Source organism: Catellatospora chokoriensis (assembly GCF_011297315.1).
Classification (GTDB): Bacteria; Actinomycetota; Actinomycetes; order Mycobacteriales; family Micromonosporaceae; genus Catellatospora; species Catellatospora citrea.
On record NZ_JAAOTI010000006.1, the window covers coordinates 1 to 229158 of the forward strand.

209 protein-coding genes, 1 tRNA gene and 1 rRNA gene (1 of these 211 only partly in view) are annotated in these 229158 nt (G+C 72.1%); 98 read left to right on the forward strand and 113 right to left on the reverse strand.

From position 1 onward, the window contains the following. Both HAV39_RS10775 and HAV39_RS10780 read right to left on the reverse strand, forming a co-directional pair. A 16S ribosomal RNA gene (locus tag HAV39_RS10775) occupies window positions 1–78 on the reverse strand; the annotation flags it as partial. A gap of 680 nt (window positions 79–758) precedes the next feature. Further along, window positions 759–842, reverse strand: a tRNA-Leu gene (locus tag HAV39_RS10780). A 138-nt stretch (window positions 843–980) separates the two neighbouring features. Here HAV39_RS10780 and HAV39_RS10785 point away from each other — a divergent pair. Next, window positions 981–1541, forward strand: coding sequence for a P-loop nucleotide/nucleoside kinase family protein (locus HAV39_RS10785; RefSeq protein WP_191839048.1), 561 nt, complete (start codon window positions 981–983; stop codon window positions 1539–1541). A gap of 92 nt (window positions 1542–1633) precedes the next feature. On the opposite strand, the gene HAV39_RS10790 is transcribed toward HAV39_RS10785, so the two are convergent. After that, complete coding sequence (locus tag HAV39_RS10790) at window positions 1634–4636, reverse strand: glycoside hydrolase family 2 TIM barrel-domain containing protein (protein ID WP_239121033.1); 3003 nt, start codon at window positions 4634–4636, stop codon at window positions 1634–1636. A gap of 152 nt (window positions 4637–4788) precedes the next feature. Between HAV39_RS10790 and HAV39_RS10795 the strand changes: the two genes are divergently transcribed. The 3 genes from HAV39_RS10795 to HAV39_RS10805 all read left to right on the forward strand — a co-directional run bounded on the left by HAV39_RS10795 (window position 4789) and on the right by HAV39_RS10805 (window position 7463). Next, entirely contained in the window at window positions 4789–5313 is a 525-nt protein-coding gene (locus tag HAV39_RS10795) for a SigE family RNA polymerase sigma factor (protein ID WP_191839050.1), read from the forward strand. After that, on the forward strand, window positions 5310–6578 hold the full coding sequence (locus tag HAV39_RS10800; protein ID WP_191839051.1) for an outer membrane protein assembly factor BamB family protein: 1269 nt from the start codon (window positions 5310–5312) through the stop codon (window positions 6576–6578). The genes HAV39_RS10795 and HAV39_RS10800 overlap by 4 nt, the downstream gene beginning before the upstream one ends. A 192-nt stretch (window positions 6579–6770) precedes the next feature. Continuing rightward, window positions 6771–7463 (forward strand): DUF4386 domain-containing protein, encoded by a 693-nt coding sequence (locus HAV39_RS10805; RefSeq protein WP_191839052.1) that lies wholly within the window; start codon window positions 6771–6773, stop codon window positions 7461–7463. Window positions 7464–7526: 63 nt separating this feature from the next. Here HAV39_RS10805 and HAV39_RS10810 read toward each other — a convergent pair whose 3' ends face one another. Next, window positions 7527–8564 carry a hypothetical protein gene (locus HAV39_RS10810; RefSeq protein WP_191839053.1) on the reverse strand — a complete coding sequence of 346 codons (1038 nt, stop codon included), beginning with the start codon at window positions 8562–8564 and terminating at the stop codon, window positions 7527–7529. Window positions 8565–8695: 131 nt separating this feature from the next. Here HAV39_RS10810 and HAV39_RS10815 point away from each other — a divergent pair, with 131 nt between their 5' ends. Next, complete coding sequence (locus tag HAV39_RS10815) at window positions 8696–9181, forward strand: VOC family protein (protein WP_191839054.1); 486 nt, start codon at window positions 8696–8698, stop codon at window positions 9179–9181. 62 nt (window positions 9182–9243) lie between these two features. Here the strand turns inward: HAV39_RS10815 and HAV39_RS10820 are convergent, their stop codons facing one another. Beyond that, a complete protein-coding gene (locus tag HAV39_RS10820) occupies window positions 9244–9837 on the reverse strand; it encodes a hypothetical protein (RefSeq protein ID WP_191839055.1) in 594 nt (197 codons plus the stop codon). Between the two features lie 212 nt (window positions 9838–10049). Here HAV39_RS10820 and HAV39_RS10825 point away from each other — a divergent pair, with 212 nt between their 5' ends. Further along, entirely contained in the window at window positions 10050–10799 is a 750-nt protein-coding gene (locus HAV39_RS10825; protein ID WP_191839056.1) for a DUF11 domain-containing protein, read from the forward strand. A 13-nt stretch (window positions 10800–10812) separates the two neighbouring features. Here the strand turns inward: HAV39_RS10825 and HAV39_RS10830 are convergent, their stop codons facing one another. From HAV39_RS10830 to otsB, 4 genes are all read right to left on the reverse strand, one after another. After that, entirely contained in the window at window positions 10813–11790 is a 978-nt protein-coding gene (locus HAV39_RS10830) for a hypothetical protein (RefSeq protein WP_191839057.1), read from the reverse strand. A 199-nt stretch (window positions 11791–11989) separates the two neighbouring features. Further along, the gene (locus tag HAV39_RS10835; protein WP_191839058.1) at window positions 11990–12610 is read right to left on the reverse strand and encodes a hypothetical protein; all 621 of its coding nucleotides are present in this window, start codon (window positions 12608–12610) and stop codon (window positions 11990–11992) included. 23 nt (window positions 12611–12633) lie between these two features. Further along, window positions 12634–12810, reverse strand: a complete 177-nt coding sequence (locus HAV39_RS10840) for a hypothetical protein (RefSeq protein ID WP_203736728.1) — start codon at window positions 12808–12810, stop codon at window positions 12634–12636. A gap of 132 nt (window positions 12811–12942) precedes the next feature. Further along, complete coding sequence (otsB, locus tag HAV39_RS10845; RefSeq protein ID WP_191839059.1) at window positions 12943–13710, reverse strand: trehalose-phosphatase; 768 nt, start codon at window positions 13708–13710, stop codon at window positions 12943–12945. Between the two features lie 144 nt (window positions 13711–13854). On the opposite strand from otsB, the gene HAV39_RS10850 reads away from it, so the two are divergent. Continuing rightward, the gene (locus tag HAV39_RS10850) at window positions 13855–16137 is read left to right on the forward strand and encodes a tetratricopeptide repeat protein (RefSeq protein WP_191839060.1); all 2283 of its coding nucleotides are present in this window, start codon (window positions 13855–13857) and stop codon (window positions 16135–16137) included. Continuing rightward, a complete protein-coding gene (locus tag HAV39_RS10855; protein ID WP_191839061.1) occupies window positions 16134–16619 on the forward strand; it encodes a hypothetical protein in 486 nt (161 codons plus the stop codon). The genes HAV39_RS10850 and HAV39_RS10855 overlap by 4 nt, the downstream gene beginning before the upstream one ends. A gap of 64 nt (window positions 16620–16683) precedes the next feature. On the opposite strand, the gene HAV39_RS10860 is transcribed toward HAV39_RS10855, so the two are convergent. From HAV39_RS10860 to HAV39_RS10875, 4 genes are all read right to left on the reverse strand, one after another. Then, on the reverse strand, window positions 16684–17817 hold the full coding sequence (locus HAV39_RS10860; protein ID WP_191839062.1) for an aromatic ring-hydroxylating oxygenase subunit alpha: 1134 nt from the start codon (window positions 17815–17817) through the stop codon (window positions 16684–16686). Further along, entirely contained in the window at window positions 17814–19409 is a 1596-nt protein-coding gene (locus HAV39_RS10865) for a phytoene desaturase family protein (protein WP_191839063.1), read from the reverse strand. Before HAV39_RS10865 ends, HAV39_RS10860 begins: the two co-directional genes overlap by 4 nt. An 85-nt stretch (window positions 19410–19494) precedes the next feature. Further along, complete coding sequence (locus HAV39_RS10870) at window positions 19495–19992, reverse strand: hypothetical protein (protein ID WP_191839064.1); 498 nt, start codon at window positions 19990–19992, stop codon at window positions 19495–19497. Further along, window positions 19993–23433: a CHAT domain-containing protein gene (locus tag HAV39_RS10875; RefSeq protein ID WP_191839065.1), complete on the reverse strand. Its 3441-nt coding sequence runs from the start codon at window positions 23431–23433 to the stop codon at window positions 19993–19995. It lies immediately after the preceding gene. A gap of 386 nt (window positions 23434–23819) precedes the next feature. Between HAV39_RS10875 and HAV39_RS10880 the strand changes: the two genes are divergently transcribed. Together HAV39_RS10880 and HAV39_RS10885 are read left to right on the forward strand one after the other, a co-directional pair. Then, window positions 23820–24215, forward strand: a complete 396-nt coding sequence (locus HAV39_RS10880) for a hypothetical protein (protein WP_191839066.1) — start codon at window positions 23820–23822, stop codon at window positions 24213–24215. A gap of 159 nt (window positions 24216–24374) precedes the next feature. After that, window positions 24375–25697: an outer membrane protein assembly factor BamB family protein gene (locus HAV39_RS10885; RefSeq protein ID WP_191839067.1), complete on the forward strand. Its 1323-nt coding sequence runs from the start codon at window positions 24375–24377 to the stop codon at window positions 25695–25697. 75 nt (window positions 25698–25772) lie between these two features. Here the strand turns inward: HAV39_RS10885 and HAV39_RS10890 are convergent, their stop codons facing one another. Continuing rightward, window positions 25773–27206, reverse strand: coding sequence for an RICIN domain-containing protein (locus HAV39_RS10890; protein ID WP_223124410.1), 1434 nt, complete (start codon window positions 27204–27206; stop codon window positions 25773–25775). An 18-nt stretch (window positions 27207–27224) separates the two neighbouring features. Then, a complete protein-coding gene (locus tag HAV39_RS10895; RefSeq protein WP_244958777.1) occupies window positions 27225–28643 on the reverse strand; it encodes a pectinesterase family protein in 1419 nt (472 codons plus the stop codon). Window positions 28644–28931: 288 nt separating this feature from the next. Here HAV39_RS10895 and HAV39_RS10900 point away from each other — a divergent pair, with 288 nt between their 5' ends. Both HAV39_RS10900 and HAV39_RS10905 read left to right on the forward strand, forming a co-directional pair. Further along, on the forward strand, window positions 28932–29888 hold the full coding sequence (locus HAV39_RS10900) for an inositol-3-phosphate synthase (RefSeq protein WP_191839068.1): 957 nt from the start codon (window positions 28932–28934) through the stop codon (window positions 29886–29888). Between the two features lie 185 nt (window positions 29889–30073). Then, window positions 30074–30709, forward strand: coding sequence for a GNAT family N-acetyltransferase (locus HAV39_RS10905; RefSeq protein WP_239120724.1), 636 nt, complete (start codon window positions 30074–30076; stop codon window positions 30707–30709). Window positions 30710–30759: 50 nt separating this feature from the next. Here HAV39_RS10905 and HAV39_RS10910 read toward each other — a convergent pair whose 3' ends face one another. Next, entirely contained in the window at window positions 30760–32979 is a 2220-nt protein-coding gene (locus HAV39_RS10910; protein WP_239120723.1) for a sigma-70 family RNA polymerase sigma factor, read from the reverse strand. A 226-nt stretch (window positions 32980–33205) separates the two neighbouring features. Between HAV39_RS10910 and HAV39_RS10915 the strand changes: the two genes are divergently transcribed. After that, window positions 33206–33841 carry a GNAT family N-acetyltransferase gene (locus HAV39_RS10915; RefSeq protein WP_191839070.1) on the forward strand — a complete coding sequence of 212 codons (636 nt, stop codon included), beginning with the start codon at window positions 33206–33208 and terminating at the stop codon, window positions 33839–33841. Between the two features lie 33 nt (window positions 33842–33874). Beyond that, window positions 33875–35083: a cation:proton antiporter gene (locus HAV39_RS10920; RefSeq protein WP_191839071.1), complete on the forward strand. Its 1209-nt coding sequence runs from the start codon at window positions 33875–33877 to the stop codon at window positions 35081–35083. A gap of 36 nt (window positions 35084–35119) precedes the next feature. Here HAV39_RS10920 and HAV39_RS10925 read toward each other — a convergent pair whose 3' ends face one another. The 6 genes from HAV39_RS10925 to HAV39_RS10950 all read right to left on the reverse strand — a co-directional run bounded on the left by HAV39_RS10925 (window position 35120) and on the right by HAV39_RS10950 (window position 39614). Then, window positions 35120–35521, reverse strand: a complete 402-nt coding sequence (locus tag HAV39_RS10925) for a Nif3-like dinuclear metal center hexameric protein (RefSeq protein WP_191839072.1) — start codon at window positions 35519–35521, stop codon at window positions 35120–35122. A 119-nt stretch (window positions 35522–35640) separates the two neighbouring features. Further along, complete coding sequence (bluB, locus tag HAV39_RS10930; protein ID WP_239120722.1) at window positions 35641–36339, reverse strand: 5,6-dimethylbenzimidazole synthase; 699 nt, start codon at window positions 36337–36339, stop codon at window positions 35641–35643. 156 nt (window positions 36340–36495) lie between these two features. Further along, window positions 36496–36666, reverse strand: coding sequence for a hypothetical protein (locus HAV39_RS10935; RefSeq protein WP_191839073.1), 171 nt, complete (start codon window positions 36664–36666; stop codon window positions 36496–36498). 52 nt (window positions 36667–36718) lie between these two features. Next, window positions 36719–37759: an enoyl-CoA hydratase/isomerase family protein gene (locus HAV39_RS10940; RefSeq protein ID WP_191839074.1), complete on the reverse strand. Its 1041-nt coding sequence runs from the start codon at window positions 37757–37759 to the stop codon at window positions 36719–36721. 306 nt (window positions 37760–38065) lie between these two features. Next, window positions 38066–38587: a hypothetical protein gene (locus tag HAV39_RS10945; protein WP_191839075.1), complete on the reverse strand. Its 522-nt coding sequence runs from the start codon at window positions 38585–38587 to the stop codon at window positions 38066–38068. Between the two features lie 355 nt (window positions 38588–38942). Then, the gene (locus tag HAV39_RS10950) at window positions 38943–39614 is read right to left on the reverse strand and encodes a GOLPH3/VPS74 family protein (protein WP_191839076.1); all 672 of its coding nucleotides are present in this window, start codon (window positions 39612–39614) and stop codon (window positions 38943–38945) included. Window positions 39615–39842: 228 nt separating this feature from the next. Here HAV39_RS10950 and HAV39_RS10955 point away from each other — a divergent pair, with 228 nt between their 5' ends. Then, window positions 39843–41348 (forward strand): APC family permease, encoded by a 1506-nt coding sequence (locus HAV39_RS10955; RefSeq protein ID WP_239120721.1) that lies wholly within the window; start codon window positions 39843–39845, stop codon window positions 41346–41348. 75 nt (window positions 41349–41423) lie between these two features. On the opposite strand, the gene HAV39_RS10960 is transcribed toward HAV39_RS10955, so the two are convergent. From HAV39_RS10960 to HAV39_RS10995, 8 genes are all read right to left on the reverse strand, one after another. Continuing rightward, a complete protein-coding gene (locus HAV39_RS10960; protein WP_191839077.1) occupies window positions 41424–43397 on the reverse strand; it encodes a primary-amine oxidase in 1974 nt (657 codons plus the stop codon). A 117-nt stretch (window positions 43398–43514) separates the two neighbouring features. Beyond that, a complete protein-coding gene (locus HAV39_RS10965) occupies window positions 43515–43979 on the reverse strand; it encodes a hypothetical protein (protein WP_191839078.1) in 465 nt (154 codons plus the stop codon). Between the two features lie 103 nt (window positions 43980–44082). Next, window positions 44083–44973: an aminoglycoside phosphotransferase family protein gene (locus HAV39_RS10970; protein ID WP_191839314.1), complete on the reverse strand. Its 891-nt coding sequence runs from the start codon at window positions 44971–44973 to the stop codon at window positions 44083–44085. 114 nt (window positions 44974–45087) lie between these two features. Next, window positions 45088–46410 (reverse strand): hypothetical protein, encoded by a 1323-nt coding sequence (locus HAV39_RS10975; protein WP_191839079.1) that lies wholly within the window; start codon window positions 46408–46410, stop codon window positions 45088–45090. A 139-nt stretch (window positions 46411–46549) separates the two neighbouring features. After that, entirely contained in the window at window positions 46550–47188 is a 639-nt protein-coding gene (locus HAV39_RS10980) for a GOLPH3/VPS74 family protein (protein WP_191839080.1), read from the reverse strand. A gap of 79 nt (window positions 47189–47267) precedes the next feature. After that, window positions 47268–48272: an acetamidase/formamidase family protein gene (locus HAV39_RS10985; protein WP_120319493.1), complete on the reverse strand. Its 1005-nt coding sequence runs from the start codon at window positions 48270–48272 to the stop codon at window positions 47268–47270. Then, window positions 48269–49732, reverse strand: coding sequence for an APC family permease (locus tag HAV39_RS10990; RefSeq protein WP_373311809.1), 1464 nt, complete (start codon window positions 49730–49732; stop codon window positions 48269–48271). The genes HAV39_RS10985 and HAV39_RS10990 overlap by 4 nt, the downstream gene beginning before the upstream one ends. A 132-nt stretch (window positions 49733–49864) precedes the next feature. Beyond that, window positions 49865–50281, reverse strand: a complete 417-nt coding sequence (locus tag HAV39_RS10995; protein ID WP_170213269.1) for a helix-turn-helix domain-containing protein — start codon at window positions 50279–50281, stop codon at window positions 49865–49867. Between the two features lie 181 nt (window positions 50282–50462). Here HAV39_RS10995 and HAV39_RS11000 point away from each other — a divergent pair, with 181 nt between their 5' ends. Next, on the forward strand, window positions 50463–51182 hold the full coding sequence (locus HAV39_RS11000; RefSeq protein WP_191839082.1) for a FadR/GntR family transcriptional regulator: 720 nt from the start codon (window positions 50463–50465) through the stop codon (window positions 51180–51182). Beyond that, a complete protein-coding gene (locus tag HAV39_RS11005) occupies window positions 51179–51901 on the forward strand; it encodes a sterol desaturase family protein (protein ID WP_191839083.1) in 723 nt (240 codons plus the stop codon). Before HAV39_RS11000 ends, HAV39_RS11005 begins: the two co-directional genes overlap by 4 nt. A gap of 63 nt (window positions 51902–51964) precedes the next feature. Here HAV39_RS11005 and HAV39_RS11010 read toward each other — a convergent pair whose 3' ends face one another. The 4 genes from HAV39_RS11010 to HAV39_RS11025 form a co-directional block, all read right to left on the reverse strand. Further along, window positions 51965–52561, reverse strand: coding sequence for a GNAT family N-acetyltransferase (locus HAV39_RS11010; protein ID WP_191839084.1), 597 nt, complete (start codon window positions 52559–52561; stop codon window positions 51965–51967). Next, window positions 52558–54057 carry an APC family permease gene (locus HAV39_RS11015; RefSeq protein WP_191839085.1) on the reverse strand — a complete coding sequence of 500 codons (1500 nt, stop codon included), beginning with the start codon at window positions 54055–54057 and terminating at the stop codon, window positions 52558–52560. Before HAV39_RS11015 ends, HAV39_RS11010 begins: the two co-directional genes overlap by 4 nt. A 50-nt stretch (window positions 54058–54107) precedes the next feature. Then, a complete protein-coding gene (locus HAV39_RS11020; RefSeq protein ID WP_275413942.1) occupies window positions 54108–54725 on the reverse strand; it encodes a GOLPH3/VPS74 family protein in 618 nt (205 codons plus the stop codon). 253 nt (window positions 54726–54978) lie between these two features. Beyond that, entirely contained in the window at window positions 54979–56823 is a 1845-nt protein-coding gene (locus HAV39_RS11025) for a M14 family metallopeptidase (protein ID WP_191839087.1), read from the reverse strand. A gap of 164 nt (window positions 56824–56987) precedes the next feature. On the opposite strand from HAV39_RS11025, the gene HAV39_RS11030 reads away from it, so the two are divergent. The 6 genes from HAV39_RS11030 (at window position 56988) to HAV39_RS11055 (ending at window position 66442) form a co-directional block, all read left to right on the forward strand. Continuing rightward, window positions 56988–57260, forward strand: coding sequence for a Smr/MutS family protein (locus HAV39_RS11030; protein WP_191839088.1), 273 nt, complete (start codon window positions 56988–56990; stop codon window positions 57258–57260). 131 nt (window positions 57261–57391) lie between these two features. Continuing rightward, window positions 57392–59221: a fibronectin type III domain-containing protein gene (locus HAV39_RS11035; RefSeq protein ID WP_191839089.1), complete on the forward strand. Its 1830-nt coding sequence runs from the start codon at window positions 57392–57394 to the stop codon at window positions 59219–59221. Between the two features lie 122 nt (window positions 59222–59343). Beyond that, entirely contained in the window at window positions 59344–61944 is a 2601-nt protein-coding gene (locus tag HAV39_RS11040) for a fibronectin type III domain-containing protein (RefSeq protein WP_239120720.1), read from the forward strand. A 93-nt stretch (window positions 61945–62037) separates the two neighbouring features. Continuing rightward, the gene (locus HAV39_RS11045; RefSeq protein ID WP_120319482.1) at window positions 62038–63060 is read left to right on the forward strand and encodes an AAA family ATPase; all 1023 of its coding nucleotides are present in this window, start codon (window positions 62038–62040) and stop codon (window positions 63058–63060) included. After that, on the forward strand, window positions 63057–64235 hold the full coding sequence (locus HAV39_RS11050; RefSeq protein ID WP_191839090.1) for a DUF58 domain-containing protein: 1179 nt from the start codon (window positions 63057–63059) through the stop codon (window positions 64233–64235). Before HAV39_RS11045 ends, HAV39_RS11050 begins: the two co-directional genes overlap by 4 nt. Further along, on the forward strand, window positions 64229–66442 hold the full coding sequence (locus tag HAV39_RS11055) for a transglutaminase TgpA family protein (protein WP_239120719.1): 2214 nt from the start codon (window positions 64229–64231) through the stop codon (window positions 66440–66442). The genes HAV39_RS11050 and HAV39_RS11055 overlap by 7 nt, the downstream gene beginning before the upstream one ends. 65 nt (window positions 66443–66507) lie before the next feature. On the opposite strand, the gene HAV39_RS11060 is transcribed toward HAV39_RS11055, so the two are convergent. Continuing rightward, on the reverse strand, window positions 66508–66786 hold the full coding sequence (locus HAV39_RS11060) for a hypothetical protein (RefSeq protein ID WP_191839092.1): 279 nt from the start codon (window positions 66784–66786) through the stop codon (window positions 66508–66510). 193 nt (window positions 66787–66979) lie between these two features. Between HAV39_RS11060 and HAV39_RS11065 the strand changes: the two genes are divergently transcribed. Beyond that, window positions 66980–67678: an ATP-dependent Clp protease ATP-binding subunit gene (locus tag HAV39_RS11065; RefSeq protein ID WP_191839093.1), complete on the forward strand. Its 699-nt coding sequence runs from the start codon at window positions 66980–66982 to the stop codon at window positions 67676–67678. Between the two features lie 111 nt (window positions 67679–67789). On the opposite strand, the gene HAV39_RS11070 is transcribed toward HAV39_RS11065, so the two are convergent. From HAV39_RS11070 to HAV39_RS11085, 4 genes are all read right to left on the reverse strand, one after another. Continuing rightward, complete coding sequence (locus tag HAV39_RS11070; RefSeq protein WP_425321544.1) at window positions 67790–71035, reverse strand: lamin tail domain-containing protein; 3246 nt, start codon at window positions 71033–71035, stop codon at window positions 67790–67792. A gap of 117 nt (window positions 71036–71152) precedes the next feature. Next, the gene (locus tag HAV39_RS11075; RefSeq protein ID WP_191839095.1) at window positions 71153–71812 is read right to left on the reverse strand and encodes a hypothetical protein; all 660 of its coding nucleotides are present in this window, start codon (window positions 71810–71812) and stop codon (window positions 71153–71155) included. A 52-nt stretch (window positions 71813–71864) separates the two neighbouring features. Beyond that, on the reverse strand, window positions 71865–72293 hold the full coding sequence (locus HAV39_RS11080; protein WP_191839096.1) for a hypothetical protein: 429 nt from the start codon (window positions 72291–72293) through the stop codon (window positions 71865–71867). Between the two features lie 68 nt (window positions 72294–72361). After that, window positions 72362–73858, reverse strand: a complete 1497-nt coding sequence (locus HAV39_RS11085; RefSeq protein WP_191839097.1) for a peptidase M16 family protein — start codon at window positions 73856–73858, stop codon at window positions 72362–72364. Window positions 73859–74035: 177 nt separating this feature from the next. On the opposite strand from HAV39_RS11085, the gene HAV39_RS11090 reads away from it, so the two are divergent. Both HAV39_RS11090 and HAV39_RS11095 read left to right on the forward strand, forming a co-directional pair. Next, window positions 74036–75043: an LPXTG cell wall anchor domain-containing protein gene (locus HAV39_RS11090; protein ID WP_191839098.1), complete on the forward strand. Its 1008-nt coding sequence runs from the start codon at window positions 74036–74038 to the stop codon at window positions 75041–75043. Window positions 75044–75172: 129 nt separating this feature from the next. Further along, window positions 75173–75763, forward strand: coding sequence for a hypothetical protein (locus HAV39_RS11095; protein ID WP_191839099.1), 591 nt, complete (start codon window positions 75173–75175; stop codon window positions 75761–75763). A gap of 12 nt (window positions 75764–75775) precedes the next feature. Here the strand turns inward: HAV39_RS11095 and HAV39_RS11100 are convergent, their stop codons facing one another. Continuing rightward, window positions 75776–76618 carry an alpha/beta fold hydrolase gene (locus tag HAV39_RS11100; RefSeq protein WP_239120718.1) on the reverse strand — a complete coding sequence of 281 codons (843 nt, stop codon included), beginning with the start codon at window positions 76616–76618 and terminating at the stop codon, window positions 75776–75778. Between the two features lie 61 nt (window positions 76619–76679). Here HAV39_RS11100 and HAV39_RS11105 point away from each other — a divergent pair, with 61 nt between their 5' ends. Beyond that, window positions 76680–77480: a TetR/AcrR family transcriptional regulator gene (locus HAV39_RS11105; protein WP_191839100.1), complete on the forward strand. Its 801-nt coding sequence runs from the start codon at window positions 76680–76682 to the stop codon at window positions 77478–77480. 60 nt (window positions 77481–77540) lie between these two features. Here HAV39_RS11105 and HAV39_RS11110 read toward each other — a convergent pair whose 3' ends face one another. Next, the gene (locus HAV39_RS11110; RefSeq protein ID WP_191839101.1) at window positions 77541–78149 is read right to left on the reverse strand and encodes a TetR/AcrR family transcriptional regulator; all 609 of its coding nucleotides are present in this window, start codon (window positions 78147–78149) and stop codon (window positions 77541–77543) included. 70 nt (window positions 78150–78219) lie between these two features. Between HAV39_RS11110 and HAV39_RS11115 the strand changes: the two genes are divergently transcribed. The 8 genes from HAV39_RS11115 to HAV39_RS11145 all read left to right on the forward strand — a co-directional run bounded on the left by HAV39_RS11115 (window position 78220) and on the right by HAV39_RS11145 (window position 84563). Beyond that, the gene (locus tag HAV39_RS11115) at window positions 78220–78816 is read left to right on the forward strand and encodes a peroxiredoxin-like family protein (RefSeq protein ID WP_191839102.1); all 597 of its coding nucleotides are present in this window, start codon (window positions 78220–78222) and stop codon (window positions 78814–78816) included. A 92-nt stretch (window positions 78817–78908) separates the two neighbouring features. After that, a complete protein-coding gene (locus tag HAV39_RS11120) occupies window positions 78909–79367 on the forward strand; it encodes a hypothetical protein (RefSeq protein ID WP_191839103.1) in 459 nt (152 codons plus the stop codon). 86 nt (window positions 79368–79453) lie between these two features. After that, on the forward strand, window positions 79454–79531 hold the full coding sequence (locus HAV39_RS43605; RefSeq protein ID WP_360656391.1) for a putative leader peptide: 78 nt from the start codon (window positions 79454–79456) through the stop codon (window positions 79529–79531). A 160-nt stretch (window positions 79532–79691) separates the two neighbouring features. Further along, complete coding sequence (locus HAV39_RS11125; RefSeq protein WP_191839104.1) at window positions 79692–81107, forward strand: sulfatase family protein; 1416 nt, start codon at window positions 79692–79694, stop codon at window positions 81105–81107. A 60-nt stretch (window positions 81108–81167) separates the two neighbouring features. Continuing rightward, complete coding sequence (locus HAV39_RS11130; protein WP_191839105.1) at window positions 81168–82136, forward strand: formylglycine-generating enzyme family protein; 969 nt, start codon at window positions 81168–81170, stop codon at window positions 82134–82136. Window positions 82137–82188: 52 nt separating this feature from the next. Further along, window positions 82189–82692, forward strand: coding sequence for a potassium channel family protein (locus HAV39_RS11135; protein WP_191839106.1), 504 nt, complete (start codon window positions 82189–82191; stop codon window positions 82690–82692). Window positions 82693–82857: 165 nt separating this feature from the next. Then, on the forward strand, window positions 82858–83379 hold the full coding sequence (locus HAV39_RS11140) for a SigE family RNA polymerase sigma factor (RefSeq protein WP_191839107.1): 522 nt from the start codon (window positions 82858–82860) through the stop codon (window positions 83377–83379). After that, window positions 83376–84563, forward strand: a complete 1188-nt coding sequence (locus HAV39_RS11145) for a hypothetical protein (protein WP_191839108.1) — start codon at window positions 83376–83378, stop codon at window positions 84561–84563. The genes HAV39_RS11140 and HAV39_RS11145 overlap by 4 nt, the downstream gene beginning before the upstream one ends. Window positions 84564–84606: 43 nt before the next feature. Here the strand turns inward: HAV39_RS11145 and HAV39_RS11150 are convergent, their stop codons facing one another. Continuing rightward, on the reverse strand, window positions 84607–85497 hold the full coding sequence (locus tag HAV39_RS11150; protein ID WP_191839109.1) for a winged helix-turn-helix transcriptional regulator: 891 nt from the start codon (window positions 85495–85497) through the stop codon (window positions 84607–84609). Window positions 85498–85586: 89 nt separating this feature from the next. Here HAV39_RS11150 and HAV39_RS11155 point away from each other — a divergent pair, with 89 nt between their 5' ends. The 7 genes from HAV39_RS11155 to HAV39_RS11185 all read left to right on the forward strand — a co-directional run bounded on the left by HAV39_RS11155 (window position 85587) and on the right by HAV39_RS11185 (window position 90819). After that, entirely contained in the window at window positions 85587–85796 is a 210-nt protein-coding gene (locus HAV39_RS11155) for a hypothetical protein (protein WP_191839110.1), read from the forward strand. A 276-nt stretch (window positions 85797–86072) separates the two neighbouring features. Next, window positions 86073–86636, forward strand: a complete 564-nt coding sequence (locus HAV39_RS11160; protein ID WP_239120717.1) for a septal ring lytic transglycosylase RlpA family protein — start codon at window positions 86073–86075, stop codon at window positions 86634–86636. A gap of 26 nt (window positions 86637–86662) precedes the next feature. Beyond that, window positions 86663–87304: a hypothetical protein gene (locus HAV39_RS11165; protein WP_191839112.1), complete on the forward strand. Its 642-nt coding sequence runs from the start codon at window positions 86663–86665 to the stop codon at window positions 87302–87304. Window positions 87305–87399: 95 nt separating this feature from the next. Continuing rightward, entirely contained in the window at window positions 87400–89100 is a 1701-nt protein-coding gene (locus HAV39_RS11170) for a proline--tRNA ligase (RefSeq protein ID WP_191839113.1), read from the forward strand. Between the two features lie 83 nt (window positions 89101–89183). Continuing rightward, the gene (locus HAV39_RS11175) at window positions 89184–90176 is read left to right on the forward strand and encodes a GNAT family N-acetyltransferase (RefSeq protein ID WP_191839114.1); all 993 of its coding nucleotides are present in this window, start codon (window positions 89184–89186) and stop codon (window positions 90174–90176) included. Between the two features lie 4 nt (window positions 90177–90180). Further along, window positions 90181–90435, forward strand: a complete 255-nt coding sequence (locus HAV39_RS11180) for a hypothetical protein (protein WP_191839115.1) — start codon at window positions 90181–90183, stop codon at window positions 90433–90435. 81 nt (window positions 90436–90516) lie between these two features. Then, window positions 90517–90819 carry a hypothetical protein gene (locus HAV39_RS11185; RefSeq protein WP_191839116.1) on the forward strand — a complete coding sequence of 101 codons (303 nt, stop codon included), beginning with the start codon at window positions 90517–90519 and terminating at the stop codon, window positions 90817–90819. A gap of 15 nt (window positions 90820–90834) precedes the next feature. Here the strand turns inward: HAV39_RS11185 and HAV39_RS11190 are convergent, their stop codons facing one another. After that, window positions 90835–92019, reverse strand: coding sequence for an LCP family protein (locus HAV39_RS11190; RefSeq protein ID WP_191839117.1), 1185 nt, complete (start codon window positions 92017–92019; stop codon window positions 90835–90837). Window positions 92020–92185: 166 nt separating this feature from the next. Here HAV39_RS11190 and HAV39_RS11195 point away from each other — a divergent pair, with 166 nt between their 5' ends. Beyond that, window positions 92186–93154 carry a GNAT family N-acetyltransferase gene (locus HAV39_RS11195; RefSeq protein WP_191839118.1) on the forward strand — a complete coding sequence of 323 codons (969 nt, stop codon included), beginning with the start codon at window positions 92186–92188 and terminating at the stop codon, window positions 93152–93154. A gap of 7 nt (window positions 93155–93161) precedes the next feature. On the opposite strand, the gene HAV39_RS11200 is transcribed toward HAV39_RS11195, so the two are convergent. Further along, a complete protein-coding gene (locus HAV39_RS11200) occupies window positions 93162–93659 on the reverse strand; it encodes a GNAT family N-acetyltransferase (protein WP_191839120.1) in 498 nt (165 codons plus the stop codon). 43 nt (window positions 93660–93702) lie between these two features. After that, window positions 93703–94251, reverse strand: coding sequence for a TetR/AcrR family transcriptional regulator (locus HAV39_RS11205; RefSeq protein ID WP_191839121.1), 549 nt, complete (start codon window positions 94249–94251; stop codon window positions 93703–93705). Window positions 94252–94352: 101 nt separating this feature from the next. Between HAV39_RS11205 and HAV39_RS11210 the strand changes: the two genes are divergently transcribed. Continuing rightward, the gene (locus HAV39_RS11210) at window positions 94353–95501 is read left to right on the forward strand and encodes an FAD-dependent oxidoreductase (RefSeq protein ID WP_191839122.1); all 1149 of its coding nucleotides are present in this window, start codon (window positions 94353–94355) and stop codon (window positions 95499–95501) included. Between the two features lie 19 nt (window positions 95502–95520). On the opposite strand, the gene HAV39_RS11215 is transcribed toward HAV39_RS11210, so the two are convergent. Continuing rightward, window positions 95521–96222, reverse strand: coding sequence for an MBL fold metallo-hydrolase (locus tag HAV39_RS11215; protein WP_203736370.1), 702 nt, complete (start codon window positions 96220–96222; stop codon window positions 95521–95523). 132 nt (window positions 96223–96354) lie between these two features. Here HAV39_RS11215 and HAV39_RS11220 point away from each other — a divergent pair, with 132 nt between their 5' ends. Further along, window positions 96355–96669: a hypothetical protein gene (locus HAV39_RS11220; protein WP_191839123.1), complete on the forward strand. Its 315-nt coding sequence runs from the start codon at window positions 96355–96357 to the stop codon at window positions 96667–96669. Between the two features lie 9 nt (window positions 96670–96678). Here HAV39_RS11220 and HAV39_RS11225 read toward each other — a convergent pair whose 3' ends face one another. Together HAV39_RS11225 and HAV39_RS11230 are read right to left on the reverse strand one after the other, a co-directional pair. Continuing rightward, window positions 96679–97317 (reverse strand): DUF47 domain-containing protein, encoded by a 639-nt coding sequence (locus tag HAV39_RS11225; protein WP_203736369.1) that lies wholly within the window; start codon window positions 97315–97317, stop codon window positions 96679–96681. A 34-nt stretch (window positions 97318–97351) separates the two neighbouring features. Then, window positions 97352–98320: an inorganic phosphate transporter gene (locus tag HAV39_RS11230; protein ID WP_203736368.1), complete on the reverse strand. Its 969-nt coding sequence runs from the start codon at window positions 98318–98320 to the stop codon at window positions 97352–97354. 124 nt (window positions 98321–98444) lie between these two features. Here HAV39_RS11230 and HAV39_RS11235 point away from each other — a divergent pair, with 124 nt between their 5' ends. Further along, entirely contained in the window at window positions 98445–99176 is a 732-nt protein-coding gene (locus HAV39_RS11235; protein WP_120319448.1) for a DUF7873 family protein, read from the forward strand. Window positions 99177–99555: 379 nt separating this feature from the next. On the opposite strand, the gene HAV39_RS11240 is transcribed toward HAV39_RS11235, so the two are convergent. The 3 genes from HAV39_RS11240 to HAV39_RS11250 are packed head-to-tail and all read right to left on the reverse strand — an operon-like array spanning window position 99556 to window position 104023. Beyond that, window positions 99556–100758, reverse strand: a complete 1203-nt coding sequence (locus HAV39_RS11240; RefSeq protein ID WP_239120716.1) for a right-handed parallel beta-helix repeat-containing protein — start codon at window positions 100756–100758, stop codon at window positions 99556–99558. Beyond that, window positions 100755–102722 carry a right-handed parallel beta-helix repeat-containing protein gene (locus HAV39_RS11245; RefSeq protein ID WP_191839321.1) on the reverse strand — a complete coding sequence of 656 codons (1968 nt, stop codon included), beginning with the start codon at window positions 102720–102722 and terminating at the stop codon, window positions 100755–100757. Before HAV39_RS11245 ends, HAV39_RS11240 begins: the two co-directional genes overlap by 4 nt. Then, entirely contained in the window at window positions 102722–104023 is a 1302-nt protein-coding gene (locus HAV39_RS11250; RefSeq protein WP_191839124.1) for a glycosyltransferase, read from the reverse strand. The genes HAV39_RS11245 and HAV39_RS11250 overlap by 1 nt, the downstream gene beginning before the upstream one ends. Before the next feature lie 198 nt (window positions 104024–104221). Between HAV39_RS11250 and HAV39_RS11255 the strand changes: the two genes are divergently transcribed. Together HAV39_RS11255 and HAV39_RS11260 are read left to right on the forward strand one after the other, a co-directional pair. Further along, window positions 104222–104953, forward strand: coding sequence for a hypothetical protein (locus HAV39_RS11255; protein ID WP_147433000.1), 732 nt, complete (start codon window positions 104222–104224; stop codon window positions 104951–104953). A 32-nt stretch (window positions 104954–104985) separates the two neighbouring features. Then, window positions 104986–105396, forward strand: coding sequence for an RDD family protein (locus HAV39_RS11260; protein ID WP_191839126.1), 411 nt, complete (start codon window positions 104986–104988; stop codon window positions 105394–105396). Window positions 105397–105503: 107 nt separating this feature from the next. Here the strand turns inward: HAV39_RS11260 and HAV39_RS11265 are convergent, their stop codons facing one another. Beyond that, on the reverse strand, window positions 105504–106544 hold the full coding sequence (locus HAV39_RS11265; protein WP_191839127.1) for a hypothetical protein: 1041 nt from the start codon (window positions 106542–106544) through the stop codon (window positions 105504–105506). 215 nt (window positions 106545–106759) lie between these two features. Here HAV39_RS11265 and HAV39_RS11270 point away from each other — a divergent pair, with 215 nt between their 5' ends. Then, window positions 106760–107452, forward strand: coding sequence for a M23 family metallopeptidase (locus tag HAV39_RS11270; RefSeq protein ID WP_191839128.1), 693 nt, complete (start codon window positions 106760–106762; stop codon window positions 107450–107452). 103 nt (window positions 107453–107555) lie between these two features. Here the strand turns inward: HAV39_RS11270 and HAV39_RS11275 are convergent, their stop codons facing one another. Further along, window positions 107556–109067, reverse strand: a complete 1512-nt coding sequence (locus HAV39_RS11275) for an MFS transporter (RefSeq protein WP_191839129.1) — start codon at window positions 109065–109067, stop codon at window positions 107556–107558. Window positions 109068–109092: 25 nt separating this feature from the next. Beyond that, window positions 109093–109653, reverse strand: coding sequence for a TetR/AcrR family transcriptional regulator (locus HAV39_RS11280; RefSeq protein ID WP_191839130.1), 561 nt, complete (start codon window positions 109651–109653; stop codon window positions 109093–109095). Between the two features lie 281 nt (window positions 109654–109934). Here HAV39_RS11280 and sigK point away from each other — a divergent pair, with 281 nt between their 5' ends. From sigK to HAV39_RS11325, 9 genes are all read left to right on the forward strand, one after another. Beyond that, window positions 109935–110552, forward strand: a complete 618-nt coding sequence (gene sigK, locus HAV39_RS11285) for an ECF RNA polymerase sigma factor SigK (protein WP_373311808.1) — start codon at window positions 109935–109937, stop codon at window positions 110550–110552. Window positions 110553–110610: 58 nt separating this feature from the next. Then, window positions 110611–111348: an anti-sigma factor gene (locus HAV39_RS11290; RefSeq protein ID WP_191839131.1), complete on the forward strand. Its 738-nt coding sequence runs from the start codon at window positions 110611–110613 to the stop codon at window positions 111346–111348. A gap of 99 nt (window positions 111349–111447) precedes the next feature. Then, window positions 111448–112092, forward strand: coding sequence for a fasciclin domain-containing protein (locus tag HAV39_RS11295; RefSeq protein WP_191839132.1), 645 nt, complete (start codon window positions 111448–111450; stop codon window positions 112090–112092). Window positions 112093–112184: 92 nt separating this feature from the next. After that, window positions 112185–113834, forward strand: a complete 1650-nt coding sequence (locus tag HAV39_RS11300; protein WP_191839133.1) for a molybdopterin-dependent oxidoreductase — start codon at window positions 112185–112187, stop codon at window positions 113832–113834. A 31-nt stretch (window positions 113835–113865) separates the two neighbouring features. Next, window positions 113866–114276: an ACT domain-containing protein gene (locus HAV39_RS11305; protein WP_120319436.1), complete on the forward strand. Its 411-nt coding sequence runs from the start codon at window positions 113866–113868 to the stop codon at window positions 114274–114276. Between the two features lie 154 nt (window positions 114277–114430). Then, window positions 114431–115555, forward strand: coding sequence for a sensor histidine kinase (locus HAV39_RS11310; protein ID WP_191839134.1), 1125 nt, complete (start codon window positions 114431–114433; stop codon window positions 115553–115555). After that, window positions 115552–116235: a response regulator gene (locus HAV39_RS11315; RefSeq protein ID WP_191839135.1), complete on the forward strand. Its 684-nt coding sequence runs from the start codon at window positions 115552–115554 to the stop codon at window positions 116233–116235. The genes HAV39_RS11310 and HAV39_RS11315 overlap by 4 nt, the downstream gene beginning before the upstream one ends. After that, window positions 116232–116765: a DUF2269 family protein gene (locus HAV39_RS11320; RefSeq protein WP_191839136.1), complete on the forward strand. Its 534-nt coding sequence runs from the start codon at window positions 116232–116234 to the stop codon at window positions 116763–116765. The genes HAV39_RS11315 and HAV39_RS11320 overlap by 4 nt, the downstream gene beginning before the upstream one ends. A gap of 70 nt (window positions 116766–116835) precedes the next feature. Then, window positions 116836–117093, forward strand: a complete 258-nt coding sequence (locus HAV39_RS11325) for a hypothetical protein (protein ID WP_191839137.1) — start codon at window positions 116836–116838, stop codon at window positions 117091–117093. Window positions 117094–117106: 13 nt separating this feature from the next. Here HAV39_RS11325 and HAV39_RS11330 read toward each other — a convergent pair whose 3' ends face one another. Further along, window positions 117107–117946 (reverse strand): hypothetical protein, encoded by an 840-nt coding sequence (locus HAV39_RS11330; RefSeq protein WP_191839138.1) that lies wholly within the window; start codon window positions 117944–117946, stop codon window positions 117107–117109. A gap of 222 nt (window positions 117947–118168) precedes the next feature. Between HAV39_RS11330 and HAV39_RS11335 the strand changes: the two genes are divergently transcribed. Further along, window positions 118169–120217, forward strand: coding sequence for an Hsp70 family protein (locus HAV39_RS11335; RefSeq protein WP_191839139.1), 2049 nt, complete (start codon window positions 118169–118171; stop codon window positions 120215–120217). Between the two features lie 103 nt (window positions 120218–120320). Here the strand turns inward: HAV39_RS11335 and HAV39_RS11340 are convergent, their stop codons facing one another. Continuing rightward, window positions 120321–120875 carry a hypothetical protein gene (locus tag HAV39_RS11340; RefSeq protein WP_191839140.1) on the reverse strand — a complete coding sequence of 185 codons (555 nt, stop codon included), beginning with the start codon at window positions 120873–120875 and terminating at the stop codon, window positions 120321–120323. Window positions 120876–120941: 66 nt separating this feature from the next. Beyond that, a complete protein-coding gene (locus HAV39_RS11345; RefSeq protein WP_191839141.1) occupies window positions 120942–122063 on the reverse strand; it encodes an AI-2E family transporter in 1122 nt (373 codons plus the stop codon). A gap of 92 nt (window positions 122064–122155) precedes the next feature. Here HAV39_RS11345 and HAV39_RS11350 point away from each other — a divergent pair, with 92 nt between their 5' ends. The 5 genes from HAV39_RS11350 to HAV39_RS11370 all read left to right on the forward strand — a co-directional run bounded on the left by HAV39_RS11350 (window position 122156) and on the right by HAV39_RS11370 (window position 131328). Further along, on the forward strand, window positions 122156–123493 hold the full coding sequence (locus tag HAV39_RS11350) for an efflux RND transporter periplasmic adaptor subunit (RefSeq protein WP_239120715.1): 1338 nt from the start codon (window positions 122156–122158) through the stop codon (window positions 123491–123493). Then, window positions 123490–124206, forward strand: a complete 717-nt coding sequence (locus tag HAV39_RS11355) for an ABC transporter ATP-binding protein (protein WP_191839143.1) — start codon at window positions 123490–123492, stop codon at window positions 124204–124206. The genes HAV39_RS11350 and HAV39_RS11355 overlap by 4 nt, the downstream gene beginning before the upstream one ends. Beyond that, entirely contained in the window at window positions 124203–125387 is a 1185-nt protein-coding gene (locus HAV39_RS11360; protein WP_191839144.1) for an ABC transporter permease, read from the forward strand. Before HAV39_RS11355 ends, HAV39_RS11360 begins: the two co-directional genes overlap by 4 nt. 77 nt (window positions 125388–125464) lie before the next feature. Then, complete coding sequence (locus HAV39_RS11365) at window positions 125465–128356, forward strand: AfsR/SARP family transcriptional regulator (protein WP_191839145.1); 2892 nt, start codon at window positions 125465–125467, stop codon at window positions 128354–128356. 101 nt (window positions 128357–128457) lie between these two features. Continuing rightward, entirely contained in the window at window positions 128458–131328 is a 2871-nt protein-coding gene (locus tag HAV39_RS11370; protein WP_191839146.1) for an AfsR/SARP family transcriptional regulator, read from the forward strand. 157 nt (window positions 131329–131485) lie between these two features. Here HAV39_RS11370 and HAV39_RS11375 read toward each other — a convergent pair whose 3' ends face one another. After that, entirely contained in the window at window positions 131486–131971 is a 486-nt protein-coding gene (locus tag HAV39_RS11375; protein ID WP_191839147.1) for an NUDIX hydrolase, read from the reverse strand. Between the two features lie 139 nt (window positions 131972–132110). On the opposite strand from HAV39_RS11375, the gene HAV39_RS11380 reads away from it, so the two are divergent. Next, window positions 132111–132524: a heavy metal-binding domain-containing protein gene (locus HAV39_RS11380; protein WP_191839148.1), complete on the forward strand. Its 414-nt coding sequence runs from the start codon at window positions 132111–132113 to the stop codon at window positions 132522–132524. Between the two features lie 76 nt (window positions 132525–132600). Beyond that, on the forward strand, window positions 132601–133440 hold the full coding sequence (locus HAV39_RS11385) for a SigB/SigF/SigG family RNA polymerase sigma factor (RefSeq protein ID WP_191839149.1): 840 nt from the start codon (window positions 132601–132603) through the stop codon (window positions 133438–133440). A gap of 16 nt (window positions 133441–133456) precedes the next feature. Here HAV39_RS11385 and HAV39_RS11390 read toward each other — a convergent pair whose 3' ends face one another. The 3 genes from HAV39_RS11390 to HAV39_RS11400 form a co-directional block, all read right to left on the reverse strand. Then, window positions 133457–135568: an amylo-alpha-1,6-glucosidase gene (locus HAV39_RS11390; protein WP_239120714.1), complete on the reverse strand. Its 2112-nt coding sequence runs from the start codon at window positions 135566–135568 to the stop codon at window positions 133457–133459. Then, window positions 135565–136770, reverse strand: coding sequence for a glycosyltransferase family 4 protein (locus HAV39_RS11395; RefSeq protein WP_244958780.1), 1206 nt, complete (start codon window positions 136768–136770; stop codon window positions 135565–135567). Before HAV39_RS11395 ends, HAV39_RS11390 begins: the two co-directional genes overlap by 4 nt. Before the next feature lie 83 nt (window positions 136771–136853). Further along, a complete protein-coding gene (locus HAV39_RS11400) occupies window positions 136854–138125 on the reverse strand; it encodes an MFS transporter (protein ID WP_239121014.1) in 1272 nt (423 codons plus the stop codon). A 93-nt stretch (window positions 138126–138218) separates the two neighbouring features. On the opposite strand from HAV39_RS11400, the gene HAV39_RS11405 reads away from it, so the two are divergent. Next, the gene (locus HAV39_RS11405) at window positions 138219–139184 is read left to right on the forward strand and encodes a GlxA family transcriptional regulator (protein ID WP_191839151.1); all 966 of its coding nucleotides are present in this window, start codon (window positions 138219–138221) and stop codon (window positions 139182–139184) included. Window positions 139185–139392: 208 nt separating this feature from the next. Here the strand turns inward: HAV39_RS11405 and HAV39_RS11410 are convergent, their stop codons facing one another. Next, window positions 139393–140298 (reverse strand): hypothetical protein, encoded by a 906-nt coding sequence (locus HAV39_RS11410; protein WP_239121013.1) that lies wholly within the window; start codon window positions 140296–140298, stop codon window positions 139393–139395. A 34-nt stretch (window positions 140299–140332) separates the two neighbouring features. Here HAV39_RS11410 and HAV39_RS11415 point away from each other — a divergent pair, with 34 nt between their 5' ends. The 5 genes from HAV39_RS11415 to HAV39_RS11435 all read left to right on the forward strand — a co-directional run bounded on the left by HAV39_RS11415 (window position 140333) and on the right by HAV39_RS11435 (window position 145764). Continuing rightward, window positions 140333–140539 carry a DUF2277 family protein gene (locus HAV39_RS11415; protein ID WP_191839152.1) on the forward strand — a complete coding sequence of 69 codons (207 nt, stop codon included), beginning with the start codon at window positions 140333–140335 and terminating at the stop codon, window positions 140537–140539. A 108-nt stretch (window positions 140540–140647) separates the two neighbouring features. After that, on the forward strand, window positions 140648–141286 hold the full coding sequence (locus HAV39_RS11420) for a flavin reductase family protein (protein WP_191839153.1): 639 nt from the start codon (window positions 140648–140650) through the stop codon (window positions 141284–141286). 104 nt (window positions 141287–141390) lie between these two features. Continuing rightward, window positions 141391–142533 (forward strand): sporulation protein, encoded by a 1143-nt coding sequence (locus HAV39_RS11425; RefSeq protein WP_191839154.1) that lies wholly within the window; start codon window positions 141391–141393, stop codon window positions 142531–142533. Window positions 142534–142600: 67 nt separating this feature from the next. Beyond that, the gene (locus tag HAV39_RS11430; protein WP_239121012.1) at window positions 142601–142990 is read left to right on the forward strand and encodes a VOC family protein; all 390 of its coding nucleotides are present in this window, start codon (window positions 142601–142603) and stop codon (window positions 142988–142990) included. A 383-nt stretch (window positions 142991–143373) separates the two neighbouring features. Beyond that, on the forward strand, window positions 143374–145764 hold the full coding sequence (locus HAV39_RS11435) for an ATP-binding cassette domain-containing protein (RefSeq protein ID WP_191839155.1): 2391 nt from the start codon (window positions 143374–143376) through the stop codon (window positions 145762–145764). Window positions 145765–145875: 111 nt separating this feature from the next. On the opposite strand, the gene HAV39_RS11440 is transcribed toward HAV39_RS11435, so the two are convergent. From HAV39_RS11440 to HAV39_RS11465, 6 genes are all read right to left on the reverse strand, one after another. Next, on the reverse strand, window positions 145876–147426 hold the full coding sequence (locus HAV39_RS11440) for an MFS transporter (RefSeq protein ID WP_373311910.1): 1551 nt from the start codon (window positions 147424–147426) through the stop codon (window positions 145876–145878). Window positions 147427–147591: 165 nt separating this feature from the next. Beyond that, on the reverse strand, window positions 147592–147933 hold the full coding sequence (gene cutA, locus HAV39_RS11445) for a divalent-cation tolerance protein CutA (protein WP_239121011.1): 342 nt from the start codon (window positions 147931–147933) through the stop codon (window positions 147592–147594). 113 nt (window positions 147934–148046) lie between these two features. After that, a complete protein-coding gene (locus HAV39_RS11450; protein ID WP_191839156.1) occupies window positions 148047–149396 on the reverse strand; it encodes an extracellular catalytic domain type 1 short-chain-length polyhydroxyalkanoate depolymerase in 1350 nt (449 codons plus the stop codon). 207 nt (window positions 149397–149603) lie between these two features. Then, on the reverse strand, window positions 149604–150731 hold the full coding sequence (locus HAV39_RS11455; RefSeq protein ID WP_239121010.1) for a LacI family DNA-binding transcriptional regulator: 1128 nt from the start codon (window positions 150729–150731) through the stop codon (window positions 149604–149606). Next, complete coding sequence (locus HAV39_RS11460; protein ID WP_191839157.1) at window positions 150728–151468, reverse strand: EcsC family protein; 741 nt, start codon at window positions 151466–151468, stop codon at window positions 150728–150730. Before HAV39_RS11460 ends, HAV39_RS11455 begins: the two co-directional genes overlap by 4 nt. Then, window positions 151465–152628 (reverse strand): amidase family protein, encoded by a 1164-nt coding sequence (locus HAV39_RS11465; protein ID WP_191839158.1) that lies wholly within the window; start codon window positions 152626–152628, stop codon window positions 151465–151467. Before HAV39_RS11465 ends, HAV39_RS11460 begins: the two co-directional genes overlap by 4 nt. Window positions 152629–152690: 62 nt before the next feature. On the opposite strand from HAV39_RS11465, the gene HAV39_RS11470 reads away from it, so the two are divergent. Continuing rightward, on the forward strand, window positions 152691–153782 hold the full coding sequence (locus HAV39_RS11470; protein ID WP_191839159.1) for a winged helix DNA-binding domain-containing protein: 1092 nt from the start codon (window positions 152691–152693) through the stop codon (window positions 153780–153782). A gap of 71 nt (window positions 153783–153853) precedes the next feature. On the opposite strand, the gene HAV39_RS11475 is transcribed toward HAV39_RS11470, so the two are convergent. Next, the gene (locus tag HAV39_RS11475; RefSeq protein ID WP_239121009.1) at window positions 153854–155371 is read right to left on the reverse strand and encodes a multicopper oxidase family protein; all 1518 of its coding nucleotides are present in this window, start codon (window positions 155369–155371) and stop codon (window positions 153854–153856) included. 179 nt (window positions 155372–155550) lie between these two features. Here HAV39_RS11475 and HAV39_RS11480 point away from each other — a divergent pair, with 179 nt between their 5' ends. The 3 genes from HAV39_RS11480 (at window position 155551) to HAV39_RS11490 (ending at window position 160216) form a co-directional block, all read left to right on the forward strand. After that, the gene (locus HAV39_RS11480; RefSeq protein WP_191839160.1) at window positions 155551–156765 is read left to right on the forward strand and encodes an MFS transporter; all 1215 of its coding nucleotides are present in this window, start codon (window positions 155551–155553) and stop codon (window positions 156763–156765) included. A gap of 143 nt (window positions 156766–156908) precedes the next feature. Next, window positions 156909–157745, forward strand: a complete 837-nt coding sequence (locus HAV39_RS11485) for an alpha/beta fold hydrolase (RefSeq protein WP_191839161.1) — start codon at window positions 156909–156911, stop codon at window positions 157743–157745. A 71-nt stretch (window positions 157746–157816) separates the two neighbouring features. Further along, window positions 157817–160216, forward strand: a complete 2400-nt coding sequence (locus HAV39_RS11490; RefSeq protein WP_191839162.1) for a Tex family protein — start codon at window positions 157817–157819, stop codon at window positions 160214–160216. Between the two features lie 201 nt (window positions 160217–160417). On the opposite strand, the gene HAV39_RS11495 is transcribed toward HAV39_RS11490, so the two are convergent. The 3 genes from HAV39_RS11495 to HAV39_RS11505 form a co-directional block, all read right to left on the reverse strand. Next, window positions 160418–162841 carry an ATP-binding protein gene (locus HAV39_RS11495; protein WP_191839163.1) on the reverse strand — a complete coding sequence of 808 codons (2424 nt, stop codon included), beginning with the start codon at window positions 162839–162841 and terminating at the stop codon, window positions 160418–160420. 100 nt (window positions 162842–162941) lie between these two features. Further along, the gene (locus HAV39_RS43250) at window positions 162942–166028 is read right to left on the reverse strand and encodes a S8 family serine peptidase (RefSeq protein ID WP_191839164.1); all 3087 of its coding nucleotides are present in this window, start codon (window positions 166026–166028) and stop codon (window positions 162942–162944) included. 213 nt (window positions 166029–166241) lie between these two features. Further along, the gene (locus HAV39_RS11505; RefSeq protein WP_191839165.1) at window positions 166242–166532 is read right to left on the reverse strand and encodes a hypothetical protein; all 291 of its coding nucleotides are present in this window, start codon (window positions 166530–166532) and stop codon (window positions 166242–166244) included. Window positions 166533–166754: 222 nt separating this feature from the next. Here HAV39_RS11505 and HAV39_RS11510 point away from each other — a divergent pair, with 222 nt between their 5' ends. Next, entirely contained in the window at window positions 166755–169076 is a 2322-nt protein-coding gene (locus tag HAV39_RS11510) for an Ig-like domain-containing protein (protein WP_191839166.1), read from the forward strand. A 58-nt stretch (window positions 169077–169134) separates the two neighbouring features. Here the strand turns inward: HAV39_RS11510 and HAV39_RS11515 are convergent, their stop codons facing one another. Then, a complete protein-coding gene (locus HAV39_RS11515) occupies window positions 169135–169581 on the reverse strand; it encodes an Rv0361 family membrane protein (RefSeq protein WP_191839167.1) in 447 nt (148 codons plus the stop codon). Between the two features lie 68 nt (window positions 169582–169649). On the opposite strand from HAV39_RS11515, the gene HAV39_RS11520 reads away from it, so the two are divergent. Genes HAV39_RS11520 through HAV39_RS11530 form a run of 3 tightly spaced genes read left to right on the forward strand, consistent with a single transcriptional unit; the run spans window position 169650 to window position 171805 of the window. Then, on the forward strand, window positions 169650–170573 hold the full coding sequence (locus HAV39_RS11520) for an LLM class F420-dependent oxidoreductase (protein ID WP_191839168.1): 924 nt from the start codon (window positions 169650–169652) through the stop codon (window positions 170571–170573). A 33-nt stretch (window positions 170574–170606) separates the two neighbouring features. Further along, window positions 170607–171425: an AraC family transcriptional regulator gene (locus HAV39_RS11525; RefSeq protein ID WP_191839169.1), complete on the forward strand. Its 819-nt coding sequence runs from the start codon at window positions 170607–170609 to the stop codon at window positions 171423–171425. Next, window positions 171422–171805 carry a VOC family protein gene (locus HAV39_RS11530; RefSeq protein ID WP_191839170.1) on the forward strand — a complete coding sequence of 128 codons (384 nt, stop codon included), beginning with the start codon at window positions 171422–171424 and terminating at the stop codon, window positions 171803–171805. Before HAV39_RS11525 ends, HAV39_RS11530 begins: the two co-directional genes overlap by 4 nt. Window positions 171806–171934: 129 nt before the next feature. Here HAV39_RS11530 and HAV39_RS11535 read toward each other — a convergent pair whose 3' ends face one another. The 12 genes from HAV39_RS11535 to HAV39_RS11590 form a co-directional block, all read right to left on the reverse strand. After that, window positions 171935–173218, reverse strand: coding sequence for an MFS transporter (locus HAV39_RS11535; RefSeq protein WP_191839171.1), 1284 nt, complete (start codon window positions 173216–173218; stop codon window positions 171935–171937). After that, the gene (locus tag HAV39_RS11540; protein ID WP_191839172.1) at window positions 173215–173811 is read right to left on the reverse strand and encodes a helix-turn-helix domain-containing protein; all 597 of its coding nucleotides are present in this window, start codon (window positions 173809–173811) and stop codon (window positions 173215–173217) included. Before HAV39_RS11540 ends, HAV39_RS11535 begins: the two co-directional genes overlap by 4 nt. 55 nt (window positions 173812–173866) lie before the next feature. Further along, the gene (locus HAV39_RS11545; RefSeq protein WP_191839173.1) at window positions 173867–174784 is read right to left on the reverse strand and encodes an N-acetylglucosamine kinase; all 918 of its coding nucleotides are present in this window, start codon (window positions 174782–174784) and stop codon (window positions 173867–173869) included. 45 nt (window positions 174785–174829) lie between these two features. Continuing rightward, window positions 174830–176041 (reverse strand): family 16 glycosylhydrolase, encoded by a 1212-nt coding sequence (locus tag HAV39_RS11550; RefSeq protein WP_191839174.1) that lies wholly within the window; start codon window positions 176039–176041, stop codon window positions 174830–174832. A gap of 191 nt (window positions 176042–176232) precedes the next feature. After that, window positions 176233–177042: a carbohydrate ABC transporter permease gene (locus tag HAV39_RS11555; RefSeq protein WP_120319391.1), complete on the reverse strand. Its 810-nt coding sequence runs from the start codon at window positions 177040–177042 to the stop codon at window positions 176233–176235. Further along, window positions 177039–177914, reverse strand: coding sequence for a carbohydrate ABC transporter permease (locus HAV39_RS11560; protein WP_120319390.1), 876 nt, complete (start codon window positions 177912–177914; stop codon window positions 177039–177041). Before HAV39_RS11560 ends, HAV39_RS11555 begins: the two co-directional genes overlap by 4 nt. A 6-nt stretch (window positions 177915–177920) precedes the next feature. Continuing rightward, the gene (gene ngcE, locus HAV39_RS11565; RefSeq protein ID WP_244958783.1) at window positions 177921–179327 is read right to left on the reverse strand and encodes an N-acetylglucosamine/diacetylchitobiose ABC transporter substrate-binding protein; all 1407 of its coding nucleotides are present in this window, start codon (window positions 179325–179327) and stop codon (window positions 177921–177923) included. A gap of 23 nt (window positions 179328–179350) precedes the next feature. Continuing rightward, window positions 179351–180085: a sugar isomerase domain-containing protein gene (locus HAV39_RS11570; protein ID WP_191839175.1), complete on the reverse strand. Its 735-nt coding sequence runs from the start codon at window positions 180083–180085 to the stop codon at window positions 179351–179353. Window positions 180086–180269: 184 nt separating this feature from the next. Then, on the reverse strand, window positions 180270–181232 hold the full coding sequence (locus HAV39_RS11575) for a MurR/RpiR family transcriptional regulator (RefSeq protein ID WP_239120539.1): 963 nt from the start codon (window positions 181230–181232) through the stop codon (window positions 180270–180272). A gap of 210 nt (window positions 181233–181442) precedes the next feature. Further along, complete coding sequence (locus HAV39_RS11580) at window positions 181443–182843, reverse strand: hypothetical protein (RefSeq protein WP_191839176.1); 1401 nt, start codon at window positions 182841–182843, stop codon at window positions 181443–181445. 109 nt (window positions 182844–182952) lie between these two features. Beyond that, the gene (locus HAV39_RS11585; RefSeq protein WP_191839177.1) at window positions 182953–183171 is read right to left on the reverse strand and encodes a hypothetical protein; all 219 of its coding nucleotides are present in this window, start codon (window positions 183169–183171) and stop codon (window positions 182953–182955) included. Further along, window positions 183168–183371, reverse strand: a complete 204-nt coding sequence (locus tag HAV39_RS11590) for a hypothetical protein (protein ID WP_191839178.1) — start codon at window positions 183369–183371, stop codon at window positions 183168–183170. Before HAV39_RS11590 ends, HAV39_RS11585 begins: the two co-directional genes overlap by 4 nt. 401 nt (window positions 183372–183772) lie before the next feature. On the opposite strand from HAV39_RS11590, the gene HAV39_RS11595 reads away from it, so the two are divergent. The 3 genes from HAV39_RS11595 (at window position 183773) to HAV39_RS11605 (ending at window position 188908) form a co-directional block, all read left to right on the forward strand. Further along, the gene (locus tag HAV39_RS11595) at window positions 183773–184555 is read left to right on the forward strand and encodes an AlkZ-related protein (RefSeq protein ID WP_191839179.1); all 783 of its coding nucleotides are present in this window, start codon (window positions 183773–183775) and stop codon (window positions 184553–184555) included. Further along, window positions 184542–185276, forward strand: a complete 735-nt coding sequence (locus HAV39_RS11600) for a dienelactone hydrolase family protein (RefSeq protein WP_191839180.1) — start codon at window positions 184542–184544, stop codon at window positions 185274–185276. Before HAV39_RS11595 ends, HAV39_RS11600 begins: the two co-directional genes overlap by 14 nt. A 248-nt stretch (window positions 185277–185524) precedes the next feature. Next, window positions 185525–188908 carry a glycosyl hydrolase gene (locus HAV39_RS11605; protein ID WP_191839181.1) on the forward strand — a complete coding sequence of 1128 codons (3384 nt, stop codon included), beginning with the start codon at window positions 185525–185527 and terminating at the stop codon, window positions 188906–188908. An 81-nt stretch (window positions 188909–188989) separates the two neighbouring features. Here HAV39_RS11605 and HAV39_RS11610 read toward each other — a convergent pair whose 3' ends face one another. Then, window positions 188990–189358, reverse strand: a complete 369-nt coding sequence (locus tag HAV39_RS11610; RefSeq protein ID WP_191839182.1) for a nitroreductase/quinone reductase family protein — start codon at window positions 189356–189358, stop codon at window positions 188990–188992. A gap of 34 nt (window positions 189359–189392) precedes the next feature. Next, entirely contained in the window at window positions 189393–190712 is a 1320-nt protein-coding gene (locus HAV39_RS11615) for a glycosyltransferase family 2 protein (RefSeq protein WP_191839183.1), read from the reverse strand. A gap of 302 nt (window positions 190713–191014) precedes the next feature. On the opposite strand from HAV39_RS11615, the gene HAV39_RS11620 reads away from it, so the two are divergent. The 3 genes from HAV39_RS11620 to HAV39_RS11630 all read left to right on the forward strand — a co-directional run bounded on the left by HAV39_RS11620 (window position 191015) and on the right by HAV39_RS11630 (window position 194557). Continuing rightward, the gene (locus tag HAV39_RS11620; protein WP_191839184.1) at window positions 191015–192526 is read left to right on the forward strand and encodes a methionine--tRNA ligase; all 1512 of its coding nucleotides are present in this window, start codon (window positions 191015–191017) and stop codon (window positions 192524–192526) included. Window positions 192527–192776: 250 nt separating this feature from the next. Further along, window positions 192777–193649, forward strand: coding sequence for a DUF72 domain-containing protein (locus HAV39_RS11625; RefSeq protein ID WP_191839185.1), 873 nt, complete (start codon window positions 192777–192779; stop codon window positions 193647–193649). A 92-nt stretch (window positions 193650–193741) separates the two neighbouring features. Then, on the forward strand, window positions 193742–194557 hold the full coding sequence (locus tag HAV39_RS11630; protein WP_191839186.1) for a glycosyltransferase family 8 protein: 816 nt from the start codon (window positions 193742–193744) through the stop codon (window positions 194555–194557). 14 nt (window positions 194558–194571) lie between these two features. Here the strand turns inward: HAV39_RS11630 and HAV39_RS11635 are convergent, their stop codons facing one another. The 12 genes from HAV39_RS11635 to HAV39_RS11690 are packed head-to-tail and all read right to left on the reverse strand — an operon-like array spanning window position 194572 to window position 205929. Then, the gene (locus tag HAV39_RS11635; RefSeq protein ID WP_191839187.1) at window positions 194572–195246 is read right to left on the reverse strand and encodes a GAP family protein; all 675 of its coding nucleotides are present in this window, start codon (window positions 195244–195246) and stop codon (window positions 194572–194574) included. A gap of 60 nt (window positions 195247–195306) precedes the next feature. After that, window positions 195307–195864: a hypothetical protein gene (locus HAV39_RS11640; protein ID WP_191839188.1), complete on the reverse strand. Its 558-nt coding sequence runs from the start codon at window positions 195862–195864 to the stop codon at window positions 195307–195309. Between the two features lie 10 nt (window positions 195865–195874). Continuing rightward, window positions 195875–196357 carry a hypothetical protein gene (locus tag HAV39_RS11645; RefSeq protein WP_191839189.1) on the reverse strand — a complete coding sequence of 161 codons (483 nt, stop codon included), beginning with the start codon at window positions 196355–196357 and terminating at the stop codon, window positions 195875–195877. A 22-nt stretch (window positions 196358–196379) separates the two neighbouring features. Then, window positions 196380–197675, reverse strand: a complete 1296-nt coding sequence (locus HAV39_RS11650; RefSeq protein ID WP_203736225.1) for an MCE family protein — start codon at window positions 197673–197675, stop codon at window positions 196380–196382. Further along, window positions 197672–198913 (reverse strand): MCE family protein, encoded by a 1242-nt coding sequence (locus HAV39_RS11655; RefSeq protein WP_191839190.1) that lies wholly within the window; start codon window positions 198911–198913, stop codon window positions 197672–197674. The genes HAV39_RS11650 and HAV39_RS11655 overlap by 4 nt, the downstream gene beginning before the upstream one ends. Beyond that, a complete protein-coding gene (locus HAV39_RS11660) occupies window positions 198910–200019 on the reverse strand; it encodes an MCE family protein (protein WP_191839191.1) in 1110 nt (369 codons plus the stop codon). Before HAV39_RS11660 ends, HAV39_RS11655 begins: the two co-directional genes overlap by 4 nt. Next, window positions 200019–201086 carry an MCE family protein gene (locus HAV39_RS11665; RefSeq protein ID WP_239120538.1) on the reverse strand — a complete coding sequence of 356 codons (1068 nt, stop codon included), beginning with the start codon at window positions 201084–201086 and terminating at the stop codon, window positions 200019–200021. The genes HAV39_RS11660 and HAV39_RS11665 overlap by 1 nt, the downstream gene beginning before the upstream one ends. Then, window positions 201083–202111 (reverse strand): MCE family protein, encoded by a 1029-nt coding sequence (locus tag HAV39_RS11670; protein ID WP_191839192.1) that lies wholly within the window; start codon window positions 202109–202111, stop codon window positions 201083–201085. The genes HAV39_RS11665 and HAV39_RS11670 overlap by 4 nt, the downstream gene beginning before the upstream one ends. Continuing rightward, entirely contained in the window at window positions 202108–203361 is a 1254-nt protein-coding gene (locus HAV39_RS11675; protein ID WP_191839193.1) for an MCE family protein, read from the reverse strand. The genes HAV39_RS11670 and HAV39_RS11675 overlap by 4 nt, the downstream gene beginning before the upstream one ends. A gap of 4 nt (window positions 203362–203365) precedes the next feature. Further along, on the reverse strand, window positions 203366–204163 hold the full coding sequence (locus tag HAV39_RS11680) for an MlaE family ABC transporter permease (protein WP_120319370.1): 798 nt from the start codon (window positions 204161–204163) through the stop codon (window positions 203366–203368). Between the two features lies 1 nt (window position 204164). Next, window positions 204165–204923, reverse strand: a complete 759-nt coding sequence (locus HAV39_RS11685; protein WP_191839194.1) for an MlaE family ABC transporter permease — start codon at window positions 204921–204923, stop codon at window positions 204165–204167. 49 nt (window positions 204924–204972) lie between these two features. Beyond that, on the reverse strand, window positions 204973–205929 hold the full coding sequence (locus HAV39_RS11690; protein ID WP_191839195.1) for an ABC transporter ATP-binding protein: 957 nt from the start codon (window positions 205927–205929) through the stop codon (window positions 204973–204975). Between the two features lie 174 nt (window positions 205930–206103). Between HAV39_RS11690 and shbA the strand changes: the two genes are divergently transcribed. Beyond that, on the forward strand, window positions 206104–206718 hold the full coding sequence (gene shbA / locus HAV39_RS11695) for an RNA polymerase sigma factor ShbA (RefSeq protein ID WP_191839196.1): 615 nt from the start codon (window positions 206104–206106) through the stop codon (window positions 206716–206718). 64 nt (window positions 206719–206782) lie between these two features. Continuing rightward, window positions 206783–207691, forward strand: coding sequence for a hypothetical protein (locus tag HAV39_RS11700; protein WP_191839197.1), 909 nt, complete (start codon window positions 206783–206785; stop codon window positions 207689–207691). Window positions 207692–207716: 25 nt separating this feature from the next. Here HAV39_RS11700 and HAV39_RS11705 read toward each other — a convergent pair whose 3' ends face one another. The 5 genes from HAV39_RS11705 to HAV39_RS11725 form a co-directional block, all read right to left on the reverse strand. Next, window positions 207717–209450: a lamin tail domain-containing protein gene (locus tag HAV39_RS11705; protein ID WP_191839198.1), complete on the reverse strand. Its 1734-nt coding sequence runs from the start codon at window positions 209448–209450 to the stop codon at window positions 207717–207719. A 91-nt stretch (window positions 209451–209541) separates the two neighbouring features. Next, the gene (locus tag HAV39_RS11710; RefSeq protein WP_203736224.1) at window positions 209542–210093 is read right to left on the reverse strand and encodes a DUF6939 family protein; all 552 of its coding nucleotides are present in this window, start codon (window positions 210091–210093) and stop codon (window positions 209542–209544) included. A gap of 71 nt (window positions 210094–210164) precedes the next feature. Further along, window positions 210165–210968, reverse strand: coding sequence for a carotenoid biosynthesis protein (locus HAV39_RS11715; RefSeq protein WP_239120541.1), 804 nt, complete (start codon window positions 210966–210968; stop codon window positions 210165–210167). Between the two features lie 277 nt (window positions 210969–211245). After that, on the reverse strand, window positions 211246–211965 hold the full coding sequence (locus HAV39_RS11720; protein WP_191839200.1) for a GNAT family N-acetyltransferase: 720 nt from the start codon (window positions 211963–211965) through the stop codon (window positions 211246–211248). 44 nt (window positions 211966–212009) lie between these two features. Further along, window positions 212010–213890 carry a serine/threonine-protein kinase gene (locus HAV39_RS11725; protein ID WP_191839201.1) on the reverse strand — a complete coding sequence of 627 codons (1881 nt, stop codon included), beginning with the start codon at window positions 213888–213890 and terminating at the stop codon, window positions 212010–212012. Between the two features lie 219 nt (window positions 213891–214109). Here HAV39_RS11725 and HAV39_RS11730 point away from each other — a divergent pair, with 219 nt between their 5' ends. Further along, window positions 214110–214376: a DUF3311 domain-containing protein gene (locus HAV39_RS11730; protein WP_191839202.1), complete on the forward strand. Its 267-nt coding sequence runs from the start codon at window positions 214110–214112 to the stop codon at window positions 214374–214376. Between the two features lie 2 nt (window positions 214377–214378). Further along, on the forward strand, window positions 214379–216022 hold the full coding sequence (gene mctP / locus HAV39_RS11735; RefSeq protein WP_191839203.1) for a monocarboxylate uptake permease MctP: 1644 nt from the start codon (window positions 214379–214381) through the stop codon (window positions 216020–216022). Between the two features lie 92 nt (window positions 216023–216114). Here the strand turns inward: mctP and HAV39_RS11740 are convergent, their stop codons facing one another. From HAV39_RS11740 to HAV39_RS11750, 3 genes are all read right to left on the reverse strand, one after another. Next, window positions 216115–216360 (reverse strand): DUF2630 family protein, encoded by a 246-nt coding sequence (locus HAV39_RS11740; RefSeq protein ID WP_191839204.1) that lies wholly within the window; start codon window positions 216358–216360, stop codon window positions 216115–216117. Window positions 216361–216566: 206 nt separating this feature from the next. Next, window positions 216567–216986 carry a PPOX class F420-dependent oxidoreductase gene (locus HAV39_RS11745; protein ID WP_191839205.1) on the reverse strand — a complete coding sequence of 140 codons (420 nt, stop codon included), beginning with the start codon at window positions 216984–216986 and terminating at the stop codon, window positions 216567–216569. Between the two features lie 66 nt (window positions 216987–217052). Further along, window positions 217053–217622, reverse strand: coding sequence for an NADPH-dependent FMN reductase (locus HAV39_RS11750; RefSeq protein ID WP_191839206.1), 570 nt, complete (start codon window positions 217620–217622; stop codon window positions 217053–217055). A gap of 86 nt (window positions 217623–217708) precedes the next feature. On the opposite strand from HAV39_RS11750, the gene HAV39_RS11755 reads away from it, so the two are divergent. Both HAV39_RS11755 and HAV39_RS11760 read left to right on the forward strand, forming a co-directional pair. Next, window positions 217709–218170 (forward strand): MarR family winged helix-turn-helix transcriptional regulator, encoded by a 462-nt coding sequence (locus HAV39_RS11755; RefSeq protein ID WP_191839207.1) that lies wholly within the window; start codon window positions 217709–217711, stop codon window positions 218168–218170. A gap of 80 nt (window positions 218171–218250) precedes the next feature. After that, window positions 218251–218934, forward strand: coding sequence for an SDR family NAD(P)-dependent oxidoreductase (locus HAV39_RS11760; RefSeq protein WP_191839208.1), 684 nt, complete (start codon window positions 218251–218253; stop codon window positions 218932–218934). 30 nt (window positions 218935–218964) lie between these two features. Here HAV39_RS11760 and HAV39_RS11765 read toward each other — a convergent pair whose 3' ends face one another. The 3 genes from HAV39_RS11765 to HAV39_RS11775 form a co-directional block, all read right to left on the reverse strand. Further along, window positions 218965–219879 carry a GNAT family N-acetyltransferase gene (locus HAV39_RS11765; protein WP_191839209.1) on the reverse strand — a complete coding sequence of 305 codons (915 nt, stop codon included), beginning with the start codon at window positions 219877–219879 and terminating at the stop codon, window positions 218965–218967. Window positions 219880–219988: 109 nt separating this feature from the next. After that, window positions 219989–221191 carry a CU044_5270 family protein gene (locus HAV39_RS11770; RefSeq protein ID WP_191839210.1) on the reverse strand — a complete coding sequence of 401 codons (1203 nt, stop codon included), beginning with the start codon at window positions 221189–221191 and terminating at the stop codon, window positions 219989–219991. Between the two features lie 9 nt (window positions 221192–221200). Beyond that, window positions 221201–221746, reverse strand: a complete 546-nt coding sequence (locus HAV39_RS11775) for an RNA polymerase sigma factor (RefSeq protein WP_191839211.1) — start codon at window positions 221744–221746, stop codon at window positions 221201–221203. A gap of 126 nt (window positions 221747–221872) precedes the next feature. Between HAV39_RS11775 and HAV39_RS11780 the strand changes: the two genes are divergently transcribed. From HAV39_RS11780 to HAV39_RS11790, 3 genes are read left to right on the forward strand one after another with little or no spacing between them, the layout of a single operon-like run. Further along, entirely contained in the window at window positions 221873–222409 is a 537-nt protein-coding gene (locus HAV39_RS11780) for a PadR family transcriptional regulator (protein ID WP_191839212.1), read from the forward strand. Then, window positions 222406–223101: an ABC transporter ATP-binding protein gene (locus HAV39_RS11785; RefSeq protein ID WP_191839213.1), complete on the forward strand. Its 696-nt coding sequence runs from the start codon at window positions 222406–222408 to the stop codon at window positions 223099–223101. Before HAV39_RS11780 ends, HAV39_RS11785 begins: the two co-directional genes overlap by 4 nt. Then, complete coding sequence (locus HAV39_RS11790; RefSeq protein ID WP_191839214.1) at window positions 223098–224558, forward strand: FtsX-like permease family protein; 1461 nt, start codon at window positions 223098–223100, stop codon at window positions 224556–224558. Before HAV39_RS11785 ends, HAV39_RS11790 begins: the two co-directional genes overlap by 4 nt. A gap of 12 nt (window positions 224559–224570) precedes the next feature. Here the strand turns inward: HAV39_RS11790 and HAV39_RS11795 are convergent, their stop codons facing one another. Both HAV39_RS11795 and HAV39_RS11800 read right to left on the reverse strand, forming a co-directional pair. Then, window positions 224571–225134 (reverse strand): TetR/AcrR family transcriptional regulator, encoded by a 564-nt coding sequence (locus tag HAV39_RS11795; RefSeq protein ID WP_191839333.1) that lies wholly within the window; start codon window positions 225132–225134, stop codon window positions 224571–224573. A 32-nt stretch (window positions 225135–225166) separates the two neighbouring features. Further along, window positions 225167–225964 (reverse strand): alpha/beta hydrolase, encoded by a 798-nt coding sequence (locus tag HAV39_RS11800; RefSeq protein ID WP_191839215.1) that lies wholly within the window; start codon window positions 225962–225964, stop codon window positions 225167–225169. 143 nt (window positions 225965–226107) lie between these two features. Between HAV39_RS11800 and HAV39_RS11805 the strand changes: the two genes are divergently transcribed. Beyond that, window positions 226108–226578: an aminoacyl-tRNA deacylase gene (locus tag HAV39_RS11805; protein ID WP_191839216.1), complete on the forward strand. Its 471-nt coding sequence runs from the start codon at window positions 226108–226110 to the stop codon at window positions 226576–226578. Between the two features lie 110 nt (window positions 226579–226688). Here HAV39_RS11805 and HAV39_RS11810 read toward each other — a convergent pair whose 3' ends face one another. Beyond that, a complete protein-coding gene (locus tag HAV39_RS11810; protein WP_191839217.1) occupies window positions 226689–228107 on the reverse strand; it encodes an aminotransferase-like domain-containing protein in 1419 nt (472 codons plus the stop codon). On the opposite strand from HAV39_RS11810, the gene HAV39_RS11815 reads away from it, so the two are divergent. Together HAV39_RS11815 and HAV39_RS11820 are read left to right on the forward strand one after the other, a co-directional pair. Beyond that, entirely contained in the window at window positions 228106–229044 is a 939-nt protein-coding gene (locus tag HAV39_RS11815; RefSeq protein ID WP_191839218.1) for a DMT family transporter, read from the forward strand. The genes HAV39_RS11810 and HAV39_RS11815 overlap by 2 nt on opposite strands. Window positions 229045–229046: 2 nt before the next feature. Further along, on the forward strand, window positions 229047–229158 hold the 5' portion of the coding sequence (locus HAV39_RS11820) for an FMN-binding negative transcriptional regulator (protein WP_191839219.1). 506 nt of this gene lie beyond the right edge of the window; only the first 112 of its 618 coding nucleotides appear in the window; the start codon lies at window positions 229047–229049; its stop codon lies beyond the right edge, outside the window.

The following is a 229158-nucleotide window of genomic DNA, read 5'->3' on the forward strand; positions in this document are numbered from 1 at the left end:
AAGGCCTTTCCGCTCGACTTGCATGTGTTAAGCACGCCGCCAGCGTTCGTCCTGAGCCAGGATCAAACTCTCCAAAAAGAATTCAAAAACCCGGCAAAAGATCAAACCCCGACATAATAAAATGTCCAGATCTGTCCATCACCAAAGGAATCATCCAGAGGATGATCAATAATTGGCACTTGGCTTAAATAGCACCCTGTTGAGTTCTCAAAGAACAAGCACACACCGAACACCACCCGAAACTCGGGAAGCACTACGGGGCTGTGTCGTTCACAGTACCGGACCGGTTCCGCGGCCCCCTAACCGGGGTCCGCACCACTCCGAGCGGCCAAACGATCCGGCCACCACCCGAGCTCTTCAGCCCCGGTGTTTTTGTCCGTTCCTCGCTGGCAGAGAGAACATTACGCGGACCCCCGACCAGGATGCAAATCGGGGTCGGTTGTCCCCGGTCACACCATCACCGCCCGCCTATTAGCAACCCGATGGCGTCTACATCAATGCCGCGCGCTAGTGCATTAGATCGACGAGCCACTGTCCACCTGCGACGTTGAGCTGTGATGATATTAGGCCGGAAGGTGAAGGTAATATCCTTCACCTTCGCTTCCTGCAATCAGTCACCTTGATTAGCGTCGATGCCGCGGATGTAGGGAGGCTCATTCTTCGCTACGTCTTACCCTGAAAATTGACGAGCTGCCCAGAGAACAAAAATACCCGGCCGCTCGCACCATGGCGAGCAGTCGGGTATCGTCGTAAATTTGTGTCCGAGGGGGGACTTGAACCCCCACGCCCTATACGGGCACTAGCACCTCAAGCTAGCGCGTCTGCCATTCCGCCACCCGGACCGGTGGTGTCCGACCTTCCCTGGCCACCTTCGGAGGCATACCCCCTCTGGTGTCCGGCGTCAGCCGCACGAGCCACAACGATACACGCTCCCGGTTGATCACGCACATCGGGTTACCGGTGTCGGTAGTCTCCCGAGCGTGAACGCTGCGGTATGGGTCGTAGCCGGCCCCCCAGGGGCCGGCAAAAGCACCGTCTCCCGACTGCTCCTGGCCGCGCTGAACCCGGTTCCGGCCCTGCTCGACAAGGACGTCCTCTACGGCGGTTTCGTCGCCGCCACCCTGCTGGCCGCGGGCCGCCCGCACGGCGAGCGCGAGGGCCCCTGGTACGACGAGCACATAAAGATCCACGAGTACGGCGGTATGACGGCCGCAGCGCGCCTGATCCGCTCCCACGGCTGCCCGGTCCTCCTCGACGCCCCGTTCACCGGCCAGATCCATGATCCAGACCGGTGGGCGACATGGGTGACGGAGCTCGGCGGCGACCCGGTGCACCTGGTCTGGATCCGCACCGACGCCGTCACCCTGCACGCCCGCCTGACCGCCCGCGCACTGGCCCGCGACGGCCAGAAACTCGCCGCCTTCGACACCTACCTGACGGCCATCCGCGCCGGCGTCGAACCACCTGTCCCCCACCTGGCCGTCGACAACCGCCTGGGCGCCCCTGACCTGCGCGACCAGCTCGAAGTCCTCCTACCCTGAAGCCGCGCCGGCGCAGGGCAGGTAGGCACGCCGTCGAGCATGAACGTCCCGGCGAATGCCCCGGGACGCTTGGCAGCGTCCCGGGCGTTCGTTCAGCAGGGCCGTAGCAGCAGCGTCATAGTCGCCGGGCGGGCGGTCAGGGCGTGCCTGGCGAGTACGCCGGGGCCGCAGGAATTGCTGCCGATGCCGTGCTGGGCCAGGTCGACGTTCACCCACACGTGGTCGCCGGGGACCAGGTCGGTCTGGTGCCGGGCGGCGTCGAGCTGCTCGGACGTCCACCGGCGTGCGGTGAGCTGGAACAGCGGGTCGGCTTCGATCCGCAGCCCGGCGCCTGCGGTGTCGCTGATCGTCGCCCACCGCACGTCGATGCGGGCGCCGTTCTCCTGCGGGAACACGTACGGGGTCTGCATGGTGTCGACAGTGGCGGCGAACCGGCCGACCCTGGCGGCAAGGCGGGTGTCGGCGTACGCCTCGCCGGGCCCGCGCCCGAACCAGGTGATCTGGTCGTAGGTGGCGGGCAGGCCGAGGCGCAGCCCGAGCCGGGGCAGCGGCACAGTCCACACCCCGTCGGGGGTGATGTCGAGCTGCAGCCGCAGGGCGTCCCCGGCCTCGCTCCACCGGTAGGTGACCAGCAGCCCGGCGTCGACGGCCGCCGCGGCGACGCGGGTGCGCACGGTGAGGGCGTCGGTGTCGGCGGTGACGTCGACGGTCCGTTCGTGTACGCGGTGCAGGCCCGCCCAGCGCCACTGCGCGGCCAGGGTGTGCGCGTCGTTGTCGGTCGGCGCCCGCCACAGGTCCATCCGTGGCGCGACCAGTGCGATCCCGGCGAACTCGACGAGCCGCCCGCGCTCATCGAAGCGCGCGGAGCGCGGCGCGGCGAAGCCTGCCGACGAGCCCGACAACCCGGTGGCCGCGGTCTGGACCGGTGCGAGGCTGTCCAGGGCAAGACCCGTCGCACCGACTCCGTTGATCGCCACGGAGGTCACCGCACTGTCCGCGGCTACCGCCGCGTGCGGGGCCACGACCGCCGGTTCCGGGGCCGTAGTCACCGCGTGCGGGAACGTCGCTGCCGGGTTCGCGGCAGGCCACTGACCCCAGGCGATCTCGTGTCCGGCACGGGCCCAGGCGGTGTCTTCGGCGAGCAACGCGCTCACCGTCCACCAGGCCTCGCCAGACTGGTCGGCGAGGTCGAGTGCGGGCAGCGCGACGGCCTCGGACGAGCCTGCCGCGAGCTTCGGGCAGGCCAGCTCCCCACTCCCCTGCTCGACTCCGTCGATCTCATACACCCAGCGCAGGGTCAGGCCGGACAGGTCGGTGAAGTCGTGGCGGTTCTCGATCGTGAACGTGCCGGTCCCGGCGTCGGTTATGCGGATCGGTTCGATGACCTTCTTGTATTCGAGCAGCCCCGGCGACGGCGTCCGGTCGGGGAACACGAGTCCGTCGCAGATGAAGTTGCCGTCGTGCAGCTCTTCGCCGAAGTCGCCGCCGTAGGCGTGGAACTCACGTCCGTCGGGGGTGTGGCTGCGGATGCCGTGGTCGATCCATTCCCAGATGAAACCGCCGTGCAGCCGGTCGTACTTTTCGAACAGCTGCTGGTATTCGTGCAGGCCGCCGGGGCCGTTGCCCATGGCGTGGCCGTACTCGCATTGGATGAACGGCATGGTGCGACGACGCCCATCAAGCAATGGGTCGTCCAGCGGGGGTTCTTCGAGGCGGCCGATGAGTTCGACTTCGGCGTGGTCGGCGTACATGCGGCTGTACACGTCGACATACATGCAGCTGTGGTCGCCTTCGTAGTGCAGAGGGCGGGTATCGTCCAGCGCCCGGATCGCGGCGGCCATGTGGCCGAGGTTGTCGCCGACACCGGCTTCGTTGCCCAGCGACCACATGATGATCGACGGGTGGTTGCGGTCGCGGGCGACCATGCGCTGGGCCCGGTCGACGAGGGCGTCGCGCCAGGCCGGGTCGGCGGTGGGGTTGGCCCGCCAGTCGTTCTCGCCGAAGCCGTGGGTCTCCAGGTCGCATTCGTCGATGACCCACATGCCGAGTTCGTCGCACAGGTCGAGGAACCTGGGGTGTGGCGGGTAGTGGCTGGTGCGTACCGCGTTGACGTTGTGCTGCTTCATGAGCAGCAGGTCGGTGCGCATCAGGTCCTCGGTGACGACGCGGCCGTGGTCGGGGTCGAATTCGTGCCGGTTGACGCCCCGGAACAGGATCGGGCGGCCGTTGACGGTGAACCGGCCGTCCTCGATCGCGACGGTGCGGAACCCGACGGCGAGCACGGCCCGTTCGGTGGCGGTGGCGACTTCGACGCGGTACAGGTGCGGTGTCTCGGCGGTCCACGGCGTCACCGGCATTTCGATCGCGAAGCCCGTGGGTGCCGCGGTCAGGCCGAGTTCGGGGCAGGTCAGGGTCGCGCCGTCGGTGGTGTCGACACGCAGAGTGCCGAGGCCGGTGCGGTGGTCGTAGCCGGCGTGCACGCGTAGGTCGGTCAGGCCGCCGTCGGGCCGGGTGAGCAGGGTGACGTCGCGGAAGATGCCGGGCAGCCACCACATGTCCTGGTCTTCGACGTAGGTGCCGGCCGACCACTGGTGTACGCGTACGGCCAGGGTGTTGCCGGTGGGGCGCAGCAGGTGTCCGACCGCGTATTCGGTGGGCAGGCGGCTGCCGAAGGTGACGCCGAGTTCGGTGCCGTTCAGCCAGATCCGCCCGCAGGAGTCGATGCCGTCGAAGCGGAGCACGGCGTCGCCGCCGGGCCAGCCGTCGGGCAGGTCGAAGGCGAGCCGGTGGTCGCCGGTGGGGTTGTCGGTGGGCACGTGCGGCGGGTCGACGGGGATGGGGTAGCGCACGTTGGTGTAGATGGGGTTGCCCCAGCTTCCGTCGCGGCGCTGCAGCGGCCAGTGCGACGGTACGGCGATCTCGTCCCAGCCGCTGTCGGAGTAGGCCGGGTCGGCGAAGTCGGCGGGGGTGTCGGCGGTGGGCGTCAGCCGGAAGCGCCAGGTGCCATTGAGGCTCAGGCGGGCGGCGTCGGTGGCCGGGTAGGCGCGGGGCGGCAGCGCCCCGTACCCCGTCGAGATCGTCTCCAGGTATCGCACGCCGACAGGTTCCAACAGGACCCACCAGATGTCAACACACATCGCGGTCGCCACCTGCGGCTACCGGAAGGCATTCCTGCGACCGCCACCCGCGATAGGTTTCCTCCCTCCACGCCCACCGCGGCAGGCGTCTGAGTAAGCAGGGGGTGTTGATGGACACGCAGCAGGCACAGGCTTCCTTCGAGGAGTTCGTAGCGGGGCGCTCAGCCGCACTGGCCAAGATCGCATATCTGCTCACCGGACACCGTGAGGACGCCGAGGACCTGCTGCAGGCGGCACTCTGTCGCGCCGCCATGCGCTGGGCGACGATCGACGACCCCGAGGCGTACGTGCGCCGCATCCTGTTCACCCAGTCGGTGTCCTGGTGGCGCACCCTCAAACGACGCCCACCCGAAACCCTCACCGACGAACCGCCCACCCTGCCCGCCGCGCCCGCCGACCAGGACCTGCGCCTGGTCCTCGACGACGCGCTACGCCGGCTCACCCCCAAACAGCGCGCGGTCTTGGTCCTGCGCTTCTACGAGGACCTCAGCGAGTCACAAACCGCAGAGCAGCTCGCCTGCGCCGTCGGCACGGTCAAGAGCCAGACCCGCCACGCCCTGGCGCGGCTGCGAGAACTCAATCCGCACCTGGCCACCCTGGTCGGGGACCAGCCCAGATCGGTGGTGACCCGGTGACGACCGAACTGGGCCGGATCATGCACGACGTCGCCGACAACGCCGGGATGCGAGTCCCGTCCGGGCTGTACGCCCGGGCGCGCCGCGCACGGCGACGACGGCTGACCGCACTCGCCGCCGTGACGACCCTGCTGATCGCCGGTGCCATCGCCCTTCCCGGGTGGCGGCCGAGCCCACCGGCGCCGGCCGAGCCCGGCATCGACCAGCTGCCCACCGTCCTCGTTTCGCCACCGGCGGGCACGGCCGCACTCAGCGACGCCCCACTGCCCCGCGCACTGGCCCTGTATGTCACCGCCGACCAGTTCCTGCCCGACGAGAACTCCCCCCTGACCGTCGTCGGCAGCGACGACCGCTACCGCGAATACGACCGGCCCGAATGGACCTTCGCCTCGGGCTGGACGAACACGATCTTGCTCTCCCCCGACGGCCGGTACGTGCTCATGGCCCGGTGGGATTCCGGGGACGGCACCCGCAGCCGCCTGCTGGACATCACCACCGGCGACGTGCGCACCCTCGACGCCGGGGCGCCCCTCACCTGGTCACCGGACGGCGCCCTGGCCGCACTCGTCCACTACGACGGCGACGGCACCAGCGACGACCCCGTCGGCGGCCAGGTCACCGTCGTGTCCATGCCCACCGGGCGAAAACTGTGGCAGGTCCCGCTCACCCCGCTGCCGGGGGTGTTCCGCGAACTGCGCGCGGCGCTGTCACCCGACGGGTCGATGCTCGCCCTCCAGCAGCGCGACGAGGTCACCGCGTACCACGGCGACGGGACCGTCGCCTGGCGCGCTCGGGTCGCCGGGCAGCTCGCGGGCCGGGCCGCGTGGGCCCCGGACGGGCGGCGGCTGCTGCTGTCCGACGCGCAGGGCGGGCTGCTGCCCCTGGACGCGGCCTCGGGCGCGACCATGCCCGCGATGCGAGGCGTCGAAGGGGTCCAGCGGGTGGGCCGCGAGATGACGCCACTGGTCGAGGTGGTCGGCTGGCGTGGCGACACGGCCCTGGCCATCGTCGGCAACCAGCGGCTGTACGAGCTCAGCGATCCGCCCCGCGTGCTGCTGACCGCCCCCGACACCGTCTACGAGCTCGACGTCGCCACGGCGCGCGTCGGCGCGGACCCGCGTGTGCCCGGGGTGGCCGATCCCGGCCCGCCGCCGCCTTTCCGGCTCCCCGGGTGGGCGGTGGCGCTGGCCGCGGTGGTGGTGATCGCCTTGCTGTCGCGGCGCAGGCCCCGGCACCTCGTGCGTGACTGGCTGCGCGGGGTGTGACCGGCCGGCGTGACCCGGCGGCGCCGGACCGGGGCGGCGTTGCCGCGGCGTGAGACCCGCGGTGTAAAGAATGTTTGACGCGGCACATCGTCAGGACGTACCGTCGAACATGTAAAACATTTTTGACAAGCGGGCCGGTGGTCCGCCGAACAAGCGTGCCCTGCACCACCCCACCCACCCTGGAGCAGTGCCATGACCAACACGAAACGCACCGCCCGCATCACCGGCCTGGCCTACCTCGGCCTCGCCGTCACCGGGTTCCTCGGCTTCCTGTTCATCCGCGAGCAGCTCTACGTACCCGACGACGCCGCCCGCACCGCCGCGAACCTGATCACTCACGAATCCCTGGCCCGCCTCGGCGTCCTCGCCGACCTCGGCATGGTCCTCACCCAGGCCGTCACCGCCGTCTGGTTCTGGAAGCTGTTCCGACCCGTCGACCCCGTCGCCGCAGGATCGCTGGCAGTGTTCGGCCTGGTCAACTCGGTGACGATCCTCGGCGGCACCATGTTCTCGACCACCGCCCTCGACGTGGCCCTGCGCGCCGACACCGCCTCGGCCACCCAGGCGCTGCTGCTCTACGAGCTCAACGGCGCGGCGTTCACCCTCGGCGCGCTGTTCTTCGGGCTGTGGCTGATGCCGATGGGCTGGCTGGCCGTCCGATCCGGATTCATGCCGCGCCCGCTCGGCTGGATCCTGCAGGCCGGAGGCGTCGGATACGTGCTCAGCCTCATCGTGGCGGTGACCCTGCCCGACGCCACCGGCGCCGTCTCCGCACTGGTCGTGCCCGCCACCATCGGCGAGTTCTGGATGGTCGGGTACCTGCTGGTCAAGGGCGTGTCGGACCGGGCCGGCCAGGCGATGTCCGCACAGGTCGCGACGGCCTGACCCGCGCCGGACACGATGCGCAGCGGCGCCGCCCGGGGCGCGGCGCCGCTGCTGGAGCAATGCTCAGAGCCGCAGCCGGTCCGCCATCAGCTGCCGGACCGCCTCGGCGTCGCCGTCACCGGCGTGGAACCGCATCGGCGACGTGTCCGCGTAGACCTCGCTCGTCTCGTACGCCCGGTCCTCCAGCTGCACCGCCTCCCAGTCCGCGGCGAGCCGCTCGGCGATGGTCAGGCCGCGTCTGCCGGACAGGAACAGCGTCTCGCCGTCGGAGTTCGCCTGAGCCGCCGCGATCAGCCCGATGCCGGGTGCGTAGGCGCGGCGGACCGGCGGGGCGAGCAGCGGGCTGAACTCCTCGACGATCAGGACGTCGTCGTAGCAGATGGTGGGCGCGCAGACCTCGTCGGCGGCGGTGTCGACGACGTACCCGCAGCGCAGCAGCCCGATGCCGGGCGCTTCGGCGCGCAGGTACGGCGGTTCGTCGCGGTCGGGGTCACCGGGCACGACGACTCCCGCCCGGGCGCCGGCGACGCCGGCGATCCACGCGCCGGGTGCGCCCGCGGGCAGCTCGTTCTCGACGAGTTCCGGGTACTCCCCCAGCTGCCAGACGTTGCCCCGCTTGTCCTGGGCCTGGAGGATCAGCGCTGATTCGACGGCGGTGCCGTCGCGCCAGTCCTGCTGCCACAGCACGCGGGTCCATACGCCGTCGATCTGCTTGACCAGGTCGGTGGCGGTGATGACGACGACGTGCGGGAGCAGCGCGCCGCCGTCGTTGGCGACGGCCTGCAGGGTGATCTCGGTGCCGGGGCGCAGTGGCTGGTGGACGTTGTCGAGGTCGGCGGAGTCGCCGAAGTCGCGCTGCCGGAGCCTGTGCAGCGGCGGGCAGGGGCTGGGTTCGGCTGTCGCTGCCGGGGGCAGCACCGTGGCGGCAGGTCCGGGATCGGCGGCGTGCGGTGAGGCCTGCGCGGCCGCGGGGGTCAGGGTGATCGTGATGGCGAGTGCGGCGGCTGCGAGCGCGCGGCGTGGCGTCCGTTGTGGACGAGTGTGGTGGGTGTGCATGGTCCCGTCCTCCTCGGCCGTGAACCGATGGGTGCTTATGCCCATGTTCGGAGATTAGGGGCATAAGCGTCTTTTCTCCTACCGGGGTCACTCGTCCGCGAACCGGTTTGACCCTGACGTGGCGGGAGGCGGCACCGTCGGGGCCGACCAGTTCTTCCACCTGCCTGAGGAGTGCCGTGAACACCGAACCCACTGCCCGGACCGCGCCGGGCATCGACCGCGACATCTACCCGATGCCCGCGTTCGTGAAATTCGAGGCGACCGACCTGGCGGCCACCGCAAGGTGGTACGAGGCCGCCGGGTTCGTCGTCCTCGCCGCCATGCCCGGCCCGGACGGGAGAACGATGCTGGTTCACCTCCGACGGCAGCGATACCAGGACATCCTGCTCGTGCCCGCCGGCGGCGCCCCGACCGGCGGCGGGCGGATCACCATGGCCGCCGGCGGCGACGACCTCGCTCGACGTGCCCGGGAAGTGGCCACGGCCGGCGGCGGCAGCGCGCAGGGCCCCGCGCCGACCCCCTGGTACAGCGACGACCTGGTGCTCACCGATCCTGACGGCAACGTCGTGGTGCTCACCGAGCCCCGCAGGCGCGACATCGACGCGGACGCCGAGTGGTCGGCCATGGTCCGCACCAGCGTGGGCCGCGCCGTGGCCCCCTGAGACGTCAGCCCGCAGACGGCTCAGGGCCGCCCGGAAAGGCGGCCCTGAGCTGCACTTGCCTACTAGCCGACGCACCGCTGCTGCGACAGCGCGCTGATCTGGTCGCGCCCGACGTACGTCTCACCGAACGCCGAACCCGTCGCCGGCGCCTGGTTGGCACGGCTGACGCAGAGCGCGCCGGTCTCATCGCGGTACGTCGACGTGGTCGGCCGCTCGGTCGCCGTCCACGTGACGGACAGGTCCGTCGACGCCGTTCCGGCGTCGACGAGATCCGTGCACGTCTCCTGCTCCCCGTCGAACGAGCACGTGTAGCGGCTCTCGCGGTACGTGACCGCGGCGACGACCGTCGTCGACCTCAGCGAGAAGTCGAAGACCGCCGGCGTCACGCCGAACGCACGCCGCCAGACGTAGTCACAGCTCCAGGTGTCGCCGGCGTCCTGGCACGTCTGGCTGTACCACTCGACGTCCAGCGTGGCCACGCCGTCTTGGCGCGACACGTCCACCATCAGGTCACCAGGATGCGTGTCGTCCGCGAAGAACTGCACGTGCCCGGACTGCAGCACCCTGGTGGCCGACGAGGCCTGCGCCGGTGAGGCAACCGCGAACGCCGCCAGGCCGGCTGCGGCAACGGCCAGCGATCGAACAACCCGAGACATGAATCTCCTCCCCATTGGACGAAAGGACTTGGGGAGGTTATCGGAACAAAGCAAGATCCGCTGCCCGGACGATCGGCACTGACGAAGGCGGCCGGTCGGACGTCACCGACCCGCGCGAGAGCCCTGAGGGCGTCCGGCACCGGGTCGGCGGCGTCCTGTCTCCTGGCGGCCACTACGCTCTCGCAGTCGATGAACGCGGAGGGGCTGGTGTCATGAGGGTTCGGATGGTGGGCGCGCTGCTGTGCGGGCTGGTCGCCGCCGGGTGGGGTGCGGTTCCGGCGTACGCCGCGGAGTCGGCCGACATCCGGGTCTCCGATACCCGAGCGGTCGGCTCGGTCGGCCAGACCGTCAAGGTCACCATCACGGTGAGCAACCGCGGTCCGGACCCGTCGTACCGCCCCACGGTGTTCGTCCACAGCGCTCCTGGCCTGGCCTTCGTCGGCTTCGCGTCGTGCCCGGGCGAGCTGGACGACGGTGGCTGCATGCTGCCCACGCTGCAGGCGGGCGCAGCGCAGTCGGCCGTCGCCAACATCAAGATCACGGGCAAGGACCCGAGCGGCTCGTACGGGGTGCGCACCTCGACGCCCGACCCGAACACCTCCAACGCCGACATCCTGCACATCTGCGTCATCGGCGGCTGGTGCACCAACGGCAAGCGCTACGACCCGCAGCCCACCCAGGTCACGAGCCCGCGCCCCAAGCCCAAGCCGAGCCGCACCGCCGCCTCCCCCGCCCCGAAGCCGTCCCCGACGGCCGTGCCGTCACCGAGCGCCGTGCCGTCGCCGAGCGCCGGCGCGAGCAGCGCGGTCCCGTCTCCGGATCGGCCGGAGCCGGTCGACGTCGTGCCGGTCAGCGCCGAGCCGGTGAACGAGCCCTCGAACACGCCCGCGGTCGCGGCGTTCGCTCTGGTGCTGGCTCTGATCGTGGGCGCTTCAGCGGCCCTGTGGCGAAGGTCCCGGTAGGACACGGTCGCCGCTATCTGCGGACGAGCTCGGCCTTGATCGCCTGCCGCACCTTGGCCGTGTCCGGGTCGCCGGGCCACAGCAGCATCGGCGAGGTGGTGCGGTAGACCTTGCTGTTCGCGTACGCGCGGCGTTCGAGTCGAAGCGCGGCGAGGTCGGCCCGGATCCGCTCTTTGAGGGTCAGCTTCGATCTGCCGGTCAGGTCGAGGAACTCGCCTTCCGGGTCACCCTCGGCCGTGATCTTGATGTTGCCGACGCCGGGCGCGTAGAACTTCAGCTGGCTGCCGCCGTCGGGATCGAGCGGGCTGAACTCACGGATCTGCGTCACCTTGTCGTAGCAGACACCACCCGCGCAGACGTCGTCCTGGCTGGTCTTGACGACCTGCCCGCAGTCCAGGAAGTCGATGGCGGGCGCGAAGCCCTGCAGGAACGGTCCGCCCTTGCGGGGCCTGCCGGGCACGAGCACCCCACCCTTGGCACCGGCGACACCGGAGATCCACGTGTTGGGGGCGCCGGTGAACACTCCGCCTTCGAATTCCTCGGGGTACTCGCCCAGTACCCAGACGTTGTCGGCCTTGTCCTGGGCGTGGAAGGCCAGTTCCGATTCCACGAGGGCGAGCGGGTCGCCCTGGAGGTCCTGGTCCCACAGCACGCGCGTCCACACGCCGTCGATGCGTTTGACCAGGTCGGTGACGATGAGCACGACCCGGTGGGGGCCTTCGGCGGTCTGTCCGTCGAGGACGAACCGGGTCCCGGGCGGCAGCGGGTCGCGTTTGTTGTCGATCCGGGCGGAATCGGCGAAGTTGGAGCGCTTGAACTTCGTCAGTGCTTTGCACGGATTGCCGACCTGCGCGACGGTTGCGAACCGGGTGGCCCCGGTGTCGGGGCCGGCGGTGGCCGGGCCGGTCAGCGCGGCCGTCGCCAGCAGCGTGGCTGCGGCTGCGGTGAGCAGCATTGAGCGTTTCGGCCGCGGTTGAGCGTCGTCTGCCATGTCCGGCCCCCTTGCTTGTGCGCTGGACGGGCATGTTGATGCCCGTCCAGCGCAACGTACAAGGAGATTCAGGCCCTATCGTACGAAAACCGCTGTGTGTCACCTATATAGGCCTGTTTGCCCGGAACCTGCTGCACGAGCGCAGAACGTGCGGGTCAGCAGGATGACCCGAGCCGGCGGTGCAATGCCCGCCGCGCGGTCAGCTCGTACCGGCGATGTACGCCAGCGCCAGCAGCAGGAACGGCAATGCGCCCAGGGCCCAGCAGATGCCCGCCGTCACCAGCACCACCTGGTAGAACTTGGCCGGACGACGCGCAGGCGCGCCACCTTCGCCGGTTCGTGCCTCCGCCGGATCCGGCTCGGCCGACGCGAGGCGCACCCGCGGGAAGAGACCGCCGACGACCCCCACGACGGCGAGCGAGGGCACCACGGCGATCAGCCACGCCACGTACGCGCCCTTGGCGCCGCCGCCGCGACCGCTGCCGAAGTCCGCCGGGATCTCAGCACCGATGTACCAGGCCAGCAGCCCGATCACGGCGGCGTACCCGAGCACCAGGGCGGCGTTGCACCAGCCCAGCCGGACCGACCGTCCCGCGCGGCGCGCCGAGGCCGAGTGCAGCAGAGCTCCGGCGAGCGTCGCCACGATGAGCGCGGTCAGCAGCACGAATCCGATCCCGTGCCAGCGCCCGTACGCTTCGCGCAGCAGCGGGACCTCGTCGGACAGATTGCCCAGCCAGATCGTCGCGCCGACGGTGACGATGACGGCCACGAGACTCAGCACAGCGCGCTGGTCACGGCCCCGAGGAGGATCTTGGATCACGGCGGGCATCGTACACAGCCCGGTCACGGGCCTTCTTCGACGACGTCGTCGCCCGACACCGCGTCGACGAGGTAGACCTGCTCCCCGGCACGCGGATCGCGGGCCTGCAGCAGGTGGAACAGCGGGGAGGCCGGGCCGCCGAGGTCTACCACCGCCAGTCGGGCACGCCGACCCTGAGCACCCGCAGGAGCATCGTGCAACGATGTTCTCCGCACACGGGACAGCACTCAGCCGGCCGCCCCCGGCCCGGTGAATGACAGCCGGGCCCGCGCAGGCCGCCGCTTCGGCCGCCGAAGTGGCGACCACCGGCGACAGATCAGCCCGGAAACGGCTCAAGGCCGGTCGAGCTGCTCCGCCAGCGCGCCCAGCCACACCTGGAAACCTTCCACGCCGGGGAAGACCTCGCTGGCCAGCTCGCGCAGGCCGCTCGGGGTCTCCGCCCCGTGGTCGACCAGCAGCGCGTGCCCGCCGGCCACGACCGCCTGCCGCATGGCGGGGGCGTCGCCCTCGTCGTCGCCGACGTAGACCACCGCCTGTAGCCCGTGCCCGGCGACCAGCCTCGCCAGCGTCGTGCCCTTGTCCACCGCCAGCGGCGGCCGCAGCTCCAGCACCAGCTTTCCGGGCACGACCCACAGGCCGGTTTCCGCCGCGAGTCGTTCGACCGCGGCCTGCGCCCGCGCCTGCGCGTGCGCCCGGTCGGCGGCCGTACGCCAGTGCGCGGCCACCGTCACCGCCTTACGCTCGACCCACACACCCTCGCCACCTGCGAAGATCCGTTCCAGCTCGGTGGTCGCCCACCGGACCATCGGCAGCCAGCTCTCCGTCTCCGGATCGTCCTCGAGCCCATACGAGCCCACGACGTGCACGCCCGGCACCGGCACCCGGTCGCGCAGGAACTCGGTCGGCCGGCCGGACACCACGGCGAGCGCGCGCAGCCGGACGCGCAGCCGTGCCAGCAGTTCGGCGTTGCCCGCCATGAGCCGGCTCTCCGCGGGCTCGTCCACCATGGGTGACAGCACGCCGTCGAAGTCGAGCACCAGCCCTGCCGCCGCGGCGTTGTCCCGCACGTATGCCAGCGCTCTCGAAGGGTGCTCTGTCATGGGTTCTCCCGGGGTGACCGATCGGAGCGCAGGTGAACCCAGCCTAGAGCCAACGCGAACCGGTCGGCTGAACAAAGGTGCCGGATGTGTGCGACACCATCTAGTCTGCGAACCATATAGCCTGCCACCGATAGGAGACGCCGGGTGGGGATCGACAGTATTGACGGGGCCAGCCTCAACCGGCAGAACCGGATCAACCAGCTACCACGCGACGTGCGGCTCATCGGCCGAGACCAAGAGCTCGCCGAGCTGCGACGGTCGCTCAGACCGGTGGACTATCTGCAGTCGGCCACGATCTCCCCCATCTCCGGCTTGCCGGGCGTCGGCAAGTCGGCCCTGGCGATCCACTTCGCACACACGCTGGAGAAGGAGTACCCGTTCGGGGCGTTCTACGCCGACTTCCTCCAGCAGGCCGAGGGGCTGGAACCGCTGAGCGCCTCCCAGGTGCTGCGCCGGTTCATGGCCGAGTTCATGGCGCCGGCGGACATCCCCGAGGGGCTGGACGAGATGTCCGGGCGATGGCAGACCGCCATCCAGGGGCACCGGGCCATCATCCTGCTCGACAACGTCAACAGCTACGAACAGATCCGGCCGATCATCCCGCACTCGCGCAGCTGCCACGTGATCGTGACGTCCCATGTGCGGCTCGGTGATCTGCAGGTCGGCACGCTGCCGCTGCGCCCGCTCGGCATGGAGCACGCCGTCGAACTGTACGACCTGATCGCCGAGCACACCACGGCCCGGGTCGGCAAGGACGACGAGCTGCGCAAGGTGCTGGAAAGCTGCGGCGGCCTGCCGTTGCCGATCCGGGTCCTCGCCGCCCGCATGTCGGCCAGCCCGAATCTGTCGCTGGCGTCGGTGCAGGACGCACTACGCGACAACGCCGGGCTCAGCCGCGCTCTCGGCCCGGGTCAGGATTCGGTCGCCGCCAGCTTCCGGGTCGCCTACGACGCGCTCGGGCTCCGGGCCAAGCGGCTGTTCCGCCGCCTGGGCGCGGTGCCCGGCGAGTCGTTCCAGCCGCAACTGGCCGCCCATCTCGGCGAGACCAGTCTGAACGAGGCGGTCGACCTGCTCGAAAGCCTCGAACAGCGGCAGTTCGTGCTGCGCAGTCGCGACGAGCAGTACTTCTACCTGCACAGCATCGTCCGGCGGTTCGCCATCGAGCAGCTGGAGAAGGACGAGGGCGACGAGAACAACTCCGCCCAGTTGAGCACCCTCGGCCGCATCCTGGACCACTACCAGGAGAAGGTGTCGCAGCTGCAGCAGTCGGCCGACGCCAGCGTGCTGCGCCTGGGCGCCCCCACCCGCCAATCGGCCGCCAGGAAGACCCAGGACCCGGGGCTGAGCTGGGTCGGCAAGGAGCGGTTCAACCTCGTGGCCGCCGTGCAGCAAGCCTGCGACAGCCGCTACGTCGACAAGGCGTGGCGGCTGGCGGTGGCGCTCGGCGACTACTTCGAGATCCGCTCGGACTGGGAGAACTGGAAGGCGACCCACGAGGCGGCGCTGGGCGCTCTCCAGTACGCCGTTGACGCGTTCGGGCGGGCGAAGGTCCAGCAGGGGCTGGGGCGGATGCACCGGGGGCTGGGCAACACCGACGAGGCGGTGCGGTGCTACCGCCAGGCGCTGGCCGTGTTCCGGCTGCACGGGCCCGAGCTCGAGATCGCGCTCACCCTGCTGGCGCTGGGCGACGTGTACCGCTACGCCCGGGCCTGGGACCCGGCCCGCAACTGCCTGGAGCAGAGCCATCGCATCCTGGAGGATCTGCACCAGCGGCGGGCGCTGGCGATCGTGAAGCGGTCGCTCGGCGCGCTCGATCGACTCAAAGGCGACTGGCAGGCAGCCGAGAGGTACTACCTCGACGCGACCGCGATGCTGGAAGAGCTGGGTGACAAGCGCTGGGTGGCGGCCACCCGGCTCAGCCTCGCCGACGTCTACCTCGATCGTGGGAATTCGAGCAAGGCCGCGGCACTGCTCGAGGAGTGCCTGACGGAGTTCGAGCGGATCGGTGACACGCACTGGCAGGCGCTGACGCTGCGCAGCCTCGGCGAGGCCCTGCGGATGCAGCAGCGTTTCGCCGAGGCCCGCGAGCGGCTGGAGCGAAGCCGTGAGCTGCTGGAGGCGACCGGGGAGATCCTGTGGCAGGCGCAGGTCGTGCACAGCCTCGGTCTGGTCTACCTGAACGAGCGGCGCGGCGGTGAGGCGCTCAGCGAGTTCGACACCTGCTTGAAAATCTTCGAGGACAAGGACGACAGCCTGTGGGAGGCGCGGACCTACGTCTCGATCGGCGCGGCGAAGGCGCTGATCCACCAGGAGGACGGCACCGCCGAGGTACGCGAGTGGCTGGCCCGTGCCTGGCCGATCTTCGTGGAGCAGGGCGCGGAGGAGGACCTGAAGAACCTCAATGAGCGCCTGGACCTGCTGTCATGACGCCCGGCTGGGTGGTCTCACTGGTGCCGGCGCTGGCCACCCTGTGTGCGGCGGTGATCACCGGCATCGCCGCGGCGAGCCTCAAGCACCGTTGGGACGTCGCCGCCGACGTGCGGCGCAAGCAGTGGGAGGAGGCCGACGCCCGGCGGCGGGAGCGGGTGGACGCGCTGACCGCCTACCTGCTGGCCCGACCGGCGCTGGCCGGGTTGCTCCAGCAGCGCAGGCAGTCGCGGCCGGGCACCGTCATCGACCTCGACAGCACGCTCAACACGTTCCGGGCCGCATACGCACGCGTCCTGATCGTGCTGCCCGACGAAGCCGACCGGCAGGTCGTCGACGCCGACTACGCCGCGGTGAAAGCCTGGCTGAGCGCCGTGGCCGACGAGATCAGCGACGGGACGCCGGCGTCGGAGGCGCCCATGTCCGACGCCGTGATCGCCCTGGCCCGCGACGTGCACGCCAGGTCCGCAGTGGGGACCTGACCGGCGTGATGATCGCCCGGGCGCCGCTGCGGCACGGCGCCGCCCGGGCGTGCCGGCACCGCCCCTACCGTGCCGCCCGGCCCAGTACGGCAGCCGGGTCGCGGTACGCCCGTGCCAGCAGCGTCACCCAGTCGTAGATCGCGGTCTCGTTCGGCGCGAGCGGCCCGGGCGTGCAGTGCGGCGAGGACAGGCCGCGCTGCACCGATTCGCACGCCGCCCAGTCCTGCCGGTTCGTGACGTCCCAGAACTCCACCGCGTACGACGGGTCGGCGACCGCGTCGTCGAACAGCCACAGGCACTCCACCAGCGTCCGGTCCGGGGCGAGCGGCGTCATCCGGTGCGCCATCACGTAGTCCGGGTGCAGCGACAGCAGCACGTTCGGGAACAGCCCCAGGTAGCGCACGGTGCGCCGGTCGACGCCGTCGAGCATCACCCCGCGCGAGCGCCCGTCCAGGGACATCGTCTCGGCGTGTTCGCGCAGTTCCATCGACCCGCCGAGCCAGTGGCCGGGTTCGTGCCAGTTGTCGCCGGAGTTGGGCGGGGTGACCGCGCACAGCTCCGGGTGGATCAGCGGGCAGTGGTAGCACTCGTGGTAGTTCTCGGCGATGACCTTCCAGTTGGCGGCGACCTCGTAGCGGTGCACGGCCTTGACCGTCAGCTTCTCCGGCGCATAAGGCGCCACCAGGCGGTCCAGGGTGCCCAGGTGCTCGTCGAACGGCATCGCGGTGCCGGTCGCGTTGACGAACACCCACCCGTGCCAGTCCACCGCCGGCAGCTCCACCAGGCCGAACTGCTTGGCCGGGAAGTCGTCGGGCATCCGCGGCGCGGTCTTGAGCGCACCGTCGAGGTCGTAGGACCAGCCGTGGTAGGGGCACACGATCGCCCGCCGCTCACACGTGCCGCCCTCAGGCAGCAGCTCGTGCCCGCGGTGGCGGCACACGTTCGCGAACGCGCGCACCCCCGCGTCGGAGACGGTCAGCACGACCGCGACGTCGCCGACGGTCAGCGCGTGCTGGTTGCCGACGTCAGCCAGCTGCGATCGCCGGCCCAGGCAGGTCCACGAACCGGCGAACAGGTGCCGCCGTTCCCAGGCCAGGACCGCCAGGTCGGTGTAGGCCCGCACGGGCAGCATCCGCGAGGTCCCGAACGGCCGCAGCGCGGCGTCGAGACCGTCGGCGGGCAGCGGCGCGGCAGTCATCGCCGGCCCCGGCGGCCGGTGTCGTGCAGCACCTGCCGGACCACGTTGCGGCCCGGGATACCGGTGACCCCGCCACCGCCGTGCGTGGCGGACCCGGCCTGGTAAAGGCCCTTGATCGGGGTACGCAGATCCGCGTAACCGGCCGCGGGACGGCAGTGGAACATCTGGCCCGGTGTCAGCTCGCCGTGGAAGATGTTGCCGCCGACCAGGCCGTACTCGTGCTCCATCTCGTGCGGGCCGATGATCTGACGCCCGAGGACCGAGTCGGTGAACCCGGGTGCGACCGCCTCCATCCGCGCGACCAGGCGGTCGGCGTAGGCGTCGAGTTCGGCGGTGTGCGGCTGGGCGGCCCAGGTGTGCGGCACCCACTGGGTGAACATGCTGATGACGTGCTTGCCCTCGGGCGCCAGGGTCGGGTCGAACACCGACGGGATGCACACGTCGGCGAACGGCAGCGTCGCCGCCTTGCCCGCTGCGGCCTCCTGGAACGCGGTCTCCACATCGTCGAGGGACTCCGACAGCACGATCGTGCCGCCGTACACCGCGGGGTCGAACTCCGGGTGGCTGGCGAACGTCGGCAGCCGGTCCACCGCGAAGTTGACCTTCACGGTGCCCGAGCGGGTCTGCCACGAGTCGATGTCGGCGACGAAGTCGCCCGGCAGGTCCTCGCGGTCCATCATCCGCAGGAACGAGATCTTCGGATGCGCCGTGGTGATCACCGTCGGCGCGGTGAGCTGCTCGCCCGACTCCAGGGTGACGCCGGTGACCCGGCCGCCCTCGGTGTCGATGCGGGCCACGGCCGCCTCGGTGCGGATCTGGGCGCCGAACGAGCGCGCGGAGGCGGCCATCGCCGCGGTGACCCCGCCCATGCCGCCGCGCGGGAAGCCCCACGCCGCGGACTGCCCGCCGGTCTGGTCCAGGTGGTGGTGCAGGGTGACGAACGCGGTGCCGGCGCTGCGCGGGCCGCCCCAGGTCCCGATGACGCCCGACACCGACAGCAGGCCCCGCATCGCGTCGGACTCGAACCGGTCCTCGACCAGGTCCGCGACGCTGGCGGTGAACAGCCGGGTCAGGTCGAACGCCGCCCGCACGTCGACCTTGCGCAGCGTCTTGAGCAGCGCCGCCTGGCCCAGCAGGTCGCCGGGGCGCTTGGAGCCGAGCTTCGGCGGGATCGCGTCCAGCAGCGGGCCGACCTTCGCGCCGAGCCCGCCCAGCCACGCCTCCCAGCGCTCGTAGGCGTCGGCGTCGGCCTTGGAGAACTTGCCGATCTCCTCGTGGCGGCGTTGCGGGTCGCTCGCCAGGTGCAGGTGGCGGCCGTCGCGGCGGGGCGCGAAGTAGGGGCCCTGCTCGTACACGTGGTAGCCGTGCTCGGCCAGGCGCAAGTCGGCGACCATGTCCGGCGGGAGCAGGCTCACCACGTACGACAGGGAGGTCACCAGGAAGTCGGGGCCGAACGGGCGCTCGGAGACGGCGGCGCCGCCGACGGTGTGGCGGCGCTCCAGCACCACCACCCGCCGGCCGGCACGGGCGAGGTACGCCGCGGCGACCAGGCCGTTGTGCCCGCCACCGATGATGATCACGTCATGCGTCACGCCACGAGTTTGACTGACTGACCACTCAGTTGGGAAGACCCAATTTCACCACTCGGTATTCACCGACGTAGGTTTTCACTACGGCTCACATGGGCGGCAGGCTGCGCGTGATGGTCTTGGCAAGGACCGAGGCGGGTCCGTGCGGATCGGTGTACTCCACGGTGAGCGTCTCCTCGAACGAACCATCCGGACGCCGGATCGTCGTCCGCTCGGTCCGCTTCACCCCTCCGGTTCGGAGCAGGTACAGCCCGTACATCACCCCGAGCACGATCATGCCGACCTCGATGACGGGGAGCTTGGCCTTGGCATCCTCCACGATCTCGACGATGCGGTCCTGCTCACCAGGCTCATCCCACGCGCTGGCCAGGAAGAACAGGGCACTGTTCTCCAGCAGCGTGGGATCCGACGCCAGGCGACGCAGGTCGTCGTCCAGTTCGGCACCCCACGCCTGCTCCAGCGTCCGCCGCATGTCCTCCGCACTGAGGTCGTCGAGCCGCTCGCCCAGGTAATAGAGCACGCTCTGATGCACGGTGTCCGGATCAACCGCACGTTCCGTGAGCATCGAGGTGAGAGACCCGTTCATCTACCAGTCGCCTTCCAAGGTGAGGGACCACGCGAGCCACACGGGCAGACCTGCCTGTTCGGCCTCAAGGCTTGCCAAGCGTAACGCCGCGGCCGGGCTGGTACCAGAAAGGACAAGCTCGCGGCACCGATCGAGGATCGGCAGCACGGGCGCGGCCAGGACGTTCCAGCGCGGCGCGACAAGCGTGCGCAAGCCTCGATGCCGCAGCGCACTGTAGAGGCCGCACTGCTGCCCACCCCGCAGATGATGCACGCCGCTGGAACAGGCAGCCGACAGGATCATCCGGGGCGCCTTCTCGACCTTCGTGGCAGCCCTCCAGTCATAGAGGTGGGCGCGGCCCGCCGGGCTCGCCGCTGCCACGGAGTCACCGGTGGGCGCGCTGCCATTCGCCGCCAGCAGCAACGTGACCGAACTGCGGCCCTGCTCCACGAGGCCATGGCACATCACCGAGCAGATGTCCGCCTCCTGCAGCACGCGGCCGACTCCCGCGGCGTCAGCGCCTTCGAACACCGCAGAAGTGAACGCCATGCCCGCCCGACGCGCATCGTCCTCGCACCTGCCCAGGGACTCCGTCAACGCGGTCCGGACCAGAGCCGACTCGCCATAGGTGGGCACGCAGACCGCACCCATGGTCGCGAACGCGGCCGGCTCCTCCGGGCGGGCGAGCAGCGATCCCCAGCTCGCGCAGTAGGAGAAGGTCCAGTGCGGGGCGATCGCCTGATGCCACGGCAGCCGGTACCGCGCGGGTTCGATCATCACGACGTGATCGGTGTCCGTCAGGCGGCCGTGAAGGCGTTGCCTGAGTCGTTCCGCGACATCTCGCCAACGCGGCTCGTCCAGAGGGTCGCCCGGGCGGCGCGGTAGCCAGCGCTCGAGGCGCGTGTTGAGTCGGGTGGCCAGCGGACGCAAGCCTTCGAAAGTCAGCAGCACCTCCGTCCGCGGTGTTCTTCCCGCCTCGAGCACGGTCACGAGGACGACGTTCTCGTCCTCGCCCGTGCTGACGCATTCGACGACCGCGGTACGGCCGAGACGATGACGTTCAGAGAACCGCCTAAGGGTCTCGTCATCGGCCAGCGGGCTCGGTCCGAGCATGCGCCGTACCGGATCCCGCCAGAGTTCGTGCAGGACACGCAGCAGCGGGAGGGGCGCTCCGATCGTGAACAGCCGCCTGCTGACGAGCGCGACGTCGTCGCGTCTCACCAGCTCGACACCTGCGGCCTGCTCGAAGTCCTCGAGTTTCGCGACAGCCCGTCCGATGATGTCATCGGCGTGGCGGATCAGCGCGTAAGCCTGCGGCAGGTCGCCCAGCTGCACAGCCTGCACGACGGGAAAGACCAGGCTCTCCAGCGGCGGGTCCACCTGGTAGACGGTCGACGCCTTCGCCCTGATGTCGCGCCAGGCCGACCAGGTGTCCGCTCCGTCGAGTTCCAGCTGCATCGCCCGTGCCCGTTCGGCCTGTAGGTCCACGTGGCAATCGCCTCGCGCACCGGCTGCCGCGCTGAGCTCGGGCAGGCCGCCCAGCCAATCCGCGTGATCCGGCGCAACGCCCGGTTGCCGGCGCAGCTGTTCCAGTTGCGCCATCGCCAGGTACACGCCCGCGAGCGGGCTCATCGCCGCGGGCCGCACGGAGGATTCGGGCGGCCGTCCATCGGTGATCGCCTCCACGAGCGCGTCCGGGTCGATGACTCCCATCGCCACGTCCCAGAGGTCCTCCCGGGCGTCCCGGCCGTCGCGCAGCCGCCCGTACTGAAGCTGCGCTCTCAGGATCGGCGTGACGCCCGCCGAGAAAGCGACCGTGTGAGCGAGGCCCTGCTGAAGCAGCTGAACCGCATCCCCGAACCGGCCGACCGCGAAGTACGCCGGCGCCAGCATGACGGCCACATGAGGAAGCAGGCTGGGCCTGAGCCCGGCCCACAGCTCTTCCATCAGCGGGATGGCCTGGTCCACATGTCCCGCCTCGAACAGCGCGCTCGCGGCGACCATCTTGTGCTTGTGGCCGAGCGGATGGAACTCCAGGTCGTGAATCCAGACTTCGAGGCCGTCGACGCCTGCCAGATGTTCGGCACGCAGGTCCGACATCCACTGGTCATGTCTGCGGACCTCTGCCAGAGCCCGATCTGCGTGCCCGCCCAGGCACCATCCCTGAACTTTCAGATCCGAGAGTTCGGTCCGGTGGAAGACACCCAGGTCACCAGACACCGGAACCCCATCGACCAGCTCCAGCAGGACCGTGGGATGGCGCCCCTGCAGCAGCGCCAGCGCCATCGTCATGATCGTGTTGTAGCCGCCGATCCTCGCCGTCAACAGCGCGGCGAGTTCCGCGAAGTCGGCGGGATCGCCCTCGTACCCGAGGCGAGCCCACAGTTCCTGGTGCTTGCCGATCGACGTCAGCTGCTCGGGCGGCGATGTCTCGATCAGCGCTATCAGCATATCCGCGGGTCCGTTGTCGGGGCTCGACGCGGTGAGGGTGAAATTCGCGAAGATCCGGTCGGCAAGGTTGGTGTGACCGGCATGTCGGCAGGACCTTTCGATCCGGGAGGTGAAGTTCGCCCAGCGCCGGTCTGATATCCGCGAGCCCGACGGCGGGCCGGTGAACACCACGATCGCCAGTTCGATACACGGCCCCAGGTCCGCGGCGTCGACGGTGGCACGTGCCCGCTGTTCGCCGATCCGTGTGCGTGCCGCGAGCGAGCCACGGCGCCGGGTGTCGTCAGTCCGCAGCTCGAACCAGAGATAGCTCCTGGCCCACTCGCGCCCGGACGGATTCCGCAGACCCGCGTGGTGATACAGCGACGCTTCCACTGCTCGGGCACGGTATGACCAGAGGAGGTTGTCCGTCTGCGCCTCCTCCGCCAGCATGTCCAACTCTTCGGTGAACATGGCCAGCGCCCCACCGATCGGGACCGTGCCGTCGATGAAGGTGTCGAGGTCCTCCTCGAACGAACCGTGCAGCGGACGGCGGCTCCATTCTCGGCAGAGGCGCAGCCAGACAGTCACCTGGACGATGGCAAGCCCCTCCGCCGCGTCGTCGGCGAATACGACCGACGGCAGGGCGCCGGTAAGGGCGATCGCGAGGGCGGTGAACACCCCGCCCGTCAACGCACGCCAGTCGTCGCCCTCGTCGGCCTCCGGCACGGTCAGCAGAGCAAGGACAGGCCGGATCCGCTCCCGCAGCATCGCGGCGACCAGGAACTTGAACCGCTCGACCGAATCGGCGTCGCGCCCGACGCCGTTCCACCCGAAGCGTTCCACCAGACCTTCGGCGATGCCGGGCCAGTCCGGAAGGTCGCAGAGTGTATCGGTCAGAACTCCCATGCGCTCGGCGGAGGCCCAGAAGAACAGCCTCGACGGCAGCGTCGTCGGATGCCGGGCCGGGCATCGGATCACGTCCAAACCACCGCGCAGCAGTTGCGCCACAAGCTCGACATCGGTGTCGACCACCAGGACCCACTGACCCTCGTCGACCAGAGCGCCGCATCTCGAGCACCTCATCGACACATGGTATCGACGAACATGCGCAGTGTGCTGCCCGGAAATCGACGGATCCGCAGGCGAGCAACCGCGTCCCCCGACGTCGGCGACGGGCCGGCCGAACACAGCAGGGCCGCACCCCGGCGGAGCGGCAGGAGAGCCGGGTCCGTCCTCTGCAGACGCGGAGTATCCGAAGCGGCAGGATCGTAGCCACCGGACCCGACGATCGCCGACCCGACTTATGTCAAAGACCGTGCGTGCGCCCACGCGGCCCGTCCGCCTGGAGCCGCCAACCCGGAGCGGTCCGGGTCCCTTGAGGGACAGCGCCACCGGCAACCGTGTCCCCATAATGGAGCGTGCTCACGCGCAGGTGCTGCCGCATCGCGGCCGTCGTGTTCTTCCTGTTCACCGCCTACCCGCTGGTCGTCAAGCTGGCCGAACACCGGCTCGCACACGACTGGGCGCACGTGGTCCTGCACCTGCTGTCCATGCTGGTCGCCGTATACGCCGGCTGGCTCGCCGCGACGGAACTGCCGGCCCGGCTGTTCACCTGGGCGGTCGGCGTCGGGTACACGCTGCTCGGCACCGTCGGCTGGTTCATCGACGGCCTGCTCCTGACAACGCCGGTGGCAATCCCGCTCGCGCCCGTCGACAACGTCTTCCACCTGGCCCTCGGACTCGCCGCCCTGGCCGTACTGGCCCGCGACCGCCACATCCGCACCACCGCCGCGACGAGCGGCCGGACCGGCTGACAGCAACGGCCGTGTCGCCCTGGTGCATGCCCCTGCCCCCAGACCCGGGCAGTGACAACCGCTGGTACCTCCCACGGCGTTCCACCACGCGACGGCAGGCCGCCTCACGGCACCGGCACATCACGCAGGCACGATCCGGCAGGCAAGGGAGCGACGACGGTGAACGGGGAACCGACCTCCGGCACGACCGCGGTCATCGACCTCGGCGCGGGCTGGCAGGACCACCAGACCGGACCCGCCCGGCCCGGCCTGCGCGCCGCCGTGCTGCGCCCGCTGGCAGCCGTCGCCGCCGTGATCCTGATGCTGGCACTGGGCGGTGGGGCACCGGCACGCCGCCTGGACGAACTCGCCGCCATCAGCCTGTCCCCGCAAGGCGACTTCCAGATCATCGGCGACATGCTGCTGGTACGCGACGTGGACCGGCTCGCCGGCTACAGCCTCGACGACGGCACGCAGCGCTGGAAGATCACGCTGCCGGGCACGGCGGGCAGCGGCCTGATGCCTGCCGGAAGCGCACCCGGCGTCATGGTGACCGAGATGCAGGAAGCGGCCACGAACCGCCGGACCACCTACGCCGTCGACGTCGGGACCGGCGCGATCCTGTGGCAGGACGGCCTGCCCATGACGACGCTCGCCGACGTGGCGGTAGCGATCTGGTCGGCCGACGCGGACAAGACATCGATGCAGATCACCGTCCGGGACGTGCGCACCGGCCGGCAGCGCTGGAGCGTGCAGAACGTCCTGCCCGCGATCGACTACGCGGCCCTCATCCGCAGCGAGGCCGAGCTGCCGGTCTGGACGCTGCAGAGCACCGGGGAGCTGACCGCGCGTGACCTGCGGGACGGGCGGGTGCTGCGCCGTCACCGGATAGACCTGGGCAGGTCCGTGCCGGCCGACCTGAGCGTCAGCGGCGACGAGCTGACCATCGAGACCGCACTGGACGGTGTGAACACGACGGCGCGCTACTCCACCGCCGACCTGGCACCCATCCCGCTCACAGCGCCGTACGTGGGCCGCACCGACTGCGGCGCGTACTGGTGCACGCAGTCGCAGTCGGTGGAGCAGACCAATCCGAGCCCGGTCGACATCGTGGACAAGGCAACCGGCGTCGCGCACCGGCGCTTCGTCGGGGGCAGCTTCGTCGTGCCGACACCGCTCGGGCTGCTGGTCGCCGGCCCAGAGCTGGACGGGAGCGGGCCGCCTGCCGTCGCACTGCTCGACGCGGCCACCGCACGCCCGCTGCTCGACGTCACGGGATGGCGTGTGCACCTGACCTTCGCCGCGCCGGGGGCGGTGCTGGTCCGCGGCACCGGCCGGGGGCCGGGACAGGTCGCCTGGCTGACCCCCGGCGGCCTCGACCTGGCACAGCTGCCCGTGCCGGTGGAGCGATGCGTCTTCGCAGCGCGGGCGGTCGCACGCCCGCGCCCCACCGGCACGCTGACGGTCTGGCGCCTCGCCCGGGGACACGGCGACGCGGCATGACCGAGACGGTATGACCGAGGCGGTGGACCGGTCAGCGCTGCCCGGAACTGCGCTGACCGGTCCGCGACCGTCGGGTCAGCCGATGTCGGCCTGCGGCCCGGCGTACGTGCGGAGCAGGTTCGGCACGTCGGCCGCCGCGTCGAGGGTGTAGGCGTAGAAGCTGCTCGGCGTGAACGCCGACCCCAGCGTCTGCTGCTTGCCGGTGCAGTTGACGAGGATGCTGCCGCTCTGGCGCAGCTGCGCCGTCGAGTCGGGGTAGAACGGGTCCTTCACGTTCTCGAAGTAGCTGTTCTCCAGCACCATCTTCGTCGCGCCTCGGGCGTAGTTGCCGTACGAGGCGACGTCTTGCAGGTAGTTGTTGTACAGGTGGGCGTAGGCCACGTTGTCGGTGCTGGGGTTGCGCTGGTTGGTGTCCTTGATCCAGTTGTGGTGGATCGTCATGCGGGCGGTGACGTTGTCGGTCCAGCCGATGCCGAACGCCTTGTTGTTGCTCGACAGCACGTTCCAGGAGATCGTCAGGTAGCTGGTGTCCTTGCGGCTGTCGATCAGGCCGTCGTTCATCCGCGTGATCGTGTTGTGGTCGATCCACACGTGGTCGGCGGTGTCCATCTGGATCCCGTCGTAGTCGTACACCTTGTCGTCGGGGTCGTCGTCGGCCATCTGCGTGTCGCGGATGGTCAGGTTGCGGATGATGACGTTGCGCACGCCGGTGCCGAGGAAGAACCCGCCGCCGACGATGTGGCCGCTGGTCCCGACCCCGACGATGGTCTTGTTCGAGGCGACCCGCAGCTCGGTGCCCTTGGGCGTGACGGTGATCGCGCCGCTGACCCGGATGACGTAGGGCTCGGCCGCGGTGACATAGCGCTGCAGGTCGGCGAGGGTGCTGACGGTGACGGTCGCACCGGCCGCGCCGCCGGTGGTGCCGCCGCCGGTCGAGGCGAACCCGTCGGGACTGTTGGACCACGTGCGCCCGGCGACGCCGGTGAACGCCCACTGCTTGTTGGTGTTGGCGGTGCACGTCTCCTGGATGATCGCCGCGCCGTTGGCCGTCGAGGCGTCCTTGAGGCTGACGCACAGCCCCGAGTGCACGCTGATGATCTGGTACGTGTTCGTTCCGCTCGCCACCAGGCGCCACTGCTGGTTGGCCTGACTGGACACGCACCCGTACTGCTGCAACTGCACGCCCGACGCCGTCGACCAATCCGGGATGTCGACGCACTTGCCGCTGCTGACGTTGACCAGCTGGTAGTTCGAGCCGACCGCAGTCAGGCGGAACTGCTGCCACGGCGAGTTCGCCGTGCAGCCCCACTGCTGCAACAACGCGCCGTTGGCCGACGACGCCCCTGGCACGTCGACGCACTTGCCGCTCTTGGTCACCACCAGCTGGTACGCCACACCGGTGGCGGGTGCTGCCTGGGCGGGTGAGGACGGCAGGGCGACGAGGGCGGCGAGCATGGTCGCGGCGAGCGTCGTGAGGGCGTACCGCCGCCTGGTTCTGATCTTGTTCATTGCTCTTCTCCTAGGGGGTCAGCCGACCGGGTTCCAGCCGTCGGTGCCGGCGAGGTACTTCTGCGGGGTGTGGTTCGGGGCGGCGGCGTCCGACAGCTGCGGCCGGTTGCCGTTGGTGCCCGCGCCGGAGCCGGTGTTGCGGTATTCGAGGAACCGCGCGTTCTGCCACGTGTTGCCGGACATGTCGGTCCACGGCTGGGCGGTGCGGATGGTCGCGGACAGGTTCGATTCGCGGAACAGCACCTGCGCGGCGGGCCCCCAGGGGCGGCCGAGCTGGGTGACGCCGTTGGCCGCGCCGGTGATCGTGCAGCGGTAGACGAGGATGCCGTAGGCGTTGGCCGGGTCGGTGCGGGCCGCGGTGATCGGGCCGCCGCTGGTGCGCTTCTCGTGGAGGGTGCTGGCGTTGAACACCGCTGTGCCGCTGCCGAAGATGAAGTCGACGGTCCCTTCGACGTACGAGTCGACGATGTAGGCGCGGTAGTTGTTGAGCAGCAGCGTGTCCTGGTTGCCGAGGAACCGGACGTTGTCGAACACGGCCCGGTCGCCGTTGAGGTTCGCGGCGACGGCCTGGCTGCCTTCGCCGTAGTCGTTGGCGATGGTCAGGTTCACGGCGCGGAAGTCGCGGCCGTTGACGAACACGGTCGCGCTGCCGGAGGTGCCCCAGCCCCCGGCGGAGCTGTGGTTGTTGACGATGACGGTGTTGCCCGCCGACCCGCCCAGGCCTTGCAGGGTGAGGTTGGGTTTGTTGGCCGGGATGGTGACGATCTCCCGGTAGGTGCCGGCCTTGATGGTGATGACCTGGCGGGTGGTGCTGTTGGCGGGTGCGGCGTCGACGGCGGCCTGCACGGTGGTGTACCGGCCGGTGCCGTCGGCGGCGACGGTCGCGCCGGTGCCGCTGCCGACGCCGGTGAACGCCCACTGCTTGTTGGTGTTGGCGGTGCACGTCTCCTGGATGATCGCCGCGCCGTTGGCCGTCGAGGCGTCCTTGAGGCTGACGCACAGCCCCGAGTGCACGCTGATGATCTGGTACGTGTTCGTTCCGCTCGCCACGAGCCGCCACTGCTGGTTGGCCTGACTGGACACGCACCCGTACTGCTGCAACTGCACGCCCGACGCCGTCGACCAATCCGGGATGTCGACGCACTTGCTACTGCTGACGTTGACCAGCTGGTAGTTCGACCCGACCGCGGTCAGGCGGAACTGCTGCCACGGCGAGTTCGCCGTACAACCCCACTGCTGCAACAACGCGCCGTTGGCCGACGACGCCCCTGGCACGTCGACGCACTTGCCGCTCTTGGTCACCACCAGCTGGTACGCGATGCCGGTGGCGGGTGCCGCCTGGGCGGGCGACGGTGTCATCGCCGACGCTGCGCCCTGCGCGGCGATCGCGAGCACAACGGCCAGCCACAGCCTCGCTCTTGTCGGTTTCCCTGGCACTGCTGTTCCTCCTTCTCGAACGGTCGGGCCCCGGTGTCGCGTCGCGTGGCGCACCCGCGGCGGTGCCGGATCGGCCCCTGTTTCGATATGAAGACGGCACGACGTCGGGCGCGATAACAGGAACGGACGCGAATTTTCTCGCCTGTCCCGACAAAGTCCGCGCACCTCGGACGCTCACGCCGCGCGCTGCCGGAACACCGACCGTCCGCGTGCGACGGTGCGTGCCCCTCCACCACGGGCACGTGGCCAGGCCAGGCGGACCAGCGGTCGGCGCGGTAACCTCATCCCATGATCGAAAGAGCCAGGGTCGCCGTCGTCGGGGTGGGCAACAACGTTTCGGCCCTCGTCCAGGGGGTCGCGTTCCACCGCGCCACCGGCAGCCTGGTCGGCGTCTGCCGTCCCGAGGTCGACGGGCTCGGTGTCGGCGACATCGACTTCGTGGCCGCGTTCGCCGTCTCCGACGCCAAGGTGGGCGCAGACCTCTGCGACGCGGTCTTCATGGCGCCCAACAACTTTCCGCGTATCACCATCGAGCTGCCGCCCTCCGGCGTCCGGGTGCAGCGGGGCCTGACCGACGCGAGCGAGGTCGACCGCGTCGCCAATGCGCTCACCGGAGCGGAGGTCGTGCTGTACTCCGCGCCGTCGGGGCGGCCCGAGGTCGCCCGCGCGTACGCCGAGGCCGCCCTGCGCGCCGGGGCGGCGTTCGTCAACACGACCTCCGACGTCGTCGCCCGCGACCCGCAGTGGATCGAACGGTTCGAAGCCGCGGGCCTGCCACTGCTCGGCGATGACCTGACCAGCCAGTTCGGCACCTCGATCGTGCACAAGACGCTGCTGCGCCTGCTGGAGGAGCGAGGGCTCACGCTGACGAGCTCCTACCAGGTCAACCTGGGCGGCACCGAGGACATCCGCAACCTGGCGAGCAACGGCGGCAGCAAGAAGCAGTCCAAGCTCAACGCCCTGGGCTCGGACCAGTCCACCGCAGGCAGGATCGAGATGGCTCCGATCGGGCACATCGCGAACCTGCGCTCGGAGAAGGTCGCCTACCTCAACATCGAGGCGCAGGGCTGGGGCGAGACGTCGGTCAGCCTCGACATCAAGCTCAAGGTCGACGACCCGAGCGGTGCCGCGGGCGTCACCGTCGACCTGGTCCGCATGGCGGCCGGCGCGCTGCGGGCCGGGCGCGGCGGCCACGTCCCCGCCGCCGCGGCGATGCTCAAGTCCCCACCCGGCACAACAGCCTGACCGGCGCGGACATCCCAGGCGATCTGCCGCCGGGCCGCGGGGCGGAATTCCGTCGGCACTCGTCGACGGGTTCCTCGCCGCCACCGGCCCGTCACCCCGTAACCCGTCCCGGCGACACCAGCCCGGACCCTTGTCCGTGAAAATCGGTAGTGGCGGCCCTCTGGCCTACGAGTAGTCTCCTGCGGATGATCTCGCATGAAGTAACAGAAGTGCTCCGCGGCTGGGCGAAGGGTTTGGCCGCGGTCAGACGCAATTCCGTGCCCGTCGAGACCGCGTGGGGCCTGCGGATCGACGAGGTCCGGCCGAAGACCCGCGCCCGCTGCCTGGTGTTTCGCGACGACCTTGACGCGGTGCGCAGCGCGGCGGATGACGCGCCCGCCCCGCACGGGGTGGTCATCGTTGTCGCCGCCGAAGATGCGGCAGCGGCCCTGCTCGGGCCGGCCTGGCAGAGCACGCCGCCGGAGCCGATCATGACGACCGCGCTGCGGCAGATGCCGTCGAGCGTCCCCGCCGGGTATGACCTCAGCACCACGTTGGACGCGGGCGTCGTCAACGTGCGCGTACATTCCGAGGGCGAGGTCGTTGCGGCAGGGTTTACCGCAGTTGTGGACGGTATCGCCGTCGTGGACCGTGTCGGCACCGATCCCGCGCATCAGCGCCGTGGTCTGGGCACAGCGGTGATGAACGCATTGACCGTCGCGGCCATGGACCAGGGGGCTGTGAGCGCCGTACTTCATGGGACAGAGGAAGGACGGGCGCTCTACGAGGGCCTCGGCTGGCAACTGCACTCAAAGATCACGAGCTTCACCCACGCCGCATAGCCCCGTACGGCGGAACGCGCGCGGAAAGTGGTACCGCACCTGACGATCGGTCACGACGCCGCGCGGCCGGTGCCGGCCAACGCTGCGCCCGCGGTCATCGACGCGCCCATCGTCTTGTCCTTGCGGTTGAGCAGGAACGTCGTCGGCGGCAGCCCGCCGGAGGGGGCGCGTTCGCCGCGGGCGGTGGCCGGGTCGCCGCTGCGCAGCACCGTGGTCGCCCAGCCGTCCTGGCCCCACGAGTTGTCCGCGTCGTCGACACCGCCGCCGACCTGGACGTCGCGGCCGTTGGCCAGGGCCAGGTTGTTGCGCAGCCGCGCCGAGGAGTACAGGAACGCGAACCCGGTGCCGCCGTTGCGGTAGGCGGTGTTGTTGGTGACGGTCAGCCGCCCCGGGTTGCTCGCCTCGGTGAAGCCGTACCCGGCGTTGTCCCAGGACGCGTTGTCGACCACGACGTGCGCCACCGCTGGGGCGGGCGCGCCGCCGCCGAGTTTCAGGCCGTTGCCGGGGCCGTTGAACGCGGCGATGTCCCACCTGTTGTGGCCGTTGCCGTAGGCCCAGTTGCCGACGACCGTCACCGGGTCGGTGAAGTTGCTCAGGTCCAGGCCGTCGCCGGAGTTCTCGGCGAACCGGCACCCGCGCACGACGTTGCCCGCCCCGGCGCCGTTCTTGATCGCCAGGCCGTCGGCGCTGCCCCCGCGGTCGACGGTGTCGTGGTTGCGGGCGAAGTCGCTGTCGAGGACCTGGTTGCCCTGCGTGCCCGCATCGCGCAGGGTCAGCGCGGTGTCGCCGTTGTCGTGCAGCCACAACCTGCGGAACACGCTGTCGCGGCAGGCCCGGCACACGTAGGCGTGGCTGGGCGCGTTGCGCATCTCCAGGCCCTGCACGGTCCAGTACCCGCCGGTCTGGGTGATCAGCCACTGGCCGCCGGGCAGCGCGGAGCCGTCGATCACGGGCCGCTCGCCGACCAGGTTGCTGAGCGTGATGCGGCGGCTCGCGGTGCCGCTGGTGGTGATCGCGACGGTCGCGGTCGGCCGGTGCGTGCCCGCGCGCAGTGCGACGACCTGCCCCGGCTGCACCACCTGCACGGCTCGGGCCAGGGTGGCGTAGGGCCGCTCGGCGGTGCCCGGCCCGGTGTCGTCGCCGTCGGCGGCGACGTAGATGTCCGCGCTGGTGACACCCTCGGCCGTCACCACGTGCCGGGCCGCCGCGGACGGCGCCGACGGCGACGGCGATGCCGTGGCCGGTGAAGCAGGTGCGGCGCTGGTCGCGGGCGCGGCCTGCGGAGGCGGGCCGGGTGCCGGTGGCCGGCCCGCCGGTGGCGTGGTGCCGGAGACGGCCAGCACCGCGGCGGTGGCCGCGGCGACCCCGACGCCCGCGGTGCCGATGACCTTCAGGTTGAGGTATCCGACCACGCGGCGCGCCGCGTCCACGGCGACGGCCACCGTGCCGAGGCCGCCGCCCGACGTCGACGCGACGATCTCCGGGAGCCGCCCGGCCAGCAACGCGGGCACCGGCAGCAGCCACGGCAGGGCCAGGACCCGCACCGCCGGGACGCCACGGCGACCCGCGAGCAGGCACGCCTGGCAGGCGGCCACGTGCCGGCCGAGCCGTTTGAGCCAGCGCGGCTCGGCGGTGCGGTCCCACGCCGCGGCCGCCTCACCCAGGCCGGGGCAGTGCGGCGTCGCGCGCAGCGCCCGCAGCACGGTCAGCGCGAGGTCGAGCCGGGCCCGCATGCGCTGCACCCGGACGGCGGTGTGCGCCGGGCTCAGCGACAGCGCCGCCGCGACCTCGGCGCGGGTCATCGCCCCGGCGACCTCCTGCGACCACAGCGCCAGGACCTGCCGCTCGGCCGGGTTCAGGAACCCGGTGGCCTGCGCGATCAGGCGCAGCTCGCGGTCCAGGTCGACGCGGTCCTCGGCGAGGGCGGCGACGTCGGCGGCGGGGTCGGAGGGCTCGTCGACACCGGGGTCGATCGGCTGGGCGGCGCGGGTGCGCTGGCGGGCCAGGCGGCGCGCGCGTTCTTGGATCTGGCTGACCGCGATCGACACCAGCCACGCCTTGAACCCGTCGGCGTCGCGCAGCCCGCGCAGGTGCCGCACCGCGCGCAGCATGGTCTCCTGCACCACGTCGTCGACGTCGGGGTCGGCGCCCAGGGCGCGGCGGACGACCGCGTACACCAGTGGCAGGTGATCGCCGAGCAGGGACTCCAGGGCATGCCGGTCGCCGGCGCGGGCGGCGGCCACGCGCGCGGCATCCGCCGTCGGGGACAAGGCGCGTTCAACTCCTCGGTACGCGTGTCGCGACCGGGACCGGGCCGCTCGGCAGGTGCCCGACATGGTGACATCCGTGAATGTTCGCTGTAAAGCCGAACTAACAGGCTCGGACCGTCAGTGGCTGCCGGCGATGGCAGCGCCGGCCGGCTGGGGTGCGGCCAGGACGTGCCGTCCGCACGATCGAACCTTGGCCAGGCTGCGCGCGTACTGGACAATCCCGCACATGCTCAATGATCTTCGCGGTGCCGCCGCGGTCCGCCTCGACTGGCCCACGCGGGCCGACGAGCAACTGCGCGGCGAATGCCATCGGGTGATCGCGGCCGTCGTCGAGCTGGGCGGGGCGATCGGCTGGCTGCAGATGCCCTCGCGCGAGAAGACCGACGCATGGCTCGACGCGATCCTGCAGACCGCGGGCACGGGGCGTGGCGGCCTCGCCGTGGCGCGGGTCGACTCGCGCGTCGAAGCACTCGGGGCCTGGCTGGCCGGACCGCCCGGACCCGTTGGCCACGTCGCGGAACTGACCAAGGTGATGGCCCATCCGGACGCCCGGGGCCTCGGACTGGGCAAACGCCTGGTCCGCGCCCTGGCCGACGCCTGCGCGGACGCCGGGATGGAGGTGATCACCCTGGGCGTACGCGGCAACAACCACGGCGCGATCGCACTGTACGAAGCCTGCGGATTCCGCACGTGGGGCGTCCTGCCCAACGCCGTCGCGGTGGACGCACTGCGCTTCGACGACGTCCGCATGTTCCTGCCGCTGCCGCTGCCCGCGGGAGTCCGCATCCAGGGCTCGGCGGCGGGCGGCCCCGGAGGTTCCGGGCGCGGGTCCTCACCGACTTCCCACCAGAAAAGGGACTAAGTCCCTCAGAATGGGCAGGGTGAGGAGTCGCCCGTGCTCGCCGTACTGATGCTCGGCCTGGTCCTGGTCATCTGGGCCATACTCGCCCGACCGGCCCAGCGCTACAGCGTCACCGTGCCCATCGCCATGGCCGCCTCCGGCCTCATCCTCACCAACGGCACCAACCCCCTGGTCAACGTCGAGGTCACCGGCCCCGTCGTACGCCACCTCATCGAGATCACCCTCGCCCTCGTCCTGTTCACCGACGCCACCGACATCAGCATGCGATGGCTGCGCGAAACCGGCCGCGTACCCATGCGCATGCTCTTCATCGCCTTCCCGCTCACCGTGCTGCTCGGCTTCGCCGCGGGCGTCCCCCTGCTGCCCGGCGCCGGCTGGTGGGTCTGCGCCATCTGCGCCGCCGTACTCGCCGCCACCGACTCCACCCCGATCCTGCCGCTGCTGCACGACCGGCGCCTGCCCGCCGGCATGCGCCACACCATCACCGTCGTCAGCGGCCTCGACGACGGCATCGCCGCACCTCTCGTCCTGCTGCTGCTCGCCGGCGCGATCGGCACCGACGACCTGGAGAGCGTGCTGCTCGAACTGCTCATCGCGCTCGTCGCCGGACTGGTCACCGGATACGGCGGGGCCAGACTGCTCACCATCGCCCGCCAGCGCGGCTGGAGCACCGAGGAAGCCGAACGAGTAGGACTGCTCGCAGTGGCGATCACCGCGTTCGCGATGGGCGAGGTCCTGCACGGCAACGGCTTCGTCGCCGCGTTCGTGGCCGGGCTCGCCGCCCGCGCCACCGCACCGCATATGCCACGTGCCACGCTGCAGACCGTGTCGGACGCCGCGCTGGTCCTGTCGGCGGCCGTGTGGTTCGTGTTCGGATCGCTGATCGTGCCCGCGTTCATGGACGGCCTGGAGTGGCGGGTCTTCGTGTACGCGTTCCTGTCGCTGACGCTGATCAGGATGCTGCCGGTCGCGCTGTCGCTGCTCGGCAGCCACGTGCCCTGGCGCGAACGCTGGGCACTGGGCTTCTGGGGTCCGCGCGGGCTGGACAGCATGGTGCTGGGCATCATCGCCCTGGAGCAGCTGTCAGGCCTGGACGCGGACTGGGTCGCCGACGTCGTCGTGGTCGTGATCAGCCTGAGCATCCTCATCCACGGGCTCAGCGCCCGCTACTTCGCCCGCTGGTGGGACCGGGACCGGCGCACCCGCACGCCGGCGGACACGACCCCGGCCGAGCCCGCCTGACACGACGGACGCGCGCTCAGGCCCGGCGGGTCGCGTTCACCGCCACCAGTGCGGTTCGCGCAGCGGCTGGACGGTGACGTCGAAGTTCTCGGCGAACCAGCGGGCCAGCTGCGTCTCGATGACCAGGTGCTCACTGGCCGCGTGCGACACACCGAGCAAGGTCATACCGGTGGTGGCGGCGAAGTGGCGAACGGCGGCGAGCTTGCTGCGCCCGTACTCGCCCTCGATGCGCACATGCAGCTCGCCGGTCAGGTACGCCTGAGCACCCATACCCTCGGCCAGGGCCATCTGCTCGACGTGATCGCCGACCCCGCCGACCACCGCGACACGCGTCACCGCGTCACGGGTCGCACCCTCGACCTCGACGACGTCCACGCCGAAGATCTCCCTGGCGCGCCGCACCAGGGCGGCGCTGCTGACCGGGGCGATGTCGGCCACCAGCCCGGCGTGCCCGTCCCCGTAGGGCCAGAACCGGCCGACGACGGTGCCGCATCCAGATCAAGTGGCATCCCGGCACCCTGTACGTCGGTGACGCGCGGGCGATCGCGCTTTCCCCGCTACCGGTGGACCACCTGCCGACAAGCGCTGCTGCGCGCCTGCCAGCCGACTCGTTCCAGCTCGGGAACCGCGGACTCGCCCAAGGGCCGACCGAGGCAGAGATACGCCACGAGCTTCCAATGCCGCGGTACGTCGAGATCGTCGGCCATCCGGTCCGGATCGATGATCGACACCCAGCCGACACCGATGTCATGCGCCCGCGCCGCCAGCCACAACGTGTGCACGGCAAGAGCCGTCGAGTACCGGAGCATCTCCGGCATCGTCCTGCTGCCCAAGCCGTGCCCCTGGCTCGTGTCCTCGTCACAGAAGACCGCGAACTGCCGTGGGGCCTCACGCAATCCCGCGAGCTTCAGGTTCGCATAAAGTTCGGCCCGCTCGCCTTCGTAGCCCAGCAAGGCACGGGCGTTGGCAGCCGAGAAGTTCGCGACGACCGCACCGCGGTATCGAGCCTCATCGACAGAAACGAACCGCCAAGGCTGCGAGTTGCCGACGGACGGAGCCAGGCACGCCAGATCGAGAAGGTGCTCGACCAGCTCGTCACTGATGGGCTCGCGCGCGAAATGGCGAACGTCGCGCCGCCATCGCAGAAGTCTCTCGAACTCGCCGGCGAACCCCTGCGTCACACTCAACCCGGAGCCTCCAGGCGAGCGGCCGTCGTCGCTGGAACGGGTCGTGCACGACGGCTGATCTGTCGTCACCCTGCCGCCCCTTTCCTGCCGGGTTCAAGCGCCGAACGTCCACAGCCCTCTTGGGGGTCGCCTCGACACGTCCGCATTCTCGAAATCGCGCGCTGCCACCTCCGGCGCACGCAAGACGCCGTTTGGGATCATACGGCGACGCGATGCCGGGGCAGGTCATCGGCTCTTGCGGCCGCCGCCGCTCGGGGCCTTCCCACCACGGGACGCGACTGCTGCGAACAGCTCCGGTGCGCCGCGCAGGTTGTCGGCGCCGAACTCCGCCCGCCGTCCGTCCCGGCGGATCACCACGTACCACATCACGTCGGCGGGCGGCGCGTTGCCTTCCACCGCCGGGGCAACCTGCGGGCTCCGCGTCGCCGGAGGGGCCGGATCACTGCTGTCACCCGCAAAGGTCGAGGTCGTCGGCCGTGGGAGCGAAATAGCCGGCAACCGTGTCGACGTCGACACCGGCGAGGTCGGCCGGCTTCCAGTGCGGGCGGCGGTCCTTGTCGATGATCTGGGCGCGTACCCCTTCGGCGAAGTCCACCGATCTCAGCATCGCCGCCGACAGCCGGTACTCCTGCTCCAGCGCGGCTTCCAGCGTCGGCAGCCGAGCGGCGGTGCGCAGCGAGCGCAGGGTGACCACCAGCGCGGTCGGTGACTTGGCGGCGATCTCCTCGGCTGCGGCGCGTGCCGCCGGGGCAGGGTCGGATCGCAGCCGGTCGAGGATCTCCAGCACGGAGTCGGCGGCATAGCACCGGTCGATCCACTCCCGCCCGGCGGCCAGTTCGCCCTCCGGCACGGCGAGCGCGTGCGAGGCCACGGCATCGGCGGCGCCGGCGCCGGCCAGCGCCCCGGCCAGCCGGGACAGCCGCTCGGCGGGCACGAAGTGGTCGGCGAGCCCGGCGTGGACGGCGTCGGCGGCCCCGATCGACGTCCCGGTCAGGGCCAGGTGGGTGCCGACCTGCCCGGGTGCGTGCGACAGCAGCCAACTGCCGCCGACGTCGGGGTGGAAGCCGATGCCGACCTCCGGCATCGCCAGCCGGGAGCGTTCGGTGACGATCCGTACGCCGGCGTGCGCGGAGATCCCGATGCCGCCGCCCATCACCAGGCCGTCCATCCAGGCCACGATCGGCTTGCGGTATCGGGCGATGGTGGCGTTGAGCCGGTACTCGCGGGCCCAGAAGTCCAGTGACGCGCTGCCGCCGGACACCGCGTCGGCGTGGATCGCGCGGATGTCGCCGCCTGCGCACAGCCCGCGATCACCGGCACTGGTGAGCAGCACCGCCCGGACCCGGTCGGAGGCGGCCCACAGATCGAGGGCCTGCTGCATGATCGTGACCATCTCGGTGGTCAGCGCGTTGATGGCCCGTGGCCGGTTGAGGGTGATCCGACCCAGGTGGCCGGTGAGCCGGGTCAACACCGGCGGAGGAGCACTCACGAAGCAGCCTCTCTCGCGACACCGAAGCGGCCGTTCGTCCGACTCCACACGAAGATCATTACGATATATCAGCAGCACATGTCGATGACCGGTGCGACCCGAGCGGGCGAGCAGGGCCAAGGGGACGGGACCAGACCGGGCGTGCGTCCGAAGGCGGCGGTTGGATTTGACCGACGCCGCCTTCGGACTCAGAGATCACTTACTCGCATCCGCGGAGTCGCTACGGCTCACAGGCGGGTGTAGTCCACCCGTTGCCCGGCTCCCTCGCGGCCAGGAAGCGGCTCAGCGCCTGACAACGCGCATGGCTTACGCGAACGTCGGCCCGATGTCGCCTGATTCATCATCGTTGTCGCCGTACCAGACGTTCGTGCACTGCAGGGCACCGGATCGGCGCAGGCAAACACGGATCCAGCGGTGCGCGCCGTCCATGTCCTTGATCGTTGCGCTACTACCAGTGAGGGTCTTCTCACAGTAGTCCCAAGTGCCCTGCGTCTGCATCCAGCTCGTGGACTGCCAGTAATATTCTGCCGTTCCGGTAACCAAGAAGTTGGACCGGTCGACTGAAAGAATGTCACCGGATCGCGCACCGCTGACCTCGGCTTTGACACTCGCGTCGCCTGAATGCGAGTAAAGCTTGATGGTGGCGTTGTGCAGAGTGGCGGGGTAACGCAGGTCGCCCGTGGCCCCGCTCTTGGTGACCTCCTGATAGAGGCCGGTGGCGACTACGCCGATATGGCAGTCTTTAGCTGCTTGAGCTGGAGCGATGGTTGTCGCCTGAACGATTGCCACCGATCCACTCACCAGCATCGCCAGCGCGCTCGCTCGCACAGTCCAGTGTGGCACTTTAAGCATGAATCGCCCTTCTCTTACCTCTCGACGGAAGCAGGAGAGTGTCATGCGAAGTCCATTGCCGAAATACCGAATGTGTAGCGCGACAATAACGCCGCGTTAAAGTCACTGGCCCGCTCGGGCGGGACGGATTAATGATTAATATCTCGTTTCTCCCGCTGGGCCCGAGCAGCGGGAGAAACTGGCCAGAATCTCCAAGTTTCCTGGTCTGGGAACCGCGCCTCGCTCATGTGAAGAGTCCGAGACTCGCGGCAAGCGCCAAAGCTCCGGTCGTACGAGATCGCGACGGTCGAAGGCACGGACGACGTTGAGCGCCGCCCAACCCCCGTGATGGTCAGCGGCGCACCCGCCGGGCCAGAGCCGCCTTCGTCGTCGACACGCCCTTGATGATCGCCTGTTCGGCGGGGTGCATCCGGTCGAGCAGCAGCGCGGAGTTGTACGCCGCCTCGTCCGGCCCGACCGTGGGGATCGCCTCCCACATCTCCATCGCCGCGACCAGCCCCGCCAGCACGGCGTAGTGGGCGTCGGCCGGCGGCTGGCGGCGGCCCGGCGGGTCGCGCAGCACGCCCAGCATCAGCGAGCGCGGCCGGGCCGCGGTGAACGGGTTGACCGCCACCAGGCGGCTCTGCCGGCTGAGCACGCCGCGCTGCACCTCCTCGATCACCGCCTGCCGCTTGAGCCGCTCGGCGACCAGCAGGTACAGGTCCTCGCGGAGGTAGTCGATCCACGACGCGGCCGGGTGGGTGACGGGTTCCTGGGCGGCGACCTTGCCGAGCACGTGGTCGAGGACCGGGTCGCCGGTGAACGTGGGCGTGGTGCGCACCAGCACCGCGCCCTCCTCCAGCGCGATCGCGCGCTGCCAGCCGAGCTCGATCAGCACGGCGGCGGCCAGGCCGAGACCGAACACCTCGTCGCCCGCGTGCCGCTTGCCGGTGTATTCGTGGTGGCCGATGAGAAACAGTTCGTCGGCCACGGCGAACCTGTCCGAAACGGAGAAAGTCGACATGGGGATCCTATGTGATCACTACTCGGCGGGAAGGTCGTTTCCGCATGCCGCGACGCATGCTCTCGTCCGTGCAAATTGGAAAGGCTAGTGGACTTCGCTGATCCGTTCAACTGCACAGACATAGACAATAGCGAACTACATTAACGAAGCGTTACGTGTATTGATCCATGTACCTGCACGCATTACTATGCACCGACCGTTCACCCCGAAACCAGGACTAGAGGAACCATGAGCACCTCTGAACAGACCCGGGGAGCCGCGATCCCCTCGGGCGCCTCGTCGCCCTTACCGCCCATGCTGGCCCCCGCCGACCTGGGCCTGGCCCGCCGCCGGCTCAGCACCAGCTCGCTGGTCTTCTTCACCGTCTCGGCCAGCGCGCCGATGACCGTGCTCGCCGGCGGCGTCGTCGCGACGTTCGCCGTCACCGGCTCGGTCGGCGTGCCGCTGGCGTTCCCGATCGTCGCCGCCGCGCTGGCCCTGTTCGCCGTCGGCTACGCCGCGATGAGCCGGCACGTCGTCAACGCGGGTGTGTTCTACGCCTACGTGTCACAGGGACTCGGCGGGGCGCTGGGGGTCGGCGCCTCGTTCGTGGCCCTGCTGGCATACAACGCCATCCAGATCGGCCTCTACGGCCTGTTCGGCGCCGCGCTCGGCGGGTTCGTCGAGGCCAACGGCGGCCCGGCACTGGCCTGGTGGGTATGGGCACTGGCCGCGCTCGCCCTGGTCGCGATCCTGGGCCTGCTGCGCGTCGACCTCAACGCCAAGGTCCTCGCCGTGCTGCTCATCGCGGAGGTCGCCGCCGTCGTCCTGTTCGACTTCGGCGCGCTCGCCAACCCCGCCGGCGGCGCGATCACCTTCGACGGCCTCGACCCGGCCAACCTGTTCGGCCCCGCCATCGGCGGCGTGCTCGCCTTCACCGTGGCCGCGTTCGCGGGCTTCGAGAGCGCCGGCGACTACGCCGAGGAGGCCAAGGACCCCCGCCGCACGGTGGCCCGGGCCCTGTACGTCGCCATCGCCATCACCGGTGTCCTGTACGCGCTGTCGGCGTGGGCGCTGACCGTCGGCGCGGGCCCCGACAACGTCGTCGCCCAGGCTCAGGACCCCGCCGCGGGGCTGCCGTTCTCGCTGATGGCCGCGCACTTCGGCGACACCGTCGCCAACATCGCGAACCTGCTCCTGCTCACCAGCGTGTTCGCCGCGCTGCTGTCGTTCCACAACACCGTCGCCCGGTACCTGTTCGCCGCCGGACGTGAGAAGGTGCTGCCCGCCGCGCTGGCCCGCACCGGCCGGCGCACCTCCGCGCCGTTCGTCGGCTCGCTGCTGCAGACGATCCTGGCCGTGATCGTCGTGGCCGTGTTCGCCGCGCTCGAACGCGACCCGGTGCTGGAGCTGTTCACCTGGCTGTCCTACGTCTCTGCCGTCGGCCTGCTCGTGCTGATGGTCGGCACGTCGGTCGCGGTGCTGGCATACCTCAACCGGCACTCCGGCGCCGAGACGCTCTGGCAGCGCACCATCGCCCCGGTGCTGGCCACCCTCGCCCTCGGCGCGATCACCGTCATGACGATCGTGAACTCCGACGCGATGCTGGGCGCCGAGGCGGACTCGCCGCTGCGCTACATCCTGCCGGGCCTGGTCGGTGTCGCCGTCGTGCTCGGCGCGCTCTGGGGTCTGGTGCTGCGCTCGGCGCAGCCCGCCGTGTACGACCGCATCGGCAAGGGCGGCCCGGCGGAATGAGCCGCGCCCCACGGGGGCCGCAGAAGTGAAGGACGGGGCGGACGCCGACGCGTCCGCCCCATCCTTATGCCCTGTTCAGGACGAGCAGCAACCGCCGCCCTCCCCCTCGGCCGCAGGCGACGCGCAGTGCGACGCCGTCGAGGCCGGCACGTCCAGGGTCGGGTTGCGGTCGAAGAAACCGACCGGCTTGAGCGTGAACCCGGCCCGGTCCACCGGCATCACCGGCCAGTCCTCGGTACGCGGGAAGTGCGTCAGCCCGAACGTGTGCCACAGCACCACGTCGGTCGCCGTCAGGTCCCGGTCCTGCGCCGTCCACGCGGGCAGCCCCGCGCCGCCGGCGTGCTGGTTCGGCAGGTCCCCCGAGGGGTAACGCTCCGCCGGGTCGTAGCGGGTCACCCACAGATGGTGCGTCGCGAACGCCGCCCGCTGCGAGATCGACGCCGACGGGTCCGCGGCCAGCACCGGCTGGCCCTGCGGGTACAGCGCGTAGCCGACCGGCTGGCCCAGCCGGTTGTGCTTGGCCGGGTTCACCACGTGCCAGGCGCGGGCGCTGGCCGGCTCGGCCATCCGCGCCCCCTGCGACTCCCGCTCCACCGGCGTCACCAGCTTCGTGAACGCATTGCCGTGCGGGTTGTCCGGCCCGACCGGCAGCCGCTGCAACTGCACCTCGTTGACCGTGTTGGCGACACCGTCGACGGTCATGTCCAGCCGCGCGCACCACATGTGCTGGTGGTACGGCCCGCCCAGCCCCGGCGCCACCTCGTCGGCGAACGGGCTGCCCGGCACGTACGACGAGGTGAACATGACCCCGGTCGCCTTGCACTCCAGCTCGATCGTGCCGTCCAGGTACAGGTACCAGTAGAAGCCGTAGTCGTAGTTGCCGACCGTCACGAAGAACGAGATCACCAGCCGCCGCTGCCGGCGCGTCTCCGACGAGCCGGTGAACAGGTCGGTGTGCTTCCACAGCACCCCGAAGTCCTCCTCGTGCATGCAGATCGCGTTCGGCCGCGTCTGCGGCTCCCCCAGGTCGTCGGCGACCACCGCGTCGAAATAGTGGATCTCGCCGAGGCAGTCGCAGCCCAGCTGCAACGCGTTGACCTGCGCCCCGAGGCTGTACTCGCCCGCGTCGAAGTAGTTCTGCCACCATCGCGCCGGCGACGGGTCCGCGTACGGCACCACCATCTCGGCGATGCTCGCCCGGTAGATCACGTCGCGGCCGTTGAGCGACAGCTGGTGCAGGGTCAGGCCCTCGCGGGCGTCGAACCCGATCCGGAACTGCCAGCCCTCCCAGCTGACCACGTCGTCGTCGACGGAGAAGCTCGGCCCCTCCGGCTGGGTGATCTCGATCGGCTTCAGCGTGGTGCGCAGCGGGCCGACATACTCCGGGTCGTCGTGGTTGTGCTCCTGCGCCGGCACCGGCAGCAGCACGTCGTCGATCAGCTCGATCACCCGGCGCTGCGTCAGGTCGACGTAGGCCACCAGGCCGTCGACCGGGTGCGCCCACGGGTGGTCGGCCTCGCGGTGGCGCACGAACGACAGCACCCGCACCATCCGCCGGCCCTGCTCGTCCGGCTTGGTCGCCGCACCCGCCGACAGCGGGCACGGGCACACCAGGTCCAGGTCGGTGATGCCGCGCCGCGCCATCGCCGCCTGCCAGCCCGCATCGGCCTTGACGATCTCGTCGGCGGCGATGTACTCCTCCAGCATGATCGCCGGCTGGCCGTCCCGGACCGGGTCCAGCACCCGCCGGCTGTCCACCTCGCCCTTGGTCAGCGACACCACCGTGTCGGTCGCCACCCCCGTCGCGACGTCCAGCAGGATCACCCGGGCCCGCCGCGGCGCCAGCGCACCACCGGAGTCGAGCACCTCACCCTTGACCGGCTCCTCCAGGCCCACATACGTGAACCGGGTGCTCTCCTGGACCAGCCCGGCGGCACTCAGCACGGCACGCGCCTGGCGCATCTCCTCGGCGGTGAGCCGCGCCAGCGGGTGCGCACCGGCCGGTTCAGGCCGCTGCGAAGGTATCTGGTGCAGCGCGGAAGAACTCATCAGGGCGCCTCTTTCATCAGCAATCTCGGACACGCGAACATCCTCATCGCCGTGAAGTCCAATGTCGAGCCCGAACATCGCACGACGGCGCTCCATGCCGGGCAGCGGCACCCGGCTCTACCCGCGGTCCACCGGTGCGCCAGGGTGTGCCTGCGCGCGTGCTGAAATCGAGACCGACACCAGCACGGCCAGCGCCCAGGTGGCCATGACGCCCCAGCCGACCAGCGCGCCGTGCTCGCGGCCGCCTGACTCGGCGAACTCCACCAGTAGCGCACCCGTTCCGATCACCAGCGCCACGCCGCCGAGGAGCCCGGCGGGAAGCAGGCGACCACGTCTCCAGATGACGTGACCGGCATAAGCGAGCCAGGCAGTGACGGCCACCAGCACGGCGAGGAACACGATGACGACGGCGTGGGCGGTGCCGCCCACGGTCGTGTCGTCTCGACCGGTCAGACTGCCCGCAGCCAGCGCGACGACCGCGAACGTCGCCGTCGCCGCCGCTCCCGTGACGCACAGCCAGGCCGCGACGAGACGAGCCACGCGTGGCCGCATGGTGTGCGGCTTCCCCGATGGTTCAGGCATGGCGGCAGCATAACGGCGCACTGGATGACCATCGATCCCTCCTGGACCGACGACTCCGCGAGGCGGAGGATCCCGTTGCCGACCGGAACCCCGCCCGCGGATGTCATCCCGCGCCCAGGATGCGCGCCACGGTGCGCCGGCCCATCAGGCTCATGGCCGGGTTGCTGTCGACGTAGTACCAGGCCGCGCCGATCGCCTGCTGGAAGGCCCACGCCATGCCCCGCTCCCAGGTCGCGTCGTCGCAGCCGAGTTCGGTGCGCAGCACCTCCCGCGGCCCGGCTTCGAGCAGGTGCCACGCGCCCACCAGGTCCAGCGCCGGATCGGCCGGCCCGAGCCCGCCGACGTCGAGCACCCCGGCCAGCCGCCCGCCGGAGATGAGCACGTTGCCGGGGATGAGGTCGCCGTGGTTCATCACGTCCGGGTCGTCGCCGCGCGGCAGGTCGCGCAACCGCGCCCACAGCCGCCGCAGCCGCGGCACGTCGAACAGCTGCTCGCTGTGCCCGAAACAGGTCTGCACCCAGTCGTCATGTCCATGCAGCTCGCCACCGCGCCCGCCGCCGGTGAACCGCCGCCCGCCGGTGCCGATGGCGCGTACATCGGTGATGAACCGGGCAAGATCATGGGCAAACGCCACCGATTCGCCGGGATCGTCGTCGGAGGCGACGACACCCGGCACCCACGTCTGCACCGACCACGGCATCGGGTACCCCGGTCCGGGCTCGCCGAGAGCCACCGGCTCGGGCGTCGGGAACCGCGTACGCGACGCCAGCTCGCGACCTGCGGCCGCCTCGGTCTCCAGCCCGTGGCGGGTCTTCGCGACGTCGCCGGGCTGCAGCGGCAGGCGGGCGGTGAGCCCGTCACCGATCCGGAAGATGGCGTTGACCGTGCCCTGCGAACGCAGTTCGGTGACCGGCAGGTCCCGCCACTGCGGGAACTGCCGCGCGACGAGCGCGCCGACGATCTGCGACGTCACGGTGAGCTGGTTGGCATGCATCTGCACCCGGGCAGCATCGCCCAACCGTTTCCGCGCGGCAAACGCTTTCGGGTGGCGGGACAGCCGGGCCGGCGCGTTCGACGAACGCGCCGGCCCGGGACGTGCATACCGCGATCAGAGTGCGGGGATCGCCACGACCTCGCTCACCGTCTTCAGGAAGCCGGTGTCACCCGGGTAGACGGCACGCCAGTACACCGCGCCGGGCATGTCGACTCCGGTCACCTCGAACGAATGCTGGTCGGTGAAGGTGGTGTGGGTGCGCCAGCCGTCGACGCCGTTCGCCGAGTACTGCAGCTTGATGTCGAAGTGCGCGGGCGAGCGCCCACCGGTGAAGGCGAAGTTGCCGTACACGCCGATCCGGCCCTGGTCGTAGCGGCCACCGTAGAAGCTGGTGAACGCCGAAGGCTGCCGGACCGTGAACAGGCGGGACTGCCCGAAGCCCGGCTGGACGTAGGGGTCGACGACGCCGTCTGGCGTGTACTGGACGTGGGTCACGCCGATGTAGCCGTTGCTGACCGGTGTCGTGGTGTAGCTGAACCGCCCCTCGGCGTCGGTGGTCACGGACTCGACGTAGTCGCAGCTGTACTGGTCCGTGGACGTGCAGAAGCTGACGAACGCCTCGACGCCCGCCAGCGGGGTCCACACTCCCGCGACCTTCCAGGTGATCTGGCCCGTCGCGGTGAGCGACTCACCGCGGGTCAGCTTGGCCTTGTCGAGATTCACGCTCACGCGGACCGGCCGCGGCGAGACGGTGACCCGCAGCGGTTCGGACTGCGCACGGGTGTGCATGGGCTGGGTCAGTCCGTAGTCCGCCCAGACATCCTCGGACTCGTAGACGATCTCGATCGTGCCGGCGAACGTCCCGTCGGGTTTCGTGATGACCTCGACGAAGTTGAGCGTGCCCAGGACGTAGACCCGGGCGCCGGCGACGGGCGCGACGACGCCGGAACCGGGCCGGCGGCCCAGCAGCGTGCCGCGCATGGTCACGGTCCGCTTGTCGTACGTGGTCGACGTCCGGTTCAGGCTCACGTTGTCGAAGTACGTGAACATGGCGTAGTACAGCTCACCGATGCCGTCCTGGCGCACGTGCGTGCCGTCGGTGTCGGTGACCTCCACATCGACGCTGTAGGCCCCGAGGTCGTCGAGCACGATCGGGGTGCTCGCCCAGACGCCGTCGGCGGCGGTGCCTGATCGCAAGGTGAACGCGTCGACGGTGGCGACCTCCTGGCGGGTGTCGGAGGTGAGGATGTGCGCCGTGATGGCACTGACCCCGTCAGCTGCGGTCGCCGAGACGAGCAGCGTCCCGTAGTCGTTGCCGTAGTCGCTGTGCGCCCAGTTCACGACCGGCTGGTCGGCGGCCTCGGCGGCCACCGGTGCCGTCAGCGCGGCCGCCGCGCCGACCGCGAGCGTTGCGACGAGGGATCGGATCTTTGGCAAAGTGGCTTCCTCCCCGTGAGGCGTATCGCGGTCAGTTGTCCGCGACCGGAGCCCAACATAGGAGTTGGATGCAACGCTCCGCTGGCGGATTCGTCCGTGACCGCGTGCGGTCCGCCGATCTTCGGCGCCGTGGCCTTGGTCAGCCGTGTGCCTGCAGGGCGACGGCGGCGACGGCGGAGTCGACGGCGGTGAGCAGGTCCCGGTAGCCGGGTGCGAGGCGCGCGGGCAGTTCGGCCAGGCGCTGGCGCACGGTCGATGGGGACAGGGTCGGGGCGACGATGTTCAGGTCGACGGCGTTGGCGATGCACGCCAGCAGCGCCGACTGGGGGTCGAAGTCGGCGGGACGGCCGATCAGGAAACCGAGCCGCACCACCGAGCGGGTGGCCTCGTTGGCGTCGGTCGCGGGGAAGCGGACCTGCACCCGGCCGGTGAAGCCGCGGCTGGTCTCGCGCTTGACGACGCCGCGGCCGACGAGGCGGTAGGCGACGAGTTCCTTGATGTCGGCTCGCAGATGCTCGACCCACTGGTGCACCCGGTGCCCCGGGCCGACCCGCTGCAGCAGTGCCACGATCTGGTCGACGACCGGGTCGCCGTTCTGCTTCGCGGTCCAGCCCGTGACACGGCCGCCGTCGACGGTGAGCGTCTCGGCGATGAGCAGTTCGCCGAGCGCCGCCGCGGCCAGGCCGACCGACAGCACGTCGTGGTTGAGCTTCGGCTTCCCGCTGTATTCGTCGTGGCCCATGACGAACAGCTCGTCCGCTAGCGCGAGCTCTGGCATCGATTCCCCCCAATGAACCCCGGAAACGCGTTGTGGCCGGAGCACCGCTCCGGCCACAACGCCTGATCTGTTCCTGCTGTTACCGGTATGCCGCGCCCAGCGCCTTGAGCCGGTGGTGCACCCCGTCGTACGCGCCCGCGCGTCCCAGGTACGCCTTGGCCACCTTGGCGACCATCGTGTAGTTGGTGTCGCAGACGTTGCCGACGGGCGCCTCCCCGGCCTGGCTGACCAGCTGCAGCGAGTCGAGCAGGTCGAGGCCGGTCAGCTCGGACACCCAGGTCACCAGGTCGTGCTGGCTGATCCGGAACGCGTCCTCCAGCGGCCGGGCCGAGCCGGTCGCCATCAGGTGCGTGTCGGACTCCAGCCGCGGCCACGGCGTGCCGACGCCCTTGATCAGGTCGACGACGAGCACCGTCTCCATCGCGGCCTCGACCGCGACGCCGGACACCTCGCCCTGGCCCTGGCGGGCGTGGCCGTCACCGACGGCGAACAGCGCGCCCTCGACGTTGACGCCGAAGTAAGCGGTCACGCCGGCCCGCAGTTCCGGGGTGTCCATGTTGCCGCCGTGCGCGTCGGGCGTGATCGTCATCCGGGCCTCGAACGCGCCCGGCGCGACGCCGACCGTCCCGTGCATCGGGTCCAGCGGCAGGTCCACCGTGAAGTCCGAGTTGCGGGCCGAGTAACGGGCGACACCCGCGGCGAGGTCGATGTCGTACACCCAGACCCGCTCCTCCAGCGGCGGCTGCAGCGTCGCCGTGTGCGACGTCGACGTCAGCGCCCCGAAGTGCGGGAAGGTGCTCGACACGGCCCAGTCGCGGGCCGGGGTGATGGACACGAAGTGCAGCGCCAGGGTGTCGCCCGGCTCGGCCCCTTCGACGAAGAACGGGCCGGTGACCGGGTTGAGGTACGGGAACCGGCAGACCTGCGAGGGCAGGTCGCCGAATCCGCGCACCACGCCGCCGAAGCAGTCCTCTGTGCGGATCTTGAGCACGTCTCCGGGGCGGACCTTGGCCACGGGCGGGTTGGGCCCGAAGGTGTAGGCGAGCTGCTCCGGTGTCGGGTTGAACTCGATGTACTCGCTCACGCGGCGTCCACGCCGCCTTCGGTGCCGCCGACGCCGGACAGCTTCGGCCGGCGGCCCATCGCGAACAGCACGCCGAGCACGACCAGGCCGAGGCCGATCCAGATGAAGCCGGTGATCTGGGTGTAGAGCTTCATGTTGATGAGCACCGCGACCAGCAGGCCCGCGCCGACCAGTGGCACGACCAGGTGCAGCAGCCAGTTGCGGCTGCCGTTGCGCACCACGTAGTGCCAGATGACGGCGGCGTGCAGCGCCAGCCAGGCCACCATCGCGCCGAAGTTCACCATGGTGGCGATGAGCGTGATGGTGTCCTCGCCCTTCTCGGTGAGGTAGTACAGCGCGGTGCCGCTGATGGCCAGCGAGACGGCGGCGGTGAACAGGACCGCGTTGACCGGCGACGCGTGCTTGCTGGACACCTTGGCCAGGAACTTGGGCAGCTGCTTGTCGCGGGCCATCGCGAACAGCAGGCGCGACAGCGCAGTCTGGGCGACCATCGAGTCGGGCAGGCCCCACGCGATCGCGGTGGCGACCAGGCACAGCGTGGCCAGCCACGGGGCGCCCGCGGCGGCTTCGGCGGCGGCGTAGAACGCGTTGCCGATGGTGGCGGCATCGCCGTTGATCAGGCCGGCCGGGTCGGTGACGAACAGCGACGCGACCCAGGTCTGGGCGATGAAGATCAGGCCGGCGAGCAGCAGCACCACGGCCATGGCGCGGCCGACCTGGCGGGAACCGCCCTTGCTCTCCTCGGCCAGCATCGAGATGCCGTCGAAGCCCAGGAAGCTCAGCGCGGCGACCGACACCGAGCCGAGCACGATGCCGAAGCTGAAGTTGTCGGAGTTGAAGAACGCGGTGGTCCAGTCGCCGTTGCCGCGGCCGTCGGCCAGGCCGATGACGCCCATGACCAGGAAGATGCCCAGCACGATGAGCTCACCGGCGATCATGATGTTGATGGCGACCGCGGTGAGCCGGATGCCGAAGTAGTTGATCACGGCGTTGATGGCGACGAAGCCGACCAGCCAGATCCACGCCGACACCGACGGCACCGCCGCCTCGATGGTGACCGAGGCGACCAGGTAGAGCAGGCCCGGAACCAGGAAGTAGTCGAGCATGATGGCCCAGCCGGCGATGAAGCCGACCGGTGCGGCGATGCCGCGGCCCGCGTAGTTGTAGACGGAGCCGGCGATCGGGAACGCCTTGATCATCTGCGCGTACGACGAGGCGGTGAACAGCATCACGACCAGGCCGGCGATGTACGCCAGCGCCACCATGCCCTGGGAGGCCGCGTACACCGAACCGAAGATCGCGAACGGCGCGATCGGCACCATGTAGATCAGGCCGTAGAACAGCAGGTCGGTGAAGGTGAGCGAGCGGCGCAGCTGCGGGGTGTAACCGAAGCTGCTGAGCTCGGGGTCACCGGCCGGTGTGGCCGCGTCCCCCGTGGCCGCCGTGGCAGGCGTTAGCACGGACATAACCGGAGCCTCCAGTAGTTGTCTGATTCTCGACGTAGAGTGGCGCCGCGTTCACGCCAACGTCTCATTTGCGAGCACTACCGTTGCGCCGCATAGATGTCCGATCCGGACAAGTACTCGTACCGGCTAGTTGTCCGTGCCATCCAATGCGGCCAGCGCGTCCCGGACGAACGGGTGAGTCGCCGACAGGTTCGTGTCCGCCAGCACCATCGACAGCAGCCGCCGGGCGTCGTCGACCGACGCCTCCCCGGTCTCCTTGCGCCGGCGCCGCCGCCCGTCGCTGGCCTGCTGCTCGGCCCGCACCGCCGGATACATGCCCGACAGCAGGCCGCCGGTCTGCAGCACCTCGTCGCAGCGGCGCGCCAGATCCTCGGTCGGCCAGCGCTCGCCCGACTCGACCTTGGCGATCATCGCCTCGCTGTGCGGCATGCGCTGCGCCAGCCGGCCCTGCGAATACCCGCGCACGCCACGCCACCAGCGCAGTTGCGCCGCGAAGTCCCGGGCTGCCGACGCCTGCGCGCGGCCCGTCAAGGGCTCGGTCATGCCCCGCCTCCGAGGGGTCCGTGTCCACAAAGGACGTACCGTACCGCCCCACCCCGTGCGGCTGAAATCACGAGACAGTAAACAACACCGAATCGCAGCAGTCCATGCGTGAATCGCCGTGAATCGACACTACTGGTCAGACCACTTGACCACCTGACACGTTTCGTCGATGGTGGACGGTATGACATTCGCGAAGATCGAACGACGATCACTGCCCGGCGAGGTCTACGACCGCGTGCTCGGCGAACTCGTCGCCGGCTCGCTCACCCCCGGCCAGGCCCTGCCCAGCGAACGCGCCCTCGCCGAAGCGCTCGGCGTCAGCCGACCCGCCGTACGCGAGGCGCTGCAGCGCATGGCCCACGCCGGCCTGGTCAAGGTCCGCCAGGGCGGGGCGACCACGGTCAGCGACTTCCGCCGCACCGGCGGCCTCGACATCCTCGGCCACCTGCTGCTGCCCGGCGGCGACCTCGACCTCGCCGTCGCCCGCAGCATCCTCGAAGCACGCCTGGCCATCGGCCCCGTCGTCGCCGGACTGGCCGCCGAACGCCACGGCCACGCCACCGCCCTGCCCGCCGCCGTGACCGCCATCGAGACCGACACCGACCCCGTCGGCCGCCAGCGCCAGGCACTGGCCTTCTGGGAACTGGTCGTCGACGCGGCCGACTCCGTCGCGTTCCGGCTGATGTTCAACAGCCTGCGCGCCGCCTACGAACCCGCCCTCGTCGCCCTGTCGACAGTCATGGCCGATGAGGTCGACCGCGTCGACGCCTACCGGGCCCTGGCCGCCGCGATCACCGAAGGCGACGCCGACACCGCCCGCCGCCTGGCCCACGACCTGCTCAACCACGCCACCCAGACGCTGCTGCACGCCCTCGACCTGCTGGAAGGAGCCCGCAGATGAGCCACATCGACAAGGCCGCCGCCGAGCGCGCCGCCCGCGACCGGCTCGCCGCCGACGAAGCCGCCGCCACCGGCCCCACCCGCACCGCCGTGACCCTGCGCCAGACCTTCCGCCGCTTCTGGCACCACCCCAGCCCCTGGATGATCCTGGCCGTGCTGACCGCCGCGCTCGCCTGGCGCGTCGCCGAAGGCGGCTGGACCCTGGCCGACCTGCGCGCACCGGCGCTGCTCGTCGCCACGTTCCCCGCCCTCGAATGGGTCGTGCACGTGTTCGTCCTGCACTGGCGGCCCCGCAAGGTCGCCGGACTGACCGTCGACACCGAACTGGCCCGCGACCACCGCCGCCACCACGCCGACCCCCGCGACATCCCGCTGGTGTTCATCCCATGGCGGTCGCTGACGCTGGTCATCGCCGCCTACACCACCGGCGCGGTGCTGGCGTTCCCGAGACTGGGCGAGGCCCTCACCTTCATCATCGGCGTCGCGGCCGTCGGCCTGCTCTACGAGTGGACCCACTACGCCATCCACAGCGACTACCGGCCCCGCGGCAGGCTCTACCGGGCCGTGTGGCGCAACCACCGGCTGCACCACTACAAGAACGAGCACTACTGGTTCACCGTCACCACCGCCGGCACCGCCGACCGGCTGCTGCGCACCTACCCCGACCCGGCGACCGTGCCGACCTCCGCCACCGCGCGCAACCTGCACTCGGCGACCTGAACCCGCGCACACGAAACGGGGGCGGTGATCAAGTGATCACCGCCCCCGCTGCCGATCCCGCGGTCAGCCCTGCGGCTCGCGCCACATCGGGTACAGCGGCGGACCGTCGTCGGGCAGGTGGTAGGCCTCACCCAGCATCGCGAACCCGTGCCGCAGGTACAGATCCCGCGAACCGGCGCTCGACGCCTCCAGGTAGGCCGGCACACCCGCGGCGTCCAGCTGCGCCAGCCGCCGCCCGAGCAGCTCGCTGCCCAGACCGGTGCCCCGCAGCCCCGGCCGCACGGCCAGCAGCGCCAGGTGCCAGTGCGGGCGGCCGTGCGGGTGGTGCTGCGCGAACGTCTCGTCCAGCAGCGCGAACCGCGCCGCGTGCGGGCCCGCCAGCTCCACCAAACGCTCGTCGTACGCGTCGATCCACGGTGCCTCGACCGTGTTGTCGAACCAGACCGCGACCGCGTCGTCACCGGCCACGTCCACGGCCCCGTGCTTCAGGGCGTGCTCGGCGAACCAGGCGAACTGCCCGGCCATGATGCGCTCGCGCTCGACCGGTTCGTCGAGCAGCCAGTGCGACACGGCCAGCTCCTGGAACGACGCCGAGATGAGGCGTCCCGCAGCCGCGGTGTCCACGGCCGGAGCCGTCGACACCGCGTCCGAGCCGGTCATACGCCGACCTTCGGGGCCTCCGCCGGCGCGACCTCGGTCTTGCCGCCCTCGACGCCCTTGCCGATCGCCGCGTACAGCGCCGGCTTGGTGCTGCGCAGCACCAGCGCCCAGACCACACCGATGACCGCGACCAGCAGGTACAGCCCCGGCAGGATCCAGCGCGCCGCGTGGTCGTCGCCGGTGCCGAGCATGGTGCCGTAGTCACGGACCGTCTGCTGCACCGCCCAGATCAGGAACAGCGCCGACAGCACCGGGGCGATGACCCGGGTCCACAGGCTCTCGCCGCGCTTGTCCTTGGCGAAGTACAGCACCACGGCGACGCTGGTGCCCGCGAGCAGCAGCAGCACGCCGAAGCCGCCGGTCATGCCCAGCCAGAAGAACAGGTGGGTGAACGGGTCCAGCTGGAAGATCGCGTACACGAGGATGACGGCCAGGCCGATGACGCTCTGCAGGATCGAGGCGCCGACCGGGGCGCCCGAACGCGCGCCGGTGCGGGCCAGCGAGCGCGGCAGCACGCCCTCACGGGCCAGCGAGAACGTGTAGCGGGCCACGGTGTTGTGGTACGACAGCATCGCCGCGAAGGCGCTGGTCACCAGCAGCACGTTGCCGGCGTCGGCGAAGAACGAGCCCAGGTGCTCGCCGGCCAGCACGAACATGAGGTCGGCCTGGGCGGCGTGCTCCTGCGACTGAACGACGATGTTGTCCGGGCCGGTGGCCACGGTCAGCGCCCACGCGGTCAGCGCGTACACGAACACCATGACGCCGAGGCCGCCGAAGGAGGCCAGGGCGATCGTCTTGCGGGAGTCGCGCGACTCCTCGGCGAACACCGGCGGGGCCTCGAACCCGACGAACGCGGTGACGGTCACGGTCAGCACCGCGCCCAGCGCGCCGCCGATGAACAGGTTGTCCGGCGCGAACGCGGCGAAGCTGACCCCGTCGGCCGGGTTGGCGATGAACACGACGTCGTACAGCAGCACGATGGCGAGCTCGGCGACGAGCACGACCAGCAGCAGCTTGCTGTTGATCTCGACGCGGGACAGGCCGAGCACGGTGACGGCCAGCCACGCGACCAGGGCCAGGATCCACCAGGCGACCTCGACGTTGAACATCACGGCGAGCAGGCCGGAGCCGGCCGCGCCGAAGATGCCGTAGAGGCCGACCTGCAGCAGGTTGTAGCCGAGCACCGCCGACAGCGCGGCGGCCACGCCGGCGGGGCGGCCCAGGCCCTGGGAAATGTAGGAGTAGAACGCGCCGGCGTTGCGGATGTGCCGCGACATCGCGACGTAGCCGAACGTGAACAGCGCCAGCGCGGCGCCGATGAGCAGGATGCCCAGCGGGAAGCCGATGACCTGGACGTTGGCCCAGCCGGCGACGATGACGCCGCCGATGACCATGAGCGGCGCTGCGGCAGTCAGCGCGAACGACGCCACGGACGCCGAACCGAGCCGGTCGGCGGCCAGTGCCGACGACAGCGCGGAGCTAGGGGGTGCGGACACGGTGTTGCTCCTTGAGGGGTGGGGGGTGAAGGGGGGTGGAGGATGTTGGATCAGGTGAGCTTCGCCACTGCCTTGCTGACGGCGAGCTCGGTCTCCGCGATGAGCACCCGCACCGGCTCGTCGAGCACCGCGATGATGCTCGACAGGCTGCGGCCGCGGACGTCGTCCCAGGCGAAGGTGGTGCTCAGCCCGGTCGCGAAGGCGAGCCCGGCCAGGATGCGGTCCTCGACGGACATCTCCTCCTGCCGGCGCAACCGCCCGATGAGCCTGGCGGTGGGCCAGGCCGCGTCGTTCACGGACACCGGCATGTATCGGCGCTGCACGCTGAGCAGTCGGCGCGTCTCGACCAGTTGGAGCGCCCCCGCGGCGGTCATCCTGACGGCGATGTCGGACTCGGCACTGAGCCCGAGGAAGGTGAGCCAGTCCCGCACCGGGTGCAGCTGCGGCTCGGCCAGCAACTGCCCGTGTACGCGGGCGGCCAGCGCGTCGGGCGGCGGCGGGGCGTTGCGCACCGCCACCCCCTCGGCGGCGGGACGCACCAGGTCCAGCATGCACAGCTCGGCCAGCAGCGCTGCTGCCAGACCGAATCCGACGGCTTTGGCGTGCAACCGGGAGTCGCCGCTGACATCGTCATGCGTCATCAAGTAGAACTCGTCGGCTATGGGCACGAGAAGGCACCCTACAGAATGGATCTACCCGCTGTCACCGCCGAGCACGCACTGTTTACCTTCCCGAACCGCAGGTAGCGTCCTATATGGATGGCTGAGAGCGTTTGCACACGCAATATTCCCAGCCGATTTCGCCCGACCCGGGCACGAACCGGGCGGCCCCGCCGCCGCACCGGTCACCGGACCGGCACGGACAGTGAGACCGCCCCATTCACGCGTCGCGCAGCCCGGCCTCAGCGGGCCGGGCAACCCGTCACGACTGCGTCACCGTGATGTTGTCCAGACCCGCCTCGACGAGGCTGGCCGTGCTCGCGTCCGCCGCCTCGACGAGCAACTGCACGCTCTGGCCCGCGTACGCGGTCAGGTTCGCCGACGCGGCGCCCCAGGCCCCGTTGCGGTTGCTCGCCGCGCCGGTGATGGTGGCCAGCACCGTGGTGCCGCCGCTGTGCACGACCGAGATCCGCAGGTAGTCGGCGCTCGACGAGTTCGAGCCGTGCGCCAGATACCACTGCCAGCTCGCGCTCAGCGTGCCGGTGGCCGGCAGGGTGATCGCGGGTGAGCGGATGGAGCTGACGCCGCCGTCGAGGTCGAAGTCACCCGCCGCCGTGCCCGCCGACAGACCTGTCGCCAGGTCGTTGCTGCCCGCGAACGGGGCCAGCTGCTTGGCGCCGCTGGAGTTGGTCGCCTGCGCCGTGCCGCGCGCCCACTGGCCGACGGTGGCCGTGTCGGTGCCGCCGGGGTTGACGGTCCAGCCGGTCGCGGTCTCGAACGTGTCGGACCAGACCGTGGTGCCGCCACCGCCGGTGCCGCAGTACGTCGACTCCTTGCCGATCACCCGGTACGGGCAGTCGGCCTGCTGCAGCAGCATCAGCACCGCGGCCCGGTTGCGGGTGGTCTGCGCCGTGATGACCTCGTCGGGCGGGTAGAAGCCGCCGCCGCTGCCCGAGCTGCCCGGGTACATCTCGAAGGTGTACGCCCAGATCCGGTGGGTGCCCCACATCCAGTCGATGGACGTGCCGTCGGCGATGTAGAGGTCGCTGGACTGCTCCGGGGTGTAGCTGTTCGTCGCGGCCATCTGCTGGCCCAGCGTGGCGAACGTGTTGTACTCGTCGGCGCTCATGCCGGACGGGTTGTTGGCCGTCGTGTAGCCGAACGGCCACAGGATCAGCTGCGAGTACGTGTGGAAGTCGATGTTGGCCTTGATCTGCTGGACGCCGCCGACGACCCGGCTGTTGACGAAGTTGCGCAGGTTCTGCGTCTCCGGTGCGGAGAACGACGACGGCCCGCGGTACGTCTCGCTGCTGGTCGTGCCGCTCGACCCGCCGCAGCAGCCCCACTGGTAGGACCAGTTGCGGTTGAGGTCGGTGCCGACGTTGCTCGAACCGCTGTTGGGCTGGCGGTTCTTGCGCCACGACCGGTAGCTGCCGGTGGCGATGTCATACTCGCCGCCGTCCGGATTCATGTCCGGGATGATCCAGATCTCACGGCTGTTCACGATGTTCGTGATCGCGCTGTCGGAGCCGTAGCCACTGGTGAACAGGTTCATCAGGTAGATGGCCATCTCCACCGTCAGGTGCTCACGCGCGTGCTGGTGGTGGTTGAACATCACCTCGACCTCGTTCTCGTCGGTGGCGACGTTGTCCGAGATCTTGATCAGGGGCATGTTGCGCCCCTCGTAGGAGTTGCCGATCGTCGTCACCCGGAAGATCGACGGGTACGACGCGGCCAGCGAGTTGATGACGCTCATCATCTCGCTGTAGTCGTGGTAGTTGGAGTCGGCCGGCGGGAACGCCAGCGCCTGCACGTGGTCGTCCTGGGCCGGGGCGAGCACCCTGGTCACGGTGAAGCCGAGGGCCTTGATCGCGGCAGCCTCACCCGGGGTGGCGGTGACGTCCATGATGCCGTGGTCGAAGCCGTCGATGGCCGCACCGGTGCCGGCGATCGCGTTGCGCTGGGCCAGGGTCTTGATGCCCTGGACCGTGTAGTGGCCAGACGTGCTGACCTCGGGTCCGAGCGGGGCGCCGTCGGCCGGTCCGGTCAGGACCATGGTGCCGGCCAGCGCCAAGGTGGATACGAAGACGGTTAACCGTCGCCGCATGACTGCCTCCAAGCGGGGGTAAAGGAGGCTCACAGCAGACCACCAGTTACATGGTCATTGCAATATGTCGATCTATGAAAGTGACGCTGACGCGCAGGTCGAAAGCTTTCGCCATACCCGGGCACGCTGACCAGCAACGATCACAACAGGTACGCTCAGAGGCGATGAAACTAGTACTCGATCTGCACGACATCTTCAACAAGGGCCGCGACATCGAGCGGGCCTTGAACGACATCATGGCCGAGGCCATCACCAAGAAGGCCCCCATGATCGAGATCATCCCCGGCAAAGGCTCCGGCGCCCTGAAGAAGACAGTCCTACGCTTCCTCGAACAAAAAGAGATAAAAGCCCTCTACCACCGCGTAGAGAAGGACTCCAAAAACTTCGGCCGCCTCTTCGTCCACTTCAAGCACAACACCCCCCGCGGCCGCCGCTAGCGACGATCTTGCGCGGGCTGCGGGGACGACACACTCGTTCCGGACAAACCGTCAACAGTTCGCGCAAGATCGTCGCGATCTTCGCCGCCGCGGGTGGCGGGAGGTCGGGGGGTGTGGGCAGGATGTGAGCCGTGCCGTCACCGACCTCGCTGTCCGACATCCGAAACGAGGCGCTCGCCCGCCGCGACCGCGGCGACTTGAACAGCGCCCGCACGCTGCTGGAGCAGTCCCTCGAAGCGGCGATCATGGCCGCCGGCGAGGACCACCCCGAGGTGCTGGTCACCGGCCACCTGCTCGCCACCATGCACCGGCAGTCCGGCGACCTGAGCGCCGCCCGCCGGGTGCTGGAGAACGCGCTGTACAACGGCGGCTACCGCTTCGGCGAGGAGCACCCGCTGCTGCTGTCGATGTCGTTCGACCTCGCGCAGATCGCCGACGAGCTCGGCAACCGCCACGAGGCGCGCCGCCACTACACCAGGGTCGCCACGTACGGCCCGCAGGCGCCCGGCTTCGACCCGCAGTCGGTCCAGGTCGCCCGCGCCTGGCTCGGCCCGGACGCACCCGCGCAGGCCGCGCCCGCACCGGCGACCACCGCGCCGCCGCCCGCCCCGCAGCCGCCCGAGGACAGCACCGCGGTGCTCCCGCCGCCGTCGCCGCCGACCACCTACGTGTCGCAGTCCGCCCCGGCGACGCCGCAGGCCCCGCTTCCGCCCAGCACCCCGGCGGACCCGCAGCCCGCGCCATCGGTCTGGCCGCTGCCCCCGTCGACTCCGCAGACGACCCCGTCACCGGACCCGGACGGCCGCACGGCCGTGGTCATGCCGCCGCGCACCCCGGCCACGATGCCCACCGACCGGGCCCCGGCGCTCACCCCGCCGCCGCCGAGCACCAACCCGGTCCCGCCCGCGCCTCAGCCGCCAGACGACCGGACGTCGCTGCTCAGCCAACCCGCCCGGCCGACCACCCCGGCCACGCCCACCGCGCCGGACACCGCCGACCCGACCCCGCCGCGGATCCCGCCCGCGCAGCCCACGGACCCCGCACCCGCACCCGAGGACGACCGGACCGCGCCCTACGGCCTGACCATTCCCCCACGGCGTGAGTCAGCGACCCGGGCCATGCCCATCGTGCCGACCCCGCCGTCCGTGCCGCTGCCACCCGAGCGCACCCGGCCCGCGCAGCCCGAGCCGTTCCCGCCGACGCCGCCGCACCAGCAGCTCCGGCCCGAGACCGCGCACCCCCAGCAACCGGCCCACCAGCAGCCGGCGCACCCGGATCTGCCGCCGCACCAGCAGCAGCCGCGCCAAGACCTGCCACCACACCAGCAGCCGCCGCGCCAAGAGCAGCCGCGCCACGACGTGCCGCCGGTCGACCAGACCCGCCACGCCACCGACGGCCGCCCCGCCGCCATCCCGGTGGCGCCGCCGCCGCAGACGCCCGCACGCCACCTGCCGCGACAGCCGCAGCACGTCCCCACCCCGACCGTCTTCGCACCGCCCGCCACGCCTTCCGCGCCGGCGCGGCGCAGCCGCGGCCCGGTCATCGCCGCGACGGCCGCGGCGATCGTCGCCGTGCTCGCCGCCGTGGCCACGCTGCTGTTGGTGGTCCTGCCCAAGAACGACGACCAGACGCCAGGCCCCGGCCCCACCGTCGAACCCCGCCCCGCCAGCGACGTCTTCGTCACCAGCGCACCCAACGGCGACATCACCATCAGCTGGTTCGACCCGTCCGACGGCTACGCCGCACAGGTGCTGCTCGCCGCCCGCAAGGGCGAGCAGGTCGCCACGATCGGCAAGCCCGCCAACGGTGACACGCAGTACACGGTCACCGGCCTGAACCCGAACTGGGACTACTGCTTCGTCATCATGAGCATCTACAGCCAGGTTGACCTGCTGCAATCCACGCCGGTCTGCACCGACCGCGCCGCGGCGGCCGCACCCCCGCCCAGCGTCACACCATGAGCGTCCTCACTCGACTTTCACCCTTCACCTGCAACGCCTAGGATGACGTCGGCTTCTGGGGAGAACGCCAGTCGGCGAGCGGGGTGGCTCCGACACCCCGCGCTCATGGGGAGGGGCGATCCGTGGCGGATCTGTCACCGAGCGCGATCACACGCAAGGCACGGACCAAGGGTGGCATAGTCACCATCGTCACGGTGCTGGCGATGCTGGCGGCCATGAGCCTGACCTGGTTCGGGCTCAGCGCCAACGACCAGGTCTCGGCCGGCTACGACAGCAGCTCCTGGCTGTGGAGCCTCACCCGCGGCGAACTCGCCCGGGTCAACGGCCTGACCGGCAAGGTGGACACCCGCTCGCAGGCCCTCGCGGTCTCGCAGGGCCACTACGTGCAGGTCAGCCAGTCCGACCGCTACCTGATCGTGCGCGACCAGCACACCGGACGGATCAGCGCGCTCGACCCGGCGACGCTGCAGATCACCGCGTCGCAGGAGTCGCAGGCGGGCCTCGGCGTGCAGGTGGCGCTGCACAACCAGGCGGCGTTCATCATCGACCCGGTGCAGGGCGTGGTGCGCCAGCTGGACCCGGCGACGCTGCAGCCGATCGGTGAGCCGCTGCGCTACCCGCCGGGCATCACCGGCGGCCACTTCGACGGCACCGGCCGGCTCTGGGTGGCCGTGCCCAGCCAGGGCACCGTTTCGGTGATCACGCCCGCGCCGCTGAGCCCGCCGTCGGGCGGCACCGGCGGCAGCGGGCCGACGCTGACCCGCACCGAGTCCGTCGCCGAGGCGTTCCACGACCTGGCGCTGTCCGCGCTGGACGACGGCGTGGCGGTGCTCGACCAGACCAACGGCTCGCTGACCCTGCTGCGCGGCAAGGACCTGAAGAAGGTCGAGATCGCCGGCGCGGCGGGCGGTGAGATGCCGGACCGTTCGACCGGCAAGGACATCGCGGTGACCGTCGTCGACGGCCGCAAGGTGTATGCCATCTCCGGCGAGAAGGTGAACGAGTTCGCGGTGCCCGGCGCCGGCGGCGCGGTCCGCCCCGCGGTGGCCTGGGCGGGCCTGTTCTACCTGGCCGACGACGCGGCGGGCAAGGTCTACGCGATCGACGGCGAGGGCAAGCTCGTCAACACCATCGAGGCGGGCAAGCCCGGCGCCCGGCTCGACCTGGAGGTGCGGGAGAACCAGCTGTTCATCAACGCGCCCGACGGCGCGACGGCGCGGGTGGTCAACGACAAGAACGAGGTCCGGGTCGTCGACAAGTTCAACGACGACGTGGTCGGCGGCGACCCGCCGCCGGTGACGCCGCCGCCCCCGCCGAAGCCGCAGATCGGCAAGCCGGGCGCCCCGCGCAACGTCACCGCCGCGGCGGGCGACTCGCAGGTGCGGCTGAGCTGGGGCAAGGCCCCCGAGAACGGCTCGAAGATCACCAAGTACGTGGTGGAGGGCGACGGGCGGACCTGGACGGTCGGCGCGCGCAACCGCTCGCTGGTGGTCGACAAGCTGACCAACGGCACGACGTACACGTTCACGGTGTACGCGGTCAACGGCAAGGGCGACGGCCCGTCGCGCAAGAGCAACCCGGTGATGCCGACCGGCGACGTGCCGGGTCCCGCGACGGACGTGAAGGCGGTCGAGCAACCCGACGGCACCGTCGAGGTGAGCTGGACCGCGGCCAACGGCCAGGGCCGCAAGATCACGCGGTACGAGGTCACGGCGATCGACTCCGGCAGCGGCGCCCTGATCGGCACCACCACCGGCGCCACCAGACTGGTGGTCAAGGACGGCGAGCTGGAGTACGGCACGCAGTACGCGTTCACGGTGGTCGCGATCAACGACAAGGGCGCGGGTTCGGAGGTGTCGCAGCCGTCCGGTTCGGTGGTGCCGTTCAACAAGCCCGCACAGGTGCGCAACCTGTCCGCGGCCACGGTCGGCTCGGCCAGGGGCACGGTCCGGGTGAGCTGGCAGGCCGGGGCCGACAACGGCCGCCAGATCACCGGCTACCGGGTGACCGCGGGCGGCAAGAGCCAGACCGTCACCGCGACCAACGCGACCCTCGACGGCTTCGGCGACGGTGAGATCGTCGGCGTCGACGTCGCCGCGGTCAACGAGGCCGGCACCGGTCCGGCGGACACCACCAGCGCGAAGACCATCGCCGACGCGGCCGTGTCGAACGTGTCCGCCGGTGGCGCGACCTACAAGGGCTTCACGGTGAACTTCGCCTACGACGACGGCGGCGGCACCGCGACCTGCACGGTGACCATCAACGGCGCGGCCCGCGCGGTCGCCTGCAACACCGGCGCGAGCGGTTACACGGTCAACGAGGTCGCGACCGACAGCGCGTTCACGATCACGGTGTCGGTGCAGAACGCCACCGGCCAGGCCGCGACGTCGGGCCCGGTGACGGTGCGCACCAGGCGGCTCAACGGCACGATCCGCTGCGTGGGCTGCGCCAACGGCATCGGCATCTACAGCAACTCGCGCCAGCAGAGCAACGAGGCTGTCGGCGACGCCCAGAACGGCGACACCTTCAAGGCGTTCTGCTGGAAGCAGGGCACCGCCGGCAACCAGAGCGGCGATGCGGAACTGTTCGCGGCCGGAGAGAACAGCAACAAGCGCAGCGACAAGTGGATCCAGATCACCTACCGCGGCAACCAGCGCTACGTCCCGTTCATCTGGCTCAACCTAGACGACGGCGACGACTACAACGACGTGCCGCAATGCTGATCCGCTGAGCTTCCCCGGCACGAGCCCGCAAGGCGTTCGTGCCGGGGATTCTCCGTCTCCGCCCCTCTTTCGAGCACAAAGGACACACCCGTCATGAACCAGCCCCTCCCACCGCTGTCCGCCGGTCAGGTCCGCGCCTTCGCCGACCTGACCGGGAAGCTGTCCGGCGCGATCTCGACCGTGGTGCTCGGCAAGCCGGAGGTGGTCCGGCTGGCGCTGGTCGCCATGTTCGCCCAGGGCCACGTCCTGCTCGAGGACGTGCCGGGCACCGGCAAGACGACCCTGGCGCGGGCCATCGCGGCATCGGTGCAGGGCGCGTGGCGGCGCATCCAGTTCACGCCCGACCTGCTGCCCTCCGACGTCAGCGGCGTGACCATCTTCAACCAGGCCAGCCGCGGATTCGAGTTCCACCCCGGGCCGATCTTCGCGAACATCGTCATCGCCGACGAGATCAACCGGGCGTCGCCGAAGACCCAGTCGGCGCTGCTGGAGGTCATGGAGGAGCGTTACGTCACCGTCGACGGCGTACGCCACGCGGTGCCGCGCCCGTTCATGGTCGTCGCGACGCAGAACCCGGTCGAGATGGACGGCACCTACCGGCTGCCGGAGGCGCAGCTGGACCGGTTCCTGATGAAACTGTCCGTCGGCTACCCCGACGAGGCCGTCGAGATCGAGGTGCTGCGCGGGCACACGCTGCGCTCCCCCGACGCGATCACCCCTGTCACCGACACCAAGACCATCGGCGAGGCCGTCGCGCTGGCGCACCGGGTGCACATCGCCGACCCGCTGTACGCGTACGCGGTGCGCCTGGCCGTGGCCACCCGCGAGCACAAGCACGTACGCGTCGGCGTCAGCCCCCGCGGCGTCATCGCGCTGACCCGCGCCGCCAGCGCGTACGCCCTCACCGAGGGCCGCGGCTACGTGCTGCCCGAAGACATGAAGGTGCTGATCGAGCCGGTGTTCGCACACCGCGTGCTGCTCACCCCCGACGCGCAGCTGCGGGGGGTCACCGCGACCGAGGTGCTGCGCGACGCGGTCGAGGCCGTGCCCGTGCCGCTGCCCGGCCAGGAGGCCCCCACCGGCGAGCCGGCCGCGGCGGCCCGGCACGCCGGATGATCGTCACGCTGCGGGGGGTGGGCCTGACCGTCGGCGGCGTCGCGCTGCTGGCCACCGGTTTCACCTTCGGCTACCCCGAACTCGCGGTGCTCGGCGCGACCGCCGTCATCGCCCAACTGCACGCGCTGATCCACGCCGCCCTGCGGCCCCGGCTGTCGGTCACCCGGTCCGTCGAACCCGACCGGGTCGCCCGCGGCGAGGGCAGCACCGTCACCCTGACCGTGCGCAACACCGGCCGGTTCGGCGCGGCGACCCTCGTCGCCCACGACCAGTGCGGCCGGGCCGGACAGCGCGCCACCGTCCCCGTGCCGCTGCTGCGGCTGCGGCCCGGCACGGACACCGACGTGTCCTACCCGGTGCCCACCGACCGCCGCGGCGTGGTCGACGTCGGCCCGCTGCAGGTCACCCGCCGCGACCCGCTCGGGCTCGTGTCGGTGTCACGCAGCCACGGCGACACCGCCCGCATCTGGGTCTACCCCAAGAGCCACCTGATCCAGGCCGTGCCCGCCGGCATCTCCCGCAGCCTCGACGGCCGCCTCGACCGCGTCCCGCACGGCGCGATCACGTTCGACACCCTGCGCGAATACGTCATCGGCGACGAGCTGCGCCACGTGCACTGGCGCACCAGCGCCAAGGTCGGCGAACTGATGGTCCGTGAACACCTCGACACCAGCCTCCCGCAGCTCGTCGTGCTCCTCGACGACCGGGCCGGCTCCTGGGCCGACCGGGACACGACCGGCTCGGCGTCGTTCGAGAGCGCCTGCGAGGCCGCCGCGTCGATCGTCTCCGCCGCGACCCGCGAAGACCTGCCCGTGACCCTGCACCTGGTCACCGGCCCGGCAGCCGGCGGCGGCCGGATCCGCGGCGCGGCCCGCGCGCTGCTCGACCTGCTCGCCGAGGCCGAACCCGCGCCCGGCGGCGACGAACTGCTGGTCACCGCGACCAGCCGGCTGCGCCAGCACCGCCCCGGCGACACCCTGATCTACCTCACCGGCACCGCCGGACTGGCCGACCTCGCCCTGGTCTCCGGGCTCAAAGGCCCGTTCCCGTCGGTCGCCGTCGGCGTGCTCGGCCCCCGGCTGGCCACAGAACCACAGCCGGCCGGAGTGCTGCTGCTGCGCGCCGAGGACGGCGAGGACTTCGCCGCGGTATGGGACGGAGTCGCCCGATGGTAGCCCGCGCGCTGCGCATCCTCCTGCCACCGGCGCTGATCACGGCGATGCTCGTGCTCAGTGGCCTGGTCGCCGACCGGATCTACAACGGCAACCTGTTCACCGTGCTCATCGCGGGCGCCGCCGCCGGCTCGGTGCTGATCAGCCTCGCCATGACCCGGCTGCGGGCCTGGGCCGTCGCACCGCTGTCCATGCTGGGCCTGGCCGGCTACCTCACCTTCGCGCTGCACCTGTCCGCGCAGCGCGCCGGCATCACCGGCGACCTGCCGACGATCGCCCGGGAATCGCTCGGCGACGGCATCCCCCGGCTGCTGGCCGTGCTCGTCCCCGTCGAACCGCAACCCGACACGATCGCGGTGCCGGTCATCGCGACCTGGCTCGCCGGGCTCATGGCGATGGAACTGACCACCCGCGCCCGGCGCACCCTGGTCGGACTGACCCCGCCGGTGCTGCTGTTCACCGGCGCACTGTGGCTCGTCGGCCCGGCCGCACCGCGTACTCCCTGGCCGGCGCTGGCCTTCGCGGCGCTCGCGGTCGCGGCGCTGGCGTTCACCGGCCGGGTCCGCACCCCCGACACCGGCATCGACCCCGCCACCCGCAAGGCGCTGCGGCTGCGCGCCGCGCTCGCCGGAGGCACCGGATTCGCGCTGATCCTGGCCCTGGTCGCCGGGGCCGCGCCGCCGGTGGCGCAGCAGGTCACCACCGCACCGTTCGACCCGCGCAGCCTCATCGACCCGCCCGACCTGGACGCCCTCGACGAGAACCCGCTGATCAGGCTGTCCGGCTGGGCGCTGCAACCGCAGGAGAAGCTGCTCGACGCCGACCTCGCCGCCGACGCCCGGATCCGGCTCGCCGTGCTGTCCGACTACGACGGTGTCACCTGGAAGGTCGGGGCGACCTACCGACCGGCCGGGCGCAGCCTGCCCCGCCCGCCCGGCGAGTCCGCCGGCAAGCCCGTGCAGCAGCGCCTCACCGTCGCCGGGCTCACCGGCAAGCTGCTGCCCGCCGCCGCCACCCCCAGCCACGTCGACGGCGTACGCGTCGCCTACGACCAGTCCACCGGCACCATGCTGCGCCCCGAAGGGCTCAGCCCCGGCATGACGTACACCGTCACGTCGCTGCACAGCGAACCCGACGTCAACCTGCTCCCCGTCGCCGACGTGCCCTCCGGCGCCACCATGACCCGCTACATCGCGCTCGGCCCGAACGTGCCGGACAGCATCAGCCGGCTCGCCCAGCGGCTCGGCGCGGACAACGGCGCCCCGTACCAGCGGGCCCTGGCGATCGAGCAGTTCCTCGCCGAGCACTACAAGCTCGATCCGCAGGCGCCCAGCGGGCACGCGTACCCCAACCTGAACTTCTTCCTGTTCGGACCCGCCGGCACCGGTGCGGGCAAGGGCACCTCGGAGCAGTTCGCGGCGTCGTTCGCGGTGCTGGCCCGGCTGCTCAACCTGCCCAGCCGGGTCGTCGTCGGGTTCACCGCCCGCGCCGGCCAGCACCCCGTCACCGCCGGCGACGCGCTGGCCTGGCCCGAGGTCTACTTCACCGACCTGGGCTGGGTGCCGTTCCACCCGCTGCCCGACCCGAACACCGAGACCAAACCCCTGGAAGACGAGTTCAAGCCGCAGCCGGAGACGTCGCAGCCACCGCCGTCGGAGGAGCCGATCCCGACACTGGCCCCGACCGCGGACGCGTCCGGTGCCGCCCCCTCAGCCGGCGGAACGGCTGCCGGCGGCGCGAACGTGGCCCTGGTCGCCGGAGCAGGCGGTGGCGGGCTCGCCGTGCTGCTGCTCGCCGGGTTCGTGGTATTCGTGCTGCTCGCCCGCGGAGCGCTGCGGCGGCGCAGGCTCGACGAGGGCAGCCCCGACTCCCGGATCGAAGGCGCGTGGCTCGAAGTCGGCGACGCGCTGCGGCTGGCCGGGCGACCCGCCCCGGAGCATCTGAGCGCAGCGGAGGTCGTCGCCCACGCGGCCGAGGCCGCCGCACCGGTACGCGGCAAGCACGAGGTACGCCTGACCGCGCCGACGCTGGACGAGCTCGCGGTCGCGGTCAACCAGGTGACGTTCGGGCCAGGCACCGCCGGGGACACCGAAGCCGAGGCGGCACGGAGCCGGGCGCTCGCGTACATCGACGAGCTGAAGGCCCGGCGCTCGTGGTGGCGGCGGCTGCTGTGGACGCTGCACCCCGGCCCCCTGCGCTGGCGGCGCTGACACCTTGCCGGCCCGGCCCGGCCCGGTCCACCGCCGACGATCACACGGCGGTCGACCGGGCCGGGTCAGGCCAAGCGCTCCCCGCGCATGACGGCCCGGGCGACTCGGCGCAGCTGCTCCGGATCGGGTTCGAAGCCTGCGGCGATGTCCGGGTGCAGGCCCTCCCGGGTCTCCCGGAGGATCCAGGCGGCGACCTCGTCCTCGCTCTGCCCGTCGTACTGCTCGGCGACCCGGTTGGCGGCCAGTTCGAGCGCGGACGTCAGCTGTGCTTCCAGCGGTTCCTGGAGTCTGCGTGCCACCGCGTTGAGATCGTCGCCGTCGAGCGACACGTGTACCTCGGTCATGGTCAATCCTCCGGTCGTCGGCCCTGTGCTACCTGGGAAGAGGCTGCGCCAAGCATGGCGCACGCCGGCCACCGGCGGCCTGTTCGACCGGCCGTGGCCTGCCCTGATTCCAGAACCGACACGCCGGCAACCCGAGCCGGCATCGTCAACCCAGGGTTGACGATGCCGGTGCCGTCAACCTAAGGTTGACGGCATGGCTGAGACACCACGACTCGACGACCTCATCGACGTCATCAAGAAGCGCCACCCCGACGGCGACACGCTGCAGCAGCTCAGCGACGCCGTCGTGCTGGGCCAGCACCTCGGCGAACTCGCCGACCACCTCATCGGGCACTTCGTCGACCGCGCCCGCCACTCCGGCGCGTCCTGGACCGACATCGGCCAGAGCATGGGCGTCACCAAGCAGGCCGCCCAGAAACGCTTCGTGCCCAGGGAGTCCGACAACAGCTCCGAGTCCGACCTGCGCACCTTCGCCCGCTACGACGACGCAGCCCGCCAGGTCCTGGTGCTGGCTCAGCAGGAGACCATGGCCGCCGGACACGAGCACATCGGCCCGCAGCACCTGCTGTCGGCCATGCTGCGCAACCCCGCCAGCCCCGGCACCCGCGCCGTCGAGGCCACCGGCACCGTCGAGGCGGTACGCGCCGCCCTGGACGAGCGCTTCCCGGCCACCGGCACCCCGGGCACCGCCCCCGTGTCGTTCGCCCCCCAGGGCAAGAAGGCCCTCGAACTCACCCACCGCGAGGCCCTTCGCCTCGGTGACGAGCACATCGGCACCGAGCACCTGCTGCTCGGCATCCTCGACCTGGCCGAAGGCGACACCGTCGACCTGCTCGCCCGCTGCGGCGTGACCAGGGAAAGCGCCGAGTCCGCGCTCGCCGGACTCCGCTGACCTCCGCCGTAGGCGTCGCCGCAAGTCCTGTCCGACCCGTGCACGGCGGCCTCGGCGGATACGACGTGGGGCCGGGGCGCTGTCGCGCACCCGGCCCCACGTGCCCCACCGCTAGTTCGTGATGGTGCCCCGGCCGACGATGTCGGCGAGGTCGACGGCGCGCGGGTCGGCCACGACGCCGAGCCACAGCTGCTCAGCGGGCTCGGTCACCTTGTCCTTCCTGGTCTCGACCGGGAAGGCCACCGAGACCTGGCCCGCCGGGATGGTCCGGCAGCCCAGGTACGGGGTGAAGTCGATCAGGATTCTGGCAGTATCCGGCACGGTCGCACCGCACACGCTCAGATCCTGGGACAGCGGCCGCGACAGCGTCACCGTGAACGCCAGCGGCTGCCCCTCGACGGCGGTCGCGTCCGAGACCCGCAGCGAGGCGCGGGTGCGGAACACGGCCACCTGCGGGTCGTGGTCGCTGGCGCCGCGGGCGCCGTCACCGTCGTAATCGGCGGCCCAGTCGGCGTTGATGTGCGCCGCCCGGATCTTCACCAGGTCACCGTAGAGCTCGTCGTTGACGAACAGGTGGTCCAGCGTCTGCGCCTGGCCCTGGAAGACGTACGAGTAGGCGCTGCCGGGGACCTGTGCGGCCAGGTCGGCCCACAGGTTGTGCAGGCCCAGGTCGTACAGCGGCTTGAGCTGGTCCGACGGGGTGTCGCTGTCGGACATGGCGATCGGGTCGTCCGGCCGTGGGAACACGTTCAGGTCGCCGCCGTACACCACGCGGGCGTGCGGGGACGCCGCCTCGATCGCGGCGACGATCGCCGCGCCGTAACGGGCCTGCTCGGTGCGCTGACCGACCCGCGCCTGCGGGGTCGACGAGTAGTGGTTGGAAACCGCCCACAGCTCGTACGTGTCCGCGCTGCCCGGCTGCGCCGCGACCGTGAACCGGGCCACCTGCGGGGCACGGGTGAACACGTTCGACCCGTCCACGCCGGTCGACGTGTCCACGTCGGCGGGCAGCACCGCGTTGAGCGACTTCGGGTTCTGCACGTCGGCGTTGTAGCCCAGCGCCGCCGACCGGAACTCGACCCCCGGCGTCGCCGTCAGCACCGCCGACGGCGCGGCCAGGGCCAGCCGGTCCGTGCGGTACAGGAACCCGGCGACGATGCCGCGCACGTCCGAGCCGTCCCGGTCGTACGCCGCGTCGTAGGCCGGACCGCCCGCCGCGGCGACCGCGAGCGCCAGTTCCTGCAGCGTGTCCGGCTTGCCGTCGGCGTTGTTGACCTCGCCGCAGACCAGCGCGCCGCCGGTGACGGTGCAGATGTCCTGGTCCTCGGCCTCCTGCACGAGCAGCAGGTCGGGGCCGTGCAGGTCGTTTGCGATCTGCGAGGCCAGCGCGCCCAGGTGCGCCTGGTAGTCGGCCTCGTTCAGCGGCACGTAGTCGAACGGCGGCGAGACGCCCGGGCAGCCGGAGTTGCCCAGGTAGTCGCAGCCGTCGAACGGGTCGTCGCGGAAGTCGTACAGGTTCTCCACGTTGTACGTCGCCACGGCCAGCTCGCGGTCGCGGTTGATCGGAGCCGGAGCGCTGTTGGCCGACGGGTCCGCGCCGGCGCCGAAGGCGGCGGAGGCGACCTGGATGCCGTACTTGTCGAAGGAGAAGTTCAGACCGCCGACCGCGTCCGCGGTCAGCACGTCGAACGTGTGCGCCGGCGGCAGCAGCGTCGCGGTGTCCTGCGCGGTCCACTTGACGCCGGTGGTGCCCAGCATGATCCGGGTGCCGTTGCCGTCGTCGAAGACGTGCGCGGTGTCGTTGTCCATCGGGTGCGCGTCGCGGTAGACCCGCCGGGTCAGCGGGTCGGTGCGGTCCAGCAGCGGGTCGTCGACGTCGAGGACGTACACCTCGGAGTCGGCGGTCGACGCGAACACATCCCGGCCGCTGGCCGCGACGCTGCCCGCGCGCACGCGCAGCTGCTCGCCCTCGTGGCGCTCCCAGAACCGGTTGGCCGCGGCGAGGTCCTGCGGCGGCGTGGCGTTGGTGACCGCGGTGTCGGTGACCCCGGACTCGATCACGCGGACCAGCGACGCCGAGGACAGCTGGGTCATGAAGAAGTACTCCGAGACCCGCGCCCGCAGCACGACCTCGTCGCCGACGGTCGGCACGTAGCCGCCGATCAGCGAGGAGAAGCCGCCCATGAACACGAAGATGCCGTCGGAGCTGGTCGGGTCGCCGTCGGTGTTGCCGGTGCGCGACTGCAGGTAGAAGCCGTACTGCGCGGCGCCGGCCGCGGTGCGGGCCAGGGTGCGCTGGGTGATCACGCCGCGGACGTCGTACAGCGTGCTGCTGGTGCCCGTGCCGGTGGCCGGGGCCAGCGGCGAACGATCCTGCACGCCGTTCTCGGCGTCGGTGGTCGGGCCCTGCACCTCGCCGACGGTCAGCACCCGGTTGACGGTGACGGTGAAGCCGCACGTCGAGGTGGTGCCGTCGAGGTCGGTCGCGGTCATCGTCAGCGCGTACGAGCCGGACGGCAGGCCCGCGTCGGCGGTGACCGTCGCGGTCGCGGTGCCGCCCGCGGCGGTGGCCGGGGTGAACGCGGTGCGGGTGATCGAACCCGCGGCCGGGGCCGGGGCGATGTTCGTGATGGCGAGGTCGACGATCGTGTCGTCGGCGTCGGTCGCGGTGACCGCGCGGACGCCCGCCTCGCCCTGCGCCACGGTGAGCGCGCCGCCGCAGGTCAGGGTCGCGGGCGCGTCGACGGGGCCGCCGCCTGCGCTGTGCGCGCCGAGGCCGTCGACGGTGTCGGTGGCGTAGCCGACCCAGCCGGTCGCCGGGTCGAACGCGTCGCCGGTCTCGGTGTCGCCGAGTGACACGGCCGCGTCGCGGCGGATGGTGTTGTCGGCGGTGCTCGTCAGGCCGGTGCCCCACTCGGTGCCGGGGTCGGTGCCGACCTGGCCGAGCGAGTCTACGACCGGGCCGGCCGCGCCGCCCTTGCGCAGCACGATCGCGTCGTCGCCGTTGTAGAAGCTGGCGGCGCTGGTCTGGTCGGCCTGCGCCAGGATCGCGGCGTTGGCGCTGGCGTGGGCGAGCACGAACACGTCACCGTCGGCGACCGTGCCGGTCAGCGCGATGGTGCCGCCGGCGGTCGTCGCGCCGTTGAAGTAGAACTGCACGACATATTGCCCGGCGGCCAGGTCCACGGCCGAGCCGGTGCCGTTGTAGAACTCCAATGCCTTGTTGTTGGAGCTGCCCTCGACGTACTCGGAGATGAGCAGGTCGGTCGGCGCGGCCAGGGCGGCGGGTGACGCCGCGGTGAATCCGGCCAGCACGGCAAGCACAACAGCGGCGCGCAAAGTGCGACGCATCGATATCCTCCCGGGGTTTAGGAGGATGACCCTACTGGCCGGTCACGAAGAGGTAAACCCGGCTCGATGACTCCCGGGTGAACAGTGTGGACGTACCGTGAGCCGCTGCAGGTCACGGCGTCGTCACCGCCCGGGAGCCGGTTGGCGTCCGGCACAGCCGCCCTGCCCGCCGGTCACGATGAGTGTCGGGCCGTCGAAGTCGGCGGTGCCGGACCGGCCGTCCCGCAAGCGAATGGTCACCTGGCTCGGGCCGGTGAACTCGACCCGTTCCAGGGGCACTCCGTAGCTGTCGCCGTCGGGTTCGGCGAAGCAGTCGATGGTTTCCTGGGCTTCCCGGCTGAACAGGCCCGCCCGCGACCGCAGCCACAGCTGGGGGCGGCCGAAGAGGACGTCGTCCCGGCTGACCACTTCGAACCGGCCGTCGGCGGAGACCGCGACGGTCTGCGCCCGCTCATTGCGCCTGGTCACCGGGTCGAGCTCCCCGCTGACGTGCCAGCTGCCCATCGCGCACAGCGTCACGACGGCCGCCGCCAGGTATCCGGCTCCGCGGGCGGGGGCCTCGCGGAGTCCGAACACCGGTCCGGCGCCTGCCATCAGCAGGCCCGACAGGCAGATCAGCACGAAGCCGATCGTGTCGCCGTCATCGAGCAGGACCGCCCACAGCCCCGGATCACGGATGATCGCGACGACTGTCACCAGCAGGAACACGGCAAGCAACCACATCACCGCGCCCAGCACGGACCGCATCCCGCTGCGGACCCGCGGCGTCCCGTCCGGCGTCATCGCGCCAGCCTGCCAGCTGGCGGCCCGCCGCGCTGCCCCGGAACCCGCGGTGTCAGGCGTGCTGCTCCCGGGCGAGCGCCCGGTAGGTGAGCACTCCGGTGACGGCGAAGTAGAAGGCCATCATGGCGAACATGCGGGCGAAACCGGCCGGGTCGGGAGTGCCGGGTTTGACGCCGGTCACCATGGTGAGCAGCGTGCCGGCCAGCGCCAGGAACCACACCACCACCGCCCAGCGCGGGGCGCCGCTGAGGAACCACCGCACGTGGAACCACATGGCCAGCGGGCTGTTCCGGTTCGGCTGGCGACGGATCGACATGATCATGCCCGGCAGGATGACCGGCACGACGAGCCAGAACGAGACGAGGGCCGTCGTGCCGTCGCCCGTGCTCGTGGGCAGCCAGCTCCAGACCGCCAGTGCGGCGCACGCGGCGGCGACCGCCACCGAGGCACGGTACAGCCAGGTGATGTTTGTCGAGGTCACGGGCATGATCGTACGAGTGGTGTCAAATCCTCGACGGCCCGCGCGGGCCGTCTGACCTGCGGCTGGGCTCAGTCGTGCGCGATCCGGTGCCGGCGCGGCGGCACCCGGGTGACGAGCTTGTCGACCCCGGTGAATCCGCTGACGTCGACCAGGCAGCCGTGGCCGACGTCGCCGAGCAGGGTCTCGCCCCGGCGCTGGATCAGCATCGCGTCGCGCATCGCGAAGGTGTGCACCGTGCCGTCGGCCGCGACGAGGTGGCACGCGTCGTCGCCGAGCACGAGCCCGTCCTTCGCCCCGCGCAGCCGCCGGGCCAGCGACGGGCGCAGCAGCTCGCCCTGCGGGGTGTACGAGCCGGTCGGGCAGCCGGTCCGGGCCATCCCGTCGAGCGAGGGGTCCACGCCGTTGGGGACCACCAGCAGCGCTGACGGCAGCCACGCGACCGCGGCGGCCCGTACGTCCGCCGGACCGAGCCGGGCTGCGGCCGCCACCTGGGCCTGGCCGAACTCGTCGGACACGTCGAGCAGCTCCCGATGCCCGGCGTCGACCAGCGGCGCCTGCGCGTGCGCCTGCTCGGCCGAGTCGAGCACGCCCAGGCGCTCCAGCTGCCCGCGCAGCTGCGGGTCCTCGGCCGGGGACCGGGTGAACCGGGTGACGATGCCGTCCAGCTCGGCGGGCGACGGTTCCTCCACGGCCAGCCGCCGCAGTTCCTGCCACAGGATCCGGGCCGCGAGCGCGCTGTCGCGCTGCCTGGCCTTGCCGCGCAGGTGCAGGCTCAGGCCCAGTTCCAGGCGCTCGTCGCCGACCGGGGTCGACCATTCCGTGGACCAGGCTTTCACGGCGGCGCGCTGCAGCGCCGCGTCGACCCGCGTGCCGAGCAGCCGCATCAGCAGGAACGCCTCGGGTCCGGCGGTGGCTCCGACGGCGATGGCGGGGGCGACGACCTCGTCGGCGTACCAGGCCGGTCCCGCGGAGCCGCGCACCGGCGATGTCGCGTGGGCGGCGCGCGGCCCGGCCGGCAGCGGCAGCCGCAGTTGGGCCGGTGGCGGGCCGGTGCAGGTGAGCACGGCGTTGCCGGCGGTGAACCAGCGGGCCAGGTGGGCGCGGACCTCGTCGGCGGTCAGCCGGTGCGGGTCGACGGCGGGCCAGCGCAGCAGGCCGGGGCCGGTCGGGCCCAGGCGGCGTGCCAGCAGCGACGCCCACGGGTCGCGTACCGCGTCGTCGAGGTCGAGGTCCAGTTCGCTCGCCCGGTCGGCGGGGTCGAGCTGCTGCGCGGTCAGCGCCAAGCCGCTCAGGTCCGGGTTCTCGATGAGCGCGGCGAGGTCGTTCAGGTCCTCGGCGACCTGGGCGGGGTCTCCGGTCAGGGTGAACGACGTCTCGAGCAGGCCTGCGGTCTCGTCGGGCTCCGCGAGCAGGCTCAGCAGCAGGTGCCGGGCGGCCAGGTGGGTGATGCCGAGCTGGTCGACGTCCTCGTCGCGGGCGCCTACCGCGAATGCCAGGGTGGCCGTGAAGTCACCGGGCATTTCCTGCCAGAGGAGCCGTACGGTGTCGATTTCCGCCCGTCGCATGCGCGGATAGTACGAGCCCGGGTCAACCTAAAGCCGACCTACATGTCACCTGAGCTGGCCGAACGGCGTGACGAGGCGACCTGACGGGCCGCGAGGACGGACCGCCGACGTGATCAACTCAGGGTGCCGGCCGGGCAGGATCACCGTGCACACTGCTGATCAACCCTCGGAGCGAAAATGAACAAGCGCGGGCGCATCGCGATCATCGCGGGCGCGGTGCTGGCCACCGGAACCATCGGCTTCGCCGCGATCCCGGCGCTGGCCGACGACAAGCCGGACGCTCCCTACAACGTCGTGCTGCAGGAGTCCCACCAGGGCAGCGAGGCCGACGACTTCCGCCAGGACTGCACCGAGGTCGGTGCCATCGGTGACAGCAAGGACGGCTGGGTCTTCAACTCGCCGTCGAACGAGTTCGACAAGGTCCTGGGCGTGAAGGCGACGTTCTCCGACGACGGCCGGACGATCGTCACCTTCATCCGCACCGGCGACGCGGACGCCTACCCCGACGGCTTCGCCAATGCCGCGAACCCGCACCTGGCCTGGGTCGTCGTGCCGCACGGCTGGGAGCTGGTGACCGCCCAGGCCAAGCTGACGGCCAAGACCAACGGCAACGGCGAGGACAAGCTGAAGCTGGTGGTCACGCACACGTGCGCCGGCAAGGACACCCCGCCGCCCGCGCCGAGCCCGTCGGCCTCTCCCTCGCCGGAGCCGAGCACCTCCCCCTCGGCGTCGCCGCAGGCCAGCCTGTCGCCGTCGCCTGAGGTGAGCACCTCGCCGTCGCCCGAGGCGAGCCTGTCGCCGTCGCCTGAGGTGAGCACCTCGCCGTCGCCGGAGGGCAGCCTGTCGCCGTCACCGGAGGCCTCGCCGGAGACGTCCCCCTCGCCGGAGACGTCTCCGGAGCCCGAGCAGTCCCCCGAGCCGAGCCTGTCGCCTTCGCCGCAGGCCAGCACGTCGCCCACCGCCGAGCTCAGCGCCTCCCCGTCGCCGCAGGTCAGCGGCTCTCCGTCGATCAGCCCTTCGCGCGGTGACTCGCCCTCGGTGTCAGCCAGCCCGTCGCCGGAATCCGGCACGTTGCCGCGTACCGGCGCCCCGCTGGCCGGGATCTCGCTGGCCGGTGTCGCGCTGGTCGGCCTGGGCGCGGTCCTGCTGGTGTCGGCGCGCCGCCGTCGCGAGAGCACCGTCTGAGCTGTCACCGGCGTGTGAAGGAGGGCTCCCCGGACACCACGGGGAGCCCTCCGCTCGTATACCGGCAGGTCACAGACTGCGCGTCCGGCCAGGACACAGGCGGCGGCCCCAGGCCATACCCTCATCGCCATGCGAAACCCCTTCCGCGCGCTCCACCCCCGGCAGTTCCGCGGCCTGCGGCTGTTCCTCGTCATCACCGTGGCCGCCCTGGCGGCGGGGCTCGCGGGCTCCGCGCTGCTGCCCGCCGAGCACCGCGGGCTGGCGGTCGGGCTGATCCTCGCCGCCGGCGTGACCGCGGGCTGGTTCGCGCTGTCCGGCTTCCGTCCGGTGTGGACCGCGGTGGCGGCGGTGATGGGCTTCCTGTTCGTGGTGATCGTGCTGCGCGAGACCGGGCCGAGCCTGCTGCAGCTGCGCGGCGGGCAGGTGGAGGCGCAGGTCATGTCCGTACGGGAGAGCAGCGGGTCGGCCGACCGCTACCACTACGCGATGGCCGCCCACTCCGGCCGTGCCGTCGGCGGCGAGCTGACCGTCGACGAGAACACCTACCGCATCGGCGAATCCGTGACCGTGGTCGAGGACCCGGACGGGTTGGCGCATCCGATGCTGCCGAGCCAGCTGACCGAGCACCGGCAGAGCTGGCTCGCGGTCACCGTGCTGTACCTGGTCACCGCGGTGCTGTGCCTGCTCGCGGGGCGGCCGCGGCGGGTGAAGGCCGACTGACGGGACCGCCGTTCAGATCCTGGCCGCGAGCCAGGGGCGCAGCACCGGCAGCACGGCCGCGGCCTGCATGGCCTGCATGTGGTCCATTCCGTCGAGGACGGCGACGTCCCAGCCGAGCGCTTCGAGGTCCGTGCGCTCACGCAGCACCGGTCCGGCGATGTCGACGGTGACGCCGCCCCACTGCTCGGCGTAGTCCATGGTGTCGGCGGAGCCGACGACGCAGAGCCGCGGGCAGGTCAGCGACGGCTGGGCGGCGCGGTCGTCGAAGTCGCGCAGTGCTTCGTACAGGGTGACGAACTGCCTGGTCTGGTCGACGGTCGTGGTGACCGAGACGGTGGACCAGTCGCCGGGCACGGTCTCGGTGGGCGCGGGCGGGTGCTGCACGGCCGCCAGGGATGCCGCGTGGGCGGCGGTGGTCACCGCGAGCATGGCCGCGTACGGGCCGCCGACCGGCGGGTAGCCGCCCATGACCAGCGCGGACAGCCGGTCGGTGCGCAGGGCGAGCTGCTGGCCGAGCAGGCCGAGCCAGGAGTAGCCGTAGTAGGCGAAGCGGTCGGCGCCGGCCGCGTCGGCGACGGCGAGCAGGTCGCGGGCGGCGTTGGCGGGGGTGAGGGTGTCGGGTTTGGGGTGTGCCATGACGTGGCCCTCGTAGTCGACGGTGACGACCCGGAACCGGTCGCGCAGCCCGTCGGTCAGGGACCGGCCGAGTGCCGGGTCGGCGCCCCAGGCGCGCATGGCCTCGGCTTTCGGGCCTTCTACCGGGGCCGGGGCGGGTAGGAGCAGGACGGGTCCGTCGCCGTGCACCTCGAACTCGATCATGCTGCCGTCGTGCAGTGTCGCGCTTGCCATCATCATCTCCGTATGCTGTAAGGCGATCCCCGGACAGACATTAGCTTACGATGTACGGAGTTGTCACATGACGTTGTACGGCGGCCAGGGCGACCCGGCCCGGACCATGGCACTGCTGTGGCGAGCCCACTCCCCCGCCGCCGAGGACCGGACACGCACCGGCCGCACCGCCCCCGGCCCGAAACAGGGCCTCACCGTCGACGCGATCATCGAAGCCGCCATCGCCGTCGCCGACGCCGACGGCATGGACCGGCTGTCCATGCGCGCCGTCGGCGAACGCCTGGGCACCTCGGCGATGGCGCTCTACACCTACGTGCCGAGCAAGCGCGAACTCGTCGACCTGATGTACGACCACGCCCACGCCGGCCTGCCCGACGTCTACCGTGTCGACGGCGGCGTCCGGCCCGCGGTGCTGGCCTGGGCGGACGACCTGTGGGGCCGCTACCTGCGCCACCCGTGGCTGCTGCAGGTGTCCTACGCCCGGCCGGTGCTCGGCCCGCACGAGCAGGCCGTCCTCGAATCACTGCTGGCCGTCCTCGATGCGGCCGGCCTGCCGCCACGCAAGCTGCGGCCCGCCGTCAGCGCACTGTTCCACCTCGTCCGCGGCGCCGCGCAGACGGCCACCGAGGGGTTGGCCGCCGCGTCCGCGACCGGCACCTCCGACCAGCAGTGGTGGACCGAACGCTCCGCGCTGCTCGCCCGCCTGGCGCCCGACTTCGCGCAACGTTTCCCGCACTCGACGGCGCTGGCCGGATCCTCGTCCACCTCGCACTACGACCCGGTCCGCCTGGCCAAGGACGCCCTCGACGGCGGCCTGCACCTGCTGCTCGACGGCCTGCTCCCCGCCGCCGACACCAGCGCCGCCTGATGCCCGCCGCTCGCGCCGGGGGCGGGTCCGCCCGCCGCGAGCGGGAGCCTCGGGAGCGGGTCAGGGGGTGAGGCCGCGGAGCACGAGGGCGAGGCCCTCGCCGAACTCGCGCTGCGGTGACACGTTTCGCGCCGTCACGGCCGTCTCGGCCAGGTACGGATACTGCTCGCCGAGCGCGGCCAGCGCCTCGGTGCCGGGACCGGACAGCGGCCCGAGCCCCTCCGCCTGCAGCGCACCGACCAGGTAGGCCAGCAGCGCCCGGAACGCGATGACGCGTCGCTCGCCGGAGAATCCCGCCCCCGCCATGATGCCCAGCAGCGCCTCGCCGCTGCGGCGTACGCCCGGCGAGGCGTGCCGGTGCACCAGCAGCAGCGGCACCACGGCGGGGTGCGCCTGCACCGCCGACCGGATGCGTTCGCAGAGCGCGACGACGCGCTCCTGCCAGGTGGGCAGGTCGGGCACGGTGAAGTCGACACCGCCCAGCACCAGTTCCACGACCAGCCGTTCGAGCTGCTCCCGGTCGCTGACGTAGCGGTAGAGCGACATCGTGCCCATGTTCAGTTCCTGCGCCACCGTGCGCATCGTCAGCGCGGCGAGGCCGTCGCGGTCGACCACGGCGAGGGCGGCGGCGGCGAGCTGGTCGGTGGTGAGGGATTTCCTGCGGGGCACGGCTTGACAGCGTACAAGATACGCTTATAGCTTCGTAGGCGTACGTTGTACTCTTACGAAGGGCGCACTCATGGCCAAGTTGGCAGCAGGCGACCGGGCACCCTGGCTCGACCTCACCACCGTCACCGGCGAACCGGTGCGATCGCCGGACCCGGACCGCCTCGTCCACCTGCAGTTCCGGCGCTTCGCCGGCTGCCCGATCTGCCACCTCCACCTGCGCGCCTTCGCGCGCGCCGCGGACCGACTCACCGGCGCGGGGGTCCGCGAGATCGTGTTCTTCCACTCCGGGGCTGACGAGCTGCGCGAACACGTACGCGACCTGCCCTTCGCCGTCATCGCCGACGGGGACAAGCGGTGGTACCGGGCGTTCGGCGTCGAGGCCGGGGCACGGGCGCTGCTCGATCCGCGCGCCTGGCCGGGGATCGTGCGCGCGGTGACGGCGGCCCTCTGGCTCCTGCCCTGCCGCAAGGCGCATCTGCCCTCGGCGAACCCGTCCGGCGGCCGCCTCGGCCTGCCCGCCGACCTCCTCATCGGACCGGACGGCACCGTCCTGGCCGCCAAGTACGGCACGCACGCCGACGACCAGTGGAGCGTCGAGGAGGTGCTCACCCTGGCTCGCACCGCCGGTCGCGCCGTCACCGCGGCACAGGCCCGGCCGGAGGAGTGAGCCGGCCCAGGACGACCGGCCCCTTGCCGCGCGTCGGCCGATCGGCGATGATGACCCGTCGTTGATCACCTGACGGGGAGGGTGTGTTGGTCATGCTTCGGGTCCTGGGCCGCGGCGCGCTCGTCGGCATCGCCTCCTTCGCCGTCGCCGGCGTGGTCAGCCTCCTGCTCGGCGACGCGCCGGCGGGCTTCGACGCCGCGCACGACGTACTGGTCCCCGTGGTCGCGATGGTCACCGCTGCAGTGGCGGCCTGGCTGCTGAAGCTGCGCCAGCCGGTGCTCGTGCCCGTCCTCGGCCTGGCCGTCAACATCGCGGTGAACCTGGTGCTGAGCTGGATCGTGACCAGCGCGATGACCGACGACGAGGGCGTGCTGCACCTCGACCGGCAGCCCTTCGACCTCAGCGGATCCCCGCTGGGCGAGCTGCTGTCGCTGCCCGGCCCGCTGCTGGGCTGCGCGTACCTCGTCCTGCTCGCCATGGTGGGCGCCGCGATCGCCGAGAAGGTCGCGAAGGCCAACGCCGAGATCGACGCCTCGGCCCGCCGCCGCTGACGCCTCCGCAAGCTGTTAACACAGTTTCAAATGACGAAATATTGAGTTTCTTGAGATCCTTGAGGGTCCTTTCTAGGCTCGGTCACATGGAGCGCAGGCCCTTGTTCACGGCCCGCCGGCACGTCGATCTACGACGGCAGGCGAGCGCGCTCTGTCTGCGCTGACCTGCGCGTTCACGCCGCCCACGGGCGGTTGAACGCCCGCGCTGCTCCTCCCGGCCGGGTGGCACCGCCACCGCCCCCCCCACCCCCACCGCACAGTGTCACGCCGCGCACCCATGCCGCGCGGCGTGACGCCGCCGTGCGCGTACGAAAGGAAAGGCCCATGTCCGAAGGCACCTCCTCGCTCAAGCGGCGCACGTTCCTCGCGGCGTCGGCCGCGGCGGGTGCGACCGCGGCCGCCGGCTGGCCCGCGGCCGCCGCGCAGGCCGCCGACACCAGGCCCAACATCCTCGTGATCGTCACCGACGACCATCCGAAGGGGACCGCCTGGGCGATCCCGAAGACCCGGGCCTGGCTGACCGGCAACGGCGTCGAGTTCACCCGCGGGCACGCGACCACGCCGCTGTGCGCGCCGGGCCGGTCCTCGATCTTCACCGGCCAGTACGCGCACAACCACGGCGTACGCGGCAACCAGCACGCCGCGAACCTGAACCACCACTCGACCGTGCAGCGCTACCTGCAGCAGGCCGGCTACCGCACCGGCCTGTACGGCAAGTACCTCAACGGCTGGGACGTCGACGACAACCCGCCCCATTTCGACGAGTTCGCGGTCCTCGCCCCGCCCACCTACACCAACGGCACCTGGAACGTCGACGGGACCGTGCAGACGATCAACAACTACACCACGACCGTGGTGAAGAACCGGGCCCTGAAGTTCCTCGACCGCACCGCCACCGACTCCCGCCCCTGGTTCCTCTACCTCGCCCCGTACGCCTCGCACGGCCCGAACACCCCCGAAGGCAAGTACGCCGACACCGCGGTCCCGGCGTGGGACGGCCGCCCGTCGGTGCCCGAGGCCGACCGCAGCGACAAACCCGGCTTCGTCCAGGACGCCACCGGCACGCTCGACGACGGCCGCAACATCCGCACCAACCAGCTGCGCACCCTGCTGTCGGTCGACGACGCCGTGCAGGCCGTGCACGACAAGCTCGAATCCCTCGGCCAGCTCGACAACACCCTGGTGTTCTTCATCGCCGACAACGGCTTCGCCTGGGCCGACCACGGCTGGACCAAGAAGTCCGTGCCCTACACCCCCGTCGTCGAGGTGCCGTTCTTCGTGTCCTGGCCGGCCGGCGGCCTGGACACCGGCGCCGACGACAACCGGCTCGCCGCCAACATCGACATCGCGCCGACCATCCTCGACGCCGCCGGCATCACCCCGGACGCCCAATACCCGCAGGACGGGCACTCGCTGCTCGGCCCGCACCGGCGCGACCACGTGCTGACCGAGTTCTTCAAGCACGGCACCGGCACCGGCGGCCCGCACACCTGGGCGTCCTACATCGGGGCGAACAAGCAGTACACCGAGTACTACCAGCTGCACACCGACGCCAACGGCCTGCCGACCGGCTCCGGCGCGATCCTGTTCCGCGAGTACTACGACCTGGTCAACGACCCGCACCAGCTGACCAACAAACTGCACGACGCCACCCCGGCGCAGGAGCAGGCGCTGGGCATCCCCGCGCTGGCGGCACAGCTGGCCGCCGACCGCGTCAGCTCCGGCAGCACCGCACCCTGACCTGACCCGAACTGCCCGGCGGCGGGCGCGTCCGCCGCCGGGCAGCACGAAGGGACCACCATGGCCGAACACCCACCCGCCTGCTGCGCACCCTCGGCCGGCAGCGCCGGACCCGCCCTGCTCACGCTCACCGCGAGGCCACGACCAGCACACCCAGCCGCTGGTACGCCGTCGCGGGCCGCCGCGCGCACCGTCGCCATACCCGGCGGCAGGTTCCTGATGGGCACCGACGACGCCGAAGGCTTCCCCGCCGACGGCGAAGGCCCGGTCCGCCAGATCGAACTGAGCCCGTTCCGCATCGACCCGACCACGGTCACCAACGCCCAGTTCGCCACCTTCGTCAAGGCCACCGGGCACGTCACCGACGCCGAGCGGTTCGGCTTCTCGTTCGTCTTCGACGGCTTCCTGCCGCCGCAGCTCGCCCGGCAGGCGCAGCGGGTGCAGGCCGCACCCTGGTGGGCGGTGGTGCCCGGGACCGACTGGCGCCACCCGCACGGGCCCGGCTCCGACGCCGGCGCGCTGCAGAACCATCCCGTGGTGCACGTCTCCTGGCACGACGCGCAGGCCTACTGCGACTGGTCGGGGACCCGGCTGCCGACCGAGGCCGAATGGGAGTACGCCGCCCGCGGCGGCCTGGAGCAGGCCCGCTACCCGTGGGGCGACGAGCTGACCCCCGGCGGGCGGCACCTGTGCAACATCTGGCAGGGCGACTTCCCGACCCGCAACACCGCCGCCGACGGCCACCTCGGCACCGCCCCCGTCAAGGCCTACCGCCCCAACGGGTACGGCCTGTACAACGTCGCCGGCAACGTGTGGGAGTGGTGCGCGGACTGGTTCAGCGTCGACTTCCACGTCACCGGCCCGCGCCTCGACCCGACCGGGCCTGCCGAGGGCACATCACGGGTCATGCGCGGCGGCTCGCACATGTGCCACGAGTCGTACTGCAACCGCTACCGCATCGCGGCCCGCTCGGCGAACACACCCGACAGCTCCGCGGGCAACATCGGCTTCCGCGTCGCCGCCGGCTGACCGCCCGCCGCGTCGTGGGCCGAGGCGACACCTCGTGGGCAACAATAGCGACATGTCGGTCATTCGGCGGCACCCGATCGTGCAACCGCTGATCAACAGCGTCCTGCTGCTCGTCGTGTACTTCGTCGTGCCCACCGACAGCGGCCACGGCACCGTGCCACTGATCATCCGCGCCCTGGCGACGCTCGTCGGGCTGGCCGCCGCCGTGATGCTCATCGTGCGCCAGGTCCGCCGTCAGCTCGACGTCGCCGAAGCCCCTCTGACAGGCCTGCTTACCACCCTGGTCGGCGGGGTCCTGTTCTTCGCCCTCGCCGACTATCTCGTCGCGGTCAACGCGCCGGGCGAGTTCGTCGACCTGAACACCCGCGTCGACGCGCTGTACTTCGCCCTGTCGACGCTGGCCACGGTCGGGTTCGGCGACGTGCACGCGCAGGGCCAGGTCGCCCGCGCGCTGCTGATCGTGCAGATGCTGTTCAACGCCGTCGTCATCGCCACCGGCCTGTCCGTGGTGTCCAAGCAGATCGCCGCCCGCGCCCGCGAGCGCCGCAACCGCTGACCGGCAGCGGCTGGCTCCCCCGGGGCGCACCGGCGGGACAGACCTTCGACGTGTGCCCCGAGGACATCCTGCGGCGGGTACGGCGCAGCCACTACTCTCACGGTCCGCCCAACCGGAGCCGTCGCCGCACCCGTCGACCGGGTGAGTGCGACTACCGGAGGTTTGATGAACGGGGAACAGGAGCGGGAGTACGTCGCGTACGTGACCGCCCGCCTGCCCGCGCTGCGGCGGATCGCCGCACAGCTGGCAGGCGACCCGCATCGGGGCGACGACCTGGTGCAGCAGGCCATCACCAGGCTTTACGTGAAATGGCGGCAGGCGAGCCAGGCCCGCAACCTCGACGCGTACCTGCACACCATCCTGGTGCGGACCTTCCTGGACGACCGCCGCCTGGCCTGGAGCCGGGTCAGCCTGGCCGCGGACGCGGGCAGCGAGCAGGTGGCGTCCGCCACGGACGTGGACACCCGGATGGTGCTGCAGGTGGCACTCGGACAGATGCCGCCGCGGCAGCGTGCCGCGGTGGTGCTCCGCTTCCTCGCCGACCGCTCGGTCGAGGAGGTCGCGGAGATCCTCCAGGTCTCGCCGGGGACAGTGAAGAGCCAGACCTCCGACGGCCTGGCGACCCTGCGGCGGCTGCTCGGCGAGCACCCCGCCACGGCGAGCGCAGCGAAGGGAGCAGACCGATGAAGGACGAGGACGTGCTCAGCGCGTTCCGGGAGGCCGCGCTGCCGCCCTCGGGCGTGGACGTGGCCCGCGCGGTGCGCACCGGGCGCAGGCAGCGCCGGGTGCGGGCGGCAGGCGCGGCGGGCGCGCTGGCACTGCTGCTGGCGGGCGGTGCCGCGGTGCCCGCGTGGTTCACTGGCGGCGTCGGCCAGTCGCAGGTCGGGGCGACGCCGGAGGCGACCCGGGAACCGCTGCCACCGCCGTGCCCGAGCCCGTCGCCCACTGCCGCGCCGCCGGTCCCGACCGATGGATCCGCGCCGACCTCGTTCGACGTGCTGAGGCACTGGGTCGACGTGACCGGGCTGACGCGTCCGCAGGCCGATACGGACTTCGACCTGCACGTCGAGGACTTCACCACAGCGCGGTTCTGGCAGCGCGTCAGCCTGCTCGACCGGGCCGAGCGCTTCCGCGTCGAGGTTGCGGTGTTCGCCGGGGGCGGCAAGCCCATGTTCGGCGCACCGGGCGATTTCCCCGGCGTGGTGGACGCGGCCCGAGGTGAACCCGCAGGCCAGGTCGGCGGCCGGCCCGCTTGGTGGCTGCCCGGGCGCCAGGGCATGTACCAGTACGACGCGGCGCGGCTGGCCTGGCAGTGGGCCGACGGCGGGTGGGCGTTCGTCTCCGCCGCCGACACCGCGCAGCAGTCGGACCAGCAGCCCTCGGCCGAGGCCATGGCAGCGTTGCGGGCCACCGCACAGCGGGTCGCGGGTGCGCTGACGATCGGGCGGGGCACCGCAGTGACCGCGCCGTTCACCGTGCCCGGCGTGCCGAAGTGCTCCCGGCTGACCCGCACCACCGTCTACCGGGGCACCAAGGCCGACGGCACCCCGTTCAGCCGGATCGCGGTGACATTCGGCCGGGTGGACAACACCGACCCGCTGCGGTTCCCGCCGGACGTGATCACGACGGTGGACGCGGACTCGGGGGCGACCCCGGCGGACAAGCCCGGCTCGGCCACCGAGCAGGTGGACGGCCATCCCGCCGTGATCAACGAGGGTTTCCTGGTGCTGCACGACGTGGACGGCTTCGCGCTGGAGATCACCGCGCCGCTGCCGCGGGACGCGCTGATCGCCTACGCCGGGTCGGTGCGGATCGTCGAGGGCGCGCACGGCGACGAGAGCAAGTGGACGGATCGGCCCATCCGGCCGTGACCATCGGCATCGTCCCTGCGGCAACCTGGCCGCGGGGGCGATGTCATGCGGTCGAGCGGGCCTGACCGCTGATCTCGCGGACCGCTTCCAGCGCCGCGGCGACCGCGGCCGGGATGTCGGCGACCGGGTGGATGCCGTGCCGCACCACCCGATCCCGGTCGATGACCAGGATGACCCGTTTGTGGCGGATCTGCTGGGCGGCCCGGAAGGTCGGCAGTCGCAGGGCGGCGGCCAGTTCCAGATCCACGTCGGACAGCAGCGGAAACGGGATCTCCTCGGCCGCGGCGAAGGCGGCCTGCTCGTCCGGTCGCTGGGTGCTGACACCGTGGATGGTGGCACCGGCAGCGGTGAAGCTCTGCCACGCGTCACGGAAGAGGCGGTTCTCCAGCGTGCAGCCGGCAGCGCCCGGAATCCGGCTCCAGCCGGGAGGAACCGCGGTGCCCGTCGCCGGATAGGTGAAGAGCACGGTGAGGCCGGCGTCCGCGACCACGTCGCCGACGTCGCCCCGCGTGCTCGGCAGCGTGAGTCCGGCCGGTACGCGGCTGCCGGGCAGGGCCGCGATCCGGGCTGCTTCCCGGTCGCCGTCGCCGCCGGGGGTGGTCGCGGTCAACGATCCGTCGCCGAGCACGAACCGGTCGGCCCAGTCCTGCATGCCGACGAGCACCGGCAGCAGACCGTGGCCGGAGGCGGTCAGCACGTACTCGTGTCGCACCGGATTGGTCTGATACGGCCGGCGTTCGACGACGCCGTGCTCGACGAGGTGGCCGAGCCGCTCCGTCAGCACCTTGCGCGAGATGTCCAGCTCGCCGACGAGAGCGTCGAACCGGTGGTGGCCGCGGGCGATCTCGCGCAGGACCAGCAGGCTCCACCAGTCGCCGAGGACGGCGGCGGCCTGGGCGATGCCGCAGGTCTCGTCGATACGTGGCTTGATCATCAGCTTCCCTCCCGATGTCGCCCATGGTACGTTCCCTGACGGAACTGAGTGAGTTCCCAAAAGAAACGGACTGAACCGGGGTGACACAGATGCAGTCCTATCGGGCGATCGGGGGCGGGCGGATCTCGGCCTGGCGCGGAGCCTCGTCCGGCACGCCCGACCACCTCGGCCACGTCACCACCGGCGCGGCCACGCGCCCCCTGGCTGCTGGGCGTGGCCGCGCCGGCGTTCATCACGGCACCGACCGGGCGCCGTCCCACGCCGAGCAGCGAGCCGTCATGAGCGGAGCGGGCGCGTGACGCGCGGCGCCACCCGTGACCTCCGTGATAGTTATCCGGTCGTGGACCGGCCATGGTGGAGGCCGAAGCCGGTCAGGCGCCGCTGAGCCGTCGCCGCCGAAGCACGAGGCTGCGGGCCGGTGTCGTTCGATCGGGCGAACCTTGTGGGGCAAATCTGCCCAATATGCTCGATCCTTTTGACATGGCATGTGTGGGCCTCGATACGGTCGATTCGGCCCCGGTCCGCCGATCGTGGCGGCCGGTGCCCGACCCTGTTGCCTACGGAAGGTCAGCGCCTTGCCCGGCCGACATTCACTGCCCCGTAAGCCCCGTCGCAAGCTCGCCCCGTTCGCCACCGCCACCGTCGCCACGGCTGTCCTGGTCGGAGGCGGTCTGATCGCCCACGAAGTGGCCGCCGAACCCCAGCACACCGATCCCACCGCGACCGCCGGAGAGTCCACCGCGACACCGTCGCCGTCACCGAAGGTCACCGACGCTCGCCGCGAAGCCCCGCAGCGCGCCTCGCGCGGCAACCGCAACGCCCCCTCGCCGACGCACACCGAGACCACCACCGTGCTCGACTCCGGCACCTGCAAGGCGTCCTTCTACGACGAACCGCAGGGCACCGCCAACGGCGAGACCTTCGACCCGGACGCACTGACCGCGGCGCACAAGTCGCTGAAGTTCGACACGCGGGTGCGCGTCACCAACACGGCCAACGGCAAATCCGTCGTGGTACGCATCAACGACCGCGGCCCGTACATCGCCGGGCGCTGCCTGGACCTGTCCCGGGCCGCCTTCGCCGAGATCGCCAACCTGGGCAGCGGAGTGACGACTGTCCGGTACGACATCCTCGCCTGACCGATCGGACATGCCAGGATGTCTATGTGACGACCGTATACCTCGAACTCGGCACGAAACGGATCTTCGCGTGCGCGCTGGAGTGGCCCGGCTGGTGCCGCTCCGGCCGCGACGCGGAGCGGGCCCTGGCGGCGCTGACCTCCTACGCCGAGCGCTATGCGGTCGTCGCCCAGCAGGCGAAGATCCCGTTCGAACCCGGTGACGTGCGCGTCGTGGAACGGGTCCGCGGCGGCACCACCACCGACTTCGGCGCGCCTGAGCAGCCCGCGAGCGCCGACTTCGGTCCCCGCGACCACGAGACCGCACAGCGGCAGGCGGCGCTCGTGCGGGCGTCCTGGGACGTCTTCGCCGACGTCGCCGCGGTGACCCCGGCCGAGCTGCGCAAAGGTCCGCGCGGCGGCGGGCGCGACCGGGACAGGATGATCGACCATGTGATCGCCGCCGAGGCGTCGTACGCCCGCCGGATCGGGGTCAAGCACCCCGCGCCCGCCGCCGGCGACACCGCGGCGCTCGCGGCGCTGCGCGCCGACATCCTGGACGTGCTGGCGAGCCCGTCGGACGGCACGCCGCCCCCGCGCGGCGGCTGGCCCCCGGCCTACGCGGCGCGGCGCATCGCGTGGCATGTGCTCGATCACGCCTGGGAGATGCAGGACCGCGCCACGCCGTAAACCGCTCGTGCCGTATACCCGCTGCTCATAGGATCGGCGGATCGTCCGGCGGACTCGCCGCCGGTCCGACGGCAGAGAGTGCAGGTGTACGTGTCATGCGCTGGTCAGAGCTCTACGTCCCGACCCTCCGCCAGGACCCGGCGGGGGCGGACGCCGTCAGCCACCGGCTGCTCCTGCGCGCGGGCTACATCCGCCAGCTGATGGCGGGCCACTACTCGCTGCTGCCGCTGGCCGTGCGGGTCCGCGCGAAGATCATCGAGGTGATCCGCGAGGAGATGTCACGCATCGGCGCGCAGGAGTTCCTGCTGCCAACCATGCAGCCGGCCGAGGTCTGGCAGAAGAGCGGCCGCTGGGACAAGATCGGCGCGGAGATGTTCAGGCTGACCGACCGCAAGGGCGCCGACCTCGCGCTGGGCATGACCCACGAGGAGATCTTCACGACCGTCGCCACCGAGCTGCGGTCCTACCGCGACCTGCCCCAGCGGTGGTACCAGTTCCAGACCAAGTTCCGCGACGAGCCCCGCCCGAAGAGCGGCCTGATCCGGGTCCGCGAGTTCACCATGAAGGACTCCTACAGCTTCGACGTCGACGCCGCCGGGCTGGACCGCTCCTTCGACCTGCACCACGAGGCCTACACGCGGATCTTCGGCCGGCTCGGCATCCCGGCCATCCCGGTCGAGGCCTCCAGCGGCATCATGGGCGGCAGCGACTCGATCGAGTTCATGTGCCCGACCGACGCCGGCGAGGACATCGTCGTGCACTGCGCCTGCGGATACGCCGCGAACGTGGAGAAAGCCACCTCGCACCTGCCCGCGGCCGCCGACGGCGAGGGCCCGGCCGCACCCGAGGCGTTCGACACCCCGGACGTGCGCACCATCGAGGACCTGGTCACCGGCTTCGGCGTCACCGCCGACCGCCAGGTCAAGACCCTGGTGTACGTCGTCGACGACCAGCTCACCCTGGTGCTCATGCGCGGCGACCACGCGCTGGTCGAGCAGAAGCTCATCGACACCCTCGCCGCGGTGGCCGTGCGCCCCGCCCACCCGGAGGAGATCCGGGAGGCGCTCGGCGCGCTGCCGGGCAGCCTCGGCGGCGTCGGCGTCACCGGCCTGCCGATCCTCGCCGACCTCGCGCTGGCCGGCCGCCGCGAGATGACCACGGGCGCCAACCGCGACGGCGTGCACCTGCGCGGCGTCGACGTCGCCCGCGACATCGCCGTCGACCGCTGGGCCGACCTGCGCGAGGTCGGCGCCGGCGAGCCCTGCCCCCGCTGCGAGCAGCCCCTGGACGTGCTGCGTACCGTCGAGATCGGGCACATCTTCAAGCTCGGCGGTCGCTACACCGAGACCCTCGGCGTCACCGTGCTCGGCGCGGACGGCGAGCGGGTCAACCCGGTCATGGGCTGCTACGGCATCGGCGTCGAGCGGGCGCTGGCCGCGATCGTCGAGACGCACCACGACGACAAGGGCATCGTGTGGCCCGTCGCGGTCGCGCCGTTCGAGGTCGCCATCGCGGTGCTGGGCGACGCCGAGCAGGTCGTCGCGGCCGCGGAGTCGCTGTACTCCGGGCTGCGCGGGCAGCGCATGGACGTGCTGCTCGACGACCGGTCCGAGCGCCCCGGGGTGAAGTTCAGCGACATCGAGCTGATCGGCATCCCGTACCGGATCACCGTCAGCGCCCGCGGCCTGGGCGACGGCACCGTCGAGTTCACCGACCGGGCCACCGGCCACACCGAGCGCATCCCGGTGGCCGGCGCGATCGCCCACGTCACCGCCGCGGTGCGCGCCACGGAGTGACTGCGAGCCGGTGCGCGACGTACCGTTCATGCCGCGCGGGCGGCACGGGCGGTGCCTCGCGCACCGGCCACGAGGAGGCGCGAGTGCACCTGCGGATCCAGCGGCAGCACACCGGCGGTGCCGAGTCCCGTGAGCTGCGCCGGGAGTTCGTCGCCGAGCTGGCCCTGCGCTACCCGGAGCAGGACTTCAGCGCCGACGCCGACACCGCCGAGCTGCCGCTGCTGGACGCGCCGGGCGCGGCCTGGTTCGTGGTGTACGGCGACGGGCAGCCGATCGGCTGCGGCGGCCTGCGCGGCCTCGACGAGCACACCGGCGAGCTCAAATGGGTGTACCTGCGCGAGGCCGCCCGCGGCCGCAACGTGGGCCGCTCGCTGCTGGCCGAGCTGGAGGACACCGCGCGGGAGCTCGGCTACACGCGGCTGCGGCTGAGCACCGGCGACCGCCAGCCCGAGGCGCTGGGCCTGTACGTCTCGGCGGGCTACCGCCCGGTCGACGACGGCGTGCCCGTCGCGCACCGGCTGGACAAGGACCTGCGGCCCGGGCCCGACGACGTCCGGGTCGACTTCCGCAAGTACGACGGCAGCCCGCACTGGCACACCACGCTGCGCCGTCTCGGGCAGGACGGGCACGGGACGTGGCTGGGCGGCACCCGGCACACGCCGTGGCGGCGCAAGACACGCCCGGCGCACTTCCCGCCGGCGCCGCACGTGCTGCTGGTGCCGCACCAGGGCGGGTGGGTCGCCAACTTCCACGCCCCGCCGCGGCCGACCGCGGTGTACGTCGACATCGCCGCGCCTGCGGTGTGGACCGGCACCGGGCATGTCACCGTCGTCGACCTGGACCTGGACGTCGTGCGCCGCCGGGACACCGGCACCGTCGAGCTGCTCGACGAGGACGAGTTCGCCGAGCACCAGGTCCGCTACGGGTACCCGCCCGACGTGATCGACGCCGCCCGGCGCACCGCCGGCCACCTGCTGGCCGCCGTGACCGCCGCCCGCGAGCCGTTCGGCTCCGCGCACCTGCCCTGGCTGGCCCGGCTGACGGAGGACCGGACCGGGTATGAGGATGTGGCATGATGTTATGAGCCGACGCGTCACGGTCAACGTCCCCGACGAGGTCGCCGAGCGCCTCGAACGGGAACCGAACGTCTCCCAGTACGTCACCACCGCGATCCGCGACCGCATGCGCCATGAGGAACGCCTCGCCGCCACCCGCCGCCTGCTCGCCGACGCCGGATACCAGCTCACCTCCGAGGGTGTCGATCGCATGCGCACGCGTCTGGCCGAGCACGAAGCCCGCCGCGCCGCCGGGCGCAGCCGTCGGCAGGCCGCGTGAACATCCACGTCGTGCTCGATCAGCAGCGCCCTGGCCGCCTACGCGCGGCTGGACTCCCTGGCGGTCGGCGAGCTCATCACGGTGGTCGCCGAGAACGGCGGCACGGTGGGCGTTCCCGCGCCTGTCTTCGCCGACACCTACCGCGTCGTCGACGGGGATGAGCGCAAGCGGCTGACCCGGCTGCTGACCGACGACGTGTACACCCTGATCCTGCCGATGCCGGCAGACGACCTGCTCTACGTCGCCGAACTCGGCCTGCGGCTGCCGCTGCCACTGGCCCACGCGGTCACCCAGACTCGCAGGCACGGTGCGTCCCTGGCGACCTTCGAGCCCGACGCGGTTCGCACCGACCTCGACGACTACGACGTCCTCAGCCTCAACTGACACGGCCCGCTGCCGCTAGGGCTTCCTGTTGACCGTGCTCGGGTAGAGGGCGATGTACTCGCCGAGCTTGTCGAGCGCGGTCGCCCTGAACATCAGCTTGGACTCGTCGTTGAGGTCCTCGTACGACTCGCCGTCGATCTCGTAGCCGTTGAACCAGCCGTTGTTCGTCTTCAGCGACACCAGGTCCGCCGCGGCGAGGTCCTGCAGGGCGAAGAAGAAGTCGATCACCTCCATGCCCTGGGGCAGGCTCAGCAGCATCGATTCGCCGGCCGCCCGGATGAGTTCGTTCACCTTGCCGAGGTCGGTGAGCACGCCGGCCGAGGTCGCCTTGCTCACGATGGCCTGGATGAGCTGCTGCTGGTGGCGCTGGCGGCCGTAGTCGGTGGAGTTGTCGGGCAGGTAACGCTGGCGGGCGAAGTCCAGCGCCTCCCAGCCCTGCATGTCGCGGCAGCCCTTCTTGTGTACGAAGCGCTGGTTGCCGGTGCGGTCGGTGTAGCGGTCGGCCGCCTTGGCGTCGCGCATGCCGCCGACGTACTTCGGCTTGCCGTCGACGACGAAGTGGTGGATGGACTTCGTGTCGTCCTCGACGCACATCCGTACGCTGCCCAGTGCAGTGATGATCTTGGTGAAGCCGCCGAAGTCGATGACGGCCGCGGCCTCGAAGGTGATGCCGGTGAGCTTGCCGATCGCCTGCGTGGCGGTCTTCAGGCCGCCCTTCCAGTCGCCCTGCGGCCCGAGTCCGGCCTGGAAGGCCCCGTTGATCTTGCGATGACCCTTGCCGGGGATCTCCACCCGCACGTCGCGCGGCACCGACATCAGGTACGCCTCCTGATGCGTGCCCGACACGTGCACGATGATGATGGTGTCGGAGCGGGCGTCGTAGGCCTTCTGCCCGGGCCGGGTGTCGATGCCGAGCAGCAGCACGTCGAAGGAGCCCTTGAGCGCCTTGGCATCGGGCACGGCCTGCCCGGACGGGCCGGCCAGGACGTCGGCCCCGGCCAGGTCGACGGCCTCCTCGATGGTCCCGACGACCGAGCGCAGCAGCACGATGCTGGTTCCGGCGATCATCATCAGCACCGCGCCGAACGTCAGCACGAGCTTGCTCCACAGCGGCGCCTTGCGGCGGTCGGCGGACTTGCGGGGGGCGGCGTCGGCGGGCGTACGGGGGCGGCGCTTGGGCACGGGGGTGGTCCTCTCCACGGGCGACGCGGTGCGCCCGCTCCCACAAGGACGCGTCGACCCACCGTTGATGTTGCCGCGCCATCGCGGTGAACTTCGTCCGCCGGCACGGGTACCGCCCGCGGCCCCGCATAACAGGTAGGGCATTCTCGATCGGGAACCGTACCGAGCCGAGGGAGGCCGTGCCGTGCCGCAGGTGCGCATCGCGCTGGAGGACGCCGACGACCCGGTGTCGCGGGAGCTGACCGCGGAGTTCTTCGCCGACATCGCGACCCGTTACGCGGGCGTTGCGACCACCCCGCCACCGCTGGACCTCGCCGAGCTGCGCGCCCCGGACGGCACCTGGCTGGTGCTGTACGACGGCGACGAGCCCGTCGGCTGCGGCGGCCTGCGCCGCTGCGACGAGCACACCGCCGAGGTGCGCCGCCTGTTCCTGCGCCCGGCCGCCCGCGGCCGCAACCTGGCCCGCACGCTGATGGCCGAACTGGAGGACGTCGCCCGCCGCCGCGGCTACCGGCGCATCCGGCTGGACACCGGCGACCGCCAGCCCGAGGCGCTGCGGATCTACCTGACCAGCGGCTACCAGGAGATCGGCGACTACAACGGCAACCCCAACGCCAGGCACTGGCTCGAGAAGGACCTCACGCCCCGGCCCGGCGACGTGCGCATGGTGGCCCGCAAGTACGACGGCCGCCTGCACTGGCACGCCACCCTGCCCCGGCTCGGCGAGGACGAGCACGGGGTGTGGCTCGGCGCCACGGCGCACACCCCGTATCGGCGCGGCGCGGAACCGGCCGTGTTCATCCCGACCGCGCACGTGGTGCTGATCCCGCACGAAGGCGACTGGGTCGCGGCGTTCAACGCCGCCCCGCACCGCACCGAGATCTACATCGACGTCTCCGACCGGCCGGTGTGGCACGGTCCGGACCAGGTCGTCTCGATCGACCTGGACCTCGACGTGGTACGCCGCCGCGAGTCCGGCGAGGTGCTGCTGCTCGACGAGGACGAGTTCGACGAACACCGGGTCGCGTTCGGCTACCCCGACGACGTGGTCGCCGCAGCCCGCCGCACCGCCGAGGAACTGCTCGCCGCCGTACGCGCCCACGCCGAGCCCTTCGGCACGGCGAGCGCGCCGTGGCTGGCACGGATGAGCTGACAGCTGCTCAGCCGCGGTCGCCCGTCTCGGTCTTGAAGGTGCGGAACCCTCGGCCGTGATAGTTGGGTAGTGCGTTCTCATGGTCGAACGTCGACGTGTGCAACCAGACTCTGGTCACGGCCGGGGCGAGGTCCCACGCCCGCAGGATGCCGAGGGTCAGGGCGTAGCCCCCGAGGCCCTTGCCGACGAACTCCGGTAGCAGACCGAAGCTTCTGATCTCGACCTCTTCACCCGGCTGAAGATCGCAGGTGACCAGGCCGGCGGGCGCTCCCTCGAAGGACAGCAGCCAGAAAGTCCGATCCGGGCACTCCGCGAACCAGAGTTCCCATTCCTCCTCGGTCCGGCTGGCGCTCCGCCAGCCGTAGGGCGCGCCGATCCTGGCCAGCAGGTCGACGATCGCCGGAGAGCTTCGGTCCAGCGATTCCAGGGCCAGGCCGGGCACAGGAGCTGCCGGACGGAGCTGACCACGAGCGGTCATCTCGACATAAGTAACGATCTCCTCCACGTCGTGGAGGTTACCCGGCGGCCGTGACCGGCCCGCGCCCGTTTCATTCAGCAGTGAGGTAACGCTGGATCGTCGGGCCGAGCCAGGACACCAGCTCGTCCTCGGACATCGCCACCACCGGCGGGAAACGCAGGATGTAGCGGGCCAGCCCGATGCCGAGCATCTGTGCACTGATCATCGCGGCGCGCACGGGCGCGCTCGCGGGGTCGCCGGTCAGCACGGCGATCCTCGGGGCGAGCTGCCCGGCGAAGATCTCGCGCATGCGCTCGGCCGCGCCCTCGTTGGTGATGCCGGTGCGCAGCAGCACCTGCAGTGCCTCGCCGGCCTCCCACTGCCGCAGGAAGTGCCGGACGAAGGCCGCCCCGAGCTGCTCGCGCGGGACGCCGGCGAGGGCGTCGAAGCGCAGGTCGAACTCGGCCGCCGCGGCGAACAGCTTCTCCTTGCTGCCGAAGTAGCGCATCACCATGGCGGGGTCGATCTGCGCGTCGGCGGCGATGGACCGGATGGTGGCCCGTTCGTACCCGTCGGCGGCGAACCGCTCACGGGCCGCCGCGAGGATGATCGACTTCGTTTCCACCGAGGTGCGCCGCATGCCAACAACTGTAGGCCAACACCTGTTGACAATCAACCCGAGGTACGCCTACCGTCGATGTCAACAGATGTTGGCCAACAATCGTTGACCTGGAGGAAGCCATGTCCACCCCGACCGTCGACGTCCTGATCGTCGGAGCCGGCCCCGCCGGACTCACCGCCGCGGTCGCGCTCACCCAGCGCGGACACACCGTCACCGTCGTCGACACGCAGGCCGAGGGCGCCAACACGTCCCGCGCCGCCGTCGTGCACGCCCGCACCCTGGAGGTGCTGGAGCCGCTCGGCGTCAGCGCCACCCTCGACGCCCTAGGGATCCGCGCGTCGCGGTTCACCATCCGCGACCGCGACCGGCTGCTCGTCGCGGTGCCGTTCGGCGGGCTGCCCACGCCCTTCCCGTACACCCTGATGATCTCCCAGGCGGATACCGAGGCCGTGCTGCTGGCCCGGCTCAAGGAGCTGGGCGGCACGGTGCTGCGCCCCGCCACGGTGCTCGCCGTCACGCAGGACGACACCGGGGTCACCACGACCCTCGCCGACGGGCGCCGGCTCCGCGCCGCCTACCTCATCGGGGCCGACGGCATGCACAGCACGGTCCGCGAGGGCGCCGGGATCGGCTTCACCGGCAGCGCCTACGCCGAGTCGTTCGCGCTGGCCGACGTCCGCCTCGACGGCGACGTGACCAGCTCCGAGGTCGTCCTGTACTTCTCCCCCGCCGGGATGGTCGTCGTCGCGCCGCTGCCCGACGGCACGCACCGCATCGTCGCCACGGTCGACACCGCGCCCGAACAGCCCGACGTCGCGTTCGTGCAGCACCTGCTCGACACCCGCGGGCCGAAGGCGTCGCCGGTCGTCGTACGCGAGGTGGTGTGGGGATCACGGTTCCGGGTGCACCACCGCATCGCCGACACGTTCCGCCAGGGCCGGGTGCTGCTGGCCGGCGACGCCGCCCACGTCCACTCACCGGCCGGCGGCCAGGGCATGAACCTCGGCATCGACGACGCCGCCGCCCTCGGCGACCGCCTTTCCCAGGTCCTCGACGGCGCGTCACCCGACCTGCTCGACGAGTACGCCGCCACGCACCGCGCGCACGCCCACCAGGTCGTCGCGCTGGCCGACCGGCTCACCAGCCTGGCGACCGTGCGGGCGGCCTGGCGACCGGCCCGCAACCTGGTGCTCGGGCTGCTCGGCCGCAGTGCCGCCTTCCAGCGCCGCCTGGCCTGGCAGTTGGCCGGCCTGGACCGCCGCCGGTGACGGTCCGGCGCAGGGCGCGCTAGAAACGCAGGCGCAGGCCCGGCTGGGCCAGGATGACCGGGCAGTTCGCGTACCGGGCGGCCTCGTCGAGCAGGCGGCCGTGGTCCAGCCAGGAACGCAGGTGCGTCAGGACCAGCAGCCGCGCACCGGAACGCGCCGCGAGCCGCCCCGCGTCACCGGCGGTGAGGTGCCGCGGCACACCTGTGTCGTCGAAGCCCGCGCCCTCGGCCAGCAGCACCTCGCAGCCCTGGGCGAGCTTGTCCAGCGCCTCGCAGGGCGCGGTGTCGCCGGAGTAGCACAGCGCGTCGCCGACCCGGAACGCGTACGCCTCGATGCCGTGCTCGACCGCGGCGACGGTGACCTCCAGCCGCCCGGAGCGCAGCGGCCCCGACGGCAGCTCGTGGAAGGCGAACTGCGGCGCCGGGTGCCGCCAGTTCAGCTCGTCGCGCAGGTTCGCCGGCCCGTACACGTCCAGCGGCCCCGCCTGCACCCGGTGGCGCAGGTACGCGATCGAGGCGAGATCGGCACAGTGGTCGGCGTGCGCGTGGGAGATCAGCACCGCGTCCAGCGACGCCGGATCGCAGTGCCGCTGCAACGGCCCCGCCGCACCCGTGCCCAGGTCCAGCAGCACCGTATGTCCGTCCTGCTCGACCAGGTAGCAGGACCCGGCACTGTCCGGGCCGGGCACAGACCCGGCACAACCCACCACCGTCAGCAGCATCGTCGACCTCCCCGTCGGTGCCACCATGATGCCGCAAGCCGCGCTGTCACGTGACCGTCGTCATCGTGACCACGTATGGACGATGTCGCACCAACGCCGCACAATGGACCACCCAGCGAAAGGACCTTGATCATGTCCCGGTTCCCTGAGGTCGTCGAGCGCATGGCGATCGACCCCGAGTTCGCCGCGCACGCCCGCGCCAACCCAGCCGAGGTCACCGCCGCATACGGGCTCAGCCCAGAGGAGGCCGCCCAGATGCTGGCGCTGACCGACGCCGGCTCGGGTGGCCCGACCGAACTCGACCAGCGCCTGTCCAAGAGCGGCATCGGCAGCGGCGGGCTGGCGGGCCTGCTGGCGACCGTCGACCGGTCCAAGAAGGACGACGACGACAACGCCACCGACCGGCCGCTGGGCCGCTGGGTCGGGCCGGGCGCGAACGACAAGTGACCCCGGCGGTCACAGGCTGCGTTTGAGCATCGCGTCGGCGAGCGCGTCGGCGCACTCGGCCAGCCGCAGCCCCACCACGTCGAGGCGGCGCAGCAGCTCGCGCTGCTTGAGCACCGGGCCGGTGACCTCGCCGCTGAGCAGCTCGGCCAGGCCCTGGGCGTAGAGGTGGCGGACCCGGCCGGAACGCTTGTGCGCGGCCAGCGCCGCCTCGGCGGCCTCGACCGGGCGGTCGACCAGCCGGTCCAGGGCTCGGCGCAGGTCGCGCAGGCCGATGGCGACCTGCTCCAGCATCGCCACCGCGTTGTGGTCCAGGCGCACGCCGTAGAGGTCCGTCTCGCGTACGTAGTCGCGCAGGTGGTCGAGCACGTCGTCGACGGAGCGGGACAGCCGGAACAGGTCCTCGCGGTCGATCGGGGTGGTCAGCGTCGCGGCCAGCTCGGCGACCAGCCGTCCCCGGTGGGCGTCGCCGTCGTGCTCGATCTCGGCGATGCGCAGCCGGGCCAGCGGCGGCTCGATCTCCCCGATGGTGACCGTCACCGCCAGCGCCACCCCTTCGAGGGCGGCGTCGATCTGTGCCAGCACGATCGCCAGCACCCGCTTGGGCGCGCGCCCCGCGAGATCGTCGAGCACCCGCCGCAGCCTGATCACGGTCGCCGCCCCGGCGTCGGTGAAGGCCGGGCGGTCACAGCGTGCTCCGCAGGGCCAGGCCCGCGGCGTAGCCCAGGGTGAGGCTCGCGGGGACGGTGACCAGCCAGGCGGTCAGCACCGGGGTGGCGAACTGCCAGCGGATGCGCCGTACGCCGGTGCTGGCTCCCGCGCCGACCAGGCCCGCGGTGGCGGACTGGGTCATGCTGACGGGCACGCCCATGCCGGCGCTGCCGAACACGGCGGTGGCCGAGGCGAGCCCGGCGGTGACCAGCGTCCACGGCCGCTGCGGGGTGAGCCCGCCGGTCACACCCTGGGCCATGCGCCGCAGGCTCAGCACCGCCCCGGCCGCGAACACCGCCGCCGTCGCGCAGAGCAGCAGCAGCGGCGGGGCCTGCATGCCGGGGGCCCGATGGGCGACACCGAGGGCGACACCGACCACGGCGAACATCTTCTGCCCGTCGTTGGCGGCGTACGCCAGGCTCTGCCCGGCGAACGCGGTGACGTGCGCGTACCGCATCGCGCGGGGCAGCCGCGCGGTGGTCGGCAGCCGGCGCGCGGCCAGCCCGAGCAGGTAGCCGAGGCCGCCGCCGAGCAGCGGCGCGAGCGCGGCGACGGCGAGCACGACGGCCAGCGTGGACCAGGCGGGCGGCACGCCGAGCCCGGCGCCGACGCCGGCGAGTCCGCCGAGGACCGCGAGGGTGACGCTGGTCGGCACGCCGCGCCAGGCCAGGGTGAGCACCAGGGCCAGCGCCACGCCGACCCCGGCGAGCACGACCAGGGGTCCGCGGACGCCGCCCGCGTCGACCAGGCGATCGGTGAACGTGTGCGCCACGGCCAGGCCGAACAGCGCGGGACCGGCGATGATCGCGGCGAGCAGCACGGCCAGCACGCCGTAGAGCGGCAGTTCGCGCTGGCGCAGGGCCAGGGCGAGCAGGGCCGCGCCGTCGTTGGCGCCGCAGACGAAGACGAACCCGGTGGCCAGCATCGCAAAGCCGATCACCACGGCCGACCACCCCCGACTCCGCCAGGAGTTCACCGTACTTGATCAACTGAGTCGGCGAGGCCGGAATCCGGTTTGCCGCCCGCACGGGTGATCCCCTAGCGTCACTCCGCGGGAGGAACACTTCATGGCGAAGCTGAACCAGATCATCGCGGTCGAGAAGGGCATCAAGTCCCGCTCGTTCCAGGACCTGACCGAGGCCCACCACGCCGTGCAGAAGCCGGCGCTGCTGTCGGGCATCTCGCGGACGTACCAGGCCAAGGACGAGGAGGGCGAGCAGCTGCCGCCGGAGTCCACGAAGGTGCAGACCCGCGCCGAGGACGTGCTGCGCCAGATCGGCACGACGCTGACCCGGCTGTTCGACGTCACCGCGACCAAGGACGCGACCAACTGCGTGGCCCGCGCCGACGTGACAGTCGACGACCGGGTGCTGCTGTCCGACGTCCCGGTGACCTACCTGCTGTTCCTGGAGAAGCAGCTCACCGACCTGCACACCTTCGTCAAGAAGCTGCCGGTGCTCGACGCCGCCGAGTCGTGGGTGTTCAGCGACTCCGCGGACTGCTGGTCGACGGAGCCGGTGCGCACCATCCGCACCAAGAAGGTGCCCCGCAACCACGTCAAGGCCGAGGCGACCGAGAAGCACCCGGCGCAGGTCGAGGTGTACTACGAGGACATCGCGGTGGGCTACTGGACCACGGTGAAGTTCTCCGGCGCGCTGCCGGCCAAGCGGGTGTCGACGCTGCTGGAGCGGGTGGAGAAGCTGCAGCAGGCGGTCAAGTTCGCCCGCGAGGAGGCCAACAACGCCGAGGCGGTCGACAAGCACGTCGGCGACCGGGTCTTCGGTTACCTGTTCGCCTGACCCATGAACTCCCCGCCGGAGGGCGGGGGGCGCGGAAGCGCAAGCTGAAACTGAAGTCGAAGCTGAACAACGCGGTGACAGTGTGGGTTCGAGTCCCACCCCCTGCACCACCTGCGGGGGTAGCCCAACATGGCAGAGGCAGCCGCGATCAAACTCAGATTCTCGCTCCAGACTCAGCATTCGCCGCCGAACACCAGATCGACCGCGTACGGGCGAAATCCCCGGGGTGCCGGTTCGAGCCCGGCCCGCTCCTCTTCCTGGGGCGGTAGTCCAAACGGTAGAGACACGGGGTCTTCATACTGACCCGTTCGCTTAAACGTGCTGGTGTGTGCATATCGGCGGCACCCCGAGGCCCGGGAGAAGGACAGTCTCCCGGGCTTCACCATGTCCGGCGACAGCCCGTGTTGGCCAGGCCCTTGGCCGCCCCGGTGACGGTGTTGTCGCAGGCGACGACGTTCCCGGCGACGGGTGCGAGGTGGAAGCCCCAGCCGGGGCCGTCGACGGCGGCGGTGTTGCCGGTGAACACGTTGCGGTCGCCCCAGCCGTCGGCGACGCGGTGGGTCTGGAAGCCGTCACCCCGCGAGTGCCGACCGGTGTTGCCCTTGATGAGCCAGCCGTTGCCCTTCACGTCCACCCACGAGTCGGCGTACGAGCCGGTCATGGCCGCGCCGTCGAACGTGTTGCCCTCGACGATCCCGCCGGTGGTGCCCTCCTTGACGTCGACGGGCTCGGCGGTGACCGCGCTGATCCGGTTGCCGCGGATCACGTTGCGGTCGCTGCGGTCGGGCTCGCAGGCGGTGACGTCGCACCAGTTGCTGGTCGCGGTGCCGATGTAGACGCCCTCGCCGAACTTCGCCCGCCGCAGGCCGGTGTCGCGCACGGTGCTGTGCTGCACCACGTTGTCGGTGCTGCCGGCGCGCAGGTGGATCGCCTCGTCGCCGATGTGTTCGACGGTCAGGCCGGTGAGCACGGCGTGGCTCGTGCGGTCGAGCATGACACCCTTCTGCGCGTTGCGGACCGTGAAACCGGTCAGCCGCCAGTGGTCGGCACCTTCGAGATGCAGGGCGTATCCGTGGCCGGTGCCCCCGCCGTCGAGGACCGCGCCGGGGCCGCCGCACAGGTGCACGGGTTTCGCGGCGGTGCCGGGGGCGGTGGCCGCGAAGCGGCCCGCGTACACCCCGTCTTTCAGGCTGATGCTGTCGCCGGGCCGCGCCCGCGCCAGCGCGGCGGCCAGCGCCGCCGCGTCGGCCACGACGACGGTGCCCGGAGGGCAGGCCTGGGCCGGGCTCCGGCCCGAGGTGCCGCTCACCGACGGTGCGGGGGTGCCGTGCACGCGGGCCGTCGTGGCGCCGGGGGCGGCCGACCTGGCGCCGGTGGACGGCGGCGGGCCGGCCCCGGGTCCGGCGGTGCCGTCCGGCCGCGGCCCACGGCAGGCGGTCAGGGCCATGAGCAGCAGGACGAGCATCCCGGCCAGCAGCGACGTCGCGGCGAACGGCAGCACCAGCGCGAGCCCGCGCGGGCGCGGACGCCGCCCCGACCGGATCGCCTCGCCGTCGGGCGGCGGCGGGTACGCCTCGCTCACTCGGCCATCACCGGCACCCGGGCCCGGCCGCGGGCGACCTCGCGCGGGCTCGGTCTGCCGTGCTCGTGCCGTCCGCCGGCCGGCTCGCCGCCGTCGCGGGGGAACAGCGGTTTCGTCGCCGCGTACGGGTGGCCGTGGTCGTCGCGGCGGCGACGGAACGCCAGCACCAGGATCAGCAGCAGGATCGCGGTCCACAGCAGCGTCATCGGGCTGGCGTAGTGGCGCACCCGCGCCCACAGCGTGCTGGTGTCCAGCCAGGCGTCGGTCTGGTTGTCGCGCAGGGTGACCTTGCCCGCGGCACGGCCGGTGTCCAGCGCGCTGGGGCCGATGCCGGTGATCGCGTTGCCCGCGGCGACCGAGCCGCCGACCGCGCCGACGAAGGTGACACCGTGGCTGTTCGCGTCGTGGATGGTGTTGCCGCGGACCTCGGCGACGGAGTCGCGCACGTACACCCCGGTCTGCGTGGTCTCGATGAGGTTGCCGGTGATGCGGGCCTTGGCGACGCCGTCGCGGATCGCGATCGCCTGGCGGCGCTGGTCCTTGAGCCGGTTGGCGGTCACGGTCAGGTCGCGGGCCCCGAGCCGGGCCACGATGCCCATGTCACCGCCCTCGATCTGGTTCTCCTGGATGCTGACGGCGATGCCGCCGAGGATCTCGAAACCGTAGTGGCCGTTGCCGCGGGCGGCGCTGTGCGAGACGGTGTTGGCGCCGTAGCTGGCGGTCGACTGCCCGGACGCCGAGGGGCCGTCGGCGAGCGGCCGGCCGCTGAGGGTGAACCCGTTGCCGCGGTTGCGTTCGGCGGTCGTGTTGGTGATGCGCACCTGCTGGGTGGCGCGGGAGAGCAGGAAGCCGTCGCCGCCGTTGTTCCGCGACAGGGTCCGCTCGATGACCGCGTTGGTGGCGAAACGGTGCAGCACCACCCCGTGCTGCAGGCTGTCGCGTACCGTCGTGTCAGTGATCTTGATGCCGTCGGCGCTGGACACGAACAGCCCGTACGCGTTGCCGACGAGCTCGCTGTCACTGATGGCGCCGGACACGTAGGACAGGCTGGGCACGGTGAACCGGCTGTCCGGGGTGGCGACGCGGCCGCCGGACAGCACGCGCACCTCGCCCGGCAGGAGCCGGCCGGGGGTCGCCGCGCTCGGGCCCTCGACCGCGCCGGTGTCGGGCCGGTCCGTGCCGGTCAGGCTCACCCCGCCGGTGCGGCCGCTCCAGAAACCCAGGTGGGACACGCGGGTATGGCTCATCGCGAAGTGCCCGCCGATGGCCCGCAGGTACGCCCGCCCGTCACCGACCTCGGTGTCGGGTTTGCCGGTGCGCGGATCCCAGCTGGTGACCCGCACCGGGGCCTGCTTGGTGCCCTCCAGGGTCAGGCCGCCGCCGAACGACACGATCGCCACGAAGCCGCTGCTGCGGCTGGCCAGGCGCAGTTCCAGGCCGCCGGGGTGGGCCAGCTTCAGCCGCGCCCCGGAGTTGACGTAGATGTTCTCGGTGAGCAGGTAAGCGCCCTGCGGCTGGCGGACGAACGTCTGCGGCGCCAGGCGCAGCAGGTCGTCGACGGTGTACGCGGCCGTGCGCGCGGTCAGCACCAGCGTGTAGCCGCCCGCGGTGTCCAGCCGGTAGGGCTGGTTCCACTTCTGCGTGCTGCTGCCCGGGGCGCGGTTGAGCAGGTCGCGCAGCGGGGCCACCGCGGTGACCGCGCGCACCTGGTTGAGCCACCGGTCCTCGGCGGCGACCAGTGCGGCCTGGCGCTCGGAGTCGGCCGCCGCGGCGCCGGCGGTGGCGGCGTGGGACGCGGTGCGGGCCGCGGCCGGGGGCGCGGCGGCCGCACCGGCTGCGCCGCCCGCGGGGAGCAGCAGCGCGGTGAGCAGCAGCGCGAGCACGGCAGTGGCCGAGCGCCCGAGCGCGGCAGCGGCCGTGCCGTGACGGGCCGGCGGGGTCGCCGTGGGGCGGGCGGGCCGCATCACGCGGCCTCCGACGACACGGCCACGGCCCGCCGCCCGGTGGGCGTGGGCGGGGACGCCGACAGCGTGCTCGCGGCCTGGCCGTCGCCGCCGATGCGGTCGGCGCCGCGGGTGAGCCAGCCCTGCTTGTTCATGGTGGCGAACGCGTACAGCTTGATCGGCAAAGAGATCAGGATGACCACGGCCGCGACCAGCGGCAGCATCAGCACCTCCCGCGGATGCCGGCGCAGGTGCGACCAGCCGCGGATGCCCCGGCCGGCCAGCAGCCAGAACAGCACCACCACCGCGCCGCGCGGGCTCAGCTCCAGCCGGGACAGCAGCAGGTAGCCCAGGGCCATGCCCATGGTCACCGGGGTCAGCAGGATCTGCAGCACGGTGATCTTCGTGACCAGCGGGGTGCGCCACAACCAGCCCTTCCACAGCGCGGTCAGGTAGCAGCGGTACGAGTTGCGGCTCCAGCGCACGCGCTGCTTGACGAAGGCCGAGAACGTCGCGGGGAACATCGACATCGCCCGGGCCGAGGACTGGTGCACGGTGCGGTAGCCCGAGGCCAGCACCAGCCAGGTCAGCCTGCCGTCGTCGCCGGCCACGCAGCGCCGGCCGAGGAAGAACTCGTTCTCCAGGTGGTCCAGCACGGGCAGGACGACCGAGCGCCGGTACGCGGCGGTGCGGCCGGAAAGGCAGGCCACCGCCCCGGCCCGGCCCATCGCCGGGACGTAGTCGTAGTAGCGCAGGTTGACCAGCCAGTCCGCGATGCGCCGCCAGACGCTGGTGGTGCGCTGGTGCACGTTCTGCTGCGTGCCGACGCCGCCGACGGTCGGGTCGGCGAACGGCATCTGCACCGCCGCCAGCAGCCCGCGCTGCCAGCGCGTGTCGGAGTCGACCAGCACGACGAGCTCGCCGCGGGCGGCGCGGATGCCGACGCCCAGGGCCGAGCGCTTGCCCCGGTGGGTGAACGGCAGCACGCGCAGCCGCCGGTCGTCGACGGCGGCCAGCCGCCGCAGCACCTCGGTGTCGCCGACGTCGGGCACGATGACGACCTCGTCGGGGCCCTGGGCGAGCCAGCTGCGCAGGCACTCCAGCAGGATGTCGGGATCCTCGCGATAGGAGGGCACCACCACCGACACCGAGGTGCGGAAGTCGTTGAGGATCGGCCGGTCCAGCCGGGACAGCAGCACCCGGTAGAGCCACAGCCCCCACACGAACGCGCCGGCCAGGCCCAGCGGCATCAGCTCGCGCCACGAGGTCTCGGCAGCCGCGGCGACCAGCCACGACCAGACGCCGTCGAAGATCCGGGACAAGTGCCGCCTCCAGCGTTGCGGCGGGCCGCCGTGGCCCGCTCCACCGCTGTAAACCGGTGCGCGCCCGGAAACGGGCCGCCCCGTCCGGGCGTTTGTCGGCCATCCGGACCTTCGGCCGGCCGACGCGAACACTCGTTACCGGCGGGTATTACTTTGGCATTCACCCCGCTATGTAACTGTCTGGCGTAAATTCATGTTATGACCGATCCCGCGAGGGCGCGGCATGGCGTGCCCGAACTCGCCCTCGGCGCCGCGATGCTCGTCGCCGAACGACTCCGCAGACTCACCGGCCCGGCCGACCCGGCCGAGCAGGCCCGCATCGAGGACCTGCTCACCAGCGGCGTCGAGCCCTCCCCCGCCAGTGCCCGCTCCCCGGTCGCCATCGCCGTCGGCCTCACCCAGCAGAGCTTCGACCTCGCCGTGCGCACCGGGACCCGGGTCGGCGAGGCCACCCGCGACCGGGCCCGGCGGCTGGCCGGGGCGACCCGCGCCGCGCTGCCCTCGGCGTCGCCGATCGACACCGCCCGCGACGTCGTCACCGCCGCCGGGCTGCGCGGACGCGACACTCTCGTGTCCAGCCGGGCCGCCGCGGCCGTCGCGCTGCGCGACACCGTCGACGAGAGCCTGACCTGGGTCGAGAAGTCGATCGTGCCGCGCATGGTGGACAACCTGATGCCATACCTGATCAACAGTGTGGTGCCGCGGCTGGTCGAGGGAGCCATCCCCGAGATCAGGCGCAAGGTCATCCCCGTGGTGATCGACGACATGACCCGCGACCCGCGGCTCCAGGAGCTGATCACCGAGCAGAGCCGCGGCGTGCTCGCCAACGCCACCGACGAGCTGCGCGAGACCTCCGCGACCGCCGACGACCGGATCGAGTCCTCGTTCCGCCGGGTCTTCCACCGCCACAGCGCGAACGGTGATCGGTGACCGCGGCTGGCCAACATCCACCGTATGCAGGCATGGTTTCCCGGATCGCGGGGCTGGCCATCGACGCCGGCCTCCTGGCGGTCGCGTCGTCCTTCGCCGTCTCCGGCGTGCCGGCGGTCTGGTCCGCGCTGGCCGGCGAACCACCGGGCTGGCTCAAGGCCGCGTCGGCGGTGGTCGCCGCGGTGCTGCCCGTCGTCTACTTCACCGGCTGCTGGTGGATGACCGGCCAGACCCTGGGCGCGCTGCTGTTCGGCACCGTCGTGCGCCGCACCGACGGCCGCCACGTCGGCTTCTGCCGCGCCCTGCTGCGCGCGGTCATCGGCCTGGCCATCCCCGTGCTGTGGCTGGTCGGCATGGTCGGCGTGCTCACCGACGCCAAGCGCCGCGCCTGGCACGACCGCGTCTTCGGCACCGTCGTCCGCTACGCCGAACGCGGCCCTTGAATGGAAGAGCGCCGTCGGCTCGCGTCAACGAGATGAGCAGCCGCCCTGCTTGTCGCGGTAGGTAAGGAAAGGGCTCCTTCTCGACCTCGCCTGCCGGTGACCTGCGGTCAGCGGGCGGGGTCCGCGGCGTGGCCGTTCGCCCACGCGGACCAGGCGTCGCGCCAGTCCTCGTCCGCCGCCGCGCGGATCTGGACCGGCAGGTCAGGGCGACGGACGGTCTCCTCGCGGCGTTGCCATGCGCGCTGCGCCCCGGCGCTGGACACGGCCTCGCTGAGCGACGTGGCGAACAGCAGCGTCTCGGCAACCGCTCGCTCCCGCAGGCGGGCGTCGGCACGGAACCAGTCCGCCCCGTCCTGCAACGTCGACAGCTGCGCCAGCATGCCGCTGACCGCGCGGTCGGCCACGGGCTCCGGCTGATCGGCCAGCTCCATCTGCCGCCGCACGGCCGCCCGCCACAGGGTGCGCCAGTACCCGGGCAGTCGCGGCCCCGGACCGCCGTCGGCCAGCAACGCCGCACGCTCCCGGCCCAGCCGCAGGCAGACGTCCGCCAGGACACGATGCGGCTCGCCGGCCGGCACCCGCGCGGCCTCCGGGTCGTCGGGCCCCGTGCCGGAACCTGGCGGGCCGACGTGCGGGCGCGCCAGCATCGCCGTCAGCTCGGTCACGGCGTGCACGCTGAGCACCTCGGGACGCCAGTCGCGAGCCACCACGGTGATCTCGACGTCCTGGCGGCTGCAGCGAGCCGCCCACCAGCGGTCGCCGGCCCGTACGAGCCGCCCGGCCACGGCCACGCCGTCGACGAGGACCGTGGTGTCCCCCTCGGTCCACTCGACGTCGGCGAACCGGTGACCGTGCCCGCGCATGCCCACCTCGACCTCCCCCCGCAGCGGCCCGGAATCGAACGACGTGCCGGACCGGCAGACGGTCTCCACGGCGGCCCAGGGCAACGTCAAACCCTCGCCGTGCACGACGCGGACGCTGGTGATCCGGCCGTCGGCCTGCCCCAGGCCCGCGAACCGTGCCGCGCCGGGCAGCGCCGGGCCAGCCAGCGCGAACACCGGCAGGCCACTGCCGAGCAGCTCGGCGTGCAGGCGTTCCTGCTGGCGGGCGAAGCGCTCCCGTGCGGCTTCGGACGGCTCATAGCTCACCCGGATCCCTCCAGCCTGCGTGCCTGACTCGCGGCTGCCCAGGTGAGGCCGGACGGACACGTGACAGGCCCGGCGGGCTTCACCCGCAGCGGCGGGTGCCGTCCCTGAAGGACGTGGACATCCTGTGTACCCGACGCCGCGCCCGGGACGTCACGGCGGCCACTGTCGGATTCCGGCGGTCTGCCCGGCCCGAGTCGCGGGAGTAGGGTCGGGCGGTGCGTTCCCACCTTGTGCCGCTCGGCCTCGTGACCGTCCTGGCGCTCGCCGCGTGCGGCGGGCCGGCGGAAAGGCCCGTGTTCACGCCGGCCGCGGCGGCCACGCCCGCCCCGAGCGCGACGCCGGACGCCGCGCCCTCGCCCTCGCCCTCCACCGCCGCGTCGCCGCCCGCGGTCCACCACGTGTTCCCCGTGCTGGGCAAGACCTCCTACGGGCGCACCCACCACGACTACCAGGCCACCGACATCATGGCGCCGTGCGGCGCGACCGTCGTCGCGGCCATCGACGGCGTGGTGCTGGAGATCTCGCCGGTGGACCTCTACGACCCGAAGAACGACGACGGCGCGACCCGCGGCGGCAAGTCGGTGTCGCTGCTCGGCGACGACGGCGTGCGCTACTACGGTTCGCACTTCTCCGCGATCGACGCGAAGATCCGCGCGGGGGTACGGGTCACCGCCGGGCAGCAGCTCGGCAAGGTCGGCCGGACCGGTCTGGCCAGCGCCTGCCACCTGCACTTCGGCATGTCCCCGGTGTGCGCGCGCACGGGCGACTGGTGGATCCGCCGCGGCGTGATCTGGCCCTGGCGCTACCTCGACGCGTGGCGCAAGGGCACCGCCAAGTCCCCCGTCCCCGAGATCAGCACCTGGGAAAGCAAGAACGGCTGCTCCACCAAGCCGCCCAAGGGCGCCTGACCACGCCTCCATAGATAAACGCTGGCCTATCTGATCGAGTTCGATCTACGAATTCTCGATCAGATAGGCCAGCGTCTATTGAGAACGGATCGGCAGTCCGGCGTCAGCCGACGTGGACCGCGCCCTCCGTCGGGAGGTCGGACTTGCGGACCTTGATCAGGACCGTGATCACGATCGCGGAGACGACCAGCAGGCCGCCGCCCCAGGCGAACGCCGTCGCGAACCCGTGCACCGCCGCCTCGGCCTGCACGAACCCCGCCACCTGCGGGTCCATGCCCGGCTTGAGGTGCTCGGTCGCGTAGTCCGTGGTCGCGTTGAGCGCGAACGTGCTCAGCAGCGCCGCGCCCAGCGAGCCGCCCACCTGCTGGGTGGCGTTCAGCGTCGCGCTGGCCGCACCGGCGTCGTGCTGCGGCACACCGACCAGCGCGAGGCTGGACAGCGGCACGAACGTGAAGCCCAGGCCGAGGCCGAGCACGATCGCGCCGGGCAGCACGTGGCTGGCGTACGCGGTGGTCACGCCGATCTGGGTGAGGAACAGCATCGAACCCGCGGCCAGCACCGCACCGGCGATCATCAGCGGCTTCGCGCCCAGCTTCGGCAGCAGCTGGCTGGCGATGCCCGCGGAGATGAACACGCCCGCCGAGATCGGCAGCGAGGCCAGACCGGCCTCGATCGGGGTGTAGCCGAGCACGCCCTGGAAGTAGAAGGTCAGGAAGAAGAACGCGCCCATCAGGCCGGCACCGGTCAGGGTGCTGGACAGGTACGCGCCGCCGCGGTTGCGGTCGAGCAGGATGCGCAGCGGCAGCAGCGGGTTCTTCGAGAACTTCTGGATGACCACGAACACGACCAGCAGCGCCAGGCCGCCGCCCATGTAGGCCAGCGCCTCCGGGGAGTCCCAGCCGTGCTCCGGCTCGGCGGCCTTGGTCAGGCCGTACACCAGGGCGACCAGGCCCAGGGTGACCGCGATCGCGCCGGGGATGTCGTAGCGGGTGTTGCCCTCGGCCTTGCTCTCCGGCACGAACGGGATCGCCGCCGCGATGGCGATGATCGCGATCGGGATGTTGACCAGCAGGCACCAGCGCCAGTCGGCGTACTCGGTGAGCACGCCGCCCAGCAGCAGGCCGACCGCCGCGCCGCCGCCGGCGATGGCGCCGTACACGGCGAATGCCTTGGCGCGCTCCTTGGCGTCGGTGAACAGCACCGTCAGCAGGGCCAGTCCGGCCGGGGCGAGCAGCGCGCCGAACGCGCCCTGCAGGCCGCGCGCGGCGAACAGGCTCAGGCCGTCCCAGGCCAGACCGCCCAGCGCGGACGCGGCCGCGAAGCCGATCGCACCGGCGATGAAGGTGCGCTTGCGGCCCCAGTAGTCGGCGATGCGGCCGCCGAGCAGCAGCAGACCGCCGAAGGTCAGCGTGTACGCGGTGAGCACCCACTGCCGCTCGGCGTCGGTGATGCCCAGGTCCACCTGCATTTTGGGCAGGGCGATGTTCACGATGGTCGCGTCGAGGACCACCATCAGCTGCGCGATGGCGATGATCGTCAGGGCGAGCCAGCGCCGGGGGTTCGGGGCGGCGGCGGAAGGCTCCGCAGCCTCGGGTCGGGAGACCGTGGTGGTCATCGTCGTGCCTTTCGGTGGGGGTTTTTCAGCGGGCCAGGACGGGGAGCAGGACCTCGTCGCAGACCCGGGCCAGATACTCGTCGTCGAGCGGCCGGCCGTGTCCGAGGTGCCTCGCCATCAGCAGCGCCGTGACGAGGTCGGGGAAGAGGCTGTCGAAGGGCTGCGGCTTGATCTCGCCGCGCTGCACCGCACGCTCCAGCAGCTCCTCGGTGTGCCGGTGGATCTCGGGATACACCTGGCCGCGAACGATGCCGGCGAGTTCGGGGTCGGTCTGCATCGCGAAGGACAGCGCGTGGATCAGCGGCCCCTCGTCGACGACGCAGCGGGCCGCGACGGACAGCAGCTCGATCAGGTCCCCGCGCAGGCCGCCGGTGTCGGCGGGGGCGACGTCGTCGGCCTGCTGCTGGCGCAGCACCTGGGCGACGAGGTCGGGCTTGCCGGGCCAGTGCCGGTACAGCGTCGCCTTGCTCATGTGCGCGCGCGACGCGATCGCGTCCATGGTCATCTTGTCGTAGCCGACCTCGCACAGCAGCTCGCGCACGGCGGCGCACAGGGGCGCTCCGGCGGGCACGCGGGCACGGCTCATGACAGGCTCCGGGGGGAAGGGAGATGCGGAACGGTACGGTTCCGTTTCCTGACCATACGCAGTTGACCTGGTCAGGCGCGTTCCCCTGAGAGGCGGATCACCCGATCGACATCGGCCTTCCTGTGCTCGGCGTCGTCGTCGGTGTCGCGGTGGCGGCACGAACGGGCGATGATCGCAGTGGGCGGTGAATGAGATCTGACCCATCCGCGACGGGTTCGGCGCCGAATAAGCGTTGATACGCAAGTGACGGGTGAACAGATCCATGCCGGAAGGGCGGAACTGTGAACGGTGACGAACAGCCGTACCAACGGCCCGACCGGCTGTCGAGCGTGCCCGACGTGGCGCCGCCCGCCGACGCCGAGACGCTGCTTCGGGCCGTGGCCCGCGGCGACGAGGCGGCCTTCACCAGGCTCTACGAGCTGGTCGCACCGCGCGTCTACGGGCTGGCCCGGCGCGTCGTGCGCGACCCGGCGCAGGCCGAGGAGGTCGCGCAGGAGGCGCTGGTGGAGGTGTGGCGCACCGCCAGCCGCTTCGACCCGGCGCGCGGCTCGGCGACCGCGTGGGTCTTCACCATCACCCACCGCCGCGCCGTGGACCGGGTGCGCTCCGAACAGGCCGCGCTGGACCGGGTGCAGCGGATGGCGCCGGAGGCGACGCAGACGCCCGCCGACGAGGTGGTCGAGCAGGCCACCGCGCGGCTGCAGCGCCAGCAGGTGCGCCGGTGCATCAAGACCCTCACCGACCTGCAGCGTGAGGCGATCACTCTGGCCTACTACGGCGGTTACACCTATCAGCAGGTCGCCCAGTTGCTGGGCGCCGGGCTGCCCACCGTGAAGACCCGCATGCGCGACGGCCTGATCCGGCTGCGCGACTGCCTCGGCGTGGAGGTGTCGGCATGAGCACGCGAATCATGGGCTCGGCATATGCCAGCGGCGGCGAGCGGAGCGAGGTGTCGGCATGAGCGAGATCCACTCTCTGGCCGGTCCGTACGTGCTGCACGCGCTGGACGAGTCCGAGCGCGAGACGTTCATCCAGCACCTGCGCGGGTGCGAGACGTGCGCGGCCGAGGTGGCCGAGCTGAACGAGACCGTGGCGCGGCTGGCCGACGACGCCTGGTCGGTGCCGCCGCCCGCGCTGCGGGAGAACGTGCTGGCCGCGGTGCGGCGCACCCGGCAGATCCCGCCGGCCCGGCCGGTGCGCGTGCGGCGCGAGCCCACGCGCTGGTGGCGGCATCCGGTCGCGCTGACCACGGCCGCGTGCCTGCTGGTCGCGGCGCTGGTCGGCGGGGCGACCTGGACGGTGCAGGAGCAGCGGCTGCGCGACGAGCGGGCCACGGCGCAGGCCGCGCAGCAGGAACTGGCGCGTACGCAGGCGGTGCTGACCGCGCAGGACGCGACGGTGCGCACCTCCGACGTGGCCGGTGGCGGCAAGGTCACCGTGGTGGCCTCGTCCAGCCAGGACGCCGCGGTGATCCTGCTGGCCACGCACTCGCCGGGGGCGCAGAAGGCGTACCAGTTCTGGCTGATGGAGGGCACGACGCCGTACTCGGCCGGAGTGCTCGCCGCCGGGCAGGGCACCGCCACGCGCCTGGTCAGCGGGGTCAACGCCGCCGACGCGATGGGCCTGACCGTGGAGCCGGCCGGTGGTTCGGCCAGCCCGACACTGCCCATCATCGCCGAGATCCCCATGAAGTAGAAAAAAACCGACAAAAATCGCGCTAATCGCTCCAAACCATGACGGGTTCAGTGTCGAATCACCGGTGGAGGTTTTCACCGGAGGAAAGGAACCACCGTCATGTACGGGAAGAGGAAGCTCACCGCGCTCGCGGCCGTCGCCGCGTTCTCGCTCTCGCTGGCGCTCAGCGCCTGCGGGAGCGAGACCATGACGACGGCCACGCAGCCGACCGCCGTGCCGACCACGATGCCGACGGCCCTGCCGTCGATGCCCGGCGGCACCACGGGCGGCGAGTTCGGACCGGCCTGCGCCGGCATCCCCACCGACCCGGCCAACCCGGGCAGCCTGGAGATGATGGCCCAGCAGCCGGTGGCCACCGCGGCAGCCGCCAACCCGCAGCTGTCCACGCTGGTCGCCGCGATCCAGGCCGGTGACCTGGCCGACACGCTCAACAGCGCCGAGGCCGTCACCGTCTTCGCACCGACCAACGAGGCCTTCGCGAAGATCCCGAAGGCCGACCTGGACAAGGTGCTCGCCGACAAGGACATGCTCAAGAAGATCCTGACCTACCACGTCGTATCCGGAAAGACCGCGCCCGACGCGCTCGCCGGCACCCACAAGACGCTCGAAGGCCAGGACGTCACGGTCACCGGCAGCGGCACCGATTTCAAGGTCAACGACACCGCGATGATCGTCTGCGGCAACATCCAGACCCGCAACGGCGTGGTCTACCTCGTCGACAGCGTGCTCATGCCTCCGTCCTGACGGACGGTGGGAAGGGCGCCCGTCGCCGCAGCCGGCTCCGCCCGCCTTCCGCGCGGAAGGCGCCCTTCCCCAATCCTCCGAGGAGGACTCCCATGCGACGCCTGATCCGTCCCGCGCTCAGCGGGCTGCTGGCCGCCGCCGGCGGCATCGCCACCGCCGAACTCGTCGCCTCACTGGTGCGGCCCGAATCCTCGCCGCTGGTCGCCATCGGCGGCACCGTCATCGACGCCACCCCGACGCCGGTGAAGGAGTACGCGGTCTCGACCTTCGGCACCAACGACAAACCACTGCTCATCGGCACCATCCTGGTCGTACTCGCAGCCCTGGCCGCCGCGGTCGGGGTGCTCGCGGTGCGCCACCGGACCGCCGCGCTGCTCGCCATCGGCGCGCTCGGCCTGGTCGGCGCGGCCGCCGCACTGGCCCGCCCCGGCGCCCGCCCACTCGACGCCCTGCCGTCCCTGCTCGCCGGAGCCGTCTCCGCCGTCCTGCTGGCCTGGCTGGCCCCGAAAGCCGTCACCGCACCCCCGCCCCCATCCCCGGTGCCCGCTCCGGATTCCGCCGCAGGCACGGCTGCGACGAAGCCATGGACGCCATCGGACCCGGGCGCTCACGCGGGCGCAGCAACTCCGCAGCACCCCGAAGCTGCGACCGCGACCCCACCGGGCCCCGAGACGACGGCCGCACCGGGCCGCACCGGGCGGCGCTCGTTCCTCGTCGCGGCCGGGCTGGTCGCACTGGGCACCGCGCTCGCGGGCGGGCTCGCCGCGATCATCCGCCGCAGCGGTGCCCAGGCCGCCGACGAGGCCCGCGGCGCGATCACCCTGCCCGCTCCCGCCGACCCGGGCCCGCCCCCGGAGCAGACGCCCGGCTTCTACACGCCCAACCAGGACTTCTACCGCGTCGACATCGCGCTGACAGTGCCCCGGATCGACCCGCGCCAGTGGAGCCTGCAGATCACCGGCATGGTCGACCGCCCCGTCGAGCTCAGCTTCGACGACCTGCTCAAGCAGCCGCTGATCGAACGCGACATCACGCTCAACTGCGTGTCCAACGAGGTCGGCGGCCCGTACGTCGGCAACGCCCGCTGGCTCGGAGTGCCGCTGGCACCGCTGCTGCGCGCCGCGGGCGTGCAGGCCGGCGCGGACCAGATCGTCGCCCGGGCCGCGGACGGCATCACCATCGGCACCCCGGTCGCCACCGTGCTCGACGGCCGTGACGCGATGCTGGCGCTGGGCATGAACGGCCAGGCCCTGCCGCTGGAGCACGGCTTCCCGGTCCGCATGCTCACCCCCGGCCTCTACGGCTACGTCGGCGCCGCCAAATGGATCACGTCGCTGGAGCTGTCGACCTTCAGCAGCTTCGACGCCTACTGGGTGCAGCGCGGCTGGGCCCAGATGGGCCCGGTCAAGACCGCCTCGCGCATCGACCGTCCCAAGGCGTTCGCGCAGCTCCCCGCGGGCACGGTGACCGTCGCCGGGGTCGCCTGGGCGCAGCACCGCGGCATCAGCGCGGTCGAGGTCCAGGTCGACGACGCGCCGTGGCAGCAGGCCCGGCTGCTGCCGGTGCCGTCCACCGACACCTGGGTGCAGTGGGTGTGGGACTGGCCCGCCACCACCGCCGGCAACCACACGCTGCGGGTACGCGCCGTCGACAGCACCGGCGCGGTGCAGGCCGAGCAGCGCGCCGACCCGTTCCCCGACGGCGCGACAGGTTGGCAGACGCTCGCGGTCACGGTGACCTGAGATGGCCCGCGGAACTGACAGGATGGCAGTCGTGACCGGAGAACGCGACCTCGGCGCGCTGCTGCACGGGCTGCAGCCCCAGCGCCACCCGTACGAATACGTCTTCACCACCGTCACGGGCAACGTCCCGCCGGGGGTGCACCCGGTCGTCATGGTCGCCGAGCCGGAGGGCACCACGCTGGTGGTGATGCGGGCCGAGGCCGACGCGGCCGGGCTGCCCTACGACTTCGTCGCCTCGTGGATCACCCTGCGGGTGCACTCGGCCCTGGACGCCGTCGGGCTGACCGCGGCCGTGTCCACCGCGTTGGCCGACGTCGGCATCAGCTGCAACGTGGTGGCCGGATACTTCCACGACCACCTGTTCGTCGGCTGCGCCGACGCCGACCAGGCGATGGCCGTGCTGGCGGGCCTGGCCACCGCCACCCGCCCGATCCCCGCCTGAACCCGCAGGCCACGGCTGTGCCGGCGTTAACAAGGGCACCTTCCTCTACCCATGGCGATGGGAAGGTGCCCTTCCTTGTACTCCCCGGGGAGTAGACGGGGTCACTCCCGGTGTGCGACGACGGGGTGCCCCCGCCGCGCCTAGCGTGGTGGGCATGACCTGGGAACACCCTCAACGAGTCCGGGGACGCAGGTTCTTCCCCGTGCTCATCGCCCTGATCCAGATGGTCGGGGTGACCTTCGCCGCGACGGTCGCCGGCAGCCTCGACGGCGCCGTCGCACCCCGCGCGCTCGACTGGTTCGGCTATGCCCTGCTGGCCGGATCCGCCGCCGCGATGTGGCTGGTCCGTATGCACGTGTACGCCGCCCTCGCCGCGGTCGGCGCGCTCACCCTGGCCTACGTCGCGCTGGGCTACCCGTGGGGGCCGTTCTTCCTCGCCTTCCTGTTCAGCCTGATCTTCGCGGTGGTGCTCGGGCACCGGGCCGCGGCCTGGGTCACCGCCGGGCTCGGGTACGCCCTGTTCGTGCTCGTCGGCTGGCGGCTGCGCGAGCAGCCCCTGCTGTCCTGGCACTGGGTCGTGGTCGCGGGCGTGCTGGTCGGGGTGCTGCTCATCGCGCAGGTGATGCGCAGCAACCGGGACCGGATGCTGGAGCTGCGCCGCCGCCGGGTCGGCGACGAGCGGCTGCGCATCGCCCGCGAGGTGCACGACGTCGTCGCCCACCACATCTCCCTGATCAACGTGCAGGCCGGGGTGGCGCTGCACCTGCTCGACGACGACCCGGAGCAGGCCCGCACCGCGCTCGCCGCGATCAAGACGGCCAGCCGGGACACCCTGCGCGAGCTGCGCGCCACCCTGGGCGTGCTGCGCGGCGTCGACGAGCAGGCGCCCCGCAGCCCGGCGCCGAGCATCGACCGGCTCGACGAGCTGGTCGAGCGGTTCGCCGGGGCCGGGCTGCGGGTCGACGTCCGGGTCACCGGCACACCCCGTGAGCTGCCCACGCCGGTGGACCTGGCCGCGTACCGGATCGTGCAGGAGTCGCTGACCAACGTGCACCGCCACGCCGGGGTCGACCACGCGCAGGTGACGATCGGATACGACACCGACGAGCTGGTCGTCGACGTCACCGACCGGGGCCGCGGCGGCGACACCGCCGACGGCAACGGCCTGTCCGGGATCCGCGAACGGGTCGCCTCCCTGGGCGGTACGGTCGCGATCGGACCGCGTGCCGAGGGCGGGTTCACCGTCTGCGCGGTCCTGCCCACCGGGAGCGAATCATGATCACGGTATTGCTGGTGGACGACCAGGCGCTGGTCCGCGCCGGGTTCCGGGCCCTGCTGTCCGCGCAGGACGACATCACCGTGGTCGGCGAGGCCGGCGACGGCGAGGAGGGCGTACGCCAGACCGCCGCGCTGCGCCCCGACGTCGTGCTCATGGACATCCGCATGCCGCGCCTGGACGGCATCGAGGCCACCCGCCGCATCGCCGCCGACCCGGCGCTGGCCGAGGTGAAGGTCGTCATCCTGACCACGTTCGACCTCGACGAGTACGTGTTCGACGCGCTGCGCGACGGGGCCAGCGGCTTCCTGGTCAAGGACACCGAACCCGCCGACCTGATCCAGGCCGTGCGGGTGGTCGCCCGCGGCGACGCGCTGCTGTCCCCCGGCGTCACCCGCCGGCTCATCGCCGAGTACGCCCAGCGCTCGCGGCGGCCCAAGGACTCCGGGCGGCTGGCCGCGCTGGACGCGCTCACCGACCGCGAGCGCGAGGTGATGGCCCTGGTCGCCGCCGGGCTGTCCAACGACGAGATCGCCGAGCGGCTGTTCGTCAGCCCGGCCACCGCCAAGACCCACGTCAGCCGGGCCATGGTGAAGCTCGGCGCACGCGACCGCGCCCACCTGGTCGTCGAGGCGTACGAGTCGGGCCTGGTCCGGCCCGGCTGGACAGGAGACAACCCGTGACCGCCACCGCCACCCCCACCCGGAACAGGCAACGCACCCGGCCCGGCCCGCCGCGGCTGCCCCGCAACGCCCGCCGCTTCCTGCTCACCGCACACGTCGTCACGTCCGTCGGCTGGCTCGGCGTCGCGTACGCGCTGCTCGTCATGGCACTGAGCGCGCAGGCCTCCGGCGACCCGGGCACCCGCGAGGCGACGTACGCCCTGATGCTGGCCTTCGACAACGCCGCGATGCTGCCCCTGGGCCTGGCCGCGCTGGTCACCGGCGTGATCCTGGGCGTGGGCAGCCACTGGGGCGTGCTCCGCCACTGGTGGGTCGCCGTCAAACTCGTGCTCAACGTCGCCGTGCTCGTCGTCCCGCTGCTGACCCGCCACCCGGCCCTGGTCGACGCCGTCGACGCCGCCCGCGCCGGCCTGCTCACCGACCCGGCCCAGCAGGTCCTCGACGGCTCCATCGCCTCGGTGATCGTGTTGACCGTCGCCACCATCCTGTCCACCTACAAACCCTGGGGTCGCACCGGCGCCAAGTTCTAAGGAAGGGCACCGCGCGAGCGCGCTGGGAAAGGTCGGCGGGCGGAGCAGTCGTTCGCCTAGCATCGCCGCCATGCACACGGCCGAGCCGTACCTGGCGGTCTGGGCGCAGGAGCCCGGCGAGGCCGCGACCTTGCACCTGGCCCGCTACATCGACGACTTCGGCTGGACCTTCTCCCGCGACGACCGCTATCACCGCGAGGTCCGGGCCTGGCTGCGCACCGGCGTTCCCGCAGGCAGGCTGGAGGCGGCGTTCCTGGCGACCGACGACCCGGATGCGGCGGGCTGGTTCGGACAAGCGCTGGAGCAGCTCGAATTCCTGACCGCCTGACCTGAGCGCCCGGTCACGCCCACAGGTAGAGGCCGCAGCCGTCGCTCAGGTACGGAGCCGCCCAGGTGAAGAAGTCCTCCAGCCACGGGTCGCGGACGTCCCCGGCGGGCTCCCCCACGCGCGGGGGCGTGGCAAGCCGCAACGAGCGCGGACCCGTGCGGTTGACCTCCACGATCGCCGCGGCCAGCGCACGGCGGTAAACGCGCAGACCCGCCCAGGCCTGTTCCAGGTCCGCCGGCGGCATCGGCCCGTCGCCGGTCGGCACCGGACCGGGCTCAAGGGCGGGCGGCGGCACCGGGAGCCCGGCGAGGCCCGCCTTGGCGGCCAGGAACGCCGGCGAGGCCGCGCGGGCCACCGGTCGCGCACCCGCCACCGCCACCGCTTCCAGCGCCGCCTGCCGACAGGCCGCCAGCTCCCGGCTCTCCTCCCACAGCCGCAGCCGGTCCAGGTAGGAGCCCATCCGACCGGCGGTGATCTCGGCGTACCACCACTGCCACCGCGCGAACTCCGCACGCGCCCGCGCCGGACTCAGGCTCGACCACGCGGCGTCGCGCCACGACGGCGGGAGCAGCGGATTCGCGCCGATCACGGCGACCCGGAACGACGGCCACCCTGCCCCGTCCACCGGTATCTCCACCACGTCACGGAGCTCCCCGTCGGCCCTGCGCCACGCGGCTGCGGCGGCACGCCCGGCAGGCCCGGTGTCACGCGCGGACAGCTCGACCTCGCCACCCGTACCGCCCGGAGACCAGCCCGTGGCCAGGAAGGACGCCCGCTGCGCGGCGATGCGGCGCGCCAGCTCATCCGCCGTCACCCCGGCCCGTACCCGCATCGGCACCCAGTCCCTGCCCACCGCGGCAATGTAGACCAGTCCACACCGCCCCCGCCGGACATCCCCGACTACCCGGAGCAGCGGTGGGATCCGCACCGCCGACGCCCTGGCGCACAGATCGTCAACCCCGACACGCGAACGGTTAACTCGCTTGCAACAGCCGGTCGTTAGCATCGGCGACCATCAACGCGGCTGACGACGGCGTCACTTCGGGTCGCTTCGGGCAAACTCGGGAGCTCCGCTATGGCACAGCACCTCCTGGTGGTCGACTTCGGCACGTACCAGACCACGGCGGCACTCGTCACCGGGGCGCAGGTCCATCCGGTCCCGTGCCCGGTGACGGGCGCGCTCAGCTGGCCCTCGGCGGTCTGCCTGGACGGCAACGACCTGCTGGTGGGCACGGCCGCGGTGCACCGGCGCGAGGCGCTTCCCCGGGGCTTCGCCGCCGGGCCGCGGCAGTCGCTGGACAGCGGCGAGCCGGTCCGGCTGGGCGACCGGCAGGCCTCCGCCCCGGAGGTGCTGGCCGTGTTCCTGCGTGCGCTGCACCTCGAGGCCGAGCGCCGCTTCGGCGTCACCGTCGACCGGCTGGCGCTGACCGTGCCGGCCGCCTACGCCCCGCACGACGGGCGTCGCGAAGCGCTCATCGCGCTGGCCGCAGACGCCGGTTTCCCCGACGTCGAGGTGGTCGCCGACGCCACCGCGGCGATGCTGGACCCGCACACCCACGGCGACCTGCCCGACGGCGCGCTGGTGCTGGTCTGCGACCTGGGCGCGTCGTGGACGGTGTCGCTGGCCCGGATGCAGGGCGAGCGCCCGCAGCTGCTGGCGCACGAGACCTCGGGCAGCGGCCAGGACTTCGACCTGCTGCTCGTCAACGACCTGCGGGCGGTGCTGCACGACTGGCTGACCCCGGCGCTGCAGGCCGGCGGCGACACCGGGCTGCACGCGCGGTATGCGGCAGGCGAGTTCGTGCGCTCGGTCAAGCACCGGCTGGCCGACACCGACGAGGTGGTGGACCGGATCACCCCGCACGCCCCGCCGTACCGGCTGAACCGGGGCGGCCTGGACCGGCTGGCCGAGCCGGCGCTGCGGTGGCTCCTGGCGAGCTGCCGGGCGGTGGTCGCCCGGTCGGGATTCGGGCTGGCCGACGTGAGCGGGGTGCTGCTGGTCGGCGGCGCGTCGCGGCTGCCCGCGGCCCGCGCGGTGCTGCACGCCGAGCTGGGCCGCCCGGTGCGGCACCCGGCGGAGCCGGAGTACGCGGTGATCCGCGGGGCGGCGCGCTGGGCCGGGCGGGTCGCCGCGCGGCGGGTGCCGGCCAACACCGCGTCGTGGCGGATGGAGCCGCTGAGCTGGGACCTGCCCGACGGCCGGGCCCGTCTGGTGCGCTGGCTGGTCGCCGAGGGCGGGCAGTACGCCCCCGGGGCGGCGCTGGCGCAGGTGCGCACCGCCGACGACCGGGTGTACGACCTGACCGCGCAGCGCGAAGGCATCCTCATGGAGCACCGTGTCGCCGCCGGGGCGCTGCTGACCTCGGACTCCGTCGCGGCGGTGGCGCGTTCGGCGAAGCTGCTCAGCGGCGACCGGGCCGCCAAGCGGCACCAGCTGCGGGTGGACGGGGACTGGCTGCTCACGCCCGACCACGAGCTGCTGGTGGAGTGCGAGCGCTCCGGGGCGTACGTGCGGATGCGGTCCATCGCCAACGGCGCGGTCGTCAACGAGGTGCGCCCGAAGCTGCGCGTCGGCGACGGCACCGGCAAGGTGTTCGTCGGGCCCGGTGGCCGGCTGGCGCTGGTCGCCTGGAACACCGACGGCCAGTTCAGCGTGTGGGACGTGACCAGTGGGCACCTGACCAGCAGCTTCCAGGCGGCGTCGAACAACCGGCCGGTGAAGGTGCTGGTGCACGAGGGCCAGTGGCGGCTGATCGCCGAGGCGGACCGCAAGGTCCATGTCGGACGGTACGTGCGCGACGTGGCGACGATGTGGGACCTGGGCACGGGCACGGTCGTCGAGGAGATGGTCGGCGAGGACCTGCACCGCCGCTACGACGGTTACACCGAGCACAGCCCATACGACGGCTTCGCGCCGCAGTGCGACAGCCCCGACGGGCGGCTGCGCGCCGGATCCGCGGGCACCGCGGTGTGGCTGCACGAATCCGGCACGGACGAGGAGGTGTTCCGCACCGACATCGCCGCCGCGCGCTCGGTGCGCACCGCCTTCAGCGCCGACGGCCACCACCTGCTGGCCCGCTGGTCCACCGCCGACACCACCTGCGTCGACGTCTGGCAGGTCTGACCCCCACCCCCGTGCCGCGACTCTTGAAGACTCGCGCCCTCAGCCGCTGGGCGGAGGCACGAGTCTTCAAGAGTCGCGCGAAGATCCGGGGGACGGGGGCGGGTCAGCAGGAGGCGACGGGGCGGACGTTGGCGACCGTGGTGAGGTGGACCTCCAGGGTCTCGCCGGCGGCGGTGTTGAGCCACATCGCGCCCGCGGGGGCGCCCTCGGCGACCTGGCCGCAGGCCTTGCCGCCGTTGCCTAGGCTCACCTCGACCGAGGGGGCCTGCTCGGTGGGCCACCAGGCGGACAGGCCCGCGAACGCCATCAGCGCCACCGAGACGATGGTGGTGCGGATGCCGGAGCGCAGCTGACCGCTCATCTCGGCCGGGTCGGCGGGCGCGGCGGGGTCGCCCGTCGGCCAGGCCACCTTGCCGACCATGACGATCGACCACAGCGCGGTGGCGAACGCGCCGACCGAACCGCCGGTGGCCAGCCACTGCAGCCAGTCGGGGCCGGGCGCTTCCGCGCCCATCTTCAGCACGCCGCAGAAGCCGATGAAGCCGAGCACGCCGAGTTGTACGCCGTGCCAGCCGCGCGCCGATTCGATCAGCTTGGCCAGCGGATCGGCACCGTCGACTGTGGACACGGCGGAGGGGAGGTTGCCGTCGGGTTGCATGCCGACAGTCATACCGCATACATGGAGGTGGTGGTGTGTCGGCCTTCCGTCCCCGCCGCGCTGCCGTCAGATACGGTCCAGGTGCGGCATCGCGATCTTCCGCATGGTCAGCTGCACGCCCGCGACCACCGGGATCGCGATCAGCGCGCCGAGCGCGCCCAGCAGCACCGCGCCGATCAGCGCGGACAGGATCACGGCCAGGTCGGAGACGTCGACCGAGCGCCGCAGCACCCGCGGCGCGATGACCCAGTTCTCCAGCTGCTGGTACAGGATGAAGAAGACGACGCAGGCGATGCCGGCCGTCGGCGAGTGCGCGAACCCGGCGATGACCACCACGACCGCGCCCAGCGTCGCGCCGATCTGCGGGATCAGGTCGCACACCGCGACCACCATCGCCAGCGCGAACGCGTACGACACCCCGACGATCAGCAGGAACACGAACGTGCTCACCCCGGCGACGAACGCGATCCCCAGCGAGCCGAGCAGGTACGCGCCGATCTTCTCGAAGATCTCGTCGCCGATCTCGCGGGCGGTGTCCCGGCGCGAAGCCGGGAACAGCTTGTAGAAGCCCTCCTTGAGCCGGGTCCACGCGGCCAGGAAGTAGATGGTGAGGATGAACACGGTGAGCACGTTGAAGATGACGCCGAACACGGCCTGCACGCCGCCCAGCGCCCCGCCGAGGGCCTTGGTGATGTTCTCGTTGGTGGCGGCGTCCTTCAGCCGGTCGATCACGTCGAACCGCTGGTTGAAGTCGGCCACCTGCGGGTTGCGGTTGAGCTCGTCCAGGTAGGCGGGCAGGTTCTCGATCAGCTCACCGGTCTGGGTGATCAGCGGCGGTGCCAGCGCGCCCAGGCCGCCGCAGGCGACCAGCACCACGGCCAGCGCGACGATGGTGACGGCGAGGCCGCGCGGCAGCCCGCGCCGCTGCAGCCAGGCCACGGCCGGGTGCAGGCCGATCGCCAGGAACAGCGCGGCGAGCATCAGCAGCAGCACCGACAGCGTCTCGCGCACCGCCCAGGTGAGCACGATCGCGCACATCAGGCCGAGCCCGCCGAGGAAACCGACGACGAACACGTGCCGGTTGCGGCGGGCCGCCTGCGCGTCCGGCGTGCTCGGGTCCACCTCCGGGCGCCGCTGCGCCGGGGCCGTCTGCGTGGCCTCGTCCTGCGTCGTGTCCTCTGTCGCCATCGCGCACCTCCGCGAAGAGACTGCCACATCGGGTGACGTCACGGCAGCGCCCGGATGGCCACGGGTTGACCATCCTGGATAAGCTCCCGCAGGTGCGCACCCCCCTTCGCAGCACCGCACGACCCGCGCTCGCCCTCGGCACGGTGCTCCTGCTGACCTCGCTGACCGCGGCGTCCTGCGAGGACACCGCCGACGTGACCGTGGCCGAGGTCGGCCGGTCCACCGTCAGCGAGGTCGTCGACGCCCCCGCCTCGGTCACCGCCCGCGCCGCCGCGACCGTGACCGCGCCCGCCGAGGGCACCCTGGCCAGGCTCGCCGTCACACCGGGCCAGCAGGTCGCCAAGGGCCAGCTGCTGGCCGTGATCGACTCCCCCGCCACCCGCACCCGGCTGCGCCAGGCCAAGCAGGCCCTGGACGCGTCGAAGCGATCCGGCGGCGGCACCGTGCGGGTCGACCTGTCGGCCGCGCGGCGCAAGCTGGACGCCTCGGCCCGCGAGGCGTTCGACCACGCCCGTGCCGCCGCCGACCAGGTCGCCGACCCGCCGACCCGGGACGCGCTGCTCGCCCACGTCACCGCCGCCGAGGCCGGCTACCGGCAGGCGTCGGCCGGCGTGGCCGCGGCCGCCGCCGCGGTGCAGCGCGGCGTGGCGTCGCTCGGCTCGGCGATGCAGGCGCTGGGTTCGGCGCAGCGGCTGCAGGCCCAGCAGGCGTATGACCTGGCGAAGGCGAGCGTGGACGCGCTGACCCTGCGCGCCCCCATCGCCGGGGTGGTGCAGCTGGGCGGCACCTCGTCCGCCGCGGCCGGCCCGGATCTGAGCAGCCTGCTCGGCGGAATGAGCACCGGCGCGCCCGCAGGCATGACGGGTCCGGTCGCCGCACCGGCCGGGGTGGCCTCGGCCCCGGCCGTGGGCGCACCGGTCAGCGCCGGCACCGCGATCGTCACCGTCGTCGACACGAGCGTGCTCGGCATCGTCGCCGACGTCGACGAGACGGACATCCTGCTGGTGCGCACCGGGATCACCGCCGAGGTGGAGCTCGACGCCGCGCCCGGGGTGCGGTATCCGGCCCGGGTCGGCGCGGTCGACGTGCTGCCGACCCCGAACAGCCGCGGCGCGGTGGCCTACCGGGTGCACCTGACGCTGGAGACGCCGTCGGATGCGCCGACGCCGCGGCCCGGCATGAGCGCGGTGGCGCGGCTGAAGGTGCGCGAGGCCGCCGACGTGGTCGCGGTGCCCGCCGCGGCCGTGTTCACCGGCGAGGGCCGCGACAGCGTCTGGGTGCGCGGCACCGACGGCAAGGCGCAGCGGCGCACCGTCGTGGTCGGCGCGTCCGGCATGGACACCCTGCAGATCACCGACGGGCTGCGCGAAGGCGAGCGGATCGTGGTGCGCGGCGTGGACCGCGTCACCGAGGGGGCGGCCCTGCCGTGACCTCCGACGCCGCGATCGAGGCGATCGACGTGGCCCGCACGTACGCGCTGGACGGGGTGAGCGTGCCGGCGCTGCGCGGGGTGAGCCTGTCCGTCGGGCACGGCGAGCACGTGGCTCTCGTCGGGCCGTCGGGCTCGGGCAAGTCGACGCTGATGCACCTGCTCGGCGGCCTGGACCAGCCGACGTCGGGCAGGCTGCGCATCGGCGGGCGCGACGTCGCCGGGCTGACCGCGGCCGAGATGGCGCACCTGCGCAACGCGACCATCGGGTTCGTCTTCCAGTCGTTCCACCTGCTGTCGCGCACCAGCGCGCTGGACAACGTGGCGCTGCCGCTGGTCTACCGCGGGATGGGCGCGCGCGAACGCCGGGAACGGGCCGAGCGGATGCTCGAACGCGTGGGGCTCGGCCACCGCGTCGGGCACCGGCCCAACCAGCTCTCCGGTGGCGAGCAGCAGCGCGTGGCCATCGCGCGGGCGCTGGTCACCGAACCTGTCGTGCTGCTGGCCGACGAACCGACCGGCAACCTCGACCAGGCCACCGGCGCGACCGTGCTGGAACTGCTGGAGCAGCTCAACACCGCCGAGGGCGTCGCGGTGGTGCTGGTGACCCACGACCGGGAGGTCGCCGCGCGGGCCCGCCGCCAGATCACCATGCGCGACGGCCGCATCGTCTCCGACACCGCCGCCGACGAGGTCGGGGAGGCCGGGCGATGAGGCTCGCGGAGGCGTGGCGGGTGGCGCTGGACGCGCTGCGGGCCAACCGGATGCGCAGCGGCCTGACCATGCTCGGCATGGTGATCGGCGTCGGCGCGGTGGTGATCCTGGTGGCCCTGGGCACCGGCACCAAGAACGAGGTGCAGGCCCAGGTCGAGGGGCTCGGCTCGAACCTGCTGCTGGTCGTCCCCGGACAGGTCAGCCTGAATGCCGCCCCGGCCGTCTCCCGGCTCGACCAGTCCGATCTGGACGCGATCATCCGCATCGCCGGCGACCGCGACCGGGTCGCCGTGTCGCTGACCTCCGGCGAGAACGTGCGCGCCGGCAACGAGCAGGTGTTCACCAGCCTGCTCGGCGTGCTGGAGACGACGCCGAAGGTGTTCCTGCGCGACGTGCGCAGCGGGGCGTACCTGACCCGCACCGACGTGGAGACCGGACGCCGGGTCGCGGTGCTCGGCAGTTCCGTGGCCAGGACCCTGTTCGGCGAACGCGACCCGGTCGGGCAGCAGGTCACCATCGCCGGGGTGCGCTTCCGGGTGATCGGGGTGTTCGCCCCGCTGGGGCAGAGCCTCGGCGTCGACCGCGACAACGAGGTGCACATCCCGCTCTCCACGGCGCAGCGGCTGCTGGCGACCAAGCGGGTGGACGCGTTCGCGGTCAAGGCGCCCGACGCGCAGGCCATCGACCGGCTGGGCCGCGACATCGTCGCCGAGCTGCACCGCCGCCACCCCGACGAGGAGTTCAGCGCCGTCACGCAGGAGCAGATCCTCGGCGTGCTCGGCGACATCCTGGGCGTGCTGACCGCCGTGCTGGCCGCGATCGCCGGCATCTCGCTGCTGGTCGGCGGGGTCGGCGTGTCCAACATCATGCTGGTCTCGGTGCGCGAACGCACCCGCGAGATCGGGCTGCGCATGGCGCTGGGCGCGCGACCGCGCGACATCGGCCTGCAGTTCCTGCTGGAGGCGGTGCTGCTGACCACCGTCGGCGGCCTGCTCGGTATCGCCTTCGGCGTCGGCGCGTCGCTGGCCACGGCCGCGCTCAGCCCGGTGCCCGCGGCGCTGACCTGGTGGTCGATCGCGCTGGCGTTCGGCGTCAGCTGCGCCGTCGGCATCGTGTTCGGCGTGGTGCCCGCGCAGCGGGCCGGCCGGCTCGACCCGGTCGTCGCCCTGCGTACCGAGTGACGGAAACATGAGTGAATCTCTGAACGGGGATTCGTAGTCTGTACGCCGTACCCACCACGCCAGCGGGGGGAGTCACCGTGCCGATCGTGTTCCGCCTGCTGGGGCCGCTCGCCCTCGGCAGCGCAGACCAGGCGACCGGCGTCACCGTGCCCAAGATCCGATGCATGCTGGCCGTGCTGCTGCTCGACGCCGACCAGGTGGTCAGCCTGGACCGGCTGACCGACGAGCTGTGGGGCGACGATCCACCCCGGTCCGCCGTGGCCAACCTCCGCTCGTACGCCCTCGCGCTGCGCCGCGCCCTGGCCGCCACCGGCATCGACCCCGAACGCCTGGTCACCACCCCCGGCGGTTACCGGCTGCGGGTCGCGCCCGGCGAATGCGACCTCGAGGTCTGGGCGTCCCACGCCGAGGCAGGTGTCGCCGCGCTGACGGCCGGCCGGCACCACGAGGCCGCCCGGCAACTGGACCAGGCCCTGTCGTGCTGGCGCGGCCCGGCGCTCGATGGCATCCCGGTCGGGCCGGCCCTGGCCGCCCGCGCCACCGCGCTCGACGAGCTGCGCACCGCGCACACCGAGGACCTCTTCGAAGCGCGCCTGGGCAGCGGCGGCGGCATCACACTGGTGACGCCGCTGCGCGAGCACATCGCCGCGCACCCCACCCGCGAACGCGCGTACGGGCAGCTCATGCGCGTGCTCTACGCCGCCGGCGACACCGCCACCGCGCTCACCGTCTACCAGCAGGCCCGCGACGCGCTCGCGGACGGGCTCGGCCTGGAACCGGGCCCGCAGCTGCGCGAGACCCAGCGTGCCGTGCTGCGACGCGACCCGTCCTTGGCACCCGCCGTGCCGACACCGCAGATCACGCCCCAGCAGCTGCCACCCGACGTGACAGTCCTGGTCGGACGCCGGCGCGAGCTGGCGCGGCTGCACGACGGCACCGCACCGGTGCGCAACGTGCACGGGCCCGGTGGCGTCGGCAAGTCCACCCTCGCCATCCGGCTCGCCCACCAGCTGCGCGACCGCTACCCCGACGGCCAGCTCTACCTGGACCTGCAGGGCTCCAATCCGCGGCTCACCCCACTCGACCCGGTCGACGTGCTCGGCCGGTTCGTGCGGGCGCTGGGCGTGCCCTACGGCCACCTGCCGCAGGAGCCCGCCGAGATGGCGTCGCTGTACCGCACCCTGCTCGCCGAGCGGCGCATGCTGATCCTGCTCGACAACGCGGTGGACGCGGCACAGGTCCGGCCGCTACTGCCGGGCGTCGGCGGCAACCTGGTGCTGGTCACCAGCCGCAGAGCGCTCACCGCGCTCGACGGGGCGGCCAGGCTCGCACTCGACGTGCTGCCGGAGGCCGACGCGGCGGAGCTGCTCGACCGCATCGCCGGGTCGGCCCTGCGCGCGGACGGCGACGGCGCGCTGGCGCTGGCACGGCTGTGCGGGCGGCTGCCGCTGGCGTTGCGCATCGCGGCGGCGCGGCTCGCCGCCCGGCCCGACTGGTCGGCGGCCGACCTCGTGGAACGGCTCGTCGACGAGCGCAGCCGGCTCGACGAGCTGCACAGCGACGACATGGCGGTGCGTTCCTGCTTCCACGCCAGCTACCGCGTGCTGGATCCGGTCGCGGCCCGGGCGTTCCGGATGGCCGGGTTGGCCCGGGTGCCGCAGCTCAGCGTCGCGGCGCTGGGCGCCCTGCTGGACGCTCCGGCGTCGGTGGCCGCGTCCGCCCTGGACCGCCTGGTCGAGGCACGGCTGGTGGAGACCGAGCCACGCGGATTCCGGCTGCACGACCTGCTGCGCCTGTACGCGGCCGAGCAGTCGGCGGCGCTGGACGGCCCGGACGGCCGCAGCGCGGCGTTGCGGCGGCTGCTGGTCTATTACGCCAACGCGACGCGACGGGCGGTCGGGGTGCTGATGGGCTACGAGCGGCCGCTGCATCCGACGCTGCACGCGCCGCCCGGCGAGCCGCCGATCACGTTCGAGACGGCCGAGCAGGCCAGGTCCTGGCTGGACGCCGAGCTGCTCTGCGCGGTCGCCGCCGCGGAGCAGGCCGACGAGGCCGGAGACGACGGGCGCCGATACCCGGCCCAGCTGATCAGGGTCAGCAACCCGTACCTCGCGCACCGATACGGCCACGCCGTGCCGCAGCTCGCCGAGACCGCGCTCCGGCTGCGCCTGCCGGAAGACCATGCGTCGGAAGCGATCACCAACAGCAGCCGGGGGCAGTACCTGGCCCGGGCGGGTCGCTACGACGAGGCCCACACGGTGCTGATCCGTGCCCTGGAGCTGTGGCAGCAGATCGGCGACCCCGACGGGATCGCCACCATCTGCAACGGGCTGGGCAGCCGCGCCAACTTCATGGGCGACGGGGCCGAGGCCCTGCGTTACTACCAACTCAGCCTCGACGCGCTACGCGAACTCGGCAACCGGGATCTGCAGCAGCTGGTCCTGAACAACATGTCGGAGGTGCACTGCTCCGAACTGCGCTGCACCGAGGGCATCGCGTGCGTCCGGGAGAGCCTATGGCTCAACCACACCGGCAGCCGCTCCCTGTTCCTGCAGATCAGCGCGCTCACCCCGCTGGCGATTCTGCAGAGCCAGCTGGGCGACGTGCGGTCCGCACTGCGCAGCTACCGCCGGGCGTTGGAGGTCGCCGAGCGGCTCGACGATATGCGCTACGTCGTCAAACTGCTGCTGTGCCGGTCCGAGACGTACCTGCGGGCGCGCCGCGCCGACCTGGCGGCCGCCGATGCCGAGCGGGCGGCGCACCTCACCCGGCGGCTGAGCGACAACTACTGGCAGGCCTGCGTGCAGCGCCAGCTGGGCCGGATCGGCGCCGCGACGGGCGATCCCGCGCGGGCCGCGCGGCACCGGGCGGAGGCTGCGGCGCTGTTCCGGCAGAGTTCGTTCCGTATGGACCGCTTCATGGAGCTGTTCCTCGCCGGCGATGATCCGGCCCTGCCCCACCTCCCATAGAAAGCGACGTATACCGACAGGCGGGAGCACGCACCGCACCGCCACAGCCGATTCGTAGTCTGTACGGCGTTCGCCACGACACCGCCGAGGAGGTGGAGCACATGCCGGTCCTGTTCCGCCTACTGGGGCCACTGGCACTGGGCGGTGGCGAACGGGTGACCGGGCTGAGCGTGCCGAAGGTCCGCTGCCTGCTGGCGGTGCTGCTGCTCGACGGCGACCGCACGGTCACCCTGGACCGGCTCACCGACGAGCTGTGGGGTGACGAGCCGCCGCGCTCGGCGGTCGCCAACCTGCGCTCGTACGCCTCGACGTTGCGCCGTGCCCTCGCCGCCGCCGGCATCGACCCCGAACGGCTGGTCACCGCGCCTGGCGGATACCGGCTGCGAGTGGCACCCGGCGAGTGCGACGTCGAACTGTGGCAGTCGCACGCCACGGCGGGGTCGACGGCGCTTGCCGAGGGCCGCCACCACGAGGCGGTACGCCGCCTCGGTCAGGCCCTGTCCTGCTGGCGGGGCGCGGCACTGGCCGACATCCCGCTCGGACCCAGCCTGGCCGCCAGAGCCTCCGCCCTCGACGACCTGCGCACCGTACACACCGAGGACCTGTTCGAGGCCCGGCTGCTGGTCGGCGACGGCGCCGAACTGCTCACCCCGATCCGCGAGCACATCGCCACCCGCCCCACCCGGGAACGCGCCTACGACCAGCTCATGCGCGTGCTGTACGCGGCCGGCGACGCCGCCGCCGCGCTCGACGTCTACCAGCAGGCCCGCCAAGCCCTCGGTGACGAGCTGGGCCTGGAACCCGGCACCCGGCTCCAGCAGACGCAGGCGGCGATCCTGCGGCGCGATCCGGCGCTGGTCCGCACCTCGCCCGCGCCCGAGGTCGTGCCCCGGCAGCTGCCGCCCGACCTCACGCCCCTCATCGGACGCGACGGCGAGCTGGCCGCGCTCACCGCGTCCGCCGCGTCGGTGCGCAACATCCACGGCCCCGGCGGCGTCGGCAAATCCGCTCTGGCGATCCGGCTCGCCCACCTGCTGCAGGACCGATACCCGGACGGCCAGCTCTACCTCGACCTGCAAGGGTCCAATCCACGGCTGACCCCGCTCACACCGGCGGACGTGCTGGGCCGGTTCCTTCGCGCGCTGGGCGTGGGCGACGGCGACGTGCCCGCCGAGGCGGCCGAGGCCACCGCCCTGTACCGCACGATGCTGGCCGATCGCCACATGCTGGTCGTGCTCGACAACGCCGTCGACGCCGCGCAGGTCCGCACACTGCTGCCGGGCACCACGAACAGCCTCGTCCTGGTGACCAGCCGCCGCGCGCTGACCTCGCTCGACGGCGGGGCGCTGTTCGCCCTCGACGTGCTGGGCGAGCACGACGCGCTGCGCCTGCTGGGCCGCCCCGACGATGCGGCAGCCGCGCAGCGGCTGGTGGCCATGTGCGATCGGCTGCCGCTCGCGCTGCGCATCGCCGCCGCCCGCCTCGCCGCCCGTCCGGACTGGTCGGCGCAGGATCTGGTGGATCGGCTGGTCGACGAGCGCCACCGCCTGGACGAGCTGCACACCGACGACATGGCGATCCGCGCGTGCTTCCAGGCCAGCTACCACGCCCTCGATCCGGCGGCGGCGCGCGTCTTCCGGCTCGCCGGCCTGGCCCGGGTGCCGCACCTGAGCGTCGCGGCGGTGGCCGCGCTGCTGGGCGACTCGCGGTCGGCCGCCGCGTCGGCGCTGGACCGGCTCGTCGATGCGCGCATGGTGGAGGTCGACGCCGGCTGCTACCGGTTACACGACCTGCTCCGGCTGTATGCCGCGGAGTGCGCGCTGGCCGAGGACGAGCCGTCCTGGCGTGCCGAGGCGCTGCGCCGCCTGCTCGTGTATTACCTGGGTACGGCCCGCCGGGCGGTGCTGCACTTCGCCGGCGTGGTCCGGCCCATCGATCCGGCGCTGACCGGGCCGGAGGGCACCGACCTCGTCGAGCTCCCGACGACGCAGGATGCTCGCCGCTGGCTCGACGCGGAGCTGGTCTGCGCGTACACCGCCGCCGAGCAGGTCGGCGAGGCCACCGACACGGCCCGCAGCTACCCCGCGCAGCTGCTGCGCGCCACGAGCAACTACGCGCTGCGCCGCGACACCGACGGGATCGTCCGGCTGGCCGAGGTCGCGCTCCGGCTGCGTACACCCGACGACCTCGCCTCCGAGCCGATCGTCCACAACCTGCTCGGCCAGGCCCGCTACTACCAGCGGCGCTACGACGAGTCCCGGGTCGGCCTGATGCGCGGGCTGGCCGCCTGGCAGGCGCTCGGCGACCTGGACGGCATCGCCGCCGCGGCCAACGGCCTGGGCATCCTCAACGGGCGCGTCGGGCAGTTCGACGAGGCACTGCGCTGGTACGACATGAGCCGCGAAGCGCTGGAGGCCACGGGCGACGTACGCCTGCAGTCGATGGTGATCACCAACGCCGCCGAATCGCTCGCCGGGTTGCGGCGCTTCGATGAGGCCGTCCGGTCCATCCGCCGCAGCCTGCGCCTCATCGCGACCAGTGCCGCGACCACTCACCGCATGGTGGCGGTGGGCCAGCTCGGCGTGCTGTACGCGCAGCTCGGCCAGGTCCGGCCGGCCCTTCACTACTGCGTGCGCAGCATCGCGCTGTCGGCCACGCTGCACGACCACGGGCACTGGCTGGACATGACGCTGTGTCGGGGGGAGATGCTGCTGCGGGCGCGACGCCCCGACCTGGCCCGCGCCGACGCCGACGCCGCGATGCAACGGGCGATCGAGATCAACGACCTCGCCCGCCGTGGCTCGGCCCTGCGTCTGCTCGCGAAGGTGCAGGCGGCGCTCGGAGACCAGGCGGCGGCCGCGCACAGCCGCAATGCGGCGACGGGGCTGATCGCCCTGCACGGCAGACCGCACGAGCAGCCGATCGAGACGTTTCTCGCCGGTGATGACCCGACCCTCCCACACCCTCCGTAGGCAGCTCGCACTGCCAGCGTGGGATGGCCGGGCCATCACCGCTTCCCCGCGAAGGCGCTCCCGTCCGACCGCGGTGAGCACACTCTAGACAGCGGCACATACAGCGACCGATATATTGATCGATCCGATTCCGTATGCGGCGGCCCGCCAGGCCGTGTCAGCGTACGTAATTCCAGCTCACCATCTGTCCATCGTGGTAGGGCATGACGCCGTGGAACGGGCGCGGGTCGTCGTCGAAGACCATCGGCAGCCATTCGCGGTCGCTGGCCCACATCGGCACGTCGTACAGGCGCTCGCGAGGCACCCAGCCCAGGGTGCCCTCGTGGTTGCCCTGGTGCGGCTCGCCGTCGAACTCGTCGACCCGGAACACGAACCCGAACCAGTCCTCGCCGCCGCGGCCGAAGCCCGGCCAGGAGACGGTGCCACGCAGCGACAGCCGCCGGGCGATCAGCCCGGACTCCTCTTCGACCTCGCGTTTCACGCCGGTCAGCACGTCCTCGTCGCGCTCGACGCGCCCGCCCAGGCCGACGTGCTTGCCGAAGTGGATGTCGTCTGGCCGCTTGTCGCGGTGCAGCAGCAGCACGCTGCCCCCGTCGGGGGACAGCACGTAGGCGAGGGTGGCGATGATCGGCGTCAGCGGCATCAGGCGATGGTCGCACGAGCCGGCGGCCACGCCCGATCTGCCCCTTTAGCACAAAAAGGTGATAAATGAGTACCAAATGATTACGTCTTCATTCACGATGGACATACCACTCTTATCGGATGTTCAGGAGGTGGTGTTCATGCGTGATGCCGCAAACCGCGGGGGCGTGCTGGTGGTCACGACAGACCACCTGCCCGGTCACGTCGTGCAGGCCGTGTACGGCGAGGTCCTGGGCCTGTCCGCGCGCACGCTGAGCCCCTACACCGAGGGCTTCAAGTCGTACGCGGACGGCAGCGGGGTGAGCATGGACGTGCGCCTGCACATGCTGACCGAGTGCCGGCTGGAGGCCGTCGACCGGATGGCACAGGTGGCCCTGCGGCTGGGCGCCAACGCCGTGCTGGCCATGCGGTTCGACCACCGCCCGGTCACCGAGTCGTGGATCGAGATCTGCGCGTACGGCACGGCGGTGCGGGCGGAGGTGGCGAGGTTGCCGCGCCCTAGAAAGCCGGCAACCCCGGCCGCCGAAGCTGACATGTCGTTAAAATCCGCTTAGTGAGTCTGACTGCTGAAGGCCGGTGACCCGATGCCGCGCGGAGCGGCGCGACCGGCGTGACCGGCGGATGGCGGCGATGAGCACGCATGCGGACGCGTTGAGGATCGATGCCGTGCTGGGCTCCACGGAGCCCGCCGGTGAGGCGTGGACCGCCGAGCGGGATCGCCGGGTCTCGGCGGCGCTGGCCAGGCTGCACCGCATCCCGGCGGACGACCCCGCGCGGGAGCGGGCCCGGGCCGCCGTCATCCGCGCCGGCATGCCGCTGGCCCGGCGGCTGGCCCGGCGGTTCAGCTTCCGCGGCGAGGACCCCGACGACCTCGTCCAGGTCGCGCTGCTGGGGCTGATCAAGTCGGTGGACCGCTACGACAGCAGCCACGGCGTCCGGTTCGAACACTTCGCCGCCCCGACCATGCTCGGCGAGCTGCGCCGGCACTTCCGTGACCGGGGCTGGGCGCTTCGGGTGCATCGCCACCTGCAGGAACTTCACCTGGAGATCAGCCGGGCGGTGCCCCAGCTGTGCCAGTCCCTGCAGCGCACCCCCGAGATCCGCGACCTGGCCACCTTCCTCGGCCGGGACGAGGACGACATCCGCGACGGGCTGGAATGCGCGCACGCCTACGCCATCGGCTCGCTCAACAGTGTGGTGCGCAGCGGCAGCGGCTTCGCCGAGCTGGGCGAGCTGCTCGGCGAGCAGGACCGGCGGCTGGAGTCGCTGCCCGACCGCCATGCCATCGGCCGCGCGGTGGCCGGGCTGTCGCCCCGCGACCGGCACATCCTCGCGCTGCGCTTCGCGGCCGACCTGACCCAGGCCGAGATCGCCCAGCGGCTGGGGCTGTCCCAGATGCACGTGTCCCGCCTGCTCACCCGCTGCCTGCAACACCTGCGTCAAACCCTGGCCGCCCAGGGTCTGGCGTGAGCTGCCGGTGGCGACCTCAGCTGATCACTGTGGAGGGTTCGGGCAGACCGTGGACCTCGGCGTCGGTGCCCGACGCCGCGATCCTCAGCAGCGACCCGGCGAACGGCAGCCGGTCCAGCGTCACGGTGCCCCACTCCTGCGGCAGCCGCGGCCGCAGCACCAGGCTGCGGTTGGGCACGTCCAGGTCCAGTCCGAGGAACGCGCGCACGATCAGCAGCGGCGCCCCGCTGGCCCACGCCTGCGGCGAGCACGAGGTCGGATACGGCACCGGCGGGCGGAAGCGGTCCGCCGGGAAGCCGCAGAACAGCTCGGGCAGCCGCCCGCCGAACGACATCGCGGCCCGCAGCAGGCCGTCGGTCAGGCGGTGGGCCAGCTCGACCGCGCCGGGGATGTGGGCGTATCGCATCAGCCCGGCCACGCACAGCGCGGTGTCGTGCGGCCACACCGACCCGTTGTGGTAGCTCATCGGGTTGTACGCGCCCATCCGGTCCGACAGCGTGCGCAGCCCGTACCCGCTGTCCATGTCCGGCTCGGACAGCCGCGCGATCATTTGCGCGGCGTGCTCGTCGGTGACGATGCCGGTCCACAGGCAGTGCCCCGGATTGCTGGACATGGCGTCCATGCGGCGCTTGCGCCCGTCCAGCGCGATCGCGAAATAGCCGTCGTCGGGCAGCCAGAACGCCTCGGCGAACAGCGAGCGCAGCTTGTCGGCCCGGGCCCGGCAGGACTCGGCCAGCGCCGGCTCGCCGAACGCGTCGGCCAAGTCCGCGCGCGCCAGCCACGCGGCATACGCGTACCCCTGCACCTCGGCCAGCGCGACCGGCGGCTCGGCGAGCTGGCCCGCCGCGTCGTTGACCCCGTCCCAGCTGTCCTTCCAGCCCTGGTTGAACAGGCCGCGGTCGGTGGCGCGCTGGTACTCGATGAACCCGTCGCCGTCCCGGTCGCCGAAGCCGTCGATCCACGCCAGCACCGCGTCGGCGGCCGGCAGCAGCGCGCGCACGTCGGACTCGGCCGCGCCCCACTTCCAGGCCTCGCCGAGCAGTGCCACGAACAGCGGGCTGGCGTCGATCGTGCCGTAGTAGTGCGCCCCACCCAGCGCCGACGTGCTCTGCGGACCGAGCCGCAGCTCGTGCAGGATGCGCCCCGGCTCCTCCTCGTTGCACGGGTCGACCTGGCGGCCCTGCAGCGAGGCCAGCGTGTACAGGGTGCCGACGGCCAGCGACGGGTCCAGCGGCAGCGCCATCCACGAGGTGAGCAGGCTGTCCCGGCCGAACAGGGTCATGAACCAGGGCGCGCCCGCGGCCACGAAGGTGTGCGCGGAGTCCTCGCCCGCGGCGATACGCAACGCGTCGAGGTCGCGCACGCTGCGCCGCAGCACCAGGCCCAGCCCCTCGTGCTGGGTCCGGATCGAGGTGACCTGGCGGCGCCACGAGTGCTCCTCGGCCTCCTCGGGCGTCAGGTGCTCGCGGAAGCGCGGCTCGATGCGGCGGCTCTCCACCACCGGATGCACGATGATCTCGGTGCGCCACTCGTCGCGGGCCGGGATGACCACCTGCCAGCTCAGCCCGTTGTGGCTGCTGACGGGTTCGCCGGTGGCGTGCACGAGCAGGCCGCGCGAGTTGTCGGGCCGGCTGAACACCAGGTTGACCCCGCTGGCCTGGGCGTGCGTCGCCGTGCCGGCCGCGTGGCCTTCCTTGACCGCGAACAGGTCGGCGAAGTCGGCGTCGACGTGCAGTTCCAGGTGCACCAGGGTGGCCTCGCGGCCGACATTGGTCAGCGTGATGACCTCGCGCATGCCCTCGCCGACCACGCGCTGGCGCACCACCAGCAGCGTGCTGTCGGCGTGCCCGGCCGCGGGCGCGCGCCGCAGCATGAACCGTGACGCGAACGTGTCGGTGTCGGCCACCGACAGCGGCTGCGGTGGCTGCCCGTCGATGCGCAGCTGCCAGCGCGAGATGATCCGGGTGTCCCGGAAGAACAGGCCCTGCGCGCCCCCCGGGTCCATGTCCCCGTTGGGCGCGCAGATGCTGAACGTGGTGCCTTCGACGATGGTTACCTGACCCTGGCCGATCGGCTGCGGGTCGCCTGCGTTGAGCGGTGCGGGCTGGGCTGGCCCAAACACTGTCACCGCTCACCGGCCGTGGTCAACCGGCCGGCACGGACCGCCGGGCGCCCGTTGCGGCCCGCCGTACGCGGCCTGCGCCGATCCGCCAGCGCGGCCCGGTAGGCCTGCACGTAGCCGACCGCCATGCGCTGGTCGCTGAAGCGCCGCACCACCTGCTCCCGGCACTCCGCCGGGTCCAGTTCCGACGCCGCCCGCAGGGCGGCCGGCAGCTCGGCCCGGTCCTCGCAGATGAAGCCGCTCACGCCGTGCTCCACCACCTCGGGCACGGCACCGCCGCGCAGCGCCACCACGGGCGTGCCGCAGACCATCGCCTCGATCATCACCATGCCGAAAGGTTCCTCCCACTGCACAGGAAACAGCAGACAGCGGGCATTTGCCAGCAACTCACGCTTGAGTGTCGCGTCGGCGATGCCGATCATCTGGTCGTTCGGCCCGAGCAGCGGCTCCACCTGCTCGGCGTAGTACTTCTTCTCCGCCGGTTCGGCGCACTTGCCGGCCAGGATCAGCGGCAGCCCGGCCTCGTGCGCGGCGAGCACGGCGGTGTGCGCGCCCTTGTCGGCGTTGAACCGGCCCAGGAACAGGGCGTAGTCCTTCTTCTCGCGCTGGAACGGCCAGTCGGCCGGACGCAGCCCGTTGTGCACGACCCCGATCCAGTTCAGCTCCGGGGCCAGCGAGCGCTGCCGCTGGCTGATGCCGACCAGGGACAGGTCGCGGTCCAGGGTCTGGTAGTAGCCGCGCAGCTCGGAGTCGACCGGACCGTGCACCGTGGCGATCGTGGGCAGGCCCATCGCGTCGTACGCGGGGGCGTTGAGCGGCCCGGCGAACGTGTGGTCGTGCACGACGTCGACCTCGCCCGCGGCGGCCAGGTTCTCCACCACCCGGCGGGTGAGCGTGGCGTAGATGATCTCGGGACCGGGCTCGCCCAGCCGTTCCGGGACGGCCCGCTCCCATACCTGCCAGAACCTCGCCTTCGTGCCGTCCCGGCCGGCGCCGATCACCGTCACCCGGTGCCCCAGGTCGACCAGCGCGTTGGACAGGTCCGCGAGAACCGCCTCGATCCCCCCGTAAGCGGCCGGTGGCACGTCGAAGTAGGGCGGCGCCACGATCGCGATCTTCAACGGGGCGGTGCCGTTGGCAGGCAGGGTGCTCTGCACCCTGGCGAGATGTTCGGGCGTGGGTACACCCTTCACCAGCGTGGTTATCACGGGTGTGTGCATACCCGGAGTAACCGGTTTTCATGCCTGCCCCGACCCGGACATGATCCAGATCGGGGCAGGTCAGGCCGCGATCATGCAGCCAGCCGCCAGCGTCGCAACACGCCCGGACGGGTGATGGCCAGGGACATCGCGGTCGCAGCCAGTGACAGCAACCCGGCACCGTAGAACGCCGCGGCATACGAGCCGCTGCTGTCCCGGACCAGGCCGGCGACCAGCGCGATGCCCGCCGCGCCGAACTGGTGCGAGGCGAACACCCAGCCGAACACGATCGCCCCCGACGCCCCGAAGTGCTGCCGGCACAGCGCGATCGTCGGCGGCACCGTGGCCACCCAGTCCAGCCCGTAGAACAGGATGAAGACCAGCATGCTCGGGTGCGGGTCGGCGGCGAACAGCTCCGGCAGCAGCATCAGCGACAGCCCGCGCAGCGCGTAGTAGATCCCCAGCAGCCAGCGCGGATCGAAGCGGTCGGTGAGCCAGCCCGAGGCGATGGTGCCGACGATGTCGAAGACGCCGACCAGCGCCAGCAGGCTCGCCGCCGTGGTGGTCGGCATGCCGTGGTCGTGCGCGGCCGGGATGAAGTGCGTGCCCACCAGGCCGTTGGTGGTCGCGCCGCAGATCGCGAACCCGCCCGCCAGCAGCCAGAACGTACGCGTCTTCGCCGCGTCGCGCAGCGCGCCCAGCGCCCGGCTCGCCGCCCCCGTGGCAACCGCGGGAGCGGGCGGGGGCGCGTCCGGGTCCGCGCCGTACGCGGTGATGCCCAGGTCAGCCGGATTGTCGCGGAGCAGCCACAGCACCAGCGGCACCACCAGCAGCGCCGACCCGGCGACGGTCAGCGCCGCCACCCGCCAGTCGTAGGCCTGCACCAGGCTCGCCAGCAGCGGCAGGAACACCAGCTGCCCGGCCGCGCCACCCGCGGTCAGCACGCCGGTCACCAGGCCCCGGTGCTTGACGAACCAGCGGTTGGTGAACGTGGCCACGAACGCCAGCGCCATCGAGCCGGTGCCCAGGCCCACCAGCACGCCCCACAGCAGCATCAGCTGCCAGCTCGCGGTCATGAACACCGTCAGCCCGCTGCCCGCGGCGACCAGCAGCAGCGCCCCGGCCACCACCCGGCGCATGCCGAAGCGCTCCATCAGCGCGGCGGCGAAGGGCGAGGTCAGCCCGTACAGCACCAGGTTGATCGACACCGCTGCCGAGATGGTGCCGCGCGACCAGCCGAACGCCTGCTCCAGCGGCTCGATGAGCACGCCCGGCGTGGCCCGGAACCCGGCCGCGCCGACGATGGACACCAGCGCCACAGCGGCGACCGCCCAGGCGAGATTCTGGCTTCGTGTTCTGTTCACCCTGTTCTCCAGCAACGTCACGCCGACCATGGTCCCGGAATCCATGCACCCGCAACCAGTGGCCTGAGCGCCACTATGTGAAAGAATTCAGCCATGACCGCTCGCCACCGTGTCGCCGTGCTCGCCCTCGACGGGGTCATGGCCCTCGACCTCGGCATCCCCAGCCAGGTGTTCGGCTGCGCCACCGACAGCGCGGGCCACCGGCTCTACGAGACCCGGGTCTGCACCCCCGACGGCGGCCCGATCCGCGCCAGCGCCGGCTTCTCCGTGACGCCCGACCACGGCCTCGCCCTGCTCGACTGGGCCGACACCGTGATCGTGCCCGGCATCCACCGCGACCGCCTCGACGCCCCCACGACCGTGGCGGCCATGGCCGCCCTCCGCGCCGCCCACACCGCCGGCAAACGGATCATGTCCATCTGCACCGGGGCGTACGTGCTGGCCGCCGCGGGCCTGCTCGACGACCGCCCCGCCGCCACCCACTGGGCCTACGCCGAGGACTTCCGCGGCCGGTTCCCGCAGATCGCACTCGACGCCGACGTGCTGTTCATCGACGACGGTGACGTGCTCACCTCCGCAGGCGTCGCCGCCGGGCTCGACCTGTGCCTGCACGTGATCCGGCGCGACCACGGCAGCGAGGTCGCCAACCGGGCCGCCCGCCGCTGCGTCGTCGCCCCCTGGCGCGACGGCGGCCAGTCCCAGTTCATCGAACGCCCGCTGCCCGCCCCCGGCGACACCTCCACCGCCGCGACCCGCGAATGGGTGCTGGCCCGCCTCGGCGAACCCCTCGACCTGGACCAGCTCGCCCGCCACGCGCGCATGAGCGTGCGCACGTTCACCCGGCGGTTCCGGGAGGAGACCGGGCTGTCCCCCGGCCGGTGGCTCACCCGCCAGCGCATCGAGCACGCCCGCCACCTGCTGGAGAGCACCGACCTCACCATCGACCAGGTCGCCGACCGGGCAGGCTTCGGCACTGCCGTCTCCCTGCGCCAGCACCTGCGCGCCACCGTCGGCACCGCCCCACTCGCCTACCGCCGCACCTTCCGCACCACCGCCTGACCCGGCCCCGCACCCGTCGCCCGGCCCGCCCGCTCCCGCACTCCGTTTTTCATAGACGTTGGCCTATCTGGTCGAGTCCGATCCACAAATTCTCGACCAGATAGGCCAACGTCTATTGCTGGAGGGATGCGTCGCGCTGAGCGGTCCGGCCCAGCGGGGTGGTCGGCTCAGGCGGGGACGGTGGTCGGGTCGGTGGGGCGCGGTGGAGTCAGCGGGTTGCTGTCGGGGTGGCCCGGTCGGGCTGGGCGGTGGCGCGTTGGGTGGCGGGGACGAAGTGGCCGTTGCGGCCGGCTCGCCACAGGCCCCAGAGCGCGAGCAGCGCCGCCACCAGCAGCGGGCCGCCGTCGCGGACGAGGCCGTCGACCCCGAGCAGCAGTCGGCACAGCGGCAGGTGCACCAGCAGCACCAGCAGCGTCAGCAGCACCAGCTGCAGCCGGGCCCACCTCTTGCCCTTGACCAGGAAGATGCTCAAGAACAGCGCCACGTAGCTGACCATCAGCGCGAACACGAACCAGCCCACGATCACCGGCAGCAGGGTGACGTCGCCGTCGAACAGCCGCCCGGCCGCGACCACGCAGGCGACCAGCATCAGGGCGCTGTAACTGAACACGGCCACCCGGGTGGTCAGCACCCAGCCGGGCACCTGCGGTCGGCTCGGCATCGGCTTGCGGGTCAGCCCGTCCCGGCTGATCCACCAGCGCAGCTTCGGCCTGGCCAGGTACTCCTGCACGCTCGCCGACCGGTACAGCAGCAGCACCACGGTCAAGCACAGCACCGCCACCACGCCGAACCCGATGAGCCCGGGCACGGCCGGTGCCCCCTGCTTCGGCACGACCAGCCGGGCCAGCGCGAACAGCGTCGTCACCGTCAGGATCAGCCCGAACGGCGCGGCACCGTGCCGACCCCGCCACAGGTGGAAGATCAGCACCAGGAACAGCAGCGAGCGCAGCAGCGCCCAGCCGGTGCGCACGAACAGCGGATAGCCGCCGTCCTCGGCGTAGTACCAGTTCAGCCACTCGACCGAGGCGGTGGCCAGGGCGGTCATGGCGAGCAGGACGGCCAGCACGCGTACGGCGGCGGGTCGGCTCTCGGTCATCGGCGCGGCAGCGGACACCCGTCAATGATGCCCAGCGAGCACAATGGCAACCATGTGCCGCAGTATCAAGACCCTTCGCCCGCCGTTCCAGGAGATCGTCACCGAGGAGGACGTGCAGGCCGCCGCGCTGCAGTACGTCCGCAAGATCTCCGGTTTCCGCGCCCCGGCCGCGCACAACGCCGAGGCCTTCGACAAGGCGGTGGCCGCCGTCGCCGCCGCCACCGCAGAGCTGCTGGCCACCCTGCAGGTCCGCCGCTAGCCCGGATGCCGCGTCCGTTCCCCGCCAGCATCACGCCGGGCATCCCGGCAGGCTCGCCGATGGGCCCCGGCACCGCGGGGCACGGACGCGACCGGCAGGACGGCGACAGTGCATCAGACCCTCGACCTCAAGGTGCTGTACTTCGGCACCCCGGTGGTCATCATCAGCTCCCGCAACCCGGACGGCACCACCAACCTCGCCCCGATGTCGTCGGCCTGGTGGCTGGGCAGCACCTGCGTGCTGGGCCTGGGCGACACCGCGCAGACGGCCGCCAACCTGCGCCGCGAGCGCGAGTGCGTGCTCAACCTGGTGCCGTCGGACCTGGTCGACGCGGTGGACCGGCTCGCGCTGACCACCGGCGCGGCGGAGCCGTCCACGCGCAAGCGGGCGATGGGCTACCGCCACGTGCCGGACAAGTTCGCCGCCGCCGGGCTGAGTCCGCAGCGCTCGGACCTGGTCGCGCCGGACCGGGTGGCGCAGTGCCCGATTCAGCTCGAATGCGAGATCAGCGGCACGTTCCCGATCGGCGGCCCAGACCCGTACGCCACCGCCTTCACCGCCGAGGTCCGCCGCGCCCACGTCGAGCAGGACCTGATCATCCCCGGCACCCGGTACGTCGACCCGGTCGCCTGGGACCCGCTGATCATGAAGTTCTGCGAGTTCTTCGGCGGCGGCGGCAACGTCCACCCGTCCCGCCTGGCCGAAGGCTGGCAGATGCCCCACGGCCGCCTCACCCCCGCCGCATGATCGCTCGACTTGCCTGGCACCTGGGCGAAAGCAAGGCCAAGATACGCACGGGTGCCGGGCAGGTTCGCAGATCTTGAGGGCCGTACGGCGGCATGATGGTGGGTATGGTCCTGCGGCGTTTACTGAGCAGCCTGGGCTTCGGCGGGGTCGACGTCGACACCGTTCTGTCCACCCCGGTGACCCGGCCGGGCGGCGCGTTCTCCGGGCAGGTGCGGCTGCATGCCAGGGGCGACGTCGACATCACCTCGGTGCAGTTGCTGCTGGTCGCCGGCTCCGGCGGTACGCAGGTCGAGCTGGGGCGATATCCGGTGGCCGAGCGGCTGGCGCTGTTCGGGGGCGCCGGGCAGGCCGTCGGCTTTCACCTGGCCGTGCCGCACAGCACCCCGGTCACGCTGGTCTACGGGCAGCCCATGCCCGGGGTGAGCGTCGGAGTGCGCACGGAGGTCACCGTCGACCAGGGCTCGGCGAAGACCGACTTCGACCCGCTCGGCGTCGAGCCGACGGAGATCACCCAGTACGTGCTGGACGCGCTGGGCACGATCGGCAGCCGGTTCGCGCGCAGCGAGCTGCGGCCGGGTCCGCCGGTGACCCAGGCGGTCACCTTCTACGCCCCGGTCCCGCAGGGTCAGCCGGTCGGGCCGCACGTCCCACAGCTCGTGTTCACCTTCGCCGCCGACGCACAGGGGCTGACCGTGGCCGCCGAGGTCGCCGGGCAGCCCGGCCCCGGTGACGTGCACCGGGTGACCGAGGAGCAGTTCCGCGCACTGATCGCGCAGCCCGCCCGGTGGGTCGAGCTGGTCGACGGCTGGGTGCGCCGCGCCCTGGACCGGGTGGCGGCGTTGCCGGACCAGGACCCCGGATCGTTCATGCGGCCGCCGGCACACGCCGGACCTGCCGCGCCCGGCCAGCCGCGCCAGCCGTACGCCTATCCGGCGCAGGGCGCCGGCGGCTACCGCTACGGCGGCTACCGCGGCACCGGCACGCTGATCGGCGCGGGGCTGGGCGGCGCGGCGCTGGGATTCCTCGGCGGCATGGTCATCGGTGACATGATCCACGACGCGCTCACCCCGGACGTCGCCCCCGACACCGAGGCCGCCGGCGCGCAGGACGCCGGCACCGCCGACACCTACGCCGACACCGGCGACGCCGGTCAGGTCCCGGACTCCGGCGGGGGCTACGAGGCGGGCGGTTACGACTCCGGCGGCTACGACTCCGGCGGCTTCGACTCGGGCTTCGGCGACTTCTGACGGTGGGCCGGATACCGGTCAGGAATGGAGAAGCCGCCGGTCAGCGAGCTCACTTACAGTGACGGTGATGGACCTCACCGACCTTGACCTGGGAGTGAACATGACCGACTCGTCGACCGCGGGCATCCTGACGGTGCTGCACCCGGTATCCGACCTCGCCGCGGCGAAGGCCGTCTACACCGCGCTGCTCGGCATGCTGCCGCAGACCGACTCGCCCTACTACGTCGGTTTCGAGGCTGCGGGCCAGCAGATCGGGCTGGTGCCGGGCGGCGGGCCGCAGGGCATGACCTCGCCGGTCGCCTACTGGCACGTGGCCGACATCGAGGCGAAGCTCGCCGAGGTCACCGCCGCGGGCGGCACGGTCAAGGAACCCGCGCACGACGTCGGCGGCGGCCGCCTGGTGGCCACCTTCACCGACCTCGACGGCAACGTGCTCGGCCTGCTCCAGGACCGCTGACGGAGCGCCGCTCCGCCTCCGCGACGTCGCCGGACGCCTCTTCGGGTTCGCCTCCACCGTACGCTGTACGCTAACATCGTCGGGCGCCCACGCCCAGCCGGAGCACGACGACCAGACAGCACGGCCGCGACCGGCCTCGGCGGCCCGACAGGGCCGCAGGCCCGTCACCTGGAGTGGCCGGGACCACACGGTAACCACGGCGCGCAGCTCCGTGGTTACCGTGGTTGCCGCACGGGGCGCGACCGGATCCGCCGATCCGGGCAACGACGCGCGCCCCGGACGCCCTGACGATGGACGAACAGAAGCGCCGCAGCCGGTCGGCCGCGACCAGGCGAGCCTGGACCGGGCCGTGCGGCGGCCCCCGCCCGACAGATGGAGACACGATGACCAAGGCCACGAGGACGGACAAGCCGTCGCCTGAGCAGCACGCCGCCGACAGCCACGACCTGATCCGCGTGCACGGCGCGCGCGTTAACAACCTCAAGGACGTCAGCGTCGAGCTCCCCAAGCGCCGCCTCACGGTGTTCACCGGGGTGTCCGGCTCGGGCAAGAGCTCGCTCGTGTTCGGCACGATCGCCGCCGAGTCGCAGCGGATGATCAACGAGACCTACAGCGCCTTCGTGCAGGGCTTCATGCCGACGCTGGCCCGGCCCGACGTCGACGTGCTCGACGGGCTGACCACGGCGATCATCGTCGACCAGGAGCGGATGGGCGCCAACGCCCGCTCCACCGTCGGCACGGCCACCGACGCCAACGCGATGCTGCGCATCCTGTTCAGCCGGCTCGGCAAGCCGCACATCGGCTCACCCCAGGCCTTCTCGTTCAACGTCGCCTCGATCAGCGGCGCGGGCGCCGTCACCATCGAGAAGGGCGGCACCACCACCAAGGAGAAGCGCAGCTTCAGCATCACCGGCGGCATGTGCCCGCGCTGCGAGGGCATGGGCCGGGTGAGCGACTTCGACCTGTCGGCGATGTACGACGACAGCAAATCGCTCAACGAGGGCGCGCTGACCATCCCCGGCTACAGCATGGACGGCTGGTTCGGCCGCATCTTCAGCGGCTCCGGCTTCTTCGACATGGACAAGCCGATCCGCAAGTACACCAAGAAGGAACTGCACGACCTGCTCCACAAGGAGCCGACCAAGATCAAGGTAGAGGGCATCAACCTCACCTACGAGGGTCTGATCCCTAAGATCCAGAAGTCGATGCTGGCCAAGGACGTCGAGGCGATGCAGCCGCACATCCGCGCCTTCGTGGAACGGGTGATCACCTTTGGCACCTGCCCCGACTGCGACGGCACCCGGCTGAGCGCGGCGGCGCGCTCGTCGAAGATCGGCAAGGTCAACATCGCCGACGCCTGCGCGATGCAGATCAGCGACCTGGCCGACTGGGTCCGCGGCCTGAACGAGCCGTCGGTCGCCCCGCTGCTGGCCAAACTGCAGCACACCCTCGACTCGTTCGTCGAGATCGGGCTCGGCTACCTGTCCCTCGACCGGCCCGCCGGCACGCTGTCGGGCGGCGAGGCCCAGCGCACCAAGATGATCCGCCACCTCGGCTCCTCGCTCACCGACGTCACGTACGTCTTCGACGAGCCCACCATCGGCCTGCACCCCCACGACATCCAGCGCATGAACGGCCTGCTGCTGCGACTGCGCGACAAGGGCAACACCGTCCTCGTGGTGGAGCACAAGCCGGAGGCCATCGCGATCGCCGACCACGTCGTCGACCTCGGCCCCGGTGCCGGCACCGGCGGCGGCACCGTCTGCTTCGAAGGCACCGTCGAGCAGCTGCGCAGCAGCGACACCCTCACCGGCCGCCACCTCGACGACCGGGCCACCCTCAAGGAGAAGGTGCGCACCGCGACCGGCAGCCTCGCCATCCGCGGCGCGAAGGCCAACAACCTGCGCGACGTCGACGTCGACATCCCGCTCGGGGTGCTGACCGTCATCACCGGCGTGGCCGGCTCCGGCAAGAGCTCGCTCGTGCACGGGTCGATCCCCGACGACGAGGGCGTGATCTCGATCGACCAGGGTGCGATCCGCGGCTCGCGGCGCAGCAACCCGGCCACCTACACCGGGCTGCTCGAACCGATCCGCAAGGCGTTCGCGAAGGCCAACGGTGTCAAGCCCGCGCTGTTCAGCGCCAACTCCGAGGGCGCCTGCCCGACCTGCAACGGCGCCGGCGTCATCTACACCGACCTGGCGATGATGGCCGGCGTGGCCACCGTCTGCGAGGAGTGCGAGGGCAAGCGGTTCATGGCCTCGGTGCTGGAGTACCGCCTCGGCGGCCGCGACATCAGCGAGGTGCTGGCCATGTCGGTGACCGAGGCCGAGGAGTTCTTCGGCACGGGCGAGGCGAAGACGCCCGCCGCGCACGCCGTCCTCGCCCGGCTCGCCGACGTCGGGCTCGGCTACCTCAGCCTCGGCCAGCCGCTGACCACGCTGTCCGGCGGCGAGCGGCAGCGGCTCAAGCTGGCCACGCACATGTCCGAGAAGGGCGGTGTCTACGTCCTCGACGAGCCCACCACGGGCCTGCACCTTGCCGACGTCGAGCACCTGCTCGCCCTGCTGGACCGGCTGGTCGACTCGGGCAAGTCGGTCATCGTCATCGAGCACCACCAGGCGGTCATGGCGCACGCCGACTGGATCATCGACCTCGGCCCCGGCGCCGGGCACGACGGCGGAAAGATCGTCTTCGAGGGCAGCCCCGCGGACCTCGTCGCCGCCCGCTCCACGCTCACCGGCCAGCACCTGGCGACGTACGTCAACCGCTGACCGGAACACCCCGGTCCGCCATCCTGTCTCGCGTCGCCCCGACCGGCGAAAGCCGTCGGGGCGACGCGGGACACGGGACGATCCGCGCCGCGCTCGGCTGGCGAGGGCTGGTCAGGCGTCGTACAGGGTCGGCTGGTCCAGCGCCGGTTCCTGGCGGGACCGGTCCACGCCCCCCGCGCTGCCTCCGGGTGGCGGCGGGCCTGCGGCGGCCCCGGACCGGGCCGGCTCCCGGGCCGCGGCACGCCGGCTCGCGCGTACGTCGATCAGCGCGATGACCAGCGAGATCAGTACGAAACCGATGGTCACCCACAGCCCGTGCCGGAACGCGAGGGCGAAGTCCCCGCCGGTCGCGGCGACCGTGGCGAAGAAGACCGCGCCGACCACGGCGATGCCCACCGCCGCGCCGATGCGCTGGCCTGTCTGCAGCACTCCCCCGGCGCTGCCCGCGCCCACGACCGGCACTTCGGCGAGCGTCAGCGTCTGGTTCGGCGCGATCACGAGCCCGCTGCCGATACCGGCGATCAGCAGGGGCAGCGCGGTGGCCCAGCCGTCGTGGCGGCCCGGCACCAGCTCGACGGCGACCTCGACACCCACCAGCCCGATCGCGACCAGCCCGAGCCCGATCGCGATCAGGGTGCGGCCGACCCGGGTCACCACCCGGCCGCCGAGGCTCGCCGAGACCGCCGAGCCGAGCGCGAACGGCACCGTCGCGACACCGGCCTGCAGCGCCGTGTAGTGCAGGCCCTGCTGGAGGTAGAGGGTGAAGATGAAGAAGATCGCGGTGAACCCGGCGAAGTAGGCCAGCCCGAGCAGCGCGCCGAGGGCGTACGACCGTCGGCGGAACAGCCCCAGGTCGACCATCGGATGCGCGTGGCGCGCGTACCGGCGCTCCCACGCGACGAACCCGCCCAGCACCGCCACCCCGGCCACCAGCAGCAGCCACTTGGTCTGCCCGACCCAGACCTCCTCCTGGATCAGCGGCAGCAGCACCAGCACCACACCCGCGGCCAGCAGCGCGACCCCGACCGGGTCGAAGCTCTCCCTGCGCCGCTGGTCGTCGCAGAACTTCGGGATGAAGCGGTACGCCAGTCCGATCGCCAGCGCCCCGACCGGCACGTTGACGTAGAACACCCAGCGCCAGCCCTCGGCCACCCCCGCGGCCTGGATCAGCAGGCCGCCGAGCAGCGGGCCGATCGCCGTGGAGATGCCGACGGTCGCGCCGAGCATGCCGAACGCGCGGCCCCGCTCCGCGCCCCGGAACAGCTGCTGGATGAGCCCGCTGATCTGCGGGTTGATGATGCCGCCCGCCGCTCCCTGCACGATGCGCGCGATCACCAGCCACAGCGCGCCCTGGGCCAGCCCGGCCGCGGCACTGGCCAGGGTGAACAGCGCCACCCCGACGACGAACGCGTTGCGCCGCCCCTTCATGTCGCCGAACCGCCCGGCGGGCACCAGCAGCAACCCGAAGGCCAGGGCGTATCCGGAGACCACCCACTGCAGCGCGCTGTCGGAGGCGTGCAGCCCCTCCCGGATCGACGGCAGCGCCACGTTGACGATGCTCACGTCGAGCAGCGCCATGAACCCGCCCACCAGGCACACGCTCAGAGCGCGCCAGCGGCGCGGGTCCGGCGTGTAACCGTCGCCGCTGCCACCCGTATGCACAGCTCAGAGCCTATCGGCGAACTATGCCCGCGAGTCGGTTTTCCCCCTTCACCGACCGGATCGGACCCGCTGGACGGCGGCCTGCCGTCCAGCGGGCGGTGCCGAAGCTCATGCCGCGCGGCGGTCTCATCGGCCGTCGGTGGTGCCCCGACCCGGCCACGGGCGTCATCGCCCGGTTTCGGCGGCCACCCAGTCCAGGTAGGCGGGGTTGCCGGCGAGCACGGGCGTGCAGACGATCTCGGGTGTCTCGTAGGGGTGCCGGTCGAGGATGTGCCGCTCCAGGGCCGGGTAGCCCGCGGCCGTGGTCTTGAAGACGAGCACGTGCTCGTCGGCCTCCTCGACCGCGCCCTGCCAGCGGTACACGCTGCGGATCGGGCCGCCGAGCTGCGCGCACGCCGCGACCCGGGCCTCGACCGCCGAGCGGGCCAGCGCCAGCGCCGCGTCCCGGTCGTCCAGAGTCGTGACGACCTGGACGAACTTCGCCTCGCCCATCTCCACCTCCGTCATCGCCGCGTACCGGCCACGCTAGCGCCCGCCCCCGGCTCGCTGACCACGGCCTGGCGGCCGCCGTCTCCGGTCGCGCCCTGGGGGGGGTGCGACCGGAGACGGCGGTCATCGACTCACGCGATGGTGCAGGTGCTGCCGTTCAGGGTGAACGACGACGGCTTGCCGGTGTTGCCGGTGTGGTTGGCGTTGAACCCGATGGTGGTGCTCGCGCCGGGCGCGAGGGTGCCGTTGTAGTTCAGGTTCCGGGCGGTCACCGCCCCGCTGGTCGGCGAGTACGTCGCGCTCCAGCCGGAGGTGATGGCCTGCCCGCTGGGCAGGGTGAACGCCAGCGCCCACCCGTTGACCGTGGACGATCCGGTGTTGGTGATGGTGATGTTCGCGGTCAGGCCGGTGTTCCAGGGGTTGACCGTGTACCCGATCCGGCACGCGCCCTGCGGCTGCGGGCTGGGCGACACGCTCGGCGACGGCGGGGTGCTGGGCGAGGCGCTCGGTGACGGGGGCGTGCTGGGCGACGGAGTGGTCGACGGGCTCGGCGGGGCGGAGGTGAGGCCGAAGAACTGGATCGCCATCAGCGCCTGGCCGCTCAGCGGCAGGTTGTGGCCGACCCCGGCCAGGCTGACGCCCTCGACCGCGACGTTGACGCCCGAACCGCCGTAGCGGGTCCGGGTCCAGCCGGACTGGGGCGTGTCGGTGAACGTCGGGGTCTGGCTCAGGCCGTGCACGTTGGTCCACTGCTTGATCGCCTCGCCGAAGTTCGGGTAGCGCAGCGTCGTGTCGTCGGTGCCGTGGAACAGCTGCACGCGCGGCCGCGGGCCGCTGTAGCCCGGGTAGGCGGCGCGGACCTGGTCGCCCCACTGCTGGGCTGTCTTGATCAGCTGGCCGTTGGCGCAGGTGCTGTTCCACATCGACCCGTCGGTCGTGGCGAAGCACCCGAACGGCACGCCCATGAAGGACGAGCCCGCCTTGAAGACGTCCGGATACGCCCCGAGCAGGACGTTGGTCATCATGCCGCCGGACGAGGCGCCGGTGGCGTAGACGCGGTCGGCGTCACCACCACGGTTCTGGATCACCCAGCGCACCATGGAGACGATGCCGAGCGAGTCGCTGCCGCCGTTGTGGGTCAGCGAGGCCGACGACGACACGTCGAAGCAGCTGCCGCTCCGCGTCGCCGAGGGGTAGATCACGATGAACTTGTACTGGTCGGCCAGCTGGGCGAACTGCGTGCCCGAGTAGAAGGCCGGGCCGGTCCCGGTGCAGTAGTGCACGGCGACCACGACCGCGGGCCGGGTGCCGATGTTGTCGGGCACGTACAGGTGCATACGCAGGTTGCTGGGGTTGGTTCCGAAGTTGGTGACCTCGGTGAGCGTCGCCGCCACGGCAGGTGGCGAAGCGACCACCAGTCCTCCCACGACGGCCAGGGCCGACGCGGCGACAGCCAGCAGCGTCCTGACTCCTCTTCGCATGGTGTCTCCTCCCGCGGCGGGGCAGCGCCGCTGAGAAACGTTTCCAATATGTAAGCGAATGCATTCGCCCGAACCATAGACGTCGATGCGAAGCGGGGTCAAGGCAAGCCGGGGACCGGTACTTTCGGCGCAACGGTCGGCGAACTCAGCCGGTGATCACGGCGTCAGGGTGGCGACACGCCGTCGAACACGTCCTCAAGTTCATGATCAACGCGGCGAGGGGGGCGGGGTGGTGGTGCTGGCGCGGAGGATGAGGTCGGTGGCGAGTTCGACGCGCAGGCGGGGTGGGGCGTGGCCGGCGGCGAGGGTGAGGGCGAGTTCGGCGGCGGCCGCGCCCATCTCGGCCAGGGGCTGGCGCACGGTGGTCAGGGCGGGGCCGCTCCAGCGGGCGAACTCGAGGTCGTCGAAGCCGACCACGCTCAGGTCGTCGGGCACCCGGCGGCCGGCGCGGCGGGCCGCCTCGTACACGCCGAGGGCCAGCAGGTCGTTGCAGCAGAACACGGCCGTCGGCGGGGCGGACAGGGCGAGCAGGTCCCGGCCGTGGCGCAGGCCGTCCTCGTAGGACAGCGTCCCGGAACGCAGCAGCTGCGCCTCGACCGGCACACCCGCGGCGTCCATCGCGGCGCGGAAGCCGTCGAGGCGGGCCCGGGCGGCCAGGAAGCCGGGCGGCCCGCCGATCATCGCGATCCGGCGGTGGCCAAGTTCCAGCAGGTAGCGGGTGGCGGTCAGGCCGCCGTTCCAGTTCGCCGCGCCGACCGACGGCACGCTGTGCACCGGCTCGCCCGTCGGGTCCAGCGCCACCAGCGGGATCCCGCTCGCCGCGAGCCGGGCGTGCTCGCGGCGCATGGCCGCGCCGTACACCGCGATGACCGCGACCGGACGCCGCCGCAGCACCTGGTCGAGCCAGCCTGGGCCCGACGCCGTCTCGGTGAAGCCGACCGCGAGCTGGCGCGCGCCCGCGACCCGGGCCACCCCGCGCATGATCTCGATGGCCAGGTGGCTCTCCAGCGCCTGGAACGCGACCTCCAGCATCGGCGCCTGGGTGACCGCGTCGGGGCGGCGGTAGTCCTGCTCGCGCAGCACCCGCTCGACCCGCTCGCGGGTCTCGGCGGCGACACCGGGATGCCCGTTGAGCACTTTGGACACCGTCGGCGCGGACACCCCGGCCAGCCGGGCGACGTTCGCCACCGTGGTCTCCCCGCGCCGCCTGCCCCGCCGCGCCACGGGCACGCCCTTGGTGGCGCGTGCTTCCGCGGCGGGACGGCCGGGACCGCCGGCCGGGGCCGGCGGTCCGGGCAGGTCGTGGCCGGCGACGGCCGGATCCGCAGCGGTCACCGCGAGGCCGGGCGCGGGTGCGGCACGGCAGTCAGGGCCGGCGGGCGGTACCGGTTGATCGCGCGCGAGGCCAGGTCGTTGACGGTCGACGAGTTCGCCCACGCACCGAAGATGATCGCGGCGAACGGGATCGCCTTCGCGGCGACCTTGCGCACCGCCCGCATCCCGGCCATCTGCGCGAGCTTCCAGCTCAGCCGCCCGAGCGCCCGGCCGACCGGGGCCCGGCTCGCGGTGGTGCCGACGCCCTTGGCCAGCGCGGCGCCGACGCCCTCGCGGCCCTGGGCGACGCCGAGCGCCAGCCGGGCCGCCTCGGTCGCCTTGTGCACCCGCTGCAGCACCAGCAGGTCGGTGGCCCGGTCGGGGTGGGTCGGGTCGACGCCGTACACCGCGGCCAGGTGCAGCACCAGGCGGCTCTGCGTCCAGGCCAGGGTGGCCAGGTCGGCGATCGCGCCGGGCAGGCCGACCGAGCCCGACACCGCGCCGGTGAACCGGGCGTGCCGCCGGAACCGCTTGACCGCCAACTGCGCCAGGCCGTCGGGGTGCATGGTCGGATACATCGTGCGCATGCGGGCGACCCAGGCCGCGGCCTGCGGCCCGATCCGGGTCACCGCCTCCAGCGCCAGGTACTCGGGGGCGTACTGGGGGTCGGCCCTCATCCGCTGCCACAGCCCCGGCGGCGGGGCGTCGCGGACGTCGAGGTCGGCGTCTGCCGGCGCGAGGGCGCCCGGTTCGGTCATCGCAATACCTCCGCGAGTTCGAGCAGGGACTCGTCCGTGCCGGGTGCGCCGACCAGGCACAGCCCGACCGGCAGGCCGTCCACGACCGCGCCGGGCACGCTGAGCGCGGGCAGGCCCACGACGCTGGAGATGCCGGTCAGGCCGAGGATCGGGGCGCGCAGCGGGCCGGTGTCGACGCCGCGCCCGGGGGCGGGCGCGGGCGCGGTCGGGATGACCAGCACCGCGCCGTCGAGCAGCCGCGCCATCGTGGTGCGGACCGCGGTGATCTCCCGGTCCGCGGCCACCAGTTCCTCGTGGGTACGCACCGACGCCGCGCGCACCCGCTCGCCCACGCCGGGGCCGAAGACCGGTTCGTGCTCGCGCACCCAGTCGCCGTGGCGCTGCCAGAACTCCCAGCCGGTGCGCACCGCGTAGGCGAAGCGGTAGTCCGGGGCCGGGGCCGAGCCCCACAGCGGCTTCTCGTCGCACGGCAGCGTCGCGGCCAGCCGTTCCAGCGCCGGTTGCAGCGCCTGGCGCACCGCCGGCTCGGCCAGCTCCCACAGGTCGGCCGGGGCGACCAGGCCGCGGATCGGGGTGGTGTCGGGGCCGCCGGTCAGCAGCACGCCGGTCGCGGTGCGCAGCAGCGCCAGGTCACGGGTGAGCAGGCCGGGCACGTCGAACGAGCCGCACAGCGGCACGACCCCGGCCCGGCTGACCCGGATGTGGCTGGGGCGCAGGCCGTACAGGCCGCACCAGCCGGCGGGGATGCGCACCGAACCGCCGGTGTCGGTGCCCAGCCCCAGGTCGGCCGAGCCCTCCGCGACCGCGGCGGCGGTGCCGTTGGACGAGCCGCCGGTGATGTGCCCCGGTGCGGCCGGGTTGTCCGGTGCGCCGTAGTGCGCGTTGGTGCCGAACAGGCTGTACGCCATCTCGTCGGTGTGCGTCTTGCCGACGATGTGCGCGCCCGCGCCGGTCAGCACGGCCACCGCCGCCGCGTCGCGGGTCGCGGGCGGGTGCGTGGACAGCCAGGTGGGGTTGCCCGCGCCGGTGGGCAGCCCGGCCACGTCGAACAGGTCCTTGACGGCCAGGCGCACGCCTTGCAGCGGGCCGTCCGCCGCGGGGCGCGACGGGATGTCGCCCACCCAGGGCACGTACGGGCCGGGGATCGGCAGCTCGGTCATCGCACTCTCCTACCACGAGCGCCCGGCCGGACCGGCGGGCGCACCACGTAGCTTAAATGCCTATGGCCCCCGTGCTCAGTCGTCAAACACTCAACCGTGCCCTGCTGTCGCGCCAACTGCTGCTCAGCCGCGCCCGGATCCCGGTGCACGACGCGGTCGCGCACCTGTTCGGGCTGCAGGCGCAGGCCCCGAACCCGCCGTACGTGGCGCTGTGGAACCGGCTGGAGGACTTCGCACCGGGCGAGCTGTCGCGGCTGATCACCGACCGGCGGGCGGTCCGCATCGCGCTGATGCGCTCGACGATCCACCTGGTCACCGCCGACGACTGCCTGGCCCTGCGCCCGGTGCTGGCGCCGGCCCTGGAACGCGGGCTGGCCGCCGCCTACGGCAAGCAGCTGACCGGCCTGGATCTGGACGCGGTCGCCGCGCACGGCCGCGAGCTGGTGGAGGCGCAGCCGCGCACGTTCGCGGAGCTGGGCGAGCTGCTGGCGCAACGGTTTCCGGGCTACGACGGCGGCGCGCTCGCGCCGGTCGTGCGCATCCGGGTGCCGCTGGTGCAGGTGCCGCCGCGCGGACTGTGGGGGTCGAGCGGGCAGGCCGCGCACACCTCGGCGGAGTCGTGGCTGTCCGCCGGGCTCGCCGTCCCGTCGGCCGACGACATGGTGCTGCGTTACCTGGCCGCGTACGGCCCGGCGAGCGTGCGCGACGTGCAGGCCTGGGCGGGCGTGACCCGGCTGAAAGAGGTCGTGGAGCGGCTGCGGCCGCGGCTGCTCGCGCTCCGCGACGAGCACGGCGTCGAGCTGTTCGACCTGCCGGACGCGCCCCGGCCCGAGGCCGACGTGCCCGCGCCGGTGCGGCTGCTGGGCGAGTTCGACAGCGTGCTGCTGTCGCACGCCGACCGCACCCGGATCATCTCCGACGAGCACCGCAAGCGCATCTTCACCGTCAACGGCATCATCCGGGCGACCGTCCTGATCGACGGGTCCGTCGCCGGGATGTGGCGCATGGAGCGCGAACGCGGCCGGGCCGTGCTGGCCGTCGAGCCGTTCACCGAGTTCACCGCCGCCGACCGCGACGCGGTCGCCGAGGAGGGCGCCCGGCTGCTGGCCTTCGCCGCCGCCGACGCGGCCGCGCACGAGGTCCGGATCGCCTGACGGCTGCACGAGGGGGACGACGTCGCCGGCGGCAGCGCTGCTCCCGCCGGCGACGGCCCCATCCCCCAGGGTCAGTGGTGCGCGCCGTGGGCCAGGTGCGAGACGTGGTCGACGACGCCCGGCTTGCCGCCTGGCGGCACCACCACGAATTGGCCCATCATCCCCGCGTCCTCGTGGTAGAGGACGTGGCAGTGGAACATGTACGGGGTGTCCGCGTCCGCGTAGTCGCTGAACCGCATGATCAGCTCGAAGGTGACGTTCGGCGGCAGGTAGACCGTGTCCTTCCAGCCCGACAGCTGCGGCGGCGGCGCGGCGCCACCGCGGGTGAGGACCTGGAACTGCACGTCGTGGATGTGGAAGTTGTGCGGCGTGCCGTCGTTGTTGACGACCTTCCAGATCTCCACGCTGCCCCGCTCGGGCGCGGCGTCGACGCGGGCCATGTCCATCTGCCTGCCGTTGATGGCGTGCCCGCTGAGCTTGAACGGCCGCTGCTGCACGGCGTCGCCGCGGTCCAGCCGCGGCATGCCGACCAGCCGCTGCGGCACCGCCGGGCGCGGGGCGAGGGTGCCCGCGGCACGCAGCTGCAGGATGTCGAGGGTGTCCCCGCCGCCGGTGAACCGGTCGCCGAGCAGACCCGTCTCCAGCGGCTGCGGGTAGCTGCGCAGCACGGTGCGCTCCCCCGGCCGCACCGTCACCACGATCTCGGCCCGCTCACCGGGCGACAGCATGATCCGGTCGGTGTCGTGCGCCGACTCCAGCAGCCCGCCGTCCGTCCCGACCAGCGCGAACCGGCGCCCGTCGGGGAACCCGAACTCGTAGGAGCGGGCATTCGACCCGTTGAGCAGCCGCAGCCGCACCCGCTCGGTGGTCACGTCGAGGTACGGCCCGACGGTGCCGTTGACCGCCACCGTGTCGCCGAGCACGCCGACCCCGCCCAGGAACGAGGAGCTGTCGTCGAGCTTGCCACCGCTGTCGAACTTCTTGTCCTGCACGATCAGCGGGATGTCGTCGACGCCGTACTCGTGCGGCAGCGCCGCCACCGACGTCGCCGGGTCGTCGACCAGGAACATGCCGGCCAGGCCCCGGTACACGTGCCCGGCGGTCTCGCCGTGCAGGTGCGGGTGGTACCACAGCGTCGCCGCGGGCTGGTCGACTTTCCAGGTCGGCGACCACGTCCTGCCCGCCCCGACCAGCTGGTGCGGGCCGCCGTCGGCCTCCGCGGGCAGGTGCATGCCGTGCCAGTGCACGGTGGTGGTCTGGTCCAGGGCGTTGGTGACGTTGACCACGACCTGCTCGCCGCGCGCGGCCCGCAGCGTCGGCCCGAGGAAGTCGCCGTTGAAACCCCAGGTCGGCGTCGCGCCGCGGCCGAAGTCGTGCTCCCCGGCCTGTGCCCTCAGGTCGAACACCCGGCGCCCGGCCTCCATCCGCGACGGCGCGAGCGGCGGCACCGCCAGCGGCCGGGTGAAGTCGACCCGGTCCGCGGTCGAGATCACCTGCGCGTTCCAGATCCACACACCGGCTCCGGCGCAGCACATGCACAGCAGCAGCACCACCACGCCGACGATCGCCAGCACCCTCCTGAGGCGCACCCTGACCAGCTCCCTTCCCCGAGTCCCTGTGAGCGCAGCCAGGGTGCCGGGAAGGGTGGGGCCGCGTCGAGGGATCGGCGGCGATCCCGGGGACTAGCCAGGGTCAGCCCTGGTGCTGTGTCTGAGTTCACGGGGTAAACCCGGACGGGTTATCCCGTGCGAGCGCCTACCTTCAAACGATGACCGCGACACCGCACACCGAGACCGCCGCCGCGACCCGGGCACCGTGGCCGCTGGCGGGGCTGCTCGTGGTGGCCGCGGGCACCTTCCTGTCGGTGACCACCGAGATGCTGCCGATGGGCCTGCTCAGTTCCATCAGCCGCGACCTCGACGTCAGCGAGCCCACGGTGGGGCTGCTCGTCACCGGGTACGCCCTGATGGTGGCGCTGTTCGCCGCGCCGCTGGGCCGGCTGACCGCGCGCTTCCCGCGCCGCGGGCTGCTGGTGGGCGCGCTGATCGCCTACGCCGCCAGCAACGTGATCATGGCGCTGAGCACGGTGTACCCGCTCGCTGCGGCTGCCCGGCTGATCGGCGGCCTCACCCACGGCGCGTTCTGGGCCATGGTCGCCGGATACGTCGCCCGCATGGTCACCCCCGACCGGGTCGGCCGGGCGGTGACCCTGGTGTTCACCGGCGGCACCGTGGCGATCCTGCTCGGCGTGCCCGCGGGCACCGCGCTCGGCGTCGCCGTCGGCTGGCGGGCCACGTTCGCCGTGCTCGCCGGGATCTCGCTGGTGCTGGCCCTGGTCGGCTGGCGGCTGCTGCCCGACTACCCCGGCGAGGCCCCGGGCGGCGGGATGAGCCTGTTCCAGGTGCTGCGCACCCCGTCGGTGGCGATCGTCGTGGTCACCACCGCGGTGACGATGCTCGGCTACTTCAGCTTCTACACCTATATCTCGCCGTTCCTGCAGTCCACGGGCCTGAGCGAGGCTGCGCTGAGCGCGGCACTGCTCGGCTACGGCGCGGCCGGCGCGGTCGGCCTGCTCGCCGCCGGGCTGCTGGTCGACAAGCGGCCCCGGTTCGCCATGCTGGCGGGCACCTGCACGCTGACCGTCGCGTTGATCGCGCTCGCCCTGTCGGGCCACTCCGCCGCTGTGGCCGTGGCGTCGGCCGCCGTCGCCGGTATGGCCCTGAACGCCCTGGCCACCCTGGTGCAGGCGGCGATCCTGCGGGCGGCCCCGGTCGGCGCCGCGGACACCGCCGCCGCGCTGAACGCGTCGGCGTTCAACGTCGGCATCGGCGGCGGCGCGCTGGTCGGCGGCATGGTGCTCGCGGGCTGGGGACCGGCCGCGCTGCCGGTCGTCGCCGCGCTGCTGACCTGTGCCGGCGTGTGCGGCGTGGCGTACGGGCGGCGCGAGGGCTTCCCGGCCGCCATCCCGTCGTCGGTCGGCTGAGCCGAGCCCACCCGCACCACCGTCGTCAGCGGCGGCAGACCCGATCGGGCTGCCGCCGCTGCTCGTATACCCGGATGCGCCGGAGCACCTGCCACCGCTAAACTGCGAACAGCGTTCGCTGTTTAAGACCGAGGGGAGCAGTCATGGAACGGGTCACGGCGCCGGACGGCGCGAGCATCGCCCTGCACTCGGCCGGAACGGGACCGGGCGTGGTCCTGGTGCACGGCGGCGGGGTCACCATCGAGGAGTACCGGCGGCTGATCGCCCGGCTCTCCGGCCGGTTCACCGTGCACGCCTACAACCGGCGCGGCCGCCTCGACGCCCCCGCCCGGCGCGAGCCGTACTCGGTCGAGCACGAGATCGACGACCTCGGCGCGGTGCTGGAGCACACCGGGGCGCGAAACGTCATCGGGCACAGCTACGGCGGATTCGTCGCCCTGCGGGCCGCGCTGCGCCTGCCGATCGAACGCCTCGCCCTCTACGACGCGGCGCTGCGCATCGACGGCACACCGGACGGGACCTACCTCGAACACGTGGACGAGGCACTGCGCGCGGGCAAGACCGCCCGTGCCATGGCGATCGTCGCCGCCGGGGTCAACACCCACTCCGCGGTGTCGCGGCTGCCGCTGAGCGTGCGCACCGCGATCTGCCGCGCGTTCCTGCGCACCCCGATCGGCCGCCGGATGGGCGAGCTGCTGCCGATGACCCTGTTCGAGACCCGGCAGGTGCTGGCCCACGAGGGCTCCGCCGACGCGTACGCGGGAGTGACCGCCGACGTGCTGCTCGCCTGCGGCGCCAGCGCGCCCGGCTACTTCGAGGAACACCACACGAAGCTGGCCCACGTCATCCCGCGCGCCCGCACCATGGTCGTGCCCGGCGCCCGCCACGACGCGATCGCCATCGCCCCGGCCCGCCTGGTCGACCCCATCGCCGAGTTCTTCGCCGCCCCGCTGACCACCCTGCCCACCACCTCCGCCTGACCCGACGCCGCACCGCCCGCACCCCGCCCCCTGCGTGCCTGCACGGCGGGGTGCGGGCAGAATGTCTCACCGTGACGACGTCCATTGCGCAGCGCATTGCCGAGGAACTCGGCGTACGGCAGAACCAGGTGAACGCGGCGGTAGAACTGCTGGACGGCGGCTCGACCGTCCCGTTCATCGCCCGCTACCGCAAGGAGGTCACCGGCGAGCTGGACGACGCCCAGCTGCGCACCCTTGAGGAGCGGCTGCGCTACCTGCGGGAGCTGGAGGAGCGCCGGTCGACGATCCTCGAGTCGATCCGCTCGCAGGGCAAGCTCGACGACGCCCTCGAAGCGATGATCAACGGAGCGGACTCGAAGGCCCGCCTCGAGGACATCTACCTGCCGTACAAGCCCAAGCGGCGGACCAAGGCGATGATCGCCCGCGAGGCCGGCCTGGAGCCGCTCGCCGACCTGCTGCTCGGCGACCCCTCGCACGACCCGCAGACCGCCGCCGCCGGTTTCGTCGACGCCGACAAGGGCGTCGCCGACCCCGCCGCCGCGCTGGAGGGCGCCCGCTCGATCCTGGTCGAGCGCTTCGGCGAGAACGCCGACCTGATCGGCGCGCTGCGCGAGCAGATGTGGACCCGCGGTCGCATCGTGTCGAAGATGCGCGAGGGCAAGGCCGAGGAGGGCGCGAAGTTCTCCGACTACTTCGACTTCTCCGAGCCGTACGCCAAGCTGCCCAGCCACCGCATCCTGGCCATGTTCCGCGGCGAGAAGGAGGAGGTGCTCGACCTGGTCATGGAGCCCGACGAGCCCGCCGCCGAGGGCGCGCCCGCCGGCCCGAGCATCTTCGAGCAGCGCATCGCCGCCGCGTTCGGCATCAGCGACCGCGGCCGCCCCGCCGACAAGTGGCTGAACGACACCGTGCGCTGGGCCTGGCGCACCCGCATCCTGGTGCACCTGGGCCTGGACCTGCGCACCCGGCTGTGGCAGGCCGCCGAGGAGGAGGCCGTCCGGGTCTTCGCGATGAACCTGCGCGACCTGCTGCTGGCCGCCCCGGCCGGCACCCGCGCCACGATGGGCCTCGACCCCGGCTACCGCACCGGCGTGAAGGTCGCCGTCGTCGACGCCACCGGCAAGGTCGTCGCCCACGACACCATCTACCCGCACGTGCCGCACAACCGCTGGAACGAGTCGCTGGCCACCCTCGCCAAGCTGGCGCAGGCGCACAACGTCGAGCTGATCGCGATCGGCAACGGCACCGCCTCGCGGGAGACCGACAAGCTCGCCATCGACCTGATCAAGCTCGCGCCGCAGCTCAACCTGACGAAGATCGTCGTCTCCGAGGCGGGCGCGTCGGTGTACTCGGCGTCGGCGTACGCCTCGCAGGAGCTGCCCAGCCTCGACGTGTCGATCCGCGGCGCGGTCTCCATCGCCCGCCGCCTGCAGGACCCGCTCGCCGAGCTGGTGAAGATCGACCCGAAGTCCATCGGCGTCGGGCAGTACCAGCACGACCTGTCCGAGGTGAAGCTGTCGCGCTCGCTCGACGCGGTGGTCGAGGACTGCGTGAACGGCGTCGGCGTCGACGTCAACACCGCCTCCGCGCCGCTGCTGGCCCGGGTCTCCGGCATCAGCACCGGCCTGGCCGAGAACATCGTGCTGCACCGCGACGCCAACGGGCCGTTCCGCTCGCGTACCGCGCTCAAGGAGGTGGCGCGGCTGGGCCCCAAGGCGTTCGAGCAGTGCGCGGGCTTCCTGCGCATCCCCAACGGCGACAACCCGCTCGACGCGTCCAGCGTGCACCCCGAGGCGTACCCGGTGGTGCAGCGCATCCTGAAGAACAACAGCATCGAGATGGCCAAGCTCATCGGCAACGGCTCGCTGCTGCGCACCCTCAAGCCGGCCGAATACGCCGACGACGTCTTCGGCCTGCCGACCGTCACCGACATCATCAAGGAGCTGGAGAAGCCCGGTCGCGACCCGCGCCCGGCCTTCAAGACCGCGTCCTTCAAGGACGGCGTCGAGAAGATCGGCGACCTGCAGCCCGGCATGCTGCTGGAGGGCGTCGTCACCAACGTGGCCGCGTTCGGGGCGTTCGTCGACATCGGCGTGCACCAGGACGGCCTGGTCCACGTGTCGGCGATGTCGCGGAACTTCATCAGCGACCCGCGCGAGGTGGTCAAGTCCGGTGACGTGGTCAAGGTCAAGGTGCTCGACGTCGACATCCCGCGCAAGCGCATCTCGCTGACCCTGCGTCTGGAGGACGAGGCGGCCCCGGCCGGCGGCGCGCGCCAGGGCGGCGGTGGCGGCGGGGATCGCGGCCAGCGTGGTGGCGGCGGTGGACAGCGCGGCGGCGGTCAGCGTGGCGGGCAGGGTGGCCAGGGCGGGCAGCGCGGCGGGCAGCCGCGCCAGCAGCGCAGCGAGCCGGTCGGCAACAGCGCGATGGCCGACGCCCTGCGCCGCGCCGGGCTCGACAAGCTCCGCTGACCGAACCCGTCGCGCCGACCACCTCCTGGCTCGCGACGTCCAGGTTTTCTGACTCGTGACGTCCACGTTTTCCATAGACGTTGGCCTATCTGGTTGAGTTTGATCTCAAATTCTCATCCAGATAGGCCAACGTCTATTGGGGCGGGCGGGGCCGGGCGGCCGGGCGGCCGGCATGACGTGCGGCCACCGGCGGCCCGGTGCTCACCCGGGGAGGAGTTCGCGGCAGCGGCGCAGCACGGCGGCGGCGACCGGGGCGTCCTTGCCGTCGAGCCCGGCCGCGAGTTCGGCGACCACTTCCGCCGCACGGGCCGGCGCACCGGCCGCCACCGCCGCCTCGGCCAGCACCAGGACCGCGTCGGCCGCCCATGCCCAGATGCCCTTGCCCCGGACCATCAGCACGGCTTCGTTCGCGTGCCACACGGCCTCGTCCGGACGCCGCTCCAGCAGCAGCCGCGCCGCCGCGGACAGCGCCTGCACCAGCGGCCAAACGGCGCCGACCCGCCGGGCCTCGGCGATGACCTCGCGAAGCGCCCGCTCGGCCCGCTCCGCATCCCCTGCCCCGGCCGTCAGGGCCAGCACGGTGGCGAGCTCCGCTCGCGCGTCGAGGGTGGTCACCGGCATGCGCTCGGTCGCGGCGATCAGCTGGGCGAACCGGTCAGCCAGTCCCGACAGCCGTCCCGCAGCCCGGTCCAGCGACAGCGCGGTCGCCTCGACAAGCGCACTGAGCCGCTCGTACCCGGTCTGCGCCACCAGGTCCCGCCCGGCCGCGAGCAGCGCGGCGGCCTGGTCGAGGTACCCGGCGTGCAGCGCGCCCTGCGCCCAGTTGAGGCAGGCTCGGGCGTGCTCGCGGGGCCGGTCGGCGAGTTCTTCGCAGGCGCGCAGGTCGGCGATGATCGCCCAGGCCGCCGGGTCGTTGAGTTCCAGCAGCAGCGAGGCGCGGGCGATGCGGACCGCGAGCCGTGCCGCCGGGTCGCCGCCCGCGTCGGCCGCCGCCTCCGCCTCCGCGCACCGGGCCAGGTGGTAGTCGACATGCCGGCCGACCACGGTGTCCGGTGCCGCGAGCACGGCGAGCGCCTGCGCGCGCCGTCGCGGCGTACGCAGGTACGGCAGGGCGCGCTCGATCTCGACGTACCCGCGCGAAGCCTCCCCCTGCTGCCGCAGCATCCGCCCGAGCACCAGGCCCAGTTCGCCCCGGGCCCCGGGCGGCAGCCGGCGGTCGGCCAGCAGCCGTTCCAGCACCGGGATCGCCGAGGCCTGGCTGAGCCCGTCGATGGCGGCGCGGCCCAGCTTGCCGGCCAGCCGCGCCCGCACCGGCCGGGGCAGCTCGGCGACGTCCATGGTCTGCAGCAGGAAGTCGGCCGCGGTCGCGTCGTCGCCGCGCTCCGTGGCCAGGTCCGCGGCGGCTTCGGCGTTGCGGACGAAGTCGGCGCCGCTGCCGGCCAGCCGGTAGTGGTGGGCCAGCTGCGCGACCGGCCGGGGCAGTTCCTGCTCCAGCACCCGGGCCACCCGCAGGTGCAGCCACTCCCGGGTCTGCTGCGGCACCAGGTGGTAGACCACCTGCCGGGCCAGGTCGTGCCGGAAGCGCAGGCCGTCGCCCGCGTCGTGCAGCAGGCCCGCCCGGTGGGCGGCGGTCAGCGCCGCGTCGACCTGTGTACGGTCCTGGCCGAGCGTCGCGGCGAGCACCCGGCGGTCGGGCATGTTGCCCAGCACCGCGGCCGCGCCGAGCACTTCGCGGACCGGCTCGTCCAGCGGCTTCAGCCGCCAGAGCAGAACGTCGCGCAGCACGAACGGGACGCTGTCGTCGGCCATCGGGTCACCGCCGCGCTCGGCGAGGGTGCGCAGCACCTCCTCGACCACGAACGGGATGCCGGCGGTGCGGTCCAGCAGGGTCGCGGTCAGCTCCGACGGCGGGTCGCCCAGGCCCAGCGTCCGGGCGGCCAGCTGGCGCACCTCGGCGGCGTCCAGCGGGCCGAGCGCCACCCGGGTGACCGTCCACGGTGGAGTCCGCGCCAGCGCGTCGTGGATCGGGGTGCCGGCACCGGGTGCGGGAGTGCGGGCGGTCAGCACCACGGCCAGGCCGTCCACCGGACGGGTGCTGAGGTAGGCCAGGAACTCGCAGCTCACGGGGTCGGCCCAGTGCAGGTCCTCCAGCACCAGGACCGCCGGGGCCAGCCCTTCCAGCACCGCGGCGAGGGCCCGCAGCAGCCGGTGCCGTTCGGCTGCCGGGTCGGCCAGCGGCGGGGGCGCGGGCGGGAGTACCCCGGCGAGTTCCGGCAGCAGCGGGGCGAGGGCGCCGGCCACCGGGTTGAGCGGGCCGAGCCGGTCGGCCCCGGCCCGTACGGCGTCGAGCAGCACGCCCAGCGGGAACGGCTCCGGCACGTCGTCGCATTCGCCGACCAGGCGGTGGCCGGGCAGGTCGGCGAGCAGCTCGGCGACCAGGCGGCTCTTGCCGATGCCGGGTTCGCCCTCCAGCAGCACCAGGGCCGTCGGGGCCGCGACGAGCCGGCGCAGCAGGGCGAGTTCGGCTGCCCGTCCGACGAACTCGACGGGTCCGCGCAGGCGAACGGGGCGGATCGGAATCGAAGTCCCGCCGCCCCGCATCGTGTCCCCGCCGCTGCTGACCACCGTTCGGGGAGGAAATCATTGCCGCCTGCCGAGGCGGCAGACCGGGCGGAGCGGTGGTGACCTGGGTCACAGCCGCGGTTCGCCCGGCCTGCCGCCACGGTCAGGACTGCACCGTGATCGGCAGCGTCTTCAGCGGGCCCGACCCGTTGCCCAGCACCAGGTAACCGATGTACTTCCGGCCCGGCAGCAGGCCGGACCAGCGCACCGTCAGGTTCACCGTCTGGCCCGGACGCACCACCGGGTGCTTCGGGTCGATGCTCAGCTTGCCGGTCGCCGAACTTGGTGCGCCGGGCACGTACGTGGTGATCGTGTACGTCTCCGAGTCCTGCCCCGGCGGCATGTTGCCGAGGAACGCCTGCTCCAGCACGAGGATGTAGTCCGCTTCGCCCTCCGGCAGCCGCAGCGTCGCGCCCCAGCCGCCGCTGACCGTCGCGTTGACGAACTTGCCCGTCATGTCGTACGCCTCGACGGAGAACTCGGTGCAGGGGATCACGCCCTCCTCGTCCTCCCAGTCGATGTGCGAGCAGATGGGCAGCCGCGAGGTCACCCGCACGTACGGCTCACGGGCCCCGCCCGGCACGTGCACGGTGCCCTTGTACATCGACGGGGGCAGCGGGACCGGCAGGTTGTTCGACGAGCTCCAGTCCCACGGGACCCCGTCGCCGCTCAGCGTGACGGTGCTCGCGGTCCCGGCGGTGAGGCCGACCAGGTCCGTGATCAACCGGCCCGGGTAGCCGATCTCGGCGGTGATCCGGGTGCTGCCGGACGTGCCGGTGCCGGTGATCGCGTCCGGGGCGATGAGCCCGGCGTTGCGGACCACCAGCGGGGTCCGCACCCGGTGACCGAGGCTGTCGCGCCAGGTCAGCGCGCCGTCGGCCCAGGTGTCGAACGCGCCGCTGATGTTGGTGACCTCGACGGTGAACCGGGCGGTCCGGCCGGGCTTGATCGTCAGCTTCGCGGGCGTGACCTTCACGTGGTAGCCGCGCGGCGCCTGCACCGAGGCGGTGTAGGTGCTCGTCTTGCGGCCGACGTTGGTGACGGTGCGGGTGACCTGCTGCTTGCCGACCATCCGGCCCAGCGAGATGGACGGGTAGTTCAGCTGCGCGGTGTCGATCGGGCCGATCTCCGCGCAGCCCTGCAGCCCGTCGAGCCCGAACTCGCCGCCGCGGTCGGCGGCCACGCCGCACAGGTAGCGCAGCCAGTCCGGCGCGGTGGAGTCGTAGACCAGGCCCGGGTCGAAGGCGCTGCCCGGACGAACCTGACCGGATCCGTAGTTGAGCGGGGTGGCGTCACGGGAGCCGATCTTGATCGGCTTGCCCCGGTCGGTGACGTCCGACGCGGTGGTCATCAGCGCCGAGCGGACCGTGGCCGGCGACCAGCCCGGGTGTTCGGCCAGCAGCAGCGCGGCGATGCCCGCGATGTGCGGGGCCGCCATCGACGTGCCCGACGCCAGCGCGAAGTCGTTGCCCGCCTGGGAGGGCGAGAACGCCGCCGCGATGTCCTGGCCGGGTGCGCTGATGTCCGGCTTGATCAGCTCACCGGCGTTGAAGGCCGACGGGCCCGCGGAGGAGAACGCCGCGACCGAGGGGCTTTCGACCGTCTGCAGAGCTGCCGGCGACAGCGACGCCGTGGGCTGCCCGGAAGCGAGGTACGCCAGCACCCGCGCGCCGTCGACCTCGTCGATGTGCACCGTGGGCACGGTGTGCGCGTCGGCGCTGAGCGAGCCCAGCTCGTCGTTGTACAGCACCATGCCGACGCCGCCCGCCCGCGCCACCGTGCGGCTCTTGTCGGTGCGCGCGATGTCGCCGCGCAGGCAGACCACGATGGCGCCGGTGACCTTCGCCGGGTCGAGGGTGCCGTCGACGCACCGTTCGGCGTTGTAGGTGTCGCCCGCGTCCAGCGCGCCGTCCTTCGCCGAGACCAGCCGCGCCGGCCCGACACCGGTGTCGCCCAGGCCCGCGCCGGTGACCGTGGTGCCGTCGCCGAGGGTGAGGGTGCGCGCGCGCTGCCGGTCGGTGGTGCTCGCGGCCACCGTGGTCACCCACGGCGTGGAGTTGTCGACGGTGCCTGCGGTCGGCCCCGCGTTGCCCGCGGCGGCGGACACGAACACCCCGGCGGCCGCGGCGTTGAAGAACGCCGCGTCGATGGCCCCGAAGTACTCGCTGTCGTCGCCGACCGAATAGTTGATCACGTCGACCCCGTCGGCGACCGCGTCGTCGACGGCGTGCACGATGTCGATCTCCGTACCGGTCGCCCCGCCCTCACCGGTGTCGTAGAGCGCCTTGTAGATCGCGAGCCGGGCGGCCGGGGCCATGCCGGAGATCCGGCCGAGGTCCTCCGCGCCCGACTTCGCCGGCACGCCGTGCAGACCGGCGGCGGTGCTGGCGGTGTGGGTGCCGTGGCCGTTGCGGTCGCGCGGTGAGGAGAACTCGTCGGGGAACGCCTCGGCGATGCCGCTGTCGTTGTACCAGCGGGCCCCGATCACCTTGTTGTTGCAGGTGACCGGCGCCTCGACGCCGACGTCGCAGGTGCCCCTCCACTTCGCGTCGATGATCGCCTGGTCGGGGCGCGGCGAGGGCAGCGGCGCGAAGCTCGCGCTCTCCGGCCAGAAGCCGCTGTCGATGACGCCGACGATCACGCCCTCACCGGCGCGGGAGACATCGCCGAACTGCTCGCGCCACACACCGTCGCGGCCGGTCAGGCCGAGGTAGTCAGGGGTGTGCGAGGTCAGGGTGTGCACCTTGCGGTTGTCGTACACCGCCCGCACGCCCCGAGTGCCGCGCAGCCGCAGAGCCTGCGACCTGGTCAGCTCCATCGCGAAGCCGTTGAACGCCGTGTCGAGCGTGACCCGGGGCCGGTTCTGCGGCACACCGGCGTCCTGGAGCACCTGCTCCTGCTGCCGGCGCAGGTGCGTCCGGTAGGCCGTGGCACCGCCCGAGGCCCGGTTCAGCTTCGCCCCGGCGGCGGGCTTGGTCGCCGCGAACCCCGCCACCCCACCGGCATACGTGGCCAGCGGCTCGCCGTCGAGCTGCACGAGGTACCGGGCGGTCGGCTCGGCACCGGTCGGCGGGGCGGCCACGGCACTGCCCGAAAGGCCCGTCAGGCCGGACCCGAGCAGCGCCGTGGCCACCAGCGCGCCGATCACCCGCCTGTGTCGTCCGGGACGTTGCACGATCCGATGTGGCATGTCGAGGTCCTCCGCGTCCGGTGCCGAACACCACAGCTGGTGACGGTGGCCGAAAACCTAGGATCGAAATGGATCACCCGGAAGCACTTGTAACCTCTGCGTAACAATGGAAACAAGCACGTAACCTCAGCGGTACTTTGGATGTCATTTCGCGGTGTCGCGGCCGTCCCGACATCTCTCGGCGTCACCGGGTCCACACGCAACGTCGAGCCGTCAGCCCGCCCGCCGCCTCCCCTGGTGTCCGGCCACGACCAGCCCGACACCACCCGCGATCGGGAGCAGGCTCCCCACCCCGAACAGGATGTTGTTGCTCCTGTCGTCCTCGATGCCGGCGATCCGCACCTGCCGCAGCCGCAGCTCCGCCTCCCCCTGCGACTCCGACAGCAGCTGCTCCGCCCTCGCCTGCTCGTCGACGAGCTGCGTGTACCCGTAGCCGGCCATGGCTCCGATCAGCAGTCCGAACCCGACCAGTGCCGCACCCAGCACGTACCAGAGTCTCCACATGGCGTCTCCCCAATCGTGGCGATGATGGGCGAAACGTAGGGCCGGACACGTCCGCACGGTCCACGTCTGGCGCGTATCCGCAGCCCGCGGGCCGGAACCGCCCCCCGGTGCGGGCCGGTGCGGGAGCCCGGTTCCGCGTGCGCCCGTGTCGGGTTGCCGATACCTCGGCCGCCTCGATCAGCTCGTTGAACGGTCGAGCTTGGTCTATTGAGGAGGGTCTGCGTGCGTGGACGGGCAAGCAGGGCGGCGCTGGCGGCGCTGATCGGCGTCGCGGCCGCCGCCGGCGGGGTGATCGCGGGCGGATCGCCCGCCTGGGCCCATCACCAGGTGACGGCGACGTACACCGCCACCGGCGGCGAGCAGGTCTGGAACGTGCCCGCGGGTGTGACGAACGTGCACGTCGTCGTGGTCGGGGCGCGCGGCGGGAACGGGGCGGGCAGCGGCGAGGACGGCCGCCCCGGTGCGCGGGTCGAAGCCGACCTGGCGATCCCGGCGGGTGTCACCCGGCTGTGGGTCGAGGTCGGCGAGCGCGGCGGTGACGGCGGCGACGACGGGTTGCCGGGCTTCGGCGGGGGCGGCGAAGCCGGCGCGGGCTCCCCGTTCCACGGCGGGGCGGGCGGCGGAGCCTCTGACCTGCGCACCTGCTCGCTCGGCAGCCCGTGTGACTCGGCCGCGTCGCGGCTGGTCGTCGCCGGTGGCGGAGGTGGCGGTGGGGGCGGCTGCTTCGCCGCGAGCTGCGCCCCGTCCGGTGACGGCGGCGACGGCACCGCAGGCGGGGCCGGTAACGGCGGCCTGCCGTTCGGGCCGCTCGGACTGGTCGGCTTCCCCGGCGCGTTCGCCGTCGGCGGGGTCGGCGCGCTCGCGCCCGGCACCAGCGGTGGAGGCGGCGGCGGTGGGGGCGGCGGCTGGTACGGCGGTGGCGGCGGCTCGTCCGGCGGCGCTGCCCCGGTGCCGCTGATCGCCGGGTTCGACGGCGGCAACGGCGGGTCGGGCGCGAGCCACACCACGGCGGGCGCCGGCAACGTCAGCATCGCCGAGACCGGCGACGACGCCTCCATCACCATCTCCTACCAGGTACGCGACACGACGCTGAGCTACCTCGGCGCGACCTCGGGCCCGGTCGGCGCACCCGCGAACCTGCGCGCCCGGCTCACGTACACCACCGGCGGCACCCCGATCCCGGGTGCGACGGTGCAGTTCACGCTGGCCGGAACAGCCGGCTGCAGCGCGGTCACCGACGCGGCCGGCGAGGCGGCGTGCACGGTCACCCCGCAGGCCCCCGCGGGCAGCCGCGCGCTGACCGCCTCGTACGCCGGGGACACCACCCGGCACGCGTCGAACGTGTCCGCCACGTACGAGGTCAAACGCAAACCGACCACGCTGGCCTGGACCGGCGACGTGACCGGCGACTACCACGACCCGGTCCGGCTGGCCGCGAAGCTGACCCTGACCGACACCGGCGCGGCGCTGCCCGGCGAGCCGGTCGCCCTGGCGCTCAACGCGACCGAGTCCTGCGACGCCGTCACCGGCGACGACGGGGTCGCGAGCTGCACGGTCGTGCCCCAGGAGACGCCGGGACCGTACACGGCGACCGCCGCCTACGCCGGGGACGAGGTGCACCTGCCCAGCTCGGCGACGGCCGGCTTCACCGTGACCAAGGAGCAGACACGCCTGGCGTACACCGGTGACGTGAACGTCGCCAACGACGAACCCGCGCGGCTGGCCGCCCGGCTCACCGAGGGCTCGACGCCGCCGCTGCCCGGTGACGGCACGCCCGTCGCCGGGGCCCCGGTCACCTTGACGCTGGGCAGCGGGCCGTCGGCGCAGTCGTGCACCGCGTACACCGACACCGTCGGCACCGTGGCCTGCGTGATCGCCGACGTGGCGCAGCCGCTGGACGCCGACGGCCAGGTGCCCGTGTCGGGCGGCTACACCGGGAACTCCTTCTACGAGCCGAGCCAGGCCGCGGCGACGGTGGGCCTGCAGTACGAGACCGGCCGGGCGTACGCCCTCTCCGGCAAGCTGAAAGTCCTGGTCGGCACCGCGACCCTGCCCGCCGCGCCGGACACCGGCGCGGTGCGCACCGCCGACCCGTCGGCCACCGCCACACCCTGCACGGCGACGGTGAACGTGCTGGTGCTGCGGGCGGGGGCGCTGTGCGCGAACGTCACCACCCGCACCGCCCCGGGCGCCTCCACCGCGACCGCGACGGTCGGCTCGGTCGACCTCGGCCTGCCCGGCCTGCCTGCGATCGCGCTGCGCGACGTCCGCACCACCTCCGTCACGGACTGCGCCGGGTCGACCGGCGCGGTCACCGTCGGGCAGCTGCTCGTCGGCGGGGTCGTGGTGACCGTGACCACCGGTCCGAACAGCACGGTCGCGATCCCGGGCGTGCCCGGCGCGAGGATCGTGTTCAACGAGCAGGTGCCCGTCGAGGGCGGGCTCACCGTGCACGGCGTGCACCTCGTCGTCCCGCAGACGCTGGGCGTCAGCGCCGACCTCGTGTACGCCTCGGCCACCAGCGACATCCACCACTGCCGCTGAGCGGCGGCGGGCGGCCGGGGCGACGAGCCCCGGCCGCCCGGCTACCTCGCCCGACCGGCTACAGGCAGACCCGCCACTGTCCGTCCTCCTTGAGCAGCGGGATGCCCAGCACGTACTGCGAGCCGTCGGCGGCCCTGGTCAGCTCCAAGGTGACGACGCCGCTCACGGTCGAGTTGTGCTGCTCCACGTTGACGCCCGCCACCGAGTAGCCGCTGATCCGCGGCCGCGCGCTCTGCTCCGCGACGTACTGCTGCTCGCTGGTCAGCTCGCGGGTGCGGCGGCACAGGCTCGCGTAGGCGCCGGCGTAGTCACCGGCGACCAGGTCATCGGCGTACGCCACGGCGGCGTCCCTGGGCGGGCCGAGCGCGGTCGTGATCCCCCGCCAGGCGAAGAAGCCGGCGACGCCCGCGCCACCGCAGCAGAGCACGAGGACGATCGCGCAGATGATGAGGATCTTGCGTACCGGGCTCTTCGGCTTCGGCGGACCGGGCGGCAGCGACGTCATGGCAATCACTGTGCGCGACGACCGCAAGAGCGCTGGCGCATCGCACCGTGACACGGCAGGGTCACCGTATGCGTGAGTTCCGGTTCTCGTCGAACGTGTTCTCGGTGCCCTCCGGCGATGTCTTCGTGCGGCGCTGCCGGCTGGCCGAGCGGCTCGGCTACGACACCGTGTTCGCCGCCGACCACCTGGGCGCGCCCGCGCCGTTCCCGGTGCTGGTCGCGGCCGCGGCGGCGACCGAGCGGCTGCGGGTCGGCACTCTGGTGCTCAACGTGCCGTTCTGGAACCCGGCGCTGCTGGCCCGGGAGATCGCCACGACCGACCTGCTCACGGGCGGACGGCTGGAGGTCGGCCTCGGCGCGGGACACATGAAGTGGGAGTTCGACGCGGCGGGTCTGCCGTTCGCCCCGTTCGGCGCCCGGGCCGGCCAGCTCGACCGGATGATCGGCGAACTGGGCCGCTGGTTCCGGACCGACGACACCAAGCCGCTGCCCGGCGGCGCGCCACCGCTGCCGGTGCAGAAGCAGGGCTTCGGCGGGTACGGGCCGCCGCTGATCGTCGGCGGCACCGGCGACCGGATCCTGCGCATCGCCGCCACGCACGCCGACATCGTCTCGGTGGCCGGGGCATACCAGGTCAAGGGCGCAGACCCGGGCACCTTCCGGCTGGCGTCGGCGACCGAGACGGACGGGCGCGTCTCCTTCGCCCGCGAGCACGCCGGCCCGCGCGCCGAGCGGATCGAGTGGCACGCGCTGATCCAGCGGGTGGTCGAGACCGGCGACCGGCACGCCGCCGCGGAGCAGGTCAGCGCCGACACCGACGGGGCGATGACCGTCGAGCAGGCGCTGGAGTCGCCGTTCCTGCTGTTCGGCACGGTCGAGGAGATGGCCGCTCAGCTGCTGCGCCAGCGCGAGCGCTACGGCTTCAGCTACCTGACCGTCCACGACCCCTACCTGGAGGCGTTCGCGCCGGTGATCGCGGCCCTGCGGCCCTGAGAATCCGCGTCCGCCATGGAAAATGGCTCCGGTATGACTATCGCGGAGCATGTCGACGGCGTGCCGGCACCGCACCTGCGGCGCTACGTCCGCCAGTACCTCGGCTATCACTACCGCGGGTTCGCCCCGGGAGTGCATCTCGGCCTGCCCTCGCCCGACCTGACCGTGGTGATCAGCTTCGAGGAGCCGACCCTGGTCTCGCTGGCCGCCGACCACGCGCCGAGCGGCTACACCGCGCTGGCCAGCGGCCTGACGATGGCTCCCGCGTTCATCCACCACGACGGCACCCAGTTCGGGGTGCAGCTGGCGCTCACCCCCGCGGGCGCCCGCGCCCTGTTCGGCATGCCGGCCGCGGCGCTCGCGGCGGCGGTCGCGCCGCTGTCGCTCGAACCGCTGGCGGACCGTCTCCGGGCGGCGTCGTGGCCGCAGCGGTTCGCGCTGCTGGACGCGGCACTCGCCCGCCGCCTCGACCCGGTGGAGCCCGCGCCCGAGCTGGCCTTCGCCTGGCGGCGGATCATGCGCTCGGGCGGCGCGCTGCGGGTCGGCGAGCTCGCCGCCGAGACCGGCTGGAGCCGGCGTCACCTGTGCGCGCGGTTCGCCGCCGAGTTCGGCGTCGGGCCCAAGGACGCGCTGCGCCTGGTCCGCTTCGGACGCTCGACCCGGCTCGTACGCGAACCGCACCGACGCGCCCTCGCCGACATCGCCGCCGCGTGCGGCTACTACGACCAGGCCCATCTCGCCCGCGAGTGGCGCGAGTTCGCGGGTGTCGCGCCGTCGCACTGGGCGCAGTCGGAGGAACTTCCCATTCTTCCAAGCCAGGACGAGGTGGAAACGGCCACGCTGGAGGCATGAGTGACAACGCCATGGTCTGGCCCTGCCTGACCTACACCGACGCGCACGCCGCCATCGCGTTCCTGGAGGAGGCGTTCGGCTTCAAGACCACCGCCGTGCACGGCACCGGGCCGACCGTCGAGCACGCGGAGCTGCGCTGGCCGCCCGGCGGCGGGATCATGCTCGGCAGCCCGCGCCCGGACAACGTGCACGACATCCCCGCCGGCCGGGGCCTGGTCTACCTGGTGACGGATCAGCCGGACGCGCTGTTCGCGCGGGCGGTGGCGGCCGGGGCGACCGTGCTGCGGGAGCTCCGCGACGAGGACTACGGCTCGCGTGGCTTCAGCGTCCGCGACCCGCAGGGCGTGATCTGGAGCTTCGGCACCTACTCGGGTGAGTGATCCGCATCCGCCACCGGGAGCCCCGCCCACGGGGGGCGGCGCTCCCGGTTCGCAGCGGGTGGCGGACAGCTCAGGATCATCGTCCTGTCCGGACCGGACACCTCGACCGGTGGCAGTGCGCTAGCGGCGTCAGCCGGTGGGCGCCAGCTCCGCGACGTCGCGCTCGGCGGGCACCGGCTTGCGCCTGGCTTCGCGCCAGGCGGGCAGGTAGAGCGGGGCCGCGGCGGCGAGCACCACCGCACCGACGAGCATCGCCGTGCTGATGCTCGTGGCGGCGGCGAGTGCGGTGAGCGCGACCCCGCCGAGCGCCCCGGCAGGCTGCCCCATCATCGAGTTCAACGAGAGCACGCTGGTCCGGTACGGGCCGTCGACCTGGCGGTGCAGCAGCCCGGTGTGCAGCGGGTTCGACGCCCCGTGCACGGCGTAGCAGGCCAGGAATGCGACCAGCACGCCGACGGGCCCGGCGAACAGTCCCATGCCGACGACCGTCACGCCCTGCAGAATCCGCAGCAGCGCGGCCCCCGGGGCGGCCCCGGGCCAGCGCAGCAGCAGCGGGGTCAGGGCGGCCCCGGCGGCCGAGACGAGCCAGGCCGCCGACGTGGCCGGGCCGAGCAGCGCGGCGGCCCGGTCGGCGTCGCCGACGACCTCGGCGAGCCGGACCGGCAGCAGCGACTCGAAGGTGACCATGCCGAAACCCCAGAACAGCTCCACGGCCACCAGCGCGAGCAGGACCCGCGACCGGCGCAGCAGGCCGAACGACTGCCCGATCATCCGCGGTGCCTCCCGCACCGAGGCGCGCAGCGCGGACGCGCCGCGGGCGGGGCGTACCTCGACCATCAGGCACAGCAGCACGACCAGGGCGACCACCTGCATCGCCGTGGCCGCGACCACGGGGACGGTGAGCGCGCTGAACGGCCCGACCGGGCCGAGCGCGATGAGGCCGCCGGACAGCAGCGCCCCGGCCGAGATCGCCACGCCGATGACGGTGCCGGCGAGCCCGAGGCCGGGTTCGTACGTGGCCTCCGGGTCGGCGGCCAGGGTGGCGTCGACGTACCAGGACTCCAGCGGGCCGGAGTCGAGGGCCCGGTGGATGCCCTGCAGCGCCCAGACGGCGAAGAACAGCGCGACCGAGTCGGCCACCACGAACAGCCCCAGCGACAGCAGGTTCACCACCCACGCGGTCGCCAGCACGGGCTTGCGGCCGAGCGCGTCGGCCAGCCCCCCGGTGGGCAGTTCCAGCGCGAGCACGAGGATGCCCTGCGCGGTGGCGACCAGCCCGATCTGCGGCAGGGTCAGCCCGCGCTCCTGCATGACCAGGATCAGCACCGGAATGATGAGCCCGGCGGGCAGCCAGCGCAGCCCGTGCAGCAGCAGGAACCGGCGGCGTACCTGGGTGACCGACAGCGCGCTCATCGCAGCTCCTCCGCCCGCGGGAAGCTGGCCAGGAACACGTGGACCTGGGCCGCACCCTCCTCCTCGGCGAACGACGGGTCCTGCCGGTACTTCACGATCAGCTCCCAGATCTCCTCGTTGAGCGCGCGCAGCCGTTGCGGTGCGACGGTCAGCATGGCGTCGCTGATCGTCGCGGCCTCCCGCCAGGCGTGCGGGGCCTGCGGCTGTGCCGCCAGCCAGAGTTCGGCCTGCTCGCTCATCAACCGCACCTGGTGGCCCTCGATCCACTCCGCGGCGGCGCGGGCGTCGGGGTCGTCGTCGAAGTCCGTCGGCCGCCAGGTGCTGGCGTCGTGGGCGGCACGCCAGAAGCGCTGGCGGCTGGTGCCGAGCTCCGCCTCCTCGGCCACGAGACCCACGTCGGCGAGCTGGCGCAGGTGGTAGCTGGTCGCGCCGGTGTTGGTGTCCAGCAGCCGGGCGAGGGTGGTGGCGGTGGCCGGACCGTCGACGCGCAACAGGCCGAGCAGGCGGGCCCGCAGGGGGTGGGCCAGGGTGCGGATCTGTGCCGCGTCCAGGCGTACGACGCTGTGCGGAACAGCGTTCGACTCGTCGTCCATGAGATGCACAGTAAGTGTGCACACTAGTTATGCACAATAGTTGTGCAAGAATTCCTCAGGTCACCAAGCGGGCGGCAAGGCGGGCAGCGCCGGTCTCACCGGGGCCCGCGACGGAGATCGCCGTGCCCGGCAGGCGGTCGGCGAGCAGCTTGATCAGGGCGTCCCGGACGGGGGCGGAGGTGGTCAGGACGCTGCCCGCGAGCACGACCGGGCCGTCGGTGTGCACCTCGGCGAGGCACTCGGTCAGGTGGGCGGCGGCCCGGTCGACGAGGGCGAGCGCCTGTGGGTCGCCGTGCGCGGCCGCGTCGGTGACCAGCGGTGCGAGGCGGGACAGGTGGCGTGGTGGCTCGGCGTGCAGCGCGCCGATGAGGTCGTCGGCGGCCTGGCGGGAGGGGGCGGCCGGGATCGTGCCGAGCACCGTCGTGGCGACGCTGCGGGTCAGCCGGCCCTGCGGGACACGGGTGTACAGCTCACGAGCGGTCAGCGCGGCCGCCTCCCGGCCCAGCCAGAAGCCGGACCCCAGGTCGCCGAGCAGCCAGCCGATGCCGTCGGCGGTGCCGGTCATCTCCCCGGCGTCGATCCGCGCGGCGATCGCGCCGGTCCCCGAGATCAGCACGCTGCCCGACGGTTCGGCGGTCCCGGCGGCGTACGCCACCAGCACGTCGCCCACCGGCCGCACCGGCACGGTCAGTCCCAGCCCGGCGAACGCCTGCCCGAAGGCGGCGGCCACCACCGGGTCGGCGAACCGGCCGGTCCCCGCGATGCCCATCACCGCCGACCGCACCTCGCTGGGGTCCAGGCCGGACAGCGCCGCCCGCACGGCGTCCGCGACCGAGGCCACGGCATCGGCGAGCGGCACGGACACCGGGTTGCCGGCGCCCGCGCGGCCGAAGCCGGCGCGGGCGCCGTCGAGGGTGGTGATCAGCGCCCGGGACGAGGTCCCGCCGACGTCGAGTCCGAGGACGAGGGTCACGGGCGCTGATCCTTTCACTTCACGGCGAGCCTGGACAGTGCCGCGTCAGCAGCGGCCCAGGTCCTCCCACTGCTGGGTCCAGCCGGGCTCGCTGCCCTGCGTCCACCAGCGGGCGCGCCACAGGTGCACGCCGTCGCCGGACTTCGGGCCGCCGGGGTTGCCGTTGGCGCTGCGCTCCCACTTGACCTGGTTGCCGGTGGTGTAGACACCACCGATGTTCCACAGTGGCGCGTTGACGCAGCCGGTGCCACCGGTCGGCGGGGCCGACGGGGACGGCGGGGTGCTCGGCTGCGCCGACGGCGGCGTGCTCGGGCCGGTGCTCGGCGACGCGGTCGGGCAGGTGCCGCCCGCGCCGACGCTGTCGGTGTGGCTGACCCCCTGCGCCCGGTAGGACGCCACGCGGGCGTTGGCCTGCGCCGGGGTGAGCACCTCGTTCTGCGTGTACAGCAGGTAGTCCACCTGCTGGCGGTACGTCGCCATGCCGCCGGAGTGCGCGGCCGAGTCGATGAACCACAGGTTGAAGTTGATCGACATGTTCGTCTCGGGGTAGTAGATGCCGCTGTGGTCGGCGACCAACGTCCCGTCGATGTAGTACTTCACGTGCCCGGCCGAGACCGTGAACACCATGTCGTGCCAGCCCGCGAAGGACTGCCGCTGCTCGCCGTGGGTGTTGACGGCCTCCCACGGGTCGGGGCGGTAGGTCTCCCAGGTGGTCTCGTACATGATGTTCGACGGCTCACCCCACCCGCCGTTGGGCAGGTACTCGAAGTCGATCTCGCCGTAGTTGGGGTCCATCGGGGCGGCCAGCGGCGTGATGGTGAAGAACGTCTCCACCAGGTGGTCGCCGTCGTTGCCGGAGACCGGCGCGTCGGTGAACTTGATCCGCGAGGCGTACGTGCCCTCGAAGAACTTCTGCTGGTGCAGGAACTCCGCCTGGCTGGTGCCGCCGGCCGTGCCGTCGGTGGACGCCTGCAGCTGCAGGGACTTCGCGCCGTCCACGGTCGGGAACGAGACGTTGGACGCCGGCCAGGAGGCCCCGGGGATGCCGGGGCCGCCAGAGTTGGTGCGCACCGACCAGCCGCGCTGGTTGATCAGCGGGTCGGCCGGGCCACTGTAGCTGAAGTCGTCGAACAGGGCGTTGCAGACGGCCGCCGAGGCGACCGCCGTGGTGCCCGCGGTCAGCGCGACGATCGTGCCGGCCGCCAGGGCCGTCACGGTCGCGCCGAGTGCGGCGACGATGGGACGTCGGAGGGTCACTGTTCTCTCCTTTCGGGGTGGCGGACTACGGTGGTGGGCAGCCCCGGCGCGCCGCGTGAGAGGCGGCGCGCCGGGGTCATGCTGCCCCCGCGGTCCGTGGGAGGTGCCTTCTTGCGGGCACGGTCGGGCACGCCGAAGAGCGCGCTCTCCCCGAGTTCGGCGTGGACGCTCGTCCGTGCGGTCTGTGGGTGTTACTTGAGCGCGCCGGAGGTCAGCCCGGCGCGGATCTGCCGTTGGAAGAACACATACGCGAGCAGGACCGGCAGGATCGCGATGATCAGCCCGGCGAACAGGCCGCTCCAGTCGCTGCGGTAGCCCTGGCTGACCGCGAGCTCGGCCAGACCCTGGGCCAGCACGTAGTGGTCCGGGTCCGGGTTGAGCACCTTCGGTAGCAGGTACTGGTTCCACAGGCCGAGGAAGTTGAAGATGCCGACGCTGACCATCCCGGGCCGGGCCATGGGCAGCATGACCCGGAAGAACACCCCGGCGTGCGAGGCGCCGTCGATGAACGCGGCCTCGGCGACCGCGCCGGGCAGCGAGCGGAAGAAGCCGTGCAGGAAGAACACGGTGAACGGCAGGGCGTACGCGGCGTACACGAGGATCAGCCCGTGGTACGTGCCGAGCATGCCCAGGTTGTCGACCACGAAGAACAGCGGCACCAGCGCGAGGAAGACCGGGAACAGCATCCCCGCGATCAGCGTGTAGTAGAGGAAACGGTTGCCCGGGAACTCGTAACGGGCCAGGCAGTACGCGGTGAGCGCGCCTAGCAGCATGGTCAGCGCCAGCGCGCCGCCCACCACGATCAGCGTGTTGAGCAGGTACTGCCCGATCGAGGCCTGTTCCCAGGCCCGCGACCAGTTGTCGAAGCGCGGCGTCGCCGGCGGCGTCCACGGGCTGTCGAAGATCTCGGCGTCGGTCTTGAACGACGACATCAGCGCCCACAGCAGCGGCAGGGTGACCAGCGCGGCCCACAGGGTGAGGAAGGCGTGCTTGGTCCTCATGCCAGCTCCACCCTTTCCCGCTTGGTGACCCGCAGCAGCAGCACCGCGATGGACAGGGTGAGGAAGAAGATCGCCACGCCCATCGCGGAGGCGTAACCGAACTTGCCGAAGGTGAAGGCGGTCCGGTACAGCCCCAGGCCCATGACCTCGGTGCTGTTGTCCGGGCCGCCCGGCCCGACCGTCATGATCTGCACCAGGGCGAAGCCGTCGAGCGCCGCGATGCCCAGGTAGATCCAGCCGACCTGGACGCTCTCCCAGATCAGCGGGAGGGTGATGCGCCGGAACACGGTCACCGGGCCGGCCCCGTCGATCGCCGCCGCCTCCATGATGTCGTCGGGCACCGACTCCATCGCGGCCGAGAAGAGCACCACGTAGAACCCGACCGACGACCAGATCATCACGGCCATCACGCTCCACAGCGCCAGGTCCGGCTCGGCCAGCCAGGACTGCCGCCAGGAGTCCAGGCCCACCGCCGACAGCGCGCCGTTGAGCAGCCCGCTGTTGGGGGTGTACACGAACTGCCAGAGCACCGCGATGATCGCGACGCTGAGCAGCTGGGGGAAGAAGTACACCACCCGGTAGACCTTGGTCCCCCTGGTGCCGGCGGCCAGGGCCAGCGCCAGCACGATGACGGCCAGCGGCACGACAAGCAACATCAGCCCGTTGTTGCGCAGCCCCGCCAGGAACAGCGGGTCATCCCACAGCCGGGCGAAGTTGCCGAACCCGACGGAGCGCGGCTGATCCGACACCCCGTTCCAGTCGGTGAACGCCAACTGGAACGCCTGCAGGTACGGCGACAGCACGAACACGCCGTACAGCGTCAGGGGCACGATCAGCGCCCCCGCCAGGAACCGGTACTTGCCGTGCCGCATGGCCCCTCACCGCTGGTGTTTGACGATGGAGCTGTCCTTGGCCACCGCGTCGGCGGCCTTCTGCACCCGCTCGGCCCACTGCTGCGGGTTGATCCGCTTGGTGGCCAGCTCGCCGGTGGCGTCGTCGAGCGCCTTGCTCAGCGGCGCGTACCAGGTCCGGAACTTGTAGCTGAACACGTTCGGACCGGCCGCCTTGACCGCCTCGGCGACCGAGCCCAGGCCGCTGGTCAGGGTCAGCCCCTCGGTCGCGCCGGCGACCACCGGCAGCGCCTTGGCGCTCTCGGCGAAACCGCGGGCCACCTTCTGCGAGAACAGGTGCCGCAGGAACTCCAGGCCGCCGGGCACGTTCTTGGCCTTCGCGGGCACGATGAACGACTCGCTGCTGGCCGCCATGACCGCCCCGTTGGGCAGCTTGTCCGAACCGGTCAGCGCGGGCACCGTGCCCATCACCATGTCGAACCCGGCCGGGGTGACGGCCTGCTGCTCACCCTCCAGCCACGACCCGCACGGGATGAACGCGACCTGGCCCTTGCACCAGGCGTTCTGCGCCTCGGTGTGGGACAGGCCCTCCGAGCCGGGCAGGATGTGACCGCGCACCGCGAGCTGGTGGATCGCCTCGGCGGCGGCCAGCATCGCCGGGCTCTGCCACGCCCCGGGCTGCAGGTTGTCGATCGACTTCACCAGGTCGAAGCCGCCCGCCTTGGCCGCCAGCGACACCAGCGGGTCGTTGAGGTACTCCGGGTACTTGCCCTGCCAGGTCCACGGCGCGAGGCCGGCCTTCTTGATCTCGTCGTTGAGCGTGAGCATCTCGTCCCACGTCTTCGGAAACGTCCACCCGTGCTTGGCGAACAGCGACTTGGAGTACCAGACGCCCCACAGCACCGAGGAGTAGTTGAGCACCAGCGGCTTGCCGTCGAACGTGCCGTCCTCGACGACGCCCGGCATCAGGGTGTCGCGGAACTTCTTGCTCGGGTCGTCCAGGCTCGGCGCGTCCAGCAGCGAGCTCAGGTCGGTGAGCTTGCCGGCCGAGACGAGCGTGGCCAGGTCCAGGCGGCCCGCGCCGCTGTTGTCCACCACGTCGGGCGGGCTGTCGGCGACGAAGCGCGGCTGCAGCACCTCGCCGACGCCCTGGATGCCCTTGTGGTCGACGGCGACCTTCGGGAACTTCTGCTTCAGGCTGGTGCCGGCGTCGATCGCGTACTGGTCGCCGTAGCCGCCCTTGAAGATCACGACTTCGAGCGCGGCCTCGGCGGATACGCCCAGGGGGTTCTCGGCACTGGTGTCGCCCTGCTTGACCTTGTCGTCGTCACCGCCGCCCGCGGTGGCACAGGCCGCCAGGCCCGTGCTCGCCGCGACCGCGGCCGCACCGGCCAGCGCGCTGCGTCTTGTAAGGTTCATCGTGTCGCCCTTCATGCACTTCAGGAGGGGTTGATGGGTTAGGCGATACGCCGGATGCGCCCGGCGTATCGCGCTTCCAACTGCTGGTTGTGCTCATAGCCGCCCGCGATGTTCGCGGACAGGTAGATGGGCGGGGTCTGCCCCGCCTCTGTCAGGCGCCGGACCACCTCGGTGACCACCATCTGGGCCAGCACGGCCGCGGTCACCGACGACACGGCGCCGGACTGGTTCGCCAGGATCACGTCGCCGTACGGCGCGCCGTTGTCCAGCACCACGTCGGCGATCTCCGACAGGCGCTTGCCGGACGGGTGGCGCGGCTCCGATCGCGCCGTGTGGTCGAGCGAGGTCACCGCGATCAGGCCGTGCCCGCGCTCCTTGATCAGCAGCGCCAGCTCGACCACGACCCCGTTGATGCCGGAGTTCGAGGCCAGCACGAACACGTCCGCGGGCTGGATCGGAGCCAGCTCGTAGAGCCGGTGCGCCACCTCGGTGCGCCGCTCCAGCAGCTGGTCCTCCAGGACCTCGACCGGCTCGCCGCCCCACAGCACGATGTCGCGCAGCGCGATGCGGTTGGTCGGCACCAGCCCGCCGGCCCGGCCCGCGATCTCCATCGCGAGGGCCTCGGAGTGGCCGCTGCCGAAGGCCTGCACCACCCCGCCCGCGTGCAGGCTCTCGGTGATCAGGTCCGCCGCCCGCTGCACGTTGCCGGCCTGCTCGGTGCCCACCTTGCCCACCAGCTCGGTGATGGCTTCCAGGTACGTCTGCGCGTTCATCTCGCTCCTTCGTTGTGCTGTCCTGCCCGGCCGCCCCACCGGGACCGGTTCGCCACGCGGCCGCCTCTTCTCCCCCCCGGCTGCCCCGGTCCCCGGCGGCCCGGTCCCGGCGTCGCCCGGCGACCTGCTTCCACGCGCCACCGGGCCTGCCCGGCAGGCGCGTCGCGCCCGCCGCTGTCGACCGTCAGTCCGCGGCGCTGCGGGGCACGACCGGCCGCGACAGGTCCACGGCCTCGCGGGCCGCACGGCGGCGGTGCGAGGTCGGCTCGTCGTGCAGCCGGTGCGCCTGCACCGCACGCGCGGTCACTTCAAAGGCCTCGGTGGTACGCGCATACGTGCGCTGCGCCACCGCGACGTAGATCAGGTCGAGGGCGACCAGCTGGCCGTGCAGCGCCGACAGCGCCGCGAGCCGGAAGGTGGTCTCGTGCACCGCCGTGGTCAGCACCACGTCCACGGCCTCGGCCAGCGGCGACTTGTCGAACGAGGTCACCGCGACGGTGAGCGCGCCCGCGTCGGCGGCCTCGGCCAGCACCTCGATCACCTCGCGGGTGCGGCCGCTGTGCGACAGGCCGATCGCGACGTCGCCGGGGCCGAGCAGGGCCGCGTTGGTCAGCGCCTTGTGCGCGTCCTCCCGGTGCCAGCAGGGCACCCGGATGCGCTCCAGCCGGAACGCCAGCTCCCGCGCGGCGGTGCCGCTGCTGCCGATGCCGAACAGCTCCACCCGGTTGGCTCCGGCGATCGCGTCGGCGACGCGCGCCACCTGGGCGAGGTCGAGCCGGGCGGCGGTCTCCTGGATGGCGCGGGCGTCCGCGCTGGCGATCACGCCGAGCACCCGGTCCATCGGGTCGCCGGGCTCGATCTCCCGGTCGATGTCGGTCTCCCAGCGCGCCTGCGCCTCGCGCCCGCTCTCGGTCGCGATGGCGACCCGCAGCGCGGCGTATCCCTTGAAGCCCAGCACCCGGCAGAACCGGGTCACCGTCGCGGTCGACGTGCCGGCCCGCTCGGCGAGATCCACGATGGAGGCCTGCGCGGCGAGCACGGGGTCTTCCAGGATCTGCTCCGCCACCCGCTGCAACGCGTCGGGCAGGTTGGGCAGCTCCATCCGCATCCGGCCGATCACACCCTGCACAACAATTCCCTTCATCATGGTCCGTTGATGAAGAAAATTACGACCCACAGTCCACAGTGTCAATGCCGGACAACAAAAATTTTGACGCCCCAACCCGTTACCGCGCAGCAATAATTTTGATCGCCCCTCGCGATCGGACGCTTGATCGCCCGACTTGCCAGGCAGGTGTGCGTATCTCGAACCCGTACTCGCCCAGGTGCCAGGCAAGTCGAGCAATCATGGGCGGTGTCAGATGCGGACGAAGCCGATCATGGCGGAGCCGATGCCCGCCTGGAGGACGGTGGCGGACACCAGCACGGCGGTGGGCCAGAAGCGCTCGGTGCGGGCGCACAGCCAGGCCGCGCCGATCTGCAGGTACACCGCCAGGAAGATCCACAGTCGGACCGTCTCGCCGCGGTTGATCCCCCACAGGTCGAGCACGATCAGCACCGCGATCCCGGACAGCGTCAGCACCGCGGCCGGGTGCACCGACCGGCGGCGCACCGCGTCGAAGGCCGCCGCCGCGAGCATCACGCAGGACGCGACCCCAGCCGCCAGCGCCAGGTACCACAGGTTGCGGGTCACCCACATGCCGTACGGCCGCCAGCGGGCGTTGAAGTCGTTCGCGTCGGCCAGCACGTACGCGAAGTTGTCGAACAGGTCGTAGCCGAACAGTCCCCACATCGCCGCGTAGCAGGCGGCGAACCCGACCAGCGCGAACCCGGCCAGGCGCAGCGCGTCCGACCAGGACGTCTCGCGCCGCCGCAGCGCGACGCCGAGCAGCGCCGCGAACACGATGCCCAGCACCAGCGGCAGCGCCTCGACGAAGACGGTCAGGTAGAGCGCGCCGCCCAGGCCCAGCGCGTACCCGGCCCGGCCGGTCTTGAGGAAGCGCACGTGCAACCACAGCGCGAGCAGGATCGGCACCGGGGAGACGGCGTTGAGCACCGGGACGAAGTACAGCGCGCCGGGCAGGAACAGCCCCAGGACCAGGGTGTACAGCGCGATCCGGCGGTCGCCGGTCAGGTCGCGCACGATGAGCCACAGCAGCACGGCGGACAGGTTGGCCACGGCCAGCACGGCGACGCCCATCGCGACCGGGCCGAGGCCGAGCGCGTCGAGCAGGAAGTACAGCATCGTCTTGCCGGGCATGTTGGTGCGCGCGTGCGGCGGCAGCTGCTCGACCAGGCCCATGTAGTCGCCCATGAACTCGCCGATGCTCCAGCGCTGCGACGGGGAGTGGAACGAGTTGGCGCGGTCGCTGACCACGATGTCGCCCAGCGACGGCAGGGCGTACCGGCGCAGCAGCAGCTGGAGCGGGATCACCGCGAGGAACCAGCCCGCGACCACGGCCCGGTCGAAGCGCACCGGCAGGCGGCGCGACAGCCACAGCAGCCCGAGCACGGCGGGCGCGACCACCAGGGCGGGCCACACCACGTGCCACTCCCCGGCCGCGCGGTCGTACGGATAGGTCCACCCGGCCAGGCGCGACCCGGTCGGCAGCCGCCGCAGCAGCATCGCCACGACGGCGAGCACGGTCAGGCCCGCCCCGGCGAGCGCCGCCCAGGCCACCAGGCGCGGCACGCCCGGCCGCGAGCCGACCGGCGCGATGGCGCCGGCATCCCGCTTCTCGACCAGAACCCTGTCCACGTGTCGCCTCTCCTCGCCCGTGCGTGACGTCCGCAGGGGCTAACGAGCCAGCACGCGAACAGGGCCCCGACCGAGGTCGAGGCCCTGTTTCAGCGGGTGTGCAGGCCGGTCAGGCGCGGGGCGGCGCGGTGGCGCCGCCGGCCCGTCGCGTCCACGCGACAGCGGTGTCGGGGCGGCCGCCGGAATCCCGGGCGACCTGCGCGGTGCGGTCCTGCCGGCAAGACTTGATCATTTCCACGCCCGCGCCGGCCGTCGCCGCCGGTCTCGGGTCCAGGGAGGCCCGCAGGGCGGAGGCGGACAGCACCTCGCAGCGGACGGCCGGGGTCACGCCGGCACCACCTGGGTCTCGCTCACGATCGAGAGGATGTCCTCGACCGAGACTCTCGCCCTGTTCGCGACATGTTCGATCGGAACATTGCACGCGATGGCCTCACGGATCGCGGAACGCCACACCTTGTCGGCGTCGTCGGCGCGACCGGCAGATGCCTCGTCCACCAGACACAACGCCAGATCAGAGTTGACGTACACAGTCGATCTCTCCTTCCGTGGCGCCCGGGGTCTCGGAGCGCCGTGCGGGCGGCCCGGCGCACCGGGTGCCCTCACCCGAACAAGACTCCGCCAAACAGGGGTGCGAAACATCCGCCACCACGCGGAAAGCCCGAACAAGTAAAAAAGGATTAACGTCCCGATAACTCGCACCGCGCCCGGGGCGACCCCTGCAAGATCGTCCGACTTGCCTGGCACGTGGGCATATCCCGGCTCATGATTCGCACATGTGCCCGGCAAGTCGGACGATCTTCGCGGTGCGGCCGGACGGGTGCGCGGTGGCACGGAGCGCGGCGGGAGGGTCGAAACCGTGCGGCCTGCCGCAACGGGCCGGAAGGTCACGAAACGGGCGGGCGTCGGAGGTGGCGGATAGGCTCCGGCGCATGGTCGATGATCAGGAACTCGCCCTGGCTCGCGCCCGGGGCGACCGCTGGCTGCCCGAGGCCAGGCCGCAGACCGTCGAGGACGCGGGCCGCTTCGTCGACGACGTCGGCTTCGCCCTGCTGTTCCCCGCCGAGAACGCCCTCGCTCCCTCGCTCTACGAGACCGTCGCCGACGACGACGCCGTCGCCTGGGCCGACGGCATGGGCGAGGCCGAGTCCACCGTGTGGACCTGGAAGGACGCGCTGCCCGAGGCCGGGCTCGCCTGGTACGGCAAGTTCCTGTTCCGCCGCGCGAGCCTGCTCTCCCCCACCCTGCTGCGCGCGCTGTACACCGGGGACGGCGAGCTCGACGACCACGAGGACCTCGACCTGCCCCGCGAGGCGCACGAGATCGCGCGGGCGCTGCTCACCGGGCCGCTGACCTCCCGCGCCTTGCGCGAGCTGATCGGGGATCGGGCCGCGTACGACCGCGCCATGACCGAACTGCAGCGCCGGCTGCTGGTAACGTCCGCTGGCGTGCGCGAACAGCGCGCCGGCTGGCCGGCCTCCATCGTGGACCTGACCTGCCGCCGATTCGACGTCGGCGGCGGGCACGACGCCGCCACGGCGACTCGCCGCTACCTGGAGACCGCCGTCGAGGCGACCCCGGCGCAGCTCGCGCGGGCGTACGGCTGGACCGCCGCCGTCGCCCGGTCCCACCTGGACGCCCTCGTCGACGCCGGACAGGCGCGGCGGCGGGCGTCCGCCTACCGCAGCCAAGGAGCAACCGATGTGCCACAGTGACGACAGCCAGGCCCCGCAGGCCCCGAACGCGGGCGCGGTGGCCGAGCACGGCCCGCTCGAACTGCACGCCGAGGACGGCAACAACCTCGCCGCGTACCGGGCGGTCCCGCAGACCCCGAACGGCATGAAGATCGTCGTGCTGCCGGACGTGCGCGGCCTGCACCCGTTCTACGTCGGGCTCACCCAGCGCCTGGCCGAGGCCGGCTACGAGGCGATCGCCATCGACTACTTCGGCCGCACGGCCGGGGTGTCCCAGCGCGACGAGAGCTTCCCCTACATGGACCACATGCCGCAGGTCACGCCTGCGGGCGTGTACGCCGACACGGCGGCCGCGATGGCAGTGCTGACCGCAGCCGACCCGGACGCGTCGGTGTACACCATCGGGTTCTGCTTCGGCGGCAGCCAGTCGTGGCGGCTGGCCGCCTCCGACCTCGACCTGGCCGGCGTGATCGGCTTCTACGGCCAGCCGGCGCGGGTCGCCGACGTCGTCGACGAGGTGGAGAAGCCGATCCTGATGCTGGTGGCGGGCGCGGACTCGACGCCGCTCAGCGAGTTCGAGAAGTTCGCCGCGCAGCTGGAGGAAGCGGGCGTCGGCCCGGAGATGCACGTGTACGAGGGCGCGCCGCACTCCTTCTTCGACCGCTCCTTCGACCAGTGGCAGGACGCCTGCACCGACGCCTGGAACCGGATCATCTCGTTCACCACCCGGCACCGCCACTGACCGCCGAGCCATCGATGACGGCCCCGTGAGAGCGCTCTCACAGGGCCGTTTTCACGTTATGCCGTCCCGCCTCCGTCTCGCTGTGTCCACCTCCCGGGATTAACTCAGATGCCATGGCCCCGAAACATTGACGTATCGAGGGGTTGCCCGATAGTTTGCGCTCAGAGAGCGCTCTCACGGCTTTCACCGGCATCACCGCTCCTCCGTTCTCCCACGCCATGCCAGCCCCAGCCCCGGAGGCCATGCACATGGAACCGTCCATCCGGTCCGTGACCCCAGGCGGCGAACCGCGCCGCGCGGGTCACCGACGTCAGTCCTGGGCGCGCCACCGCGCCCTCGTCCTCGGCTCGGTCGCCGTCCTGGCCGCAGCCCTGTTCGGCATCGCCGTCGCGCAGACCGCCCAGGCCGGCACCGTCGGCGCGGGCAGCTACCTCGACAGCCTGCCCGCGGGCCGCTCGGTGCCCGCCGGCTGCGGCTCGCTGTCGACCAACCCGCGGCAGTACGTCACCGCCAACGCCCCCACCGGCGGCGTGCCCACCAACGACTGGTGGTCGTCGCTGCTGTTCAAGAAGTTCGACTGCAGCTACAGCGAGCCGCTGCACGCGCACCCGATCTCCTACGACACGCTCGCGGGCGGGCTCGGGTTCTCCTACAACACCACCGCCGCGATCAGCGGCAGCGCGACCGGGCCCGGCGAGTTCCACTACCCCTACGTGCAGGACATGCTCGTCGGCGTGGCCGGTCTGAACTCCCCCGACACCAAGGTCGACGGGTGGAGCGACTGGACCGTCACGCCGTACTGGAGTGACGGCGCGCGGACCATGAAGGCCACCATCGGCCACGGCCTGCCGTTCGCCTACTTCCAGATCACCGGCGGCAACGCGCAGCTCACCACGGCCGCGACGCCGACGGTGTGGTCCAACAGCGGCGGCCAGATCGGCTTCAACGTCAACGGGCGCGACTACGTCGCCTACGCCCCGACCGGCTCCACCTGGTCGGTCAGCGGCACGTCGATCAGCTCGTCGCTCAACGGCCAGGGCTTCTTCTCGGTCGCCGTGCTGCCCGCCGGCGCCGACCGGGTCGCGCTCGCCAGCACCTACGGCCAGTACGCGCACGCGCACGTCACCGGCACCCGGGTGTCCTACAGCTACAACCAGGCCGCCAGCACGCTGAACACCACGTACACCTACCTGACCACGGCCCGGCAGGGCTCGCAGACGGCCACCGTCGCGGCGCTGTACCCGCACCAGTGGAACAGCCTGACCGGCGCGACGCCGCTCGCGAACACCTACACGAGCGCCCGCGGCCAGATGAAGATCCTCACCGGCATCGGCTCGTTCACGACCTCGATGAAGTACACCGGCGTGCTGCCGGAGATCCCCGCGGTCGCGGACAGCTCCGGCGGCGACCTCACCACGATCACCAACTACCTCAACGCGGTGGCGGGCAACCCGGCCGACTTCCGCGGCGACGACACCTACTGGACCGGCAAGGGCCTGGGCCGCGCCGCGCGCATCGCCGAGATCGCCGACCAGCTCAACCTGACCTCGATCCGCGACACCGCGCTGAGCACCATCCGGACCCGCCTCAACGACTGGTTCACCGCCTCGGCGGGCAAGACCAGCCGGGTCTTCTACTACAACAGCGCGTGGGGCACCCTGCTCGGCTACCCGGCCTCCTACGGTTCCGACCTGGAGCTCAACGACCACCACTTCCACTACGGCTACTTCGTGGCGGCGGCGGCGACGCTGGCCAAGTTCGACCCGACCTGGGCCACCAACAGCCAGTACGGCGGCATGGTGGACCTGCTGATCCGCGACGCCAACAACTACGACCGCACCGACACCCGCTTCCCGTACCTGCGTGACTTCGACATCTTCGCCGGTCACGACTGGGCGGCCGGGCACGGCGCGTTCGGCGCGGGCAACAACCAGGAGTCCTCGTCCGAGGGCATGAACTTCGCCAACGCCCTGATCCAGTGGGGCCAGGCGACCGGCAACGCCGCCGTGCGCGACGCCGGCATCTTCATCTACACCACGCAGTCCGCGGCGATCGCCGAGTACTGGTTCGACGTGCGCAACCAGAACTTCCCGGCCGCCTTCGGGCACAACACGGTCGGCATGGTCTGGGGCGACGGCGGCGCGTACGCGACGTGGTTCTCCGGCGAGCCGGAGATGATCCAGGGCATCAACATGCTGCCCATCACCGGCGGGCACTTCTACCTCGGCGACAACCCGGCCTACGTGTCGACCAACTACAACGAGCTGGTCACCAACAACGGCGGCGCGCCCACCGTCTGGCAGGACATCCTCTGGGAGTTCCTGGCCCTGGGCAACGGGCAGACGGCGCTGAACAACTTCAACGCCAACAGCGGGTTCACCTCCGAGGAGGGCGAGTCCAAGGCGCACACCTACCACTGGATCCGCAACCTGGCCGCGCTCGGCAACGTGGACACCTCGATCACGGCGAACCACCCGCTGGCCAAGGTGTTCAACAAGAGCGGCGTGCGCACGTACGTGGCGTCGAACATCGCGAACACGGCGATCACGGTGACCTTCTCCAACGGCACCACGCTGTCCGTGCCCGCCTGCAAGACGGTCACCTCAGGCGCGTTCACCTGGACCGGCGGCAACGCCTGCGGCGGCGGCAACCCGACGCCGTCGAACCCGCCGTCCTCGCCGCCCGCGTCGCCGAGCCCGTCGCCGTCGGCTCCGCCTTCGCCGAGCCCGTCGCCGTCGCCGAACCCGCCCGGCGACTTCGCCGCCACGCGTTACCTGGTCTCCGGCGGCGGCCTGCCCGGCACCGCGGGCGGGGCCGGCACGGTCACCGTGGCCGCGGCCAACGGCAACTGGGACGGCGTCCCCACCAACCCGCAGGTCTTCACCGCCACCGGCCTCACCGCCACGCACAACGGCGGCGCGACCAACTTCGACATGTACGTCGACGCGGGCACCGGAGTCGGCAACGCCACCCAGGTCCGGGTGTCGTACGACTTCACCGGCAACGGCAGCTGGGACCGGCTGGAGACGTACAACTACTTCCCCACCGACCCGGTCGCCGGCTACGAGCACTACACCCAGGCGTTCGGGGTGAAGACCAGCACCGGCTCGTTCGCGAACCTGGCCAACGGCTCGGTGCGGGTGGAGATCTGGAGCGCGATCGGCAGCACGTCGACCACCCTCGGCGTCGGCAACCAGTCCCGGGTCGTGCTGCCCTACACCGGCACCACGAGCCAGCCCTCGGTCAACGTGGCGCTGAACAAGCCGGTCCTGGTGTCCAGCACCGAGACGGCCGCCTACCCGGGCTCGGCGGCGGTGGACGGCAACGCCACCACCACCCGCTGGTCCAGCGCGTTCAGCGACCCGCAGACGATCCGCGTCGACCTGGGCCAGACCTATTCCATCAGCCGGGTGCGCCTGGTCTGGGAGGCCGCCTACGGGTCGGCGTACCAGATCCAGACCTCCCCCGACGGCAACGCCTGGACCACCATCCGGTCCGTCACCGGCGGTGACGGCGGCGTCGACGACCTCACCGGCCTGACCGGCTCCGGCCGCTACGTCCGCGTCAACGCCACCACCCGCGCCACCGCCTGGGGCTACTCCCTCTTCGAGTTCGAGGTCTACGCCCCCTAGCTGAGCGAAGGAAGGGCACCTTCCCATCGCTCCGCGATGGGAAGGTGCCCTTCCTTCGTCTGACGGCCGCTGCGCAGCGCGTCAGTACGTCGGATGCACCGCCACGACCATCGCGGTGGCCGCCCAGTCGGACAGCTCGTCGCCTTCCCGCCAGCCCTCGTAACGGGCGGCCAGCAGCCGGCGGGCCTGCGCTTCGGCGTACGGGTCAGCGGCGACGGGGCGGGCCTCGGCCGGCACCGCGCCGTCGGGGGTCAGCTCGCGCGGCCCACCGACCCGCCATAAGACCTGCGGGTTCGCGAGGATGTTGCGCACCCAGTCGGCCCGCTCACGGTCGCCGGACATCAGGTAGATCACCCCGCCCCGGGTCGCGTACCAGATCTCGACGGTGTGCCACTGGCCGGTGTTGCGGCCGACGGTGCTCAGGTAGCCGTATTCGCTGCTCTCAGTCATGCATACGATCTTGCTAGTTGAACCGAGGTTGAGGTCAAGACGCTGTGACGCGGAACAATGTCACGTCTCCACAGTGTTCGGTGCGCGCCTGCGGATAACGGCGTCGCAGCAGCGACCCGAAGAAATCCGGGCTGGTCAGCGCGGGCACGTCCGCCGTGAACGCCTTCTCCGCCGGGCCGCCGCCGTACACCAGCACCACCTCGCGCGCCTGCGCCAGCCCCAGTCGCAGGAAGCGCGACAGCTCACGCTGCTCCAGGAAACGCCACACGTCCACGCTCACCACCGTGTCGAACGTGCCGTCCGGGAACGGCGACCACACCCCCAGCAGGTGCAGGTTGCGCTCGGACACCGGCCGCCCGTGGTCGTAGGTGACCGACCCCTGCCCGAGCGCCACCTCGTCGGTGCCGAACGCCTGGCACAGCACCGCGCCGGACAGCTCCGTCCGCAGCAGCGACGCCACGTCGGGCAGCCGGCCCAGCCCCAGCTCGGCACAGCAGGCGAGGACCCGGCGGTAGTGCCGGATCTTGCGGGTGACGTCGCTGGGCGCGGGCAGGTCGACCAGCTCCGCGGCCAGGCTGCGGTGCTTGTGCCGGAACAGCTCCAGGTTGGCCTGGTAGTCGCCCGCCAGGTTGGTCAGGTCGCGCACCGCCGGCACGTGGAAGCCGACGGCCAGGCCGTCGTAGCCGAACCCGTCGTCGCCGAGCACCTGGTGGATGCGGTACGCCAGGTCGGTGTCCTCGAATCCCCAGCGTGCCCCGTACGCCTCGTCGAACATGCCCGCGTCGAGGACGGTCTGCCGCGGCATGGACACGTTGTTGGTCAGCGCGAACACCCACGGCGCACCGGCCAGCCACTGCCGCGGCTCGCTGTCGCGGCCCGGCACCCGGAACCGGAAGTCCTCGTGCACCGGGCGCACCAGGTCGGCGGTGAGCGGCTCGCCCGCCTGCGCCGCCGCCAGCACCGCCCAGTCGCCCTCGTAACGCTTGCCGATCAGCACCGCCGGCCCGTCGCGCCCGTCGTGGAAGGCCAGGTGCCGGGCCAGCAGGTGCGGCTCGGTCAGCACGTCGCTGTCGAGGAAGCAGACCAGCTCACCGGCGGCCAGGCGCACCGCCTGGTTGCGCGCCGCGGCCCGCCCCAGGTTCGCGGGCAGGCTGTCGAACCGGAACCGGAAGGGGTACGCCGCGGCGGCGAGCTCCGCATACGGCAGCGGGTCGGAGCCGTCGTTGACCACGACGACCTCGAACAGGCCGGGGTCCAGGGTCTGCGCGCACAGCGTGGCCAGGGTCAGCGCCAGCGTGTGCGCGTCGCCGAACGTCGGAATGAGCACACTCAACCGCGGGGCACCGCCGGACATGTCACTCCTTCAGCGGCGGGGCCGCGCTCTCACGGGGCTTACCGTCCGATCCTGCTGCTTTCGGGAGAGCGCTTCAACAACTACTCAGCCAGTGGAACATGTCGATCGTTCAACTTCTGCCCGGAAACCTCGTCGCGGGCGCGGCCGCCCGGTGCTACCTTGGCGGCGTGATCTTCTCGTCGTGTCCGGTGATGATGCCCCGCTTCCGGGGCTGCTGACACGCGCGTTCACGACCGCGAGGCCCGAGTCCGGGGCCTCGGCACGGGTCGACGCTCCGGCTTTCGTCCAGCCAGGAGGAACCCATGACCCGCGTCTACCTCACCACCACCATCCCGTACGTCAACGCCGCCCCGCACCTCGGCTTCGCCCTGGAAGCGGTGCAGGCCGACGCGCTCGCCCGCCACCAGCACAGCCTCGGCCACGAGGTCAGGCTGCTCACCGGCACCGACGACAACTCGCTGAAGAACGTGCTCGCTGCCGAGCAGGCGGGCGTGGGCGTGCAGGAGTTCGTCGACGCCAACGCGGCCCGGTTCGCGGGGCTGCGCGAGCCGCTGGCACTGTCGTACGACGATTTCATCCGGACCAGCCGCGACCCGCGCCACCGACCCGGCGTCGAACGGTTCTGGCGCGCCTGCGCGCACGACCTCTACACCGGCACCTACACCGGCCTGTACTGCGTCGGCTGCGAGCACTACCTGACCCCCGACGAGCTCGACGGCGCCGGGCACTGCCCCGAGCACGGGGTGCCGCCGCAGCGCATCGAGGAGCAGAACTGGTTCTTCCGGCTGTCCCGCTACGCGCAGCCACTGCGGGAGGCGATCACCAGCGGGCGGCTGCGCATCGATCCGGAGTCGCGGCGCAACGAGGTGCTCGCGTTCATCGACGCCGGGCTGCGCGACTTCTCCGTGTCCCGGTCGCAGCAGCGGGCCCGCGGCTGGGGCATCACCGTGCCCGGCGACCCCGACCAGGTGATCTACGTCTGGTGGGACGCGCTGGGCAACTACCTGACCAGCCTGGACTACGGCACCGACGGCGAGGCGTACCGCACCTGGTGGGAAGGCGCGGACCGGCGGGTGCACGTGATCGGCAAGGGCGTGCTGCGCTTCCACGCCGTGTACTGGCCGGCGATGCTGCTGTCCGCCGGGCTGCCCCTGCCCACCGACATCCTGGTGCACGACTACCTCACCGCCGACGGCCGCAAGATCAGCAAGTCGTCCGGGGCGACCGTCGACCCGGTGGCGCTGGCCGAGGCGTACGGCACCGACGCGGTGCGGTGCTGGCTGCTGCGCGAGGTGCCCCGGGTCGGCGACGCCGACTTCACCGTCGATCGGCTGGTCGCCCGCGCCAACGAGGACCTCGCCGGCGGGGCCGGCAACCTGGTCAACCGGATCGTCACCATGGCGCACCGCTTCCGGGCCGGTCGCGTCGACCTCGCCGTGCCCGCCGCGCCGGACGCGAAAGACCTGGTCGCGGCCTGCGCTGACGCACCCGGGCTGATCGCGGCGGCGCTGCACGACTTCGACTTCCGCCGGGCGACGGCCGCGGTGTGGGCGGTGGTCGAGGAGGCCAACCGGCACATCGACCGGGCGCGCCCGTGGGAGCCGGCCAAGGCCGAACGCGGCGGCGACACCGAGGCCGGGGCGCGCCTCGACGCCGCATTGTCCGTGCTCCTCGGCGCGTGCCTGACGCTCGGCGACCTGCTCGCCCCGTTCCTGCCCGGCGCAGCCGCGCTGATCACCGCCCAGTGCACCGCAGACTCCGACGGCACCCTCCCTCCGGTCACCCCACTCTTCCCTCGCCTGGAACCCGCCTGACCCAACCGCCAGTCCGCCGCCGGTCACCGGATCGGCGCGACCCACCGGGTCGGCGCGACCCACGAAGATCGCTGTTTCCGTCAAGAACTCGGGCAACACCGCAGATCGTGACCAGAAACAGCGATCTCCTCCGGTCCACCCGGCGGCGGGGTCAGTCGATCATGAAGTTGTGGGTGCAACACGCCGTTGAGCCGTGCCATAAGTTCATGATCAACGCGTGGGGGTGGGCGGGGTGGGGTAAAGGGGAGGTGTGGGTGAGGTGCGGGTGGGGACCGCTTCGTGGACGGACAGCACGCTGCTGGCGTCGGGGTGGTATCCCGAGACGGCGAAGTCGCCCGAGGACCGGTTGCGCTACTACGCGCGCCGGTTCCCGCTGGTCGAGGTCGACGCGACGTACTACGCGTCACCGGCCGAGAGCACGGTGGCACTGTGGGCGGCACGCACCCCGAAGGACTTCGTCTTCAACATCAAGGCGTTCAGCATGCTCACCGGCCACCCGACCAAGGTCAGCGCGCTGCCCAAGGACCTGCGCCCGGAGACCGACAAGCCCAACGTCTACCCTGACGGGCTCGCCCCGCAGGCCTACGAGGAGGTGTGGACCCGGTTCCTGGCCGCGCTGGATCCGCTGGTCGAGGCGGGAAAGCTCGGCATGGTCCTGTTCCAGTTCCCGCCGTGGTTCACCATCCGCCGCGACAACAAGCAGTACCTGCTGGAGGTCGCCGAACGCTGCGCGCCGCTGCGGGTCGGCATCGAACTGCGGCACGAGTCGTGGTTCTCCGGCGACAACGCCGCCGAGACGCTGGAGTTCCTGCGCAAGCACCGGCTGCCGTACGTGTGCGTGGACATGCCGCAGGGATACAAGAACTCCGTGCCGCCCGTGGTCGCCGCCACGGCCGACCTGGCCGCGGTGCGCTTCCACGGCCACAGTGACAAGTGGACCAGCAAGGACATCCACGAGAAGTTCGGCTACCTTTACTCACCTCGTGAGCTGAAGGACTGGGCGCCGAAGCTGCGCGAGCTGTCCGGCGAGGCGGAGCAGACCCACGTGCTGATGAACAATTGCTACTCCGACTACGCCCAGCGCAACGCCGCCCAGCTCATCGACCTGCTCGGCGCGACGTGACCGCGAGATGTCGTGCAAGGAGTCGACGACCTCCGGTTAAGAACACAATGTACACGGTGTAAAATCTTTAGATCTATGATAGACAATGTCCTATGGACATTGCCTTCGCCTTCGACGAGGCATACGCCGACCACGCCCAGGTCGCCGTCGAATCGCTGCTCGACTGCCACCCCGGGCGCACGGACATCACGTGCTGGCTGCTCACCACCACCGACGTGGCCAAGGAACGGGAGGCCGCACTGCGCCGCCAGTTCGCCGGACGCGCCCGGCTGCGGCTGCTCACCACCGGCGACGGCTTCCGCGCCCTGCCCGTCGTCGACGAGGAGTGGCTCGCCTACGTCAGCACCGGCATGTACCTGCGCCTGCTCCTGCCCGACCTGATCGGCGACCAGGCGCGGCGACTGCTCTACCTCGACGCGGACGTGCAGGTGTGCGGCGACCTGACCCCGCTGTGGGAGGTCGACCTCGGCGACGCGCCGCTGGCCGCGGTCCGCGACGCGTTCACCGCGACCTTCGCCACGCACGGCGGCGTGCCCGGGGCGGGCGCGGAACACGACCCGGACGCGCCCTACTTCAACTCCGGCGTGCTGCTGATGAACCTGCCCGTGTGGCGGCGCGAGCGGGTGTCGGCGCGCTGCCTGGCCTACCTGGCCGAGCACGCGGGCCGGTTGCGCTTCCCGGACCAGGACGCGCTCAACCTGGTGGCGTACGGGAAATGGCTGCGACTGCCGCACCGCTGGAACAACATGCGCAGCTTCCTGCTGGAGCAGCAGCCCCGCCCGGCCGACCCGGACGTGCGCATCATGCACTTCGCCGGCCCACGCAAACCGTGGACCGAGGGCTTCCGCCCGGGTTTCCGGCAGGATCGCCACCACGCGCTGGCCGCCCGGGTGGCCGCCTTCGCCTGACCGGCGGCATCGGGTCAGTGGGCGAGGATGCCGCGCAGGCCGTGGCTGATCAGCAGGATGCCGAAGACCAGCAGCAGACCGGCCATGACCAGCAGGTGGTGCTTGGACAGCCAGGTCTTGAGCCGGTCGAGGTGCCGCGCGGCGCGGTCGCCGCCGGCCAGGTAGAGGACCACCGGCACCGCGACCGGCAGGCACGCCAGCACCGCGAAGATGCTCAGCGCGACCATCGCGACGACCGTCGACGACGCGGCGAGGCTCTTGGCGGCGCCGACGCACAGGGCGAGGTTCTTCGGGTCGACGCCGTACATCAGCAGCGCCAGGATCGCCGCCTTCACCGGTGACCAGCGGTCGGCGCTCGCCATCCACTTCGGCATGGCGTGCTGCCCGTTGGCCCGGCGGTGCCGCACGAGGTGCATCCATGCGGCGTACAGCAGGACCAGACCAAGCCCGATGCGCACTACCTGCGAGACGGTGCCGCCCTGGTGTTCGCCCTCGAGGTAGCCGTAGCCGGTGAGGATGTAGACGGCGGCGCCCACCGCGATCACCCCGGCGAGCGCCCCGGCCAGGAACGCGGGCCCGGCGATCCGGGCCCGGTCGGAGAACAGCACGAGGATCACCGCGATGATCGGCAGCGGACTGGCCGCCACCCCCAGCGCGTACGGCACCACCCCCGCGACCGCCCCGCCCACACCCTCATCCTCGGCGACGCCGCCCTGGCCGGGGCCGGTTCCCTCGGACGATCTTGCTGATCAGATCGCGGCGACGGTGGTGACCTTCCAGGCGCCGTCGGTGCGGGTGAAGGTCAGCACGACCCGGTTCTGGTCGACCTTCTCGCCGGTGATGTTCACGTTGCGCCGGTACTGGTTGACGAAGACCAGCAGCTCCACCCGGTCGGGTGCGGCCGTGACCACGCTGATGCCGGTGACCTGGGCGGTCACCACGGCCTGCTCCTTGACCGCGGCCTCCTTGAGCGACGCGGTGGTGCGGGCGTACTCCTCGGCGAACGTGCCCGCCGCGAAGGACCGCCCGCTCGCCGCGCTCGCGTCGAAGGTGCGGTAGTCGTAGGAGAACAGCGCCGCGGCAGCCGCCGGGGCCACGGCCGCGCACTCCCGCGCGGCCGCCTCCGCCTCGCCCAGGCGCGCCCGGTCGAACCACAGGTACCACCCGACGCCCAGCACGACCGCGATCGCCAGGGACAGCGCGAGCACCGCCGGTCTCGGCCGGCGCGCCGGCCCGTCACCGTCGCGCGGCTCGTCGGCCGGCGCGTCGTCGAGCTTCACATCGGTCACAGCCATCTGCACGGTCACCGTCTCTCCCCTATCCCACGAACTGCAGCTTGGCGACCAGCCACGCGCCGCTGCCGGCGTCGCGGGCCAGGTCGAGCTGGATGCGGTAGTGGGCCACCCTGCCCTCGGGCGCCTTCACGTTCTTCACCGTCGCGTCGGCGGCCACCAGCACCACGGCCGAGTCGGCGTCGGACGACACCAGCCCGGCCCGCAGCGCGGACCCGGTGGACTCCACCTTGTTCTCCAGCACCGCCGCGCGTACCGCGGGCATGCCCTGCTGGAACTGCTCGCCGAACTCGCCGGTCGCGGCGACCGCGACCCGGGCCAGGTCCTGGTCGATGGTGGCGGCGCTGACCGACACGAAGTCCACGACGAACTGGCGCGCCGCGGACACCGCCTGCTCGCGCGCCCGCTCCCGCTGCTGCGTGTCGTGCCAGCGCCAGCCCAGCCAGCCGGCCGCGCCGAGCGCCACCACCAGCACGGCCGACAGCACCGTGGTCGACCTGAGTCTCATCGTCGTCTCCTTCGTCAGGCCGTCAGGGCGCGAGCCCGTTGAGCAACAGCAACTTCCAGGACTGCTCGCCCGCCGTGGCGGCCTGCCCGCCGGTGCCGCCGAACTGCAGCGGCAGCCCGTCCGGCCCGATCACCAGCCCGGTCACCGGGTCGAACCCGGCGACGGTGGTGCCGGGCGCCGGCGCGATGGGGCTCGCGCCGGCGCCCGGGCCCGCGGGCGCCGCACCCGCGCCCAGGGGCGCGGGGGACGGAGGGGCACCACCCCGCGGGGCTTGAGTGGAGCTGCGTACGCCCGAACCGCGTCCCAGCTCGGCGCCGGTGCACCGCAGGGACTGTCCGGACTTGGTGTAGTTGCAGGCCGGCGGGTCGCCGACGTTGAGCACCAGGCCCAGGTGCGCCGTGCCGTCACCCGGCGCGACGGTGAACCCGCCCGCGACCACCAGCGGGTACGTCACCAGGATCTGTTCGATGCCGTCCAAGCGGCGCACGGCGACCCCGTTGACCGTGATCAGGTTGCCCAGCAGCGGGCCGAGTGACGGGTCGAGGTCGCGCAGCAGCGCCAGCAGCTCCGCCGAGGCGGGCGGCCCGTTGGCCAGCAGCCGGCGCAGGTCCGGGTCGGCGGCTCGCACCGTCGCGGACAGCTGAGCGAGGGCCTTGGCGAATCGCCGGATCTCGTCGGCGGACCGTGCCTGGGTCTCCAGCACGGTGGCCGAGTCCTGGATCAGCGCCACGGTCTGCGGCAGGTACGTGTTCGCGTCGGTGAGCAGCGCGTCACCGGAGTCGAGCAGGGTGCGCAGGGCGCTCTCGTTGCCCGCGAACGCGGTGCCCAGCTCGTCGACGAGCACCCCGAGCTCCGCCGGGTCGACGGAGGCGACCAGGGCGTCCAGGTTCGACAGCAGTGTCTCCACGGGCAGCGGCACCCCGGTCCGGCTCGCCGGGATCACGTCCCCGTCGGCCAGGTAGGGCCCGGCGTCGGTCTCGGGGCGCAGGTCGACGTACTGCTCGCCGACGGCGGACCGGTGCGCCACCACCGCGCGCAGGTCGGCGGGCACCCGGGTGCCGCCGTCCAGGCGCAGGTCGACGCGCACCCCGTCGCCGTGCAGGCGCACGGCGTCGACCCGGCCCACCGGCACGCCGCGGTACGTGACCGAGGCGTTGGCGAAGATGCCCCCGGCCACCGCGAAGTCGGCGTGCACGGTGTAACGGCCGGTCAGCCCGTCGCCGACGCCTACGTAGCGCACCGCGACGTAGCCGACGCCGAGCACCCCCACCAGCGCGAACACCAGCAGCTGCAACCGGGCGAGCCGAGTGAGGATCATGCTGCGCCTCCCGTCAGCAACTCGGGCAGGCCGCCGCGCACGCGGACCACCTCCCCGGTCGTCGGATCCCAGCGGCCGTCGCGCGTCGCGGTCAGGGGCAGCCCGGGCAGGCCCGGCAGAATGCCGCTGGGCAGGATGCCGCTGGGCACCGGCAGCGGCAGCGCGGGCAGGCTCGGCAACGGCAGCGCGGGCAGGCTGGGCAGCGGCAGGGGCAGCGTAGGCAGCGGCAGGCCGGGCTTGCTCGGGGCACTCGGGGTGGCCGGGCCCGCAGCCAGGGCGTTGGCCAGGATCGAGGCGGCGTCGAGGTCGAGCGTGGCGTGCAGGCGTACGAAGTCGCCCGCGATCGCCTTGCCCGCGTTCGGCGGGAACGGGTAGGACAGCGCGAAGTCCAGCCCGCGCGGCAGCGCGTCGCCCGCCTTGACCAGCTGCTCCAGCAGCGGCTGCAGGGCGCGCAGCGAGCGCAGCGTGTCGTCGCGGCTGGCCTCGATGACACGCTCGCCGACCGCGCCCAGGTCGCGCAGCGCGGTCAGCATCGCGGTGAGCTGGGGCCGCTGGTCGGCCAGCACGGTCAGGCCGGGCTCCAGCGCGTCCACGGCCTGCGCCAGTGTCCCGGTCTGCTCGGCCAGCCGGGCGGAGAAGCGGTCCAGCGCCTCGATGGCCCGGACGATGTCGTCCTTCTGCGCGTCCAGCCCGGCCACGAACCGGTCCAGTTCCCGCAGCGCGCCCTTGGCGTCGCCTTCCCGGCCGGACAGTGCCTTGGTGATCTCCGCGTTGATCGTCTTGAGCTGCCCGAGCCCGCCGCCGTTGAGCAGCAGGCCGAGCGCGCCGAGCACCTCCTCGACCTCCGCGCCGCGCCGGGTGCGGGCCAGCGGGATGGTGTCGCCGTCGGACAGCGTGCCCTGGGCCGCCTCGCCCTGCGGCGCGGCCAGCGCGACGAACTTCTCGCCGAGCAGGCTCGACTGGCGGATCGCGGCGGTCGCGTTGTCGGGCAGCGCGACCGTGTCGGCGACCTTCAGCCGCACCACCGCGGTCCAGCCGTGCAGCTCGATGCCGCTGACGCTGCCCACGGTCACGTCGTTGACCTTCACCGCGGCCTGCGGCACCAGGTCGAGCACGTCGGCGAACTCGACACTCACCCGGTAGGACGGCCCGTCCGGCGCGCCGCCCGGCAATCCGGCGTCGCAGCCCGCCAGCAGCGCCGTCACCAGAACGGCCAGCGCCCGTGCCCCTGGCCTCATTTCTTCACCACCGCCTGGAGCAGCTTCTTCAGTTCGGCGGTGAGCGGCAGCTTCGCCGTCTCCAGGGTCTTGGCCAGGTCCGTGCAGGCGGCGGGCACCTGCGCCACCGGGACACTGCTGACCAGCAGCGAGCAGACGAAGCTGGCGGGCTCGTACGGCCCCAGCGCGTTGTCCCGGGTGTCGATCGTGCCCGAGCGCGGGTTGTACGCCAGGTTCAGGTTGGACAGCGCCAGCGGGGCCATGTCCAGGACCTGGGTCAGCGCCTGCTGCTGGCGCGCCAGCACCCCGGTCAGGTCGGCCAGCGCGGCGACGTTCGCCTTGAGCTCGGCCCGGTTGGCCTTGACGAACGCGGCGACGTCGGCCAGCGCGCGCGACAGCGCCCGCACCGCGGCGGCGAGGTCTTCGCGCTCGGCGGCCAGCTGCTCGGAGACGGCGGCGAGCCGGTCGTCGAACTCGCGCACCGTGCCGTCGCCGGCGGCCAACATGCTGGTGAACTGCTGGAGGTCGGCGACGGAGCCGAACAGGTCGTCACGGCCGGCCGACAGCGTCGACATCGCCTGCGACAGCCCGGACAGGGTCTGGTGTAGCTCGTCGCCGTTGCCGCGCAGGTTGGCCGCGCCGGTGCGCACCAGGCCGCGCAGCGCGCCGTCGGCGTTGGCGCCCTGCGGCCCGAGCGCCGTGCTCAGCTCGTCCAGGGACCGGTAGACCTCGTCCAGCTCGATCGGCACCGAGGTGCGCTCCGCCGGCAGCTCGGCCCCGTCGGGCAGCGCCGGTCCGCCGGTGTAGGCGGGGGTGAGCTGCACGTACCGGTCGCTGACCACGCTCGGCGGGACGATCAGCGCCTTGGCGTCGGCGGGCACCGGCCAGGCGGGGTCGTAGCGCAGTTCCACGCGTACCCCCCGGCCCTGCGGGGTGACCGCGACGACCTCGCCGACCTCGACCCCCAGCACCCGCACCTCGGATCCGGCGTGGATGCCGACCGCGGCCGGGAAGTGCACCGTCAGCCGCAGCCGGGCCGGCTCCTGCCGCACCACCAGCGCCGCGGCCGCCACGGCCACGGCCAGCACGCCCGCGCCCGCGACCCGCCAGGTGCGTTTCCGGTTCATCAGCGACCTCCCGTCGACGGGGTGAAGCCCTGCACGAGTCCGTCCACGTACGAGTCGAACCACCGGCCGTTGCCGGTCACGTTCGCGAACGCGGTGACGAACGGGGCGAGGCTGGTCAGCGTCGCCTCCAGCCGGGTCCGGTTGCGCTGGAGCACGCCGACGACGGTGCGCAGGTTGCGCAGCGCGGGGCCGAGCGTGTCCTTGTTGTCGGCGACCAGCCCGGACAGCTGCTCGGACAGCTCGACGGTCGCGCCGAGCAGGGTGTGGATCGCGTCACGGCGGCGCTGGACCTCGGCCAGCAGCAGGTTCGCGTCGCCGAGCAGCTTGCGGAACTCCTCGTCGCGGTCGGCGAGCACCTTGGTGACGCCGCGGGTGTGCGACAGCAGCTCACGTAGCTGCTGGTCGCGGGAGGCGACGGTCTGCGAGAGCCGGGACAGGCCGGACAGCGACGCCTGCACGCTGGCCGGGGTGTCGGCGAACGTCTCCGACAGCACCGTGAACGCCTGCGCCAGCTGCCCGGTGTCGATCTCCTGCAGGGTGCCGGCCAGCCCTTCCACCGCCTGCATCACGTCGAACGGCGACGAGGTGCGGGCCAGCGGGATCTCGGCGTCCTCCGCCAGCCTCCCGTCACCCTGCGGCGCCAGCGCCAGGTACTTCTGGCCGAGCACTGTCTTGATCCTGATGGTGGCGCCGGTGTGCTCGCCGAGTTCGACGTCGCGGACGCGGAAGGTGACCCGCACGTACGGCCCGGACTCGCCACGGGCCAGCGCCACGCCGGTGACCTTGCCTACCTTGACTCCGGCGATGCGGACCTCGTTGCCCTCGGCCAGGCCGGACGCGTCCCGGAAGGCGGCGTGGAAGGTGTCGCCGCCACCGATCAGCGGCAGGTCGTCGATCCGGAACGCGGCCAGCAGCAGCCCGAGCGCGACGACGATGCCGACCGCGCCGACCAGCGCGGGCCGCGACCGGCGCGGCGGCCGAGCGGTACGTCGCGTGCCGCCGCTGATCGCGCGGGCGGCGGCCGCCCGCAGCCGGGTCAGCGGGCGCGTCGGGACAAGCCGCTTCACCGGCCACCTCCGGAGCACTTGGCGGACGTGCCGTCGAGCGTCGCCGGCTTGAGCGTCTTGCCGGCGGCGACGACGCGGCCGTCGAAGTCGCACAGGTAGAAGTTGAACCACGACCCGTACGAGGCGGTGCGGGTCAGCGCGTCGAGGCGGCCGGGCGCGGTGGCCAGGGTCTTCTCGATCACCGCGGTGTTGTCGATCAGGGTGTCGGCGAGCCTGTTCAGCGCGGTGATGTCGGCGGCGACGCTGGGCCGGGCGTCGCGCAGCAGCGACGAGGTCGCGTCGGCCAGGCCGCTGAGGTTGGTCAGCGCGTCGCCGATCGCGGTCCGGTCCCCGGCCAGCCCCGACACCAGCAGTTGCAGCTGCTTGACGGTCTCCGACAGCCGGGCGTCACGCTCGTCGAGCGTGCCGAGCACGGTGTTCAGGTTGGTGATGACGCGGCCGATGACCTCGTCGCGGTCGGCGAGCGTGCCGGTCAGCGACGCGGTGCGCCGCAGCAGGTCGGCCACGGTGCCGCCCTCGCCCTGCAGCATTTTGACGATCTCGAACGCGAAGCCGTTGACCTCGTCCGGGGACAGCCCGGCGAACAGCGGCCGGAAGCCGTTGAACACCACGGTCAGGTCCAGCGCGGGCGTGGTCTGCGCGAGCGGGATCAGCCCGTGCTCGGGCAGCGGGGCGGCGCCGCCCGGCCCCTCGGCCAGCGCCAGGTAGCGCTGGCCGACCAGGTCCCGGTAACGGATCTTCGCGCGTACGCCCGCAGCGAGACTGACCTGCTCGTCGACGGTGAACTCCAGCTCCGCGATCGTGCGGTCGACCAGCCGGATCGCGGTCACCTCGCCGACCCGCACCCCGGCGATGCGCACGTCGTCGCCGACCAGCACGCCCGTGACGTCGGTGAACCGGGCCCGGTAGGTGTGCCCGCCGCCGAACCCGAACGAGCCCAGCGTCTGCGCCAGCGCGCCGGTCAGCACCAGCGTGACCGCGGCGAACACCAGCAGTTTGAGCAGCGGACCCCGCACGCCCCTCATGACGCGTTCACCACCGTTCCACGCAGCAGCGGGCCCCACAGCAGCACCGCGACATCGGGAACCTGCTCGGGACCGGCCCCTTGGGCCAGCCCGAGCAGGGGCTTGAGCAGCGCCTGCTCCTGCGCGGTGCCGGCCGGGCCCATGTCGGCGAAGGGCAGCGGCGAGCGGTTCGCGCCGTAGTCGTAGCCGTCGTCGATCGGGTGCTGCGCCGCCGGGACCTTCGGATCCGGCAGACCGCGGCACTGCGGGCCGTCATCGGCGCCGTAGACCGGCCGGGCGCCGGCGGTGTACTTGCCGTTGTCCCGGCCCACTTCGAGGGTGATGTGCATGCGGCCGGTGCTGAACACCTTCTCCACCCGCGGCTGCAGTGCCACCAGGCCGCGCAGCAGGCAGGGATACTCCGGGGCGTACGCCGCCAGCAGCTCCAGCACCGGGCGGCTGACCTGGCCGACCTGGACGATCCGCGCGTCGTGCCGGTCCAGGAAGTCCCGCCCGCGCCCGGCCAGGTCGGTGGTGTCGGCGAGGAACCGGCTCAGCTCCGCGCGCTGGTCGACGACGGTCCGCGCGGTGACGGTGACGTCGCGCAGCAACGCCAGCAGATCCGGCAGCGCGCCGTGGTAGACGTCGAGCACCTGCGCCAGCCGCTTGACGTCGGTCGCGATGAGCGGCATCTGCTCGTTCAGCGCGGCCAGGTAGGCGTTGGCGGTGCTCAGGTCGCGGCCGAGCTGGTCCCCGCGCCCCTCCAGGGCGTACGCGAGCGCGCCGAGCGTCGCGGCGAGCTTGTCCGGCTTGATCGACTGCAGCACCGGCAGTGCCCGGTCGAGCACCTGCTCCAGCTCGACGGCGCTGGCCGACCGGTCCTGGTCGATGACCGCGCCAGGGCGCAGCGGCTGCCCGGCCGGCGTGGCCGGCGGGACGAGCTCCACGTAGCGCTCGCCGAACAGCGTCTTGGGCAGCAGCCGGGCCGTGACGTCGGCCGGGACCAGGCCGATCAGCGCCGGGTCCAGTGCCAGCCGCAGCGTGGCGGCCGCGCCGTCGGCGCGGATCTCGCGCACGTCGCCGATGACGACACCGCGCAGCTTCACGTCGGCGCCCTCGGACAGCTGCATGCCGACGTGGTCGGTGCGCAGCGTCACCCACTCCACCGGCGTGAACGCCCGCTGGTACACCAGCACCGACAAAGTCAGCGCACTCACCAGCACCAGCACGAAGCCCGCCCCCAGCAGACGCTGCCTGATCACCTGCGTCACGCCCTCACCCCGCGATCCGCACGGTCGTGCCCGCGCCCCAGATGGCCAGGGAGAGGAAGAAGTCGACGATGTTGACCGCGACGATCGCGGTGCGCACCGCGCGGCCGACCGCGATGCCGACACCCGCCGGGCCGCCGCTCGCGGTGAACCCGTAGTAGCAGTGGATCAGCACCACCAGCACGCTGAACACCAGCACCTTGCCGAACGACCAGAGCACGTCGCCGGGCGGCAGGAACAGGTCGAAGTAGTAGTCGTAGGTGCCCGGCGACTGGCCGAAGTACACGGTGGCGATGCCCCGGGTCGCGACATAGCTGGCCAGCAGGCCGAGCACGTACAGCGGGATCACCGCGACGAAGCCGGCGATCATCCGGGTGGTGACCAGGAACGGCACCGACGGGATCGCCATCACCTCCAGCGCGTCGACCTCCTCGGAGATCCGCATCGCGCCCAGCTGCGCGGTGAACCCGCAGCCCACCGTCGCCGACAGGGCCAGTGCCGCGACCAGCGGCGAGATCTCCCGGGTGTTGAAGTAGGCCGAGATGAATCCGGTGAAGGCACTGCTGCCGAGCTGGTTGAGCGCCTGGTAGCCCTGCAGGCCGACCTCGGTGCCGGTGAAGAAGGTCAGGAAGCAGATCACGCCGATGGTGCCGCCGACCACGGCCAGGCCGCCGGTGCCGAAGCTGATCTCCGCGAGCAGGCGGGCCACCTCGCGCTTGTAGCGGCGCAGCGTACGCGGCGTCCACGCCGCCGCCTTCAGGTAGAAGGCCAGCTGGCCGCCGAGATTGTCCAACAGGCGCCACATGTCAGGACCCCTTCTGCGGCACGACCTGGAAGTACACCGCGGTCAGCACGAAGTTCAGCGCGAACAGCAGCATGAAGGTGATCACCACGGCCTGGTTGACGGCGTCGCCGACGCCCTTGGGCCCGCCCTTGGCGTTCATCCCCAGGTACGTCGCCACCAGCGCGGCGACGAGGCCGAAGACCAGTGCCTTCAGCTCCCCGGAGATCAGGTCGGGCAGCTGCCCGAGCGCCTGGAAGCTCGCCAGGTAGGAACCCGGCGTGCCGCCCTGCATGATCACGTTGAAGAAGTAGCCGCCGGACACGCCGACCACGCTGACCACGCCGTTGAGCAGCACCGCGACCAGCATCGACGCCAGCACCCGCGGCACGACGAGGCGTTGCACCGGGTCGATGCCCAGCACCCGCATCGCGTCCAGCTCCTCGCGGATCTTGCGCGCGCCGAGGTCGGCGCAGATCGCCGAGCCGCCCGCCCCCGCGATGATCAGCGCGGTCACGATCGGGCCCGCCTCGCGCACCACCGCCAGCACCGACGCCGCGCCGGTGAACGACTGCGCGCCGAGCTGGCGCACCAGCGAGCCCAGTTGCAGCGCGATCACGGCGCCGAACGGGATCGACACCAGCGCCGCCGGCATGATCGACACCGACGAGATGAACCACGCCTGCTGCACGAACTCGCGCACCTGCCACGGCCTGCGGAACAGCGCCCGCGCCGTGTCCCCGCAGAAGATCAGGAAACCGCCGACGGCGGCCAGCGCCCTCATGCCTTCTCCTCGCTGGGCGCGCTCATGCCGTCTCCCGTGCTGCGCTCGCTCATGCCCGGTCCTCGTATGCCGGTGGCTCGAACGAGCCCGGTGGCGGGTTCACCCCGTGGGCGGCGCACCACCGGCCCGGCTCTCGCTCGGCGCGGCGGGGGCCGCCGTCGGAGGGGCGCAACTGCACCGGGATCGGCGGCAGCGCGGCCAGACGCCGGCCGGAGGCGGCCTCGGCGGCCAGCTCGTCGGCGTCCTTCTCCTCGGACATCCCGATCGGGCCGACCCGCTGCGCGTTGAGGAACTGCCGCACCACCGGCTCGGTGCTCGACAGGAGCATCTCCCGCGGCCCGAACATGGCCAGGTGCCCGTGATAGATCAGCCCGATGTTGTCCGGCACCGTGCGCGCGGTGTTGATGTCGTGCGTGACGATCAGGAACGTCGCGTCGAGCTGCTGGTTCAGATCCACGATCAGCTGGTTCAGGTATGCCGTGCGCACCGGGTCCAGGCCCGAGTCGGGCTCGTCGAACAGCACGATCTGCGGGTCCAGCACCAGCGCGCGGGCCAGCCCGGCCCGTTTGCGCATACCCCCGGAGATCTCGCCGGGCAGCTTGCGCTCCGCGCCGGTCAGGCCGACCATCTCCAGCTTCTCGCCCACGATCACGCGGATCTGCGCCTCGGTCATGCGGGTGTGCTCACGCAGCGGGAACGCCACGTTGTCGTAGATGTCCATCGACCCGAACAGCGCGCCGTCCTGGAACAGCACCCCGAACAGCTTGCGCACCTCGTAGAGCTCCCGCTCGGGCAGCGCGGGCAGGTCGCGGCCCTCGATCCAGATCGAGCCCCGGTCCGGGCGCAGCAGCCCGACCAGGGTCTTCAGGAACACCGACTTGCCCGTGCCGGAGGGCCCGAGCAGCACCGAGATCTCCCCCGCGGGCAGCGTCAGGGTGACGTCCGACCACACGGGCGTGCGCCCGAACGACTTGGTCAGCCCCTCGACCCGCACCTCGACGCCCACCGCGCTCCCTCCGTAGTCCGCCCTCACATATCGCTGCCGGGGCGCGCGGTGTTACACGAGAATTTCGCGCGATCGTCCGGGCTCGGGTTTCAGTGCCCGGCCGCAGGCCGATAAGGTGCACGTACTCGTACGTGCGGCGCGGCGGTCGGGGACCCGGGAGGAGGTGTCGTCGCCTTGACCTGGTCGGAGACCGAACTCGTGGCACGCGCCTCCCGGGGCGAGGCCGACGCCACCGCCACCCTGCTGGCCGACGTGCGCCCCGGCGTGATCCGCTACTGCCGCGCCCGGCTCGGGCCGGTCGGCGGCGCGTACACCACCGCCGACGACGTCGCCCAGGACGTCTGCATCGCGCTGCTGCAGGCACTGCCCCGCTACCGGCAGCAGGGCGTGCCGTTCTCCGCCTTCGTGTACGGCATCTCCGCCCGCAAGGTCGCCGACGCCCAGCGCGCCGCGATGCGGCACCTGACGGCCGCCGTGCCGTCGCAGCGCGCCGAGGCCGACCCGATCGAGCAGCCCGACGACACCCCCGGGCCCGAGCAGCAGGCCCTGGAGAACGACCAGGCCCGCCGCCTCGCCCGCCTGCTCAGCCTGCTCCCCGACCCGCAACGCGAGATCATCGTGCTGCGGGTCGCGGTCGGCCTCACCGCCGACGAGGTCGGGGTCTCCCTCAACATGTCGGCCGGAGCCGTCCGCGTCGCCCAGTCCCGGGCCTTGGCCCGGCTGCGCGCGCTCGCCGGCGACCTGCGCGAGGACGCGGCGCAGCCGGCCCTGGAGAGGAGGCCTGCATGAGCGAGCACCGCGAGCGAATCAGCGGGCTCGGCGATGCCGCCGACGAGCGAAGCGAGGAGGTGGCATGAGCACGCTCGATCGCGACGACGCGCTGCTGGACGGGCTCGGACTCGGCGGAGCCGCCCATGCCGACGACCCGCTCGCCGGGATGCTGGCCGCCTGGCGCACCGACCTCGCCGAGCCGCCGTTCGCGCCGACCCTTGACCTCGACATCGCCGCGCAGGCCGCCCTGGCCGACCCGATCGACCTGGACGAGGAAGCCCACGAGGAGCCCGCGGCGGCCGTGCTGCGCCCCGCCGCCGGTCGACCGGTCGCCTCATCCGCCCCGGACCACGTGATCACCGCAGGCGAGCCCGCGACGGGACGGCGCGACGCACGGAGATCGTCGCGGCCACCCGGTCGCGGCGGCACCGCACGACCTGTGCGCGGCGGCCGGCTGCGTCCGGGACGGTTGCTGCTCGCCGCCGCGCTGCTCGTGGCTGTCCTCGGCGGCGGAGTCGTCGTCGGGGCCGGGGCCGGGCAGCCCGGCACCCCGCTGTGGCCGGTCACGCAGCTCGTGTACGCCGCGCGTGCCGACTCTCGTGTCGCCGCGCAGGAGACGGAGGAACTGCTGGCCCGGGCCGACCGTGCCCTGCAGGAGCGGCGGCACGACGACGCCGAACAGCTGCTCCGCCAGGCCTGGGACCACCTCGGCCAGGTGCGCGAAAAGTCGGACCACCAGCGGCTGCGCACGGAGCTGATGCGCCTGCTGGCCGCCTTCGCCGCGGTCACCGCGCAGCCGAGCGCGTCGCCGACGCCCGGCAGCTCGCCGCGTCCGGCGGGCGGCACGACCGCACCGACCTCGGCACCGACCGGAGCGCCGACGCCCAGCCCCACGCCGGGTGCCGGCGGCCTCCTGCCGGGCCTGCCGCCGCTGCTGCCCTCGCTCCCGCCGATCCTGCCGTCGCTGCTGCCGGACCTGCCGCTGCTGTGACGCGCCTGCGGTCGGATGCCCTGGGTCAGGGGCAGCTCAGGACCCCGTCGAGCGGATCGGAGCTGCACAGGTCGAAGCCGGGTCCGCCGTCTGCGTTGTCGTTGCCGGACACCTCGTCATCGATCTTGATGAGGTCCCTGCCCGCCTCGCCGTACACCACGTCGTTGCCGGTCCCGCCGCTGAGCAGGTCGTTTCCGGGGCCGCCGTAGATGATGTCGTTGCCGCCCCTGCCGTTGATGATGTCGTTGCCTTCGAGGCCGCAGATGACGTCGTCGTTGAGGGTGCCCTCGATGATGTCGGTGCGCGCGGTGCCGGTGATGGTGCACACCGAACCGGTTGAGCCGACGCCTGTGGTCACGGTGTGGAGGTTGTTCCCGGCGACCGGGTCCGGCGTGTCGGCGGTGATGCGGCTGCTGTTGGAGATCAAGCCGGTGGCCGTCGGGTCGACCTTCACCACCAGCGTGAACACCGCGGTCTCCCCGGAGGCGACGGCGGCCTTGGTCGCGGTCACCTCGCCGGTTCCGCCGACCACCGGCACCGTGCCGAGCGACCAGCCCGCCGCGGGGGTGAAGGACACGAACGTCGTACCCACCGGGATCTCGTCGCGCAGCACCACGGACTGCGCGGCGTCGGGACCGCTGTTGCCGACCGAGATCGTGTAGGTCAGGTCCGCTCCCGGGGCCACCGGGTCCGGTGCGTCGGTCTTCGTGACGGCCAGGTTCGCCGACGGCGGCTGCCCCACCGTGGTCGTCGTCGTGGCGCTGTTGTCGCCGCCGTTCGGGTCGGTCGTGGTGCTGCTCGCGGTGGCGGTGTTCGTGATCTGGCCGGTCACCGCCGGGTCGACGAACACGGTGACGGTGAACGTGGTCTGCGCGCCGTCGGCGAGGGTGGCCGTGGTCGCGGTCACCGTTCCCCCGCTGCCGACGCCCGGCGTGTCCAGCACCCAGCCGAGGGCGGAAGCGGTGGCCGACACGAACGTGGTGCCGGTCGGCAGGGTGTCGGTCACCTTCACGGCCTGCGCGTCGCCGGGACCGTTGTTGGTCACCGTGACGGCGTAGGTGATCTGCTGCCCCGCCGTGACCGGGTCCGGTGAGTCGTTCTTGGTAATCGCGAGGTCTGCCACGCCGACGACCGGCGGGCTGTTGCGCGGGGTGGGCTCGCCGGCCGTGAAGTCGGCGCTGCTGTCGTCGGTGTCGGAGGCCCCGGCGTCGTCACGCAGCGCGGCAGTGGTGTTGCTCAGGGTGGGCGCGCGCCCGGCGCCCTCGTAGGACGACGCCGCGGTGCCATAGCCGACGAAGTCGCGTACCTCGGCGAGCGCGGCGCAGCCGGTGTCGCAGGTGAGCGCGGCCAGGCTGGTGACCAGGGCGACCTTGCCCGCGGTGGAGCTCATCGGGATGACGTCGGTGGCGTTGGGGGTGGGCAGTGGCTTCGTGCCACCGGCACCCGCCGCCTGCCCGACGAGGTAGTACGTGCCGGGCAGGACGACCCCGGCCAGCGGTGTGGTCCGCCAGCTGCTGCCGCCGACGCTGGCGTACTGGACCGACCACCCGGTCACGTCGACCGCCGCGTCGCCACGGTTGAACAGCTCGATGTAGTCGTTGGTGTAGGTCGCGCCGACGTTGCCGCCGCCGCCGTAGACCTGGCTGATCACGATGTCGGGCGAGGCGGCCAGCGCGGGCACGGGCAGGAACAGTCCCGCGACCCCCGCCGACAGGCTGACCACGGCGGTCGACGCCATCCTGCGGACCCACTGACGCATGCGTACCTCCTCGAGCCCCGGACCGGGGACCTCCTGCTCCTGTCCGATCAACTGGGCATGCCCGAGATGGTTACTTAATGCAATCAGTCGACTACCGAGGGCCAGTCGCCGAGCAGATACCGACGCAGCAGCGCGGCGTGTGACAGCGGGTGCGCAGGTCGGCCGGGTCCCCGTTGAGCGTGTAGTCCAGCAGCACCACCGGGCCGCGTTCGGCCAGTTCACGCAACCGCGCCACCTCAGGCGCGCCCGCACCCTCCAGCACCTGCCGGTACGTCGGCAGGTAGATCTCGCGGCGCGCCTGCTCGTAGCCGAGCAGGACCGTCCCGTGCAGACCGCGCCGGTGGCCGAGCGGCGGCCCGCACGCCACCGCGGTGCGTTTGAGGCCGCGCATCGCGGTCACGGCCAGCTTGGCCGGGTCCACATCGGCGTGCATGAACACCTTGAGCGCCTGCCAGACGCCCTCGACGGACTGACTGGTCACACCGGGTGTGAACGGCACCGGGATGCCGCCGTGCGGGTAGAACGGGCTCAACCGCACCCACGGCTGCGGCCCGCGCGAGGTCACGTCGACCACGACCGCCCCCGGAAAGGCCGCCTCGATCGACGCCGCGGCACGCCGCCTGCTCACCACTCGCACGTCCATGACGCCTCCCCACGCGCCGACCGTCACCGCATGATGCCAATCCGGTACGACACGCGGACCGCTCGAGCAGATCAGGCTGCGCGGGTGTCACCGCGGGCGATCTTCGCCAGGGCGAGGAGGGCGACGGTGATGACGCTGAAGATGCTGATCGTCATCATCGTCTCGTTGAGCGCGGCGAGATCCCAGGTTGCCCCGGCGGCATCGACGACGGTGCCGGGATCCGTGGTGACGAACGTCGAGATCGAGGCCAGCCCGGTCCCCAGGTAGAACAGCACAGGCTGCAGGAGTGATCCGGGCCTGACGGCGGCACCGGGCTTCCCGGCCCGGGTCTGGGGGCGGGCGAGCAGCAGCGCGAAGATCTGGAAGAAGAGGTAGGTGACCAGCCACCAGCCGAGGTAGTTGGTGTACGGAACACCGAAGACACCGCCGCCGTCCTCCCAGATCCAGACATGGTTGACGGTGGAAGCCTGCGAGTCGACCGACACGTCGAACATGGTCATCACGGCGGCCGATAGGGCCGGCAACGCGAAGGTGTTGAACCGCCCGGTGCGTTCACGCCAGTTCAGCCTCTCGTCGGCACGGTCCAGCAGCGTGGACGCGGTCAGCCAGCTGATGTAGCCCAGGCCGAAGTAGATGGGGCCGATCTCGATCGGGACGTGGAACAGCTTGACGCTGCCCGTGTAGTGGTAGTCACCGAACGGGAACCCGGTCATGATGCTGAGGTTCTCGAAGAAGTTGCTGACCACGTAGCTCACGACGAAGAACGTCAGGAACCGCCGCCAGCCGTAGCGGCGGATCCCGTGGATCGCCGCGAACGGGATCGTCAGCAGCAGCAGGCCGACCACGGTGGCGGCGCCGGGTCCGGCGAACGGCATCACCAGAGCCACCGTCAGACCGGCGGCAACCAGCCCCCACTGGGTGACGGCGATGGCGCGGCCACGGTCATCGGGCTGTGGCGCGGGCGGTCCTTGAACCGGAGATCGGGCTGGCCGGGCCGGCGCGCCTCCGGCACCATCAGCGATGAGCTGGGTGTTCTCAGCCATGGCCTCTCCTCCGTCGGCAAAGGTGCGGCCTCAAGACACCGCGCATCCCGCGCTGTGTGACGTTCGGTGAGTCAGGTCACCCCGACGGGCATCGGCGGCTGCCTACCGCTCAGACCTCGGTGACCGTCAGCACTCGGGCGTTCGGGGCGAGGTCGCCGATCTCGGCGCGCAGCTTGGCGCGGTCCGGGTCGGCCAGGTAGTCGTCGAGTCCGGTGCGTGAGGCGAACGAGATCACGTGCACCTCCGCCTCCGCGCCGCGCAGCCGCTGCTCCAGCAGGCCGCCGTGGCGGGGCAGCAGGGCCAGCACGTCGTCCTCATACCGCTGCACGGTCTCCTCGTGACCGGCCGGATAGTCGACGACCGCCACCAGGCGCAGCCGCGGCGCGACCGCCGGCCCGTCGAGCCGCTTCCAGAAATGCACGTCGGAGGCGTCCCCCGGGTAGCCCTCGGTGCGGCCGGATGCGACGTACCCGTGGCGGCGGTAGAACTCCGGCGCCTGGAACGAGAACGACGAGACGCTGATCCGGTCGCAGCCGCGGGCACGGGCCTCGTCCTCGGCGGCGGCCAGCAGCCGGCCGCCCCAGCCGTCGCGGCGGTGGTCGGCGCGCACCCACACCATCGAGATCCCGGCGCTGCCGCCCCAGGTCCAGCCGGTGAGCCCGGCGATCACCGTGCCGTCCGGGCCGGTCACCCGCACCGACAGCGAGCGCTCCTCGTACACGCCGACGGCGGCGTTGTTAAACGCGGTCAGCTCCCGGTCCAGCAGCGCGGTGAGTTCCTCGTCCTTCTCCCCCACCAGCAGCAGCGCGGACGTGTATGCCTCGGTCATGTGCGGAGTATGCCCACCTCGAAGATCACCGGGCAAACCGGTTCTCACACCGGGTTGGGCTCGAAGCTGGCCGTGATCAGGGCGAACTCGTCGAGGTTGTCCTGCCACTGGGACTCCGGCGTCGACCAGTAGATGGCGTGGGCCTGCTTCGGCCCGGTCACGAACCCACGATTGATCACGTGAATCCGCCCGGAGTTGCCGCGGTAGGTGAACTCCCAGTCCGCACAGGCGATGAAGTAGTCGACCTTGACGATGTGCACCTTGCGGTAGTCGTTCCAGTCGCCCGCGGCGACGCGGCGGGCCTCCTGGCGCGTCCAGTCCGCGACCGGGTCCTTCTTCGGGCTGTCGGACTGGTCGATGAGCAGCAGCCGGCCGCCGTCGGGCTCCTCGAAGCGCACGATGGTGCCCTTGCGGACGACCCGCCAGGTGCGCGGCACGGCGACCGCGAACCCGGTGCGGTCGCGATACATGTGCCAACCGTCGGGTAGCACGAGGCCGCTCGGCGACGGCGAGGGCAGCCCGCTCGGCGACGCGTCCGCCGACGGGCTCGCGGATGCCGTCGGCGAACCACCTGCTGCGACGTTGCCACGCGGCTTGCCGCCCAGGCGCGGCACGATCACGACCGCGAGCACCGCCAGCACGACGGCAGCTACCGCAACCAGGGTCATCGCACGGCCCTTGCGGGAACGCGCGACCAGCGCGCCGTCCGATGCGGCCGGCACCGGTGCGGCGCCGACAGCCCGATCCTCCGAGTCGCTTCCGGTCCGCTGCACGGGCGCGACGGAGGCGCCCTTCGGCTTGCCCCCGGCGGCGGCCCCGGACGCCGGCGCGGCAGCCGGTGCCGTGCCCAGCCCTGGCGCCGACGCCACGAGACCGCCGCCGGCAGCGGTGGTCTGCCTCGCCTCGGCGACGGGCTTCGCGTCGACGGCTTGCTTCGGCTCGGCGGGGCGCTGCGGGTCGGGCAGGGTCCGGGCGGGCCGCTCGACGTCGGGCACAGCGGCAGCGGCGGCAGCCCGTGCGGGTGGTGCCGGAGGCGTGGTCTTCCGCCGTTGGCTCGGGACGGCCCCGGGGCGTACGCCACCGAGGAAGCCCGCGGCTCCGCGGCGGCCGACGGCCACCCGCAGCAGCACCTGCTCGGCCTCGGCCGCGGTCATGCGCAGGCGCGGATCCTTGCGCAGCAGTCCTGCCAGCAGCGGCTTGAGCGGCCCGGCCAGACGCGCCGGGGCCGGCTCCTCGGTGGCCAGCGCGGCGAGCGTGGCCATGGCGTTCGGCCGGGCGTACGGCGACTGCCCCTCGACCGCGGCATAGAGCGTCGCGCCCAGCGACCACAGGTCGGCGGCGGGTCCGACCTCGCCGCCCTCGACGCGCTCCGGGGAGATGTACGACGGCGAGCCGAGGATCAGGCCGGTGCGCGTCACGGCGGGGTCGCCGGGCAGCGTGGCCAGGCCGAAGTCGGTGAGCACGACGCGGCCGTCCTCGCCGAGCATGACGTTGCCGGGCTTGACGTCGCGGTGCAGCATGCCCGCGCCGTGCGCCGCCCGCAACGCGGCCAGCACGCCCAGCCCGATGTCGGCGACCTTGGCGGGAGCGAGCCTGCCCTCCTGGACCATCAGCGCCGCGAGGGACCTGCCCGACAGGTACTCCATCACGATCCACGGCCGACCGTCGACGGTGACGACGTCGAAGATGCGCACCACGTTGGGGTGGCTGAGCCGGGCGATGGCGCGGGCCTCCCGCAGCGAGCGGGCGTTCATCTCGGCGCGTTCGTCCTCGGTGAGCCCGGCCGGGGGCACGACCTCCTTGACCGCGACGTCGCGGTGCAGCGTCTCGTCGCGGGCCAGCCAGACCATGCCCATCCCGCCCTGGCCGAGAGGTTCGAGCAACCGGTACCGGTCAGCGAGGACACGTGGTGGCACAGCGGGCATTCGAGGACCCTACCCAACAGTGCCGCGCCCTACACCACGCAGGTGACGCGAGTGTGATCCAGATCCAGTGGACCCTTCAGGCGTACGCCACCAACCGTTCGGCGCACCGAACACGCCGTTCGGCGCGTGTCAGGGCGACGAACGGCAAGTCACCTGGCCGGGCCTGCGTATCCTCCCTCGCACCGTTGATCCGTCCCTTCGTGCGAGGAGGCACGTGCCATGGGTGAACCCGCACCCGACCGGCGACCCGGCGATCGCGATCACAGTCCCTGGAACTGGCTGCTGATCGTTCCGATCGTACTGCCGCTGATCACGACCTTCTACAACTCGTCCAGTCCCGACCTGCTCGGCTTCCCGCGCTTCTACTGGCAGCAGCTGGCATACATCCTGGTCGGTGTGTCCACCACGACGCTGGTCTACCGGATGACCAAGCGCCGCGCCGGTGGACCCCGGATCCCCGCCAGCCGCAGCAGCAGGGAGGGCTGACCATGTGGCGTGACCATCTCACCGAGATCATCGTGTTCGCGGTGCTGTTCGTCGGCGTCAGCGCGCTCGGCTTCGTGGCCGCCAAGTGGCGGCGGCCCGACACCATGGAACACCTCGACGAATGGGGCCTGGGCGGGCGCAACTTCGGCTCGTGGATCACCTGGTTCCTCGTCGGCGGCGACCTCTACACCGCGTACACCTTCGTCGCCGTGCCCGCGCTCGTCTTCGGCGCCGGGGCGATGGGCTTCTTCGCGGTGCCGTACACCGTGATCATCTACCCGCTGTTCTTCCTGGTCCTGGTGCGGCTGTGGTCAGTCTCGCACCGCCACGGCCTGGTCACCCCCGCCGACTTCGTGCGCACCCGGTTCGGCTCGCCGACGCTGGCGCTGCTCGTCGCGATCACCGGCATCGTCGCCACGATGCCCTACATCGCGCTGCAGCTCGTCGGCATCGAAGCGGTGCTCAAGACGATGGGCGTCACCGGCGAGTCCACCATCGCCCGGCACGCGCCGATCATCATCGCGTTCGCGATCCTCGCCGCGTACACCTACCAGTCCGGGCTGCGCGCCCCCGCGCTGATCGCGTTCGTCAAGGACACGCTGATCTACATCGTGATCCTGGTCGCGGTGTTCTGGCTGCCGTCGCAGCTCGGCGGCTGGGGCGCGATCTTCGACGCGGCGCAGGCCAAATACGACGCCAGCCCCGCGGCCAGTGACGGGCTGCTGCTGAACGCCAACAACCAGCTGCAGTACATCACGCTGGCCTTCGGCTCGGCGCTGGCGCTGTTCCTCTACCCGCACTCGGTCACCGGCGTGCTCGCCTCCCGCAACCGCGACGTGATCAAGCGCAACATGTCCGCGCTGCCCGCGTACTCGCTGCTGCTGGGCCTGCTCGCGATGCTCGGCTTCGCCGCGATCGCCGCCGGCGTCAAGCCGCTGCCCGGGGCGAACCCCGGCTCGGTGGACACCAACACCATCGTGCCGGTGCTGTTCGACAAGCAGTTCCCGGACTGGTTCGCGGGCGTCGCCTTCGCCGCGATCGGCATCGGCGCGCTGGTCCCCGCCGCGATCATGTCGATCGCCGCGGCCAACCTGTTCACCCGCAACATCTACAAGGAGTACCTCAACCGCGAGGCCAGCCCCGCCCAGGAGGCCAAGGTCAGCAAGGTCGCCTCGCTGGTGGTCAAGGTCGGCGCGCTGCTCTGCATCGTGCTGCTGGACCCGCAGTTCTCCATCGACCTGCAGCTCATCGGCGGCGTGATCATCCTGCAGACGCTGCCCTCGGTGGCATTGGGCCTGTTCACCCGCTGGTTCCACAAGGGCGCGCTGATCGCCGGCTGGGCGGCCGGCATGGGCCTGGGCATGTGGATGCTGTACCAGATCGCCAACCCGGCGACCGGCCGGATGCACTTCGCCGGCTCGGCGTTCCCGCTGGAGAAGTTCGGCTTCGACACCAAGGCGACCATCTACGTCGGGTTCGTCGCGGTGCTGGTCAACCTCGTCGTGGCGGCGCTGGCGACGCTGGTGCTGCGGGCCGGCAAGGTCACCGACGGGCCCGACGGGACCGCCCACGACGACTACTTCGTCGACGAGGACTCGCCCCGGCGTGGCACCGACTCCGAAGGGGAGCCGGTGGCCGTCGCCTGAGCAGTGCCCGGCCGCCGCGGGCATCGTACGCGGCGGCCGGGCACGGCCAAGGGTGGGCGCGGAGGTCCCCCGCGCCCACCCTCACCTCGCCTCTACTGCAGGTAGCCCTCGACCTGCTTGACGTCGCCGGCCTTCGCGTCGTCCGGGTTCTCCCCCGCGTCCTTGAGCGCACGGCGCCGGCGCAGCAGGTCCCAGCACTGGTCGAGCGTCTCCTCCAGCGACCGCAGCCGGGCGGACTCGGTCTCGGGGTCGATCGCCCCCTGCACGCGCTTGGTCCGCAGGTCGTGCTCCTCGGCGACCAGCGAGTCGATCCGCGCGAAGATCTGCTTCTCGTCCATACCCCCCAGCCTGGCACGCCTCGGGCGACCGCGCCCGGCGATCCGGCGCGTCGAGCGGGGTCCCAGGCCCCCATTTGCCATAGACGCTGGCCTATCCCGTCGAGTTTGATCTACGAATTTTCGACCAGATAGGCCAGCGTCTATCATTAGCGGGGTGTCCGGGCGCCGCGGGCCGCGGTTCGGCGGGGTGGGCGGGGTGGGGCGGGTCAGCCGAGCCAGCCGTAGAGGCGGTCGACGTGGATGCGGACGACCAGACGGGCGTCGGCGACCATCACGGCGCGGTACTCGGTCCAGTCGGGGTGCTCGCCGCGGATGTCCCGGTACAGCCCGACCAGTTCCTCCACGGCCGCGTCGTACGGGTCGGCCGCGGTGGCGGACAGCTCCGCGAGCCCTTCGGCGACCGCGTACGTGCCGCCGCCCGGGGTGGTCACGTAGAAACTGGCCCGGGGGTCGCGGCGCAGGTTGCGCACCTTGGCCCGGCCGGAAGTGCTGGAGAACCGGATCACGCCGCCGGTGGCGAGGTAGTCGACGTTGGACAGCTGGGGTCGCCCGTCGCGCTTGACGGTGGCCAGCACACCCCGGCCGCTGCGCCCGATGACCTGCCACAGCCGGTCCTGCTCGCTCATGCCCGCACCTCGTTCCGCGTGGGCGGTGTCGGCCGCCCGATCAGTTCCGCCATGGCCCGGCCCCGGTCAGGCCGCGACACGGGCGGCGGTCATCAGCTCGGCCATCAGCCGCAACTCGTCCAGCATGCCCTGGGCGGCGGCGGCCATGGCCGGGTTCGGCACGAACGTGCCTTCGGCGTCGACGACCTGGCGCAGGTGGATGTTGACCGACTCGGCCAGCGGCACCATGCGCAGCGCGCCGAGCACCGGCTTGAGCTGCTCGACCGCACGCATGCCGGCCGACGACATGCCGTAGCTGACGAAGCCGGCGGGCTTGTGGTGCCACTCGCGGTACAGGTAGTCCAGCGCGTTCTTCAGGGGCGCGCTGTAGCCGCGGTTGTACTCCGGCGTCACGAACACGAACGCGTCGGCGGCGGCGGTGGTCTCGCTCCAGCGCCGGGTGTGCTCGTGGGCGTACGGCCCGCCGTCCACCGGCTGGCCGGGCTCGTCGTGGAACGGCAGGTCGAGCTCGGCGAGATCGACCACGCGCACGTCGAAGCCGCCGTGGGCGGCCGCGACGCCGGCGAACCAGTCGCCGATGACGTGGCCGATCCGGCCGGGGCGGGTCGAGGCGACGACGACGTTGAGGCGGGGCATGTCGGGCTCCTGACGTTCGTTTGTTGACGTGTCACCAAGCTAGCCGCAGTGTTGGTGACATGTCAACAAGAGGGTATGGTGACCCTGTGACCGAACCCCGCTGGCTGGACGAGAAGCAGGCCCGCGCCTGGCGCGGCTACCGGCGCATGCGCGCCCTGCTCGACCTGCAGATCACCCGCGACCTGGCCGCGGACAGCGGGCTGTCCGACGCCGACTACGACGTGCTGTCCAACCTGTCGGAGGCCTCCCCGCACCGGCTGCGTCTCACCGAACTGGCCACGACGATGCTCTGGTCCAAGAGCCGGCTGTCGCACCACCTGACCCGCATGCAGCAACGCGGCCTGGTCGACCGGGAGGAGTGCGCGGGCGACGCCCGGGGTTCGATCATCGTGCTCACCGAGGCCGGGCTGCGGGCCATCGAGGAGGCGGCCCCGCACCACGTCGCCTCGGTACGCCGCCACATGATCGATCTGCTCACCGACGAGGAGATCGCCGCCCTCGACGCGCTCACCCACCGCGTCGTCGCCCACCTGACCGACACCGCCTGACCGCGAGGCGCCCTTCCTTCGATCGGCGTGCTCTAACCTGGACCGGCGAGTCGGGTGTGAGGCGTGAGGATGGGCGAGGTATGGGCGGGACGGCGCTGGTCACGGGCGGCACGGGTGGGTTGGGGTCGGCGGTGACGGCGACGTTGCTGGAACGCGGGTGGCGCGTGGTCGTGCCGTGGCACGACGAGCGGGAGCTGGCGCGGCTGCCCACCGGGGCCGACGGGCTCGTGCTGGTGCGGGCGGACCTGACCGACGCCGCCGCGGTGGGCGCGTGTGCGGCGCAGGCGGCAGCCGATCCGGACCGGCCGCTGCGGGCCGTGGTGAACCTGGTGGGCGGGTTCGCGATGGGCAAGCGGGTGCACGAGACGCCCGTCGAGGAGTTCGAGCGGCTGCTGCGACTGAACCTGCGCCCGTCGTATCTGGTCTGCCAGGCGACGCTGCCGCACCTGGTCGGGGCGGGCGGCGGCGCGGTGGTGCTGGTGTCGAGCCAATCCGTGCGCAAGCCGTTCAGCGGCGCGGCCGGTTACCTGACCGCGAAGACCGCCGTGCTGGGCCTGGCCGGGGCACTGCACGCCGAGTACGCCAAGGACGGCGTGCGCGTCAACACGATCCTGCCCGGCGTCATCGACACCCCCGCCAACCGGGCCGACATGCCCGACTCCGACCGCAAGGGCTGGACGGCCCCCGCCGACATCGCCGACACCATCGCCTACCTGTGCTCCGACGCCTCCCGGGCGGTACGCAACTCCCAGCTCGACGTCTGACCGCATGGCGGGAACCGCGATGTAGCCGCGCTAGCCCAGGTCCGGGTGGGGCAGGTAGCGGTCCAGCGCCAGCGGATCGGCGCCGCTGGACAGGAAGACGTCCATGTCGGCGATGGTGAACCCCGCCTCCAGCAGCACGGGCAGCAGCGGGTTCGGCCCGAACAGGCACAGCGTCGCGGTGCCCGCCGCGCGGTGCCGGGCCAGCGCCACGAGCACGGCGTCGGCGCAGTGCCGGGTGGTCTGCCCACCGGCCGGGCCGACCTGCACCCCGTCGCGGGTGTCCCGCACCATGGCGTAGCCGGTGCCGGTGTGCACCGTGGTCACCCCGGGCAGTGCGGCGTACCAGCCCAGGTCGGCGTCCCGGTGGCCGCCCGAGGCGTCCGCGTCCAGCGCCGCCACGGCGGCTCGGTCCCAGGACTCGTCGCCCCGGTCAGCGGACGCGGCGGACCGGTCTCGCGGCCCGACACTCCGATCCGCCGGAGCAGCAGCCCGGCCCTGCTCAACGGCGGCCCAGCCCGGCCCGGGGGTCGAGGCGGCCGCCATGGCGGGCAGGGCCGAGAGCGGGCCGCGCAGGTAGAGCAGCGGGCAGATGGGGCGCATGCCCTGGCGGATGTAGAGGGCCACAGCGCGGGGGTCCGACGAGGCGAACGTGACCCGCGGCGCGTCCACGGGCAGCGGCCTGGTCAGCAGGGTGCGGCCCAGGCCGGAGGACTGGTGTCCGGGCAGCACGAACAGGTCTGCCAGGTGGGTCAGCCCGCCGCGGGCGAACGTCGCGCCGAAGCCGGCGACGTCACCGTCGGCGAGACCGACCGTCAGGCGGCCGTTGTCGAGTTCGCGGTCTAGGTAGTCGGGGCGGTGCGGCCACTGCCCGAGGTTGCCGAACCGCCGCGCGACGGCGCGTACCCCGGCGAGATCGTCCGGGCCCGCCTGCCGCACGGTGTACACGCAGCGCAGCGTAACCGACCGCAGGCCGCCGGCTGGGCTCGACAACCCTCGCGAGCTGCGCGGACACGGGTGGCGGCGACGGTCTGCACCGTCGCCGCCACCCGTGCCGTCAGCGGTCGCCGGTCGCCGGGACGTCCTCGTCGGTGAACTCGGCGCGCGCGATCAGATCGTAGAACCGCAGCTTCGGGGTCTTCCCGGGCTTCGCGCCCGAGCCCAGATCCCAGACTTCCTCGGCCAGGGCCTGTCCGGTCGCCGGGTCGATGATCAGCCGGGTCTGGTACCAGCGGCCCCCGTCATCGCGGCGGACGAACGCGACCGCCTGGCCCACGCGGCCCTGCTGGTCGGTGACCTCACCGAGGGACTGCGTCCCCTTGATCTCGGCCAGCACCCGGTATGCGGCGGCCCGCACCTCCGGCGGCGCCGGCAGATACGCGACGAGATCCTTGGCCGCCTGGAACAGCGAGTGGTTACCGGGCACCTCGATCCCACCGGCCTGGATCATGCCGCCCAGCTGGCGGGCCAGCTTCCGCGGATCCGTCGACAGCGCCGCCAGCTGTGCCACGGTGTACGCCCTGCCCCCCAGGTAGTACTGGATCGCGCCCGGCACATCCGGCCGCGAGCCGGTGTTCGGCCGCCGCATCCAGGGACCGGCGGCCGCGCCGATGACGACCGGGTCCGTTCCCGGCGACGAGGGCGGCACGGTCCACTGGGTCGGACTGCCGTCGGCCTCCCAGGCGGCCCGGTCGGCGTCCGTGGCCGGCCCCGCGCCCGCGTCGCGCTGGATCAAAAGGAAGCTCGGGTCGACCGGGCCGGTGGCGTTCCACTCCTCCATGATCCGCCGATCGTTGATCGTGTACCGCCGGCCGGGCGGGCCGACCTCGACGGGGTTGCCATTGACCTTCCGGACCACCCAGTAGCGGCCGCTTCCCGCCGGGTGCGCGGCGCTCTGCTCCGCCGCTGCCAGCAGCATCTGCCGAGCGGTCAGCGGCGTCGCGGCGCGGGTCGGGCTCGGCACGGCGCTGGCCTGCGGCGACGCGGAGCCGGTCGTGGGCGCCAGGCCGTTGGTGTGCGGCACCGGATCGCTCGTGGTGCTGCTCAGGAAGACCGCTCCGGCCGCGGCGACCGCGACCGCGGGCAGCGCCCCGGCCAGCAGCAGGCGGCGGGCCGGGCGGGCAGGCGTCGCGCGGACCGCCCCGTTTCGGCTCGGCGGGGCCGCGATCACGCCGTCCAGCACCCGCTGCCCCGCTTCGCTGCGGGCCCAGCCGGGCGCGGTGCGCGGCCGGGCGGCCCGCACCAGTTCGTCGATGTCCATGCTCTCTCCTCACACAGCCAGCGGGTCGGCGACGGTCGGCCGGACGTCCGCCTCGGCCTTGGTGATCAGCAGGTATGCCGCCCGGAAGCGGTTGCGTGCCCGGTGCAGCCGCACCAGGTACGTCGGCCGGGACACGCCCAGCACCCGGGCCGCCTCGGCCGGGCTCAGGTCGAACCACGACGCGGTGACCAGGACCTCCCGGTCCCGCTCGGTCAGCGCGTCGAGGGCGCGGCGCACCTGGTCGCGCAGGGCGACGTCGTCGGCGAGCCGGTCCGGCCCGTCCTCGGGCACGGCCAGGGTGGCCAGCCGTTCCCGCAGGTCCGCCGACGCCGCCCCGTGACGGCGTCGGGCCAGCACCACGTTGCGGGCGACGCCGAACAGCCAGGCCCGCTCCTGCCCGGCCCGGACCCGGCCCAGCGAGCGCCAGGCGACCAGGAACACCTCCCCGACCACGTCGGACGCCTCCTGGTGTCCGACGCGCCAGGCCGCGTACGCGTGGATGTCGTCGGCATGTCGGCGGAACAGTTCCGCCAGCCGATCTTCGGGTTCTCCCATGGGCACCTCCGTTACCACTCTGTCGACGGGTACTTGTCGGTCCGGGCGCACCCGATTACAGGCCCGCCGATTCTGGTCGACGGAGTCTCTTGACGTCGACTATTCACTCGGTGAATAGTTACCGCCATGACAGCGTCCTATGTGCTCCTGGGGCTGCTGGCGCGGGGGCCGAGACACGGCTACGAGCTCAAACACGCCTATGACCAGCGACTGCCCCGCGCCAAGCCGCTCGCGTTCGGACAGGTCTACAGCACGCTGGGCCGGCTCGAACGCGACGGCCTGGTCACCCAGGCCGGGCAGGACCAGGCAGGCGGGCCGGAGCGCACCGCGTTCGCCATCACCGACGACGGCCGCGCCGCGCTGGAGGCGTGGCTCGCCGAGATCGAGGCGCCCGCGCCGTACGTCGCCGCCGCCCTGCTCAGCAAGGTCGTCGTCGCGCTGCTCGTCGCCGACCCCGCCCGCGCCACCGCATACCTCAGCGCCCAGCAGCAGGCACACACCAGCCGGATGCGCGAACTGACCCGGCTCAAGTCCGAACAGGACCTCACCGTGGGCGACCTCATCGCCGTGGACTACGCCCTCACCCACCTCGACGCCGACCTGCGCTGGCTGCAGACCGCGCTGCACCGCGTCGCCGATCTGCACCGGGAGGTGCAATCATGAGCCCGATCCTGACCGCCCGTGACCTGACCAAAACCTACGGCGTCCAGCCCGCCCTGCGCGGGGTCGACCTCGACCTGCACGAAGGCGAGATCGTCGCCGTACGCGGCCGCAGCGGCTGCGGCAAGTCCACCCTGCTGCACTGCTTGTCGGGCATCCTCGCGCCCGACAGCGGCGAAGTCCGCTTCCGGGGCGACCGCATCGACGACACCGCGGAGCCCTACCGCAGCGAGTTGCGGCGTACGCAGTTCGGCGTGCTGCTGCAGCACGGGCACCTGATATCGGAGCTCACCTCCGCCGAGAACGTCGCACTGCCGCTGATGCTCGGCGGCGGCTCGCGCCGCGCGGCGATGGCCGCGGCGGCCACCTGGCTGGCTCGGCTCGGCGTCGCGGAGGCCGCCGAGCAGGTCCCCGGCCGCCTCTCCGGCGGGCAGTTGCAGCGGGTCGCGCTGGCCCGCGCCATGGTCACCCAACCCGTCGTGCTGTTCGCCGACGAGCCCACCGGAGCTCTCGACTCCCTGGCCGGCGAGCTGGTGATGAAGCTGCTCACCCGGGTCGCCCGGGAGCAGGGCACGGCCGTCGTGGTGGTCACCCACGACGCGACCGTCGCCGCGTACGCCGAGCGTGAGCTGGTGCTGCGTGACGGCGAGGTCGACCCGACCGGGCTGGGCGTCGCGATCGGAGTGCCCGCATGAGGCCGTCGGTGCTGCTGCGGCTGGCGCTGGCCGGTACGCGCACCGACCGGCTCCGGGTCGTGCTGACCGTGCTCACCGCCGCGCTGGCCGCGACGGTGCTGCTGGTCGCGGCGACGGTGCTGGCGATCGACGCGGCCCAGCCGCAGTACCAGGTGCTCCTGCTCAACCACCTGGACCTGCGGCAGATGACCGGGGCGATCCTGGCGGTGGTGTGCATGCCGGTGCTCGCACTGGCGGCGCAGGCGGGGCGCATCGGCGCACCCGGCCGGGCCCGGCGGCTCGCCGCATTACGCCTGGCCGGAGCCTCGCCGCGGCAGGTCACGACGATCACCGCAGCGGAGACCGGGGTCGCCTCGGCGCTGGGCGGTGTCATCGGCCTGGCCGTCTACCTGGCCTCCCGGGTCGCGTTGCACCGGCAGGACAACGACCGCCTATGGCTGCCGACCGACGTCCTGCCGTCACCGGGGGTGCTCGCGCTCATCGTGCTCGGCCTGCCGGTGGCCGCCGCGCTGGTCGCCGCAGTGCTGCTGCGCCGGGTCCACGAGTCACCCCTGGACGTGGCCCGGGCGGTCGAGCCCGCTCGGCCCAAGCCTTGGCCGCTGGTACTCATCGTGGCGGGCCTCGCAGCCTATGTGTGTGTCGGCGTGAGTTTCGGCGGATCGTGGCCGGAACCGGCCCCGCTGTTCGCCGGCGGCATCGCGGCCGCTGCCGGGCTGGTCTTCAGCATGGCGTGGCTCAGCGATCGCGGTGGCCGGCTGCTGCACCGGCTCGGGCAGGGACCCGCCGCACTGCTGGCCGCCCGACGGCTGCAGGCCGATCCGTGGACCGGCAGCCGGACCGTCGGTGTGCTCGTGGTCTGCGCCTGGGTGGCCGGGGCGGCGGGTGCCTTGCGCGCCTTCGCCCAGGCGAAGCTCGCGGCGGAGGGCGAGCCGCAATCGTGGGTCCACGAGTTCACCGGCAACGTGATCATCGTGCCCAATGCGAGCGACGACTTCTTCAACAGCACCGTGAAACTGGTTGATGTGGCGGTCGGCGGTGCGGCGCTCATCGCGGCGGCGGGCGTGCTGCTCGGGCTGCTGGAGGCCGTCGCGGCCAGGCGGCGTGTGTTCGCCTCGCTCACCGCGACCGGCGTGAGCCGCGGGGTGCTGGTGCGGGCCGTGCTGTGGCAGGCGCTGGTCCCGGTCGCGGTGACGCTGCCCGGTGCCGTCGTGCTCGGCGCGGCCATGGCGTGGCTGGCCCTGCCCGACATCACGGAGGGGAAGGTGACGATGTGCATACCCGCGGATTGTTCGGATGGGATGGTGTCCGAGCCTGTCGGCTCGATCGCCTGGTTCGCGGACTGGACCGAGGTGGCGGCCGTCAGCGGTGCCGGGCTGATCGTCGTGGCGTTGCTGGCCGTGGTGGCCGGGGCGACGCTGCGGGCCCGCACCGACTTGGAGGCCTTGCGCGTCGGCTGAAGGGCCTGCACGTCACGGGCGCGGCATGAACGCACCCACCGCGGCCCGCAGGTTGTCGCGGGCTGCCTCCGGAGCACCGAGGTAGCCCGCGACCATCGCCCCGTCGCGCAGCATGACCAGGGTGTCCGCGCCGCGCTGCGGGTCGGCGTACGCCATGGCGGTCAGCAGCTGGACCAGCGCGGCCCGGAACCAGGCGCGGTGCGCGACCACGGCCCGGTGCACGGGATGGGACGGATCGGGGAACTCGGCGGCGGCGTTGATGAACGGGCAGCCCCGGAAGCCGGGTGCGCAGATCTCCTCGCCGATGCCCTCGACGAGCAGACCCAGCAGTTGGTACGGGTCGGGCGTGTGCGCCAGGGCGGCGTCGAGGCGGGCGCGGATCGCCGCGTCGGCGTGCTCGACGTACGCGCGGACCAGGTCGTCCTTGCCGGGGAAGTGGCGGTAGAAGGTGGCGCGGGTGACCTGCGCGCGCTCGATCACCCGGTCCACGCCGACCGCGTGGATGCCCTCGGCGTAGAAGACCTGCGCCGCGGCCGCGAGCAGGCGCTCGCGGGCCGCGGAAGGCCGTACGGTCATGTCGGTCACCCGATCAGGGTAGGGACCTCGGCTCAGCGCGCGTTGCGCACGGCCCAGGTCAGCGCGTAGTCGGCCACCTGCTGCCAGCCGTCCTGCCCGACCGTGTAGTGGCTACGGCCGGGGAACTCCTGGTATTCGGTGATCGCGGACGAGTGCCGGTACAGGCGGTGGTTGGCCCGGTTCACCGAGGCGGGCACGATGTGGTCGGCCCCGCCCGCGACGAACAGCAGCGGCGCGCGGTCGTCGCGGCGCACGTCGACGGCCAGCGGCGACTTCGCGTCGAGGTTGGCGAACGCGCCCTGGAACAGCGCCCGCGCGGCGGCGGGCACGTGGTAGCGGTCGTACACCTCGCGGGACTGCGCGGCGGTGAGCGTGTTGGTGAACGCGTAGTGGAACTGCTCGGGCGTGAGCGGCACGGCCTTGTTGCGGTTGGCCGGGTTGCCCAGCACCGGCGAGGCGGCCTTGAGCTGCGTGAACGGCAGCCGGTAGACGCCCTTGACCTGGCCGGAGTTGATGGCGACGCCCGCCGCGCCCAGGCCCCGGCCGAGCAGGATCTGCGTCAGCGCGCCGCCGAACGAGTGGCCCATGATGATCGGCCGCGTGCCCAGGTCGGCGATGATCCGCTCGTAGTGGTCGGCCACCTCGCCGACACCGAGGCCGGCCAGCGGCGACGGGTCCCGGCGCAGTGCCTCGACGCCGCCCTCCAGGCCGGGCCAGGACGGGGCGAGCACCCGGTAGCCCGCCTTCGTGTAGTGCTCGACCCAGTGCTCCCAGCTCAGCGGGGTCATCCACAGTCCGTGGATCAGCACGATCGTGTCGGGGGCGGTCATGGCCGGCCAACTCCTCGTCTAGTAGACAGAACGTTCTATCTAGAAGGGAACTTACGCCTGACGCGGCTCGCCTTCAAGAGGAGGGAGAACGCTCGTTCTATGAGCTGGGTCACAGTGGCGGCACGCGGGATAGGGTGCGAGACATGACCGGTACGGCACTCGACGCGCTCGCCTCCGCAGGACTCGACCACCGCGTGATCCGGCACGGACCGGTGCGCAGCCTCGCCGAGGCCGCCGCCGCCCGCGGGGTGGAGATCCCCGACGTGGTCAAGACCATCGTGGTCCGGCGCGGGGACGACGATTTCCTGTTCGTGCTGGTCCCGGGCGATCGGGTGATCTCGTGGCCGAAGCTGCGGGCGCTGCTCGGCGTGTCCCGGCTGTCCATGCCGGACGCGAGCGAGGCCAAGGCCGCCACCGGGTACGAGCGCGGGACGATCACGCCATACGGGTCGCTCAAGCCGTGGCCGGTGATCGCCGACGAGCGGCTGCGCGGACGGGAGATCACGCTGGGCGCGGGCGAGCACGGGGTGGCCGTCGCGGTCGACGCCGACGCGTCGGTGGCCGGGCTGTCCGGCACGTTCGCCGACGTCACCGACCCGGAACCGATTAAGTGACCCCTGGCGGCCCGCCCGATCCGGGGCCGCGCTCCCGGGCGCGCTTTCGATAGACGCTGGCCTATTACATCGAGTTTGATCTACGAATACTCGACGTAATAGGCCAGCGTCTATGAGAGGTGGATGGTCGGGGCGCGTCCGTGCCCCAGGGCGCGGGCGAGGCGGGTGACGGCTTCGTCGTGGTGGGCGGGTGGGGCGGCGGCGAAGGTGAGGCGCAGGTGGGGGGCCGGGGGTTCGGCGGCGTACCAGGGGCGGCCGGGGAAGACGATGACGCCTTCGGCCGCCGCGGCGGTGGCCAGGGCGACGTCGTCGGTGCCGTCGGGTAGCGGGGCCCATAGGTGCAGGCCGCCGCGCGGGACGGCGTGCGGGACCAGTTCGGGCAGGTGGCGGCGCAGGGCCGCGAGCAGGGCTTCGCGGCGTTCGCGCAGGGCCGTGCGCAGGGCGCGGCGGTGGCGGGTCCAGGCCGGGGACGTGACGAAGTCCAGGGCGGCCAGTTGCATGGGGCCGGCCACGAAGAAGTCGTCGAGCAGGCGTGCCGCCCGCAGGCGCGCACCGGCCGGGCCGCGCGCGCCGATGGCGGCCACGCGCAGGCCGGGAGCGGCCGATTTGGTCAGTGAGCGCAGGTAGACGACGTGGCCGTCGGGGTCGTCGGCGGCCAGGGGCGGCGGGGCCTCGCCGTCGATGGTGAGGTCGCGGGCGTAGTCGTCCTCCAGCAGGAACGCCCCGGCGGCGCGGACCGCCTCGGTGACCTCGGCGCGACGATGTCCGGCCAGGGTCGCGCCGTGCGGGTTGGCGTACAGCGGCTGGCAGTAGAACAGCCGCGCGCCCGTGCGGGCGAACGCGGCGGCGAGCTGGTCGGGGCGTACGCCGTCGGCGTCGGCGGGCACCGGCACCACCCGCAGCCCGGCGGTCCGCGCCGCGGCCAGCGCGCCGAGGTAGGTGGGCGACTCGACGAGCACGGTGTCGCCGGGGCCGGTGAGCGCGCGCAGCGCGGTGGCCAGGCCGGCCTGGCCGCCGGGGCAGATCACCATGTCGTCGGCGCGCAGCCCGGCCCCGGCCTCGCGGGCGAACCAGGCGCGCAGGTCCTCGCGTCCCTCGACAGGTCCGCGCTGCCACGACGCGGGCTGGCGGGCGGCGCGGGTCAGCGCGGCCCCGAGCGCGGCCGCGGGCTGCAGGTCGGGGTCGAGGTATCCGCCGGACAGCGGGATCGCGCCCGGTGGCGGTAACGCCATCAGCGCCTGCATCTCGTCGTCGCCGGGCGGGCGCATGCCGAGCGCGACGGTCTGCCAGGACAGGTCGGGCACGCCGGGGTCGTCGGGCGGGACGGCCACGAAGGTGCCCTTGCCGGGCCGCGCCTCGATGACGCCCTGCGCCGCCAGCTGCCGGATCGCCTCGGCGACGGTGACCGGTGAGGCCTGGTGCCGGGCGGTCAGCTCGCGCACCGAAGGCAGCCGCGCGCCGGGAGCCGCGACGGCGGCGAGCCCGCGCAGATCTTGGATAACGCGGGCCACTGCGTTACCGTTACTCATGACGGACAAGAGTAGCGCTACTGTGCCCCGCACGGTAACAGCGGACCGGGTGACGGGGCTGGCCCTGGGCGCGGTGGGGGTGCTGGCGTTCAGCCTGTCGCTGCCGCTGACCCGGATCGCCGTGCAGCAGCTCGACCCCTGGTTCGTCGCCTTCGGCCGGGCCGTCGGCGCGGCCCTGCTGGCCTTCGCGTACCTGCGGCTCACCCGCGCTCCCCGGCCCACCGCGGCGCAGTGGCGGCGGCTGGCCGTCGTCGCCGCGGGTGTGGTGGTCGGCTTCCCGATGTTCACCTCACTGGCGCTGACCACGCAGACCTCGGCACACGGGGCGGTCGTCGTCGCGGTGCTGCCCGCGATGACCGCGGTCTTCGCGGTGCTGCGCGCCGGCGAGCGGCCGTCGCCCGCGTTCTGGGCCGCCGCCGCGGCGGGGCTGCTGGCGGTGCTGACCTTCCTGGTCACCAGCGGCGGGGTCGGCGGCACGCTGACCGTCGCGGACCTGTTCCTGCTGGCCGCCGTCGTGCTGTGCGGGCTCGGCTACGCCGAGGGCGGCGCGCTGTCGCGGGAGCTGGGCGGCGCCCGCACCATCTGCTGGGCGCTGCTGGTCGCGCTGCCGGTCACCGTGCCCGTCACCGCCGCCGCGGCGCTGGCCGACCCGCCGCACGCCGACACCACCGCCTGGGCCGCGTTCGGCTACCTCACCGCGGTCTCCATGTTCCTGGGCTTCTTCGCCTGGTACGCGGGCCTGGCCAGAGGCGGCATCGCCCAGGTCGGCCAGATCCAGCTCGCCCAGCCCGTGCTCACCCTGGCCTGGTCGGCCCTGCTGCTGAGTGAGACCGTGACTCCGGCCTCGATCTCGGCCGCGCTGGTGGTGCTCGGCTGCGTCGTGCTGATCCAGCGCACCCGCGCGAGCGCGCCCGCACCCGCCGTCGGAAAGGTCTGACCGTGTACACACCCGCCCACTTCGCCGCCGACGAGACCGCCGTCCGCGAGCTGCTGACCGAGCACGGTGCCGCCGATCTGGTCACCGCCACCGCGGACGGCCTCGTCGCGACGA

Bases quoted from the DNA above. Each gene is read 5' to 3' on its own strand.
- HAV39_RS10795 (WP_191839050.1), top strand. From the start codon at position 4,789: ATGGACACGCAGCAGGCACAGGCTTCCTTCGAGGAGTTCGTAGCGGGG.
- HAV39_RS10805 (WP_191839052.1), top strand. From the start codon at position 6,771: ATGACCAACACGAAACGCACCGCCCGCATCACCGGCCTGGCCTACCTC.
- HAV39_RS10810 (WP_191839053.1), bottom strand. From the start codon at position 8,564: ATGGGCATAAGCACCCATCGGTTCACGGCCGAGGAGGACGGGACCATG.
- HAV39_RS10820 (WP_191839055.1), bottom strand. From the start codon at position 9,837: ATGTCTCGGGTTGTTCGATCGCTGGCCGTTGCCGCAGCCGGCCTGGCG.
- HAV39_RS10825 (WP_191839056.1), top strand. From the start codon at position 10,050: ATGAGGGTTCGGATGGTGGGCGCGCTGCTGTGCGGGCTGGTCGCCGCC.
- HAV39_RS10830 (WP_191839057.1), bottom strand. From the start codon at position 11,790: ATGGCAGACGACGCTCAACCGCGGCCGAAACGCTCAATGCTGCTCACC.
- otsB (WP_191839059.1), bottom strand. From the start codon at position 13,710: ATGACAGAGCACCCTTCGAGAGCGCTGGCATACGTGCGGGACAACGCC.
- HAV39_RS10855 (WP_191839061.1), top strand. From the start codon at position 16,134: ATGACGCCCGGCTGGGTGGTCTCACTGGTGCCGGCGCTGGCCACCCTG.
- HAV39_RS10860 (WP_191839062.1), bottom strand. From the start codon at position 17,817: ATGACTGCCGCGCCGCTGCCCGCCGACGGTCTCGACGCCGCGCTGCGG.
- HAV39_RS10870 (WP_191839064.1), bottom strand. From the start codon at position 19,992: ATGAACGGGTCTCTCACCTCGATGCTCACGGAACGTGCGGTTGATCCG.
- HAV39_RS10890 (WP_223124410.1), bottom strand. From the start codon at position 27,206: ATGAACAAGATCAGAACCAGGCGGCGGTACGCCCTCACGACGCTCGCC.
- HAV39_RS10900 (WP_191839068.1), top strand. From the start codon at position 28,932: ATGATCGAAAGAGCCAGGGTCGCCGTCGTCGGGGTGGGCAACAACGTT.
- HAV39_RS10905 (WP_239120724.1), top strand. From the start codon at position 30,074: ATGATCTCGCATGAAGTAACAGAAGTGCTCCGCGGCTGGGCGAAGGGT.
- HAV39_RS10915 (WP_191839070.1), top strand. From the start codon at position 33,206: ATGCTCAATGATCTTCGCGGTGCCGCCGCGGTCCGCCTCGACTGGCCC.
- HAV39_RS10950 (WP_191839076.1), bottom strand. From the start codon at position 39,614: ATGTCGACTTTCTCCGTTTCGGACAGGTTCGCCGTGGCCGACGAACTG.
- HAV39_RS10955 (WP_239120721.1), top strand. From the start codon at position 39,843: ATGAGCACCTCTGAACAGACCCGGGGAGCCGCGATCCCCTCGGGCGCC.
- HAV39_RS10960 (WP_191839077.1), bottom strand. From the start codon at position 43,397: ATGAGTTCTTCCGCGCTGCACCAGATACCTTCGCAGCGGCCTGAACCG.
- HAV39_RS10965 (WP_191839078.1), bottom strand. From the start codon at position 43,979: ATGCCTGAACCATCGGGGAAGCCGCACACCATGCGGCCACGCGTGGCT.
- HAV39_RS10970 (WP_191839314.1), bottom strand. From the start codon at position 44,973: ATGCATGCCAACCAGCTCACCGTGACGTCGCAGATCGTCGGCGCGCTC.
- HAV39_RS10980 (WP_191839080.1), bottom strand. From the start codon at position 47,188: ATGCCAGAGCTCGCGCTAGCGGACGAGCTGTTCGTCATGGGCCACGAC.
- HAV39_RS10995 (WP_170213269.1), bottom strand. From the start codon at position 50,281: ATGACCGAGCCCTTGACGGGCCGCGCGCAGGCGTCGGCAGCCCGGGAC.
- HAV39_RS11000 (WP_191839082.1), top strand. From the start codon at position 50,463: ATGACATTCGCGAAGATCGAACGACGATCACTGCCCGGCGAGGTCTAC.
- HAV39_RS11005 (WP_191839083.1), top strand. From the start codon at position 51,179: ATGAGCCACATCGACAAGGCCGCCGCCGAGCGCGCCGCCCGCGACCGG.
- HAV39_RS11010 (WP_191839084.1), bottom strand. From the start codon at position 52,561: ATGACCGGCTCGGACGCGGTGTCGACGGCTCCGGCCGTGGACACCGCG.
- HAV39_RS11025 (WP_191839087.1), bottom strand. From the start codon at position 56,823: ATGCGGCGACGGTTAACCGTCTTCGTATCCACCTTGGCGCTGGCCGGC.
- HAV39_RS11030 (WP_191839088.1), top strand. From the start codon at position 56,988: ATGAAACTAGTACTCGATCTGCACGACATCTTCAACAAGGGCCGCGAC.
- HAV39_RS11045 (WP_120319482.1), top strand. From the start codon at position 62,038: ATGAACCAGCCCCTCCCACCGCTGTCCGCCGGTCAGGTCCGCGCCTTC.
- HAV39_RS11050 (WP_191839090.1), top strand. From the start codon at position 63,057: ATGATCGTCACGCTGCGGGGGGTGGGCCTGACCGTCGGCGGCGTCGCG.
- HAV39_RS11055 (WP_239120719.1), top strand. From the start codon at position 64,229: ATGGTAGCCCGCGCGCTGCGCATCCTCCTGCCACCGGCGCTGATCACG.
- HAV39_RS11060 (WP_191839092.1), bottom strand. From the start codon at position 66,786: ATGACCGAGGTACACGTGTCGCTCGACGGCGACGATCTCAACGCGGTG.
- HAV39_RS11065 (WP_191839093.1), top strand. From the start codon at position 66,980: ATGGCTGAGACACCACGACTCGACGACCTCATCGACGTCATCAAGAAG.
- HAV39_RS11075 (WP_191839095.1), bottom strand. From the start codon at position 71,812: ATGACGCCGGACGGGACGCCGCGGGTCCGCAGCGGGATGCGGTCCGTG.
- HAV39_RS11085 (WP_191839097.1), bottom strand. From the start codon at position 73,858: ATGCGACGGGCGGAAATCGACACCGTACGGCTCCTCTGGCAGGAAATG.
- HAV39_RS11090 (WP_191839098.1), top strand. From the start codon at position 74,036: ATGAACAAGCGCGGGCGCATCGCGATCATCGCGGGCGCGGTGCTGGCC.
- HAV39_RS11095 (WP_191839099.1), top strand. From the start codon at position 75,173: ATGCGAAACCCCTTCCGCGCGCTCCACCCCCGGCAGTTCCGCGGCCTG.
- HAV39_RS11100 (WP_239120718.1), bottom strand. From the start codon at position 76,618: ATGATGATGGCAAGCGCGACACTGCACGACGGCAGCATGATCGAGTTC.
- HAV39_RS11105 (WP_191839100.1), top strand. From the start codon at position 76,680: ATGACGTTGTACGGCGGCCAGGGCGACCCGGCCCGGACCATGGCACTG.
- HAV39_RS11115 (WP_191839102.1), top strand. From the start codon at position 78,220: ATGGCCAAGTTGGCAGCAGGCGACCGGGCACCCTGGCTCGACCTCACC.
- HAV39_RS11120 (WP_191839103.1), top strand. From the start codon at position 78,909: ATGCTTCGGGTCCTGGGCCGCGGCGCGCTCGTCGGCATCGCCTCCTTC.
- HAV39_RS43605 (WP_360656391.1), top strand. From the start codon at position 79,454: ATGGAGCGCAGGCCCTTGTTCACGGCCCGCCGGCACGTCGATCTACGA.
- HAV39_RS11125 (WP_191839104.1), top strand. From the start codon at position 79,692: ATGTCCGAAGGCACCTCCTCGCTCAAGCGGCGCACGTTCCTCGCGGCG.
- HAV39_RS11130 (WP_191839105.1), top strand. From the start codon at position 81,168: ATGGCCGAACACCCACCCGCCTGCTGCGCACCCTCGGCCGGCAGCGCC.
- HAV39_RS11135 (WP_191839106.1), top strand. From the start codon at position 82,189: ATGTCGGTCATTCGGCGGCACCCGATCGTGCAACCGCTGATCAACAGC.
- HAV39_RS11140 (WP_191839107.1), top strand. From the start codon at position 82,858: ATGAACGGGGAACAGGAGCGGGAGTACGTCGCGTACGTGACCGCCCGC.
- HAV39_RS11145 (WP_191839108.1), top strand. From the start codon at position 83,376: ATGAAGGACGAGGACGTGCTCAGCGCGTTCCGGGAGGCCGCGCTGCCG.
- HAV39_RS11150 (WP_191839109.1), bottom strand. From the start codon at position 85,497: ATGATCAAGCCACGTATCGACGAGACCTGCGGCATCGCCCAGGCCGCC.
- HAV39_RS11155 (WP_191839110.1), top strand. From the start codon at position 85,587: ATGCAGTCCTATCGGGCGATCGGGGGCGGGCGGATCTCGGCCTGGCGC.
- HAV39_RS11170 (WP_191839113.1), top strand. From the start codon at position 87,400: ATGCGCTGGTCAGAGCTCTACGTCCCGACCCTCCGCCAGGACCCGGCG.
- HAV39_RS11180 (WP_191839115.1), top strand. From the start codon at position 90,181: ATGAGCCGACGCGTCACGGTCAACGTCCCCGACGAGGTCGCCGAGCGC.
- HAV39_RS11205 (WP_191839121.1), bottom strand. From the start codon at position 94,251: ATGCGGCGCACCTCGGTGGAAACGAAGTCGATCATCCTCGCGGCGGCC.
- HAV39_RS11210 (WP_191839122.1), top strand. From the start codon at position 94,353: ATGTCCACCCCGACCGTCGACGTCCTGATCGTCGGAGCCGGCCCCGCC.
- HAV39_RS11215 (WP_203736370.1), bottom strand. From the start codon at position 96,222: ATGCTGCTGACGGTGGTGGGTTGTGCCGGGTCTGTGCCCGGCCCGGAC.
- HAV39_RS11220 (WP_191839123.1), top strand. From the start codon at position 96,355: ATGTCCCGGTTCCCTGAGGTCGTCGAGCGCATGGCGATCGACCCCGAG.
- HAV39_RS11235 (WP_120319448.1), top strand. From the start codon at position 98,445: ATGGCGAAGCTGAACCAGATCATCGCGGTCGAGAAGGGCATCAAGTCC.
- HAV39_RS11245 (WP_191839321.1), bottom strand. From the start codon at position 102,722: ATGCGGCCCGCCCGCCCCACGGCGACCCCGCCGGCCCGTCACGGCACG.
- HAV39_RS11255 (WP_147433000.1), top strand. From the start codon at position 104,222: ATGACCGATCCCGCGAGGGCGCGGCATGGCGTGCCCGAACTCGCCCTC.
- HAV39_RS11260 (WP_191839126.1), top strand. From the start codon at position 104,986: ATGGTTTCCCGGATCGCGGGGCTGGCCATCGACGCCGGCCTCCTGGCG.
- HAV39_RS11275 (WP_191839129.1), bottom strand. From the start codon at position 109,067: ATGACCACCACGGTCTCCCGACCCGAGGCTGCGGAGCCTTCCGCCGCC.
- HAV39_RS11280 (WP_191839130.1), bottom strand. From the start codon at position 109,653: ATGAGCCGTGCCCGCGTGCCCGCCGGAGCGCCCCTGTGCGCCGCCGTG.
- HAV39_RS11290 (WP_191839131.1), top strand. From the start codon at position 110,611: ATGAGCGAGATCCACTCTCTGGCCGGTCCGTACGTGCTGCACGCGCTG.
- HAV39_RS11295 (WP_191839132.1), top strand. From the start codon at position 111,448: ATGTACGGGAAGAGGAAGCTCACCGCGCTCGCGGCCGTCGCCGCGTTC.
- HAV39_RS11300 (WP_191839133.1), top strand. From the start codon at position 112,185: ATGCGACGCCTGATCCGTCCCGCGCTCAGCGGGCTGCTGGCCGCCGCC.
- HAV39_RS11310 (WP_191839134.1), top strand. From the start codon at position 114,431: ATGACCTGGGAACACCCTCAACGAGTCCGGGGACGCAGGTTCTTCCCC.
- HAV39_RS11315 (WP_191839135.1), top strand. From the start codon at position 115,552: ATGATCACGGTATTGCTGGTGGACGACCAGGCGCTGGTCCGCGCCGGG.
- HAV39_RS11325 (WP_191839137.1), top strand. From the start codon at position 116,836: ATGCACACGGCCGAGCCGTACCTGGCGGTCTGGGCGCAGGAGCCCGGC.
- HAV39_RS11335 (WP_191839139.1), top strand. From the start codon at position 118,169: ATGGCACAGCACCTCCTGGTGGTCGACTTCGGCACGTACCAGACCACG.
- HAV39_RS11340 (WP_191839140.1), bottom strand. From the start codon at position 120,875: ATGCAACCCGACGGCAACCTCCCCTCCGCCGTGTCCACAGTCGACGGT.
- HAV39_RS11345 (WP_191839141.1), bottom strand. From the start codon at position 122,063: ATGGCGACAGAGGACACGACGCAGGACGAGGCCACGCAGACGGCCCCG.
- HAV39_RS11360 (WP_191839144.1), top strand. From the start codon at position 124,203: ATGAGGCTCGCGGAGGCGTGGCGGGTGGCGCTGGACGCGCTGCGGGCC.
- HAV39_RS11370 (WP_191839146.1), top strand. From the start codon at position 128,458: ATGCCGGTCCTGTTCCGCCTACTGGGGCCACTGGCACTGGGCGGTGGC.
- HAV39_RS11375 (WP_191839147.1), bottom strand. From the start codon at position 131,971: ATGCCGCTGACGCCGATCATCGCCACCCTCGCCTACGTGCTGTCCCCC.
- HAV39_RS11380 (WP_191839148.1), top strand. From the start codon at position 132,111: ATGCGTGATGCCGCAAACCGCGGGGGCGTGCTGGTGGTCACGACAGAC.
- HAV39_RS11385 (WP_191839149.1), top strand. From the start codon at position 132,601: ATGAGCACGCATGCGGACGCGTTGAGGATCGATGCCGTGCTGGGCTCC.
- HAV39_RS11405 (WP_191839151.1), top strand. From the start codon at position 138,219: ATGACCGCTCGCCACCGTGTCGCCGTGCTCGCCCTCGACGGGGTCATG.
- HAV39_RS11415 (WP_191839152.1), top strand. From the start codon at position 140,333: ATGTGCCGCAGTATCAAGACCCTTCGCCCGCCGTTCCAGGAGATCGTC.
- HAV39_RS11425 (WP_191839154.1), top strand. From the start codon at position 141,391: ATGGTCCTGCGGCGTTTACTGAGCAGCCTGGGCTTCGGCGGGGTCGAC.
- HAV39_RS11430 (WP_239121012.1), top strand. From the start codon at position 142,601: ATGGACCTCACCGACCTTGACCTGGGAGTGAACATGACCGACTCGTCG.
- HAV39_RS11435 (WP_191839155.1), top strand. From the start codon at position 143,374: ATGACCAAGGCCACGAGGACGGACAAGCCGTCGCCTGAGCAGCACGCC.
- cutA (WP_239121011.1), bottom strand. From the start codon at position 147,933: ATGACGGAGGTGGAGATGGGCGAGGCGAAGTTCGTCCAGGTCGTCACG.
- HAV39_RS11450 (WP_191839156.1), bottom strand. From the start codon at position 149,396: ATGCGAAGAGGAGTCAGGACGCTGCTGGCTGTCGCCGCGTCGGCCCTG.
- HAV39_RS11460 (WP_191839157.1), bottom strand. From the start codon at position 151,468: ATGACCGAACCGGGCGCCCTCGCGCCGGCAGACGCCGACCTCGACGTC.
- HAV39_RS11465 (WP_191839158.1), bottom strand. From the start codon at position 152,628: ATGACCGAGCTGCCGATCCCCGGCCCGTACGTGCCCTGGGTGGGCGAC.
- HAV39_RS11470 (WP_191839159.1), top strand. From the start codon at position 152,691: ATGGCCCCCGTGCTCAGTCGTCAAACACTCAACCGTGCCCTGCTGTCG.
- HAV39_RS11480 (WP_191839160.1), top strand. From the start codon at position 155,551: ATGACCGCGACACCGCACACCGAGACCGCCGCCGCGACCCGGGCACCG.
- HAV39_RS11485 (WP_191839161.1), top strand. From the start codon at position 156,909: ATGGAACGGGTCACGGCGCCGGACGGCGCGAGCATCGCCCTGCACTCG.
- HAV39_RS43250 (WP_191839164.1), bottom strand. From the start codon at position 166,028: ATGCCACATCGGATCGTGCAACGTCCCGGACGACACAGGCGGGTGATC.
- HAV39_RS11505 (WP_191839165.1), bottom strand. From the start codon at position 166,532: ATGTGGAGACTCTGGTACGTGCTGGGTGCGGCACTGGTCGGGTTCGGA.
- HAV39_RS11515 (WP_191839167.1), bottom strand. From the start codon at position 169,581: ATGACGTCGCTGCCGCCCGGTCCGCCGAAGCCGAAGAGCCCGGTACGC.
- HAV39_RS11520 (WP_191839168.1), top strand. From the start codon at position 169,650: ATGCGTGAGTTCCGGTTCTCGTCGAACGTGTTCTCGGTGCCCTCCGGC.
- HAV39_RS11525 (WP_191839169.1), top strand. From the start codon at position 170,607: ATGACTATCGCGGAGCATGTCGACGGCGTGCCGGCACCGCACCTGCGG.
- HAV39_RS11530 (WP_191839170.1), top strand. From the start codon at position 171,422: ATGAGTGACAACGCCATGGTCTGGCCCTGCCTGACCTACACCGACGCG.
- HAV39_RS11535 (WP_191839171.1), bottom strand. From the start codon at position 173,218: ATGAGCGCGCTGTCGGTCACCCAGGTACGCCGCCGGTTCCTGCTGCTG.
- HAV39_RS11540 (WP_191839172.1), bottom strand. From the start codon at position 173,811: ATGGACGACGAGTCGAACGCTGTTCCGCACAGCGTCGTACGCCTGGAC.
- HAV39_RS11555 (WP_120319391.1), bottom strand. From the start codon at position 177,042: ATGAGGACCAAGCACGCCTTCCTCACCCTGTGGGCCGCGCTGGTCACC.
- HAV39_RS11560 (WP_120319390.1), bottom strand. From the start codon at position 177,914: ATGCGGCACGGCAAGTACCGGTTCCTGGCGGGGGCGCTGATCGTGCCC.
- ngcE (WP_244958783.1), bottom strand. From the start codon at position 179,327: ATGAAGGGCGACACGATGAACCTTACAAGACGCAGCGCGCTGGCCGGT.
- HAV39_RS11570 (WP_191839175.1), bottom strand. From the start codon at position 180,085: ATGAACGCGCAGACGTACCTGGAAGCCATCACCGAGCTGGTGGGCAAG.
- HAV39_RS11575 (WP_239120539.1), bottom strand. From the start codon at position 181,232: ATGATGAAGGGAATTGTTGTGCAGGGTGTGATCGGCCGGATGCGGATG.
- HAV39_RS11595 (WP_191839179.1), top strand. From the start codon at position 183,773: ATGGTCGATGATCAGGAACTCGCCCTGGCTCGCGCCCGGGGCGACCGC.
- HAV39_RS11600 (WP_191839180.1), top strand. From the start codon at position 184,542: ATGTGCCACAGTGACGACAGCCAGGCCCCGCAGGCCCCGAACGCGGGC.
- HAV39_RS11605 (WP_191839181.1), top strand. From the start codon at position 185,525: ATGGAACCGTCCATCCGGTCCGTGACCCCAGGCGGCGAACCGCGCCGC.
- HAV39_RS11610 (WP_191839182.1), bottom strand. From the start codon at position 189,358: ATGACTGAGAGCAGCGAATACGGCTACCTGAGCACCGTCGGCCGCAAC.
- HAV39_RS11615 (WP_191839183.1), bottom strand. From the start codon at position 190,712: ATGTCCGGCGGTGCCCCGCGGTTGAGTGTGCTCATTCCGACGTTCGGC.
- HAV39_RS11620 (WP_191839184.1), top strand. From the start codon at position 191,015: ATGACCCGCGTCTACCTCACCACCACCATCCCGTACGTCAACGCCGCC.
- HAV39_RS11630 (WP_191839186.1), top strand. From the start codon at position 193,742: ATGGACATTGCCTTCGCCTTCGACGAGGCATACGCCGACCACGCCCAG.
- HAV39_RS11645 (WP_191839189.1), bottom strand. From the start codon at position 196,357: ATGAGACTCAGGTCGACCACGGTGCTGTCGGCCGTGCTGGTGGTGGCG.
- HAV39_RS11650 (WP_203736225.1), bottom strand. From the start codon at position 197,675: ATGATCCTCACTCGGCTCGCCCGGTTGCAGCTGCTGGTGTTCGCGCTG.
- HAV39_RS11655 (WP_191839190.1), bottom strand. From the start codon at position 198,913: ATGAGGCCAGGGGCACGGGCGCTGGCCGTTCTGGTGACGGCGCTGCTG.
- HAV39_RS11660 (WP_191839191.1), bottom strand. From the start codon at position 200,019: ATGAACCGGAAACGCACCTGGCGGGTCGCGGGCGCGGGCGTGCTGGCC.
- HAV39_RS11670 (WP_191839192.1), bottom strand. From the start codon at position 202,111: ATGAGGGGCGTGCGGGGTCCGCTGCTCAAACTGCTGGTGTTCGCCGCG.
- HAV39_RS11680 (WP_120319370.1), bottom strand. From the start codon at position 204,163: ATGTGGCGCCTGTTGGACAATCTCGGCGGCCAGCTGGCCTTCTACCTG.
- HAV39_RS11685 (WP_191839194.1), bottom strand. From the start codon at position 204,923: ATGAGGGCGCTGGCCGCCGTCGGCGGTTTCCTGATCTTCTGCGGGGAC.
- HAV39_RS11700 (WP_191839197.1), top strand. From the start codon at position 206,783: ATGAGCACGCTCGATCGCGACGACGCGCTGCTGGACGGGCTCGGACTC.
- HAV39_RS11705 (WP_191839198.1), bottom strand. From the start codon at position 209,450: ATGCGTCAGTGGGTCCGCAGGATGGCGTCGACCGCCGTGGTCAGCCTG.
- HAV39_RS11710 (WP_203736224.1), bottom strand. From the start codon at position 210,093: ATGGACGTGCGAGTGGTGAGCAGGCGGCGTGCCGCGGCGTCGATCGAG.
- HAV39_RS11715 (WP_239120541.1), bottom strand. From the start codon at position 210,968: ATGCCGTTCGCCGGACCCGGCGCCGCCACCGTGGTCGGCCTGCTGCTG.
- HAV39_RS11720 (WP_191839200.1), bottom strand. From the start codon at position 211,965: ATGACCGAGGCATACACGTCCGCGCTGCTGCTGGTGGGGGAGAAGGAC.
- HAV39_RS11725 (WP_191839201.1), bottom strand. From the start codon at position 213,890: ATGCCCGCTGTGCCACCACGTGTCCTCGCTGACCGGTACCGGTTGCTC.
- HAV39_RS11730 (WP_191839202.1), top strand. From the start codon at position 214,110: ATGGGTGAACCCGCACCCGACCGGCGACCCGGCGATCGCGATCACAGT.
- mctP (WP_191839203.1), top strand. From the start codon at position 214,379: ATGTGGCGTGACCATCTCACCGAGATCATCGTGTTCGCGGTGCTGTTC.
- HAV39_RS11740 (WP_191839204.1), bottom strand. From the start codon at position 216,360: ATGGACGAGAAGCAGATCTTCGCGCGGATCGACTCGCTGGTCGCCGAG.
- HAV39_RS11745 (WP_191839205.1), bottom strand. From the start codon at position 216,986: ATGAGCGAGCAGGACCGGCTGTGGCAGGTCATCGGGCGCAGCGGCCGG.
- HAV39_RS11750 (WP_191839206.1), bottom strand. From the start codon at position 217,622: ATGCCCCGCCTCAACGTCGTCGTCGCCTCGACCCGCCCCGGCCGGATC.
- HAV39_RS11760 (WP_191839208.1), top strand. From the start codon at position 218,251: ATGGGCGGGACGGCGCTGGTCACGGGCGGCACGGGTGGGTTGGGGTCG.
- HAV39_RS11770 (WP_191839210.1), bottom strand. From the start codon at position 221,191: ATGGACATCGACGAACTGGTGCGGGCCGCCCGGCCGCGCACCGCGCCC.
- HAV39_RS11775 (WP_191839211.1), bottom strand. From the start codon at position 221,746: ATGGGAGAACCCGAAGATCGGCTGGCGGAACTGTTCCGCCGACATGCC.
- HAV39_RS11780 (WP_191839212.1), top strand. From the start codon at position 221,873: ATGACAGCGTCCTATGTGCTCCTGGGGCTGCTGGCGCGGGGGCCGAGA.
- HAV39_RS11785 (WP_191839213.1), top strand. From the start codon at position 222,406: ATGAGCCCGATCCTGACCGCCCGTGACCTGACCAAAACCTACGGCGTC.
- HAV39_RS11790 (WP_191839214.1), top strand. From the start codon at position 223,098: ATGAGGCCGTCGGTGCTGCTGCGGCTGGCGCTGGCCGGTACGCGCACC.
- HAV39_RS11795 (WP_191839333.1), bottom strand. From the start codon at position 225,134: ATGACCGTACGGCCTTCCGCGGCCCGCGAGCGCCTGCTCGCGGCCGCG.
- HAV39_RS11800 (WP_191839215.1), bottom strand. From the start codon at position 225,964: ATGACCGCCCCCGACACGATCGTGCTGATCCACGGACTGTGGATGACC.
- HAV39_RS11805 (WP_191839216.1), top strand. From the start codon at position 226,108: ATGACCGGTACGGCACTCGACGCGCTCGCCTCCGCAGGACTCGACCAC.
- HAV39_RS11815 (WP_191839218.1), top strand. From the start codon at position 228,106: ATGACGGACAAGAGTAGCGCTACTGTGCCCCGCACGGTAACAGCGGAC.
- HAV39_RS11810 (WP_191839217.1), bottom strand. From the start codon at position 228,107: ATGAGTAACGGTAACGCAGTGGCCCGCGTTATCCAAGATCTGCGCGGG.